This window comes from Phyllobacterium sp. CCNWLW109 (genome assembly GCF_037203905.1).
Classification (GTDB): Bacteria; Pseudomonadota; Alphaproteobacteria; order Rhizobiales; family Rhizobiaceae; genus Phyllobacterium; species Phyllobacterium ifriqiyense.
Genome location: NZ_JBBCBK010000005.1, coordinates 57672 through 288357, shown reverse-complemented (window position 1 = coordinate 288357; position 230686 = coordinate 57672). Strand labels below are relative to the sequence as shown.

At 53.7% G+C, this 230686-nt stretch carries 202 protein-coding genes and 1 pseudogene (1 of these 203 running past the window's edge); 109 read left to right on the top strand and 94 right to left on the bottom strand.

Translation table 11 applies throughout. The features are described 5' to 3' along the window. Together V9K92_RS21540 and V9K92_RS21535 are read right to left on the bottom strand one after the other, a co-directional pair. Window positions 1–198, bottom strand: the 5' end (the start) of a protein-coding gene (locus tag V9K92_RS21540) for a PfkB family carbohydrate kinase (protein WP_337354922.1). It extends 717 nt beyond the left edge of the window; only the first 198 of its 915 coding nucleotides appear in the window; the start codon lies at window positions 196–198; the stop codon falls past the left edge of the window. 480 nt (window positions 199–678) lie between these two features. Continuing rightward, complete coding sequence (locus V9K92_RS21535; protein WP_337354921.1) at window positions 679–2292, bottom strand: sulfatase; 1614 nt, start codon at window positions 2290–2292, stop codon at window positions 679–681. A 72-nt stretch (window positions 2293–2364) separates the two neighbouring features. Between V9K92_RS21535 and V9K92_RS21530 the strand changes: the two genes are divergently transcribed. Then, the gene (locus tag V9K92_RS21530) at window positions 2365–3291 is read left to right on the top strand and encodes a lysylphosphatidylglycerol synthase transmembrane domain-containing protein (RefSeq protein WP_337354920.1); all 927 of its coding nucleotides are present in this window, start codon (window positions 2365–2367) and stop codon (window positions 3289–3291) included. On the opposite strand, the gene V9K92_RS21525 is transcribed toward V9K92_RS21530, so the two are convergent. Then, window positions 3263–4108: a CDP-alcohol phosphatidyltransferase family protein gene (locus tag V9K92_RS21525; RefSeq protein ID WP_337354919.1), complete on the bottom strand. Its 846-nt coding sequence runs from the start codon at window positions 4106–4108 to the stop codon at window positions 3263–3265. The two genes, V9K92_RS21530 and V9K92_RS21525, sit on opposite strands and share 29 nt — an antisense overlap. Window positions 4109–4266: 158 nt before the next feature. Here V9K92_RS21525 and V9K92_RS21520 point away from each other — a divergent pair, with 158 nt between their 5' ends. The 4 genes from V9K92_RS21520 to V9K92_RS21505 are packed head-to-tail and all read left to right on the top strand — an operon-like array spanning window position 4267 to window position 7502. Further along, the gene (locus V9K92_RS21520; RefSeq protein WP_337354918.1) at window positions 4267–5250 is read left to right on the top strand and encodes a zinc-dependent alcohol dehydrogenase; all 984 of its coding nucleotides are present in this window, start codon (window positions 4267–4269) and stop codon (window positions 5248–5250) included. A 20-nt stretch (window positions 5251–5270) separates the two neighbouring features. Then, complete coding sequence (locus V9K92_RS21515) at window positions 5271–5669, top strand: 6-pyruvoyl trahydropterin synthase family protein (RefSeq protein ID WP_337354917.1); 399 nt, start codon at window positions 5271–5273, stop codon at window positions 5667–5669. Beyond that, a complete protein-coding gene (locus V9K92_RS21510; RefSeq protein WP_337354916.1) occupies window positions 5666–6721 on the top strand; it encodes a glycosyltransferase family 4 protein in 1056 nt (351 codons plus the stop codon). The genes V9K92_RS21515 and V9K92_RS21510 overlap by 4 nt, the downstream gene beginning before the upstream one ends. Beyond that, window positions 6708–7502 carry a class I SAM-dependent methyltransferase gene (locus V9K92_RS21505; protein WP_337354915.1) on the top strand — a complete coding sequence of 265 codons (795 nt, stop codon included), beginning with the start codon at window positions 6708–6710 and terminating at the stop codon, window positions 7500–7502. Before V9K92_RS21510 ends, V9K92_RS21505 begins: the two co-directional genes overlap by 14 nt. On the opposite strand, the gene V9K92_RS21500 is transcribed toward V9K92_RS21505, so the two are convergent. Together V9K92_RS21500 and V9K92_RS21495 are read right to left on the bottom strand one after the other, a co-directional pair. Continuing rightward, window positions 7487–7945 carry a cytochrome b gene (locus V9K92_RS21500; protein ID WP_337354914.1) on the bottom strand — a complete coding sequence of 153 codons (459 nt, stop codon included), beginning with the start codon at window positions 7943–7945 and terminating at the stop codon, window positions 7487–7489. The genes V9K92_RS21505 and V9K92_RS21500 overlap by 16 nt on opposite strands. Window positions 7946–8083: 138 nt before the next feature. Further along, complete coding sequence (locus V9K92_RS21495) at window positions 8084–8545, bottom strand: Lrp/AsnC family transcriptional regulator (RefSeq protein WP_115053403.1); 462 nt, start codon at window positions 8543–8545, stop codon at window positions 8084–8086. A gap of 120 nt (window positions 8546–8665) precedes the next feature. On the opposite strand from V9K92_RS21495, the gene hppD reads away from it, so the two are divergent. Then, window positions 8666–9778: a 4-hydroxyphenylpyruvate dioxygenase gene (gene hppD / locus V9K92_RS21490; protein WP_115053402.1), complete on the top strand. Its 1113-nt coding sequence runs from the start codon at window positions 8666–8668 to the stop codon at window positions 9776–9778. A 6-nt stretch (window positions 9779–9784) separates the two neighbouring features. Here hppD and maiA read toward each other — a convergent pair whose 3' ends face one another. From maiA to hmgA, 3 genes are read right to left on the bottom strand one after another with little or no spacing between them, the layout of a single operon-like run. Further along, the gene (gene maiA / locus V9K92_RS21485; RefSeq protein ID WP_337354913.1) at window positions 9785–10423 is read right to left on the bottom strand and encodes a maleylacetoacetate isomerase; all 639 of its coding nucleotides are present in this window, start codon (window positions 10421–10423) and stop codon (window positions 9785–9787) included. Beyond that, window positions 10413–11426: a fumarylacetoacetate hydrolase family protein gene (locus V9K92_RS21480; RefSeq protein WP_337354912.1), complete on the bottom strand. Its 1014-nt coding sequence runs from the start codon at window positions 11424–11426 to the stop codon at window positions 10413–10415. Before V9K92_RS21480 ends, maiA begins: the two co-directional genes overlap by 11 nt. Beyond that, entirely contained in the window at window positions 11423–12739 is a 1317-nt protein-coding gene (hmgA, locus tag V9K92_RS21475; RefSeq protein WP_337354911.1) for a homogentisate 1,2-dioxygenase, read from the bottom strand. The genes V9K92_RS21480 and hmgA overlap by 4 nt, the downstream gene beginning before the upstream one ends. Window positions 12740–12815: 76 nt before the next feature. On the opposite strand from hmgA, the gene V9K92_RS21470 reads away from it, so the two are divergent. Beyond that, window positions 12816–13301: a MarR family winged helix-turn-helix transcriptional regulator gene (locus V9K92_RS21470; RefSeq protein WP_115053398.1), complete on the top strand. Its 486-nt coding sequence runs from the start codon at window positions 12816–12818 to the stop codon at window positions 13299–13301. On the opposite strand, the gene V9K92_RS21465 is transcribed toward V9K92_RS21470, so the two are convergent. Both V9K92_RS21465 and V9K92_RS21460 read right to left on the bottom strand, forming a co-directional pair. Further along, entirely contained in the window at window positions 13298–14587 is a 1290-nt protein-coding gene (locus V9K92_RS21465) for an MFS transporter (protein WP_337354910.1), read from the bottom strand. The two genes, V9K92_RS21470 and V9K92_RS21465, sit on opposite strands and share 4 nt — an antisense overlap. An 83-nt stretch (window positions 14588–14670) precedes the next feature. Continuing rightward, window positions 14671–16659, bottom strand: a complete 1989-nt coding sequence (locus tag V9K92_RS21460) for a bifunctional 2',3'-cyclic-nucleotide 2'-phosphodiesterase/3'-nucleotidase (protein WP_337354909.1) — start codon at window positions 16657–16659, stop codon at window positions 14671–14673. Window positions 16660–16985: 326 nt separating this feature from the next. Between V9K92_RS21460 and ftsZ the strand changes: the two are divergent. Together ftsZ and V9K92_RS21450 are read left to right on the top strand one after the other, a co-directional pair. After that, window positions 16986–17996: pseudogene (ftsZ, locus tag V9K92_RS21455) on the top strand (cell division protein FtsZ); the annotation flags it as partial. Window positions 17997–18357: 361 nt separating this feature from the next. Next, window positions 18358–20670, top strand: a complete 2313-nt coding sequence (locus V9K92_RS21450; RefSeq protein ID WP_337354954.1) for a DNA translocase FtsK — start codon at window positions 18358–18360, stop codon at window positions 20668–20670. A gap of 63 nt (window positions 20671–20733) precedes the next feature. On the opposite strand, the gene V9K92_RS21445 is transcribed toward V9K92_RS21450, so the two are convergent. Further along, on the bottom strand, window positions 20734–21777 hold the full coding sequence (locus V9K92_RS21445; RefSeq protein WP_337354908.1) for a LacI family transcriptional regulator: 1044 nt from the start codon (window positions 21775–21777) through the stop codon (window positions 20734–20736). 293 nt (window positions 21778–22070) lie between these two features. Between V9K92_RS21445 and V9K92_RS21440 the strand changes: the two genes are divergently transcribed. From V9K92_RS21440 to V9K92_RS21410, 7 genes are all read left to right on the top strand, one after another. Further along, window positions 22071–23315, top strand: a complete 1245-nt coding sequence (locus tag V9K92_RS21440; protein ID WP_115053394.1) for an extracellular solute-binding protein — start codon at window positions 22071–22073, stop codon at window positions 23313–23315. A 70-nt stretch (window positions 23316–23385) separates the two neighbouring features. Beyond that, a complete protein-coding gene (locus tag V9K92_RS21435; RefSeq protein WP_115053393.1) occupies window positions 23386–24279 on the top strand; it encodes an ABC transporter permease subunit in 894 nt (297 codons plus the stop codon). Then, entirely contained in the window at window positions 24276–25178 is a 903-nt protein-coding gene (locus tag V9K92_RS21430) for a carbohydrate ABC transporter permease (protein ID WP_337354907.1), read from the top strand. The genes V9K92_RS21435 and V9K92_RS21430 overlap by 4 nt, the downstream gene beginning before the upstream one ends. Continuing rightward, the gene (locus V9K92_RS21425; protein WP_337354906.1) at window positions 25175–26272 is read left to right on the top strand and encodes an ABC transporter ATP-binding protein; all 1098 of its coding nucleotides are present in this window, start codon (window positions 25175–25177) and stop codon (window positions 26270–26272) included. The genes V9K92_RS21430 and V9K92_RS21425 overlap by 4 nt, the downstream gene beginning before the upstream one ends. A gap of 45 nt (window positions 26273–26317) precedes the next feature. Continuing rightward, the gene (locus tag V9K92_RS21420; RefSeq protein WP_115053390.1) at window positions 26318–27064 is read left to right on the top strand and encodes a TIM barrel protein; all 747 of its coding nucleotides are present in this window, start codon (window positions 26318–26320) and stop codon (window positions 27062–27064) included. 31 nt (window positions 27065–27095) lie between these two features. Continuing rightward, window positions 27096–28235 (top strand): Gfo/Idh/MocA family protein, encoded by a 1140-nt coding sequence (locus tag V9K92_RS21415; RefSeq protein ID WP_336442164.1) that lies wholly within the window; start codon window positions 27096–27098, stop codon window positions 28233–28235. 78 nt (window positions 28236–28313) lie between these two features. Continuing rightward, window positions 28314–30620: a Tex family protein gene (locus tag V9K92_RS21410; RefSeq protein WP_337354905.1), complete on the top strand. Its 2307-nt coding sequence runs from the start codon at window positions 28314–28316 to the stop codon at window positions 30618–30620. Here the strand turns inward: V9K92_RS21410 and V9K92_RS21405 are convergent, their stop codons facing one another. Then, window positions 30621–31526, bottom strand: coding sequence for a GntR family transcriptional regulator (locus V9K92_RS21405; RefSeq protein ID WP_336442162.1), 906 nt, complete (start codon window positions 31524–31526; stop codon window positions 30621–30623). It lies immediately after the preceding gene. Window positions 31527–31648: 122 nt separating this feature from the next. Between V9K92_RS21405 and V9K92_RS21400 the strand changes: the two genes are divergently transcribed. From V9K92_RS21400 to ggt, 6 genes are all read left to right on the top strand, one after another. Then, window positions 31649–32635 (top strand): aldo/keto reductase, encoded by a 987-nt coding sequence (locus V9K92_RS21400; protein WP_115053387.1) that lies wholly within the window; start codon window positions 31649–31651, stop codon window positions 32633–32635. A 142-nt stretch (window positions 32636–32777) separates the two neighbouring features. Beyond that, entirely contained in the window at window positions 32778–33707 is a 930-nt protein-coding gene (locus tag V9K92_RS21395) for an ABC transporter substrate-binding protein (RefSeq protein WP_307275967.1), read from the top strand. A 93-nt stretch (window positions 33708–33800) separates the two neighbouring features. Beyond that, complete coding sequence (locus V9K92_RS21390; protein WP_337354953.1) at window positions 33801–35321, top strand: sugar ABC transporter ATP-binding protein; 1521 nt, start codon at window positions 33801–33803, stop codon at window positions 35319–35321. Window positions 35322–35323: 2 nt separating this feature from the next. Then, window positions 35324–36292, top strand: a complete 969-nt coding sequence (locus V9K92_RS21385) for an ABC transporter permease (RefSeq protein WP_115053385.1) — start codon at window positions 35324–35326, stop codon at window positions 36290–36292. A gap of 59 nt (window positions 36293–36351) precedes the next feature. Then, the gene (locus V9K92_RS21380) at window positions 36352–37083 is read left to right on the top strand and encodes a glutathione S-transferase (RefSeq protein ID WP_307275520.1); all 732 of its coding nucleotides are present in this window, start codon (window positions 36352–36354) and stop codon (window positions 37081–37083) included. Window positions 37084–37190: 107 nt separating this feature from the next. After that, entirely contained in the window at window positions 37191–38921 is a 1731-nt protein-coding gene (gene ggt, locus V9K92_RS21375; protein WP_307275976.1) for a gamma-glutamyltransferase, read from the top strand. Here ggt and V9K92_RS21370 read toward each other — a convergent pair. After that, window positions 38918–40093, bottom strand: coding sequence for an aminotransferase (locus tag V9K92_RS21370; RefSeq protein WP_337354952.1), 1176 nt, complete (start codon window positions 40091–40093; stop codon window positions 38918–38920). The genes ggt and V9K92_RS21370 overlap by 4 nt on opposite strands. Before the next feature lie 175 nt (window positions 40094–40268). Between V9K92_RS21370 and speB the strand changes: the two genes are divergently transcribed. Then, window positions 40269–41333, top strand: coding sequence for an agmatinase (gene speB, locus V9K92_RS21365; RefSeq protein ID WP_307275523.1), 1065 nt, complete (start codon window positions 40269–40271; stop codon window positions 41331–41333). Window positions 41334–41342: 9 nt separating this feature from the next. Continuing rightward, a complete protein-coding gene (locus V9K92_RS21360) occupies window positions 41343–42464 on the top strand; it encodes an FAD-dependent oxidoreductase (protein ID WP_115053810.1) in 1122 nt (373 codons plus the stop codon). On the opposite strand, the gene V9K92_RS21355 is transcribed toward V9K92_RS21360, so the two are convergent. Then, on the bottom strand, window positions 42448–43365 hold the full coding sequence (locus tag V9K92_RS21355) for a LysR family transcriptional regulator (RefSeq protein WP_115053382.1): 918 nt from the start codon (window positions 43363–43365) through the stop codon (window positions 42448–42450). The two genes, V9K92_RS21360 and V9K92_RS21355, sit on opposite strands and share 17 nt — an antisense overlap. Before the next feature lie 298 nt (window positions 43366–43663). On the opposite strand from V9K92_RS21355, the gene V9K92_RS21350 reads away from it, so the two are divergent. Genes V9K92_RS21350 through V9K92_RS21325 form a run of 6 tightly spaced genes read left to right on the top strand, consistent with a single transcriptional unit; the run spans window position 43664 to window position 49862 of the window. Continuing rightward, window positions 43664–44869 (top strand): ABC transporter substrate-binding protein, encoded by a 1206-nt coding sequence (locus V9K92_RS21350; RefSeq protein WP_115053809.1) that lies wholly within the window; start codon window positions 43664–43666, stop codon window positions 44867–44869. Window positions 44870–44874: 5 nt separating this feature from the next. Continuing rightward, entirely contained in the window at window positions 44875–45693 is an 819-nt protein-coding gene (locus V9K92_RS21345; protein ID WP_307275531.1) for an ABC transporter ATP-binding protein, read from the top strand. After that, window positions 45686–46396, top strand: coding sequence for an ABC transporter ATP-binding protein (locus V9K92_RS21340; RefSeq protein ID WP_115053380.1), 711 nt, complete (start codon window positions 45686–45688; stop codon window positions 46394–46396). The genes V9K92_RS21345 and V9K92_RS21340 overlap by 8 nt, the downstream gene beginning before the upstream one ends. Window position 46397: 1 nt before the next feature. Then, window positions 46398–47285 (top strand): branched-chain amino acid ABC transporter permease, encoded by an 888-nt coding sequence (locus V9K92_RS21335; RefSeq protein ID WP_115053379.1) that lies wholly within the window; start codon window positions 46398–46400, stop codon window positions 47283–47285. Window position 47286: 1 nt separating this feature from the next. Further along, window positions 47287–48267, top strand: coding sequence for a branched-chain amino acid ABC transporter permease (locus V9K92_RS21330; protein WP_115053378.1), 981 nt, complete (start codon window positions 47287–47289; stop codon window positions 48265–48267). Window positions 48268–48269: 2 nt separating this feature from the next. Continuing rightward, on the top strand, window positions 48270–49862 hold the full coding sequence (locus V9K92_RS21325) for a GMC family oxidoreductase (RefSeq protein WP_337354904.1): 1593 nt from the start codon (window positions 48270–48272) through the stop codon (window positions 49860–49862). Here V9K92_RS21325 and fhuB read toward each other — a convergent pair whose 3' ends face one another. From fhuB to V9K92_RS21300, 5 genes are all read right to left on the bottom strand, one after another. After that, on the bottom strand, window positions 49863–51845 hold the full coding sequence (fhuB, locus tag V9K92_RS21320) for a Fe(3+)-hydroxamate ABC transporter permease FhuB (protein ID WP_337354903.1): 1983 nt from the start codon (window positions 51843–51845) through the stop codon (window positions 49863–49865). Continuing rightward, window positions 51838–52722, bottom strand: a complete 885-nt coding sequence (locus tag V9K92_RS21315; RefSeq protein ID WP_337354902.1) for an iron-siderophore ABC transporter substrate-binding protein — start codon at window positions 52720–52722, stop codon at window positions 51838–51840. The genes fhuB and V9K92_RS21315 overlap by 8 nt, the downstream gene beginning before the upstream one ends. A 67-nt stretch (window positions 52723–52789) precedes the next feature. After that, a complete protein-coding gene (locus tag V9K92_RS21310; RefSeq protein WP_337354901.1) occupies window positions 52790–54943 on the bottom strand; it encodes a TonB-dependent siderophore receptor in 2154 nt (717 codons plus the stop codon). A 162-nt stretch (window positions 54944–55105) separates the two neighbouring features. Next, the gene (locus V9K92_RS21305) at window positions 55106–55987 is read right to left on the bottom strand and encodes a helix-turn-helix domain-containing protein (protein WP_337354900.1); all 882 of its coding nucleotides are present in this window, start codon (window positions 55985–55987) and stop codon (window positions 55106–55108) included. A gap of 96 nt (window positions 55988–56083) precedes the next feature. Continuing rightward, window positions 56084–57151, bottom strand: a complete 1068-nt coding sequence (locus V9K92_RS21300; RefSeq protein ID WP_337354899.1) for a siderophore-interacting protein — start codon at window positions 57149–57151, stop codon at window positions 56084–56086. Window positions 57152–57439: 288 nt separating this feature from the next. Here V9K92_RS21300 and V9K92_RS21295 point away from each other — a divergent pair, with 288 nt between their 5' ends. The 14 genes from V9K92_RS21295 to V9K92_RS21230 all read left to right on the top strand — a co-directional run bounded on the left by V9K92_RS21295 (window position 57440) and on the right by V9K92_RS21230 (window position 73130). Beyond that, window positions 57440–57916, top strand: coding sequence for a MarR family winged helix-turn-helix transcriptional regulator (locus tag V9K92_RS21295; RefSeq protein WP_307275560.1), 477 nt, complete (start codon window positions 57440–57442; stop codon window positions 57914–57916). Window positions 57917–57981: 65 nt separating this feature from the next. Next, a complete protein-coding gene (locus V9K92_RS21290; RefSeq protein WP_337354898.1) occupies window positions 57982–59607 on the top strand; it encodes an AMP-binding protein in 1626 nt (541 codons plus the stop codon). A gap of 106 nt (window positions 59608–59713) precedes the next feature. Then, window positions 59714–60844 carry an ABC transporter substrate-binding protein gene (locus V9K92_RS21285; protein WP_115053369.1) on the top strand — a complete coding sequence of 377 codons (1131 nt, stop codon included), beginning with the start codon at window positions 59714–59716 and terminating at the stop codon, window positions 60842–60844. A gap of 78 nt (window positions 60845–60922) precedes the next feature. Beyond that, window positions 60923–61837, top strand: coding sequence for a branched-chain amino acid ABC transporter permease (locus tag V9K92_RS21280; protein WP_337354897.1), 915 nt, complete (start codon window positions 60923–60925; stop codon window positions 61835–61837). 13 nt (window positions 61838–61850) lie between these two features. Then, window positions 61851–62825 carry a branched-chain amino acid ABC transporter permease gene (locus V9K92_RS21275; RefSeq protein WP_337354896.1) on the top strand — a complete coding sequence of 325 codons (975 nt, stop codon included), beginning with the start codon at window positions 61851–61853 and terminating at the stop codon, window positions 62823–62825. After that, window positions 62818–63567 carry an ABC transporter ATP-binding protein gene (locus V9K92_RS21270; RefSeq protein ID WP_337354895.1) on the top strand — a complete coding sequence of 250 codons (750 nt, stop codon included), beginning with the start codon at window positions 62818–62820 and terminating at the stop codon, window positions 63565–63567. Before V9K92_RS21275 ends, V9K92_RS21270 begins: the two co-directional genes overlap by 8 nt. Beyond that, window positions 63564–64250 (top strand): ABC transporter ATP-binding protein, encoded by a 687-nt coding sequence (locus V9K92_RS21265; protein WP_337354894.1) that lies wholly within the window; start codon window positions 63564–63566, stop codon window positions 64248–64250. Before V9K92_RS21270 ends, V9K92_RS21265 begins: the two co-directional genes overlap by 4 nt. Window positions 64251–64405: 155 nt before the next feature. Further along, the gene (locus tag V9K92_RS21260) at window positions 64406–66715 is read left to right on the top strand and encodes a bifunctional salicylyl-CoA 5-hydroxylase/oxidoreductase (protein ID WP_337354893.1); all 2310 of its coding nucleotides are present in this window, start codon (window positions 64406–64408) and stop codon (window positions 66713–66715) included. Then, on the top strand, window positions 66712–67494 hold the full coding sequence (locus tag V9K92_RS21255) for an SDR family NAD(P)-dependent oxidoreductase (RefSeq protein ID WP_337354892.1): 783 nt from the start codon (window positions 66712–66714) through the stop codon (window positions 67492–67494). Before V9K92_RS21260 ends, V9K92_RS21255 begins: the two co-directional genes overlap by 4 nt. A 5-nt stretch (window positions 67495–67499) precedes the next feature. Beyond that, window positions 67500–68342, top strand: coding sequence for an enoyl-CoA hydratase family protein (locus V9K92_RS21250; protein WP_336442149.1), 843 nt, complete (start codon window positions 67500–67502; stop codon window positions 68340–68342). Between the two features lie 3 nt (window positions 68343–68345). Further along, a complete protein-coding gene (locus tag V9K92_RS21245; protein WP_337354891.1) occupies window positions 68346–69545 on the top strand; it encodes an acyl-CoA dehydrogenase family protein in 1200 nt (399 codons plus the stop codon). Window positions 69546–69550: 5 nt separating this feature from the next. Next, entirely contained in the window at window positions 69551–70738 is a 1188-nt protein-coding gene (locus V9K92_RS21240; RefSeq protein ID WP_337354890.1) for an acyl-CoA dehydrogenase, read from the top strand. 11 nt (window positions 70739–70749) lie between these two features. Continuing rightward, window positions 70750–71181 carry a RidA family protein gene (locus V9K92_RS21235; RefSeq protein WP_337354889.1) on the top strand — a complete coding sequence of 144 codons (432 nt, stop codon included), beginning with the start codon at window positions 70750–70752 and terminating at the stop codon, window positions 71179–71181. A 2-nt stretch (window positions 71182–71183) separates the two neighbouring features. Next, entirely contained in the window at window positions 71184–73130 is a 1947-nt protein-coding gene (locus V9K92_RS21230; RefSeq protein WP_337354888.1) for a 3-hydroxyacyl-CoA dehydrogenase NAD-binding domain-containing protein, read from the top strand. A gap of 2 nt (window positions 73131–73132) precedes the next feature. Here V9K92_RS21230 and V9K92_RS21225 read toward each other — a convergent pair whose 3' ends face one another. Genes V9K92_RS21225 through V9K92_RS21210 form a run of 4 tightly spaced genes read right to left on the bottom strand, consistent with a single transcriptional unit; the run spans window position 73133 to window position 78111 of the window. Next, a complete protein-coding gene (locus V9K92_RS21225) occupies window positions 73133–73474 on the bottom strand; it encodes a VanZ family protein (protein ID WP_337354887.1) in 342 nt (113 codons plus the stop codon). Then, on the bottom strand, window positions 73455–74375 hold the full coding sequence (locus tag V9K92_RS21220) for a glycosyltransferase family 2 protein (RefSeq protein WP_115053356.1): 921 nt from the start codon (window positions 74373–74375) through the stop codon (window positions 73455–73457). The genes V9K92_RS21225 and V9K92_RS21220 overlap by 20 nt, the downstream gene beginning before the upstream one ends. Continuing rightward, window positions 74372–76717 (bottom strand): GumC family protein, encoded by a 2346-nt coding sequence (locus tag V9K92_RS21215; protein ID WP_337354886.1) that lies wholly within the window; start codon window positions 76715–76717, stop codon window positions 74372–74374. The genes V9K92_RS21220 and V9K92_RS21215 overlap by 4 nt, the downstream gene beginning before the upstream one ends. Window positions 76718–76737: 20 nt before the next feature. Further along, the gene (locus V9K92_RS21210; RefSeq protein ID WP_337354885.1) at window positions 76738–78111 is read right to left on the bottom strand and encodes a polysaccharide biosynthesis/export family protein; all 1374 of its coding nucleotides are present in this window, start codon (window positions 78109–78111) and stop codon (window positions 76738–76740) included. A 346-nt stretch (window positions 78112–78457) separates the two neighbouring features. Here V9K92_RS21210 and asnB point away from each other — a divergent pair, with 346 nt between their 5' ends. Genes asnB through V9K92_RS21180 form a run of 6 tightly spaced genes read left to right on the top strand, consistent with a single transcriptional unit; the run spans window position 78458 to window position 85792 of the window. Further along, a complete protein-coding gene (gene asnB, locus V9K92_RS21205; protein ID WP_337354884.1) occupies window positions 78458–80407 on the top strand; it encodes an asparagine synthase (glutamine-hydrolyzing) in 1950 nt (649 codons plus the stop codon). A gap of 12 nt (window positions 80408–80419) precedes the next feature. Further along, window positions 80420–80689 (top strand): acyl carrier protein, encoded by a 270-nt coding sequence (locus V9K92_RS21200; protein WP_115053352.1) that lies wholly within the window; start codon window positions 80420–80422, stop codon window positions 80687–80689. Between the two features lie 21 nt (window positions 80690–80710). Next, window positions 80711–82246 (top strand): class I adenylate-forming enzyme family protein, encoded by a 1536-nt coding sequence (locus V9K92_RS21195; RefSeq protein WP_337354883.1) that lies wholly within the window; start codon window positions 80711–80713, stop codon window positions 82244–82246. 1 nt (window position 82247) lies between these two features. Next, the gene (gene nadE, locus V9K92_RS21190) at window positions 82248–83258 is read left to right on the top strand and encodes an NAD(+) synthase (RefSeq protein WP_337354882.1); all 1011 of its coding nucleotides are present in this window, start codon (window positions 82248–82250) and stop codon (window positions 83256–83258) included. A 16-nt stretch (window positions 83259–83274) separates the two neighbouring features. Further along, window positions 83275–84315, top strand: coding sequence for a glycosyl hydrolase (locus V9K92_RS21185; protein ID WP_337354881.1), 1041 nt, complete (start codon window positions 83275–83277; stop codon window positions 84313–84315). A gap of 22 nt (window positions 84316–84337) precedes the next feature. After that, window positions 84338–85792: a hypothetical protein gene (locus tag V9K92_RS21180; RefSeq protein ID WP_337354880.1), complete on the top strand. Its 1455-nt coding sequence runs from the start codon at window positions 84338–84340 to the stop codon at window positions 85790–85792. Here the strand turns inward: V9K92_RS21180 and V9K92_RS21175 are convergent, their stop codons facing one another. The 4 genes from V9K92_RS21175 to V9K92_RS21160 all read right to left on the bottom strand — a co-directional run bounded on the left by V9K92_RS21175 (window position 85793) and on the right by V9K92_RS21160 (window position 92321). Continuing rightward, window positions 85793–87130 (bottom strand): HlyD family type I secretion periplasmic adaptor subunit, encoded by a 1338-nt coding sequence (locus tag V9K92_RS21175; RefSeq protein WP_115053347.1) that lies wholly within the window; start codon window positions 87128–87130, stop codon window positions 85793–85795. Next, a complete protein-coding gene (locus V9K92_RS21170; RefSeq protein ID WP_337354879.1) occupies window positions 87127–89280 on the bottom strand; it encodes a type I secretion system permease/ATPase in 2154 nt (717 codons plus the stop codon). The genes V9K92_RS21175 and V9K92_RS21170 overlap by 4 nt, the downstream gene beginning before the upstream one ends. A gap of 33 nt (window positions 89281–89313) precedes the next feature. Then, a complete protein-coding gene (locus V9K92_RS21165) occupies window positions 89314–91305 on the bottom strand; it encodes a hypothetical protein (protein WP_337354878.1) in 1992 nt (663 codons plus the stop codon). A 107-nt stretch (window positions 91306–91412) separates the two neighbouring features. Then, entirely contained in the window at window positions 91413–92321 is a 909-nt protein-coding gene (locus V9K92_RS21160; protein ID WP_307275637.1) for a hypothetical protein, read from the bottom strand. A gap of 640 nt (window positions 92322–92961) precedes the next feature. Between V9K92_RS21160 and V9K92_RS21155 the strand changes: the two genes are divergently transcribed. Both V9K92_RS21155 and V9K92_RS21150 read left to right on the top strand, forming a co-directional pair. Continuing rightward, entirely contained in the window at window positions 92962–93777 is an 816-nt protein-coding gene (locus V9K92_RS21155; protein WP_115053342.1) for a response regulator transcription factor, read from the top strand. 5 nt (window positions 93778–93782) lie between these two features. Next, the gene (locus V9K92_RS21150) at window positions 93783–94265 is read left to right on the top strand and encodes a hypothetical protein (protein WP_115053341.1); all 483 of its coding nucleotides are present in this window, start codon (window positions 93783–93785) and stop codon (window positions 94263–94265) included. Window positions 94266–94299: 34 nt separating this feature from the next. Here V9K92_RS21150 and V9K92_RS21145 read toward each other — a convergent pair whose 3' ends face one another. Genes V9K92_RS21145 through V9K92_RS21135 form a run of 3 tightly spaced genes read right to left on the bottom strand, consistent with a single transcriptional unit; the run spans window position 94300 to window position 97575 of the window. Next, window positions 94300–95400, bottom strand: a complete 1101-nt coding sequence (locus V9K92_RS21145) for a hypothetical protein (RefSeq protein ID WP_337354877.1) — start codon at window positions 95398–95400, stop codon at window positions 94300–94302. A 19-nt stretch (window positions 95401–95419) separates the two neighbouring features. Then, the gene (locus tag V9K92_RS21140; RefSeq protein ID WP_337354876.1) at window positions 95420–96112 is read right to left on the bottom strand and encodes a N5-glutamine methyltransferase family protein; all 693 of its coding nucleotides are present in this window, start codon (window positions 96110–96112) and stop codon (window positions 95420–95422) included. Continuing rightward, the gene (locus tag V9K92_RS21135; protein ID WP_115053339.1) at window positions 96112–97575 is read right to left on the bottom strand and encodes an oligosaccharide flippase family protein; all 1464 of its coding nucleotides are present in this window, start codon (window positions 97573–97575) and stop codon (window positions 96112–96114) included. Before V9K92_RS21135 ends, V9K92_RS21140 begins: the two co-directional genes overlap by 1 nt. Before the next feature lie 291 nt (window positions 97576–97866). On the opposite strand from V9K92_RS21135, the gene V9K92_RS21130 reads away from it, so the two are divergent. From V9K92_RS21130 to V9K92_RS21120, 3 genes are all read left to right on the top strand, one after another. Further along, a complete protein-coding gene (locus V9K92_RS21130; RefSeq protein ID WP_337354875.1) occupies window positions 97867–99432 on the top strand; it encodes a glucosamine inositolphosphorylceramide transferase family protein in 1566 nt (521 codons plus the stop codon). 383 nt (window positions 99433–99815) lie between these two features. Continuing rightward, window positions 99816–100493, top strand: a complete 678-nt coding sequence (locus V9K92_RS21125; protein WP_307275650.1) for a sugar transferase — start codon at window positions 99816–99818, stop codon at window positions 100491–100493. A 242-nt stretch (window positions 100494–100735) separates the two neighbouring features. After that, window positions 100736–100873 carry a hypothetical protein gene (locus V9K92_RS21120; protein WP_337354874.1) on the top strand — a complete coding sequence of 46 codons (138 nt, stop codon included), beginning with the start codon at window positions 100736–100738 and terminating at the stop codon, window positions 100871–100873. A 334-nt stretch (window positions 100874–101207) separates the two neighbouring features. On the opposite strand, the gene V9K92_RS21115 is transcribed toward V9K92_RS21120, so the two are convergent. The 9 genes from V9K92_RS21115 to V9K92_RS21075 form a co-directional block, all read right to left on the bottom strand. After that, the gene (locus V9K92_RS21115) at window positions 101208–102497 is read right to left on the bottom strand and encodes a glycosyltransferase family 4 protein (protein WP_337354873.1); all 1290 of its coding nucleotides are present in this window, start codon (window positions 102495–102497) and stop codon (window positions 101208–101210) included. Between the two features lie 14 nt (window positions 102498–102511). Further along, a complete protein-coding gene (locus V9K92_RS21110) occupies window positions 102512–103732 on the bottom strand; it encodes a glycosyltransferase (protein ID WP_337354872.1) in 1221 nt (406 codons plus the stop codon). Window positions 103733–104102: 370 nt separating this feature from the next. After that, window positions 104103–104843, bottom strand: a complete 741-nt coding sequence (locus V9K92_RS21105; protein ID WP_336442127.1) for a TfuA-like protein — start codon at window positions 104841–104843, stop codon at window positions 104103–104105. Window positions 104844–104852: 9 nt separating this feature from the next. After that, window positions 104853–106109 (bottom strand): YcaO-like family protein, encoded by a 1257-nt coding sequence (locus V9K92_RS21100; RefSeq protein WP_115053333.1) that lies wholly within the window; start codon window positions 106107–106109, stop codon window positions 104853–104855. Continuing rightward, a complete protein-coding gene (locus V9K92_RS21095) occupies window positions 106106–106372 on the bottom strand; it encodes a hypothetical protein (RefSeq protein WP_336442125.1) in 267 nt (88 codons plus the stop codon). The genes V9K92_RS21100 and V9K92_RS21095 overlap by 4 nt, the downstream gene beginning before the upstream one ends. Before the next feature lie 277 nt (window positions 106373–106649). Further along, a complete protein-coding gene (locus V9K92_RS21090; protein ID WP_336442124.1) occupies window positions 106650–106913 on the bottom strand; it encodes a hypothetical protein in 264 nt (87 codons plus the stop codon). 32 nt (window positions 106914–106945) lie between these two features. Then, window positions 106946–108967: a BTAD domain-containing putative transcriptional regulator gene (locus V9K92_RS21085; RefSeq protein ID WP_337354871.1), complete on the bottom strand. Its 2022-nt coding sequence runs from the start codon at window positions 108965–108967 to the stop codon at window positions 106946–106948. Between the two features lie 373 nt (window positions 108968–109340). Further along, window positions 109341–109673, bottom strand: coding sequence for a hypothetical protein (locus V9K92_RS21080; RefSeq protein WP_337354870.1), 333 nt, complete (start codon window positions 109671–109673; stop codon window positions 109341–109343). Next, window positions 109660–110802, bottom strand: coding sequence for an acyltransferase family protein (locus V9K92_RS21075; RefSeq protein WP_337354869.1), 1143 nt, complete (start codon window positions 110800–110802; stop codon window positions 109660–109662). Before V9K92_RS21075 ends, V9K92_RS21080 begins: the two co-directional genes overlap by 14 nt. A gap of 314 nt (window positions 110803–111116) precedes the next feature. Here V9K92_RS21075 and V9K92_RS21070 point away from each other — a divergent pair, with 314 nt between their 5' ends. From V9K92_RS21070 to V9K92_RS21050, 5 genes are all read left to right on the top strand, one after another. Next, a complete protein-coding gene (locus V9K92_RS21070) occupies window positions 111117–112856 on the top strand; it encodes an ABC transporter ATP-binding protein (protein ID WP_337354868.1) in 1740 nt (579 codons plus the stop codon). 332 nt (window positions 112857–113188) lie between these two features. After that, window positions 113189–114829 carry a phosphoethanolamine transferase gene (locus V9K92_RS21065; RefSeq protein ID WP_337354867.1) on the top strand — a complete coding sequence of 547 codons (1641 nt, stop codon included), beginning with the start codon at window positions 113189–113191 and terminating at the stop codon, window positions 114827–114829. Continuing rightward, the gene (locus V9K92_RS21060; protein WP_307275688.1) at window positions 114826–115212 is read left to right on the top strand and encodes a diacylglycerol kinase; all 387 of its coding nucleotides are present in this window, start codon (window positions 114826–114828) and stop codon (window positions 115210–115212) included. Before V9K92_RS21065 ends, V9K92_RS21060 begins: the two co-directional genes overlap by 4 nt. 42 nt (window positions 115213–115254) lie before the next feature. After that, the gene (locus V9K92_RS21055) at window positions 115255–115917 is read left to right on the top strand and encodes a response regulator (protein ID WP_115053324.1); all 663 of its coding nucleotides are present in this window, start codon (window positions 115255–115257) and stop codon (window positions 115915–115917) included. Further along, window positions 115914–117245, top strand: coding sequence for a sensor histidine kinase (locus V9K92_RS21050; RefSeq protein WP_307275693.1), 1332 nt, complete (start codon window positions 115914–115916; stop codon window positions 117243–117245). Before V9K92_RS21055 ends, V9K92_RS21050 begins: the two co-directional genes overlap by 4 nt. Window positions 117246–117273: 28 nt before the next feature. Here the strand turns inward: V9K92_RS21050 and V9K92_RS21045 are convergent, their stop codons facing one another. Then, window positions 117274–117927 carry a glutathione S-transferase family protein gene (locus tag V9K92_RS21045; RefSeq protein WP_337354866.1) on the bottom strand — a complete coding sequence of 218 codons (654 nt, stop codon included), beginning with the start codon at window positions 117925–117927 and terminating at the stop codon, window positions 117274–117276. Between the two features lie 28 nt (window positions 117928–117955). Next, window positions 117956–118600, bottom strand: coding sequence for a dihydrofolate reductase family protein (locus tag V9K92_RS21040; protein ID WP_337354865.1), 645 nt, complete (start codon window positions 118598–118600; stop codon window positions 117956–117958). A 91-nt stretch (window positions 118601–118691) separates the two neighbouring features. Between V9K92_RS21040 and V9K92_RS21035 the strand changes: the two genes are divergently transcribed. Then, window positions 118692–119210 (top strand): winged helix-turn-helix transcriptional regulator, encoded by a 519-nt coding sequence (locus tag V9K92_RS21035; protein ID WP_115053320.1) that lies wholly within the window; start codon window positions 118692–118694, stop codon window positions 119208–119210. A gap of 28 nt (window positions 119211–119238) precedes the next feature. Here the strand turns inward: V9K92_RS21035 and V9K92_RS21030 are convergent, their stop codons facing one another. After that, entirely contained in the window at window positions 119239–120120 is an 882-nt protein-coding gene (locus V9K92_RS21030; RefSeq protein WP_337354951.1) for an MBL fold metallo-hydrolase, read from the bottom strand. A gap of 188 nt (window positions 120121–120308) precedes the next feature. Between V9K92_RS21030 and V9K92_RS21025 the strand changes: the two genes are divergently transcribed. Then, on the top strand, window positions 120309–120965 hold the full coding sequence (locus V9K92_RS21025; RefSeq protein WP_337345101.1) for a peroxiredoxin: 657 nt from the start codon (window positions 120309–120311) through the stop codon (window positions 120963–120965). 470 nt (window positions 120966–121435) lie between these two features. Here the strand turns inward: V9K92_RS21025 and V9K92_RS21020 are convergent, their stop codons facing one another. Continuing rightward, window positions 121436–121897, bottom strand: coding sequence for an Lrp/AsnC family transcriptional regulator (locus tag V9K92_RS21020; RefSeq protein ID WP_337354864.1), 462 nt, complete (start codon window positions 121895–121897; stop codon window positions 121436–121438). Between the two features lie 110 nt (window positions 121898–122007). On the opposite strand from V9K92_RS21020, the gene V9K92_RS21015 reads away from it, so the two are divergent. From V9K92_RS21015 to V9K92_RS21005, 3 genes are all read left to right on the top strand, one after another. Continuing rightward, window positions 122008–122619, top strand: coding sequence for a LysE family translocator (locus tag V9K92_RS21015; protein WP_337354863.1), 612 nt, complete (start codon window positions 122008–122010; stop codon window positions 122617–122619). Between the two features lie 115 nt (window positions 122620–122734). Continuing rightward, window positions 122735–123658 (top strand): hypothetical protein, encoded by a 924-nt coding sequence (locus V9K92_RS21010; protein WP_115053803.1) that lies wholly within the window; start codon window positions 122735–122737, stop codon window positions 123656–123658. Window positions 123659–124223: 565 nt separating this feature from the next. Then, the gene (locus V9K92_RS21005; protein ID WP_115053802.1) at window positions 124224–125324 is read left to right on the top strand and encodes a porin; all 1101 of its coding nucleotides are present in this window, start codon (window positions 124224–124226) and stop codon (window positions 125322–125324) included. 54 nt (window positions 125325–125378) lie between these two features. Here the strand turns inward: V9K92_RS21005 and V9K92_RS21000 are convergent, their stop codons facing one another. Further along, entirely contained in the window at window positions 125379–126422 is a 1044-nt protein-coding gene (locus V9K92_RS21000) for a LacI family DNA-binding transcriptional regulator (RefSeq protein ID WP_336442018.1), read from the bottom strand. Between the two features lie 141 nt (window positions 126423–126563). On the opposite strand from V9K92_RS21000, the gene bglB reads away from it, so the two are divergent. The 7 genes from bglB to V9K92_RS20965 all read left to right on the top strand — a co-directional run bounded on the left by bglB (window position 126564) and on the right by V9K92_RS20965 (window position 135553). Then, complete coding sequence (bglB, locus tag V9K92_RS20995; protein WP_337354950.1) at window positions 126564–127664, top strand: beta-galactosidase BglB; 1101 nt, start codon at window positions 126564–126566, stop codon at window positions 127662–127664. Beyond that, the gene (gene kduI, locus V9K92_RS20990; RefSeq protein WP_337354862.1) at window positions 127661–128497 is read left to right on the top strand and encodes a 5-dehydro-4-deoxy-D-glucuronate isomerase; all 837 of its coding nucleotides are present in this window, start codon (window positions 127661–127663) and stop codon (window positions 128495–128497) included. The genes bglB and kduI overlap by 4 nt, the downstream gene beginning before the upstream one ends. After that, window positions 128494–130977: a hypothetical protein gene (locus tag V9K92_RS20985; protein ID WP_337354861.1), complete on the top strand. Its 2484-nt coding sequence runs from the start codon at window positions 128494–128496 to the stop codon at window positions 130975–130977. The genes kduI and V9K92_RS20985 overlap by 4 nt, the downstream gene beginning before the upstream one ends. 52 nt (window positions 130978–131029) lie before the next feature. Further along, window positions 131030–132295 (top strand): ABC transporter substrate-binding protein, encoded by a 1266-nt coding sequence (locus tag V9K92_RS20980; RefSeq protein ID WP_337354860.1) that lies wholly within the window; start codon window positions 131030–131032, stop codon window positions 132293–132295. A gap of 84 nt (window positions 132296–132379) precedes the next feature. Next, complete coding sequence (locus tag V9K92_RS20975) at window positions 132380–133417, top strand: carbohydrate ABC transporter permease (protein ID WP_115053797.1); 1038 nt, start codon at window positions 132380–132382, stop codon at window positions 133415–133417. Then, window positions 133417–134469, top strand: a complete 1053-nt coding sequence (locus V9K92_RS20970; protein WP_115053796.1) for a carbohydrate ABC transporter permease — start codon at window positions 133417–133419, stop codon at window positions 134467–134469. The genes V9K92_RS20975 and V9K92_RS20970 overlap by 1 nt, the downstream gene beginning before the upstream one ends. Before the next feature lie 10 nt (window positions 134470–134479). Further along, window positions 134480–135553, top strand: coding sequence for a sn-glycerol-3-phosphate ABC transporter ATP-binding protein UgpC (locus V9K92_RS20965; protein WP_115053795.1), 1074 nt, complete (start codon window positions 134480–134482; stop codon window positions 135551–135553). Here V9K92_RS20965 and V9K92_RS20960 read toward each other — a convergent pair whose 3' ends face one another. Next, window positions 135554–136450 carry a LysR substrate-binding domain-containing protein gene (locus V9K92_RS20960; protein ID WP_337354859.1) on the bottom strand — a complete coding sequence of 299 codons (897 nt, stop codon included), beginning with the start codon at window positions 136448–136450 and terminating at the stop codon, window positions 135554–135556. It lies immediately after the preceding gene. A 202-nt stretch (window positions 136451–136652) separates the two neighbouring features. Between V9K92_RS20960 and V9K92_RS20955 the strand changes: the two genes are divergently transcribed. Genes V9K92_RS20955 through V9K92_RS20945 form a run of 3 tightly spaced genes read left to right on the top strand, consistent with a single transcriptional unit; the run spans window position 136653 to window position 138267 of the window. Beyond that, entirely contained in the window at window positions 136653–136940 is a 288-nt protein-coding gene (locus tag V9K92_RS20955) for an Atu4866 domain-containing protein (protein ID WP_337354949.1), read from the top strand. A gap of 34 nt (window positions 136941–136974) precedes the next feature. Next, window positions 136975–137709, top strand: a complete 735-nt coding sequence (locus V9K92_RS20950) for an SDR family oxidoreductase (protein WP_337354858.1) — start codon at window positions 136975–136977, stop codon at window positions 137707–137709. A gap of 42 nt (window positions 137710–137751) precedes the next feature. Next, window positions 137752–138267, top strand: coding sequence for a nuclear transport factor 2 family protein (locus tag V9K92_RS20945; protein WP_337354857.1), 516 nt, complete (start codon window positions 137752–137754; stop codon window positions 138265–138267). A 27-nt stretch (window positions 138268–138294) separates the two neighbouring features. Here V9K92_RS20945 and V9K92_RS20940 read toward each other — a convergent pair whose 3' ends face one another. Further along, window positions 138295–139212 (bottom strand): AraC family transcriptional regulator, encoded by a 918-nt coding sequence (locus V9K92_RS20940; protein ID WP_337354856.1) that lies wholly within the window; start codon window positions 139210–139212, stop codon window positions 138295–138297. Between the two features lie 176 nt (window positions 139213–139388). On the opposite strand from V9K92_RS20940, the gene V9K92_RS20935 reads away from it, so the two are divergent. Next, on the top strand, window positions 139389–140429 hold the full coding sequence (locus tag V9K92_RS20935) for an alcohol dehydrogenase catalytic domain-containing protein (protein ID WP_115053790.1): 1041 nt from the start codon (window positions 139389–139391) through the stop codon (window positions 140427–140429). Here the strand turns inward: V9K92_RS20935 and V9K92_RS20930 are convergent. The 11 genes from V9K92_RS20930 to V9K92_RS20880 form a co-directional block, all read right to left on the bottom strand. Then, complete coding sequence (locus tag V9K92_RS20930) at window positions 140426–140746, bottom strand: hypothetical protein (protein ID WP_337354855.1); 321 nt, start codon at window positions 140744–140746, stop codon at window positions 140426–140428. The two genes, V9K92_RS20935 and V9K92_RS20930, sit on opposite strands and share 4 nt — an antisense overlap. 2 nt (window positions 140747–140748) lie before the next feature. Then, a complete protein-coding gene (locus V9K92_RS20925; RefSeq protein ID WP_337354854.1) occupies window positions 140749–141852 on the bottom strand; it encodes an SAM-dependent methyltransferase in 1104 nt (367 codons plus the stop codon). 16 nt (window positions 141853–141868) lie between these two features. After that, window positions 141869–144529: a nitrate reductase gene (locus tag V9K92_RS20920; protein WP_337354853.1), complete on the bottom strand. Its 2661-nt coding sequence runs from the start codon at window positions 144527–144529 to the stop codon at window positions 141869–141871. Continuing rightward, entirely contained in the window at window positions 144529–144861 is a 333-nt protein-coding gene (gene nirD, locus V9K92_RS20915) for a nitrite reductase small subunit NirD (protein ID WP_115053787.1), read from the bottom strand. Before nirD ends, V9K92_RS20920 begins: the two co-directional genes overlap by 1 nt. A gap of 5 nt (window positions 144862–144866) precedes the next feature. Further along, entirely contained in the window at window positions 144867–147326 is a 2460-nt protein-coding gene (nirB, locus tag V9K92_RS20910; RefSeq protein WP_337354852.1) for a nitrite reductase large subunit NirB, read from the bottom strand. Continuing rightward, the gene (locus tag V9K92_RS20905; protein WP_115053785.1) at window positions 147326–148123 is read right to left on the bottom strand and encodes an ABC transporter ATP-binding protein; all 798 of its coding nucleotides are present in this window, start codon (window positions 148121–148123) and stop codon (window positions 147326–147328) included. The genes nirB and V9K92_RS20905 overlap by 1 nt, the downstream gene beginning before the upstream one ends. A gap of 11 nt (window positions 148124–148134) precedes the next feature. Next, complete coding sequence (gene ntrB / locus V9K92_RS20900; protein ID WP_442958600.1) at window positions 148135–148998, bottom strand: nitrate ABC transporter permease; 864 nt, start codon at window positions 148996–148998, stop codon at window positions 148135–148137. A 39-nt stretch (window positions 148999–149037) separates the two neighbouring features. Beyond that, the gene (locus V9K92_RS20895; RefSeq protein ID WP_115053860.1) at window positions 149038–150336 is read right to left on the bottom strand and encodes an ABC transporter substrate-binding protein; all 1299 of its coding nucleotides are present in this window, start codon (window positions 150334–150336) and stop codon (window positions 149038–149040) included. A gap of 345 nt (window positions 150337–150681) precedes the next feature. Continuing rightward, a complete protein-coding gene (locus V9K92_RS20890) occupies window positions 150682–151938 on the bottom strand; it encodes a CmpA/NrtA family ABC transporter substrate-binding protein (RefSeq protein ID WP_307275757.1) in 1257 nt (418 codons plus the stop codon). Window positions 151939–151949: 11 nt separating this feature from the next. Continuing rightward, the gene (locus V9K92_RS20885; RefSeq protein WP_115053782.1) at window positions 151950–152537 is read right to left on the bottom strand and encodes an ANTAR domain-containing response regulator; all 588 of its coding nucleotides are present in this window, start codon (window positions 152535–152537) and stop codon (window positions 151950–151952) included. A gap of 125 nt (window positions 152538–152662) precedes the next feature. After that, window positions 152663–153871: an MFS transporter gene (locus V9K92_RS20880; protein WP_337354851.1), complete on the bottom strand. Its 1209-nt coding sequence runs from the start codon at window positions 153869–153871 to the stop codon at window positions 152663–152665. Between the two features lie 71 nt (window positions 153872–153942). Between V9K92_RS20880 and V9K92_RS20875 the strand changes: the two genes are divergently transcribed. Next, entirely contained in the window at window positions 153943–154380 is a 438-nt protein-coding gene (locus V9K92_RS20875) for a helix-turn-helix domain-containing protein (protein WP_337354850.1), read from the top strand. 34 nt (window positions 154381–154414) lie between these two features. On the opposite strand, the gene V9K92_RS20870 is transcribed toward V9K92_RS20875, so the two are convergent. Further along, entirely contained in the window at window positions 154415–155446 is a 1032-nt protein-coding gene (locus V9K92_RS20870; protein WP_337354849.1) for a LacI family DNA-binding transcriptional regulator, read from the bottom strand. A 280-nt stretch (window positions 155447–155726) separates the two neighbouring features. Between V9K92_RS20870 and V9K92_RS20865 the strand changes: the two genes are divergently transcribed. From V9K92_RS20865 to V9K92_RS20840, 6 genes are all read left to right on the top strand, one after another. Further along, complete coding sequence (locus V9K92_RS20865; protein WP_336441999.1) at window positions 155727–156749, top strand: Gfo/Idh/MocA family protein; 1023 nt, start codon at window positions 155727–155729, stop codon at window positions 156747–156749. A 13-nt stretch (window positions 156750–156762) separates the two neighbouring features. Continuing rightward, window positions 156763–157659, top strand: a complete 897-nt coding sequence (locus tag V9K92_RS20860) for a sugar phosphate isomerase/epimerase family protein (RefSeq protein ID WP_307275771.1) — start codon at window positions 156763–156765, stop codon at window positions 157657–157659. A 65-nt stretch (window positions 157660–157724) separates the two neighbouring features. Further along, the gene (locus V9K92_RS20855) at window positions 157725–158930 is read left to right on the top strand and encodes an ABC transporter substrate-binding protein (protein ID WP_337354848.1); all 1206 of its coding nucleotides are present in this window, start codon (window positions 157725–157727) and stop codon (window positions 158928–158930) included. Window positions 158931–159002: 72 nt separating this feature from the next. Further along, window positions 159003–159905: an ABC transporter permease subunit gene (locus V9K92_RS20850; RefSeq protein WP_115053776.1), complete on the top strand. Its 903-nt coding sequence runs from the start codon at window positions 159003–159005 to the stop codon at window positions 159903–159905. 9 nt (window positions 159906–159914) lie between these two features. Beyond that, on the top strand, window positions 159915–160727 hold the full coding sequence (locus tag V9K92_RS20845; protein ID WP_337354847.1) for a carbohydrate ABC transporter permease: 813 nt from the start codon (window positions 159915–159917) through the stop codon (window positions 160725–160727). Window positions 160728–160738: 11 nt separating this feature from the next. Continuing rightward, window positions 160739–161824: a sn-glycerol-3-phosphate ABC transporter ATP-binding protein UgpC gene (locus V9K92_RS20840; protein WP_115053774.1), complete on the top strand. Its 1086-nt coding sequence runs from the start codon at window positions 160739–160741 to the stop codon at window positions 161822–161824. Here V9K92_RS20840 and V9K92_RS20835 read toward each other — a convergent pair. Continuing rightward, entirely contained in the window at window positions 161802–163052 is a 1251-nt protein-coding gene (locus tag V9K92_RS20835; RefSeq protein ID WP_337354846.1) for an MFS transporter, read from the bottom strand. The genes V9K92_RS20840 and V9K92_RS20835 overlap by 23 nt on opposite strands. Further along, window positions 163052–165190 carry a TonB-dependent siderophore receptor gene (locus V9K92_RS20830; protein ID WP_337354845.1) on the bottom strand — a complete coding sequence of 713 codons (2139 nt, stop codon included), beginning with the start codon at window positions 165188–165190 and terminating at the stop codon, window positions 163052–163054. The genes V9K92_RS20835 and V9K92_RS20830 overlap by 1 nt, the downstream gene beginning before the upstream one ends. Before the next feature lie 377 nt (window positions 165191–165567). Between V9K92_RS20830 and V9K92_RS20825 the strand changes: the two genes are divergently transcribed. After that, window positions 165568–165876 carry a hypothetical protein gene (locus V9K92_RS20825; RefSeq protein ID WP_337354844.1) on the top strand — a complete coding sequence of 103 codons (309 nt, stop codon included), beginning with the start codon at window positions 165568–165570 and terminating at the stop codon, window positions 165874–165876. Here the strand turns inward: V9K92_RS20825 and V9K92_RS20820 are convergent. From V9K92_RS20820 to V9K92_RS20810, 3 genes are all read right to left on the bottom strand, one after another. Next, window positions 165832–166419: a winged helix DNA-binding protein gene (locus V9K92_RS20820; RefSeq protein ID WP_336441995.1), complete on the bottom strand. Its 588-nt coding sequence runs from the start codon at window positions 166417–166419 to the stop codon at window positions 165832–165834. The two genes, V9K92_RS20825 and V9K92_RS20820, sit on opposite strands and share 45 nt — an antisense overlap. Window positions 166420–166492: 73 nt before the next feature. Further along, window positions 166493–167233, bottom strand: coding sequence for an aspartate/glutamate racemase family protein (locus V9K92_RS20815; RefSeq protein ID WP_337354843.1), 741 nt, complete (start codon window positions 167231–167233; stop codon window positions 166493–166495). Between the two features lie 19 nt (window positions 167234–167252). After that, window positions 167253–167882: a flavin reductase family protein gene (locus tag V9K92_RS20810; RefSeq protein ID WP_337354842.1), complete on the bottom strand. Its 630-nt coding sequence runs from the start codon at window positions 167880–167882 to the stop codon at window positions 167253–167255. 127 nt (window positions 167883–168009) lie between these two features. On the opposite strand from V9K92_RS20810, the gene V9K92_RS20805 reads away from it, so the two are divergent. Then, complete coding sequence (locus tag V9K92_RS20805) at window positions 168010–168687, top strand: GntR family transcriptional regulator (RefSeq protein WP_337354841.1); 678 nt, start codon at window positions 168010–168012, stop codon at window positions 168685–168687. 10 nt (window positions 168688–168697) lie between these two features. Here the strand turns inward: V9K92_RS20805 and V9K92_RS20800 are convergent, their stop codons facing one another. The 8 genes from V9K92_RS20800 to V9K92_RS20765 all read right to left on the bottom strand — a co-directional run bounded on the left by V9K92_RS20800 (window position 168698) and on the right by V9K92_RS20765 (window position 178570). After that, window positions 168698–169693 carry an ABC transporter ATP-binding protein gene (locus V9K92_RS20800; protein ID WP_337354840.1) on the bottom strand — a complete coding sequence of 332 codons (996 nt, stop codon included), beginning with the start codon at window positions 169691–169693 and terminating at the stop codon, window positions 168698–168700. Continuing rightward, on the bottom strand, window positions 169690–170676 hold the full coding sequence (locus V9K92_RS20795; RefSeq protein WP_337354839.1) for an ABC transporter ATP-binding protein: 987 nt from the start codon (window positions 170674–170676) through the stop codon (window positions 169690–169692). The genes V9K92_RS20800 and V9K92_RS20795 overlap by 4 nt, the downstream gene beginning before the upstream one ends. Then, entirely contained in the window at window positions 170669–172162 is a 1494-nt protein-coding gene (locus V9K92_RS20790) for an amidohydrolase family protein (RefSeq protein WP_337354838.1), read from the bottom strand. Before V9K92_RS20790 ends, V9K92_RS20795 begins: the two co-directional genes overlap by 8 nt. Continuing rightward, window positions 172159–173352, bottom strand: a complete 1194-nt coding sequence (locus V9K92_RS20785) for an amidohydrolase family protein (protein WP_337354837.1) — start codon at window positions 173350–173352, stop codon at window positions 172159–172161. Before V9K92_RS20785 ends, V9K92_RS20790 begins: the two co-directional genes overlap by 4 nt. A gap of 7 nt (window positions 173353–173359) precedes the next feature. Beyond that, complete coding sequence (locus V9K92_RS20780) at window positions 173360–174319, bottom strand: ABC transporter permease (protein ID WP_337354836.1); 960 nt, start codon at window positions 174317–174319, stop codon at window positions 173360–173362. Between the two features lie 16 nt (window positions 174320–174335). Next, the gene (locus V9K92_RS20775) at window positions 174336–175304 is read right to left on the bottom strand and encodes an ABC transporter permease (protein WP_115053763.1); all 969 of its coding nucleotides are present in this window, start codon (window positions 175302–175304) and stop codon (window positions 174336–174338) included. A 53-nt stretch (window positions 175305–175357) separates the two neighbouring features. After that, the gene (locus V9K92_RS20770; protein ID WP_337354835.1) at window positions 175358–176917 is read right to left on the bottom strand and encodes an ABC transporter substrate-binding protein; all 1560 of its coding nucleotides are present in this window, start codon (window positions 176915–176917) and stop codon (window positions 175358–175360) included. 87 nt (window positions 176918–177004) lie between these two features. Further along, complete coding sequence (locus V9K92_RS20765) at window positions 177005–178570, bottom strand: ABC transporter substrate-binding protein (RefSeq protein WP_442958599.1); 1566 nt, start codon at window positions 178568–178570, stop codon at window positions 177005–177007. Window positions 178571–179015: 445 nt separating this feature from the next. Between V9K92_RS20765 and V9K92_RS20760 the strand changes: the two genes are divergently transcribed. The 7 genes from V9K92_RS20760 (at window position 179016) to V9K92_RS20730 (ending at window position 187743) form a co-directional block, all read left to right on the top strand. Next, the gene (locus tag V9K92_RS20760) at window positions 179016–179795 is read left to right on the top strand and encodes a FadR/GntR family transcriptional regulator (RefSeq protein WP_115053760.1); all 780 of its coding nucleotides are present in this window, start codon (window positions 179016–179018) and stop codon (window positions 179793–179795) included. Beyond that, window positions 179792–181294 carry an ABC transporter substrate-binding protein gene (locus V9K92_RS20755; protein WP_336441987.1) on the top strand — a complete coding sequence of 501 codons (1503 nt, stop codon included), beginning with the start codon at window positions 179792–179794 and terminating at the stop codon, window positions 181292–181294. Before V9K92_RS20760 ends, V9K92_RS20755 begins: the two co-directional genes overlap by 4 nt. A gap of 73 nt (window positions 181295–181367) precedes the next feature. After that, window positions 181368–182315 carry an ABC transporter permease gene (locus V9K92_RS20750; protein ID WP_307275822.1) on the top strand — a complete coding sequence of 316 codons (948 nt, stop codon included), beginning with the start codon at window positions 181368–181370 and terminating at the stop codon, window positions 182313–182315. Then, window positions 182312–183172 (top strand): ABC transporter permease subunit, encoded by an 861-nt coding sequence (locus V9K92_RS20745; protein ID WP_115053757.1) that lies wholly within the window; start codon window positions 182312–182314, stop codon window positions 183170–183172. Before V9K92_RS20750 ends, V9K92_RS20745 begins: the two co-directional genes overlap by 4 nt. Window positions 183173–183200: 28 nt before the next feature. Then, a complete protein-coding gene (locus V9K92_RS20740; RefSeq protein ID WP_337354834.1) occupies window positions 183201–184997 on the top strand; it encodes a gamma-glutamyltransferase family protein in 1797 nt (598 codons plus the stop codon). Between the two features lie 52 nt (window positions 184998–185049). Further along, a complete protein-coding gene (locus V9K92_RS20735; protein WP_115053755.1) occupies window positions 185050–185901 on the top strand; it encodes a sulfite exporter TauE/SafE family protein in 852 nt (283 codons plus the stop codon). Between the two features lie 21 nt (window positions 185902–185922). Further along, on the top strand, window positions 185923–187743 hold the full coding sequence (locus V9K92_RS20730; protein ID WP_336441985.1) for an ABC transporter ATP-binding protein: 1821 nt from the start codon (window positions 185923–185925) through the stop codon (window positions 187741–187743). Window positions 187744–187760: 17 nt separating this feature from the next. Here the strand turns inward: V9K92_RS20730 and V9K92_RS20725 are convergent, their stop codons facing one another. Further along, window positions 187761–188771, bottom strand: a complete 1011-nt coding sequence (locus V9K92_RS20725) for a PAS domain S-box protein (RefSeq protein WP_307275835.1) — start codon at window positions 188769–188771, stop codon at window positions 187761–187763. Window positions 188772–188910: 139 nt separating this feature from the next. Next, window positions 188911–189525 carry a flavodoxin family protein gene (locus tag V9K92_RS20720; protein ID WP_307275838.1) on the bottom strand — a complete coding sequence of 205 codons (615 nt, stop codon included), beginning with the start codon at window positions 189523–189525 and terminating at the stop codon, window positions 188911–188913. Between the two features lie 155 nt (window positions 189526–189680). Between V9K92_RS20720 and V9K92_RS20715 the strand changes: the two genes are divergently transcribed. Then, window positions 189681–190802 carry an LCP family protein gene (locus V9K92_RS20715; protein ID WP_336441983.1) on the top strand — a complete coding sequence of 374 codons (1122 nt, stop codon included), beginning with the start codon at window positions 189681–189683 and terminating at the stop codon, window positions 190800–190802. A gap of 78 nt (window positions 190803–190880) precedes the next feature. Continuing rightward, a complete protein-coding gene (locus tag V9K92_RS20710; protein WP_307275842.1) occupies window positions 190881–191522 on the top strand; it encodes a LysE family translocator in 642 nt (213 codons plus the stop codon). A gap of 65 nt (window positions 191523–191587) precedes the next feature. Here V9K92_RS20710 and V9K92_RS20705 read toward each other — a convergent pair whose 3' ends face one another. From V9K92_RS20705 to exbB, 4 genes are all read right to left on the bottom strand, one after another. Beyond that, window positions 191588–192388 (bottom strand): ATP-binding cassette domain-containing protein, encoded by an 801-nt coding sequence (locus tag V9K92_RS20705; protein ID WP_435530203.1) that lies wholly within the window; start codon window positions 192386–192388, stop codon window positions 191588–191590. Between the two features lie 98 nt (window positions 192389–192486). After that, window positions 192487–193335, bottom strand: a complete 849-nt coding sequence (locus V9K92_RS20700; protein WP_337354833.1) for an energy transducer TonB family protein — start codon at window positions 193333–193335, stop codon at window positions 192487–192489. Beyond that, window positions 193335–193787, bottom strand: a complete 453-nt coding sequence (exbD, locus tag V9K92_RS20695) for a TonB system transport protein ExbD (RefSeq protein ID WP_115053748.1) — start codon at window positions 193785–193787, stop codon at window positions 193335–193337. Before exbD ends, V9K92_RS20700 begins: the two co-directional genes overlap by 1 nt. 10 nt (window positions 193788–193797) lie before the next feature. Beyond that, on the bottom strand, window positions 193798–194811 hold the full coding sequence (exbB, locus tag V9K92_RS20690) for a tonB-system energizer ExbB (protein WP_337354832.1): 1014 nt from the start codon (window positions 194809–194811) through the stop codon (window positions 193798–193800). A gap of 39 nt (window positions 194812–194850) precedes the next feature. On the opposite strand from exbB, the gene V9K92_RS20685 reads away from it, so the two are divergent. Next, on the top strand, window positions 194851–195072 hold the full coding sequence (locus V9K92_RS20685) for a hypothetical protein (protein WP_337354831.1): 222 nt from the start codon (window positions 194851–194853) through the stop codon (window positions 195070–195072). Window positions 195073–195088: 16 nt separating this feature from the next. Here the strand turns inward: V9K92_RS20685 and V9K92_RS20680 are convergent, their stop codons facing one another. After that, on the bottom strand, window positions 195089–196285 hold the full coding sequence (locus V9K92_RS20680) for an RHE_PE00001 family protein (RefSeq protein WP_337354830.1): 1197 nt from the start codon (window positions 196283–196285) through the stop codon (window positions 195089–195091). A gap of 77 nt (window positions 196286–196362) precedes the next feature. After that, the gene (locus V9K92_RS20675) at window positions 196363–197019 is read right to left on the bottom strand and encodes a L,D-transpeptidase (RefSeq protein WP_162802544.1); all 657 of its coding nucleotides are present in this window, start codon (window positions 197017–197019) and stop codon (window positions 196363–196365) included. A gap of 358 nt (window positions 197020–197377) precedes the next feature. Between V9K92_RS20675 and V9K92_RS20670 the strand changes: the two genes are divergently transcribed. Continuing rightward, the gene (locus tag V9K92_RS20670; protein ID WP_337354829.1) at window positions 197378–197791 is read left to right on the top strand and encodes a helix-turn-helix domain-containing protein; all 414 of its coding nucleotides are present in this window, start codon (window positions 197378–197380) and stop codon (window positions 197789–197791) included. Here V9K92_RS20670 and V9K92_RS20665 read toward each other — a convergent pair. The 12 genes from V9K92_RS20665 to hutI all read right to left on the bottom strand — a co-directional run bounded on the left by V9K92_RS20665 (window position 197785) and on the right by hutI (window position 210368). Continuing rightward, the gene (locus V9K92_RS20665; protein ID WP_337354828.1) at window positions 197785–198558 is read right to left on the bottom strand and encodes a phosphodiesterase; all 774 of its coding nucleotides are present in this window, start codon (window positions 198556–198558) and stop codon (window positions 197785–197787) included. The two genes, V9K92_RS20670 and V9K92_RS20665, sit on opposite strands and share 7 nt — an antisense overlap. A 20-nt stretch (window positions 198559–198578) precedes the next feature. Continuing rightward, entirely contained in the window at window positions 198579–199622 is a 1044-nt protein-coding gene (locus V9K92_RS20660; RefSeq protein WP_337354827.1) for a LacI family DNA-binding transcriptional regulator, read from the bottom strand. A 2-nt stretch (window positions 199623–199624) separates the two neighbouring features. Continuing rightward, complete coding sequence (locus V9K92_RS20655; protein WP_337354826.1) at window positions 199625–200437, bottom strand: ABC transporter permease; 813 nt, start codon at window positions 200435–200437, stop codon at window positions 199625–199627. Further along, on the bottom strand, window positions 200434–201255 hold the full coding sequence (locus tag V9K92_RS20650; protein ID WP_115053740.1) for an ABC transporter permease subunit: 822 nt from the start codon (window positions 201253–201255) through the stop codon (window positions 200434–200436). The genes V9K92_RS20655 and V9K92_RS20650 overlap by 4 nt, the downstream gene beginning before the upstream one ends. Before the next feature lie 61 nt (window positions 201256–201316). Then, window positions 201317–202453 (bottom strand): ABC transporter substrate-binding protein, encoded by a 1137-nt coding sequence (locus V9K92_RS20645; protein ID WP_115053739.1) that lies wholly within the window; start codon window positions 202451–202453, stop codon window positions 201317–201319. A 77-nt stretch (window positions 202454–202530) separates the two neighbouring features. Further along, entirely contained in the window at window positions 202531–203634 is a 1104-nt protein-coding gene (locus V9K92_RS20640; RefSeq protein WP_337354825.1) for an ABC transporter ATP-binding protein, read from the bottom strand. A 123-nt stretch (window positions 203635–203757) separates the two neighbouring features. Next, entirely contained in the window at window positions 203758–204510 is a 753-nt protein-coding gene (gene hutC / locus V9K92_RS20635; protein ID WP_115053738.1) for a histidine utilization repressor, read from the bottom strand. Beyond that, a complete protein-coding gene (locus V9K92_RS20630; protein ID WP_337354824.1) occupies window positions 204507–205094 on the bottom strand; it encodes a HutD/Ves family protein in 588 nt (195 codons plus the stop codon). The genes hutC and V9K92_RS20630 overlap by 4 nt, the downstream gene beginning before the upstream one ends. Next, on the bottom strand, window positions 205094–206764 hold the full coding sequence (gene hutU, locus V9K92_RS20625) for a urocanate hydratase (protein ID WP_337354823.1): 1671 nt from the start codon (window positions 206762–206764) through the stop codon (window positions 205094–205096). The genes V9K92_RS20630 and hutU overlap by 1 nt, the downstream gene beginning before the upstream one ends. After that, window positions 206745–207566 (bottom strand): N-formylglutamate deformylase, encoded by an 822-nt coding sequence (hutG, locus tag V9K92_RS20620; RefSeq protein WP_337354822.1) that lies wholly within the window; start codon window positions 207564–207566, stop codon window positions 206745–206747. The genes hutU and hutG overlap by 20 nt, the downstream gene beginning before the upstream one ends. A gap of 10 nt (window positions 207567–207576) precedes the next feature. After that, the gene (gene hutH / locus V9K92_RS20615; RefSeq protein ID WP_115053734.1) at window positions 207577–209118 is read right to left on the bottom strand and encodes a histidine ammonia-lyase; all 1542 of its coding nucleotides are present in this window, start codon (window positions 209116–209118) and stop codon (window positions 207577–207579) included. Further along, window positions 209115–210368, bottom strand: coding sequence for an imidazolonepropionase (hutI, locus tag V9K92_RS20610; protein WP_337354821.1), 1254 nt, complete (start codon window positions 210366–210368; stop codon window positions 209115–209117). The genes hutH and hutI overlap by 4 nt, the downstream gene beginning before the upstream one ends. Before the next feature lie 92 nt (window positions 210369–210460). Between hutI and V9K92_RS20605 the strand changes: the two genes are divergently transcribed. Further along, window positions 210461–211813, top strand: coding sequence for a formimidoylglutamate deiminase (locus V9K92_RS20605; protein WP_337354820.1), 1353 nt, complete (start codon window positions 210461–210463; stop codon window positions 211811–211813). Between the two features lie 216 nt (window positions 211814–212029). Here V9K92_RS20605 and V9K92_RS20600 read toward each other — a convergent pair whose 3' ends face one another. Then, complete coding sequence (locus V9K92_RS20600; protein ID WP_336441968.1) at window positions 212030–212881, bottom strand: IclR family transcriptional regulator; 852 nt, start codon at window positions 212879–212881, stop codon at window positions 212030–212032. A 127-nt stretch (window positions 212882–213008) separates the two neighbouring features. On the opposite strand from V9K92_RS20600, the gene V9K92_RS20595 reads away from it, so the two are divergent. The 8 genes from V9K92_RS20595 (at window position 213009) to V9K92_RS20560 (ending at window position 224434) form a co-directional block, all read left to right on the top strand. After that, a complete protein-coding gene (locus V9K92_RS20595; protein WP_337354819.1) occupies window positions 213009–214508 on the top strand; it encodes a M81 family metallopeptidase in 1500 nt (499 codons plus the stop codon). 34 nt (window positions 214509–214542) lie between these two features. Next, entirely contained in the window at window positions 214543–216150 is a 1608-nt protein-coding gene (locus tag V9K92_RS20590) for an ABC transporter substrate-binding protein (RefSeq protein ID WP_115053729.1), read from the top strand. 90 nt (window positions 216151–216240) lie between these two features. Continuing rightward, window positions 216241–217182, top strand: coding sequence for an ABC transporter permease (locus tag V9K92_RS20585; RefSeq protein WP_115053728.1), 942 nt, complete (start codon window positions 216241–216243; stop codon window positions 217180–217182). Window positions 217183–217268: 86 nt separating this feature from the next. Next, window positions 217269–218063, top strand: coding sequence for an ABC transporter permease (locus V9K92_RS20580; RefSeq protein ID WP_370878668.1), 795 nt, complete (start codon window positions 217269–217271; stop codon window positions 218061–218063). Window position 218064: 1 nt separating this feature from the next. Further along, entirely contained in the window at window positions 218065–219711 is a 1647-nt protein-coding gene (locus V9K92_RS20575) for an ABC transporter ATP-binding protein (RefSeq protein WP_337354818.1), read from the top strand. Between the two features lie 59 nt (window positions 219712–219770). After that, window positions 219771–220952, top strand: a complete 1182-nt coding sequence (locus tag V9K92_RS20570; RefSeq protein WP_115053725.1) for an amidohydrolase — start codon at window positions 219771–219773, stop codon at window positions 220950–220952. Continuing rightward, the gene (locus V9K92_RS20565; protein WP_336441964.1) at window positions 220949–222082 is read left to right on the top strand and encodes a M20/M25/M40 family metallo-hydrolase; all 1134 of its coding nucleotides are present in this window, start codon (window positions 220949–220951) and stop codon (window positions 222080–222082) included. Before V9K92_RS20570 ends, V9K92_RS20565 begins: the two co-directional genes overlap by 4 nt. Window positions 222083–222100: 18 nt before the next feature. Beyond that, the gene (locus tag V9K92_RS20560; RefSeq protein WP_337354817.1) at window positions 222101–224434 is read left to right on the top strand and encodes a penicillin acylase family protein; all 2334 of its coding nucleotides are present in this window, start codon (window positions 222101–222103) and stop codon (window positions 224432–224434) included. Window positions 224435–224712: 278 nt separating this feature from the next. On the opposite strand, the gene V9K92_RS20555 is transcribed toward V9K92_RS20560, so the two are convergent. After that, window positions 224713–225696 carry a TerC family protein gene (locus V9K92_RS20555; RefSeq protein ID WP_115053722.1) on the bottom strand — a complete coding sequence of 328 codons (984 nt, stop codon included), beginning with the start codon at window positions 225694–225696 and terminating at the stop codon, window positions 224713–224715. A 177-nt stretch (window positions 225697–225873) separates the two neighbouring features. After that, window positions 225874–226782: a LysR family transcriptional regulator gene (locus V9K92_RS20550; RefSeq protein ID WP_337354816.1), complete on the bottom strand. Its 909-nt coding sequence runs from the start codon at window positions 226780–226782 to the stop codon at window positions 225874–225876. A gap of 108 nt (window positions 226783–226890) precedes the next feature. On the opposite strand from V9K92_RS20550, the gene V9K92_RS20545 reads away from it, so the two are divergent. From V9K92_RS20545 to V9K92_RS20530, 4 genes are read left to right on the top strand one after another with little or no spacing between them, the layout of a single operon-like run. After that, entirely contained in the window at window positions 226891–227973 is a 1083-nt protein-coding gene (locus V9K92_RS20545; protein WP_115053720.1) for a 4-oxalomesaconate tautomerase, read from the top strand. A 55-nt stretch (window positions 227974–228028) separates the two neighbouring features. After that, window positions 228029–229030: an ABC transporter substrate-binding protein gene (locus V9K92_RS20540; RefSeq protein ID WP_307275914.1), complete on the top strand. Its 1002-nt coding sequence runs from the start codon at window positions 228029–228031 to the stop codon at window positions 229028–229030. Between the two features lie 15 nt (window positions 229031–229045). Continuing rightward, a complete protein-coding gene (locus V9K92_RS20535; protein WP_337354815.1) occupies window positions 229046–229876 on the top strand; it encodes an ABC transporter ATP-binding protein in 831 nt (276 codons plus the stop codon). Beyond that, on the top strand, window positions 229860–230636 hold the full coding sequence (locus V9K92_RS20530; protein ID WP_115053717.1) for an ABC transporter permease: 777 nt from the start codon (window positions 229860–229862) through the stop codon (window positions 230634–230636). The genes V9K92_RS20535 and V9K92_RS20530 overlap by 17 nt, the downstream gene beginning before the upstream one ends. The last annotated feature ends 50 nt before the right edge of the window (window positions 230637–230686 follow it).

Sequence of the window (230686 nt, the reverse complement as noted above, 5' to 3'; positions counted from 1 at the left end):
AACGGCGTCTTGCCCCGCCGATGCCCAGAGCGAGACGTTTCCGCCAAGCCGCGCGATGCTTGCAGCTGCGCTTGAGGCCATCCCGGCAGCAACTTCAACCGCTTGGACAGGAATGAATTTGCCCGGGCCCGGGGGCAGTTGCTTCAGCTGGAAAATCGTATCCAAAGTCAGAGCGCCGACGCAGAGTATTCGAGGCATTTCTTCATCACCACATTAATTGCTTACGCTGAGTGACGTGCAAAGGAAAAGACGCCTTCGTCAAGCCAGCAATGGGATTGTTTCGCGCTCAATGCTATTTTTGGATAAGAAAACCTGTCTAACCCAGCTTTGCAGCTGTTATTATTGATAAGTGGGCGATCAAGGCGGCTCCTTAGGCAGAATTGGTTCAACGTTGCTTTGCAGCAACGGATCAGAATCCAAATCTACTTCCCACAAAAAAATGAAACAACAGCTCTCGTCATAAACCTGTTGTGCAGCTAAGGTAGAGCCAAGCCAGAACTGCACGGGGAACGCAGAATGGAAAAAACGAGCAATATCTCGGAATATGAAGACCTGAACGAGGATGATGAATCCGCTTGGTCATGTAACTCATGTCCAATCAGATATCTGACAGTCTTGGGTGTGGGTGTCGCCCTTGCAGTATTGCTGGCTAATCTCTGCAGTACATTCTGATACACGTTAAGCTGGATTGCTGAATTCGCGGAGCAACTCCTGACGAAATCCATCCATAGGCTCCGCCTGCTGATTTCCCGGGGTCATGCCCGGATTCCATTTTTTCGGATCGAGCCTTTCCAGTAAAGCTGGATCATCGGAAACGATGTGAACAGGCACCGCGCGAGAAGCACCATTTCCCGTGATAATCGGCGCCGGTTGATGATCGCCAAGCAATATGAAAACTGTATTGCTTCCATACTTCGCCATGTAAGACCCCAATGTTTCGAGCGTATAGTCGATCGAACTCGCATATTGCGTCCGAACCCGCTCCTGATCCTGCCAGACAACTTCCGGCGCATCGCCCGCAACCGCCTGTTCATTGAAGATCAACCCATCGCCGATTGCAGACCAATCAATCAATTTTGGGATCGGGATCCAAGGTGCATGACTGGAAATAAGCGCGATCTCAGCCATGACAGGGCTGTGTGGACCGGCACGCTCAAATTTCTGAAAGGCTGAAAGTGTGTATTGATCCGGCATGGTCACCCAATTGAATGGCTTGCCATGATAGCCGAGATTATTTGCAGCATAGACCTTGTCATAGCGGAAATAATCGCTTTCCGGCCAATCCATCGTAATGGCTGGCATCACGGCGACACTGCGCCAACCTGCCTGCTTAAAGAGCAAATTCAAACTTGGCCGTTCACTGGCGATCAGTTGGTCATAACGTTGCTGGCTGTCGACCCAAACACCGGACAGCAACGTTCCGTGGGCGAGCCAGCTCAACCCACCCGATGTTGGTGACACCAGCCAACTGCTCCTCGACGTCAATCCCGCAGCCGAAATCTGCTGCTCAACCTGTGCCAATCGCTTTTCTGTCAGCTTCGAGTAATTCGGATCGCGTATTACGCTTTCACCATAGGACTCAATGAAGATTACAACTACGTCCTTGCCTTTCAATGCCTCAAAGCGCCCATTTTGCGGAATATCCGCTATGGGATCGCTGCCGAGCAAAGCTGCAAATTCGTGCCTGTCCCTCCAAGATTTTTCGACAAGCGCGACACGATCTACGATCAGCTTTATCGTTCGTGTTTCGATGAACTTATTGTTCGGATGATATGAGGCAATAGCGGGAATCACCAGCAGACATAGGCCTGATACGAGCGCCATCGGGCGGCGGCCACCTGCTGATTGGAACGCACCTAATGACCAATAAACAAGAGCGATGGTCAATATCAGGCAGAGCAAAGTTGCAGACACCAGGAAAAAAGCCTGAATCGCTCCCAATGTTGCGTTAAGCACAATCCAGCCGTCAAATAATAGTTTTGCATCAAACAACGGGTTAAATTGGCGTGAAAAAGCCGTATAAGTTGCCATGTCTGCGAGTTTAAGCACCAGCACCGATGCCAAAATCATTGTAACCGCCAACCGGGCAGACTGGAAATATTTGCCTCGCGTGGCGGTCAATAAAAGGACAACGCCCAACAATTCGATTGGCAGTTTGATGAAGTGCTCCACGCCCAAATCTGCGGGATTGTCGGGCAAGTTTAATATGAGCAGGAGGCCGGCAATTGCGAACACCATCCGGAGCCGTTCCGCAGCTTTGTACATGAACCCGATAATCGTGCGATACTTCATAAATTCAATACGAGCCTTCCTCTTATGCAGGTGTCCAGCCACGACCATCTTGATTGAGGGCGATACTGGCTCATGACGTCCGGCACATATAGAAATTTTTTCACACCGATATTTGGCATAATATTGTTGGTGACGGTGTTTTCCGTATCTAACACGGATGCAATCCTTGCCAGCCTGGGCAATGCAAGGCTGGAACTCGTTTTTCTCGGACTCTGCCTCATACAAATCCAGATAATATTGTCTGCGCTTCGTTGGTGCTATACGGCGGCTCAATTGGATCATCCGCTTCCACCAGCCAGCGCCATCGCTGACTATTACCTTGGATCATTCCTGAATATGGTGCTGCCTGGCGGCGTTGTGGGCGACATGATGCGCGCCGCACGCAGCCGTTCGGCAGACAGGAAATGGAGCATCCCGGTTCTGGCGGTTCTGCTGGAACGATTTGCGGGACAAATCGCGTTGTTTTTCGTAGGCGGATTAGGTTTCATCCTATGGCCTTTCCTTGATGCAGAGTTGAGACCGTCCGAGGCGTTGGCATTGGTGCTTGCGGCTATTGGCGCTTTGATTGTCATAGCCACCGTTTCGTTGCTGATATGGCTTTCCGGATCATTGTGGTGGCGTAATTTCATCCGCAAAATCGGCCGAAGTATCACCGTCTGCTATGGTCTTCCCTATGCGTGGCTGGTTCAGGGTGTTCTCAGCCTGACGATCGTCATCAGCTATATTGCAGTCTTTGCCATGGCATCTGTCGCTATCGGCGCTCCACTACCGCTTATCGGTTTGATTACAGCAATCCCGCTGTGCCTTTTAACCATGGTTTTTCCTATAACGGTCGGTGGCTGGGGAACACGGGAGGCAGCCGCAGCTGTCCTATGGCCTCTACTCGGATTGACTGGCGATCAAGGCATTGCTGCAAGTGTTTTATATGGTGCAATCGTAACATTGGGAACTTTGCCCGGTCTGGCATTGTTCATCTGGTCGACCTCTCGACGAAGGTAGAGTGCGCTTGCGCCTGCAGGAATAGATGCAAAACATCGCAACCGAAAGAGTAGCTCAACGCTGCAAGGCTAAGCGCTGCAATTGCCGTTGAAATGGGCGGTTGAATGGCCGGCAAAAGAATTATGCCAAGAGAAACTATCTGTAACACGCAAATTGCCTGCCTTCTCAGCGAAGGCATCAGCGCTCCCCGAAGCCGGCCATCCAAATACTGTGCCGCAACAAACACATAGCGCATGCCGCCAATTATCATGACCCACCAGCCTGCCTTGCCGAACAAGAATGCCAGGATTGACAGGCAAAGGATCAGCGCCGCATCGACTTCCATATCGTAGCGCGCGCCGAATTCGGAGTTCATGCGGGAGCGGCGAGCAATGTAGCCGTCAATTCCATCGAGACATAATGCGACAGCGGCAATGCCAAGCAATGCTAGGATCATCCTTGATTCCATCAGCCACTCCGCTTCAAACAAGGCCCCGCCTATCAAACAGCTTATCCCTGCTCTTATGGTGGTTATGGCATTGGCCGCACCAAAATGCGCGTAAGGGTGAGTTTTCAATTTGGTCAGTACAAGCGTGCCGGAAAAGACATAAGCAGCAATGGCAAACAGACAAAAAATCCAGTCGAGATCACTGTTGAACACTAACCAGATAGAGGTTCCAGCCACGAAGCTTCCAACGAGCAGCAGGGCGATAATCGCGCTTCTCAGAAGTTGCGGAAATTGCGCAGGGTTGACGCTGTGTGCCACGCCTAATGTCTTGGGAAGCTTGTCGTTTCCGTGATAGGTTTTCTGAAAACTGTCTTCCGATAAGATTGTCATTATACGCTCCGCACTCAGCATTAGCTGACTACGATTAATCTGCAACATCAGGGCAAATTTAAAACCTTCAATAAAAAGTGACGATCTGGCGGTTACAGCCTTTTATCCGGCACTGCGAATGACTAATTTGAGCGGACACAGAGGGATGGACAAGCACCATGAAGCAAGACTGCCCACACGGAACGTCCCGTGCTTTATGGATTGAACGACAGGGCATTTGCGCATTTCGAACCGAAATATTGCCACCGATGAAGAGCGACGAAGTGCTCGTACAAGCGCGTTTTGGCGCGATAAGCCGTGGTACGGAGTCGCTTGTGTTCAATGGTCGGGTGCCGACAAGTGAATATCAGAATATGACCTGCCCGCACCAGGAAGGGTCGTTCGCCTTTCCCATAAAATATGGATATTCCATCGTTGGCGATGTTCAAGATGGGCCAAAGGAATTGCTCGGTCGTACGGTGTTTTGTCTCCACCCGCACCAAACGCATTTTTTGGCAAAGTCAGCAGACATACATGTTATTCCGAACGCTGTACCTGCCGAACGGGCTGTGCTCGCAGCCAATATGGAAACTGCTCTCAACATAATCTGGGATGCCGGAATTTTGCCGGGAGATCGCGTCGCCATATTTGGCGGCGGTGTCGTTGGGATGCTTGCAGCTTATCTTGCCACTGGAATTATTGGAACTGAAACCACGCTCCTCGACATAAATCCCAAGCGAAAGACGGTCGCTACGAACCTTGGAATAACTTTCGCTTTCCCCGATGCCGCGCCCCGCGATTGCGATGTCGTGATCAACGCTTCTGCCTCTTCTGCCGCTCTTAACCAAGCACTTGAATGCGCTGGATATGAAGGGCGAATTGTGGAAGCCAGCTGGTATGGCGACAAAAAAGTCGAGATCAATCTCGGAAGGCAATTCCACTCCAAGCGTCTTTCCATTACCAGCTCGCAAGTTGGTGGCATCAGCAATGCACGGCGATCGCGCTGGACCTTTGCAAAGCGTCTCAATGCTGCAATGTCGCTGCTAACAGATCACAGATTCGACGCGTTGTTCTCAGGAGAAACTGCGTTCGATGCGCTTGATCGAAATTATGCCGAAATTATCGCCTCGCCTTCCACCCTTTGTCATCGCATCGTCTACTGAACTTTCCAGAAGGAATATCCATGTTTGCCATTGAAGTTCGCGATCACATTATGATTGCTCATAGTCTGCCGCGACCGGTTTTCGGCCCGGCTCAAGCAATGCATGGTGCAACATTCATTGTTGATGCTGCATTTTTTACCAAGGAACTGGATGAGGATGGTCTGGCAGTCGATATCGGATTGGCCACGTCGGTATTGTCAAAGATTTTGAAGCCTCTCAACTATCAGAACCTTGACGAAATGGAGGTCTTTTCCGGCAAGATTACAACGACCGAGGTTCTCGCAAAACATATATTCGACCAGCTTTCAGTGGCAGTTCAATCGGGAGAATTCGGCAAAGGAAGTGCGCGTATCTGCAAGATTCGAGTGCTTCTCAATGAGTCGCATGTTGCTCGCGGATGGTATGAGGCAGACCTTTGACCCGTTCGGTCCATTTTGCCTATCCAGGCGATCTTGAAGCAAAGACCGGCGGCTACGGCTATGATCGCCAGATAATTTCGCAATTGCAAAAGCTTGGATGGCAGGTCAACCCCGTTCCACTTGGGGACAGCTTTCCTTTTCCGAGTAATGAAACGCTTCGGCAGGCTGAAGAGACCCTCGGCGCATTGGCAAAAGACGCGCTCGTGATGATCGATGGTTTGGCCTATGGCACTTTCGACCGGATTGCCTCGCGACTGGCAACGAAACTCAATCTAGTGGCGCTCGTCCATCACCCGCTTGCGTCCGAAGGCAATATGCCGCCGCAAAAACAGATCTCACTCATGAAATCTGAGCGAGACGCTTTAGCTTATGCGAAAAGCGTAGTGGTAACGTCCTCGGCGACGCGACAGCAACTTGTCAGCGATTACGACGTTCCGCTCGATCGTATCGTGGTCGCTATTCCCGGCACAGAACGGGGCATTCGTGCGAAACGAAACTCCGAGGTTCCGCAAATTTTGAGTGTCGGTTCCCTGATACCGCGCAAAGGCCATGACGTGCTTATAGGCGCACTGGCGAAAATTGCGGACCTTGCTTGGGAATGCAAAATTATTGGCAGCCGGACCATGGATGTTGTCTATGACGCGGCGCTTCAACAGCAGATGATTGACAACCAGCTTACTGATCGAATTATCTTGGCCGGACAGGTCGATGACACGCGCAGCGAACTGGCACGTGCTGATATTTTCGCGCTGGCAAGCCGCTATGAAGGCTACGGCATGGTCTTTGCCGAGGCTTTGTCGCATGGCCTTCCCATCATTGCCTGCCATGCCGGTTCTGTACCGGACGTTGTGCCCAGCGATGCTGGTATACTCGTGCCTGCAGACGATCCTGACGCATTTGCTGATGCTTTGAGGCTGGTGCTCAAAGACAAGGAACTGTCAGATCAAATGGCAGAGGCTGCATACGGCCATGGCAAAATGCTGCCCGAATGGGCCGACACCGCAAAATTGATCTCGGCAGCACTGATAAAGGCGGCGGATGAGCGGATTTGATCTCAACTGGCTCGATCTGCGCGAACCTTTGGACCAACAGGCTCGTGATCAAACCTTGCTGGAAAAGGCCGCGAGATTTGTTCAAGGTGCACAGCGGCGAACAATACTGGACCTTGGCAGCGGGACAGGATCGACCTTTCGTGCCATGGCGCCATACGCACCTGACGCCCAATGGCGCTTGATCGATCTTGACGAAAAATTATTGCAGGAAGCCGCCCGGCGTCACGCACAAGACAACAACGTTGCGTATCAGCATAGCAACCTGAACGATCTGGCATCGCTGTCACTTGATAAAGCCGATCTTGTCAGTGCGTCAGCGCTCTTTGATCTATGTTCACAAGAATTCGTAGACGATCTGGCTGACCGCCTCGTCAAATTGAGAAGCGGACTATACGCTGCGTTGAATTACACGGGAGAGATTTCGTTCAGCATTTCTCATACCGATGACGAACTGATGGTCCGGTCATTCAATCATCACCAAAATTCAGACAAGGGATTTGGCCCTGCCCTCGGTCCTCGCTCGACACACGCTCTTGCAGCGGCGCTCAGCAGGTCGGGCTACAGGGTTGAAATTGCACAAAGCGATTGGCTTATCGACAAAACTGCCATCGAACTACACCGACTATTCGTCGATGGAATGGCCTCTGCAGTCGCCGAGACCGGCATGGTAGGCCTGACCAAAATCAACCAATGGCGTGAATTTCGTGTCGCACAAACGACGACGGCAAAATGTCGTGTCGGGCATTCCGATGTGCTTGCGCTGCCTCAAAGCATGCGCTGAAAAACATCGTCTTTGCGGATCATTCGATGGAAAAGCGCGCCCGCAATATGAAGGGCGACAAGTACGAGAATTAACCACGCGGTCGCCGCATGGATCACACTAAAAACAGGGGCGATCTGCGGCTCGCGGCCGATTGGACTCCACACCGGAAGAAACCCAAACCAACGGAGCGGAAAGCCGTGCGCATTGGTGGCAAGAAAACCACTGATGGGCATGAGGATCAGCGCAAAGTACAATAACCAATGAACAATTGCTGATACTGTGCCCGTCCAATCTGTCTCGTGCGCGGGTCGGCCCTGGATCAACCGTATTCCCAACCGCAGCAGCATGAGCCAAAGCACCAGAAACCCGAAGGATTCATGCAGAAGGTAGAAGTCGAGTTTTACATCATCCTTGAAATATTTGAGTAGCAGACCGAGAGGCCATACTGCGAAGACCAGCATCGCAATAAGCCAATGAAGAATACGAAATGATGCGCTAAAACCTTGCGATTCTGTCAGGTGATGTTCCCATCCTTAACGTTATGATCCGTCATAAGGATGATGCAGCAAACTGATGACGACTGCAATCAGCCGATAAGCCTATATGGGTAGACGCCCGTCTTCCTTAAGCGTTTCCAGAACGATCGCCGTCTTTACATTCTGCACCGATTCATGAGGCAGCAATACTTCATTGACGAATGCTGACAATGCCCGCAAATCCGGCGTGACGACCTTAATGAAATAATCCATCTCACCGGTCAGCGCGTGGGCTTCCATCACTTGCGGCAGCCTGGAAATAAGATCAGAGAAGCGCCGGGCATTGTCACGATTATGCGTGGCAAGCGTAACTGAAATTATGTTGACAATCCCAAGCCCAAGTTTTTCACGATCAATTTCAGCGCGATACCCACGAATAAATCCTTCCTCCTCCAGCCGCGTTCGTCGGCGTGAACATTGCGAGGGAGACAGATTAATTCTCTCCGACAATTCATTATTCGTGAGTCTCCCGTCCTCCTGAAGGCAGGAGAGTATTTTGCGGTCTGCAGTATCAATATGTTCCAATCATGCACCATTTTTAGTTAGTATGCACATATCTTGCATATCATAGCCTATTCAAGCGCAAAAATGCAAACACATTGCGGGTGATTTGCGCGATAATCCTCGCAACAAATGGAGGATAAAATGGGTCCGTTTCCGCACGATGCGCCAAAGGCAACAATCAGCAATGAAAACCCGGCAGGAACAGACGGGTTTGAGTTTGTGGAGTTTGCACATCCGGAACCTGAAAAGCTCGAAGAGCTGTTCACACGCATGGGCTATGTGCCTGTTGCCCGGCATAAAACCAAGAACATCACCGTCTGGCGTCAGGGCGATATCAACTATCTGCTGAATGCAGAGCCCGGATCACACGCCATGAAATTTGTCGAAGAACATGGCCCCTGCGCGCCCTCCATGGCTTGGCGCGTGGTCAATGCACAGCACGCCTTTGATCATGCGGTCGCGAAGGGCGCTACTCCTTATGAAGGAGACGACAAGACAATTGACGTGCCAGCCATTGTCGGCATTGGCGGTTCGATGCTCTATTTTGTCGATACTTATGGGGAAAGCGGCTCGGTCTATGATGCGGAGTTTAACTGGCTGGATGAGCGCGATCCAAAACCGGAAGGCGTTGGTTTTTATTATCTCGATCACCTGACCCATAATGTCTATCGCGGCAATATGGATAAATGGTGGGCGTTCTATCGCGAGCTTTTCGGCTTCAAACAAATTCATTTTTTCGACATAGCCGGTAAGTTTACCGGCCTTGTCTCGCGGGCGATCACGTCACCTTGCGGTAAAATCCGTATTCCATTGAATGAATCAACCGACGACAAAAGCCAGATTGAGGAATACTTACGCAAATATAAGGGCGAAGGCATCCAGCATATCGCTGTTGGCACGGAAGCAATTTATGACGCTACGGACCGGCTCGACCAGAATGGCTTGAAGTTCATGCCGGGCCCACCGGATACTTACTACGAAAAATCGCATGAACGCGTGAACGGCCATGATGAACCATTGGACCGGATGAGAAAGCACGGCATCCTCATCGACGGCGAAGGCGTTGTCGATGGCGGCATGACAAAGATATTGCTGCAAATATTCTCTAAAACAGTGATCGGTCCGATCTTCTTCGAGTTCATCCAGCGCAAGGGTGATGAAGGTTTTGGCGAAGGCAATTTCCGGGCGCTTTTCGAATCGATCGAGGAGGACCAGATCCGGCGCGGCGTCATCAAGATGGACGCCGCCGAATAGCCGCGCCTATTTCACCTGATCAGGATGCGCGCCAGCAAAAGCAGGTAATGCACCGCAGCGTCCGGCAATCTCGTTAATGCGTACGAGATTGCCTATATCTGCTCCCCAGCGTTTTGCATTATAAACCTGGGGCACAAGGCAGAAATCAGCCATTCCGGGTTTGTCACCATGGCAGAACATGCCAGTTTCCGAATGGTTCAGCATCCGTTCAAACGAGGTCAGCCCCTCGGAAATAAACTTTCGCATCCAGCTCGTACGCGCGTCATCGCCGCCGCCGGTTAAAGATACAATGTGCGCAGCGACGTTCATGTTACAAACCGGATGGATTTCCATGGCAATTGCGTAAGACAAGGCGCGAACGCGCTGCCGCCCCAACGCATTGGCAGGGAGAAACCCGGTTTCCGGGAAAATCTCGTTCAAATATTCGATGATTGCCAGTGATTGGGTAAATGTATGACCATCCAGAACCAATGTGGGCACTAGTCCTTGAGGGTTCCGGCTCAGGTTTTCAGGGCTCTTATGTTCAGCCTGAAGCAAATCAACCGAAATTCTTGTGTAAGGAATTCCGAGGCTGTTGAGGGCAATGCGAACACGGTAACTGGCCGATGAGCGCCAATAATCGTAAAGCGTTGCCTCAGCGCTCATACTTTTCGACCTTTTGCTCGATTGCCCCAAAAATGGAGTGCCCATGACTATCGCGCATTTCGATGCGGACAATATCGCCAAATCGCATGAACGGCGTTTGTGGCGTTCCGCTATTGATAGTTTCAATCATGCGGACCTCTGCGATGCATGAATATCCGGCACCACCTTCATCGACCGATTTCCCCGGACCGCCGTCGAGCTTGTTTGATACGGTACCCGAACCAATGATTGCGCCGGCAGATAATGGTCTCGTCTTTGCGGCATGAGCAATCAATTTTGGAAAATCGAATGTCATGTCGATCCCGGCATTTGCGCGGCCAAAGGGCTTGCCGTTCAGATCAACGCTCAGCGGCAGATGCACTTTGCCTCCATCCCAGGCATCGCCCAATTCATCCGGCGTCACCGCTACGGGAGAAAAGGCAGAAGAAGGCTTTGATTGAAAGAAGCCAAATCCTTTGCCCAGTTCAGCCGATATCAGCCCCCGCAAACTGACGTCATTGACCAGCATCAAAAGGCGAATTGCATCACGCGCTTCATCAATGGTTGCACCCATGGGCACGTCATCAACGATGACTGCAACCTCACCCTCCATGTCGATACCATAGGCCTCATCCGCCATGCGAATTGGATCCCGAGGGCTGAGAAAGCTGTCCGATCCGCCTTGATACATGAGCGGATCGGTCCAAAAACTTTCCGGCATTTCTGCAGAGCGAGCCTTCCGGACCAGTTCAACATGATTGACGTAGGCTGAGCCATCCGCCCATTGATAGGCACGAGGCAGCGGGGATAATGCCTCATGCTCATGGAATCTTATCGTTGGCACTGCGCCATGATCCAAACTTGTAGCGAGCGCTTGCAGATGCGGGGCAATTCGCGCCCAATCATCCAGTGCCGCTTGCAATGTCGGAGCGAGAAAGGAAGCGTCAGTATAATACGCCAAATCCTTTGACACGAGAACGAGTTTGCCATCCCGCGTGCCATTATTGATTGATGCCAATTTCATTCCGACCAATCCCCTTCAGGTGTCCCGTTGAAGCGCTTTTTAAGCCCCGACCAGCAATCGGCATAATTATCCTGCAGCGTTTCCAATTCTGCGGCAAAACGCGTGAGATGCTGCGGGAACCGGGTTTCGAACATGAACGCCATGGTGTTCTCCAACCGCTGCGGTTTCAACTCGACGGTGGATGCCTTGTTAAAGCCCATGGCGTCCGGCCCATGCGCCAACATCATATTATGCAAGCTCATGCCACCCGCTACAAACCCCTCTTCCTTCGCATCATATTGCCCATAAATAAGCCCCATGAATTCCGACATTATATTCCGATGATACCAAGGGGGACGGAAACTATGTTCCGCGACAAGCCAACGTGGAGGGAATATTACAAAATCAACATTCGCCGTTCCCTCTTCACCAGAAGGCGCTGTCAGCACAGTAAAGATGGATGGGTCCGGGTGATCAAATAGAATTGCACCAACGGGCGAAAAGGTGCGCAGATCATACTTATATGGCGCGTAGTTCCCGTGCCACGCTACGACATCCAGCGGAGAATGACCAAGCAATGTTTCGTAGAATTTACCGCACCATTTTACATGCAGGCGGCACGGTGTTTCTTTCTCTTCGAAAGCGGCAATCGGTGTTTTAAAATCTCGTGGATTGGCGAGACAATTGGCGCCGATAGGTCCGCGATCCGGCAGTGAAAACTTTGCGCCATAATTTTCGCAAATATAGCCGCGCGCTTCACCGTCGAGTGCGGCAACCTTGAACATCATACCGCGGGGAATGATGCAGATTTCGCTCGGTTCTATTTCTATAATACCCATTTCCGTAAAGATGCTCAGCATTCCCTGCTCGGGTACGAGCAATAATTCTCCATCGGCATTGAAAAAATAGTCATCCACCATGTCTTGATTGAAGGCGTAGACATGTGCGGCCATACCCGCCTGCCCATGAACATCGCCCGCCGTCGTCATGGTGCGAATGCTATCGATGAAGTTTACAGCGCTTCCCGGCATCGGTGTCGGGTTCCAACGCAACTGGCCGATCGGCAGTTCATGATCATCAAGGTTGGGAGCTGTCTTCCAATGCTCGCGCTTTACGGGTGTGAACCGACCACTATGCTTGACCGAGGGGCGAATGCGATAAAGCCAGGAGCGCTCATTGATGCCCCTCGGCGCAGTGAATGGAGAACCGGACAATTGCTCTGCATAAAGACCATAAGCGCAACGTTGCGGTGAGTTTTGTCCTTGAGGCAGTGCCCCGGCAAGCGATTCTGTTTCAAAATCATTTCCAAAGCCAGGCATGTAACTAAGGGTCATGTTGAACCTCCATCAATTTAGTTGCATTTGTGACGATATTTTTTGTAACTATCAATCACAAAGAGGCTTTTTGCTCATGACGAATAAAGTAGTGGACCGCATTCCCCTCATTCTGGAGGAGTTTACACCGTACAGGCTGAATAAGGCCGCAGAGACGATCAGCAGACGTTTCTCCAGCCAGTACCGTGAACAATATGGCCTAACGCGCCCTGAATGGCGCACATTGGCGACACTTGGCCAATTTGGGGCTCAAACTGCCACTGCTATCGGGCTGCATTCTTCAATGCATAAAACAAAAGTCAGTCGCGCGGTTTTCTCTCTTGAGCAACGCCGTTGGCTGAAGCGTCGCCGGGATGAGGCCGATCGGCGAACCGAACATCTGGAACTCACCGCTGCCGGCCTCAAAGCCTATGAGCATTTGGCCAAGCTCGCTTACGATTTTGAGGCCGACTTGTTTGCCAGACTGGGCGAGCACGGAACGCGCGACTTGAAAGCCGGGCTCACCGCGCTCGAAACATATTACGGGCAATATGCGGCAGTGACTTCGACCGATGATGACTAAAGCGTCGTCAGGTCCACCCCTCGCGTCTCACGTGACAAAAGCACGCAAATAATGCCGGGAATTACCATCACTGCTGCATAGATAATGACTGCATGCGGCGATCCTGTTGCGTTAAGCAAGAGGGTTGCAATCAAGGGCGCAACAGAGCCACCGACAACCGAGGCGACCTGATAACTGATCGACATGGCTGAGTAGCGAACATGCGTCGGAAACAACTCGGTAAAAAACGGAGCCATGCTTCCAACTATAATCCCGTGGAATGTGAGCGTTAGCAGCGTTGCCATCAATACTGTTTGCGGATCGACACCATGCGGCAGACTGAAAAGATAAGCGCCCGCAGCCAGGCCGCCCAGTAGGCCGATAAACATCAAGGGCTTGCGTCCAAACCAATCCGACGCATATGCCGCGACCATAATCACGATGACTTCAGCAACAGATCCCCAGAACAGGGCTCCAACGCCAACTGATCGCGCTAAACCAAGAAACTGAACCGTCAGCACCAGGAAGAATGTCGTGAACAGGTAAAACAATGTGTTCTCGGCCGTCTTGACCAGAAAGACCTGTCCCATTGGTTTGCTAAAGTGCTTGAATGCTTCGGAAAAAGGCGCAGCCGGTATCGTCTTTCGCTTTTCGACGAGTTCGATGAAAGCAGGAGATTCTTCGACCCGGCGGCGCATCCAGAAACCCAGAATGACCAGCACGATCGAGAAGAGGAAGGGCAGCCGCCAGGCCCAATCGATAAAAGCCTGTTCGCCAAAACGTATCGTGAGGAAGCTTATCGTAGCTGCCGCCAGCACATTGGCAGCAGGACCACCAACCATGGGAAAGCTTGTCCAGAACCCGCGCTGTTTGCCGGGCATCGATTCAGCAACGATCAACAAGGCACCCGTTGCCTCGCCACCCACTGCGACACCTTGCACGATACGCAGCGCAACCAGCAAGACCGGCGCCAGAACGCCAACTGACGCATAGGTCGGCAGAAGACCCATGGCGAAAGTTGCTCCGCCCATCATGGCAAGACTTACAACCAGCGCGTTTTTGCGTCCTATGCGATCCCCAAGAACTCCGAAGATTATGCCACCCAGCGGGCGGGCGATAAAACCTATGGCAAAAGTGCTGAGGCCGAGCAAAACCCCTATCATTGGGTCAGCTGTCGGAAAGAATGCCTTGTCAAAAACCAGCACCGCGCAGGTGGCAAAGATAAAGAAATCGTACCATTCAATAATGGTGCCTACAGAACTGGCAAACAGAAGCCGCGCCCGTTTTCCGAAATTATTTTGGTGCATTCTACCCTCCCGATAGCGTTAAAGCGGGAGGGTTCTAACGGCTCATTTTGTAACCATCAACGCAGCTGCATCTGTGAATACACTCACAAAACAAGCCGAAACTTGGCAAATCCCTCGGCACCATCTCCGGCATCCTCAATCTTGACGCTTTTTAGATCGCCAAGGAATTGTTTCGCCTTGGGGCCGCTTTCGAAGGTGACTGTGGTGCCGGGAAGCGCTTTGAATGTCCAATTGGCATCCGCTGACGGATTGATCGTCCCCTCTTCAACGATATAACGCACAATGACATCGCGGTTTGTATCCGGGGCTACAAAGATCACCTTATCTGCAGCAATCTCGGGGAACTTTCCGCCTCCGCCTGCGCGATAATTATTCGTGACAACAACAAATTTCTGCGCCGGATCAATTGGCTTGCCGTCAAATTGAAGGTTCTGGATACGGTTGGCTTGCGGATTGACCGGCAAGCCATCATTGTCAAACTTGCGTTCCTGCGACAAATCGATTTCATAAGTAACGCCATCGATAATATCGAAGTTGTAAGACGGAAAGTTCGCATTGAGCAGGGCCGCATCCTTCGATCCTGCCGGTATGTGATTGAACATGCCCGCCGACATTTCCAACCAGTTTTTGACTTGCTCGCCAGTGATTGCCACCGCCTGCACCGTGTTGGGATAAAGATAGAGATCAGCGACATTCTTGATCGCTATATCTCCGGCAGGAACATCGGTATAGTAGTCTGCACCACCACGCCCGCCTGCCTTGAATGGGGCGGCAGCGGATAAAACGGGCAGGTCCTTATACTCCGTTTCCTTGAGCATCTGCTTTATGTACCAGGTCTGAGCCTGAGATACGACTTGAACCGAAGGATCATCGGCAACCAAGGCAAAATAGGAATAGAGCGGAGCGGAGGTTTTACCCACCGGGGTGCGAACGTAATTCAGCGTTGCTTCATGTTCTGCTTTGGCTGCATCAATAACTTCGGCCTTATCGGCAACATCCGCCACAACCTTCTTCGCCTCATCGCGATGGTAAATTGGACGAGCCTCCGCAGTAAAATCAACAATCCGCCAGCGTTGGCCGTCCTTTTCAAGCAGCAGGTCGATCAGCCCAAGATGCGAACCCCAGAAACCCGCCATTACAGCCGGTTTTCCAGACAATGTTCCCTTGATTGGATCAACACCCGCAATACCGTCCCAGCTTTTCGGGCCCGGAAAAACCAGATGCTGGTGCCCGGTAAAAATTGCGTCGATGCCTTCCACGCCCGCGAGGTGGAGTGAGGCATTTTCCATGCGATCGGCGAGAGGTGCCCCATCGATGCCGGAGTGAGATAAAGCAACGATAATATCGGCACCCTCTTCCTTCATCGCGGGCACCCAAGCTTTTGCGGCTTCAACGATATCGCGCGTTTGAGCCTTTCCTTCGAGGTTTTTGACATCCCACAACATGATTTGAGGAGGCACAAAACCGATAAATCCGATCTTTATCGGAGTTTCTGCGCCAGAACCGTCCTTGATAATCTTTTCAATGATGGCATAGGGCTTGAAGAAGAGCTCATCCTGCTTGGGATCGCTGGCCAGGTTTCCTTTGGTCAGATTTGCACAGACATAAGGAAAATTCGACCCGCCGACCACATTGAACATATAGTCAAGACCGTAATTGAACTCGTGATTGCCGAGCGTCCCCACATCATAGCCCAAGACATTCATGGCTTTGATAACAGGGTGGACATCGCCTTCTTTCATTCCACGCTGATAAGCCATGTAATCTCCCATGGGATTGCCCTGGAGAAAGTCGCCATTGTCGATGAGGAGCGAGTTGGTGGCTTCAGCGCGAATTGTATCCATGATCGTCGCTGTGCGGGCCAGCCCCATCGTGTCGTTTGGCTTATCGGCGTAATAATCATAGGGAAAAACATTCACATGGATGTCGGTCGTTTCCATCAGCCGTAAATGAGCCTGGTTGGATGCTGCGCGCGCGGAAAAAGGATGTAGCAATAAGAGCGCCGATGTTGCGGCCATGCCACTCAAAAGAGAACGACGCGAAATCGGATGCATGGCAGAAATATCAGACATGGAAAAATTCCTTCATAAGCTCTATGTGGCCGAATCCAAAAAAGACTAGAATGGTTCAGTGAGAAATGCATCCGTAAAGGATCAACATGAACGTCTGTTGACTGCGCTTTTCGGACCCAATGCTAGGGAGCCGCACTCTGTTGGAATGCAAAGAAAAACGTAAGCGATACGATAAGTGACCATTTCAGGGCTTGCGCCGCAAACCTCCTTCTGATTCTTTGCCGCCGCTCCGGGATATTTTCAGTTTTGATTCTCACGGACGCGATATTTTGAGATTTAGACCTGTACGCCGATGATAGTGAGCGGCGCGGAACAAGGATTGCACCATGTCGATCAACCTTCAAAAACCGGAAATTTCCGAGATGAAGCCGAATATTACCGTGTTCGGTGTTGGAGGTGGCGGCGGTAATGCGGTCAACAATATGATCCGCGAAAACCTGCAAGGAACGCAATTCATCGTTGCAAACACAGATGCGCAGGCACTGTCGATGTCCAAGGCGACCAGGCTTATACAGCTGGGCGCGAATGTCACGCAGGGCCTGGGTGCCGGATCGCATCCGGAAATCGGCCGCGCTGCTGCTGAGGAAAGCATCGACGAAATCATGGACCATCTGACAGGAACACATATGTGTTTCGTTACAGCTGGCATGGGCGGCGGCACCGGAACAGGTGCAGCCCCGGTGATTGCACGCGCAGCGCGTTCCGCAGGCATCCTTACCGTTGGCGTCGTCACAAAACCGTTTTCCTTCGAGGGAACCCGCCGCATGCGGATGGCTGAAGAGGGCCTTGAAGCACTGCGCGAGAGCGCCGATACTTTGATCGTCATTCCCAACCAGAACCTTTTCCGCGTCGCCAGCGCCAACACAACATTCGCCGATGCCTTCGCCATCGCTGACCGGGTTCTTTATTCAGGCGTCGCATGCATCACCGATTTGATGGTGCGCGAAGGCCTCATCAATCTGGATTTTGCCGATGTGCGATCCGTGATGAGGGATATGGGCCGGGCCATGATGGGTACCGGCGAAGGCACGGGCCAAGGGCGCGCTCAGGCCGCCGCGGAAGCAGCAATCGCCAATCCGCTGCTTGATGTGGAATCGATGAAGGGTGCCAAAGGCGTTCTCGTTTCCATCTCCGGTGGCCGCGACATGACACTGTTTGAAGTTGACGAAGCCGCCACCCGCATTCGGGAGGAAGTTGACGATCAGGCGAATATCATTCTCGGCGCTACATTTGACGATGCTCTGGAAGGTGTTTTCCGCGTTTCCGTCGTTGCGACTGGTATTGATGGCGTCAACAACGCAGCCCAGGCATCTGGGGCATTGCTGCAACGCCAAGCCTGACAATCGGCCCATCGCCCGCAACATATATTTATAATTATTATCATCCCGGGACCAAATCCCGGGATATTTTTTTGCGTATGGAACGGTGAGAAAGTGGTGCTCGGTAGAGAGTTGTTAACCTTCATTTTCTATTCCTAGAGCGGCACAAATCCGGTCACCTCATCCCGTTTCGTTCGCAGGCATCATGCATATTTCCAGAACAAATTTCCCAATAAAATCAGATGACTACGAGACAACAGAGGCAAATCAGACACCTCCTGCAAGTGCCCCCGCCCCCAATCCAGCCCCGGCTCCGGCCTATGCACCTGTAAACGTTCGCCGTTCGGCGCCGCCTGTCGCGCAAGCCCCTGCGCATCCCATGGAGCGGCTGCAAAGCGCGGGCTATGTGTTGCCGGATGCTGCGACGGCACCAATTTCAAAGCGCATGTTCTCCTTGTCTGAGAATGTCCGTTTCACACGGACGCCAGACAGTGAATTGCAAAAGGGCAAAGAGCAGCCAGCTCCAACGCCTGTACAGGTTTCCACGGCGCAGAGAGCCGCCCCTGTCGGGTTCAAGGCACCTGTGGCTCCGCCGCGCCCGCCTGTCGTGCAGGCAGCCCCTGCGCAACCAGAACGTTCACCGGTTTTAGGGGGCAAGGTTCCGACCATCTCCATCGAAGAGAAACACGAGAATACAGTCGCGGCATCGTCCCCAGCCAAAGAGGCAACCAGCTCGGCTTATGCCTATGTGTCAGACTTCGCATTCTGGGACAGCATGGGCGTGATCGCTGATGTAGCTCCGGTCACCAGCGCTTATGTGCGCCCAAAAAAGATACAATATAGCCCTGATGAGATCACCGCCCGTTTTCGTATCGTGGAGTATAAAAAGGCTCTTGCTGCGGAAGCTATCGACCCGCAGCTTTTGGCTCCTTCTGCGCCCGAAAAGTCAGAAGATCAGCTAAACGCTGCATTCACCGGGAATGACACGATAGAGACGGTCGTCGAGGCCTCGGTGGAGGAGTCTCCGGCTCCTATCGTCCAACAGCAAGTTGTCGTGCAGCGGCGTGAGATTGCTCCACAGCCAGCACCTGCGCCTGCGCAAACGCTTGCACCGCAAAGACGGCTTGCCATTGTCGGTGGCATCGAGACGCGCATGGCGCCGCCAACCCACGTCGGATACGAGAAGCCGCCGGTCGACTTGTTACAGGAACATACTGCGCAGGATACGATCACCATTTCGCAGGAAACGCTGGAGCAGAATGCTGGTTTGCTTGAGAGTGTCCTGGAAGATTTCGGCATTCGCGGCGAGATCATTCATGTTCGTCCAGGACCGGTGGTCACATTATATGAGTTTGAACCTGCCCCGGGCGTAAAATCTTCGCGCGTCATTGGCCTTGCTGACGATATTGCGCGTTCCATGTCTGCATTGTCAGCACGCGTTGCAGTGGTTCCAGGGCGCAATGTTATTGGTATTGAACTGCCCAACACGACACGCGAGACGGTGTTCCTGCGGGAAATGATCGAATCTGACAGCTTCGACAAGACAAAGTTCAAACTGGCGCTCTGTCTTGGAAAGACCATCGGCGGCGAGCCGGTGATCGCTGAGCTCGCCAAGATGCCCCATCTTCTGGTGGCTGGTACCACGGGTTCTGGTAAATCCGTTGCGATAAATACGATGATCCTGTCTCTGCTCTACCGGCTCACCCCCGACGAGTGCCGCTTGATCATGGTCGATCCGAAGATGCTGGAACTGTCGATCTATGATGGCATTCCGCATCTGCTTACCCCTGTTGTTACCGATCCCAAGAAAGCCGTCATGGCATTGAAATGGGCGGTTCGCGAAATGGAAGATCGATATCGCAAAATGTCGAAACTCGGCGTCCGCAATATTGATGGTTTCAATGCTCGCGTTGCCAGCGCCCGTGAAAAAGGCGAAACCGTGATGTGCACGGTTCAAACGGGCTTCGATAAGGGCACGGGCACACCTGAATATGAACAGGAAGAAATGGATCTGACGGCAATGCCGTACATTGTCATCATCGTCGACGAGATGGCCGACCTGATGATGGTGGCCGGCAAGGATATCGAAGGCGCGATACAGCGTTTGGCGCAAATGGCACGTGCGGCTGGCATTCACCTGATCATGGCAACGCAGCGTCCTTCCGTCGACGTCATTACCGGCACCATCAAGGCCAACTTCCCGACGCGTATTTCGTTTCAAGTAACATCGAAAATCGACAGCCGCACCATTTTGGGCGAGCAGGGTGCCGAACAGCTCTTGGGCCAAGGCGACATGCTGCATATGATCGGCGGCGGCCGGATCGCCCGCGTTCACGGCCCCTTCGTCTCTGATGAAGAAGTGGAACAGATCGTTACCCACCTGAAGGCGCAAGGTCAGCCGGATTATCTCGATACGGTCACTGCCGACGAGACCGAGGAAGAAGAAGTCGAAAACGAGGACAGCGCAGTTTTCGACAAAGGCAGTATGGCTTCCGAAGACGGAAACGAGCTTTATGATCAAGCGGTAAAAATCATGTTGCGCGATAAAAAATGCTCAACATCCTATATCCAGCGCCGCCTTCAAATTGGCTATAACCGCGCCGCTTCCCTTGTGGAGCGCATGGAAAAAGAAGGACTGGTTGGGCCAGCAAATCATGTCGGCAAGCGTGAAATCCTGAACGAGAATAACTGATCAGGCATGAATGTGGTGCGTGCTTTGACACGCACCACCCATTTGCCGATGGGCACCCCACCACTATTCATCCGGATAACTCAGGCTCTGCAACTGCCGCGCATCCACTCCTTCGATGCGGCGTAACACGGCGCGTGCCAGTTCCCGCCCGGCGTGGCGAACATCTTCGTTAAACACGATTATTTCCGGTCGGAACCATTTCAGCACGTCGCTCGATTGTTTCGATACGAGATCAACATCCCTGCCAATTTTGAGGCCAGCCGCTTCAATTCCTGCAACCAAAGCAATGGCTGCGCTCCCGCTACAACAGACAATTCCATCCGGGCGATTTTGGCCGGACATTATTTCTTCCGTTCGATCACGAATGCGCCCAAGCGATGTGTCCACGTCAATATCAGGAACCAGAATAGCCTGCGCACCGCCCTCCTCGATTGCCCGGGAGAACCCCCGCTCCAGATGCCTATGGTAGGTTACCGCAGAGGTGGGGCCGGCCATCATCGCAATTTTCTTGCGTCCTTTGATCAGCAGGCTTCTCGCGGATTTATAGGCAAATGCTTCATTGTCGAAATCATGGAATGGATGCTCGATCCCCATTTCTGTCCGCCCATGGGTAGCAAATGGGATGCCGTGCTCGGTAAGATAACGGACGCGCGCATCGTCAGGCTCCGTACGTGACATGATAATGCCATCGGCAGAACCTGTTTCCACGATGTAGCGAATGGGCTGCATGGGATCATTTTCAGCCGAATAGGGCGTAACGGTCAGATGATACGGCGTCTGCGATAATATCTCGGAAATGCCATAGACCATGTTTGACGTCAGGCCCATAATTTCCGACTGCGCATTGAGCACAAGACTAATAACATTCGTCTTGCCGGTTCGCAGCCTTACGCCAGCACGGTTGGGCCGGTAGCCAATCTGTTTTGCGATGAGTTGCACGCGGTTTTTGGTTGCGCGGCCAATTTCTGGCGCGTCTTTCAATGCGCGCGAAACAGTTGTCACACCCAGCCCGGCCATGAAGGCTATCGTCTTTAAAGTTGGACGCTCTCCTTCGGGAAGCTCCACTGCTTCGCTGCTCGAACCACGTCTCAAATCTTTTGCGTTCATATCTTGCTGGCCCGTCAAGGCCATCCTTCACCATGCAGCGCTTCTGTATCGTTTCAGAAACATTACGTTTCCTTGTTGCTGCAGTATAGCTCCCTGACATTCTATTGCACAACTTAAACTGGTGTAAGCGTGCGTTGCAACGACAAAAACTTGCATGAAGTATGACAAAAGCCTCTAAAATTGCTTGGTTTTCAACACAGAGACCCCTGCACAAGAAAAATAAACGCGGGGAATTGCGCGCACGCAAAGTTTAGTCTAGCCTACCTGTAACGTTTCAGATTTGGGAGGAAAAGATGCGTTACAGTACAGCTCTTGCCGTATTAGCCACTTCAACATTCCTGCTTACGATCAATAATACCAAAGCCGCAGACCTTGAGGTCACCCATTGGTGGACCGCAGGCGGCGAAGCCGCTGCCGCAAAGGTGCTTGCGGAATCCTTCAATAAGCTGGGCGGTGATAAATGGGTCGATGGAGCCATTGCCGGAAGCGGCAGCACAGCCACCCCCATCATTGTCAGCCGCATTCTTGGCGGCAATCCAATGGGTGCGACGCAGCTCAATACGGGCCGGGACGCCGAAGACCTCGTAAAAGCCGGGCTTATGACCGACCTTACCGAGATTGCTACCAAGGAAGGTTGGGCAGATTTTATCCGGCCATCAAAACTCTTCGATGCCTGCAAATATGAGGGCAAGATTTACTGCGTCCCCGTCAATATTCATACGGAACAATGGATGTGGGTAAATCCGGCTGCGTTCAAAGCGGGCGGCGTATCCGTCCCGGCCAATTGGCAAGAGTTTGTTGCGGCTGGGCCAAAACTCAAAGAAAAAGACATCATTCCCTTGGCGACCGGCGATGCATGGCAGGTCAACCTCATTTTCAACGACATGGTTTCTTCCATCGGCGGCAAGGAGCTTTTCCTCAAAGTATATCGTGACAAGGATGCCGTGGCAGCGGCCAGCCCCGAGATGAAGGCGGTTTTTGAGGCCTATGCCCAAGCCCGTGAGTTAGCCGACCCCGGCTATGTCGGACGTTCCTGGAATGAGGCTACAAGTCTCGTCATAAGCGGGAAAGCAAGCGCTCAGATCATGGGCGATTGGGCGCAAGGCGAATTTGGCGTCGCTGGAAAGGTAGCCGGTACAGATTATGATTGCCTGCTTGGCCTCGGTAATAATCCTGTCCTCAATACTGGCGGTGACGCTTTCTACTTCCCGAAGAACGAAAACCCGGAAGTGACCAAAGCGCAGCTTAAGCTCGCCAGCATGATGGTTTCAAAGCAAACGCAGGTGGCATTCAATCTTGCCAAGGGATCGCTTCCGATCCGCGGCGATGTCGATCTGGCCGCAGCAAATGCCTGTATGAAGAAAGGCGTCGAGGTTCTCAACAAACTCGACAATGTAGTGCCATCTGTCAATCAACTGCTTTCGCCAGACACAAAGTTGGAAGTTGAAGACCTGTCCAAAGAGTTCTTTGCCGATGCCAGCATGACTGTCGAGGACGCGCAGGCTCGCTTCGTCAGCATCATCGAACAGGCCCAATAGTCATCCCCGCCCAAACTGCCATTTGCTCAAAACAAATGGCAGTGAGCGGCCCGGCCTGACGGAGAAAATAATGAGTCACGCAGCGCGCCCCAACACTCTTTTCAAGAACTTGAATGCCAAGGTCGCAGCCGTGCCAATGATTGCGACGGTTCTTATTGTCTTCATTGGTTGCACTTTGTGGACGGTCGTGCTGTCGTTCACGTCCTCGCGATCTCTTCCCGAGCTCACATTCGTTGGATTTGATCAGTATACGCGGCTCTTCAACACGCCTCGCTGGAATGTTTCGGCTATAAACCTCGGCATATTTGGCGTGTTTACCCTCGTGTTCTCGACTGTGATCGGCTTCATTCTTGCTGCCCTCATGGATCAGAAAATCCGCTTTGAGGGGGCCTTTCGAACTGTTTTCCTTTATCCCTACGCCCTGTCATTCATTGTCACGGGCCTTGTCTGGCAGTGGATTCTCACACCCACATTCGGCATACAGCGCGTGGTTCGCGATCTGGGATTTGAAACCTTCACTTTCTCAATTCTCAATGATCAGCGCTTTGCCATCTACGCCGTCGTTATTGCCGGTCTCTGGCATGGTACGGGCCTCGTTATGGCGCTTATGCTGGCGGGTCTGCGAGGGATTGACGAGGATATCTGGAAAGCCTCACGCGTGGACGGCATCCCCGTCTGGAAGACATATCTTTTCATTGTCATTCCCATGATGCGTCCTGTTTTCATCACCACCATAGTGCTGGTCTCAACCGGAATTGTACGCGTCTATGATCTCGTCGTCGCTCTGACAGGCGGGGGGCCCGGCAACGCCAGTGAGGTGCCGGCCAAATATGTCTACGAGTTCATGTTCCGGCGCGCCAATCTCGGACAGGGTCTGGCTGCCTCTACGATCATGCTGACCACCGTTCTCATCATCATCATTCCCTGGGCTCTGATGGAATATCGCGGAGGAAAACGCAAATGACCGCGATCGATACCATATCCACTGAACCGCACGGCAGGCGGCCGACACGAACATTCACTCCAGCGAAGATCATGATCTACGGAGTTCTGGTGGTCGCCGCGCTGTATTACGTGCTGCCGCTCTACGTAATGATCGTCACTTCGCTGAAAGGCATGCCCGAAATTCGGCTTGGCAATATTTTCTCGCCGCCCGTTGAAATCACGTTCCAGCCCTGGAGCACAGCATGGACGAGCGCCTGCACCGGCCTCTACTGCGAAGGTCTGAAAGTCGGGTTCTGGAATTCGGTCCAGATCCTTATCCCGAGCGTGATCATTTCAATTCTGATTGCGTCCGTAAACGGTTATGCGCTGGCCAATTGGCGTTTCAAGGGGTCTGAAATATTCTTCAGCGTCCTGCTCTTCGGGGCCTTCATACCCTATCAGGTAATGCTCTATCCGCTCGTTATTATTACGCGTGAGCTGCGAATCTTCGGGACACTGACCGGCATCATCGTGATCCACACCATTTTCGGCATGCCGATTCTAACGCTTCTATTCCGCAATTACTTTGCTTCTCTCCCCACCGAACTGTTCAAGGCCGCACGTGTCGACGGTGCCGGTTTCTGGCGTATTTTCTTCCAGATCATGGTGCCGCTCTCAGCTCCGATTTTCATTGTTGCGGTCATCATACAGGTCACCGGTATCTGGAATGACTTCCTCCTCGGAGTCATTTTTGCAGGCTCCAAGAACATTCCCATGACCGTGCAACTGAACAACATCGTCAACTCGACGCAGGGCGTGAAGGAATACAACGTCAACATGGCGGCCACCATTTTGACCGGCGCCGTTCCGCTCCTGGTCTACTTTTTCTCAGGCAAATACTTCGTCAGGGGCATAGCCGCTGGCGCTGTTAAAGGGTGATTACCGTGCACAGTGTTTCAATCAAGGATCTGTCTGTCAGCTTCGGCTCGGTCAATGTTCTGAAGGACCTCAATATTGAGGTGGCCGATGGCGAATTCCTCGTATTGCTCGGCCCGTCCGGATGCGGAAAATCAACCCTGCTCAATTGCATTGCGGGTTTGCTCGATATCTCGGAAGGGCAAATATTCATTAAAGGCAAGAACGTAACGTGGGAGGAGCCGAAGGACCGTGGCATCGGCATGGTGTTTCAGTCCTATGCGCTTTATCCCCAAATGACTGTCGAGAAAAATCTTTCCTTCGGTTTGCGTGTCGCCGGGCTGCCAAAGGCCCAAATCCAGCAGCGCATCGCCAATGCAGCCGATATTTTGCAATTGGAACCACTATTGCAACGAAAGCCTGCCGCCCTTTCTGGCGGGCAGCGCCAACGCGTAGCCATAGGACGTGCGCTTGTACGCGATGTCGATGTGTTCCTGTTCGATGAGCCGCTCTCCAATCTTGACGCCAAGCTGCGCTCCGAGCTGCGTGTGGAGATCAAACGCCTGCACCACAAGCTTGCCAATACGATGATCTATGTAACCCATGATCAGATCGAGGCATTGACCCTTGCCGATCGCATTGCGGTTATGAAAGGCGGATTGATCCAGCAGCTCGATGAACCGCTGACCATCTACAACAAGCCGCGCAATCTCTTTGTTGCAAGTTTCATCGGTTCGCCTGCGATGAACTTTCTAAGAGGTAAAATTACCGGGGCGAACCAAGATAAAGCCTTCACGGCAGCCGATCTCACAGTCTCGATGGCCACATACGACGCGCAGGAACCGCTGACAAATGAGCGGGACGTTATTTTTGGTTTCCGGCCAGAGCATATCACGATCAATGAAAAACCCGGCCCGGCAGGATTGTCCTATGAAGCGACGGTTGATCTCGACGAACCAATGGGGGCCGACAGCTTGGTCTGGCTGACAGTTGCCGGCAAGCCGATATCCGTGCGCGTTGATTCCAGCCGGCGCTATCTGCCGGGCGAAAAGGTCCACCTGAACTTCAATCCCGCCATGGCTTCGCTGTTCGATGCCACGACCGAAAACCGTGTCTAGGGCCCTGACCCTAATCCCAAGACGACATAAATTACGGAGAATATAATGACCGATTTTTCTTACCAGCTCTACAGTTCCCGCGAGTTTCCGCCACTTGAAAAGACGTTGGAAATGTTGAAACGCCTTGGGTATGCGCAGGTTGAAGGCTATGGTGGCGTCTATACCGACGTGGAGGCTACCAAGGCGGCGCTGGATGCAAATGGCCTCTCAATGCCAACCGGACATTTCAGCATTGATTTGCTTGAAAGCGATCCGCAACAGGTGATCGACATCGCTGAGACGCTTGGCATCAAAGCGATCTATTGTCCGTATCTGGCTGTAGAACAGCGACCTGTGGATGCTGCCGGCTGGTCGGCGTTCGGGCAGCGGCTTGAAGCCGCCCATAGTGTTTATAGCAAGGCTGGCTTTACCTTCGGTTGGCACAATCACGATTTCGAATTCGTTGCCCTTGCTGATGGCTCCATTCCCCAGAAGCTGATCTTTGATGCTGCGCCGAGCATAGGCTGGGAGGCAGATATCGCCTGGATCATACGTGGCGGCGGTGATCCCTTTGAATGGATCAAGAATTATGGCTCTCGCATCGGTGCCGTGCATGTCAAGGACATCGCACCAGCCGGAGAAAATACGAGCGAGGATGGCTGGTCCGATGTCGGGCACGGGACCGTTGACTGGAAAGCTTTGATAGCCGCGTTGAAGGCAACACCCGTCAAATATTTCGTGATGGAACACGACAAGCCGGCGGATGATGAGCGATTTGCCCGTCGGTCTATCGCCACTGTTAAAGCTTTTTAAAGTTTAGGCACCAGGAAGAAAGACCAAGAAAATGGCCAAAACACTAGGCGTCGGCATTATCGGTTCGGGGAATATTTCTGCGGCATATCTCAAATTGGCCCCCCTGTTCAAAGGTATCGAAATTCGCGCTGTTGCCGACATCAACGAAGCAGCAGCAACGGCCCGGGCTTCCGAATTTGGCGTCGAGGCACGGAGCATCGATGCATTGCTTGAAAGCGAAGATATTGATCTCGTCGTAAACCTGACCATTCCCGACGCGCATTTTGACGTATCCAAGCAAATATTGTCGGCAGGCAAGCATCTCTATTCAGAGAAACCTTTGACGCTTTCATTGAATGACGGATTGGAGCTTCAAAAACTTGCCGCCAGGAAAAACCTCAAAGCCGGGTGCGCTCCCGATACGTTTCTCGGCGGCGCGCATCAGCTTGCGCGTAAACTGGTGGATGACGGACAAGTGGGCACGATAACTTCCGGGACGGCCCATGTCATGAGTCATGGAATGGAGCATTGGCATCCAAACCCCGACTTTTTCTTCCGCCCGGGTGGCGGGCCGATTCTCGATCTGGGTCCATACTACATCGCCAACCTCATCAATCTTATAGGACCGGTACGTCGTGTTGCTGCACTCACGTCAATGGCCAGTCCGACGCGCACGATCTCAAGCGCACCGCGCGCTGGCGAAAAAATCGACGTAACAACACCGACGACAATTCAGGCATTGCTTGAATTCGAAAGCGGCGCATCCATTACCTTGTCGGCAAGCTGGGATGTTTGGGCGCATAACCACCCCAATATGGAACTTTACGGCACGGATGGGTCATTGTTCCTCCCAGATCCGAACTTCTTCGGCGGCGAGGTAAAACTTGCAAAGCCGGGCAAGAAAGCCAAGGCGGTCAAGGCTTGGGCTCATCCTCTGGGTACGCCCAATCAGAAACACTCCCAAGGAATGATGGCGAATTATCGCACCGCAGGTCTTGCCGATATGGCCGTGGCAATCCTCGAAGACCGGGACATCCGCTGTTCGCTGGAGCGCGCACTGCATGGTGTCGACGTCATGGTTTCGATTCTCAGATCGGGTGAGGAAAAGAAATTTATCGATATCAAAACTAGCTGTTCGCGTCCTGAAGCATTGGGCATCAAGGAAGCCAAATCGCTGTTGAAAAAGCAATAAACCATCGCTCCCAAGCGATTGCGGTCATGGTCGGGCGCCACTATGTTGGTCGCCCGATCATGATTTTATGGATACAACGTGACTGTTACCAATACTGCCAGCATCCCCCGTCTTATCGCGGCCGAAATCAATGCGCGTCCTGATCAGGTAAATGCCGCGATAGAGCTGCTGGACGGCGGAGCTACGGTTCCTTTCATTGCACGCTATCGTAAGGAAGTGACCGGCGGACTTGACGATACACAGTTGCGTACCCTCGACGAGCGGTTGATCTACCTGCGCGAACTGGAAGCGCGTCGTGACACGATCATCAACGAAATCCAAAGTCAGGGAAAGCTTACACCGGAGCTGGAAGGCAAGATCGCCGCAGCGATCACCAAAGCCGAACTGGAAGATATCTATCTGCCATATAAGCCCAAGCGGCGAACAAAGGCTGAGATTGCCCGCGAGAGAGGTCTTGGGCCTTTGGCGGAAGCCATCATATCTGATCGACGGACAATTCCGCTGGAAATCGCGAAGAACTTCGTCACTCCGGACGTTGCTGATGTTAAAGCCGCTCTTGATGGCGCACGCGATATTCTTGTCGAGAAATTTTCCGAAAATGCCGACCTTATCGGTCGCTTGCGCAATTACATGAAAGATAGAGCAGTACTGCGTGCGAAGGTTGTGGACGGCAAGCAAGAGGCTGGCGCAAAGTTTTCTGACTACTTCAATCATTTCGAACGTTGGGCAACCACGCCCAGCCATCGCGCACTTGCCATGTTGCGCGGTCGCAATGAAGAGGTGCTTTCTCTCGATATCGAGATTGATGCCGATGATACGTCGGCAATCAAGCCTGTGGAGCGGATGATTGCCGAAGCCTATTCGATTTCAGGAAATGGTGCAGCAGACACATGGCTGATGGATGTCGTGCGCTGGACATGGCGCATCAGGCTTTCTCTCAACCTCTCCGTCGATCTGATGACGGCCTTGCGTGAGCGTTCCGAAGAAGAAGCAATTCGCGTATTTGCCCGAAACCTCAAGGATCTGCTGCTGGCAGCGCCGGCAGGGTCGCGGGCAACAATGGGTCTCGACCCTGGCATTCGCACGGGCGTAAAGGTTGCAGTCATTGATGGCACGGGGAAGCTTCTCGATACGGCGACCGTCTATCCGTTTCCGCCGCGCAATGATGTAAGAGGCACGCAAACCGAACTGGCGAGACTGGTCACGAAGCACAAGGTCGAACTCATCGCCATTGGCAATGGAACAGGCAGTCGCGAAACCGAAAAACTCGTCGCCGATATGCTCGGTGACATGCCTGCACCAAAGCCGTTGAAGGTCATTGTCAGCGAGGCTGGCGCTTCCGTTTATTCAGCCTCCGCCACCGCCGCTGCCGAGTTTCCCACGCTGGACGTTTCGTTACGCGGCGCCGTATCCATCGCCCGGCGCCTGCAAGATCCACTTGCCGAACTGGTCAAGATCGAGCCGAAATCCATTGGTGTTGGACAGTATCAACACGATGTTGACCAATATCGCCTCGCGCGGTCGCTCGAAGGCGTCGTCGAAGATGCCGTCAATGCTGTCGGTGTCGATCTCAATACCGCATCAGCATCATTGCTGGCGCGTATTTCCGGTTTGGGCGCGTCGCTCGCGGAAGCTATTATCGCTCACCGCGATCAAACCGGTCCGTTTAAAACCCGCCGCGAACTTCTAAAAGTTGCGCGGCTCGGACCCCGGGCTTTTGAGCAATGCGCGGGATTTTTGCGTATCAGCGACGGCAGCGAGCCGCTTGATGCATCTGCCGTTCATCCGGAAGCTTATGGAGTTGCAAAGAAAATCGTCAGCGCCTGCGGGAGGGATGTGCGCTCATTGATGAATGACAGTACCGCTTTGAAAGCGCTTGATCCGCGGGTCTTCGTTGATGAGCGCTTTGGTCTGCCCACCATTCGCGATATTATTGCTGAGCTGGAAAAACCCGGTCGCGATCCCCGACCGGAGTTCAAGACGGCTGCTTTTGCTGATGGCATTGACAACATCAAAGACTTGAAGCCCGGCATGTTGCTCGAAGGGACAGTGACCAACGTCGCCGCATTCGGCGCTTTTGTCGATATTGGCGTCCATCAGGACGGCCTCGTGCACCTTTCCCAATTGGCCGACAGGTTTGTCAAGGATGCCCACGAGATCGTCAAAGCGGGGGATGTTGTCAAAGTCCGCGTTGTCGATGTCGATCCCAAACGCAATCGCATCAGCCTGACGATGCGCAAAGATGGCGGCGGCAATGAAGGTCCCAGAAAGCCACATTCATCGGACAATGCTTCTCAGCTCCGCAAACCATCGCCCAAGCCGCAAATCCCTGCATCGCAGGGCGCTTTCGGTGCGGCATTGGCAGATGCTATGCGCAAAAAATAATCATCCCGGCTCCTGCTCCCTTTCCTTCGGCATTATGGATTGAAGCAATGTGTCGCGCGCGGACTTCAAATGCGCGCGGCACGCTTTGTTGACCCTGGATTGGTCTCGGGAGCGAAGAGCATCAATATAATCTAAATGTTCTTCAAGAGCGCGGGTGTTGCGCTGCTGCGCGTGCAATTTGTTCCACTGATAATGGTAGTGGAAAACAATCGCGATAATATCGTAGAAATCATCCACAAAGCGGTTGTGAGAAGCCGAATGGATCAACCTGTGAAAACGCTCATCGAGTTCGGAAAATTCGGTATACCGGCTATCAATTTCGCTTAGAAGCGTTCGGTGCTCAAGTTCCAGATCATCAAGTTTTCCTCGCGCCGGGTGATCATCTGGCAGCTTGGTAAATGCAACTGCCGACCTGAGCTCGAACACTTCACGAACTTCAAACAGCTCCAGCGCAAAGGCCCGCGTAAAGCCTTTCAATATCCAATGGCTGTTCTTGCGTTTTTCGATCAGCCCAAATCGACTGAAGCGTATAAGAAACTCGCGAACGCTCGATGTGCCTACCCCGATGTCACGTGCAAGCTCGAGTTCATTAATTTGCATGCCCGGCTGCGCGCCACCGGCAAGAATCCTTTTCATGAAACTACGTTCGATAATTTCGGAAAGGGAATCCGTTTGATCCTCGGGAAAGTAATCTTTGGGCCTGGGTTTACGCAGCACGGCCTTGCCCGGCTTTTCCATTTCAACCAGGCCGGACTCCGCCAGCTTTTTAAGGATAGCCCGCACGGTTGTTCGACTTATGCCCAGTCTCGCGCCAAGCTCGGATTCGGATGGCACAGTTTCCACATCGCGCAACAGATGAAGACATCTATTGTAGCCTTCCTTGAAAACCGTATTCTGTTTTGACATCCCGCCCCTCCCCGCTTGCCAAAACAAGCGTTCCCTAAATTATTTAGGCACAAGAACGATTGACTGCAAAGGTTTTTTGTCGATAAAAGACAATATAGACTTTGCGTGTCTGGGAGGAACGCTTGGAAATTCGTACAATAGGTGCAACGCCGCTGGCCTTAACCCAATTTGGATTTGGGGGCGCGGCGATAGGTGGCTTGTATAGAGAATGCCCCCGCGACGATGCCATTGCAGCACTGCAAACGGCATGGGATGCGGGTATGCGCTACTTCGATACCGCACCATTTTACGGCTTTGGTCTTTCGGAGCGCCGCACGGGTGATTTCCTGCGCTCGAAACCACGCGACAGCTATGTGCTTTCAACGAAAGTTGGACGTTTGCTCAGGCCAGTGCCCGACAACCAAATCCCGGACCATTCCTACGTAAATCCCCTGCCCTTCGCCGTCGACTATGATTATAGCTATGACGGTATCATGCGGTCTTTCGAGTTCAGCTTTGCCCGTCTTGGGCTGAACCGCATAGATATTCTCTATGTGCATGACATCGGCGCATATACCCACGGTCCTGAAAAGAATGCGGTCTATCAGAAGCAACTTCTGGATGGCGGCATGAGGGCATTGCAAGAGCTGAAATCGTCAGGCGCAATTTCCGCTTACGGCCTTGGGGTAAATGAGGTTGAGGTGTGCATGGATGTGATCGCACAAAGCGATATAGACTGCATCCTTTTGGCCGGACGCTACTCGCTTCTGGATCGTTCGGCGGAACGTGGATTGCTGGAAGAATGCCGCAAGAAGAAGATTTCCCTGGTCATTGGGGGCGTGTTCAATTCCGGCATATTGGCAACAGGGCCGGTGCCGGGAGCCAATTTTGATTATGGGCCAGCGTCGGAAGATATTTTGAGTCGTGTCCGGTCCATGGAGGCCGTTGCCAAATCTCATTCCATCCCGCTCGCTGCTGCCGCGATGCAATTTCCTCTGCGTGAGACTGTCGTTGCGAATGTTCTTATCGGAACCGCCAAAGCTGCTAGTCTGACCAGAAACATGGATCTTTTGAATGTGACGATACCCGAAGCATTTTTTGCTGAAGTGGAACAATTCACAATCAAGTAGAATGGCTACAAAGCGGGGTTGAGTGCGCCACAGCCCTAACGACAATTAAACAAGAAAGGCGCTTGGAGAGGAACCTGAAATGATACTTTTTGGAAAAAGCATAAATCGTAGAACCGTGCTTGGCGTAACCAGCGTTGCGATCATGGCGGGCATGATGGGTGTAGCACCTGTGCGGGCGCAGGACGTCACCATTCCTATCATCGTTAAAGACACGACGTCCTTTTATTGGCAGATCGTTCTGGCCGGAGCACGCAAAGCTGGCAAAGATCTCGGCGTTAAAGTTCCAGAACTCGGAGCGCAGGCTGAGTCGGATATTAATGGCCAGATATCCATTTTGGAGAATGCAGTTTCCGGCTCACCGGCAGCAATTGTGATTTCGCCAACAGAGTTTAAAGCACTTGGCAAGCCGATTGACGAGGCAGCAAAATCGGTAAAGATCATCGGGATCGACTCTGCTGCGGACTCCAAGGCTTTCACATCGTTCCTGACGACTGACAATGTTGAAGGTGGCCGTGTCGCTGCAGATGGTCTGGCTGCTGCAATCACTGAAAAATACGGCAAGGCAGAAGGCGATGTTGCAATCATCACCGCGCTTCCCGGCGTTGGTTCGCTGGATCAACGGGCCAAGGGCTTTAAAGAGCAATTGGCGGCAAAATATCCAGGGCTCAAGCTGGTAGCAGATAAGGTTGCAGATGGTCAGGCAACAACAGGCCTGAATATCACAACCGACTTGATCACCGCCAATCCTGAACTACGTGGAATTTTTGCATCCAACCTGATCATGGGTCAGGGCGCAGGCCAGGCGATTGCCGAAAACAAGGCCCAGGACAAGATCAAGGTCATCGCCTTTGACAGTGACGAAAAGCTGGTGAAATTCCTCAGCGATGGCGTGCTTTACGCTCTGGTAGTCCAGGATCCATTTCGCATGGGTTATGACGGCGTAAAAACTGCGCTCGCTGCTTCAAAGGGCGAGAAAGTCGAAGCCAATGTCGACACGGGTGCCAATCTGATCACCAAGGCGAACATGAGCGAGCCACGCGCGCAGGAGCTGCTGAATCCGAAGCTTGATTAATCGGAATTCTGCTCTCCAATCGAAGAGGCTGCCATGGAAACTCAGAACTTTGCATCACAGTCCGGCAACGGAACACATGCAACCGCTGCGATCATGGCGGCCGATTCACCTATCCTTGAACTTAAAGGGCTGGAAAAGCAGTATTTTGGTACGCATGCCCTGAAACCGACCGACCTAGCTTTTAAGGCCGGTGAAATACATGCCATTGTTGGCGAAAATGGCGCAGGCAAATCAACCCTCATAAAGCTTTTAACCGGCGTCATTCCGCGCACGGGCGGCGATGTTTACTGGCGCGGCGAACCCGTGGCATTGGGCACCCCTATCGAAGCTATCAAGCATGGCATTAATGCCGTGCACCAGGAAGTTGTTCTTTGTCCGCATCTCAGCGTTGCCGCCAATATTTTTCTGGGTGAAGAACATCTACGTTTCGGGTTGCTTAGACATCGAAACATGGTGCGGGACGCACAGAAGATTCTTGACGATCTCGGCTTTGATCTTCCCGCCCATGCCACGCTCAGTGATTTGACAATCGGTCAGCAGCAATTGATTGCAACGGCACGTGCGGCGACAAGAGGCGCGCGTTTTCTCATATTTGATGAGCCTACTGCCTATCTGACACGAAAAGAGGGTATGCAGCTTTTTGCCCTCATCCGGCGCATGCAGGCAAATGGCGTAACCATTGTTTATATCAGCCACCGGATGGAAGAAGTCTTTGAACTTGCCGACCGGGTGTCGGTATTACGGGACGGAACCTTGGTAGGTACGCGAGACATCGCCGACACCAATGAAAACGAACTGATTGCCATGATGATCAATCGCTCCATCGAGCAGATTTATCACAAGGATAGTTTCGAGTTCGGCAAACCCATCCTGGAAACCCGAAATCTTTCCGGCAAAGGCTTCGAAAATATATCGCTGACTGTTCGGGAAGGCGAAATTGTCGGTCTCTATGGATTGATCGGCGCGGGGCGCAGCGAGTTTGTCACCACTGTCTTTGGTCGGCATCCAAAGTCCTCCGGCTCAATTTTGTGGAAAGGCGAGGAGGTCGATATTCGCCGCGAGAAGGATGCGATCAAGCTCGGCATCGCGCTCGCCCCGGAAAGCCGCAGGGATCAGGGACTTTGCCTGTCACTGCCTGTAAGCCTGAATCTCAACCTGCCGGTTTATCCGAAACTTAGCCGTGGCGGAATTATATCAAAGAGCAAGGAGTCAGCCCAGGCGGATCGCCAAATCGCCGACCTGCGCATCAAGACATCGACACGCAGTGCAAGCGCTGCCAGCCTTTCAGGCGGCAATCAGCAAAAGATCGTCATTGGCAAATGGCTTAATCACGGTGCAAAGCTCTTCATCTTTGACGAACCCACGGTCGGTGTCGATGTCGGCACCAAGGCTGAGATTTACCGCCTTTTCTCGGCGCTGCTATCGCAAGGAGCCGGGATCATCCTGATTTCTTCATATTTGCCGGAAGTCTTTGAACTGGCTGATACACTTCATGTTTTCCGGCGCGGCGAGATGGTTGCATCCCATCCATTCAAATCCGCCAGCCATGAAGATATTCTAACAAAAGCGCTTGGTTCGGCCCCGGCCAACCCAATTTTATCCGGAGAGTCCTGATCATGAGTGTTGATACCAAGGAACCAGTTATTTCACCCAAGAAGCGGTACAACATCCTCTTCGGGCTGACATTGCTCGCTCTCCTGCTTGTTCTATGGCTGATCCTCGGCCTGTCAACCACGACCTTCTGGACGACAAACAACATCGCCAATTTGCTGCGCCAAGGCGCCATGATTGCGATCCTCGCAGTGGGTCAGACCTTTGTCATAATCACCGGCGGGATAGATCTATCTGTTGGCGCAATCGCGGGCTTTGCCAGCACAATTGTTGCATTGCTTCTGGCCAATGGATTTCCAATCTGGGCAGCCGTGCTCATTACCCTTGGCATTGGTCTTGGCATCGGGCTCTTCCATGGTTTCGGTATTGTAAAGATGGGATTGCCACCCTTCATCATCACTCTGGCAACACTCACATCGCTTCGCGGAATCGGTCTTTTGATTACCAATGGTGCAACCATTTCCATCAATAATGACGAGTTCACAAACTTCTCGCGAAATGATTTTCTGGGAGTTCCAAACCTGTTTTGGATGGTTATCCTCGTGGGTATCCCTGCCTATATTCTGCTTCAGCACACGCGTTGGGGCAGATATCTCTTTTCAGTTGGGTCAAACGCCGAAGCTTCCCGTCTCTCCGGCGTAAACGTCAATCGCACCATCTACCTCGCTTATACTCTGTCAGCCGTTTGCGCTTCCTTCGTCGGCATTCTGCTTGCTACGCGCATCGGAGTTGGCAACCCTACGCAGGCGGAAGGCTGGGAGCTGCAAGCCATTGCCTCATCCGTCATCGGCGGCACGAGTCTTTTTGGAGCTGTAGGATCTGTTCAAGGTCCATTGCTTGGAGCCTTCATCCTTGCCACCATTAACAACGGCGCCAATCTCCTCAACGTCAATTCGTTCTGGCAACGGGTTATCACAGGCGTGCTGATCATAGTGATCGTCTATTTTGACCAGTTGCGCCGCCGGAGGAAATAAGTCGCTCTCTGCCACATTCCCATGCTCAAATGGAAAAACGGAAGCAGCAGGAGACGCTTATGCCCTACGAGCTATATTATTGGGACGGGTTACAAGGACGAGGTGAATTTATACGGCTCGCGCTGGAGGACGCGGGAGCCGATTATATCGACATCGCGCGCGAGGATGGTCCCGAGCGGGGCATTGACGCGATGATGAAGGTGCTCAAAAGCAAGAGTGAACGCCACCTGCCCTTTGCGCCACCTTTTCTGAAAGATGGCGACATGATTATATCGCATGTCGCGAATATCCTGTTTTATCTCGGTCCTAAACTCAACCTCGCCCCCAGCGATGAAAACCAGCGTATATTCGCAAATGGATTGCAGTTAACCATAACGGACTTTGTCGCGGAGGTGCATGATACGCACCATCCCATCGCCACAACGCAATATTATGAAGATCAGAAAGAGGCAGCCAAACTGCGCTCCAAAGACTTTATCGAACATCGCATGCCCAAATTCCTGGATTACTTCGAGCGGGTTCTGCACCGGAATCCTGATGGCAAGGCTCACACGATCGGCAAATCACTGAGCTATGTCGATATTTCCCTGTTCCAGATTTTCGAGGGACTTCGTTATGCTTTCCCCAGAGCCACGGCAAATCTGGCCAAAGATTATCCGGCTTTACAGGCTTTGCATGACACGGTCGGCAATCGGCCCAATATCAAGGCTTATCTCCGTTCGGAACGTCGCCTCGACTTCAATACATCCGGCATTTTCAGACATTACCCGGAGCTCGATCAGAGCGCATAAGGGCGCTATATTTATAATTGCCTTCCAATTTACGCTGGACTTGATCCGCTGAAGAGGCTCCACTGACTTCACTCAAATCATAGGAGGAAGTCATGGATACTCGTTTCATGAAGGCAGGAGTCTTTGTCACAGCGCTCGGGCTGGCTCTTGCACCTGTGACGCAGATTTATGCCGCATCGCCGGATCCTGTTGCAGCAGAACATGGAATGGTGGTCACAGCTCAGCACCTTGCATCCGAAGTCGGCGTCGAAGTCCTCAAGAGCGGCGGAAACGCTGTCGATGCCGCAGTCGCAGTCGGGTATGCTCTGGCTGTGGTTTATCCAACCGCCGGTAATATTGGCGGCGGTGGCTTTATGACGATCCGTCTGAAGGATGGGAAGACCACTTTCCTCGACTTCCGCGAACGGGCTCCGCTTGCAGCAACCAAGACCATGTATCTCGACGATCAGGGCAACATCGTCAAAGGTCGAAGCACAAATGGCTATCTGGCTGTGGGCGTGCCCGGATCTGTCGCCGGCTTTGAAATGGCCCGGGAGAAATATGGTACGAAATCGCGCGAGGAACTTATCGGGCCAGCTATACGCTTTGCTCGCGATGGCTTTGTGCTCGACCAAGGTGACATCGCATCGCTACAAAATGGCACCAAGAAACTATCCACCGACCCGGCCGCGGCTGCAATATTCCTGAAGGCGGATGCGAAGCCTTATGCGATCGGCGAAACATTGGTTCAAGCTGATTTAGCCGCAACGCTTGCAGCGATTTCCGATAAAGGCTCCGATGCATTCTACAAAGGTCCCATTGCAGATGCCATTGTCAAAGCGAGCGGGGCCGGTGGCGGCGTTTTGGCCAAGGCTGATTTTGAACAGTACAAGGTTCGCGAGCTTGAACCTGTGAAATGCAATTATCGCGGTTATGATATTGTCTCTTCGCCGCCGCCGAGTTCAGGTGGTGTCATCATCTGCGAGATACTGAATATCCTTGAAAACTACCCTCTTGGTTATCTGGGTTACGGTTCCGCCGAAACGGTTCATGCCATGATAGAAGCAATGCGCTACGCCTATGTGGATCGCAACGCATCGCTTGGTGACCCTGATTTTGTCGATAATCCCGTCTCCAAACTGTTGGATAAAAAATACGCCAAAGATATCCGTGACAAGATCAGCCCCTATAAAGCCGGCGTGTCGAAAGAGCTGACACCAAAGGGATTCGGCGAAAGCACAGAGACGACGCATTATTCGATTGTCGATGATGAGGGCAACGCCGTTGCCGTGACTTATACCCTGAACGGTTCATTCGGCGCAGGTGTTGTTGCTGCTGGCACTGGCATATTGCTTAACAATGAAATGGACGATTTCACCTCTAAGCCCGGCGTTCCAAATCTTTACGGGTTGGTGCAGGGCGAAGCCAATGCGATTCAACCGAAGAAGACGCCTCTTTCTTCAATGAGTCCGACAATCATCTCCAAGGATGGCAAGCCCTTTATGGTCATTGGCAGTCCCGGCGGCGCGCGCATTATCACTATTACGCTCGAAGCGATCATCAATGTGATTGATCACGGGATGGACATACAAGAGGCAATAGATGCGCCGCGCATTCATCACCAGTGGTTGCCTGACCGGGTCTATATGGAGCCTTACGCGCTTTCCGGCGATACGATGAAAATTCTGACGGAAATGGGTCATAATGTCGGAATCGATCAGGACTGGACCATTTGGGGCCAAGCCGCAGGCATTCTTGTCGGCGGCAAGAGCCTTGGTGAAATTACCAAGGGCGGTGGCGCCCGATATAATGGGGCCATGGACAGCCGTTCCGGTTCCGGTTCAGCGCGCGGCTACTAGAGCCCAAATCCAGCCAACCTTCCCCGCAGCTCGCGGATGGTTTGAGCATCGGCATTGGCGAAGGCAAACCGCAGAAATGGGGTTTGCCTTTCGCCGAAATATTCGCCGGGAATGGCGAGGATTCCAGCACGTTTTGCCAATTGCTCTGCCACTATCTCTGACGCCATGCCCTCGAATGGGTGCCTGACAAATGCGAAATAGGCGCCTATCGATTCCAGTGCCCATCCGTCCAGCTCGGCCATCACGTCGCGAAGAGCTTTTGCCCGCACTTCAATTTCCAGACGGTTTCCTGCGCGCCATTCCGTCAATGCAGGCAAGGCGCGAGCGAGAGCAGCTTGTGGGGCGCGGGGCGGACATATCTGTAAATTATCCATGATTTTGGCAATTTGCTCGACCACTGCCCCACCTGCCACTATTGCGCCCAGTCTATGTCCGGGGATGCAAAAGGATTTGGAAAAACTGTAGAGCTCGATCAGATTTTCCTGCCAATCTGCTGTAGCAAATAAGCCATGCGGAGCACCGGCGCCATCTGGCAAAAAATCCCGATAGGTCTCGTCAAGAATGAGCCAAATGCCAGCGTCCCTGCAAAAATCAAAGATCACCTGCAGCCTGTCGGCAGGATAAATCGCTCCCGTCGGATTGTTCGGCGTTACAAGAGCAAGTGCACGAACATCCGGCGTCATCGCCATCTTGATGTCGTCGATAGTGGGAACAAAACCCTCCGACGCAGTGCAATTCACTTTGCCTGTTTTGATGCCAAGCATCGCCAAAGTCGTCTCGTGATTGAAATAAAATGGATCGGTCACAAGAATGGTATGGCCTGCAGAAGCGGCAACCATGGAAGCACAGACAAAGGCCTGATTGCAGCCCGACGTGATATGAATATTGCCGGCACTGATTTTTGCGTCATAGATCTCGGATACATGAGCGGCATAGGCTTCGCGTAATATTGTTTCGCCCTCGATGGGACCGTAATTGGTGTAAGCCAATGAGGACGCGGCTTCGCCAAGCCATTGCAGCATCTTCTCATGCGCCGGATAGCCCGGGACAGCTTGCGATAAATCAATCAGCGAACCCTGGCTGCCATCATAGGACTTTCCCCAGGCTTGAACTGCCGGTATCGGCGGCGGCGATAGGCGGGTTACAAGGGTATTGAGCATTGCAGCAGTCATCATTCGTTCCTGTATCGCTTCTTCCACGTCCAGCAAGTTCTTAATAGCCAATCGGATTGAAGTCATCTGTGACTATTTCGCATGACCTGTTCACAGAATGATGATTGATTTCCCTGCCACTTTAGGGTGTGCTGACCATTCTGCAACGACATGAACATTTCGGGAAGCCAGCATTATGCCATCGTGGGATGAAAACAAACTGAGCGAGTTGCGCGCCAAATATGGCGAGAGCCATGGCGGTGAGTTGTTTGATGAACGATTCCGGAAAGTAGCTGACAAAATATTTTCCAAGAGCGGCACTCGCCTTGCACCCTATGCGGGTATACCGACATTTCTCACGGCACCTTATATGCCGGTTGACGCCGTTAATCCTGACTTTGGCAATCTCCAGGTAGCCATTGTCGGCGTGCCGATGGACCTTGGCGTAACCAATCGTCCTGGTTCGCGTTTCGGCCCGCGTGCTGTTCGCACGATCGAGCGTATTGGCCCATATAATCACGTTCTGGAATGCGCACCGGTGTTTGACCTTCGCGTCGCCGATATTGGCGATGTGCCATTTGCCAGCCGTTACAGGTTGGAGCAAAGCCATGATGATATTGAACGGCGCTTCAACCAGATTGTTGATGCCGGTGTCCTGCCGCTGGCTGTCGGCGGCGATCATTCGATCAGCCACCCTATCCTGAAAGCCGTCGGCAAGAATGGCCCTGTCGGGATGATCCATATCGATGCGCATTGTGATACGGGTGGCGCGTTCGACCAGACCAAATTCCATCATGGCGGTCCATTCCGCAATGCGGTTCTGGATGGAGTTCTTGACCCGACAAGAACGATCCAGATCGGCATTCGTGGCTCTGCCGAGTATTTGTGGGAGTTTTCCTATGAGTCCGGCATGACCGTTATTCATGCAGAAGAAGTCACCGGACTGGGCATCCCGGCAATCATCGAAAAAGCCAGGTCCATAATCGGCGATGGCCCGACCTATCTGTCATTCGATATTGATAGTCTTGATCCAAGTTTTGCGCCGGGCACCGGGACGCCGGAAGTTGGTGGTTTGACGACGCGGGAAGTGCTCGAACTCATTCGAGGGTTTAAAGGCATTAATCTCGTGGGAGGCGATGTGGTTGAGGTCGCTCCGCAATATGACGCTACCACCAACACTGCACATGCGGGCGCACAAGTGCTGTTCGAAATCCTAAGTCTGATGGTTTTCAGTCCATTTGTGCAAAAGCAAAACAAGTAAGAGACAATGATGAGTGAAACTATTGAAACCGACGTCCTTGTCATCGGCGCAGGCATTGCTGGCGCTGGTGTCGCGGCCGCCTTGGCTGACACGCACAGTGTTGTTGTCGTAGAGCGCGAAAGTCAGGCCGGATATCATTCTACCGGACGGTCGGCGGCAATCTTCATTCCAAATTATGGCAATGAAGTCATTCGTGGGCTAAACCGAGCCAGTGCACCGATGTTTCACCATCGAGACACGGGCCTTTTTCCCGAACCATTGCTGACAGCGCGGGGATCATTGACGGTCGCCGATGAAGATGGCGTTGCGACATGCGAAGAATTTGTCCGAGACGGCATTGGCGTAGAAGCTATTTCTGTCGACAAAGCGCTTTCTCTGGTACCCATCCTCAGTCGCGACTACGTCAAAGCCGCCGCTTATCAAGAGGATGCACAAGATATCGACGTCAACGCTCTTCATCAGGGCTGGTTGCGCAAGGCATCGGCGCTGGGCGTCCGACTTTTTACCAATACCGAAGTCACCAGCGCCAATCGCGTTGCCGGTGGCTGGATTGTCAATGCATCCGACAAGGTTTTCAGCGCCCGGATCATTATCAACGCCGCTGGTGCCTGGGCAGATCTGACAGCCGCAATATTTGGCGCCAAGCCTCTTGGGCTAACGCCGCTGCGCCGCTCGATTGCAGTTCTACCAGCGCCCGATGGTCACGACACCCGCAATTGGCCGCTTGTCGATGATGTCAACGAAGCCTGGTATCTGAAGCCCGATGGCGGACGCATGTTTGTCTCGCCCGCCGACGAAATTCCCGTCGAGCCGCATGATGCCTATGTTGACGATATGATCCTCGCCGAAGGTCTCTATCGCTTCGAGCAGGCTGTCACCGTTCCAGTCAATCGGGTCGAGCGTAGCTGGGCAGGCCTACGCACCTTTGCGCCGGACAGGACTCCTGTCGCGGGTTTTGATGATTCGGTGGATGACTTCTTTTGGCTTGCAGGACAAGGCGGTTACGGTATCCAGACTTCGCCAGCCTTGTCGGCGCTTGCAGCAGCTTTGATCCGGGGACGCGCTCCCGACGCCAATGTGGAACCCCTGCTTTCACGCCTGTCGCCGGCTCGTTTTACGAGCCATCCATAAGCGGCTGACCGGCAAAATCGGCGGCTTGGCTTTCGAGTTCAGATTTAATGAAATTGCTCAACACTCTGATGCGCGGCGTACCTACAATATCCTCATGACAAATGAGCCAATAGTCGCGATTGAGGTGCAATTCCTTGGGAAGGACCGGAACGAGTTCGGGATAGTTGCAAGCAATGTAATAAGGCAAAATACACAAGCCAAAACCGGTGCGCGCCGCGCTAAGCTGGGCGAAAATGCTGGAGCTTTGATAGGATGCACGCAAACCCGGAAGTATCTCGCGCATATAATCGAGACCGGGCGTAAATATCATGTCCTCAATATAACCGATAAATCGGTGCTCTGAGAGATCCGCCTGTCGTTTGATTGTTGCGTGCCGCGCCAGGTAGTCTGCCGAACCGTAAACGAACAACCGATATGGCATCAGCTTTTCTTGATGATAGCGTCCTGTCCGGCTGGCGTTGAGCGTTATTGATAGGTCCGCTTCACGCCGCGACAAGGATACGATCTGCTGAATTGTCACCATTTCCACGGATAGCCCCGGGTATGATTGTGTCATCAGCGGCAAACGGTCTGCCAGAAAGAAATTGGCGAACCCCTCAAGGATGCTCAGCCGGACCACACCGCTAAGTGATACAGTTCCTCCCGATGCTTCATTCTGAAAACGCTCTGCTTCGCGCTCCATGACCTCCGCAGATTCAATCAGTTTTTCCCCAAGCGCGGTAACAATATAGCCGCGCGGATTTCGCTCAAACAGGCGGGCCGACAGCGCCTCTTCCAATCGCTCGATCCGGCGCGAAACGGTCACGTGATTTGTCCGCAGACGCCGCGCTGCTGTGGTCAATTGGCCGGTGCGGGCGACAGCCAGAAAATACTGGAGATCATCCCATGTGAACTGTCGCATTTGTGTGCAAAGCCTTCATGTACATTTTTGTACGGAATATGTGCAAAATTAGATGTTTGTGTACTTATTTGTCAATGCTAGACTTTTTTCAACAACATGGTTGCCGGTCGGGAGAAACGGCGCAATCATGGGAAGAACAATGTTCAGCAAGAATGGGCTGGATCGAGGGAGGGAACTACCAAGCGAAGGCGAGCTAATCGCTGGTTCGCGATCAGCACATGACAATTATATCCAGTTCACCAATGGCGGTCATCATTTGATGCCCAGCTAGACAATTAATCTTTGGGAGGAGAGAAGAATGAAGCTTTTAACCGTCGTAACCGCTGCTTTGATGGCAGCTACAGTGATTCCGGCAGCCAGCGCCGAAATTTCCGATGGCAAGGTCAAGATCGGCATTCTGAATGATCAGTCTGGCGTCTATGCGGATTTCGGCGGCAAATGGTCGTTTGAAGCTGCGAAGATGGCGGCTGAAGATTTTGGTGGCAAGGTTCTTGATGCACCAATTGAGATCATTTCAGCGGATCACCAGAACAAAGCCGATATTGCTTCTAACATTGCCCGCCAGTGGTACGATACAGAGCAGGTCGATTCCATCATGGAACTGACAACCTCCTCGGTGGCTCTCGCCGTTCAGGGCATCTCCAAAGAGAAAAAGAAGATCGATCTGGTTACCGGTGCTGCAACTGCGGAACTGACAGGCAAGCAATGCTCACCTTACGGCTTCCATTGGGCTTATGATACGCACGCGCTGGCCGTTGGCACTGGCGGCGCACTCGTGGGCGCTGGCGGTGATAGCTGGTTCTTCCTGACAGCTGACTATGCATTCGGCTATTCGCTGGAAGAACAGACGAGCAAATATGTTACCTCCAAGGGCGGCAAGGTCGTGGGTTCGGTCCGCCATCCTTTGGCAACCAGTGATTATTCCTCATTCCTTCTCCAGGCGCAGTCCTCGGGCGCAAAAGTCATCGGCCTCGCGAATGCCGGTCTTGATACTGCCAATGCCATCAAGCAAGCTGCTGAATTCGGCATTGTTGCAGGCGGCCAGCGCCTCGCAGCCCTACTGTTTACACTGGCGGAAGTTCACGGTCTCGGCCTCGAAGCGGCGCAGGGCCTGACCCTGACCGAAAGCTTCTATTGGGATCGTGATGATGAATCGCGTGCTTTCGGCAAGAAGTTCTTCGACCGCACCGGCCGCATGCCCAATATGATTCACGCCGCCACCTATTCCGGCGTAACGCAATATCTCAAGGCCATCCAGAAGGCAGGGACGGACGATACGGAAAAAGTCGCTGCCGCGATGCATGAAATGCCGGTCGATGACGTATTCGGACGGGGCGCGAAGGTCGGCGCGAATGGCCGCCTGATCAGCGATGTGTATTTGATGGAAGTCAAGAAGCCGGACGAAAGCAAGGCACCTTGGGATTATTACAAGGTTCTGGCCACGGTACCAGGCGACGAAGCCTATATCAAACCAGCCGAAAGCGGCTGCAATCTGGTCAAGTAGCAAGCATGACCAGTTCTGCCGCAACTGCGTTCGGGGGAGGACAATCCTCTCCCGGCACACCCGATAATCAGACGTCACGGGTGGTTCTTTCCGCCCGTGGCCTGCGCCGTGATTTCGGTGGATTTATTGCTGTCAACAATGTTGACCTTGATGTCCATCATGCCAAAGTCCATGCCTTGATCGGACCAAACGGAGCTGGCAAAACCACGGTCTTCAATCTTTTGACAAAGTTTTTGCAGCCCTCGAGCGGCACCATCATGCTGCTTGATCATGATATAACGAAAACCGATCCGGCACGTGTGGCGCGCATGGGATTGGTGCGTTCTTTTCAGATATCGGCCGTCTTTCCGCATCTGACCGTATTGGATAATGTTCGTGTCGCATTGCAGAGGCCAGGACATCTATCGACGCAATTCTGGCTTCCGATGAGCGCCCTGAACAAATTGAACGAGCGCGCCAACGAACTTATCGATGCAGTTGGTTTGACAGATGCGCGCAACAGGCTTGCGGCAGATCTTTCCTATGGCCGTAAACGAGTTCTTGAAATCGCAACGACACTAGCGCTTGACCCGAAAGTGCTGCTGCTTGATGAGCCAATGGCGGGCATGGGCCATGAGGATGTGCACATCGTTTCCGATATTATTCGTGAGGTCGCCAAGGACCGCGCCATTCTTATGGTTGAGCATAATTTGAAAGTCGTCGCGGATCTTTGCGATCAGGTCACCGTGCTTCAGCGCGGCGAAATACTGACTTCAGGCGACTACAAGACAGTCAGCCAGGATGAACGCGTGCGCGTTGCCTATATGGGGACCGAGCATGACTGACAAAAAACCTCTTCTCACAGTCCGCAATCTTCATGCCTGGTACGGTGAAGGCCATGCGTTGCATGGCATTGATCTCGATATTCATCAGGGCGAGACCGTAACCCTGCTGGGACGCAACGGCGTTGGCAAAACGACGACCTTGCGTTCAATCATGGGCATCATACGCAAGCGCACGGGTACGATTACTTTCGACGGCAAGGACATGATGCGCGTGCCGCTTCATCGCGCAGCGCATGCCGGTATTGGTTTTGTGCCGGAAGAACGCGGCATCTTCGCAACGCTATCGGTTGACGAGAATTTGAGTCTTCCGCCCGTCGTTGCCAATGGCGGGATGTCGATCGAAGAGATTTACGATCTCTTTCCAAACCTTAAAGAGCGCCGCAACAGCCCCGGCACCAAGCTTTCCGGCGGCGAACAGCAGATGCTGGCAATAGCGCGCATTCTGCGCACCGGTGTAAAACTGATCTTGCTTGACGAACCAACCGAAGGCCTCGCGCCCGTCATCATTCAACGTATAGGCGAGGTGCTCGTTACCTTGAAGCAGAGGGGAATGACAGTTTTGCTCGTTGAGCAGAACTTCCGTTTTGCCAGCAAGGTAGCGGATCGTTTTTACGTTGTTGATCACGGAAAGATCATCGACAATTTTCCGGTTCAGGAATTGCCGGATCGCATGACCATGCTCAACGAAGCATTGGGAGTTTGAAATGACAATGATCTTTGGGGTACCCCTTCAGGCTTTTCTCGGGCAATTGTTGATCGGCCTCATCAACGGCTCCTTCTATGCAATGCTCAGCCTTGGACTAGCGATCATTTTCGGCCTCCTGCGCGTCATCAATTTTGCCCACGGCGCGCAGTATATGATCGGCGCATTCGTTGGTTACCTGCTTCTTGCAGAACTCGGCATTGGTTATTGGCCAGCTTTGATACTGGCTCCCATTATTGTCGGGTTCGCTGGTGCATTCATCGAGCGCGTCGCGCTCTCGCGTCTTTATAATCTTGATCACCTCTATGGCTTGCTGTTCACCTTCGGCCTCGCGCTCGTTCTGGAAGGCATGTTCCGTTATTATTATGGCGCAGCAGGTCAGCCCTATGCCGTTCCAAGCGCTCTGACAGGTGGTTATAATCTCGGCTTCATGTTCCTGCCGAAATATCGTGGCTTTGTGGTGCTGGCATCCTTGGTTGTTTGCCTTGGAACGTGGCTGCTCATTGAAAAGACCCGACTGGGCTCACAGCTGCGGGCGGCGACAGAAAATCCAACGCTGGTCCGCGCATTCGGTATCAACGTTCCTTTGTTGCTCACCTTTACCTATGGCCTCGGCGCTGGGCTTGCCGGTCTTGCCGGAATATTGGCGGCACCAATCTATCAGGTCAGTCCGCTCATGGGATCAAACCTGATCATCATCGTGTTCGCGGTTGTTGTCGTTGGCGGCATGGGCTCCATATTGGGCGCCATCATAACCGGCTATATGCTCGGCATATTGGAGGGGCTGACAAAGGTCTTCTACCCGGAAGCCTCCAACATCGTCATCTTCGTGATCATGGCAATCGTGCTGCTTGTGCGTCCCGCAGGTCTTTTCGGAAAGGATGCATGACATGACACAATCCGCCCTCACCGCACCAAGACAAAAAAATCTGTCGTTGGAAGTTACGCTGATCGTTGCAGGCATTGCGCTTCTCGTGCTTGCGCCCTTCTTTTTCTATCCAGTTTTCCTGATGAAGGTGCTGTGCTTTGCTCTGTTTGCATGCGCTTTTAATCTCCTTCTTGGCTATACCGGCATTCTTTCGTTCGGCCACGCCGCCTTCTTTGGCGGCGCTGCCTATTTCACTGCCCATTCGGTGAAGGAGTGGGGATTTTCGCCCGAACTGGGTATTCTCGTTGGCGTTGCAGGGGCTGCGTTTCTAGGTTTGATTATCGGCTTTTTCGCCATCAGGCGTCAGGGCATCTACTCCACGATGATCACCCTCGCCCTCTCGCAGATGTTCTTCTTCTTCTGTCTGCAGGCATCATTTACACACGGCGAAGACGGCATTCAGGGCGTGCCGCGCGGCCATCTGTTCGGCTTCATCGATTTGAACCAGTCGCTGAATATGTATTTCTTCGTGCTTGCCGTCTTTTTATTGGGCATGTTCATCATCTGGCGCATCATCAATTCACCATTCGGCATGATCCTCAAATCAGTCCGGGAGAATGAGCCTCGCGCCATCTCGCTTGGTTATTCTGTCGCTCGATATAAATTGGCAGCTTTTGTCATGTCAGCGGCGCTCACGGGGCTGGCAGGCGGCATCAAGGCGATTGTTTTTCAGTTCGCAACACTGACCGATGTCAGCTGGCAAATGTCGGGTGAAGTGGTGCTCATGACCCTGCTTGGTGGGATAGGTACTTTGGTCGGCCCGGTATTTGGTGCTGCCCTCATCTCGGCGCTTGAGAACTATCTGGCAACTTCCGAATTCCCAGTCACCGTAATCACCGGCATCATCTTCATGATATGTGTCCTCGTGTTCCGCCGCGGGATTATCGGTGAGCTGTATGCTTCGCGTTTCGGCAAAAGGCTGGAAGGCAAGTCGGAAAACTGATCATGAGCGACCTCTATGATTACGTCATTGTCGGTGCCGGCACGGCGGGGTGTACCCTTGCAAACCGTCTATCGGAAAACAAAGATGTCTCCGTATTGTTGCTGGAGGCAGGCGGCAGGGATAATTATCACTGGATCCATATTCCCGTGGGCTATCTCTATTGCATCTCAAATCCGCGCACCGACTGGTGCTTTTCAACCGAGGCTGAAGCGGGATTGAACGGGCGGTCCCTCGCTTATCCTCGCGGCAAAGTTCTTGGCGGATGTTCATCCATCAACGGCATGATCTATATGCGCGGTCAGGCCCGCGATTATGATCTTTGGCGGCAGGACGGGTGCACCGGATGGGGCTGGAATGATGTGCTTCCCTATTTTAAAAAATCGGAAGATTACTATCTCGGCGCAGATGAATTTCATGGTGCAGGCGGCGAATGGCGCGTGGAAGAAGCGCGGCTTCACTGGGATATTCTGGATGCTTTCAGGGACGCGGCGGAGGCGGCGGGAATACCGCGAACCGACGATTTCAACCGCGGCGACAATGAAGGGTCTTCTTACTTCAAGGTAAATCAGAAACGTGGCATTCGCTGGAATACCTCGAAAGCATTCCTGCGACCCGCTAAGAACCGCTCCAATCTCACGGTCCAGACCGGTGCGCATGTTCGCAAGCTCATTCTTGATGGTTTGAGCGTCAAAGGCATTGAGTTCGAACAGGCTGGCATGGTGCGCACGGTGCAGTGCCGGCGAGAAGTCATTCTTTCCGCAGGCTCGGTCGGATCGCCGCAAATCCTGGAACTATCCGGCATAGGCCGAGGCGACGTTTTGCAGGCAGCCGGTATTGAGACGGTGTTGGAGCGCCGCAACGTAGGGGAGAATTTGCAGGATCATCTGCAACTGCGCTGTGCTTACAAAGTAACGGGTATTCCGACGCTTAATGAGAAGGCCAATCGGCTAATGGGGAAGGCTTCAATTGCTTTGGAATATCTTGTGCGCCAATCAGGGCCCATGTCGATGGCACCCAGTCAGCTTGGCGTATTCACCCGTTCAGATCCGTCATTCGCCACTGCCAATCTGCAATATCACGTCCAGCCACTATCGCTCGAAAAATTTGGCGAAAATGTTCACGCTTTTCCGGCTTTTACCGCGAGTGTATGCAATTTGCGCCCGGATAGCCGCGGCACTGTCCACATTAAATCGCCGGATCACCGCGCCCACCCATCCATAAGGCCGAACTACCTGACCACCGAAAGCGACCGGCAGGTCGCCGCTGACTCTATTCGCATCACGCGCAACATAGTCGCGCAAAAACCGCTGCAAAAGTTCAAGCCGGAAGAATTCAAACCGGGACCACAATATCAGACCGATGCCGAACTGTTTGAAGCTGCCGGTGCAATCGGGACCACCATCTTTCATCCGGCAGGGACATGCCGGATGGGCGCTGATCCGGACTCTGTTGTGGATCCGCAATTGCAGGTCCGCGGCATTCAAGGTCTTCGCATTGCCGATGCTTCGATCATGCCATCGATAGTTTCCGGCAACACGAACTCGCCGACAATCATGATTGCCGAAAAAGCCGCCGACATGATTATGCGCGGCTGATCAGTTTCGACCGCCTTTGCTTAGCAACCATATCAAATACGGTCCCGAAATCAGCGATGCGAACAGCCCGAGCGGCAGCTGATAGGGGAATGCCACCATGCGGGCAAGCCAATCCGATAAGACCATGAGACAAGCTCCGATCAGCATGGCTCCGATGAGACCCGTCAATGGTCTATGCAGCCCGATCAGACGCGCAAAATGCGGTGCAATCAGACCGACAAAACTCAAAGGGCCAACGAAAAGCGATGCAACTGCGGTCAGGCATGCCGATAATATGATCAATATGCCGCGGCTCATCCGAATAGGCAGCCCCGTTTCCAAACCGACAGGCCGCCCCAATGGCAGCATATCAAGCCAGCGCGTGGTGAAAACAAGCGGCAACACCAGAAGGACAAGCGCAACCAACGCCACCCACATTTCTTCCGGCAGGCGCTCTGCGGATGAACCGCTAACCCATCCGAGCAGCATGAAAGCCTGCGGGCTTCCCGTGGCAATAATTGCAGTCAATATGGCGCTGCACAAAGCACCCATCGCTATGCCGGAAAGCAAGAGGCGCTCAGGCCCAAAGCCGCTGCGCGCTGACATTGCCAGCATGAAGGCTAAAACGATAATTGAACCCGCCATGGCGCCGGCCAATAGAACAATCTGACTTGGGGCCGAAAGCAACATAAGGGGCACGGCGATCCCGACGCCCGCGCCTGTACCAACGCCCAAAATTTCGGGGCTGGCGAGAGGATTGGCGGTAACACGCTGCATGACCTGCCCTGCGGCGGCAAGCATCGCACCCGATGCTGCAGCTATCACCGTCCGCGGCCAGCGCCACGGCAAAAGATCGGCAAGGAGTTCGCCGCGCGCGATTACCCAGCCTTCCGGGCCGCGCCCCAGCACGAGTGCGATCCCGGCAGCTAAACCCGTGAGGATGACAAGCACGGCAACCGTCCATGCTGGCCTGCGTGCGCGCGGGGATGGCGCAGGTTTGGCATTGAGCGAAGGCCATTCAAACATGCGCAATCGCGGCAGCAGCCAAAGAAGCAATGGGCCTCCAAGCAGTGCTGTCGCAGCACCTGTTGGAATACGCTCGCCGCCGGAGCCAGCAGCCAGTTGCACAAACCCATCCGCCAACCAAAGCAGGATCGCGCCAACCAGCGGGGCGGCCGCCAACATTTGCCGTGGTGAGCGCGCGCCTGTCAGTCGTGCCAGAGCTGGCGCGGCCAGTCCGACAAAGCCGATAATACCAACTTCGGCAGTAACGCTTGTTGCAAGCCAGACGGCAAGTCCAATAACGAGAAAACGCGTACCATGAAGAGCTACACCAAGGTTTTTGGCGCTGGCATCATCCAGACCGAGAATGGATAACGGGCGCAGCAGAACAATGGATGCTGCACACGCAAGCAGAATTTTCCAGATAATTCCCGATACGGGCACCCAACTTTGCTGAGCCAGCGATCCCCCGCCCCAAATGAATAGTGAAAACATGTATTCGCCATTGGCAAGGATAAGTGCCGCACTTGCCGCTGTCGCGGTCAGCGAAACCATCATCCCGGCCAGAACCACGGAAACGGGTTCGAGACCGCGCTGCCATGTCAGCGACAGAATGAGCGCAACGGCGATAAGTCCGCCTGCCAGGGCAACGGCTTCTCGTCCACCTTCCATAAGCGCCGGGAAGTAAAGCATGGCTATCGCCATCGCCAGTTGCGCGCCCGCCGAAATCCCGAGGGTCGAGGGTTCTGCCAAGGGATTGCGCAATACCCTCTGGAGCAAGGCTCCCGAAAAGCCGAGCGCCGCACCACAAAGAATTGCCATTGCGCTGCGAGGCAAAATGGAATCCATCAAAATGAGCTTTTGCAATCCTGCAAATTCCGGCGCGACACGTGTGGCGAGGCTAAACTGCGCGGCGATCTGCCCGGCAAAAAGCGATGCGGCCACGATCAACAAAGTACCCCAGAGCAGCAGCCCTCTGTTAAGCGCTTTAGGCTCAATCATTGCTGGCACTGCCTGAAAAAAGCGACGAGCCCGCAAACAGTCTCGCGAAACGCCGGGCAGCGGGCAAGCCGCCGAAATGGTTGATCGGGTCAAGCGTTGCCACTCTGCCCGCCTTCACAGCGGGAAGAGCATTCCATAAACCGCTTTGCGGCAGTAGGTTTTCTGCTTCCGGCGGGACAGGCCCCACAATAAGGATCGAAGCTTCCGGCACGCCAGCGAGTGCCTCCATTCCAACGGGTGCGGCGGCGGAATAGCTGCTTTCCTGTCCCCATGCATTGGTAAAACCCAGCCGCCCGGCGACGTCGCCGAACATGCTGTCAGCCCCAAACGCCCGAAAATGCCGGGCGTCGCCAATATTGATAATGAAAAGCGGGCGGGTAGCATGATACTTCAAGCGCATCCGCAGGTCCAAGATCAGCGCCGATGTCTCTGCAACATAAGCGGCAGCTTCTTCCCTGCGGCCAAGTTTGTCACCAAGCCCCAATGCAACTTTTTCGGCAAGCCCGTAGGGCGGCGTTCCCGGCTCATAAACTGTCATTGAAAATACAGGCGCAACCTTCTCCAGGCTGGCTCGCCGGTATTCATAAAAATTGGAACTGAGAATAATGTCCGGCGCAGCCATGCGCAGCATTTCGAAGTTAGGCGTGCCACGCAATCCAAGATCAGCGACGCTTTCGGGTACATGCGGCTCGACCGCAATGGATCGAAACTGGAGAAGCTCAGTGGCAGCAACAGGGACGATGCCGATGGCAAGAGCCGTCTCCAGCATCGCCCAATCGACGATGGCGATGCGCTTTTCCTGCCCCCACGCCGACCGGTCAGGCAAAATCGCTGCCATCGATAGAGCAAGTACGGCACGTCGGTTTATGACAATCATCAAAGTACTTTGTCTGAAATCGGATCACCAGGCCATCTGGTGATCCGCAAGCAATTATAAACGACGCTCACCAGGTCATGTGAGCTTTGAGAAGCGCTTTGCGTCCCTCACCATAGGCACAGACATTTACACCCTGACAGCCTGAAACAAACTCTTTATCGAAAACATTGGTGACATTCAGATCAACGCCCCAATTGTCTTTCTTGTAGCCGATCTTCAGGTCAAGCAGAGTTACGTCCGGAACTTTAAGCGTATTGGCTTTGTCTGCGTAGCTCGAGCCTACATAACGGACACCAGCGCCGAGCGCCAGCCCTGCAAGTTTCCCGGTTGGAACCGTATATTGAGCAAAAACAGAGGCTTGAGTCTCTGGCAGAAGATATGGACGCTTGCCGATAATGCTTTCATCGGCATCATCCTTCACTTCCAGATCATAAGCGGTGAAAGCTGCTGTTACTTTCCACGCATCATTGATATTTGCCTGGGCTTCGATCTCAAAGCCGCGAGAATTTACCTCGCCTATCTGCGTTTCCTGCCGGAAGCCGCCCGTTACAACATTCTTCTTCGTAAGATCGAATAGCGACGCGGTAATTAGCCCGTCAAACCACTCAGGACGATACTTCACGCCAACTTCATATTGCTGTCCCGTTTCCGGCTTGAAAAATTCGAGATTGCCGGTAACGCCAATCTCCGGACTGAAAAAAGTTGCAATACTGGCATAGGGCGTAATGCCATTGGCGAAATCATAGGCAATACCAGCCCGTCCACTCGCCCGACCTTCATTGCCCTTATAGGTTGGAAGCCCGGTAGCTTCTGTGTCTACATAATCATAACGCCCGTTCAACGTAACCAGCCAGCCGTCGCCGAACCGCAACTGATCCTGAGCATAAATCCCGACCTGATGCTGCTTTATCACCTGATCGATATAGGGCTCTCCAAGAGAAGCTTGTGGAGCACCGTGGACCGGATCGCCTGCGCTGATCGGCGTACCGCTACCGCTTATCTGCACCTGATCGATATTAAAGTATTTATACTCAGCGCCGAACAGCAGGGTGTGTTCAATCGCACCCGTATTAACAACCCCTTCCAGCTGATTGTCGATCAGAACATTGTTTACAGTCGTATCGTGTTCGAAATCTATCCGCGACAGATTATCGGTGAGGTCTGGTTGTTCTGCAAAACCAAATGGACCACTTGCATAGCCAAATGCGTAGAGCGAGTGTTCTTTGACACTGCTATGGCCGTAGCGGGCATTTTGACGAAACGTCCAGTCATTGTCGAATTCATGCTCAAACTCGTAGCCGATCGAGGCTTGTTCTCGATCGTATCGATCAATTGACGGTTCCGTGAAATTTGATTTCGGGTCGATCTTTCCAAATTTGGTGGGTACCACGGTGCCGTAATAGGGCAGGAAACCGCCACCATCATGGGTAGCATCAAGGTGGGTATAGTTGGCGCTCAGTGTCAGCTTGGTTGCATCATCCGGCTTCCAGGTAATGCTTGGATTGATGACGCCACGAAATTCTTCGGAAGAATCCGTGTAATTGTCGCCGCCGCCAATCTTACCGTTAATGCGGTAGTCAACCGCGTCTGAAGCTTTATCGCCAATGTCAAAGCCAATATATCCGTTTCCATAGCTATTAATGCCGGTTTCGACATAACGGATACGCTCACCATTCGGTCGCTTGCTGATATAATTGACGATACCACCGGGATTGCTCCCGCCATAAAGAACAGACGCAGGGCCCTTCAAAACCTCGATGCGCTCGATCCCGAAGGAGTCGATGAGGAAGCCTCCAAAGCCATAGCTGAAGTTCTGCAGACCATCGAGATAAGTGCCCTTCGCGGTCGCATCGAAACCGCGAATGTAAATCCAGTTCGTATCATTATCGACACCGAATGGTTGCGCAAATACACCTGCGCTGTAGCGCAATGCCTCATCGATTTTCTGGGCGCCCTGCGCGTCAATCTGGTCTCGTCCAACAATCGAAACTGACTGGGGTATATCTTCAATCGACGTGCTGGTTTTTGAGCCGGTAGCGGTACGCTTTGGCACGAACCCTGTTAGCGGGCCGGTAGCGGAGCCATCCCCACCGCTTTCGATAACGATCTCATTCAAACGGATAGTAGAGTCGGCTGTTTGAGCATTCGCCGCCGACAAGGATAACAAAGCAGCCGAACTGCCCAACAATAATATAAGTGATGATTTGTATGTACTGCGCATGATAAGCCCCTGCAAATGCCCGCCAACGCGACCTGCCGGTGGATGAACCAGTCATTTATCGCGTATAATATAAGTTGAGTTCATATATCAACTTATTGCCGCAGGATTGATGCTTTCTGCTGTAATTTGAATGTTTTTGGTCCGTTATTCAGCGTGGTGGTATCAGCTACGCTCTCGCTGCCACACGGCTGGTGTCACGCCGACCAAGCGCTTGAACACGCGCGTCAGATGCGCCTGATCAGAAAAACCGGTAGCTGAGGCAACATTCGTCAAAGAGGCATTTGATTTGCTCAACAGCAATTGTACTTTCCTGATGCGCGCACTCATTTGCCATTGATGCGGTGCAACGCCCGTGGACGCTTTGAACGCGTGGCTGAAATAGGATTGGGAAAGACCGGCCAGATCAGCAAGTTCCTGCAAGCGGATATTTCGCAGGCAATGTTCCTCGATATAAGTTGTGACGGCGCGCAGTTGCCGCGGCGATAATTGACTGCGTTGACGTTTCTTTATCTCGCCAATTTGAAAAAGTTCGACAAAAAGAGCCATCGTCAAACCATCGCCATAGAGAGCGTGGAGCGGTCGCTCGCTGACACATTCGTCAGCTATCAGCCGGGAAAGAGATGCTATTTTATCATTGGAGAACATGATGCGGGGGATGGAGAGCCTGTCGCCGATGAATTCATCGGCAAAACGCCGCCGCAAAGTACCTACGTCAAGATGCAGATCCAGGTGTCGCAAATATTGTACATTCTCAAGGTGCCCCCAAATGGGCAATCCTGCTGGAATGTAACTCATGGAATGCGGTGTACATGCTTGGCTGACCCACCGGATTGCCGGGTCAAGAGACAGGTTGAAATTGCCGGAACCGGACTTGTCGAGGATGACAAACAGGCGTGGGTCTTCGGAGACATATTCACCATTGGCGTCGGGATCACACCTGACAGACCAGACATCGGCGATCACGCCAGTCCAGGAACGCCACTTGAGTTCCTCAACCAGCGAAATACCTTCTACCCGGCTTGTCATGCGTGGATGGAATGTCATTTCGGCCCCTAGAGCAATTCCAGCAAAAGTGTGAAGCGGTTTTGCATCTGGAATTGCGTAGTTACAAAGATTTAGGTCGCTGTATCAAACAGCGAACTATTCGTCGGCAACGCCGCGTCGCCAGTAGGAAACAACCAAATGTTGTGTTCTTGCAAGCTTCAGATCTTTGCGCACATAATTGCGAATAGCTTTGAAGCCATTAAATTCACAACCTGACCATACAAATATCCGCTCGCCATTTGAAGGTAGCGCGACGGATTTTACGGCATCCTGAAGCAATGTCATCGTTCCGGCTGCAGCACCGTTGCGATGCAGCCATTGCAGATCAAGGCTGCATCGAGAATTGAAAATTTGCTCGTCCGCAGAACTATCCACCTCGATGCGCGCAACAACTTTCACGTTCCGGGGCAACCGCTCAATGATCCGGCCAATGGCAGGCAAAGCCGTTTCATCGCCTGCCAGCAAATACCAATCCGCGTCATCAGCATCGCCGCCACCTGGGCCCGTCATACCGACGACATCGCCTTCAGCCGCACCCAGCGCCCATTCGGACCCCGGCGTGCCGTCATGTATCACCACATCAATATCAACCTCACCGCTTTCGGGGTTGATATCGCGAATGGTATAAACGCGGGAAATCAACTTGTGATCGCCTTCCGGCCAGACCGGGCGGCCATCCTCACCGGTTACAGGCCATTGCGGAACCTCTATGTCCGCCGGTGGAATAAGAATGCGGACATGCATGCCGCCATAGGCAAACCTCTGCATATCCTTGCCGCACAAGCGCACCCGCCTCATATTCGGGGAAATGCTCTTTGCCGATAGAACACGCATCTCGCGAAAATATGGCAACTGACTCCCTGCTGCACCATGACCAGCCCATATGATTTTGGGGTCTTCCTTACGCGCAAATTCGATAACATGGTCGGCGATGGCATACTTCATATATGCAAGGCCGGTTTCATCGACGCTTTCCGCGCGAAGCAACAAGGATTCTTCGTCGGCTTCGATTGTTGCTGTGCCGTAGCTTAACTCTATCTGGCCCGTGCGTTCCGTCCGCACAACATCGCCATGCTCAGCAAAGTGATCTGCCAATTGATTGAGATAGTGTAGCGGCGTGGGGAGATTGACCCGCGCGGTTGCTGTCAAACGGGTATTCTGCATTATAAATCCTGCCCGACCTCAGAGGGAAACAATCGTTTATGAGCGGGTTGACTAGCGTATATAATATGAGCGTTCAAGTCATATTATATACGAATTGCTCCAAACGGGCTTGCTACATTCGTTATATTTTCCGTCTCAATCGGCTGAAATTATTTCAACCTTAAAACTTCATACTTGAAATAATTTTGAGCTGTGTCATGCTGCATAAAGTCAGCTTGGAGAAGTCACAGTGGTCAAAGCAAAGCATGGCACGTCTGGAATTAACTTCGCCTCCAACAGTGGTGACCGATGAACGATACTGGCGCTTCGAAAACCGCACAACATACGGGCCTCGGCAACAAGGATCGGCTCCGTTTGTGGATCCGCTTGCTGCGCGCATCGAGAACAATTGAAAACGAATTACGCCTGCGGCTGAAATCTGCATTTGACATGACGCTGCCCCGCTTTGACGTGATGGCCGCGCTTAATCGCGAGCCTGAAGGCCTGCTGATGAGCGACCTTTCGCGCTTTCTGCTGGTCTCGAACGGCAATGTCACGGTGATCGTCGACAGGCTGGTAACGGACGGACTTGTGGTTCGATCCAGCCGCGAGGGTGATCGCCGCACATCGATTGTCAGATTGACCGATTCAGGTTTGACCCTCTTTCGGCAGATCGCAACGGAACACGAAAAATGGGTGGGTGAACTGCTTGGCGGCATTGGCGATGAAGACGCGCGCCATCTTGCTGTCATGCTCAAATCATTTCGCAGCAATTGGGAAACATGAACCAGGCAACATGACCGGACATAGAAGCCGGGACATGACCGAAAGCAGGCAGGGGAAGCCGCAGAATGCTAGGACCGACAGCTCATACCGATACATTTACGCGAGATAATCTTCCGCCACCAGAACTGTGGCCGGAATTCTGTCTCGATGGATTTGACTATCCCGACTATCTCAATGCCGCGGTTGAGCTGACCGACCGCATGGTGGAAAAAGGCTTTGGTGACCGCACTGCCCTGATAGGCAATGGCCGCAGGCGTAGCTATCGGGAGCTTTCCGAGTGGACCAGCCAGTTGGCTCATGCGCTCGTTGCCAATTATGGTATAAAGCCGGGCAACCGGGTGTTGATCCGCTCTGCCAACAATCCTGCGATGGTGGCTTGCTGGCTTGCGGCCACCAAAGCCGGTGCCGTTGTCGTCAATACGATGCCCATGCTCCGTTCCGGAGAACTGACCAAAATCATCGACAAGGCAGAAATATCGCTGGCGCTTTGCGACACGCGCCTGATGGATGAGTTGATTGCCTGCGCCAAGGACAGCGCATTTCTCAAGCAAGTGATTGGCTTTGACGGCACCGCCAGCCATGACGCAGAGCTTGACCGCGCCGCCTTGGGCAAACCTCATGAATTTTCTGCCGTGCAGACCGGCCGGGACGACGTTGCATTGCTCGGGTTTACTTCGGGCACCACCGGTGTGCCCAAGGCCACCATGCATTTCCATCGCGATCTTCTTATCATCGCCGATGCCTATGCAAAGGAAGTGCTGGGTGTTACACCGGACGATGTATTCGTCGGTTCGCCACCTTTGGCCTTCACCTTCGGTCTCGGCGGTCTTGCAATCTTCCCGCTGCGGTTCGGAGCAGCTGCAACTTTGCTGGAGAATGCCACTCCACCCAATATGATCGAAATCATTGAAACTTATAAGGCAACAATAAGCTTCACTGCTCCAACGGCTTATCGAGCCATGCTGAAAGCTATGGATGAGGGAGCGGATCTTTCCTCCCTGCGAGTGGCTGTTTCGGCGGGCGAAACTCTTCCCGGCCCTGTCTTTGAAGAATGGACGAAAAAGACTGGCAGGCCGATTCTCGATGGCATTGGCGCTACGGAAATGTTGCACATTTTCATTTCCAATCGATTTGCCGACCTGATGCCCTCTTCCACCGGAAAGCCGGTGAGCGGCTATACCGCCCGGATCGTGGACAAGGACATGCGCGAGGTGCCTCGGGGCACAGTCGGCAAACTTGCAGTGCGCGGACCGACGGGATGCCGCTATATGGCCGACGACCGTCAGACCGAATATGTCCGCGACGGCTGGAACCTGACCGGCGACGCCTTTTATCAGGATGAGGACGGATTCTTCCACTTCGCGGCGCGCTCGGACGATATCATCCTGACAGCCGGCTATAATGTAGCCGGTCCCGAGGTGGAAGCGGCCCTGCTATCGCACCCTGAAGTTCTCGAATGCGCGGTCGTTGGCCAACCGGACAATGAGCGTGGGCAGATCGTCGAGGCATTCGTCGTTCTGATCGAGGGAACGACGCGGGATGATGCCACTATCAAGCGTTTGCAGGATTACGTGAAGACGCTGATTGCGCCCTATAAATATCCGCGTTCCGTGAAGTTTATTGACAGTCTACCAAAGACCCAGACCGGCAAAGTACAACGATTCAGGCTGCGAACAGGAGAGGCACCGTAAGGGCTCTTATCAGAGGTTGAACTCTGTCTGGAATTCTGGAAAGTTCGCTCACCGCTCCACGACCAAACAACAACAAATAATGGGAACACCTATAAAGGGGAATGATATGAAGAAAATTCTGGCAACCAGTATGTTAAGCCTTGCATTGGCCAGCGCTGCCTATGCGGAACCGGTAAAAATCGGCGTTATAACCACGCTCTCCGGTGGTGGAGCCGGTCTTGGTATCGACATGCGCGATGCCTTCACTCTGGCCATGAAGCAATCCGGAAACAAGGATATCGAACTTGTTATCGAGGACGATGCACAGAAGCCTGAAATTGCAGTGCAACTGGCAGAAAAAATGATCCAAAGCGACAAGGTTGACCTGCTGACAGGTATTATCTGGTCCAACCTTGCCATGGCCGTTGTGCCAAATACTGTTGCGCAGGATATTATCTATCTTTCGCCAAATGCCGGGCCCTCGGCACTGGCGGGCGCGAACTGCAACGCGAACTATTTCAACGTGGCCTATCAGAATGACAATTTTCATGAAGCCATGGGCCAGTACGCCAACAAGGACTACAAAAAGACCTTCATTCTTGCGCCCAACTATCCTGCAGGCAAGGATGCACTAACTGGTTTCAAACGCTTCTATAAGGGTGAACTTGCCGGCGAGGTTTATACCCAGGTTGGTCAGACTGATTATGCGGCTGAAATCGCACAGATCCGTGATTCAGGTGCCGACTCCGTATTCTTTTTCTTGCCCGGCGGCATGGGAATTTCCTTCATGAAGCAGTACGCGCAATCCGGCGTCAAGACGCCTGTTATGGGACCGGGCTTCTCGTTCGACCAGGATGTGCTGGGGGCTATTGGCGATGCGGCGCTAGGTGTGAAGAATTCGGCGACATGGTCGAAAGATCTCGACAATGACGCCAATAAGAAGTTCGTCGAAGCCTTCAAGACTGAATATAAGCGCTTGCCTTCGATCTATGCGGCACAAAGCTGGGATACGGCAAACCTCATTCTTGCAGCCCTGTCGAAAGCAAGCGTAAAGGATAAGGAAGCTTTCAAGGCGGCGCTCAAAGCGGCAGACTTCAAGTCGGTGCGTGGCAAGTTTGTGTTCAATAATAATAACCATCCGATCCAGAACGTCTATGTGCGCGAAGTGGTGAAGGAGGATGGCGTTTTGACCAATAAGATCGTGGCGACTGCCTTTGAAGACCACAAGGATGCTTACGCAGACAAGTGCAAGATGTAATCCGCATCTAGTACATTGAGCCCGCCGCGCTGCGGCGGGTGTCCTGTTTAACCCTGCGCTGAATCCGGGAACGCTGCCTTGTCCACTGCACTTCTCATCGAGCAACTTCTCAACGGGCTACAGCTCGGAGTGATGCTGTTCCTCATGGCGGCTGGCCTGACGCTGATTTTCGGCGTGATGGGGCTGATAAATCTCGCCCATGGCTCGCTTTATATGATCGGAGCTTTCGCTTGCGCGGTTGTAGCCTCGGCCACAGGTTCGTTTTGGCTGGGGCTCATTGCCAGTCTTACCGCGGCAGCAGCGGCGGGCGCTATTATGGAAGTGGTGGTCATCAGGCGACTATACGACCGTGACCATCTCGATCAGGTCCTGGCGACTTTTGCGCTGATCCTGATCTTCTCGGAAGGATCGCGTTGGATTTTTGGATCCTTTCCGCTTTATCTGGATATTCCGCCTCTTCTGCAGGGTGCCATTTCCTTGCCCGGTGGCGGGCAATATCAGCTTTACCGCCTTGCCATCATCGCGGTGGGCATTGCTGTCGCGCTGGGGCTTTATCTCCTCATTTCGCGCACCAGGCTTGGCATGCGCATCAGGGCGGGCGAGTCTGACCGCGAGATGATCGCAGCGCTCGGAATTGATATCCAGACGCTCTATACCATCGTCTTTGCGCTTGGAGCGGCATTGGCCGGACTGGCAGGCGCATTGGTCGGTGCTTTGCAGTCAGTTCAGGTCGGCATGGGGGAGCCCGTCCTCATCCTCGCTTTCGTGGTCATCGTCATCGGTGGTATCGGCTCCATCAAAGGCGCGCTGATCGGCGCTATTCTTGTCGGCCTCATTGATACAATGGGGCGCTTTCTCTTGCCCAAGACTCTCGCACTGATCCTTCCCGCCGCACAGGCCGGAATGGTCGGTGGCGCACTCGCTTCCATGCTGATCTATATTGTCATGGCCCTGATCCTCGCATTCCGGCCGCGCGGCCTGTTTGCCGCGTAAGGATCACAAGCTCATGATCGCACGCGAAACCATCATTAATTTAGTTCTGGCAGTGATATTGCTGGCTGTCCCGCTGATCGCCATGGCTGTCGGCGAACCATTCTACGTCACACTATCGACCCGTGTTGCCATTCTGGCCCTTGCCGCTGTCGGATTGAATATAGCGCTTGGACTTGGCGGACTGGTATCCTTCGGACATGCGGCCTTCTTTGGGATAGGCGGCTATGCGGCCGGTATTCTGGCCACCCACGCCTTCAACGCGGAACCCATGCTCTTTGGCTTTGAGGGCACCACTTCAATGCCGTGGATATGGCTCGTCGCGCTCACTGTCTGCGGACTGGTGGCACTGCCTATCGGCGCGATCAGTCTGCGCACCTCAGGCGTTTATTTCATCATGATCACTCTCGCCTTCGCGCAAATGATCTATTACTTCGCTATCTCATGGCCCGCCTATGGCGGCGAGGATGGCTTATCCCTATCCGTTCGCAACTCATTTCCGCTGATCAATACGGCAAAGCCCCTGCCCTTTTTTCTCATCTGTTACGCATTGCTGCTTCTGGCGATGGCCCTATTTGCGCTCATCCGTGGCTCGCGTTTCGGTGCAGCGCTGCAAACAGCAAGGCAGAATGATACGCGGCTTGCTGCGGTTGGCATTGCACCCTTCAATATCAGGCTCATAGCCTTTATCATCTCGGCCATGGTGACCGGTCTGGCAGGCGCACTATTTGCGGATCTGAACCGTTTTGCCAGCCCTTCAATGCTGTCATGGCACATGTCCGGCGAGTTGATCGTACTTATTATCTTGGGCGGCAAAGGCAGGCTCTTTGGCCCTCTTGCCGGTGCCATGCTTTATGTTCTGTTCGAATATACGCTCGGCGGCATTACAGAGAGATGGCAATTCTTTCTCGGGCTCATTCTTCTCGGCGTAGTGCTTTTCGCGCGCGGCGGATTGCTTGGGCTTCTTGCAGGAAAGGCGCGTCATGGTTGAGCCCATCCTCGAAATTAGAGAGCTGCGCAAGAGCTTCGGTGCCTTGAAAGCGACCGATGGCGTGAGCCTTGATCTGCGCCCCGGCGAAATCCATGCCCTGATCGGACCCAATGGCGCTGGCAAGAGCACACTCATCCACCAGATATCCGGCTCCATCCGGCAGGATAGCGGCACGATCCGCTTTCTCGGCGAGGATATGGCAGGGCTCGGCATGCCCGAGCGCGCCCGTCGCGGCCTTGGTCGCAGTTTCCAGATATCGTCGCTTGCTCCGGAATTTTCCGCTTTACGCAATGTTATGCTGGCCGTGCAGGCGCAGCAGGGCTCAAGCCTTCGTTTCTTCCGCCCCGTGATGACTGACAAGAGTTTGAAGGAGCCTGCTATGGCAATGCTGGAGCGCGTTGGCTTGGCCAAGCGTGCAAACCTGCCTGCGGCTGAACTATCCCACGGTGAACGCCGCCAGCTTGAAATTGCCATTGCGCTGGCACTTGGATCAAAAGCATTCCTTTTTGACGAGCCAATGGCGGGCATGGGTCCGGAAGGCTCCAAGGCCTTGACCGGATTTCTCGACGCCCTGCGTCACGAGGCCCCGATCCTGCTCGTCGAACATGATATGGACGCCGTATTTGCCCTTGCCGACCGCATATCTGTTCTGGTTTACGGGCGCATTATCGCGTCGGGAACAGTTGATGACATTCGCAATGATCCCGAAGTGCGCCGGGCCTATCTCGGAGAAGCCGCATGACACTTCTCAGCATCAAAAGCCTGGAGACGTTTTACGGTGCTTCGCAGGCATTGTTCGGCGTTGATCTGGACGTGAATGAAGGCGAAGTCGTCGCGCTGATGGGCCGCAACGGAATGGGTAAAACGACAACCATCAATTCGATCTTCGGTCTTGTCCGTGCGCGCTCCGGCGCTATCAGCTTTGCTGGCAAACAGGTAACCAGTCTGCGACCGCACAAGATAGCTCGGCTCGGGCTGGGACTGGTGCCGGAAGGCAGGCGCTGCTTTCCCAATCTGACAGTGCTTGAAAACCTTTTGGCTGCCGCAAGAGGCAATGAGTGGACTGTACAGAAAGTTGGCGAATTATTTCCGCGCCTGAATGAGCGCCGCGACCAGTTCGCCAATACATTGTCGGGCGGCGAGCAACAGATGCTCGCCATCGGCCGGGCGCTTATGACAAACCCTAGCCTGCTTGTGCTCGACGAGGCCACGGAGGGTCTGGCTCCGGTCATCCGGCAGGACATATGGGCAGCCATTAGAAAGCTGAAGGCTGCGGGACAGTCGATCCTTGTTGTCGATAAGACGCTGGCGGAGTTGCTGCCCGTGGCCGATCGTTGCTTTGTCTTGGAAAAAGGCACAACCGTCTTTGCCGGCACGCCCGAGCAACTCACTCCCGCGCTTCAAGATCGATATTTGGGCGTTTGACTGGCGCGCAAAATCGCGACCACAAACGTCATCTCATACAAATATATTTTAAGCTTGAAATTTATTTGTAACCGGTTCATTTTGGGTTTTAACGGCTGACGAGAAGCGCAAACGCATAAGCGGGAAAGCATCGCCAGTCTTTTGGAGGAACAAGCATGCGGATTGTCTGTATTGGTGGCGGCCCTGCCGGCCTCTATTTTGCTCTTCTCATGAAGCGCCAGCATCCCGAACACCACATCACTGTCGTGGAGCGTAACCGTGCGTTTGATACATTCGGCTGGGGGGTCGTTTTCTCCGATGCAACCATGCAGTCAATGCGCCAATGGGACCCGCAGACAGCCGAGACAATTGAAGTAGCATTCAACCACTGGGATGATATTGAACTGGTGTTCAAGGGCCGGAAGATTCGCACCAGCGGTCACGGTTTTGTCGGTATCGGCCGCAAGAAAATGCTGAACATCCTGCAGGATCGCTGCCTTGAACTTGGTGTGGAACTCCTCTTCGAAAAAGACGTAAATGGCGACGAAGAATTTCCTGACGCCGATCTGATCATCGCCTCTGATGGGGTGAATTCGCGCATTCGCACAAAATATACCGACATCTTCCGCCCCGATATGGTGGTTCGGCCCAATCGCTTTGTCTGGCTGGGAACGGATAAGCGTTTTGACGCCTTCACCTTCGATTTCCAGAAAACCGAACATGGGTGGTTTCAGGCGCATATCTATCGGTTCGACGAGAACACATCCACCTTCATCGTTGAAACGACAGATGAAGTATTCAAGGCCCATGGCCTCGACAAGATGGATCAGGACGCATCCATTGCCTTTTGCGAAAAGCTGTTTGCCGAGACGCTTGATGGTCACAAATTAATGACCAATGCGCGCCATCTGCGCGGTTCCGCCTGGCTTAATTTTGGCCGCCTGATCTGCGAGAAATGGAGCCATTTTAACGGCAAAAGCCATGTCGTTCTCATGGGCGACAGCGCCCATACGGCCCATTTCGCTATTGGCTCTGGCACTAAACTTGCCATTGATGATGCTATCGAGCTTACCCGGCAATTTGATATTGCTGGCCATGATAAAGCCAATATTCCTGCGGTTCTAGCCGCCTATGAGGATGTGCGCCGTGTTGATGTCGCGCGCATCCAGAATGCCGCGCGCAATGCGATGGAATGGTTCGAGGTGGTCGGCACACGCTATGCGGATACTCTTGAACCAGAACAATTCATGTATTCCATGCTGACCCGCTCGCAGCGCATCAGCCACGAAAACCTGCGGCTGCGGGACAAGGACTGGCTGGAAGGTTTCGAGCGCTGGTTTGCAGAACGCGCGGGGGTCAACCCCTCGTCGAACGGTTCAGTACCCCCGCCCATGTTCACGCCGTTCAAAATTCGCGGCCTGACCTTGCATAATCGCATCATGGTTTCGCCCATGGCAATGTACTCAGCCACTGATGGCCTGCCCAATGATTTCCATCTGGTGCATCTTGGCGCGCGCGCCATGGGCGGAGCAGCGCTGATTTTCCCGGAAATGACCTGCGTTTCCGCCGATGCGCGTATCACTCCCGGTTGTCTCGGCCTTTGGAACGACGAGCAGGAAACCGCCTGGAAGCGGGTTGTTGACTTCGTGCATCAGCAGACACCTGCAAAGATCGGCATTCAGCTTGGCCATGCGGGCCGCAAGGGTTCCACCAAAGTTGCATGGGAAGGCATTGACCAGCCTGTCGCCGAGGGCGGCTGGCCTCTTATCTCTGCGTCAGCCCTGCCCTATCTGCAAAATTCTGATACGCCTCGCGCCATGACAAGGGATGATATGGATCGCGTTAAGGCAGATTTTGTGCAAGCAACGCAACGAGCGTGCAATCTTGGTTTCGATATGCTCGAACTGCATGCAGCCCATGGCTATCTCCTGTCGAGCTTTCTTTCACCCCTCACCAATCATCGTGAAGATGAGTATGGCGGCGACCACGCAGGTCGCGCACGTTTCCCGTTAGAAATATTTCACGCCATCCGGCAGGTTTGGCCTGAAGACAAGCCAATATCAGTGCGTCTTTCGACCAATGACTGGTTCGAAGGCGGTAATACGCCTGAAGATGCCGCAATCTTTGCGCAGATGTTCAAGAAGGCCGGAGCAGATATGATTGACTGCTCATCCGGTCAGGTCGTTAAGGAAGAACAGCCGGTCTATGGTCGCCTGTTCCAGACACCGTTCTCAGACAAAATCCGCAATGAGATTCAAATTCCTACAATTGCGGTTGGCGCAATTTCCGAAGCCGATCACGCCAATTCGATTATCGCCGCAGGACGTGCGGACCTATGCGCCGTGGCTCGTCCGCATCTGGCTGATCCATCCTTCGTCATGCATGAGGCTGCAAAGATCGGCTATGCCGATCAGCCTTGGCCCAAGCAATATTATTCGGCCAAGGCGCAATATGTGAATAATCTGGCCCGGGCAGCCAAGCCATGAGCCAAGCAAAGAAGCACGCATTCATCACAGGCGCTGGCACTGGCATCGGCCGGTCCATAGCTCTGACCTTGGCTGCGGAAGGTATGCGTGTAACGCTTGCCGGGCGGCGGCATGCGCCGCTTGCAGAGGTCAAAAACCTGATCGTCGATAAGGGCGGTGAAGCCTTGGTTCTTGACGGTTTCGATGTGACGGACGCTGCCTCAGTCGAGCAGAATATCGCAAAATCCATTTCTTTTGCGGGTGAAATCGGCGTGCTTGTTAACTGCGCCGGTGAAGCGCCCTCAGCACCTTTTGACAAGACAGACCTTGATCTCTGGAACCGGGTTCTCGGCGTAAATCTGACAGGTACATTTATCGTAACACAGGCGGCACTTTCCTCACTGCGCCTTTCCGGCAATGGCCGGATCATCAATATTGCCAGCACGGCAGGGCTAACCGGCTATCCTTATGTTTCGGCCTATTGTGCAGCCAAACATGGCGTGATTGGCCTGACACGATCGCTTGCGCTGGAACTGGCGCGAACCGATATCACGGTCAATGCCGTCTGCCCCGGCTTTACCGATACGCCCCTGCTCGACAATGCGGTGGAAATGATCAGTGGCAAAACCGGTCGTTCAATTGATGATGCCCGCGCCAGCCTTGCCCGTTCCAACCCGCAAGGCAGGCTCGTCACACCGCAGGAAGTCGCCGATACGGTGCTTTGGCTGGCATCTGAAAAAGCAAGCGCAATAACTGGCCAGGCAATCCCTGTTGCCGGCGGCGAAGTGATGGGAGGCTAAACAGAATGAGCAATCCAATGCAGGATAAAAAGCGTCCCTTCAAGGATCACAAGGCCAAGCATTTTCTGTTTGAGACGGATGATGACGGCCGCGTTGCCACGATTACGCTCAATCGCCCGGAAAAGAAAAATCCTCTCACCTTTGAAAGCTACGAGGAATTGACCGAGCTGTTCCGCTCCCTTGCCCGCGCAAGCGATGTGCGCGCGGTGGTGCTAACTGGGGCAGACAATAACTTTTCTTCCGGCGGCGATGTCTTCGACATTATCGAACCGCTGACGCGCATGGCAATGCCTGACCTTCTGGATTTTACACGCATGACCGGGGATCTGGTGCGCCAGATCAGGGCCTGTCCGCAGCCAATCATCGCTGCGGTGGATGGAATTTGCGCTGGAGCGGGAGCCATTCTCGCCATGGCTGCTGACTTCCGGATTGCAACGCCTGAAACGCGAACCGCTTTCCTGTTTACCCGTGTTGGACTTGCTGGTGCCGATATGGGGGCTTGCGGCATTCTTCCGCGCATTATTGGACAGGGCCGAGCCAGCGAACTGCTCTTTACAGGCCGTGCGATGACGGCAAATGAAGGCCATGGCTGGGGCTTCTATAATGCCCTGCATGAGCGGCCCAACTTGCTTGGTGAAGCGCAGCGCTTTGCCCGCACAGTTGCGGATGGACCCTGGTTTGCCCATGCCATGACCAAAAAGATGCTGGATCAGGAATGGGCAATGGGCATTGATCAGCTCATTGAATCGGAGGCGCAAGCCCAAGCCATTTGCATGGCAACCGGTGATTTCCGCCGGGCTTTCGAAGCCTTTGCGGCCAAGACCAAACCTCAGTTCGAAGGGAACTAGCGGATGGTTGCCAAACCCGCAGGAATGCTGACCCGCGAACATTTGCAATGGCCGTTTTTCGGCGACGATGCACGCACACTGGCAGGCGAACTCGATAGCTTCATCTCCGGCGGCGGGTTGGGCGAAATCGATCATGCAGATGCCGACTCCGCATGCAAAAAACTGGTCGCTAAGCTAGGCGCAGCCGGAATATTGCGCCATTGCGTGCCAAAGGATTTTGGCGGCGTTTCGCAAGAGATCGATAGTCGCTCACTTTGCGTCATCAGGGAAACATTGGCCTATACGGATGGCCTAGCGGATTTCGCCTTTGCCATGCAAGGGCTTGGCACTGGCGCGATAAGCCTTGCCGGTTCTCAGGAGCTGAAGCAGCAGATTCTACCGAAAATTGCGCGAGGCGAGTTGATATCCGCCTTTGCATTATCAGAGCCGGATGCCGGTTCAGATGTTGCAGCGCTCAGTTGTTCCGCCCGCCGCGATGGCGAAGATTTCATTCTGGATGGCGAAAAAATCTGGATTTCCAATGGCGGGATTGCCGATATCTATACGGTTTTCGCCCGTACCGGCGAAGCTCCCGGCACGCGCGGAATTTCGGCGTTCGTGGTCTTAGCCGATACGCCAGGTTTTTCCATTGTCGAACGCATTGAAACCATTGCACCCCATCCGCTGGCCCGCATTCGCTTCGACAATTGCCGCATACCGGCTTCCCAGCTTTTAGGAATGGCAGGCGAAGGCTTCAAGATCGCAATGCGAACACTTGATATTTTCCGCCCATCGGTGGCTGCCGCCGCCATAGGCTTTGCCCGGCGGGCACTTGATGAGGCCGTAGCACATGCCAGAAGCCGCAAGATGTTTGGCGCAACCCTGTCTGATCTGCCTACAGCACAAAGCACACTGGGTGAAATGGCAACGGCGATCGACGCTGCCGCGCTACTGACATTCCGTACCGCATGGCGGCGGGACGTGCAGAAACTCCCAACAACAAGCGAAGCCGCAATGGCAAAGCTGACGGCCACTGAAAATGCCCAATGGGTCATCGATCAAGCGCTGCAACTCTTTGGCGGGCGCGGGGTAAGGGTTGGCGAAATTACCGAGCGTCTTTACCGCGAGATTCGTGCCCTACGTATCTATGAGGGCGCAACCGAAGTTCAAAAACTCATCATCGGCCGCGAGCTGATGAAGAGCGCTGGCAAAAAGGCAGGATAATTCCCATGCATGGATCAAAAGCATATTACGACTGGCAGGACCCGTTTAATCTCGACGCACAATTGAGCGAGGAAGAGCGGATGGTGCGTGATACCGCACGGGCCTACGGTGAAGACAAATTGCTGCCCCGCGTGCAGGAAGCCTTCCGCCATGAAAAGACTGATCCGTCCATATTCGCTGAAATGGGCGCGCTTGGACTGCTTGGACCGACAGTGCCGGAGGAGTATGGCGGGGCGGGGCTAAACTATGTTTCCTATGGCTTGATCGCACGGGAAATTGAACGGATCGATAGCGGCTATCGCTCCATGATGAGCGTGCAATCTTCACTGGTCATCGTTCCGATTCATACTTTCGGCAGCGAGGATCAGAAGCAGAAATATCTTCCGGGTCTGATTGCAGGCACAAAAATCGGCTGCTTCGGACTAACCGAACCGGACCACGGTTCTGATCCCGGCTCCATGGCAAGTCGTGCTCGTAAGGTGGATGGCGGCTATCTGTTGAATGGTTCCAAAACCTGGATTTCCAATTCACCGATTGCCGATGTGTTTGTGGTCTGGGCAAAAACGGAAGATGGGTTGATCCGCGGCTTCATTCTTGAAAAGGGTTGGAAAGGGCTTTCTGCGCCTGCCATTCACGGCAAGGTTGGCCTGCGCGCTTCCATCACCGGCCAGATCGTGATGGACGATGTGTTTGTGCCGGAGGAAAACATGCTCCCGCATGTGACAGGACTTAAAGGACCGTTCACCTGCCTGAACTCAGCGCGGTTTGGAATTGCATGGGGTGCACTGGGTGCTGCTGAATCATGTTTCGAAACAGCACGTGATTACGTGATGGATCGCAAACAGTTTGGTCGCCCACTTGCGGCAAATCAGTTGATCCAGAAGAAGCTCGCCGATATGGCAACCGAGATAGCTCTTGGACTGCAAGGCTGCCTGCGTCTTGGTCGCATGAAGGATGAGGGCTCGCCCCCTGTTGAGCTTACATCAATCCTGAAACGCAATTCCTGCGGGAAGGCCTTGGAAATTGCCCGCAATGCCCGCGATATGCTGGGAGGCAATGGCATTTCCGATGAGTTCCCGGTAGCGCGCCACCTCGTCAATCTTGAGGTCGTCAATACCTATGAAGGCACGCATGATATCCACGCCCTAATTTTAGGCCGCGCCATTACCGGCATTGCGGCATTCTCCAATTGACCGGAAGCAGCATGACCAAAACTGTTGAACAGATCAGCGTGAGCACCCTAAATCGTGTTTTGCAGCCAGAGGGTTGGGCGCGACCAATCGGCTATTCCAACGGAATGGAAGCCCGGGGGCGAACCATCTTCGTCGGGGGGCAGATCGGCTGGAACGCTCAATGCAAATTTGAAGCGAAAGACCTACCGGGTCAGGTGCGGCAGACTCTCGAGAATATCCTCGCCATATTGCGTGAGGGCGGCGCTGGCCCCGAGCATGTCACCACCATGACCTGGTATGTTTTGGACCGGAAGCAATATTCGGCAGCATTGAAGGAAATCGGCGCGGCCTACAAAGCCACCATGGGCCGGCACTTCCCGGCAATGGCGGTCGTTCAAGTGTCGGGCCTGATCGAAGATGAAGCGCTTGTCGAGATTCAGGCAACCGCTGTTGTGCCGGACTGAACATGGCTGTCAGCTGGAATTGCCAAGACAATATCGGCCTGGTCTGGATCGATAATCCGCCGGTGAATGCAACGTCCCATGCGGTGCGTGAGGGTTTGGCTATTGCTCTGGCCGAAGCAAATGCGGATGTGGCGATCCAAGCCATCATTATAGCATGCAAAGGCAAAACCTTTGTTGCGGGTGCAGACGTGAAAGAGTTCGGCACGCCTCCGCGCGCGCCCTTCCTCAATGATCTGGTGCAGTTGATAGAAGATTCCGCAAAGCCTGTTATTGCCGCGCTCCATGGAACAGTCTTGGGCGGTGGTTTGGAGATCGCGCTTGCAGCGCACGGCCGTATTGCGGCTCTACAGACCCAACTTGGTTTGCCGGAAGTAAAGCTCGGAATTATCCCGGGCGCCGGTGGAACGCAGAGGCTACCCCGGTTGATTGGCATGCCAGAGGCAATCAATATGGTTGCAAGCGGTAAGCGGGTTTCAGCAGCGCAGGCCCTTGATCTTGGAATGATTGACCGCATCTCCGATAATGATCTGATCCAGGATGCAATTGCATTTGCACAAATACTTGCTGGTCGTGAGCCACGTCGAACCGGGACATTATCTGTGCGAGAATTCGATGGACTGGCAGTAGACGCGCAGATCACCGCGATAGAACGCAAGGCACGCGGGCAAATATCGCCGGGCGCAGCTGCGCGGAGCGCATTTTCTGCGGCCAGTTTGCCAATCGAGCAAGGCTTGAAACGTGAGCGGGAAAAGTTCCTCGAACTGGTCGATTCCGAACAGGCAATTGCGCTTCGTTATGTTTTTGCTGCAGAACGTCTCGCCGCTAAAGTCGCTGATCTTGAGGGAATAAGTCCTCGCTTAGTACAGAATGTAGGCATTGCCGGTGCCGGACTCATGGGCGCTGGCATCGCCGTCGCCTTTGCTGATGCTGGGTATGATATCACAATCGTAGAACGTGATGAGCCGTCTATGGATTTGGGCCGCAAGCGGATCGAAGCCATTTACGATCGCATGGTGAAGTCCGGTCGGATTGATATTGCTCTCAAGGAACAACGGCTTTCCCGTATTGGCTTTCATATTGATCGCGCTGCTTTTTCCCAATGCGATCTTGTTCTTGAAGCAGTCTTTGATGATCTGGATGTGAAACAGGAACTCTTTGCATCGCTCTCTTCCATTGTGCGGGCAGATGCCATTCTGGCAACCAATACGAGCTATCTGAATCCGGATGCCATTGCTTCTGTGATCATAAACCCCAGCCGTTTCATTGGGCTGCATTTCTTCTCACCAGCGAACATCATGCGGCTTGTTGAGGTCGTACGAACAAAAGACATCGCGCCAGATGTTCTGGCTGCGGGATTGGCCGTCACAAAGCGTCTGGGCAAGCTTGGTATCGTCAGCGGTGTTTGCGAAGGCTTTATCGGCAATCGTTTGTTTACGGCCTATCGGCATCAATGCGACATCATGCTTGAAGATGGCGCATTGCCCCATGAAATTGATGCGGCCGTCGAGGCATATGGTTTTCCCATGGGCCCCTATGCTGTAACCGATCTGGCTGGGCTGGACATTTCCTGGGCTCGCCGCAAGCGTGATGCGGGCAAGCGCGACCCTGCAGCACGGTATGTCACCATTGCTGATCGTTTGTGTGAAGCAGGGCGCTTCGGCCAAAAGGCGGGCAAAGGCTACTATGCGTATGATGGCGGCAAAAAATCGGTGGACCCTGCCGTTGCAGACCTGATCGCAACCATCTCGGATGAAAAGGGAATTACCCGTCGCTCGTTCGGGCAGGATGAAATCATGACGAACATCATTGGCGGGCTTGTTGCCGAGGGTGACAAGCTGATGAATGAAGGCATAGCCATGCGCGCTTCCGACATCGATCTGGTGCTTATCAATGGTTATGGCTATCCCGCATGGCGCGGCGGGCCCATGTTTCAATCCGGCAGACACTGACTTTAACGAAGCAGTTTTACGCCAGCCATACCCATTGCGGCGCCCGCAATTTTTACCAAAAAATTCGCAATATCCGCATGTCTGTTCTGCATGAAATGCTGCGCATATTCAAAGAGTCCGCATGACACTATTATAATAATCGCCACAAAAATCAGCCGTTTCGGATAGGTCAGGCTGAATGTGATGCCAAGCAGCAGAAATGCCGAAAATCGCTCGACATTTGGCCCGATCCAGGTTGCCGGACGCAAGGTAATCGGCCCCACTGTCATCACCATGACTAATAGCAATAGCACCCAGGCAAGGGCATGATGCGACGCCGGGTAATCAATCAGCCTTTTCAACATCCAATACGCCCGACGGCGAAATCCTTCCGCGGAGAAGATCGAAGAGAGCCAATCCATTTCCCTTTAATCGTCCTTTCCGGTCTATCCACGCCTCCGGCGAAATGCTTCCAAAAATATTGGCAATCAAATTCTTGGATGCCATGGCGATAGCCTTGGAGAAAGCCATGGTGCCTTTCCTGGCCAGATAATATGGATTGGCGATCTGGGAATAGCCGAGCTTTATCCCGGAGGTCCTACCACTCTTCACGCCAAGATGAATACCGCGCTGCTTGTTTGATTTGACGATACGGCCATGTTTGGCAAGCGACCGGCTCAGATCAACATCCTCAAGCCAACAGTAAAGTGGAAGGTTTTCATCAAACCAGATATCGTTGCGTCTCATCACGTCAAGTCGCAAAGTCATATTGCAGCCATACCCGTTATAGACATCCTTCAACAGGTCGGGGCGCGAAGACGGATCATCCAGAAGGGCCTGCAACAGACTTGCACCTTCTTTCACCTGTATTCCGGCTGTTCCTATGCCATCTACAAGAACATTACCCGTTGATATGACGATATCATCATGTTCGAGGAACAGCTTTTCGACCTCGGCTATATAGTTCGGAGCCATCAGAAAATCGTCGTCGAGAAACAATAATATATCGAAATCCGGCAATGCTCGAATGATGTCGTTGCGTTGCTTGGCCAGCCCGGAAGTCGATTGCAGCGATAGCAGCGGAACGCTCATCCCTGCCTCCAGATTTTCCGGAGTATCGCTTGGCTTGAGTGTGCAGATAACAATCTGATCGGGTAGCCGGTTCTGTTGCTCAATCAAGGGAACCGTGGCGGCCAATATTCTCGGTCTGCCGGTTGACGGTATGCCGACTGCAATCTTGAGCCGCTGTTTTGGTTCGCGCGTCATAACCTGCTCCACCGGAAACTTGCCAATGAACCTGCAAATTTGGAGAAACGCCTTTGAAGTGAGCGGCCGTAACTTCCTGCCCGAAGGCTTGATGGCGGGAAAGCGAGCGGCGCGGCTGTGCGGGGATGTAGAGGTGTATTGAAAACAACGCCGACCGCATCCGAGTTGATGCCACTGCAATTTGCAATCGCCGCGCCAAGGACATCGAGCGTTACATTCTGCCGGTCACCCACGGTGAGAATAACGCAGTCGACAATCACACTGACTATTCGAGCATCTGCACTTGTCGTCAAATCCGGCAGATCGAGGATGATGATATCGTGCTGATCGCGCAATCTGTCGAGGTGGCTCTCCAGAGCCTGAAGATTGAGATAGCGATATGCCTGGCTCGAACTATGGGTTATCTCGTCTACGCTCATGAGAGCTGGCGGCGTTATTACGGATACGGAAGCATAGGGTTCCTCCGCCCGAATTTCATCGACCTTCCGAATAGTTCGTGCGTCGCGGCGGCTTGACCCTTCGGTTGCTTCAATTTTCCTGTGGTTTTCTACAACATCGGTTGAGATAGCCTGATGGGGCTTGGTCATTGTCGTGAACAGCCGGGTAAGCGTCGGGTTGGCGGCACAGGTATCGATCAGCATCGTTCTTGAACCCGTCGCTGCATAAAGCTGTGCCAAATTGCTTGCGACTGTTGTCTTGCCCTCGCCCGGCAGCGCCGATGTAATACCCACGACTTTTGCACCTTGCCGACGCATTATCAGATCCAGTGAGGCCTTGGTATTGCGAACAGCGTCTGAAAAGAGGTGATTGGGATGATCCAGTACGAAATTCAGCAATTGATACTGCTCTTGCGGATTGCCCTTTGAAATCGCTCTGGCCGAAACAAATGGCAATGTGCCAAGGCTGTTCAACCCAAGTTCGCGTCGCAAACGGCTCTCTGTTTTGATGCGACGATCACTAACTTCTCGAACGGCAGAATAGGCAAGCCCCGCCAGTCCGCCAAGCACGCTCGCAAGCGCGAGTACCAGCGACCCCTTGGGCCAGGTCTTGCCGAGCGGGATCGCAGCAGCGGAGACCAGACGGGAGTCTCCTACAGGGAAAGATTCCTGCTGCAAGGCACTGATTAATTGCTGCATCAAACTTTGATACATTTGCCGATAGGTATTTGCGCGGCTTTCAAGCTCGCCCAGCTGAACGCGGGCCATGCCCTTGCTGAGACCGGATTGAATCGTCGCTTGCAGCTGGTCATTGACATATTGCTCGCGACGCTCGGCCGCTTCGACATTCGATTTATAAACCTGCCCGATACGAACGATTTCCTGGCGTACCTCACCCTTCAGGCGTGCGATCTCCTGCTGGGCAGCTTGCACCGCCGCTCCATTTTCGCCATAGCGCCCCTTCAACTCATCAAGCTGGGTGGAAGCCGTATTCAGCCGTTCACGAAGCGCTGTTATCTGCGGATTGCGAAGTGCTTCGTCAACATATCCGTCGACATAAGTCTCCGATTGGAGAAATTTGTTGATCATCGCAAGCTTTGCCCTCTCCGCCGAAGTATCAGCTTTTGCTCTGGAGAGCTGGATATTCGCCTCCGTGAGTTGCTGTTCATCCAGCGAAGTTGCACCGGCTTGCGATATCTGGTTCTGGTTACGGAAATCCTCCACGGCACGAGCGGATGCATTCGCTTGCCCGCTAATCTCCGCAAGTCTGCTTTCCAGCCAACCGGCGCCGCTTTTTGCCGCCGATGATTTTGCATCAAGACCCGCTTTGATGTAGGCCAACGCCGTGGCATTTGCCACCGTTGCAGCCTTGGCCGGGTCCGTGGAATTATATGCAACGTCGAGCACATAGGATTGCCCGACACGCCAGACGCGCAATCGCTCCAGAAAGCCCGCAACTGTCTTGCGCATGATCAATTCAGGTTCAGCCACCTTGCCTTTGTCCGAACGCCAGAAAGCAAGGCTGGACAAGAGGCTATCGCCGCCTTGAAGCTCGGGATCCTCCGTGAGCGAAAGCTGCTCGATGACGCTTTTGGCGATGGCTTCAGAGCGGATGATTTCAACCTGGCTTTCAACCTCACCGGTTTCGATCACGATCGTCCCCGAAACCGCATCCTGCGAGGCAATTCTGGCCTGTTCGGGATCAATGACTATTCGGGCCGTGGCCGTGAAAATCGGCTCCGCGACCAGGAGATAGGCGACGGCAATTAGTACCGATCCAAGAATGGAAGCGCCAACAAAGCGCCAGTTGCGCCGCAAGAAACCGACAATATCGGCCATACCGATCAAATGGGCATCGGCATGAAGTTCATCAGTCCGTGTCGAGTGATGTTTATGTCTGACCATCTTTATTATCCACAATGTTCTTATTGGGTCGTTTTGACTTGCGCGGCAGCGGCGTTGAGCGGAACGGGTAGCGACGCAGGCGTGCCCGGTTCAGCAGGTATTTCTGTCGGGCTGTTACCGGCTGTCTTCTTGGAAAACCGCACGTTGAGTGCCGCCCGCACCACATCGCCAGGCACCAGGACGGTATCCTCGTTTGCTGCAATCTCGATTGGCTCGGCGGTCGTTGCCCTGGTGATAGTGAATACGAGATCAGGCTCCTGTTTTTCTCCGGGCTTTGCCTTGCCCGACAAAATTGATCCCGCAGCAACGAGCAGCCTTTCAGCTGTGTCCTGCCTTATCTTGAGCTGATCCAGCGCAGCCTGCGCTGTTTGAAGCTCTGTCGTAGCGGTGGTTTGACGGAGATTAACCAAATTTTGGGCATCGCGGCTCGCCTGGCTGATATTCTGCCGGGCACGCATGATGGCGGTAACCTGATCAAGCCGATCAGCCTGCAAGGTTGTGATAATCCGCTGTAAATCTGATTGGCGGGATGTTGTGGCGATGCCGCGCTCCACCAACGGCTTGACCGTCTCAAGCTCCGCATCCATCAGCTTGATCTGTTTTTCCTGGCCAGCTACTTTCTCCTGCAAAACCTCGATTTCGGAAGCGAAAAGCGCACGCAGTTCATCAAGGTTTGCAAGCTGGCGCTTTAAACCATTCGACTGCGTATCGAAGATTGCCCGCTCTTCAGCAGTGATGGATTGAATGCTCATGCCGTCGGCCAACTCAGAAAGATCGCTCGGAAATTGAATCTCCGTTGTCCCGGCAACCTCTGCCTTCAGGCGCGCCACACGAGCAAGCGTCCGCACCATTTCGCCGTGGACAGATTGCAGCTCTCCAAGATATTGAATCTGTTCAACTGTCCTTGCTTCTTCTCGCGGGCGATATCTGCCGCCAGCCAAGGCAACGGCCTGCAAGACTGTAAGGCCGGGTCTGAACCTGTATTCACCAGGCCGCTCAACATTTCCAACGAGGAAAATTGCAGGATACTCCACGACCTGCACGGCGACATTCGGCATGGTAACCAAGCCCGTCGCCTTCTGGATGCGCTTTGAAATTTCGGTCGCCGCCGATGAGGCATCAAGGGCTGCTATCTCCATTGTGCCAATAAGTGGAAGAAGCACAGTTCCACTATCTGACACAACATACTCGCCGTTCAGCGCGGTCCACTCTCTATATTCTCCGCGCGAGGCAATCCATTCAAGAACAGTCAATCTTAACCGGGTGTAGGGAGCGAGCTTGTAATCGCCATTGGCGTAAGCGGAAAAGGGCAAAGCGAGACATGAAAACGCCATGGCCGTTGCTGCTATTGTGCGCACAAACCTCTTGATTGCCCACGGAAATTTCACGCCCATTTGCTATCCCACAATTTATTATTTTGCACTATTATCGTGGAGCTGCGGGTAGGTGGCAATTAATCAATCATGGATTTATTGTAATAAATTCGGTGTATCCACGGTACTTTTCCACAATTTAAAGTCATGCTTGCGGGATAGATAAGCATATCTGTAAATTATACATGATTACCAATATTCCCGTCACAGGAAAACATAATATACCCTCCTAGATACACACGTAACTAGTATTGCCCTGCCCTTTAAATCCAATTATTTATTGACCCCTGAGGGCCATATTATAGGCTTCAATAGCTGTATCCAAGCGGGGAATATACTCCGCAGTTGCAGTGATTTGGGGGCAACTATGTGTGGAATTGCAGGCTACTTCGCCTCAAAAGGCTCACTTCAGGACGGTCAGTCTGTGTTGAGCTCGATGATTGGTGCAATTGCACATCGCGGACCTGACGAAAACGGCATCTACGTCGATCAGAAAGCTGGCTTGGGGCACATGAGGCTCTCCATCGTCGGGCTGGAAGACGGCCAGCAGCCTATGAAGAATGCCCGTGGTGATGTCGTCATCAGCTATAATGGCGAAGTGTTCAATTATGTTGAGTTGCGCGATGATTTGATTGCGCAGGGGCATGTTTTCCAGACATCAAGCGACACCGAAGTCATCCTGCATCTTTACGATGAGCTGGGCCCGGATTGCGTCAAGAAACTCAATGGTGATTTTGCCTTTGCGATATGGGACCAAAGGCGCCGCCGCATGATGCTTGCGCGGGATTGCATGGGTGTGCGGCCATTATTCTATACTTGGCACAAGGGCACTATGTTCTTTGCCTCGGAAGCCAAATCACTTTTAACCGTTCCCGGTATCGAAGCTGAAGTCGATATATATGCTTTGGACCAGATATTCACGCTGTGGGCACCCATTGCGCCTCGTACGATCTTCAGGAACATCTTTGAATTGCAGCCGGCGCATTTCCTGCTGCTTGAGGGTGAGACATTCAAGACAGCGCCATATTGGCAACTGCAATACCCCGATCGCAATGGTGCGGCCTCCCCACGGTCTGAAGATCACGTTGCCGAAGAATTACTGCATCTCCTGACCGATGCCACGCGCATTCGTCTAAGGGCTGATGTGCCTGTGGGATCCTATCTTTCAGGCGGATTGGATTCCTCCGCCGTGTCAGCAATTGCAGCCAAAATTGTGCCGGACCGCCTGCGAACATTTTCAATCGGTTTTGAATCTGCCGAACATGACGAGACGGCATTCCAGATGCAGATGGTCGAAGCACTTGGCACCGATCACTCCGCATTAACCTGTAGTACAAACGACATCGCAAACATCTTCCCCTCGGTGATTGCGCATACGGAGCGGCCTGTTCTTCGTACAGCTCCAGCGCCACTCTATCTTCTATCGCGTCTTGCCAGCAGTGAAGGGTACAAAGTCGTCTTGACTGGCGAAGGGGCTGATGAGGTCTTTGCTGGATATGATCTGTTTCGCGAAGCGAAAGTGCGCCGCTTCTGTGCCGCACAGCCGACGTCGCGGATCCGCCCACAACTGTTTCGAAAACTATACCCCTATCTCAGTGGACTGAAGCAGCAGTCTCCAGAATATCTGTCGGCATTTTTTGGCGCCGGTGCCGACGATATCCGTGATCCCTTATATTCGCATCGCCCACGTTTTAGGGGTACTGCGGCAACGAAGATGTTTTTCTCCCAGGACCTGCAAACCGCGCTGAACGGCTATGACGCAACCGCCGATCTCGTTTCCGGGCTTCCAAAAGATTTCACGCGCTGGCACCCCTTGCATCAAGCGCAGTATCTGGAAACATCATTGCTATTGCCTGGATATATTCTGAACTGTCAGAGTGATCGCATGGCCATGGCGCATGGCCTTGAGGGGCGCTTCCCATTTCTGGATCATCGCCTCGTCGAGTTTGCCTCACGCATCCCCGTTGGGATGAAGCTAAAGGGCCTTGCTGAAAAACACATTCTGAAACGAGCCGTTCGCGACCTCGTGCCGCAAACGATCACTGCAAGACTGAAACAGCCCTATCGCGCACCTGACAGCCGTTCGTTTACGGCGGGTGGAATGCCGGATTACGTTCGGGATTCCATGAATGCGGCAGCCATATCCGATACGGGCCTGTTTAACCCGGTAGCTGTCGAAAAACTGGTTGGGAAATGCGCGCGCGATAATCCCGTGGGATATCGCGACAACTCGGCCTTCGTTGGAATCCTTTCAACACAGCTATGGCACCAAATATTCACAACACACATACAGCGGCACGCTGTCGCCGCGGAATGAAAGGGAAGAAAAATGACATCGGGATTCGCAACACAGATCAGAGCCTTCATTGTCGAAAATTATCTCTTCGGCGACACAAGCCATCCACTTGATGACAGAACATCGCTCATTGAAACCGATATTATCGATTCAACCGGGGTCCTCGAACTGGTGACATATCTGGAAGACACGTTTCAGATCAGTGTGCATGACTCCGAAATTGTCCCGGCAAACCTCGATTCAATCGCCAGCATAGCCAGCTACGTAGCAAGCAAGACTATTCTTCAACGGTCGGTTGCTTAAGCAAACGAGGAGCAGCCAATCATGCGGATCGAGGACATTCTTCGTCAAACGGCGAAAAGATTGGACAACAAGACTGTTCTCATCGCAGGCGACAAGCGACTGAGTTATGCTGAACTTGACGACCTGTCGGATCGCCTGGCGGCTTCGCTCTGGTCGCAGGGCGTGATGCGTGGTGATCGTGTTCTGGTATTTATGAGCAATTGCTGGGAAGCAACGATTGCCATCTATGCGATCCTGAAGGCTGGCGCTGTTTTCAGTCCGATTAACGCCTCCACAAAAGCGGACAAGCTGGCTTACATTATCGAAAACTGTCGCGCCAGAATGGTCATTGCACAGGAAAAACTGGCACCCATTGCTGTTGAAGCGATCGGGTCAAATACGGGCTGCGAGCTGATCGTGGCCAGCCGCGGCGAAGAAGCTGCTCAACCGGGAAGACATTCCTTCACGCAGATGCTGCAGGTGGCCCGGCATCCGATTCTTCATGGCGGCATTGATATCGACCTGGCGATGCTGATCTATACGTCCGGATCGACGGGACGTCCCAAGGGCGTGATGATGAATCATCGCAATATCGAAGCGGCGGCCACCTCGATCACAACCTATGTGCAAAACAGCGAAGATGACATAATTCTCAATGTATTGCCCCTCGCTTTCGACTACGGGCTTTATCAGCTGTTCATGACAATACGCAGTGGAGCCACGCTCGTGCTGGAAGCGTCCTTTGGCTTTCCGCAGGCAATTTTTGATGTCATGCGGCGTGAACATGTAACTGGCTTTCCATTGGTGCCAACCATGGCAGCGCTGATCCTGCAGATGCGGGACATAGAGCCCGGATTTCTGCCGGATCTGCGCTATATCACCAACACCGCCGCTGCCCTGCCGCCCGCGCATATTGCGCGTTTGCGCGAACTCTTCCCGGACGTACGACTGTACTCCATGTATGGCCTCACGGAATGCAAGCGCTGTACCTATCTTCCGCCGGAACAGCTGGACCAACGACCCGGCTCCGTGGGTATTGCAATTCCTAACACTGAAGCATTTATCGTCGACGACAGCGGCACGATCGTTGAACCGGGCGTTGTGGGGGAGCTTGTCATTCGCGGTCCTCACGTCATGCAAGGCTACTGGGAAAATGCGGAAGCAACCGCCCGCATGCTGCGGCCCGGCCCCAATCCGTGGGAAAAAGTGCTTTATACTGGCGATCTCTTTTCGAAGGATCGCGACGGCTATCTCTACTTTGTCGGCCGTAAGGACGACATCATCAAGACGCGGGGCGAAAAAGTTGCTCCCAAAGAAGTCGAAGCCGTGCTGCACTCTTGCCCCGGCATTGCCGAGGCCGTTGTGATTGGCGTGGATGACCCTGTTTTGGGACAGGCCATACGGGCAATCGTCGTCCTGAGCGACCCGGCTCTGACCGATCGCGAAATCATCCGTTTTTGCGCAAAAAACCTCGAAGATTTCATGGTTCCGAAATCCGTTGAGTTTCGTCCGAGCCTTCCCAAAACGGACACTGGCAAGGTGAGCCGCAGATTGGCCGCCGAGCCTCAGGAGAGCTGACATGAACAATATAAACCCTGAAATCAGTGCTGTTTCACCCATATCGCTGACCATTGATCCTGCGGCTGAGACAGAGCGGATCGTTGCCGCCATGCGTGAGCAGCTCCGCCACACGTTGCGCCGCCGCGGATTTGTTCTAGGTCTGTCAGGAGGTGTGGATTCCAGTGTATGCGCTGCGCTTGCCGCAAGAGCTGTTGGCGCACAAAATGTCCTATGCATTTTCATGCCTGAAAATGACTCCGATCCTGAAAGTCTGACGCTGGGCCGATTGGTGGCGGAAACATATGGTCTGGCTAGCATCGTTGAGGATATCGGCCCATCGCTTGAAGCAATGGGTTGCTACGAACGGCGCGACGCTTTCATCAAGCAAATCGAGCCGGAATTTGGCCCCGGATGGGCGTCGAAGATCGTCATTGCCAATGCATTGGCGAATGAAGGCTATAATATTTCCTCACTTGTGTTGCAGCGCCCGGACGGCACAACCGAAAAGCTGCGCATGCCAAGCTCCGTCTATCTTGGGATTGTCGCGGCAACCAATATGAAACAGCGGACCCGCAAACAGATCGAATATTACCATGCGGATCGCATGAACTATGCCGTCATCGGCACGCCAAACCTGTTGGAATATGATCAAGGTTTCTTTGTTAAAAATGGCGATGGTGCGGCTGATCTAAAGCCGATCGCCCATCTCTACAAGTCACAGGTTTACCAGCTGGCAGCCTATCTCGGCGTTCCGGAGGAGATCACGTCGCGACCACCAACGACGGACACCTACCAATTGGCGCAGACCCAGGAAGAATTCTATTTTGCATTGCCTTATCACCAGATGGACCAGTGCCTTTACGGTTTGAATGAATCACTGCCCGCTGCTGTCATCGCCGCATCCGCCCATCTAAGCGAGGATCAAGTACTTCGCGTCTGGCGTGATATTCGCGCAAAACGCAAAGCGACACGCTATCTGCACCTCGGACCGCAACTCGTGATGCCCATAGCAGAACTCCAAGGCGGCTAGCCCGGAAAGGACCATCATGATGCAGAAAGTTTTTCTCGCAATGGTGGTTGTTGTGTCGGCATTTTTTGCCTGGACGGCACTGGTCACAAGAGCAGATGAGCAAGCCTTCATCTGGGGTGTGAACGGTCATCCGCTTGCGTCTTATCATGGCGTTACATTGGAGGAACAGGTGGCATCACTTGTGAACTTGGGCGCGCGCTCCTATCGCGTCGATGTCCAAAGCACCGAACAGCTTCCGAAGTTGAAAGCCTTGGTTGATCTCGCTGAAGCGAACAATGTGGAGATCCTTCCTGTATTCACCCCCAAGATAGATTTGAATGCTGCAACAATCGAAGAAATCCATTCAACCTCCAAAACACTTGCTTATGAAACGGCGACCATGCTGGGGGCAAAGATCAAAGTATGGGAACTGGGCAATGAACTTGAAAATTTCGCAATCATCCAGCCTTGCGAAATGCGAGATGACGGCACGCAATATCCTTGCAACTGGGGACCTGCGGGAGGACTCTACCCGCTCGATTATTACGGGCCACGCTGGGAAAAAGTCGCCGCCGTCATGCATGGCCTTGACGCTGGCATGAAGCAGGCTGGCGGAAAATATCGTACCGCCATGGGCACCGCCGGTTGGGGCCATATCGGCGCCTTTCAACGTATGAAGCAGAGCGGAATCAACTGGGATATCTCGGTCTGGCATCTTTATGGTCAAGATCCGGAATGGGCATTCAAGGCATTGGCCGAATATGGGAAGCCTATCTGGGTAACAGAGTTCAATCATCCCAAAGGCAGCATTGAAAGCGAGGCTGCCCAGGCCGCTGGTTTGAAGACGATGATGGAAATGCTCCAGCGCCTCCGCAAGCTCTACCCGATTGAAGCGGCTCATGTTTATGAATTGATGGACGAAACATACTGGGCGCCGGACTTTGAAGCCTATATGGGCCTTGTTCGTCTGGACGGCGACGAAAAGAATGGCTGGCGCGCCGGAGAGCCGAAAGCCGCCTTTAAAGTCGTTCAAGATATTATCGGGCAGGACCGACTAACAGGAACCCAGAGCCAGTGACCGTGGCGGGCGAAGGATAAGCATGGCAACCAATTTTTTCGGTGTTTGCGTCATTCTGTTTGGCGTTCTGGTACAGTTCATGCACCATCGCTATGCCTTGTACGGCATGGTTATTCTTACATTGTTTGGTGCGGCCGCTGCCGTGACGCTGCCTGCATTAGGCGGAGCTTCCATTCTAGTCGCCAATGCCTTCATGGTATTCTTCGCTTTGCGGATCACGCGCGTCACCGGGTTAAATCCGGCAATCAGCAGCTTGCTTTATCCCAGCACCGGCTTCTGGCTTCTACTGCTGATCATCTATGGTCTTATCGCCACGCTGTTCTTTCCAAGACTGATGGCGGGTATTACCGAAACGATGGTGGTGCAAAGATTGCCCGCTGGCCTTAGCCGGATTGCGCTCAACCCGCTCAGCTTTTCCAGTACCCACATCACGCAAACTGTCTATGCGCTGGGCGGCATTGCATGTTTTGCAGCTTCATTTGCCTATTTCCGTACGCGCGATGCTTACCAGCATTTTCTCACGGCATTCTTTATACTCTGCGGCTTGAATGTGTTGTTTGCCATGGCGGATCTCATCACATTTGCCACTGGACCAATCGATTTCCTCAATTTCATCCATACGGCCAATTACTCATTGATGACCAATGTCGAGATGGGTGGATTAAAGCGCATCTCGGCCAGCTTTCCGGAATCATCCAGCTTTGCTAGCTTCACGCTCATTCTGTTTGCCATATCTGCAAGTCTTTATCTCGATCATGTCCGGCCGTTTGCATCCGGCTTATATGCCGTGGCATTTCTGATTTTGCTCGCTCTTTCAACATCGGGCACTGCTTATGTCGGACTGATCTTTGTTCTTTTCATGCTCACGCTCCAATCGGTTCTCCCCACATTATGGGGCGGGAAGATGCGCAAGCCTCTGCTATTATATGCGGGCGGTTTGAGCGCCCTCGCCGTAATCCTGCTTGTGGCGGTATTGTCCCCCACCCTCGTCGAAGCCATAGGCTCATTTCTGGATGAGAGTCTTCTTGGCAAACTGGATAGCGCTTCAGGCAGAGAGCGTGGCCACTGGAATGAGGTGGCCTGGTCAAACTTCATTGACAGTTATGGTTTGGGCGTCGGGGTCGGTGGAGCGCGAGCTTCCAGCTATCTGTTTGTACTGCTTTCCAATGTCGGTTTGCCTGGGTTTTTGTGTTTCGCAGTGTTCACTCTTTCGACGTTATTTCGCCGGTCGGTCTTCCGCAATGGCACCGTCGAGCGCCACGTCGTGCGAGCCATACGCTCGGGTCTCGGGGCAAGCTTGATCGCCGCTTTTCTGGTAAGCACCGTCTATGATCTGGGAATGCTCTTTTATGTGCTTTCAGGCGCGGCAGCCGTTGCCGTCTTTCCAGTGGCAAAACGGCGGGTGAAAACAAATGTCGATAAGGAAGTCACGCGATCGGAGTCGCAACGTGCCAAGCAAATGATCCCCAGCTCCTGATCAGGATTCCCTGAAAGCCCGCGACATACTATCGATAACCGGCTTGGCCAGATATTCAAAGAATGTGCGCTCATGAGTTTGAATGAGAATATCTGCCGGCATGCCCGGCGTCGGGGTAAATCCATGGATACGCTTTAATTCATCAGCAGGTATGCTGACCCGGGCTATATAGATGTCCTGCTTCTGGCCGGGCGTGGTGTCGGCCATAGAATCCGCAGATACATAATCCACTCGCCCATTGATAATAGGTGTCGTGCGCTGATTGAGGCCACTGAGGCGAATATGAGCCTCCTGTCCCTCTTTCACTTCATCGATCTGCATGCGCGGTATCTGCGCCTCGATGATGAGCGGGACACCCGTTGGCAGTATTTCGACGATGGGCTTGCCGCTTTCAATAACGCCGCCGGCCGTATGATAATATAGCCGGATAATCGTTCCTGAAACGGGCGCCTTGATCAAGGTCCGGTTAAGAACGCTTTCGGCCTGGCGGGTCTGTTCGCGAACTGTGTCAAGCTCGGCCTCCGCGCTTTGAATTTCATCCAGAGCTGCCTGTTTCTCAGTGTCTTTGGTCTGGATGATTTCTTTCTGGAATTTCTCGATCTGGGCGTTCACTTCCATGATTTCCGCGTTCAGACGAGCAATATTGCCTTCGCCATCGGCAACAGCCCGCTCAAGCACACTGACCTCGGACCGCGCCATCAAACCTTTCTTGAAAAGGGAGTATTTTGATACATACTCGGTTTTCAGCAGGCTTACCTGAGTCTGTGTCGCCTCGATTTGAGCCGTCCGGCCGATACGCCTGAACTCAAGAGCGGAAATATTGCGCTCCATCATCTGTAATTCATTGGCATATTTGGCATGGGCCGCATCGAAATTATCGCTTTGGCTTTCGTTTACGGCCCGTATTTCCGGGTTGCCCATATTATCGAGAATGATCTTGGGCGGTTGATACCTTTCGGCGCCTTTGACGACGGCATGCAGCCGCGCCAGGATAGCTTCCAGGCGGGCCTGGCGTAAAAACAGCTGCTGGGAGTTGGTCTTGGCAGAGGTCTCGTCAAGGCGGACAAGGTCATCGTTTTCGTGGACGTGATCTCCTTCACGCACCAAAAGTTCCTTGATTATGCCGCCTTCCAAATGCTGTACGATCTTGTTTTTTCCCGTCGCAACGAAACTGCCGGGCGCGATGACGGCGGCGGCCAAGGGTGCTGTTGCAGCCCATGTTCCAAAGCCACCAAAGCAAACGAAAACCAGGGCAATTCCAAACTTGCTATATGGTTTGATCGATCGCGGAACACCGTCATACCATTCGAGACTGTTCATAATATTGGCGGTCGTCATGTCATTGCTCCCACTTTTATTTCCCCGGCCTGAATTGTCTGAACAGGTCCTTTGGGTTTGCTCTTTTTGGAGAGTGCTTCCATCACGGTTTCCCGCGTACCGAACATTGTAACAGTGCCATTATTCAGAACCATGATCTTATCGACACAGCTCAAGAGCGCGGGACGCTGCGTAATGGTGACCACGGTTATTTTATGTTTTTTTGCGTGAAACAAAGCCTTGGTCAGTGCGACGTCACCCTGCTGATCCAAATTGGAATTTGGTTCATCGAGTACCACAAGCTTGGGATTGCCGAAGAATGCGCGTGCCAGAGCAATGCGCTGTTTTTGGCCTCCCGAAAGAGGTGCGCCATCCGCCGCAACAACGGTTTCATAGCCTTGTGGAAAGGTCGCGATGAGTTCATGCACATCCGCCAGTACGGCCGCGTCGAAAATGGCCTGATCACTGACATCTTCGCGCATTCGAGCGATATTGGCCTTGATGGTGCCCGGGAAAAGCTGAACATCTTGCGGCAAATAACCGATATTCTCGCCGAACTGACGCTGATCCCAATTGCGCAGATCCATAAGGTCCAGACGAACGCTCCCCGAAGTCGGCAGGATCGACCCAACGAGCATCTTGCCGAGTGTTGTTTTTCCAGCGCCCGAATTGCCAATGACAGCCATGGATTCGCCGGGCAACAATGTGAAAGAAATCCCGTTCAGGATAACTTTCTTGTTGGGCGGCGGAACATAGAGAATTCGCTCCACATCAAGCCGGCCTTGCGGGTCCGGCAATCGCAAACGTTCCAGATTCAGCGGCGAGTTCTGGAGAAGGTTTCGGATGCGGCCAAAGGCCGAGCGGAATTGGATGAAACTGTTCCAGCCTTCGATCGCTCCTTCGATGGGTGCCAGAGCGCGTCCGGCAATGATCGAGGCGGCAATCGCCATGCCGCCAGTCAATTGTCCGTCAATGGCCAAATGCGCTCCCCATCCCAACATGGCGACCTGTGTCAGCAATCGGGAACATTTGGAAATCGTTGCGAAAATGATGTTCCGGTCCTGTGCGCGAACCTGCGATTTCAAGGAACCCGCCATATCGCGGCCCCATATGCGCACGGCCTCCGGGATCATTGCGAGGGCATTGATGATTTGCGAGTTGCGCGACATGGAGTCGAGATGAAGCATTGCCCGGCTTTGGAAGCTTGTCGCCTCAGCGAACGAGGCTGCAGTAGCGCGCTGATTGATGAAGGCAATGACGATCAGCAGCAATGAGGAGACAATAACGATATAGCCGAGATGCGGATGTATCAGGAATACTGCAAGCAGGAATATAGGGGAAATGGGCGCATCGAAGAATGACAGCAAAGTGCCAGACGTCAGAAATGACCGCAACTGTTGGAGATCACCAAGCACTTGATAATCCTTGCCGTTACCATGCAGGGATGCGCGCGCGGCGGCGCTCAAGATAGGCGCTCCAAGCTGCACGGCAACTTCGACCGCCGTGCGCATAAGAATGAACCGCCGGATAGCATCAAGAACGACCTGCACAAGCACGGCACCGATGATCACCACCGTAAGCATGACAAGCGTGTCGGTTGAGCGGCTGGTAAGAACCCGATCTGATATCTGGAACAGATAGATTGGAATAGCCAGGACAAGCACATTCAGGAAGACTGTGAATCCCATGGCGATGATCAGGTTTCGGCGAACGGCATTTACACCGTTCTTGAAACTATCGGCAAAACTCGCCGCCGCTACGCGCTTGTGAAAAGTTCCGCCATTGCCAGCTGCATTATTATTGCTGGGGGCATTACCGCCGGGGCCGACTTCTTTCCGCGCCGGAACGCCGCGATCCCCTTCTATGACCTTACCGAGGCCAGGATCGAGTATAACGGGCTTGGGGTTGGTGTCATTGCGGCTGGATGGTTCAGTTGGCTTTCCCAGATCAGGTTTAGGCGCCGTTTTTTCGCCAAGGCCGATACTTGCAGGCGGTTGGGTCTCCCGCACCCCCCTATCAGTAAAGATCCTCGCTACAGCAACTTGTGAAATGGACTTCTCCATTTCCGCAAGCAATGCATCAAACTCGATTCGATCCTGCTCGCGTGCAGTCATCGCTTGCCGTGACTGTTGCGAGATAACCCGCAAGTCAGTCTGTTCATCATATTTCATTATCCCGCGTCCCCCCACGCATTCTTTTTGTTTTTAGGCGAGAGCTGTTTGCATCACATCCACCGAATGAGTCGTATCCGGCAGATGAATTGGTGTATGATCGGCGTTCGGTGACGGCGATGCGTCGTCATCCAGAAAAGCGATAATTTCGTTGGCAAGTGGCTGGCCTTGACCGCTTCCATGCCCAGGTTGCTGGGCAATGATCTCTGCTTGAATCAGGATCGAGTCCGAGTACACGCCACCACCCGCATAAGAGGTTCCATTGCCATGTCCGCCATCGACAATCGTCGCGACATTGATCAATGCGTTTGAGCCTGTGCTTATGTCCCAAACCGTATCATGGGAAGTGGCGCGCAATGCGTCTTCGTAACGAGCCACAAAATCGGAATCGCCGAGAATATTGGTCTGGCTGATATAGTTAAGGTCGTAAACATTGCCTGAGATGTACAACATCTTGAGACCGGCCATGCCTTGGAGTGCAGCATCGGAACGAAACCCATCCGGCATTTTGTAGTTGCCGTCGGCCAGACCACTCATCGCTTCTTTGTAATGATCTGGAAGTCCAGTGGCCCAGTTCGTTGTACCTGCGCTTTGAATGCTTGCCGAGTTCCACAAAAGATTGTCACTGGTTGATAATGTTCCACTATAGGCACCGGTCCCGTTTCCGGTTGTCATTGTGTCATCGTCAAAAAGAACATTCGTCTGAAAGATCAGATTGCCGCTGTAAAGATGCCCGCCAATGATGACCAGATCATAGGAATTACACAGATTGGCGAACGATGCAGTGTTCAGCATCCCATTGGAGCCGGTCGTAATCGTCGTGTAAGAACCTGTCGACGAGAGTACATGCGCGTCATTGTCTGAGAGGAAGTTATATTGTGATATCCAGTTCATCTGCATAAGGTCGCCATTCATAACGGTGACCTGCCAGTTCTGCGGAAAAACAGGAGCCTCGCCTGTTGCGGCTGGAACCTGCACATGCCCAGTGGAAGAGATAAAATCTGCGATGTTCATCGCGTTGGTGGATGGCCCGCACGACTGCTGTTGGCCAACAAATCCATTGCTGAAGCTGTCTATGTCACTATAGGCATTTGTTTGAACGATGGCATTGATGTTGTAGTAATTGCCGGCAACGGCAAAATGAGCGCCCGATGTTCCGGTATTGGTGAGGACGATTTCGTTGACCAGAATGTTGGAGCCCGCCTCTAGTGAAACCGTGCCCTCTATGTCTTTCCCATTGATAATCAGTGCCTGATGGCCTGTGGCAGACTCTGGCGTATTGGGAGTAGCCAATTGCGCGGGCTTATAATCATCCAGAACCGGGGCCTCCGAGACCGTGGTCCCGTTGACGTAAATTCCAGCGGTTGGAGATGCGACCACAGTAATACCCGATATGCCGGTTAGCAGCCCTTCCGCAACATCCATGCTGTCGCTCTGGTCGCTGAAAAACTGCGCCATGCCCGACGCGGTATCCGGCAAATCGTGGGAGAATGCGTTTGAAACAAGTAAGGCGCTAACCGACAATGTTGCCAAATCGGCATTGTCGCCCCAGTGCAAGTTTGCTGGAGAGTGATTGCCCGTAATGACAATGTCATTGTCTTCCATGTGGCTGGTCTGCTGAAGCACCATTGATGTTTCAGGAACCTCTGGCCCGATGAATGGCCCTTGTTCGAGTGATTGACCATTGCCATTGCCGGAAGAATGTATTGGAACCGCCGTATGATAGAGATTGTGCCCATATAATTGCACATCAATCGGCTCGATATTCACCCCAGGCAAAACATCATTGCTGCTCGCTGTCCAAGGCATCGGTAGATAGTTTCCATCGGGAACAAATGTACCAGGTGCCAATTGCATCTGCGGATCTGTCTGTATCGCCAATATTTCACCGTGCGATTGCGGAACATCCGGCGCGTCTTTGAATTCACGATATTCGAGGCGCATTTTTACCGCTTCAACCGACGTGCTGAAGTATCCCATGAAGTGTGCAATGGATTCTGAAATATGATCGCCAAATCCGAGCATTTTTGATGGCTCCCGCCAATTATGCTGTCCGTATTTTCATCCGGTAATTGGCCTGCGCACATTGTGCGCAGACCATTTTCCGAGCGGCAAATTGCCAGCTAACTGAATCAAACCGCGTCGGTGTCGCCGTTCGATGTATGCGTGTACGAGCCGTTGATAACGGTCGCTTCGAAGGCATTCTGCTGCAGGTTTGCACCAAGTACAATTTCCTGGGTGAACGCCGTGGATGTAAGATTGGCTGCTGCGCTCGCCGCACTTGAACCCGATACGTCGTCGCTTGCACCAATATCGCCGGAACCACCCGAACCGCCATGGCCACCGCCGAAGAAGCTGTGGTCCATGCCGCCCCAGCCACCATCATCGGTACCAATGCCATCACCTGCGCTTGCAGTACCGCCGGTCGCGGTCAAGGTGACAATGCCACTGTTGGTCTGGGTTACACCGGAGAGGGTGTCATTATCGACAAGATCAACAACTTGACTGAGCGCAAATCCCGTATCGCTGCCGCCGCCGCTAAATGCGCCATTGAGAACGTTAGAGAAGTTCACATCGTTGCCGGGATCAAAGTTGATGTTGCCGGATTCGGTGAGGAAGATGTTGTCAAAACTATTGTGATGCAAATCGAGATCGGCAAAGTCGTCATCAGTCGGCAGATAGCCGTCTAAATCGACACCAACATTTACTTTTACATCCGTGTGCGACGAATTACTGTTGGAGTTGCTGTTGGCATTGGAATTATCGCTGGAGCTCTCGTTGAAATTGCCGTTCAGATTGAGATTTTCCGAAACAGATGACTGCTCCTGACCTTGTCCTTGATCCTGCCCCTGTCCCTGCCCTTGACCCTGGCCTTGTCCCTGATCCTGGCCTTGGCCCTGATCTTGCCCCTGGCCCTGACCTTGTCCCTGCCCTTGCATCTGAAGAGCCAAGGCAGCAGCGAATGCTGAAGCATCAGCACTTGCCGACGCTGACGGGTCTATACCGGGATTCTGGTGATGATTGTTGTTGCGATTATTCATATTATTTCCTCCGGAATATCTGCGGAGAAGACAAAACCTCTATGCTCTTTAACGAGGCTACGATGTCCACGCTGGCAGATGTTAAGTTGTTACAGCAAAAGTATCCCCAAGCTCGCGATAGAATATCGCATGCTATTCAACTCAGAATACTGGCACACTGGTTTTATTTTCTTGGTTTCACTTACGCTACGCTGGAAACTCAAGACCTCACAACCGTATGACGCAAACGGGCAGACCGGAAGATAGCACTTATATTTAGCTCATTGGTGAACCGCGAAACGGGCGGCGTAACCTTATGAATCCCGCCGTTTTAGGCCGTTGATGGATTTGCAGTACAATAGATCAGTTGAACCAGCAGATAAGTTCTAAACAATATTATCGAATTCATATGCCTCAAACGGGGCCCAGGTGCTGCTTTATACCTGCGCGAATCAAGTGACGTGCAGACGAAACACCTTTTCAATTCACGTCACGACCGCGTCACGCGACGTTTATTAATCCTTGGTTAATCAGAGCAAGTAGCGGGGGCTACAGGCATCCTGATTAACGATCTTAAACAAAACTATTCAGATAAAATCCAACAATCGAAAAGAAACCTCGGAAGAAATACTTTTCCGACTAAAGGGCGCAGGGGACTATCATGAGTGGAACAATACCACGCAAACTTTCGGATCACATCAAGACTGATCCAGGGAATGGGCGATTTAAAAGTTCGATATTTATCTATGCTGAAGCGGGCGTCGTCTTTCAGGGACTGGTGCAGTCGTTGGAACGCAATTTCACCGATATAGACATTCATCTGTGCAGCTCATTTACCGAGGCCGAAGCTTATGATGACGATATTCAGCTCGTCCTCATCCACGCCGGCTTTGTTTCCAGCTTCAGTGAATCGGCATTGCGGTGCAGGAAGCGCTTTCCCAACGCCTCCATTACCATGATGGTTGACGATAATGTATCGGGACTGGATGAACTCGACAGCCTGTTCGACGGCAAGGTTATCCAAGGCTTGTTACCTTTCAATTTAAAGCTGGATATATGGCTTGCGGTCATCTGGCTGCTGCTGAATGGTGGTGAATATTATCCGCCTCACATCAGTCGCTCTTCGGATAGAGCACGGGATGACAATAGCGGACGCTCAATGGGCACTTCTCATCAGCAATCCGACGGCGTAATCCGGCCGATCAAGACATTGACCATCCGTGAACAGCAAATTTTGGAGCTGTTGTCGGAAGGTCTGCAAAACAAGATCATTGCCGACCGCCTGACGCTGTCAGAACATACTGTTAAGGTCCATGTGCATAATCTCATCCGCAAATTGCGTGTGCATAACCGTACGCAGGCCGCTGCCGTATATCGCAATACGAGGGATCAAGAGGCCTTTCAGCCCCCTTTTAGGGGGTACAAGGCGCCGATGAGCCACTATGCAGCTTCGCCAGAAATGGCTCGGGTTATGTAGTATCAATGTCGCGGCTCGACGACATTCTCATGCTGGTGGGCAAATTGAACTATACTTGGACAAACACGGAGAGTTTGTTCATTTACCTGATTGCCCACCTGCTGGATACGAACAAGGAAGCGGCAACTGTCATTTTCTTGACGCTGAATACGACACGAGCGCGCATTGATCTCATCGAGCGCCTTGCAAAAATACATTCTACAACGCCGGAAACCAAGGCAGCAGTCCTTAAGATCACAGCCCGAATGACGCGTGAGCAACGCCTGCGCAACAAGTACAACCACTGCATATATTCGTTCGATGAATCAGGCCGAACCGCATCAACTCAGCTGATGCGGATTGTCGATATGGACGAGAACCTGAAATATGGAAAAGTTGAAGCACTCGATGACGAAGAGATGTTGCGAATACAGGCAACAATTGATTCAATAATCGACGTCAACAAATCCATATGGGGTTTCATGAAGGTCAATAATATAAATATTTGACATCACTTCGGTGGAAATTCTCTCCGCTCGATTCTCAAACAAACTCGTCGCCATTCAGGCGATTCCAGCCTTCGCCCGCAAGGCCGTTAAAAAATGCATTCCCCTTTGAAAAAGCTTCCAGGACGCGCGGGTCGCCAGTATGCACCACGGTGGATGAACGCTGAAAGAACAGGCCGCGGCGTATCATCATCGCTTCCAGCAATTGCGGTTGTGAACGAGCCCGTACAGCAACGGCACCTATGGAATTGGCATAGTAAAGGAGGCTATCCAATACGGTGCTTTCCTGCCCTTTCGCGGCAATGATTTGAAGGACACGGACAGTCTCCCCGCGACCGCCGTGAAACAGATAAGCACCCAAAGGCTTGCCTGTCCGGCTCTTCACCACTCTGCTGTGCATGGTGCCGTAGGTTGATTTCGTGCTGGCCGTCGCCAGAACATCGCTCAAGGTCGACAGATCCCAATCCGGGCGTAATTCGTAGTCTTTCAGCCAGGACGCAATGAGCGGGGGCAACATATCCAGCTCAATGCTGCAATCATTCACGCCTTGGGGTTTCTCCGGTATGGAGGTTTTCATAATTGCATGAGCGAAGAGATCGAATGGCCCCGATAGCAGCTTGCCGTGCCGCAAGAACTTGAAACGACGCGACGCCGCTTCAGCAGCAAAGGCAGTGGGACGAAGAATACGCAGCCATTCCAGGCTATATCCGGGCAAAACCCTGCCACGCAGCTTGCGCCACATAATTCGCGATGTTTCGTTGGCTGTTTCGCTTAATGAAAGGTCTTGGGGTCCGGTGAGAAAAGCGCGAAGCAACCGTGCTCCGGCAAGCGGATCCTCAATATGATCCTCGACCATCAAGGGGCCGCAAATTGCCGCCTGCAGGGGAGCGTTTCCAAAAGCCATTTTCAATGGAAGCGCGCCAATGAACCCCGTCAGCACGCCATCGCCCCGGATATGGACTTGTGAGATGATCCCCGTGCTGTTTCCGGGATCGAGATAAAGCTCCGATAGATAGTCCGCTAATGATGCTGGAATTTTTGTGTTGGCTGGCTTGAACATTCGCCAAAACATCGCCGCTACCGCAGGGATATCCTGGGGCGCCAAGTTCCGAACCTCGCTGAATGCTACGCCGTCCATAGAAGGCTCCTACCGACTGCTATTTTTTTCTGGCAATCGCCACCCGGGCGATCCCTAATTCATTGTCGACAAACGATATCTCTTCATAAGCGCCCGAGCGCGATAACAAATGAGCGACCTGATGATGTTGCCCTTCTCCAAACTCGAAAGCCAAAGAGCCCCCGGGTCTCAACATATCGGCAGAGTCGCGTACCAGCCTTTGAAGGATAGAGATGCCGAAAGGTCCACCGTCAAAGGCCTCGCGTGGCTCCTCCTCCAAGAGATGCGCAAGTGTTTCGTGTAGTCGCTTTGCAGAAATGTAGGGAGGATTACACACAACCAGATCCACTTTTCCGGCTGGAGATTTATCGCCAAATGCTGCAAACAAGTCGCCCTGATAGACTTCAACACGATCCGATAGGCCCAACCGTTGTGTATTGTGCCGGGCAGCATTGACGGTCTCGTCGGTTAGGTCCGCACTCATGACTTTTGCTGATGGAACTGCACTGGCGATAGCAAGCCCAAGATTGCCCGAGCCACAGCACATATCGATAACCAGCGGCGAGGTGCTGTTTGCCACAATGCCGATTGCCGTGCGGCCCAGGAGTTCGGTCTCTTCCCGGGGGATCAGAACGCCGCCAGCAATTTCGAGTTCTATGCCAAGAAAGCTATGACGGCTCATTTCCGTGCGAGTAGCCGGCATATTATCCGTGTCTTTCGTCATCGGCTGCATCAGTAACTCTCCTCGACTTCAGACGTTGGGTTTGGTGGCACTTTCACCTTCTTCCAGGTAAAAGTGTTGCTCACTTTGAAAAAGGAAATGTAGAGCACGACGAGTACGCAAACATAGACCAAAGCCCCCGTCAGAATTTTTAGTCCGAGGTCTAGTGCGGGCGATAGAGAGAGTTGCGATACCCAGATTATGCAGGCGACCATCGCGATCAGGCTCGGCACGATGATAATGCTGCTGGCCCCGACACGCTTCCAGCTAACGCCGCCGTAATGGCTTTGCAGCCATATCGTTACGCCTGCCGTGATCGCGGCTGCCATTACCTGGCCGATAGCGACACCCATTATACCGAAGGGCACGGCTCCAAGCAGGAAGATAACGGCGACGACCATGTTGCATAGCGAGACGAGCGGTAACCGTCGCACCTGCCCCGTTAGCGACAAAAGCGGCTCGGTTAATACGCCTGGACTATACAGCATATACATCAGGGCAAGGAGAGCCGTCAGTGGAGCCGCCGGATGCCACTGATCGCCAAGCAGAAGAACGACCAGCGTCTCCGACACAAGCGCAAGGCCAATGAAAATAGGGGCAGCCAGAGCCAGCAGGAAGGGCAAAAGCACGGTCGCTTCCCGCCCCACACCTCGCTTGAGTTCCTGAAGGGTCTGATTTTCCCGGATAGAACGCCTCAGGCTAACCCAGGCTATCAACCGGCTTGGTTCATCCATCATATCGGCGAACGACGATCCCAGACGATCTGCCACCCGGTAGTAACCCACGCTCGCCGTGCCAAAGAATATTCCGATTGCGAAAGTCACCGCATAAGTATGGAAATAGGCGACCATGCGGGTCGCCAATATATAGCGGGAGAATGCTGCGAGTTCTTTTACGATGGCCCAGTGAAGCCGCAGACGCGGAACCCACCGCGTTATGAGCATCGCGCTGCAAAGATAGGTGATTTGCATGAAGAGCTTGCCCACGGCCAAGGCAAATATTCCCCATCCTGCAAGCAATCCAGCCAAGGTGATCGCCAGGCCAACGCCTTCGCCGACCATGAGCAGAATCGAGTGCATTTCGGATCTGCTTTGACGAACCAATATGCCAGCATAAACTGCGCTAAAGGTTGCAAATACCACCCAGACTGAAAAAATGACGAGAATTTCAGCCGCCAGCCGCATTTCGAAAAAACGGTCCAGTACGCCGGAAACGGCAAGGCCGATAGCCATCGCCGCCGCACCGCTGGCGAGAGCCATTGTAGCAATCTGATTGAACAGCGAGATATCCTCGCGGCAGCTCATTATAAACTCCCGCGAGCCCGCTTCGGCGACACGGGTCAGCAGTATGGCTATGGCAAGGATCAGGGTATAAACACCAAATTCAGCTGCCGACAGCATTCGCGCTGCCAGAATGAATACCAGCACTTGCGCAAGTTGGGCGCAGATACGCGAAGCCATCGCCATAAACGCCATGACGGCAGCTTTCCTGGGCGTGAGCCTCTCGGCTATTATCTGAGAACCCTGTTTCAGCGTGATGCCTCCGGCACATGCTTTGAACACCAACCTGACTGCTCAAAACGATCGCTTCATCCATACCAGATGGCCCGTTTTGTTTCAGGAATTACCCCTCTAATCAATTGGATTAGGCATTCTGGACGGATGCTCATGAAAGTGGAACATTCAATGCTAAGCCGTGCTCATCCTGAGAAATTCGCGCATTTGAACGCAATCCGAGGATCGATGAGACCAGGTTTAGGGGGCAGAATGTCTACGAGACTTCGTATTGGAATCATCACTGATTCCATGGATCGATTACAGAATTGGGAGATCAAGTTTTTAAAGGGTGTTCTTGATTGTCCTGAGTTCAATCTGAAGGCTGTTATCGAAACTGGTCCAGTGCCGGCGCATGACACGTCGTTTGTTGGAAAATTGATTGATCGGGTAGAGAGGCAGGTGTTTGTTAAACAACGGCGCTATCCCGCTCAACCTTTCGGAAATCAGCAATACAAATTACCCGAATCCATACGTGTAGGCCGCGACGGTCTGCTGGGCGTAAATATTGATGTGGCAGTGCGATTGACGGCAAAACCGCTTCCGCAGCAATGTCTCGACCAGATCGAGTTTGGCGAATGGTCTCTCGATTTCGTCGATAAAGTGGCCAGCGGCCATGACTGGACCGGGTTTTGGGAAGTGAAAGATCGCAAGGCACTGACTGTGGTTCAATTGTCAGCTCGCCTTGGCTCGGAGCCTGAGCCGCTCGTCATTTCCAGTGCCGGCTACAACACCAAATATAGCGCGGCGCTCAATGGAGCCTTTATCAAGGAGAAGTCTGTCCTGCTGCTGCTGCGCGAGTTACGCAGATTGGCAGAGACGAGGAAGTTTTCCACAAGCCCCGCCACGCTCTCCGTAGATATGCGAGCCGCACCTCAACTTAGCGATTCTATCCTTTATCTGGGACAGCTTGGCCGTAACATCATTGGAAAACTTGCAGTGCGAGCAAGATCAATTCTTGGGCTCAACTCAAGGAGCTGGGGCGTTTATATGGGGGATGGGAGTATCGAAAACTTTACCCCCGATAAGGCTACCCCTCTAAAGCTCGCCGACAGAATGTGGGCCGCCGATCCCTTCCTGTTTCGATGGCAAAACCAGGACTATGTCTTTTTCGAATGTTTCCCGGATAACAGTATGAACGCCTGGATATCTGTCGCGCGGCTGTCCGGATCAGAAGTCGAATTTCTCGGAACTTGCCTGCGTACGAGTTACCATCTTTCCTATCCATTCGTCTTCAATGACGGCCCGGACATTTACATGATTCCGGAAACCCACCAGACAGACCGGGTGGAGATATGGCGCTGCACACAATTTCCCCTGAGATGGGAGCTTCATTCAACAGCGCTTGAAGGCAAAAGCCCTGCTGACACAACTATGTTCAAGGTCAAAGGGCAATGGTGGTTGCTGACCTCCCTTTCGGATCATCACACTTTCATGGATCACTCCAGCGAACTTTATGCATTCGCCGTTGATGGACCTGACCTGAAAAGAGTTGTCCCCCACAAACGCAACCCCGTGATTATTGGAAGTGATATCGCAAGGAATGGGGGCCGCGTCCATATCATAGGTGATCGGGTTTTACGCCCGTCGCAGTGTAACTCTCATGGGATTTACGGCTACGGTCTGAATATCCAGGAAATTACCAGACTCGATTCCGAAGACTATGTCGAAGAAACCATAAAATCCGTTAGACCCGATTTCATGACTGGTATTGTTGGCTGCCACCATCTGGATACGCTCGGAACCCGGTTTGTTATAGATCTGTGCAAAACAAAATAACCTTTGCTTCAAGGTCTGGTGCTACCATCCTCTTGACATTGCAACATATTTCTCGCTGCCCGGTTAGGCCATAACGGCATTTAGCTCTAATTTTAATGATTATTACTAAGGGCATAACATATTTCTTTAAGTACTATTAATTATTGACGCAAAACATTTATACTATAGTTTAATTGTATGCAGGGAATCATAAAACAAATAAAACCATGCAACCAGACATGCAATACTGTGCTCACAGCGTATAGAATACAAATTTCGTAACTAAAAATACTGCTTTGCTTGGGCGGTTTTTTAGGACGCAATGATTTTGCCGCGATTCAAGAGGATTTCCAGCGCTACGCGTCTGGGCAGCCGAAACTATGGGAATGGTTGGGGTCAGGATTATGTCCTACATAACAGAACCGCTGATAGAACAGCGGACCGAAAAAATGCCGGCAAAGAACCGGATGTCCTACATTGTAATCAAGAGAACTCTTGACGTTATACTGGCCACCGCCGCGCTAATATTTCTCTTTCCGGTCTTAGTCTGCATCATAGGTACTTTGGCAGCAACTGACGGCTTTCCTATCGTATATAGGCAACGCAGAATCGGCCTGAACGGCAAAGAGTTCACTTGTTTCAAGTTCCGCTCCATGGCGAAAGATGCCGATGCGCGTCTGGTTACGCTTCTGGCGCACTGTCCGGAATCCTTGCGTGAATGGACGGAAACACAAAAGCTCAAAACTGATCCGAGAATCCATCGGGTCGGTCGCATTTTGCGGATTTCAAGCCTGGACGAACTTCCCCAACTCATAAATGTACTGCGTGGGGAAATGAGTATTGTCGGGCCACGTCCCATCGTCATGGATGAGATCGGCCGCTACGGCGATTCCTATCGGTATTACATCGCGATGAAGCCGGGCATAACGGGTCTGTGGCAGGTCAGCGGCCGCAGTGATACCGGGTATGATACGCGGGTAAAGCTGGACACAGACTACTTCAAGTCGCGCTCTATCTGGGTAGACCTGAAAATCATGGTTCGCACGGCGTCGGTGGTGCTATTTGCGAAAGGCAGCTGCTGAATATTGAAACTTGCTCCAGGAAAAGCTGAAACGGGCTTTCCATCGGGAATTGCGTAGCAACAGAGAGTTAGGGCAATGCACTTCAAACGGCTCTGACGAACATAGTGATCGGTGTGATACGGATGCAACTCTTATCTGGGTTACTCATGCCCCATCTTCTTCAAACGTTTTGTCCTTCCAAAACGGTCCATACGCGGATCGCTAACGCATTGTGGGTCGAGTATGGCGGAGCACCATGGGACATGCCTCCTGATTGGGAGCCGGACAGACAATGGGCATCCACGCTGGAATTGAATCTCATTCCCAATCTCGGACCAATGTCTGTAGCTATTTTGCGGGAGTGGCTTGCGGCAGGTGATGATGAGTTAAACGAGCGATAAATCGCTTTAAGTCATCCGCCAAATGACGAGCCAGAAAACCACGCAAAGAAAGAATGCAGCCCAACGAATAAGATACTTCTCCTCAACGAGGTCAAAGAATGACTTCGAGGGTCGTTGGGTTGTGGTCTCAAGATTTTCAGAAGTATTTTTCATCTATCTCTTAACGATGCATTTTTACACTGAGGTCAATTCTAACCTTGAATTTGGACCAAAGATAGCCCGGCAGATTTAGACCTCTCCTAAATCAATTACAACTTTAACCAAAAAGTATGAATAAATGGATAGCGCGCCTAACCCCGAACAATCGAAGTAGACGTCCTTAAAGGCTTGATGGTCAGATCGCTTGGTAAGAAGGGTGCATTCCGGCGGAGGAATCAAGCGCCGGTGCAGTGTCCGGCAATTTTTCACCGGCCAGACATTCGCCATAAAGGGCGATCAGTTCATTACACCAACTTTGCGGCGTATTGGCCAAGCCTGGAGAAAGAGCAAATGCGGTCTTGCTCATGTGCTGAACCCGGTCATCGCTGTCGAGTTCTGCAAAGGCTGCTGCCAGGCTTTCAGCGTCAGACGCTTCGGCAACTATGCCGCATCCGAGCTCCTGCGCTTCATTGGCGATGAATGCAGACTTGAAGGCTACGATTGGAATTCCGCTTTGGAGGCTTTCATGAGCAACCAGGCCAAAGGGTTCGGGAAGTCTGCTCGGCATAACCACAAACCGCGCTTCCTGTAAAAGGGCACTGATCTCGTCATGAGTTTTCCAGCCCTCGCAAATAACCTCCGGATAGCGCTGGAGCAACTCCTCGCGAAATGCTCCATCTCCAATAACGCGCAGCCGCCGTCCCACCGTTCGCGCGGCTTCAGCAGCAATATCGACGCCCTTTTCAAACTCGAGCCGCCCTATAAAGAATATGTCACTATTCTCTTCGGCAGGGATGCGCCTTTTCGCAAATGGCTTGACCGGATTAAGCACCGTTCTGATGCGCGATGAGGGAATTCCCCCTCTTTCGAGCCATGGATTCATCATTGGATGAATGGACGCAATCGTGCAGTTGGATTTGGACATGTCCAGAAGCCGTGTGCGCAACCACGACCGCGCAAAACGCCACAGCTTGTCGGCATAGCGTCGCTTGTCGCAGTTTGAAGCCAGACATTGTCCGCTTAGCGGTGTTAGGGAACACACGCTATTTGTCTTGAAATTGGCATAGCTCCCGTTGGGACACACCAAAGTAAAATCGTGCGCCGATATTATCAGGCGGCTATAGACCGGCTTAAGCGCTGAAAATATCGAGGGTGAGAGTATCTGGGCCCATGCATGGACATGATAGACCGTGCCAGGCGTGTCATTTTGCGCAATGTAACGCGTGATCGCCTCATAAGCGGCCTTGTTATAGGCGCCATCCATGATCCGCCTGTGAACCGGCAATTTCAGCAGCGGCTGGCTTCCCAACCCGTCAATTTCCACATTATGATTGCCCTGCAATGGAAAGCCGGTGCCAGTATCGCCTGTCAGAAAAGTAACGGGTATTCCGGCCTCATGCAGCAGGCGTGCTGACAGCAGAGCCAAAGCCGCCGCGCCGCCGCTGGCCACAGCTTCATCATTGATGATCACGACGCGTTCCAACATAGCTGCGATATCCTTCAGCTTGGCCGCAGCGAATTTGTGCTGGTCTGTGCCGGAGCCTTCAGGGCAAGGACAAGAGCGCCCGAGCGCCCTCTCGCGTCGGATGTTCCTTGTGTCTGCGAAATCATGTCCATGGTTTGTTGCGCATTCCGGTGCTCAAATTCCTTGCGAATGAGCTGGCTCATTTTATCCTTGAATGTTTCCTTGCTGAAACGCAGCGAATGCGCGCGAATTCGGGCAGGCACGAAGCTCTTTTCCACCAGCTCGAACTGCTCGACACAATCAATCAATGCTTCCACGGATTGTTCTGAAAACAGCATGCCTGACAGGCCATTGACCACGGTGTCAACCGCCCCGCCTTTGCCATAGGCGAGAACCGGGCGGCCGCTTGCCATTACTTCAACCGGCACGATACCAAAATCTTCTTCGCCAGGAAAAATCAGAGCCTTGCACCGTGCCATATGGCTCTTCAATGATGCGAATGGCTGGTGATTCAGGAATGTCACCGTTGGCCCCGCCTTGCTCTTTAGGCTGGCCATCTCTTCGCCTGTCCCAATCACGACAAGCTTCTTGTTCATTCTGGTGAATGCTTCAACCGCAAGATCAACGCGCTTGTAGCCTACCAATTGCCCGGCACAAAGGTAGAAGTCATCCACCGTTTCGGATATTGCAAATTCACTCACTGAGACGGGCGGATGTATAACAACCGCGTCCCGCCGGTAATATCTCTGCACGCGATTGGCTATGTGGCGTGAATTTGCGACAAAGCAATCAACGCGTGCGCTGGTCGAAACATCCCACTGCCGCAACCAGGATGCTATTACCGGCATGAACAATCGTTTCACGAAGCCCGCGCTGGCATGATAGAAAAAATAATGATCCCAGATGTAGCGCATCGGCGAGTGGCAATAGCAAATATGCAGCGCATCGGGCTTGGGGATAATCCCCTTTGCCGGCCCGGATTCGCTTGAGATGATCAAATCATAGCTGGTCAGATCCATGCTTTCCAATGCCAGCGGCATTAGAGGCAGCAACATCTGATAATGTTTCTTTGAACCCGGTATTTTTTGCAGGAAGGACGTTGTGATTTTGTGGTTTTTCAACCGGCCCTTGATCGCGTCGGGATCATAGACCAGCGTGAAAATATCTGCCTCGGGGTAAAGCTCACTCAGTGCTTCGAGGACTTTTTCGCCACCGCGCATCGATAAAAGCCAATAATGAACGATAGCTACTTTCACAATACTGCCCCTCGTCCATGACATGGCGTACGCGCACGAGAGCGCGCGCGTCATGCCCGGATCTTGATTATTGGGTTGGATTCTTCAGGACGGATAAGAACAGTGCTACGCCGAAATTCTACATTCAATTCACTTTAGAATTCCGGCGTAGGTCCCCCACTGACTGCCCGCTTGCTCCCACACACGCTTGATTTTTTTGATCTTGTTTTTCATGCGTTTAAAACTTGCGACCACACATATGAAGCTAAATCTCTGCCCGTTACGCAAGCGTGACTCAAAGGGCTTTTTCCGGAAATTTTTACAAAATCTGCGCTAACCAATAAGATTGTACTGAATTCGGTTAGGCCCGAAACTTAAGGAGTAGAGAAAACTAGACCTTCAGTTTGAGCCACTGGCTGGTTTCATTGAAGGTCCAATCTTGAAAATGATCGTCAGGCGCGCCCATTTCCTTCGGCTGGCGTTGCTCCAGCATGGTTTCCAGCAACAATGTGGCGTCAAGTCGCTTGATGTTGCAGATATGCGGTCTTATGCGGGCTTCACCATCGGCAATTTCGGTTGAAATCTTGTCAAAAACCCGTCGCCAGCTGCGCTCCTTGAAGAATATCGCATTCGCTGCTGAGCGAATATAATACATTTCATCCGGATTGATGGCTCCGGCGGCTTTGGCCCTTTCCAAAGTGGCATCAATAGTGACCATTGCCTCGCTGAATGCGATATAGCCAAACTCGGCTGGCGCATGAACCTGCGCAACAGCCGCATCGTCTTCCAGCCCGCCAAAAGCATAACGCTCGAACACTTCCCCAATGCCGATCATGCCGAATGGATAGCATTCGGCGGCACGCAAAGCGCCCATGCTGGCAGCGCCGTAAATCACTGCGCCTTTTGACAAGGCATAGAGAATTTCCTTGTGCCAGACGGCTGCAACGTCCTCAAAGCGTCCATCGACAAGCCCGATCGTGCGAAATCCCTGATCCACGGCATGGGTAATGTCACCGCATTTGGCCGGCCCACGGCAAGTCAATTCATGATCCGGCAGCAGCACATCCTCTCCGCTGCGCAACGGCACGAACTTGGTTCCCGAAAGACTCGGGCCTGCAAAAAGAATCTTCATGGCGTTGCTTTACTGGCGGAGCATTGCATTGAGAGCCCTCCCGCCGAAGCGATGTTTGCGAATACCTGCCGGGCTTTCCAACTCATTGACCAGCACCCGGCAGACGGAAAATCCATATTCTTCTCCGCCAAGCGGAACAGCAACCACGCTTCTAATGCCGCGCTGGCGAAGTGGGTTGAGATAGGTTTCCAGACTTGCCCGCGCGACCGGCGATGGGTCTTCGAAATGGAAATCACTTCCAGGTTGCGCGTGGATATAGACGGCAAGGTCCGGCGCAAGCCGCTGCGCATATTCCGATGGATCGAAATCGTCCCGGGCACCCGAAATATTGGTGATACGGGTCTGCGCCGCCTCGGTGATCGCGCGCATGGCGGCTACGCGCGGAGAAAGATGGCAGCCATATCCCGCTGCGAGATCGAAATGCAGATAGCTGCCGTGCTGTGTTGCCGGACTGATGGTCGCCATGAAAACCGGCAGCGCGATATCCGAGCTCGTATCGAAGAGCCTCAGCACAAAACCTGCACTGGCAATGCGTTCGGCTAGCCAATCAATATTGCTGTCGGAGAACACGCGCGGATCGACGCATCGCGCCTGGACACCAGCGTCACGCTGAAACCGCCATAGCTCCGTTGCATCACGCTCCACCCGTTCGCAAAGTCCATGGATAACCGCTTCCAGCAGGCAGTTTCCGGACGCCAGCCCATCGGTGGATTGGCTATAGTGCCAGTTCTGCCGCTGCGACGTGAAGTCAAGCGAGACGACCTCGCGCGGCACGTAGACCGGGAGTTGCTTGAGGAGATCAAAGCCTTCCAACCATTCGATCGGCTCGTCATTTCCGGGCTCATCAGCACCGCGCATGAGAAGCATGCGCCCGTCAAAAACAATGTGTCCGCTGTCTTGCAGGGCAGCTTTCGTTGCTGTGATTGACGTGGCGGGAATGTCTTCGGCAATAGCGATTTCTGCGGCTTCCATAACAGCGGAAGCACGCGCATGTGGTGCCGTGATACCTTTGCCTTGGCTGACCGCCAATGTACGGCTATTTGGGCGTACCGCCATCCACACCGGAATACCGATGCGGTCGAGGCCGGTCACTTCCGCCATTCGAACAATGCCCAGCTGCGAGAAATGTGGACGCAGCCGGCTCACGGTCACATCCGCATCATGCAATCTGGTGGAAGACGGATCATTATTGCTTGCGGCGGAGCGAAGCTTGGCTTCATCCGCCGCAAGCCTTTCATAAACCGAAATCCCGGCCCGTGACTTCATAAGAAACTCCTTCTGATAGTCACGGGCAGATCGGCGACTATTTTATCAGACTGGTACGGCCGTGCTTTTCTCTGGACCAAAAGAAAATGCTCGATCTGACAAATCGCTTCTACTATCAAACGAGAAAGCACGATCAGACGGATCGCTTCTCCCATCAAACGAGAAGGCACGATCCGATGGATCACCTCTCCCGTCAAACGAGAATGCTCGATCAGATGGATTACTTCTCCCGTCGAACGAAAAAGCTCTGTCTGACGGATCACTTCGAGTTTCGAGAGACACATTCTCATTGCCCGCCATGTCGCTGATACTCGAAAGAAATTCATGCCCAGCGGATCCGAGTGATCGAAGAATATCCCGATCAAGACATTCAACGCTGTGTGTGTCAGCGTTTACAAGCCATAATTTATCAACTTCCGGTTGATCTACAATGTAAAACCTTGCCATGCGATTAGCCTTTCTAAGAAGGAGAGCCCACATGGCAAGCGTATGACGATTCTTTAATAGATCAAGAAGAAGATTTGCTTAATACCCGTCTACTTACTTTTCATGAGACGTCGGATCAACAATGAATGATTGAGAAATAGCTTCAGATCGACTGTTCGTCGCGATCGCGATACTTATCCCTTTTAAAGTAGTAATGCCGCTCGCCCTTGCCTTATCAAGGATTTCAACAAAACCCGCATCAGCCGCTTGTGACTTGGCAAGAGTGATATCTGTCAGTGGCTCCACCGAACGGTTGTCCAAATCAACCAACCAAAGCTCCTTGGCATCCGTTTCCCCAATAATGAAGTATTTCGCCATCAACATTTACCCCGTTTGCATTGTTTGTCTAACTATTGAAAACCCGCCTCGCGCAGCGCATTTTCATATCTTTGACGCTGTTCCGGCAAGCGCACTCCAAGGCCTTTAATCCAATCATCTATCCGAAATGTTGGATTATCTTCCATCGCTTGCTTTTTATATTCGCCGGCTTTTTCTTTTTCGCCCTGCATTGCATAGCAAGCTGCCAGCAATCTGGCCGCAGCTCGCGGGTTCTGCATCTGCTCGAGAGTATCTACAGCCTCCGAATGGCGCCCCATATTGTGGAGTGCCCCACCCCCTACCCAATAATAATAATCAGGCGCGAGGGGATTATGGGCGATTGCCTGCTGGATTTTCTCCAATGCCTGATCGAGCCAACCATAATGCGTTAAAGCATCCGCATAATCGGCCAGCAAATCCGCATGCTGCGGGTTGATCGCCTCGCCTTGGTCGAAATATTCGAGACTGTCGTCGAATTTGCCCAGATACATACTGATTGTGCCAAGTTCCCGCAGAGGCCGCTCATCGTCTGGGTCATTGGGGGTAGCGCGCTTGGCGATTTTTTCCCCTTCAAGCAAAATATCTTTTTCACTGCGCGCCAGCATCAGCCATTCCTTTTGCATGGTTCTTGCTATCCCGCTAAGCGCAGGAACAAAGTCAGGCGACGCTATCAGGGCATTCTTGAAAGATTGCCGAGCATGGCGCAGCGTGGACAGGTCGAATTTATCGATGTCGCGCTTGGCCATGAGGTACCAATAATAGGCATTTGGATCCTGATCGAGCTTGTTGTAGCGGTCAAGTTCCGACTTCTCGATTGTCGATACAACAGAAAGAATGATGCGGATGGAAAGCTGCCGGTATTGCTGTTCCGGCAGGACATAATCAAACTTTGTTTTCTCCGCCCAGACGATCTCCTGCGTTTCGGTGTCAATGAGTTTCACTGAAAGGAAGCAAAACCCGTCGCGGCGCACAATCTTGCTGTCAACTGCGTAACTGACTCCGAATTGCGTCTTGAGACCGTCAAAACTGTCAATCGGGGATTCTGTTACCACGCGCTTGGACGTATAGGGCGCGACAACTGAAAGCGTGCGCAAACGGCATAGGCCGATCGTGATATCATCTACCAGCGATGCGGCAAGCTGCTCCATCGGGTCGGATGCATTATGCGGCAAATAGAGAACCATAACCCGCGGCAGGCCCGCTTGTTTGGCCTGTTGCAGCTGAGATACGGCGCGGATCGCGTGCGGTGTCTGTATTTCGGTCCGGATTGCAACAGGTTGTGCTGACTGCGTGATAATGAGCCCTCTTGTCGTTGCCGGGGAAAGTTTCGGCAGCAATTGCTGATAGAGCTCAATCGTTTGCTCTTCCGGCTCGACATCAAGATCATCGCGGAGCTTTTTCGTGCATTCCCGGAATGTCCGCTCCACCTTGGCAATCAGCCCAAGCTGCGATGCTGTTTGCATCAATGCGCGATAACCAACCTCCTGATAGGGGTCAATTTCGATCAGCTTACGGGCGCATTGCCGCTTTTCATCGATACTTACGCCTATGGGCTGATCAATCATCAAAAGCAGCATCGCGGTCAGATCATCGCGAATCTTTACCCGCTTGACGTCCAGCCATTCATCAAAATCAGAAGCTTGCGGCTCGTTCTGCGCCAGAAGATCGCCGGCATAAAGCTCGATCATCGGCAGCAAGGACTCAATATCGCCCTTCTGCATTAGCTCCATATACTCAAGAAGATCGATCCGCAGAAGATCGGCCCGCACCTGCGACAGGTTCAGGTAAACATAAGTAGCATCGCCCTGTATAAGACTTAAGCCATATTGCTCTTGAAATTTGCGGATACGCGCCAGACTTTGCCGCAGATTCATGGAAGCGTGGGATTGGTCCGTCTCGGACCAAAGAACTTGTGACAGCTTGCCACGAGAAACGGAATGGTTGGGGTTTTCCAGCAGAAGGTAAACAATAATGCGAAGAAAATTGGCAGGGACACGGGGAACAAGTTGTCCGCCCAGACTTACAGTTGCCTCTCCAAAAACTGCAATCTTCATTCCGAATAAGCCCCGGATTTATCTAACTGTTTTCTTCCCGATATACGATCTGCATAGGCTATCAGTCACAATTTTAACCAAGTCCACCCCATATCTATAGATAGATATAAAGGTAAAACTATAATAAATTTGTATTAATACTGCCTCTGAAATACTTGCAAAGAGACCGACAGTACGGAATGTCCGTTCCGGGTTCGTTTTTCATAAGATAAATTCGTTTTAAGTCTCGACTATCCGCAAAATAATGACATTGTGCAAGAGGGTTGATGGATTTTTGAAAGAAAAGTCAAAGAATCTGCCAAACTATTGCTACATAGACACAAGTGCCTAAAAGTTAGTGTCTTCTCTGCCAAGCAGATAGTTATTTGCGTTACTATAATTCGTCGTGAAAAGATGAGGTTTTTCCCAAAATGCCTTCAACAAAAGTCAACTGGCTTTCAAGAAACGCAACCCGCTTTTCATAGGCTTTCATAACGCTCGTCAGATTTTCCAGGCGACCCTCATAGGATTCCGGTTCGGCAATATCTGTCATTGCTTCAAGCGTCAGTGCCGCATCCGCAGATGCTTCGGCAAAACGCTTGTTGAGGCCGAGCTTCTCCAGTTCCAATTCATTTCGGACAGCCGTCAGCGTCGTAATAATGCGTTTGAATCGGGCTGTATCACTCTCGCGATCCCGCTCCGGATCTCTGACGTTAAAGCCGAACATCGATCTGCCCTCCGTCTGGTTGAGTTGCTCCGCTTACAGGTTCCGGTGTCGGGAAGGGTTTGTAGAATTTGCCATCGCCCTTGCGCGTCAAAGATGTGAGCATTCTTCGCATGGGTTCATCATAAAGACGCAAGGCCATCCAGGAAAAAGCCAGGATCATGACGAAGCTCATGCTGGCGATAATGTGCGTATTCCAGCCTGAAAGCAATGATTGGCTAAGACCTGACATCATCAAGACAATAGGAAAATGCAAAACATAAATTGGATAGGACAAACTGCCGAGCAGGGAGCCGAAACGCATGGTGTTTGTTTGCCCGGTGCCTCCAATGACGATGGCAGGCAGACACAGGCTGATAAAAACCAAGTCCAGCCAAGGGAAATTTCGCTCTGATACGGCAACTGGAATTGCAAGCACAAAAACCAGTGCTGCCGAAAGGGTAAACATGCTCCAATGCCGCGCATTTGCACTCAGGCGGTGCTGCTCACGATATATGACCACACCCAAGGGAAAGCCGAAACATACCCGGGCCAGACCGCCCCAGAAGGTTGCGGTGTCATATCCAATATTGAGCGTGTGATATCGGTTCACAAAAACCGCAAGAAAAACCAGACTGACCACGATGATCAGGATCAGGGTGCTGGTGCGGAGCCAAATGCCACAGACCGCCCATAATAGATTGATAAGCAACTCGAAAAAAAGCGACCAGAGCGGACCATTTCCGGGGAAAAGATCGTGAGATGTTGCTGTTGCACTGAGGAAAGACGGAACCATTGCAAGATTGAGCATTCCGGACGCCAGCAGGACCTCCAGAGATTCAACTTTTCCGGGAAAAAACAGCCATTTCAGCAAAAGGACCACCAGGCCCATGCCAGCACCAAGCAGCGCCAGCGGATAGAGTCTGATCATGCGTTTTATGATGAATGACCTAAGTGACAAATGAGTCCGGAGGTCTCTTTCATAGGCGTGGGCAACAACAAACCCGCTGAGCACAAAAAAGAAATCCACGGCAAGATAGCCTCTCGGTACGATAGCCGGAATCATGCCGAATTGCGACAGATGGAAGCCAACGACAAGGAGGGCAGCAACGCCTCTCAGTCCATCAAGCATGTCGTATCGTTGGACGTTCATCGGTTTCCCCAAGCCCCCTCCGTCCGGCCTTTTGGTGGCACTGGGAAGGCCGGGCGGTGCTGCACTTAAATTATAGGCCTGACGGCATATCGCTGTCGTGTCAGCAATTTGAACTAGTGGTCTAAGCAAAGCTTTCCGACCTATCCGCACCATTTCCGTTCAAGTCGCGGCAGTTCTGTTCAAGCGCTTGTAAAAGCCGACCATTATTATCGCTGTATTCGTCGATTCTATTGGGCAAAAGGCAAACATGTGCTAACTCCTGCCCGTGCCTTTCCAGGCACAATCGCTTCTCCCACAGTGCTCGCGCGTATAAAATGATCAAACGTTTCTTTGCCTATTATGCCCCTTACAAGGGACTGTTTGCGCTGGATTTTTCCTGCGCAATCATATCGGGTTTGCTGGAACTCGGCTTTCCCATGGCCGTGCGCAGCTTCATTGATGTTTTGCTGCCCAGCCAGAACTGGACACTTATCCTTCTGGCGTCTTTCGGTCTGCTGGCGGTCTATCTGTTTAACACGGGCCTGAACGCGGTCGTCGTTTATTGGGGGCACAAGCTCGGCATCAATATTGAAACCGAAATGCGCCGCAAAAGCTTTGACCATCTGCAAAAACTGTCCTTCCGCTTTTACGACAATCACAAGACTGGTCATCTCGTCGGGCGCGTAACCAAGGATCTAGAGGAAATCGGCGAAGTCGCCCATCATGGTCCTGAGGACCTCTTCATTGCGATCATGACCTTCATCGGTGCTTTCTGGCTGATGGTCTATGTCAATCCTATATTGGCAGTTCTGACACTGATCGTGGTGCCCATCGTTGTTTGGGGCGCTGGTCAATATGGTGGCCGCATGACCAGGAACTGGCAAAATCTCTATAGCCGCGTCGGTGATTTCAACGTGCGTATCGAAGAGAATGTCGGTGGTATGCGCGTCGTTCAGGCATTCGCCAATGAAGAGCATGAACGCTCTCTTTTCGCCCGCGACAATGCACGCTATCGCGAGACCAAGCTTGCCGCTTATTGGATTATGGCTGCAAGCACGTCACTGAACTATATGAGCATGCGGCTGATACAGGTCATTGTCATGATCGCCGGAAGCTACCTTGTCATCACCGGGCAGATGACAAATGGTGGTTTTGTCAGCTTTCTCCTGCTGGTTGCTGTTTTTGTGCGCCCGATCGAAAAGATAAACTCGGTCATTGAGTCCTATCCCAAGGGTATTGCAGGGTTCCGCCGCTACACGGAGCTTCTCGATACGGAGCCGGACATAGCCGACCGCGTCAATGCCCTGACCGTTTCCAATCTGAAGGGCAATATCGCTTATAAAAACGTAACGTTCCGATATTCACCGGAGCGCGATGCGCTGCATGAGATTGACCTGACTATCAAGGCCGGTGAAACGGTCGCGTTTGTTGGCTCATCAGGTGCCGGAAAAACCACGCTTTGCTCGCTGCTGCCGCGCTTTTATGAAGTAAACTCCGGTAGCATAACGATTGACGGCATCGATATTCGCGACATGACATTGGCCTCGCTGCGTAGCCAGATCGGCGTCGTTCAGCAGGATGTGTTTCTGTTCGGCGGGACCATACGGGAGAACATTGCCTATGGCCGTCTCAACGCAACAGACGAACAAATTGCTGAAGCTGCCCGGCGTGCCCGGCTTGATGAGATGATTGCATTGCTTCCAGCGGGCTATGAAACGATTGTCGGCGAACGCGGAGTCAAGCTTTCCGGCGGGCAAAAACAGAGGCTTGCCATTGCGCGAATGTTCCTGAAAAACCCGCCAATTCTGATTTTGGACGAAGCGACATCGGCTCTGGACACCAAGACCGAGCGGGAAATCCAGCTATCTCTAGCCGAGCTTGCGCAGGGACGCACCACGCTGGTTATCGCCCACCGACTTGCCACGATCCGCAATGCCGATCGTATCGTTGTGGTAGAAAATGCTCGTATCCTTGAACAGGGAACACACACGCAACTGCTCAAGTCAGACCGGTTTTACCGGCGGCTTCATGATGCCCAGTTTGGCGAGAATAATTTATCTACCGCGGCAAGCTGAATTGCCGATCACTGCTGATATGAAATTGGTGCTATTCTGGTGCGGTGCTTTGAATCGTATTTTGCAGCTAACGGAACCAGTGAGAGCGCTGCAATAAGCCCGATAATCAAGCAGATTCCATAATTCATTCTAAACTTCATATCTCAGTCCACGTTGAAACAGTGCGGACATTTTCCTTCTAAAAGCTGACACGGACCTGAACCCTCATATTCCCGTCCTTAGCCGGGGAATGTTCCATTCAGCTTCCTGTCAGGAAAAAGGGCGATTGCAGCTCCAATCAGTGCCGCCCAATGGCGGCATCCCTGACTTTGAGTCCTGCAAGGAAGTCGCACGTGTCAATCGTATTAAACTATTCCGAAGGTCGCTCGCTTCGCCCGCAAATTGGAAGTGTGACGCTGAGCGTTCTGGTTGCAATCTTTTTGATGGCCACCGCCAATAATACTTTCTGGGGGAAAGCCACCCTGCTGCTGCAAGGGCAGACCGTCGCGCTGATCTATCTGGCCTTCGGGCTGACATGCGCTTTCATCGCCCTGTGTGTGTCTTTTTCCCTGAAATTTCTCATCAAACCATTCTTGATTGTTCTTATTCTTTTCAGCGCCTCGACATCCTGGTTCATGGATAGCTACGGCACGATCATTGATGTGAACATGCTTCAAAGCGCCGTCGATACGACAGATGCGGAAGCCGGTCATCTCGTGACCTCTGCCTATATGTGGCACATGTTTATCTTTGGGATTCTACCAGCCCTGCTCGTTGGCTGGGTGCGGATCAGGCACCGGACCTATCTGCAAAAAGTCAAATGGAACATGATTGTCATTATACCTGCGCTGGTGTTTTTCTTCGTCGCTGCTCTTTCTCATGCGAGCACCTATCTGTCGCTCGGGCGTGAACATCGTGACTGGTTCGCCACTTTAAATCCCATCGCGCCTATCGTGAATGTGGTTAAACTCGTGATACGTACGACCAGCAACCAACATATTGTTGTGCAGCCGCTTGGCACAGATGCACGCGTCTACTCTGCCGCTCCATCAGGCAAACCCCGTGTCACTATTATCGTTGCCGGAGAAACCGGGCGCGCCGAGAGCTTTTCGCTGGGAGGTTATGGCCAGCTTACCAATCCCGAATTGTCCAAGCAGGATATTACCTATTTCCCCCAGACGAGCAGTTGCGGCACCATCACCGAGGTTTCATTGCCGTGCATGTTCTCCGTCTACACGCGCAAGCAATATACGCATCGCAAGGGCCTCGAAACCGAGAACCTTCTGGATGTACTCGGCCATGCCGGGATCAAGACGGAGTGGTGGGACAACAATACGGGCGATAAGAAGATTGCCGATCGCACCGCCTACCAGCCGCTCTACAAGTCTGGAAATCCTGCCTATTGCAAGGATGGCGAGTGTCTGGACAGCATTTTGCTCGACCAGATCGACAATTGGCTCGACAATGTGAAATCCGATTCAGTGCTTGTCATTCACCAGCTCGGCAGTCACGGCCCGGCCTATTATCTGCGCTATCCGGAAGAGTACCGTCGCTTCACACCGGATTGCCGCACATCCGAATTCGCAAAATGCAGCCGCCAGGAAATAATAAACGCCTACGACAACACCATTCTTTATACCGACCACATTATTTCGACAGTGATCGACAAGCTGAAAGCGCGCGAGGCGCGGATATCACCATCCATGATCTATATGTCGGATCATGGCGAGTCGACGGGTGAATACGGGCTTTACCTTCACGGCGCACCCTACTTCATGGCCCCGACACAACAGACCCATGTACCTTTTGTCCTGTGGCTCGGTCAGGAGGCAAAAACGGAAGTGGACGCCAAATGTCTTGCTGCCGAGGCCGTAAAACCCCACTCGCATGATAATCTGTTTCATACGGTTTTAGGCATGATGCATGTCGAGACAACAGTGCACGACAAGGCGCTTGATGCGCTTGCGCCATGCAGGCAGGGGCAGTCATCGTGAGCGAAAGCCCCTACTTTAAAAAGACAACCGGGTTTCGTCACCTTTTTGCCGCTGCAAGCTACTCTGTGAAAGGAGCGGAACGGCTACTGCGCGAGTCAGCGGCGCGGCACGAGATCATTGCTTATCTTGGCGGAGTTGCATTGTTTTCGGTTCTGGGGGCAGCGCTTCTGGACTATCTGGTGCTGACAGCTTTGTTTCTGCTGCTGCTTGCTGTCGAGGCTTTGAACACAGCGATTGAAGAGATCATTGATCATCTTTCGCGTGATTACTCGGTTTTTGCACGAAATGCCAAGGATCTTGGTTCCTTTGCAGTGTCCTGTATTCTTGCTATCAACGCCCTCTTTATCGCTTACGTTGCAATCGATTTGCTGACCTCAACTTAATTAGGTATTGAGTGTTAACATTACACAAGACCGGGGTCAGGTTTGCGGGTTCTCCTTGTTGAAGACGATCAAACCCTTGGCGAGGCTGTGCGTGATCACGTCGCCAGCACTTACCATGCGGTCGACTGGATGCAGACGATCGACGATGCCACGGCATCGGTCCGTGTGGTTGAGTATGGGTTGATACTGCTCGACCTCAGATTGCCGGACGGAAGCGGCATAAATTTCCTGCGAACACTCCGGTCAAGGGGCAACGCAACTCCCGTCATTATTCTTACCGCACACGACCAGATTTCCGATCGTATTGAGGGGTTGAATGCTGGTGCAGATGATTATCTGGTCAAGCCGTTCAATCTGGACGAATTAACCGCACGCATATTGGCGGTCACACGGCGCCATTCGGGCAATTCAAGCTCAGAAATTATAGTTGGGACGCTTCGTATCAATATTGCCAGCAGAAGCATCTTTTCGGGAAAGCATGAGATCATATTATCCGGACGGGAATGGGCCGTGCTCGATAAACTCCTGGCCCGCGCGGGCGCCGTCGTGTCCAAGTCTCAGATAGAAGAGGCGCTTTATGCTTTCGGCTGGGAAGTCGAGAGCAATACGGTTGAGGTCTATATCAGCCGTCTGCGTAAAAAACTCGGGCGCGAACATGTCGCGACGATACGCGGCGTCGGATACAAGATTGAAGGCCGCTCATGAAAAACCGCAGCATGACCCGCCGGCTGATTTTTTCCTTGACGGCGACACTGATCGTTTTTTGGCTGCTGGCTACAATAGCCGGCATGTTTGTCATGCAGGACGAGTTCGGGGAAATCTTTGATGGCTCACTGCAGGCAACAACCGAGCGTTTGACACCCCTCGTTGTCGACGATGTGCTGCAAAGCGCAGAAGTATCGGACGCACGCCGTCAGCAAAGTTTGAACGAATCCACCCATAAGGGTTATCTGACCTATCAAGTCAGGGATGCGACGGGCAAAGTCATCCTTCACTCGCACGATGTTTCGGCAACACCCTTCGTTGCTCCTTTAAAGCGCGGCTTCTTCCAGGATGATGTCTCACGATTTTATACGGTTCCCGCCGTCAACAACACTATCTTCGTGCAGGTCGCGGACTCCCTTGCACATCGCACCGAAGCCGCAGTTGAAGGAGGTCTGGCCCTGCTTCTGCCGGTTCTGGTACTGATTCCGGTTAGCATTATCGGCATATGGCTCATTGTCCGACGCTCGATTGAACCAGTCAACGATTTACGCGAGGCGATTGCAGGCAAGGATAGCGGCAATCTTGCTCCAATTGAGCTGTCAACCTTGCCGCGCGAGCTTCAACCGATCGTAACGTCGGTCAATCGCCTGCTTGAGCGGCTAAGGTCGACACTAAAAGCTGAAAGAGAATTCACCGCCAACAGCGCGCATGAACTGCGCACTCCCCTCGCCGGAGCACTCGCGCAGACGCAGATGCTTAAATCTGAGCTGCGCAGTGAGGGTTCAAAGTCGCGCTTGGCGCTTATCGAGGCGTCGTTGCAAAAGCTCATCAGGCTTGTCGAAAAGCTTATGCAACTGGCGCGTGCCGAGGCAAAGATAGGCACTTCAAATGAAGCCGCCGATCTGGGGAAAGTCCTGGAACTCGTGATTGAAGATTTCAATCGGGCGTCCGAGACAGATGGCAGAATTCGATATAGCCGGGCCAAAGCTGCCACGCTTGTTCGCCCGGTAAGCGAGGATGCTTTTGCAATTGTGCTTCGTAATCTTATAGAAAACGCCCTGATCCATGGCGATCAACAAGCTCCGGTCAAAATCAGCCTCGAGCCTGGCGGTACAGTTCGCATTGCAAATGATGGACCTGTGCTGGGTGCCGACGAGCTCGTATCAATCCGCCAACGCTTCAGCCGTGGCAAAACAACATCTCCAGGTTCAGGCCTTGGCTTATCAATTGCCACTGAGCTGGCCTCTCAAATGGGGGCGACACTGGAACTGAAATCTCCGGCAACCAACGCCAGCACAGGCTTTGAGTCCATCCTGCATTTCAGTTGAAGCCTTTTCACCAAGTTGAGGGCGCTTTTCAGTCACGACCCTCCGGGGCTCCCAAAGGAAACATGTGACGGTATGGCCGGGCTTCATCAAGGGCCCGGGCATAGCTGGCGCGCGCAAGAAGGCGATCGCGATAAGCCCAGAGGTTTTGGTAATTCCTCGGTATTGGATAGGTCCAATCCGCATAAAGCAAGGACGGCGCAGCGGCGCAATCGGCCAGACTGAATTCATCAGCCACCCATTCACGCTCTGCCATGCGCCTATCGAGAAGCGCGTAGGCTTCGTCGAACGCCGCTTTCCATTTCGCGCCATCTTCACCATCATCCGGTTCGCGGCCGATTGACAGATAGACCAGTCTCTGCTGCGGATAATTGACATAATTATCGAAAAACCGGTCCCACATCCGAACTTGCACGGCTTTCATCGGATCGGCAGGTATCAGTCTTGGCGTGTCTGGATAGCGGGCCTCAAGATATTCAATAATAGCCGTGGCCTCGAAGATCAGTTCCTCACCGTCCTTTACGACAGGAAATCTCTTGATTGGCCATAATGCGGCGAACTCGCTTGCAACCGGCTCGGTACCGTCAAGCATTTGCGTCTCGAAGGCCACGCCTTTCTCGTAAAAGCCGGTCTTGGCTTTTTGTACATATGACGAGAGAGGATGAAGGTACATAATAAGCGCCATTGCTCATTTCCTGTGCAGGAGGACTTTGTTACTTCGCAAGCACGATATGAATCGCATGTTCCGTCAGGGTGCGTTCGGTGACGCTGAACCCAAGTTCCGGCAGATTTATTCCACTGAAAATTGCTTCACCCTTACCCAAAATTACCGGCGAGACGGCAAAGTGCAGCTCATCAATTAACCCCGCCTTCAAATATTGGCGCACGGTGCTTACACCCCCGCCAATCTTCACGTCAGCGTTTCCAGCTGCAGCTTTTGCCTGATCAAGTGCAGCTTCAATTCCCTCCGTTACAAAGTAAAAGGTAGTGCCACCCTCCATGACGATCGGGTCGCGCGGGTAATGCGTGAGAATATAGGTCGGAGCGTGGTAAGGCGGATTGTTACCCCACCAGCCTTTCCATGTGTCGTCTTCCGGCCATTCGCCCCGGATTGGACCAAACATATTGCGGCCCAGAATGAATGCACCAAAACCAGCCATGCTGCGGGCGGCATAGTCATTGTCAGAGCCTGTTTCGCCGGTCTGTTTTCCGAGCATTGCGTGGAAAGTCTTTGTTCCGAATATCCATTGATGCAGGTCTTCTCCCCCCTTGCCCAACGGATCAGCCAGAGTTTGCTCCGGCCCTGCCCCGAACCCGTCAATCGAAACGGAGAACCCGCCTACTTTCACTTTTGTCATCGCACCCTCCAACCAATTGCGATTTGCAACTGGTTGTTTTATGCCACAACTGATCCTATAATGCAACTGGTTGCTGTGGAGATAAACCTATTTGAACATTGAAAAACGATCTGGATGCCCGATAAATCTGTCGCTGGAGATCATGGGCGATAAATGGAGCCTCATCATCATACGCGATATGATGTTTGGAAATCGGCGGCATTTCCGCGACCTGCTGACCCATTCGCAAGAGAAAATTGCCTCCAATATCCTGGCTGCGCGGCTTAAGCACCTGTTGTCAGTTGGCTTGATCAGCAAACAGGATGACCCCAGCCACAGCCAAAAAGCCATCTATAGCCTGACGGAGCCAGCCATACAGCTCGTGCCATTGCTTGCCATGATGGGCGGTTGGGGACGCAAACACCTCCCGGTTACTCCGGAATTAAGCATCCGTGCCGAGCTTTTGGAAAATGGCGGCCCGGTCATGTGGGAAAAGTTCATGAGTGAACTGCGCGATATTCACATCAAGGATCCGATTGGTGGCGCGAGTGGCAAGGTCGTTTCGCCAGTTCTCATCGATCTGACAGCGGCCTACAGACAGATATGTGCAACAATGGCGGAAACCGATTAGGCCGCTGGAACATTCCGGGCGGGTTTGATCATTCCCAAATAGCATTGCCTAGGGCGTTTAACGGTATTTTGAGATAGCGCGCGCCATTTGATTCCGGTTCAGGAAGACGTCCGGCGTTGAGATTGATTTGGAGAGAAGGCAGCATCAGCTTTGGCATAGGCAAGGTTTTGTCCCGCGCCTGCCTGAAAGCGATAAACTCATCTTTGGAGTGACAGCGGCTTAAATGTGAATTGCTGGCTTTTTGTTCGCTCACCGTGCTTGCCCACATTGGAGCACGACCATTGGGCTGGTAATCATGCCCAACGAAAAGCCGGGTTTCGCCGGGCAAAGCCAATATATCCTGGATGGAATGCCAGAGCTGGTCCGCGCTTCCACCCGGAAAGTCTGTTCTGGCCGTACCGCTGTCAGGCATGAATAATGTGTCGTGAATGAATGCGGCGTCACCAACCACATATGTGACCGATGCGAGTGTATGTCCTGGAGAAAACATCACGAATGCATTGAGATTGCCGATCCTGAACGTTTCTCCGGTTTGAAAAAGCTTGTGCCACTGCGATCCGTCAGGGACGAATCCTTGCCAATTATACAGATCCTTCCACAAGGATTGCACCTCAACGACGTGACTGCCAATCGCGCAAGGCGCGCCGGTCTGCGAATGCAAATAGTCTGCGGCTGAAAAATGGTCCGCATGAGGATGAGTATCGAGAATCCATTCAACTTTCAGGTTCTCTGCTGTCACATATTGAAGAATACGGTCGGCATTGAATGTGCCGGTTGCGCCGGATTTTTCCTCAAAATCGAGCACAGGATCAATGATGGCACATGCCCCCGTGGCCGGGTCTGACACGACGTATTGTATGGAGAACGTCCTCTTATCGAAAAAAGCTTCGACATGGGGCCGGGCAGACATGTTCATGGCGTTCTCCAAAGATCAGGCCTCGAAAATTCGTAATTGCTTGGCATTTCGCTGTAATATTATGTGCGTAGTAGACTCCGATAACCTCACACGGTTAGGATATTGGTCAAATCAGCCGCCAAGGGCAAGCTACCCTTTGCGACTATTGTGGAACCGACATCCATCGAAGAGAGAACCGCAAAATGGGCTTACGAATAAACGATGTTGCGCCGGATTTTACCGCCGAAACCACGCAAGGCGAGATCAAATTCCATGATTGGATAAGGGATAGCTACGCCGTTCTGTTCAGTCATCCGAAGAATTTCACACCCGTCTGCACCACAGAACTTGGCTACATGGCCGGGCTTGCGCCTGAATTCGAAAAACGCAATGCCAAGATCATTGGCATTTCTGTTGATCCCGTCGAAAGCCATGCAAAATGGAAAGCAGATATCAAGACGGCAACGGGTCATGAGGTCGATTATCCTCTGATCGGTGATCACGACCTTAAAGTGGCCAAGCTTTATGACATGCTGCCAGCAGAGGCTGGAGATTCGTCTGATGGCCGTACGCCTGCAGACAATGCCACTGTTCGTTCAGTCTTCGTTGTTGGCCCTGACAAGAAGATAAAGCTGGTTCTTACCTATCCGATGACGACCGGGCGCAATTTTGATGAGATACTGCGCGCCATAGACAGTATCCAATTGACGGCCAAGCATCAGGTGGCAACACCTGCTCAGTGGAAACAGGGCGAGGACGTCATCATCACCGCCGGTGTTTCCGATGAGGATGCAAATGCCCGCTTTGGCGGATTTGAACGCATCTTGCCTTATCTGCGCAAAACCAAACAGCCGACATAGCAACCGCTACAATTGCACACCGTCAAGATGGTCTCCGCACAGCCCGCGGAGACCGCAATCTTTTCAACTCATCGGATCGATTTCGTTTGATGCCGACGGGAAAATCGATCTTTCTGCCGATTGAACATTTGCGCCATAAAACAACAATTGACTCATTTCTAATTTTATTAAAATGTGATGCAATTCATCTTTAGTTGAATCGAGCGTGAATGCTCCGAGATTGGAGCGGGATCATTGTCGCGTTATTTGTCGGATTTCTTTAAGCTCAAGCAGCCACTTACCTGTGTGGAATGCAAAACCATATTCCTGCAAATTCCGGAGGAATCGTTTGACGAAGCCCCCGTGCATTGCCGGGAATGTGGTGCCTATATCTGCAACTGGTCATCGGTGAAAGAAGTGTGTTCGCCAGACAATTCGGAATATGGCACCTCCAATTCCTCCGACCTGCGAAAACTCGCCAGAACACGGCTCTAATCAATTGGCAAGGCATAGGTCTGTTTAACGATCTGGCTGGGCACATCGGTTTTAACGTTCTGTATGCCATTGATCTTCGTCAGGTGCGTTGACTGAAAACGCCGGTACTCATCGAGATTGGCAACGACTACCCTCAACAGAGCGTCGCTTTCACCCAGCATGATATAACACTCGACCACTTGGGGAAGCTTCTTCATGGCATGCATGAAATGCTCGATAGTTTCCGCGTCCTGCGCCGTCAGCCACACGCGAGCAAACATGGAAAGTGCCAGATTGAGCTTGGCTGGATTAAGAACGGCAACATAACGATCAATTATACCCGCCTCCTCCAATAAGCGGACACGGCGCAGGCATGGTGAGGGCGACAGACCGACCTGCTGCGCTAGTTCTACATTCTGCATGCGCGCATCCCGCTGCAGCGCCTTCAAAATTCGCTTGTCGATCTCATCGAGTACCATTGGAGTTCCATGCCATATAAGTGCTTACAATCATTATTTGATGCTAAGTTTTTCCAATTTCCAGCAATCTTTGCAAGCAAATTGCGGCAGCACTATCTTAATATTTCAATATGGAATTTCAAACGATAGCCCTTTTCACTGCAACCGTGCTGCCGCTGATCTGCACTCCGGGGCCGGACATGCTTTTCGTGGCATCGCAGGCTCTGTCCGCAGGCACCATTGCTGGCCTGCGAGCCACTGCTGGCGTTTGCCTCGGCTACTTGATCCATTCCGCACTTGTTGCATGCGGTGTTGCCGCCATCATTGCTGCTTCACCTCTTTTGTTCGAAGGCCTGCGCTGGCTGGGCATTGCATATTTGATCTACCTTGCGTGCCGGCTGATACGCTCCTCTCTTACGCCCGGTATTTTAAGCATCGCGGCAAAATCCTCTTCGGGGCAACTCAAGCGCGGATTTCTGACGGCACTTTTCAACCCGAAGGGCATGATGATCTACATAGCTATTCTGCCGCAATTCATGCGTGAGGGAAGCAATGGCGCCTTACAAGCTGGCATCCTTTCTGCCGTTTTTGTGTGCTGGTGCGCGGTGGTCTACACGCTTTTGAGCATCGCCATCGGCAAAGCCGGGCACCGTAGCGGTTTCAATGACAGGCGCCGACGGACCATTGAAGCCAGCGCGGGAGGGCTTCTGATTATTGCTGCCACCTTCATGGCAGGACATTAGGCTTTCGACCCTAAAACCGCCGCAAAAAATAATTCTATTGAAATCGAACCGACCGGTTTAAATTGAGTCAGCCCATGCCCATATAAAAGCGGGGCAATCAGTCAGGATAAATCGCATGGACGGCAGCGCAGTTCAGATCTCATCGTGTGGACGCAATGAGGCCCGTTCTCTTTGGCTGCGACAGCGTGTTGCAATCCTTCGCAATAATCCGAATTTCTGCCAGGCCTCGTTTGAATATGCCCATGGCATTGTCGGGGTTTTCGAAGGCCAGTACATGGCCAATAAAGTCATGGCCAATGCTGCACGGCAAGTTATCTGCATGGCAATTGCCGCCATGCATTACGGACGCGATGAGGTGCATCACGGTGCGTCCATTTCAAATCTTCAGCACGTCACCACGGAACTTGGTCTTTGCAGCAAGAGCACCACAGCGGCTACTGTTAATCTGCTTGAGAATATCGGTCATGTAACACGGGTCAAAGACGAGGCGGACCACCGCAGCCACCTTATCGAGCCCACAGGGCAACTGGTTTCAGTTCTGCACGATATTATTGCGGTTTGCCTTTCTGCTGCAGACCGGCTTTTCCCCTTGCGGCGCTATCGCGCTCTGCTCGACAGTTCGTCCGGTTTTCTTGAGCGCTATTTCGCCACCAGCCTGCATTCGCTGTTTGATATAGAACCCTTGATCATTGAGGATCGCCGTTCACGCCTGTTCGCCACGAGCGACAGCGGGGAAATGCTGCTTTGTAAGCTGATGGCAGGACGGACCGAACGCGACCAGAATGTCGTTAGCCTGCCCTTTGATGAGATCGGCCATCTTTATGGTGTGTCGCGCACCCATATCCGGCGTTTGATGAAGAAGGCCGAGACCGAAGGCATGGTCCGGCTTATTGATGCTGGTGGACGACACATCGAATTGCTGCCGCCCTTGAAAGAGGTGTTCAACAATATTGTCGCCTCCCATATCGCCAAGGTGCAATTCGATATTCACCTTGCAAATGAAGACTACGATCTTCTTCCTGCTGAGCTTTGTGCTTGATTTTATATCGTCATTTATATTTCAAATTTTGAATTATTTGGGAACTCCAATCAACAAATACATAAAAAGACTTGACCCCACCGGTTAGGGCGGGGTCTTTGAGCATTGACTGGAGATCAAGTAAACTCAATCGTCCTGATTTCTTATGAAACATCAAAAGGTTCGAGGACGCGCAGACAATCTGCAATGAAATGCCCCGAGCGTCAAAGGACATAATCAGTTGCTTCCATGCGGTATTTTTTTCTAATTTTATCGATGTATGTAGTAGTTAATACTATTTCAACGGCTTTTAGACACTGTAACTCCGACTTATGATTTCAAGACCGCTCACGCAATCGTGAATAAATATGTGCGCTTGACGCCCGTAATCCATGTTTTCAAGCAGATTTATCCACAGAATGGCCTCACTCAAATATTCATTCGTGCCAATTAAGCAACACTATGGCGCTTGTAAGAAGCAACCGGTTTTGTCCTTTGACCTGAACGGCCCGAAAGTAAGACATAGTGGAGGCATTCACTCTCTTGAATGTGATCCCTCACTCATGATCTTTACTGGAGATTCCAGATGAATTTTAGAAGCATTCTTATTGGTTCCGCCGCTGCACTGACAGCGGTATCAGGAGCCCGCGCCGCCGACGCTGTCGTCGTCGCTGAACCTGAACCGGTTGAATATGTTCGCGTCTGCGATACATATGGCGCCGGTTTCTTTTATTTGCCAGGCACAGAAACCTGCCTCAAGGTAGGTGGATATTTGCGTTTCGACCTGCAGGGGGGCGATGATCCCTATGATGGTTCGAATTCGGGCCGCAGAAACGAGTCAGGCCGGAATGATGAAAGCTATCATATCCGTACCCGTGCGCAGGTTACCTTCGATGCCCGTTCCGAGACAGAACTCGGAACCTTGCGCTCCTACATCGCAACCCGCTTCCAGTATGATGACGGCGATAATTCCGACGCCACCATTCCTGAAGCCTATATCGAACTTGGCGGTTTCCGCGTTGGTGTCGCCGACGAAATCTTCGGCGCCTGGGTCGGTTATGCCGGCGATATCATTCAGGACGATGTGATCAACTATCAGTCGGGCAAGTCCAACCAGATCAGCTATACATTCGCAGCGGGCAATGGCTTCTCTGCAATTATCGCAGCTGAACAGGGCTCGGATGAATTCGGCGACAATGTGATCGATGATTACATGCCTCACGTTCTTGCCGGTGCGAAGTTTGAGCAGGCATGGGGTAAGATCGCCGGTACTGTCGGCTACGACTCCAAAGTCGAAGATGTTGCAGTCAATCTTCGCCTTGACGTGAACATCACTGACCGCATCTCCGCATGGGTCATGGGCGCATACCAGTCAGATTTCAGACGCGAAAGCTTCTACGATCATGACACCAACTGGTTTGCCCAGTTCCAGGGTGATTATGCTGTCTGGGGTGGCGTTGCCGCCAAGCTCTCCGAAAAGGCAGTCCTGAATGCACAGGCAGCCTATGAAGAAGAAGGCACCTACGCTTTCGCAGTTAACGTGGCTTATGAATTGGTTCCAGGCCTGAAGATCACGCCGGAAATCAACTACACCAAGTTTGACGGCGCACGTAAGGACGACTCGATTGCCAATGGCGGCAGCGATGACGCGTTTGGCGGCATCATCCGCTTCCAGCGCAATTTCTAATCCTTGCCCTAACAAGATTGCAAGGCGGCGGGTGAAAACTCGCCGCCTTCGCTTTTATCTGCTGGCAGTGGAAGCCCGCAACACAAGATGACAAGCGAGCTCGACACGGCGGGGTGGCATCGGAACACTTGTCAGACTGTCCCGCAACAGATCCAGCGCCACATAACCCAATTCACGCATGGGAATATGCATGGTGGTCAATGGCGGATTGAGGAAGGCTGCTTGTGGCAGGTCATCCATTCCCATGACCGAGACGTTACCCGGCACCGAATAGCCCGCTTGCTGAACGCCCATCATCGCACCAACTGCCAGACTGTCTCCGGCAGCAAGCACTGCTGTAAAATCCAGTCCTTTTTCACTCAGCCGCTTGGTGATTGCCTGAGCTGCAAGCTCCGGCAACCAGTCCTCAACCGGGACGACCAGATCATCCGTATAGGGAAGATTGTGGTGCACCAGCGCATCCCGCCATCCTTCCCGCCGCCTCTCAATTGTGTGACGGCCCGGGCGCATAAGGAAGAGAATACGTTCATGGCCAAGCTTGATCAGATGTTCCGCCGCCACACGCGCAGCGGATCGGTTGCAGGGCGTTACGCTTGAAAGCCGCATAAGCGGATCGTCGCCATTGATCATCACAACCGGTTTGCCGAAATCCCGCATCGCCGCAAGGATCGATTCGTCGTCGACAGTAAGAAACAGGAGACCTGCCACATCCGGATCGGCCAGCGCCTCCTCCAGCATGGCGTTTTCTTCCGCTTGCCCGGCCACGGCGCGCGTGATGATCTCCAGTCCAAGCACCTGTGCCCGGTCCCGCAATCCTTCGAGCACGTAAAGAGTGAACTGGTTGCGCACATAATCAATCATCGCAGCGCTCGAGGCGGCAACAATAACTTTCTTGCCTGCAACCGGCGTCGGCACGGTGTAATTGGCGGCCTTGGCGGCCTCCACCACCCTTTCGCGTATATCAGCACGCACGCCTTTTTCACCGGAAAGCGCCCGCGACACAGTGCTCAACGAAACACCGACTTTCTCGGCAATATCCTCAAGTCTGACACGCCTGCTCTGTTTTCCCCGTTTCCCGGGTTCGGGTTTTACGATCATGAAACTTTTCTCCGCTCAACCCACACTGCAAAAAATTTTCATATTGCGCAAATTATTTTCTGGTGCTTCCATAGTCTTATCGCTCGGGAGAAGCGTAGATTGCAGTCATGCATCTGCATGGCGGGACTTGGAGGAAAGCAGATGGGCCTTACCGGCCAGAATATCCGCAACCAGCTGGATCTGATCGTGGCCGGCATGACCGGACTCCACAATGATGGCCGCTTCGATGAACCTAATCTCGACGGCACTGCGGGCGACTACATCTCATTCGAAAGTTGGGAATGGCCGCAAGGGGTCGGGCTTTATGGGCTTGTCCGTCTATGGCTTTTCACTGGCCGTGATGACCTCAAGACCTTGATTGAAGATTGGTACACCGCTCGCATTGCGGCTGGCCTTCCTGCGCTCAACGTCAATACCACTGCTCCCATGCTGGCTCTGTCTGTTCTCTGGAAGGAAACGCGCGATCCGCGCTGGAAAAAGCCGCTGGATGATTGGGCCGATCAGATCATGTCGCAAATGTCCCGCACCGAAGAAGGTGCCTTCGAACACCATGTCTCAGACAAGGTGAACGATCATGAACTCTGGGACGATACACTTTATATGGTTGCCCTGTTCCTTGCGTCTTACGGGCAGGCAAGCGGCCGCCGAGAGCTGGTCGATGAAGCTGCACGCCAGTTCCTTGTTCACTCCCGTTATCTTGCCGACACAAAATCCGGCCTTTGGTTCCATGGCTGGACTTTCAGAGGACGTCATAATTTCGCGCAGGCTCGTTGGGCGCGAGGCAATGCCTGGATAACTGCCGGAATGCTTGATCTTTTTGATCTCGCAGATATGCCCAAACCCGTGAAGGACTTTCTCATGGGCGTGCTGGTTGCGCAGGTCAACGCACTGCTCCCCTTACAAACCGCATCGGGCGCATGGCGCACTTTGCTCGACGATCCGTCTTCCTACGAAGAAATCTCCGCTACCGCCGGTATTGGCTATGGCCTTTTGAAGGGATATCGCATCGGGCTTGGCACACCGGAATGGCGAAAGGCTGGGCTGAAAGCCGTAAAGGCAGTTCTGAATAATATCGACGAAACCGGTACCGTGCTCAACGTCTCATATGGCACACGCATGGGCCACGATCTGCAATTTTATAAAGACATTCCCATTCAGCCGACAGGCTACGGACAGGCACTTTCCATTCTCTGCCTTTCCGAAGCGTTGCAGCATGTGGAAGCAGGAGAACAGGCAGCATGACAATGAAAGTTCTTTACGGGGCAGGCCCCGAGGATACGAAGACTTTCGATACGGGGCGGTTGCGCGCTGAGTTCCTTCTTGAGGATCTGTTTCAGCCGGACGCAGTCAGCTTTACCTACACCCATGTGGATCGCCTGATCTTGGGTGGTGCAGTGCCGGTAACAAAACAACTCGTATTTGGGACTGGCGATGATATCGGCACGCCCTATCTGCTTTCCGCTCGCGAAATGGGCGTCGCCAATTTGGGTGGCAGCGGCACGATCACTGTTGATGGCCAAAGCTTCACCCTGGAAAACCGCGACGTGCTTTATATTGGGCGTGGCGCAAAAGAAATTTCGCTATCAAGCGTGTCCGGCGATGCACCTGCCCGATTCTACATGAATTCTGTTCCCGCAGGCAGCGATATCCCGCATCGTCTGATCCGCAAATCAGAATCCAAATTGCTCGAACTTGGTGCCGAACAACGATCCAACAAGCGCAAGCTGCGTATGTATATTCACCCGGAAGTCGCCCCGTCCTGCCTGCTTTTGATGGGTATTACCGATCTTGCCGATGGCAGTGTCTGGAATACCATGCCACCCCACCTGCATGAACGGCGCATGGAAGCCTATTGCTATTTCGACCTTGCTCCTGAAGATCGCGTTATCCACCTCATGGGCCGTCCCGATGAAACGCGCCATCTCGTGGTTGCCGATCTGGAAGCGCTCGTCTCTCCAGCCTGGTCCATCCATATGGGCGCTGGCACAGGTCCCTATGCCTTTGTCTGGGGGATGACGGGAGAAAATCAGGAATATAATGATGTGGCACCGGTTGCCGTAGCGGATTTGAAATGAACGCGGAAACTCATTGGATGCGCAAGCCCCTCAAGCCGGGAGAACCCTTGCGCTACTGGCAGGTCAGCGCTCTTTCCGAAGAACGCTTCGATGTGGCTGATGCCCCTATGCAGGGTGAGATGGACCCGTTCTTCTTCCTGACCAAGGTCAAGAATTTCATTCCGCATGAATATCCATGCCGCACGATTTTTGCCGATACCTATCGTGGCAAACGCCCGGATGTCCGCGGCACATTTGACGCTGCAAAATGGTGGCTGCCTTTCGGTTCGCCCCGGCTGGATTTATCCGGCTTCTGGTTCCGGCCAACGCGTCTTGCCACCTGGACCCGGACCTATATCGACGCTGAAACCGCCGGAACCGCGACAATTCAATTGGGAACCTGTGGCGGCGCAGTTCTTTGGCTTAACGGGGCTGAGATTGGCTGGATGGCGCCCTATAGCCGAAATCTCGAAGCAAAACAGGAATTCGAACTCCCCCTCATCGAAGGCATAAATGAAATTACGCTTTTCTTCGATGATCTGGCCGAGCGTGACGCCCGCTATTTCTTCCAGTTCGATTATCTCTCTGGTCCGGCGGCGAAGATAGCACTGCCCGTGCCGGTTGCCGGATCGATTGCCGATAGCCTCGAAGCGGCGCTTGACGGAATGTCTCTTGATCGTCCGCATTATTTTGGCGGCGATATTACTCTCCTGCTCGCACAGCCGCTACCGGTTGACGTCAAGGTTAATGTTGCCGTCGAAGGTGACTTCATGTCACGCGAACGGTTTGATTTCGATTTCGAGCTTGCGGCTGGCGCAACCAGCTTGCTGATCGGACCGTCTGAAGAAGCTCCTGCCGATTTCCGCCATTTCCGTATCACCTTGAACGCTGGCGGTTTTGTCGCCTCACGTTCCTTGGGTGTCGAGATTTGTCATGCCGAACGGCAAGGTAAAGCCGGGGCAACGCTTGAAAGCCGCATTGCCGAAACGCTTGATGAAATTTCGGAACATTCGGAACGGGACACTGTTCGGGCCTTTGCCCGTCTTGCCAGCGGCCGCGCCGGTGCGCAAACCGATGCGATGATTGAGGAGATTCTCCCCTCCATCGAAGATTGCCATGATTGCGCAGACTTCTCGCTCGTTCCGCTCATTTGGTCGCGCACAGTCTGGGGCAAGGACATCAACAGCAAAACGCGCGATCGGATTGATGCCGCCATTCTCAATTACCGCTATTGGATGGATGAGCCGGGCAATGATGTTCAGTGGTATTTCTCGGAAAACCACGCGCTGCTTTTTCATACATCAGCCTATCTTGCTGGCCATCTTCTCTCGAACAGCACCTTTGTCCGCTCGGGCCGTACGGGGTCCGAGCAAAGCAGGATCGGTGCGGAGCGGGTACGCGCATGGCTTGATCATTTCGAAAATTGGGAAATGGCGGAATTCAACTCCGCGCCCTATTTCCCGATTGACCTGAAAGGTCTGACGGCGCTTGCCGCTCTGGCTCCCGATGATGATATTGCCACACGCGCCAAGGCAGGCATTGTCCGGCTTTGTGAAATCATTGCCCGCTCTGCCCATCATGGCATGGTGACGGCAGCGCAGGGCCGTTCTTACGAACACACGCTTTGTGCAGGGCGTTCGCTCGAATTGTCGGGTGTGGCTCGCCTTCTCTGGGGCAAGGGCTGGTATGGCCGCCGCGTTCATGCCTTGCCGCAACTCGCCGTCTGCCTGCGTGACCACGGCCTTGCAATTCCCGCAGCTCTTTCCACGATCGCCGATTACCGGGAAGACCAGCATCAGGAATGGCGCTTTGCGCAAGGTGAGAACGCCTTTGCCGCGCTCTACCATTATAAGAGTGCTGATTTCGCCATAGGATCAGCCGCTCATTATCGCTGGGGTGAATGGGGTTATCAGGAAACCATTCTACATTTGCGCCTGGGAGAAAAGCCCGAGGCGGCGATCTGGATCAATCATCCGGGCGAAACGATCCAGTTCGGTTATGGACGGCCATCTTACTGGGGCGGATGCGGTACTATTCCTCGCGCCCAGCAATATCGCGGTCTGGCTGTTCTCGACTTTTCGATCCACGAAGAACAACCAGACTTCACCCATGCCTGGTTTCCAATTGCCGAGTTTGATGAAAGCCATGTCTCGGGCAATCGCGCTGTAGCCCGCTCGGGAACGGGAGCCGTTTTGCTGCATGCCAGCCAACCACTGTTGCAGGTTACGGAAGGCCCGTCTGCGAATGTGGAATTGCGCCAATATGGCATGAAAACACGCTGGATTGTGCGCGTCTGCACCTCGAATGATTTGGCATCTGTCGAAGAACGCTTTGGTCGCCTTGATGCCCGTGAGGAAAGTGACGGGACCATTATCATTGACGATCCCGAATATGGGACTGTCCGTTTCCGTGCCGATGGCAGCATTGAGGCTGAAGGCCGCGTTCTTACAAGAGCCGATTATAGCGTAAAGGGCGAAGCGAAAATGCTGGACCAATCATAAGAATAAACCCGGCGGGTGGAGGCTCGCCTTGTCCTTGGAGGAGGAAACAGGCATGAAATTGAGATCGCTTCTGGCGGGCGCTACGCTCGCGCTTCTGACATCGACGGCCTATGCTGGCGATGTACGTATCATGTGGTATTCCGATGGTGTTGAAGGTGAGGTCTTGGCTGACCTCATGAAGCGCTTCATGGACCAAAACCCGGATATCAAAGTGACGATCGACAATGTTGCTTTTGGTGTCATCAAGGAACAATTGCCGGTTCAACTCGAAGCAGGTCATGGTCCGGATATTGCGCGTGTAACGGCGCTGAAAGACCTCAGCCGGTATTGGCTGGATCTGCGCCCCCTTATATCGGACGCAGCCTATTGGGACGCCAATTTCGGCGCTCAGGCCGACTGGATGCGGCCTGATGGCTCCAACCAGATTTCGGGTTTCATGACGCAGGTCACTTTGACCGGTGGCTTTGCCAACAAGACCCTGTTCGAACAGGCAGGCGTTCCCCTGCCCGGCCCTGATGCAACATGGGACGACTGGGCAACTGCTTCAAAGAAGGTCGCCGACAGTCAGCAAATTCCTTTTGCCATGGCATTGGACCGTTCCGGCCATCGCATCACGGCGCCCAATATTGCTTTCGGTGCAAATTACATCGGAGCTGATGGCAAACCCGCGCCGCTGGATAAAGGCGCAAAGGACTTCATCACCAAATTTGTCGGATGGACGAATGACGGGGTGATGAGCAAGGATGTGTGGGTTTCCGCTGCTGGCCAGACCTACCGCGCTGCCGCCGACGACTTTATCAACGCGCAGCTTGCCTATTACTATTCCGGTTCATGGCAGATCCCTAATTTCGCGACCAAAATCGGCAATGGCTTTGATTGGGTTGCCACCGGCAGCCCTTGTGGCCCGGCTGCTTGCACCGGCATGCCAGGAGGGGCAGGCCTGGTTGCGGTAAAATATACAAAGAACCCGAAAGACGTTGCCAAGGTCATGGACTATCTGGCAAGCGAAGCAGTCGTCAAAGAATTTTCAGAGCGAACGCTTTTCATCCCGGCCCATAAGGGAATTCTCGACAAGGGCGATCTCAACTTCAAGACCGAAGACCCACAGGTCAAAGCAGCGCTTGATGTATTTGTCAAAGCCAGCAAGACGACTGCGCCCGCCGCTCAGAAAATGCCCGGCTGGCGTTGGGCTGACACGGTTTATGGTGCCTTGGTGACCCGCGTGGCTCAGGTGATTGCCGGCGAGCTGCCGCTCGACGACGCCTTCACCCGTATCGATTCTGACGTTGCGACCAAGGTCAAGGACTCCGGCCTTTGACAGAACTGGCAATGCGGCTTGTTCTCCCCTTCATAATGGAAGACAAGCCGCATAATCCTGACACCTCGGCACGGGAGATGCGCAATGACGGCGCCGCTTGAAACTGCATCAAAACCATCGGCAGTCCAGCACTTGGGCGCTATTGCGCTTGCCCCGGTCCGGCTTGTCATGGGCTTGATCGACCGCCCTTTGCGTGCATTGCAGAGAATGACCGGTCTTAGCGGCATGGCAATCTTTTTCCTTGCGCCGAATATGCTGATTTTCGGCATTTTCGTGCTGTTGCCGCTTTTCATCAACTTCGTCTATTCAACGACCGGCGGCTCCGCGCTGTTTCTGCCGGAGCGCTCATATGTCGGCGCAGATCAATATCAGCGTCTTTTCGACTGCAGCAATTATCTTGACCCTCTCACCTGTCAGGAAGATGCATTCTGGACCGCCGTCAGCAATACATTCTGGTTTGTGGTTTTGCAGGTAACCCTGATGATCGGCGCAGCATTGGTGACTGCGCTGATCTTGAACCGCAACCTTGCGGCCCGTTCTTTCTGGCGCGCGGTATTCTTCTTTCCGGTTTTGCTCTCGCCTGTGGTTGTCGGGCTCATCTGGCGATGGATTCTTCAGCGGCAAGGTCTTTTGAATTTCATTCTCTATCCGTTTGGCGTTGATCCCTATACCTGGCTGACAGACCGCACCTGGTCCTTCGCCGCCGCGGTTGGGGTTTCGCTTTGGGCGCATATGGGCTTTTACGCCTTGATCCTGTTGGCTGGCCTGCAGGCAATCCCGAAAGATCTTTATGAAGCCGCAGATATGGACGGCACTAAACCGGCGAGAGTCTTCTGGCGTATCACCCTGCCGCTTCTTATGCCCAATCTCGTCGTCGTTATTGTGCTCGCGCTGATCCGCTCCGTGCAGGTCTTTGACGAGGTGTACATACTCACCGGCGGTGGCCCGGGAACGAGCACCTTGTTCATCACCCAGTATATTTATGAAACGGGCTTTGTATCGCAGCCACGCAATCCCGGGCTTGCAGCCGCAGCATCCATACTCATGGGCCTCGTCCTTGTCGTGCTCACATTGGTGCAGCTTGGCCTTGGCCGTCGCGGCGAAAAGAAGGGGAAACGCTGATGGGAAGAGCCGCAGCTTTCATTCTGCGCCGCAGGGGCGGCAAGGGTTGGCATTGGACCGATATCGTCACTTGGGTTTGGCTCATAGGCGGATTGTTCATCATGTTCGGCCCCGCCTTGTGGCTGATGTTCTCTTCTTTCAAGACACCGGCGGCACTGGCGGAATTCCCTCCATCAATCCTGCCCTATACCAGCCAGCAGGTCAGTGTTGAGGGGCATGACAAGCCTTTGACTCTCTATGATGTGACGCTGCCAGATGGCACGACGAAGAAGCTTGCCGAAGTGCGCCGCATTGGGCTTTTCAGCCAGATGGTTGATCCCGCCAAGCCTGACGAAACCATTCGGGTCAATATCAATAGCCGCAAACCTGTACAGGAATTGTCCTTCGCCACGGAGAATTACACCGGACCATTCGTGCATTTCGACTTCTTCCGCTATCTGTGGAATTCGGTGTTCGTCACAGTCATGGCAACGCTGATTACGCTCATCGTCAATTCAATGGCGGCCTTCGCCCTGTCGAAATACGAGTTTCGAGGCCGCTCGGTGGCGATGCTGATCATTCTTGCCACGCTCATGGTCCCGCTTTCGGTCATCATGGTGCCGCTCTATTCAATTATCTCGGCGCTCGGTCTGTTCAACAATCTCTGGGGCGTGATTTTACCGACAGTCGCAACGCCCACCGGCGTTTTCATACTGCGCCAGTACATGTTGACCATTCCCGATGAGCTTATCGATGCGGCGCGGATGGACAAGGCGTCCGAGTGGCAGATCTACTGGCGCATCGTGCTGCCGCTGACTGCGCCTGCGCTTGCAGTGCTTGCAATCTTCTCGGTCGTCTGGCGGTGGAATGACTTCCTCTGGCCACTGATCGTTCTATCGCGCAAAGAGCTTTACACACTGCAAGTTGGCCTGAGCATCTATTCCGGCGAACTTAATGTGCAATGGCACTTCATCCTGGCGATGACCGTCGTCACCATGATCCCGGTGGTGCTTGTGTTCATCTTCCTGCAGCGTTTCATCACCACTGGCATCGCCGGCACGGGCCTAAAATAAGGAAACTCATATGGGCCAGATCACACTCTCCAATGTCAAAAAATCCTTCGGAAATATCGATGTCCTGCATGGCATCAACCTCGACATAAACGATGGTGAACTTGTTGTTTTCGTCGGCCCGTCGGGTTGTGGAAAATCTACCTTGCTGCGCGCCATTGCCGGGCTGGAGAAAATCACCAGCGGCGAGATTGCCATTGACGGGAAACCGGTCAACGATGTGACAGCTGCTGATCGCGGCCTCGCCATGGTATTCCAGTCCTACGCACTCTACCCGCATATGAGTGTGCGCCAAAATCTTGCCTTTGGCCTTGAGAACTCCAAGATGCCCAAAGCCGAGATCGACGAGCGGATAACGGAAGCCGCCCGCATGCTTGAGATCGAGCCCTATTTGGCCCGGCGGCCTGGTCAGCTTTCCGGCGGCCAGCGACAGAGAGTTGCAATCGGCCGGGCTATCGTGCGCCGCCCCGTCGCCTTTCTGCTGGATGAACCTTTGTCAAATCTGGATGCTGAGCTGCGGGTTTCCACCCGCGCCGAGCTGGCCGCACTTCATGCCCGCCTTTCATCCACCATGATTTACGTAACCCACGATCAGGTGGAGGCGATGACCCTCGCTGACCGGATCGTCGTACTACGCGCCGGAAAAATCGAACAGGTTGGCACACCGCTTGAACTCTACAATACGCCGGCAAACCGGTTTGTCGCGGGCTTCATCGGCGCTCCCCATATGAACTTTCTGGAAGGAACTGTCAGTTCCGTCCAATCGGGAAATCTGGTGGTCGCGCTGGCCGATGGCTATCAGCTTGCGATTCCTGCTCGCGAGACAAGTCTCGAGCAGGGCGCACGGATCACCCTGGGCATTCGCCCGCAGCATGTCACTTTCGGTTCAGGTGACAAGAGTATTAAAGCCAAAATCAAGCTCGTTGAAGCGCTTGGCTCCGAAACGGTGCTTCACACGGAAGTCGCGGGGCAAAAATTCCTGGTCGTTATCCCCGGACAGCATGACCTTGCCTCAGGCATGGATATTGACCTCTCGTTGTCCAGCGCTCCGATCCATCTTTTTGACAAGGATGGGCATCGCATCTGATCAGCCATGACGTGCGGCACGTATATGATCCACCAGCGCCCTTAACTTGATGGGCTGCCTGTGGCGTCTTGGATAATAGAGATAAAAGCCGTTGAACGGTGGTCCGAAAGCTCCCAAAAGCGGCACAAGTTCGCCGCGTGAAACCCATGGTTGAAATGTATCGACCATGCCAAACGTAATCCCGGCACCGGCGCAGGCCATGCGTATCATAAACTGCATGTCGTTGGTGGTCACTTCGGGATTGACGGCGACATCAAAGTCGCGGCCATTTTCTGTAAACTCCCAGCGATAGGGCGCACTGTCCGGGCGGGGTCGCCAGCCGATACAAATATGGTCCGGCAATTCGCTTGGATGCGAGGGACTGCCGTTTTTTTCCAGATATTCCGGCGAGGCGAAAGCACATTGCCTTTGCTGCGATGATACAGGAACAGCGATCATATCCTGTTCGATGACTTCACCAAGCCGCACTGCTGCATCAAATCCGGTGCTGACAATATCAAACTCTTCATCGGTAACAGTGATGTCGAGCGTCACGTCAGGATAGCGCTCTATGAATCCCGCAAGCAGCGGGCCAGACAGGAAGCTCTCTGCGATTGACGAAACAGCAATCCTCAGCAGCCCGCTGGGCTTGCCCTGAATCTCGCGCGCGGCCTCAACGGCCTGTCGGACTTGCGAAACAGAAGGCTGCACTGCGTCATAGAATAATTCGCCGGCTTCCGTCAGCCTTACGCTCCGGGTCGTTCGTTGTACCAGCGCCACGCCGACACGATCCTCGAGACGTTGAAGCGCCTGACTGACCGCAGAGCGCGTAACGCCGAGACGCTCGCTTGCGATGCGAAAATTCTTCGCTTCAGCAACCGCCAGAAATACCGGGATACCTTCAAGATCATCCATCATTAGTAAGCATTACTAACCAGCTCATCCGCTATTGGCAACTTTATAATCCTAATACGACCACGTATTTTCGTCCTGTAGATAGAATTCACACCGGCTCGAAAGGAAATAACTCATGCCAATGCACAGCTCCAAAATAGCAGCAGGCGTCATGACTGCTCTTCTTGCATCGATGTCTGGTTCTTTCAGCGGGGCATCGGAAAAGATGCAAAAGCCCCTCGACACAGAGAATAGCAAAACAAAAGAGGTTCAAATGTTGCAACACGCATATGTTGGCATGTGGGTCACCGATGATGGCCGGGTCCGCCATGAACTGCTTCCCAATAACCGCTATGACGAGGCACGCGGCAATCGCGAAAGTGCCTATCAGGGCCGTTACGAAGTGACCGGCAATCATATCGAATATTGGGACGACACAGGCTTTACCGCCGATGGCGATTTCGTGGACGAAAACACGCTTCACCACGGCGGGATGATCCTGCGCCGCAAATAATATCCAATAATCTCAAGAAACCATGGAGTTTGAAATGCTTGATGTTCAAGGAAAAGTCATTGCCATTACCGGTGCGAGTAGCGGTATTGGCGAAGCAACGGCCCGGGTTCTTGCCAAGGCTGGCGCGCATATTGTCATCGGTGCGCGGCGTGCCGACCGGCTCGACAGATTGGCTGAAGAGATCGCGCTTGATGGCGGTTCGGTTCTGACCAAAAAACTGGATGTCACCGACAGGAAGGACGTCAGCAGTTTTGTAAATTTTGCCGTCTCGGAATTCGGTCGTCTCGACGTGATGATCAATAATGCCGGTGTCATGCCCTTATCACCAATGGATGCTCTCTTGGTCGACGAATGGGACCGGATGGTTGACGTCAATATTAAAGGCGTACTTTACGGCATTGCGGCAGCGCTTCCTATCATGAAGCAGCAGGAAAGCGGCCAGATCATCAATCTCTCTTCGATTGGCGGCCACACCGTGTCGCCGACGGCCGCCGTTTACTGCGCTACAAAATTCGCTGTGCGCGCCATTTCCGATGGCTTGCGGCAAGAGAACGATAAAATTCGGGTTACCGTCATTTCACCGGGCACAACAACATCGGAACTTGCGGACACAATCAGTGACCCTATTGCCCGTGACGCGATGAAAGGCTTTCGCGCCGTCACGATCAGTCCGGAAGCCATCGCGAACTCCATTCTCTATGCCATCAGCCAGCCAGCAGAGGTGGATGTGAGCGAAATCATTATCCGCCCGACAGCCAGCCCCCACTGATCGTCTTTGAAATCCGCTTAATCACAGATCTGAAGGAGTAAAATGATGCAATCAATATTATCCCTGATCCGCAGCGCTGCATTGACAGTGGCTTTGCTGACGCTCCCCCTTCTGCCCACCACGCAGGCGCAAGCGTCTCAGGATGTCACCTCGCGCAACAAGCAGATCGTAACCGAGGCATTCGATGCCTGGGCCGCCGGTGGACAAAGCTTCTTTACCGATGTGCTGTCACCGGAAGTCAATTGGAGGATCGAAGGGTCCGGGCCAAGCGCTGGCCTGTTTCGGGGGCGCGAAACATTCCTTGAGCAGGCAGTTCGCCCATTCGTATCCCGCCTGTCCAAACCGGTCACACCGGTCAGCAAAAAGATATGGGCCGATGGAGACCACGTGATAATCAATTGGGAAGGTGTTGCCGTGGCGGCAGATGGCGTTCCTTACAGCAATAGCTATGCCTGGATATTCCATATGCGGGATGGAAAGGCCGTCGAAGTAACCGCCTTTCTCGACCTTGCACCTTATGACGACGTGCTCCGCAGAGTTCCCGCCAAATCCAACTAAAAGAATGAGGGGCGCTTCCGTCAGCGATCAAGGCAATGATTTGCTGTCGCCGGTAGCGCCCCTTATCCGCTCGGCATCGCGCAATGGAGGCGAGCCATAGAGACGGCTATATTCGCGGCTGAATTGAGACGGGCTGTCATAGCCGACCTTGTGTCCAGCCATGCCGACATCCAGCCGATCCACCAAAATAAGCCGACGCGCCTCATGCAAACGAAGCTGCTTTTGATACTGCAAAGGCGTCATTGCAGTGACAGCCTTGAAATTGTGATGCAGCGAAGAAACGCTCATATTGACACGTCCCGCCAGATCCTCAATCCGTAATGTTTCGGCAAAATTGTCCCTTATCCATGAAATAGCGCGGACAACCTTATTGCTTTGACTTTCGGACATTGCAATCTGGAGCAGACGCGGCCCGTCAGGGCCAGAGAGAAGGCGGTAGAGAATTTCCTGTTCTATCAACGGGGCGACGGCTTCAATATCGTCGGGCCTGTCGAGAAGCCGCAGCAGCCGCACTGACGCATCAAGGATTTCCGGTGATGCAATATTCACGGCCCAGCCCCTTATGCCCTCTGCTGTCGCCTGACGCGGAATACTGACACGAGCAATCATGTCGCTCAAACGGGCGCTGTCAATCGTGTAGGTGAGGCACAGATAAGGCGCTTCCGGGGTGGCCTCTGTCACATGTGATTCAACCGGCAGGTCTAGCGAGGTCAAAAGATATTGACCCGCGCCATAGCGATAAATCTCCTGCCCTACGGTCAAGCTTTTTGCGCCCTGCACGACAATGGCGAAGCCGGGTCGATAAGCACTATGGTGGGGCATCGTCGGGGCACTGTGTCGATAAAAACTGAGATTGCTGATCGCTGTCGAAAAATTACCGTCCGCGCCGGTAAAACGATCAATGATCGCAGCAATTTCCTGATAGGGAGAGAATGGTAGTGTCATATAGTGTTGGGTTCCGGATTGCCAAGAGACAGAACTTATACCACGCTTGAGCGGCTCCGCATCATGCCGCCCCATCACTTTTGCAGGATTGTGCAATAAGCTTGCAGGATTGCTCTACCGCTCCAATTCCGATGGGCTGCATAGTAGCGCTCTACATCCCCAAAAAGGAAATACCCATGGCTATTGCAAAAGGCTACGCTGCGACGGATGCGTCACAACCTCTTACACCCTTCACCTTTGAACGCCGTGAGCCAAACGAAGACGATGTTGTCATATCGGTAAAATATTGTGGCGTTTGCCATTCCGATATCCATCAGGCTCGCAGCGAATGGGGTAATGGCATATTCCCCATGGTTCCCGGCCACGAGGTGGCAGGTATTGTAACTTCGGTCGGCTCCAAAGTGACAAAATTCAAGACTGGTGATCGCGTCGGTGTTGGTTGTTTTGTCAATTCCTGCACGAAATGCGCCGAACGGAACGTCGATCTCGAGCAGTATATGCCCGGTCTCGTCCAGACCTATAATGATTACGAAGCAGACGGTACCACCCCGACTTATGGCGGCTATTCGGACTCGATCGTCGTAAAAGAAGGCTATGTTCTTTCCTTCCCCGAGAACCTGCCATTGGATGCAGCTGCGCCCTTGCTCTGCGCGGGTATCACCCTTTACTCGCCGCTTCATCATTGGAAAGCTGGCCCCGGCAAAAAAGTCGCGATTGTCGGCATGGGCGGGCTTGGCCATATGGGCGTCAAGATCGCACACGCCATGGGTGCCGAGGTCACAGTCCTCAGCCAAACCCTGTCGAAAAAAGAAGACGGGTTGAAGCTTGGCGCCAGCCACTATTATGCAACCAGCGATGCTGAGACGTTTACAAGTCTGGCAGGCACGTTCGATTTGATCATTTGCACTGTCGGCACCACGATTGACTGGAATGCTTATCTCACGCTGCTGAAGCTTGATGGCACAATGGTGCTGGTGGGCGTTCCGGAACATGCGGTTCCCGTGCATGCCTTCTCCCTGATTGGCGGGCGCAAAACCCTTGCCGGCTCCATGATTGGCTCGATCAAGGAAACCCAGGAAATGTTGGATTTCTGCGGCAAGCACAATATTGTTGCCGAGATCGAAACCATCGACATCAAGGACATCAACGAAGCCTATGAGCGCGTTCTGAAAAGCGACGTGCGCTACCGTTTCGTCATCGATATGGCCACGCTCTAAAATCCTGCCTGCGGAAGTCCCAGGCGCAGATATAAAAGAAACATGAAACAAGATGCCATAAGCCTGAATAAAGGCTTATGCGCATACTGACTTGCGACCGGCGCTGACAAAATGCCAAGCAATATGACAATGCTTGCATGCGCCGGAGCGAGGCTGCTCAAAGCCAGGCCAATGCTTGATATGGCCAGAGCGGTTGCCACTGTCGTTTGAACAGTGGTGAGCAATGCCGCATTCGTTCCAGTGTTAAAGATGCCCTGAACACCCGGTAAGGTAAGGCATATGATCATGCTTAGCAGGAACGGAGCAAACTGATCCATACTTATCTTGCGCTCCCAAACTGTTCGCCATGCCCTGCATTGGCGTATCCCCCAAAGGGAACAGCGGTAAGCGCATAGTGCAGCACTTCGGCACTTTCCGTTACGCCAGGAACCGTGCTTACGCGCGCGCCGCTTGCTTTGAGCCGGGTAATTTCCTCGCGAAACCGGCGGCCTTCCAGAGGGCCGCTCAAATCAACGCGGACAATATTTTTTCCCTCATCCAGAAACGCTGCAATACTATCGACCGTTTGGTCTGCAAACCGGTCAACTTGTATCCGGCGCGCCTCCCGTCTTGAGAATTCGAGGATTTCGTTTGATACCTGCGATCCGAAAAGAACGATATCGGCTGCCTGCAATGCACGAATTGCTTTCAGCGTCAGCAGTTCGGGGTCTCCAGGCCCAGCAGCAACAAATGTAATCTTGCCGACGCGGGCGACGCGGCTGTCACCCTTTGCTGCATCAGCAAGCAGCTCCGCCAGCGCGGTGCTATTCGGCATTCCCTCGGTGAAAACACGGTCGACGAAAACCTCCCAGAAACGTCGCCTCGCTTGCCCCGATTCCAGCCGGGCATTTACTTTGCTGCGAAGACCTTGCGCCATTTGTCCCCAAAGCTGCAACGAAGCGGGTAATATCGCCTCGATCCTGCGCCGTATTGCCTGAGCCAGAACGGGTGCAGCGCCGTCGGTGGATATAGACACGATCACGGGTGAGCGATTGACGATCGAACCGAATTGAAACTGGCAGAAAGCCGGCTTATCGATCACGTTGACAGGGGTGCCCACAGCAACACCCGCGTTAAAGAAAATATCCGCATCGGCCTCGCTTTCAAAATCGCCAATTGCGAGCGAGGCACCTTTCATATCGGCGGCTGTATAAGGCCTTGCATGGTGGATATAACGGCGCCGCTGCGAAGCCTGGGATACATCAACCAAATTAGCGAAGATGCCTGATAGCTCTTCCGCATAAATATGCACAATTGCGCCACATGCCGCCAGAAGCTCGGCCTTCCATGCCGCTGCGTCCGACCCACCGGCAATAACGACACGCTTTCCTTTCAAATCCCAGAAAACAGGCAGTTTCGCCAAATCGGCAACCCGCGCATTCATTTGTTTTCCCTGCCGCTTATTCAGCGGCGACAACGTTGCATCCATCGATGATCCCTCTGATTTCAGCGCGGCAGGAACCGCAATTTGTTCCCGCATTCGTGGTCGCTCCCACAGCTTCGACACTGCCGCAGCCGCTGCGAACAGCTGCAACAATCTGGTTCAGGCCAACGCTGAAGCAGGAGCAGACAATAGCGCCCCGATCCGCGCTTCTGTCCCCAGGACGGCCTGCTATGATGGAAAAACGCTTTGATAGATCAGCATGATCGCAGGAGAGCTGCTCAATCATCCAACTGCGCGCAACTGCTACGGGTTTACGGGCGATGAACAAGGCCGCCAACAATTTGCCCTCGTCGAAAAATGCCAGCCGATAATCGCCCGATTGCCCGTCATGATAGCCCAATGGTTCTATTCCTGCCGGAATGCCGAACTTTGCCCGCGCCCACTCGGTCCAGTCAGCAACATCGTTTCCGGCAAACTCAACGCGCCAGCCACCTTGCGCTTTTGCCATTGCCCAATAAGGCAGATCGATACCATCCGGCTTGGCGATGGAGACGGCGAAACCATAATTTGAAGTGGCAAATTTTTTCGCGGCAATTGCTGCGCTTTTCAAGGCGGGTTGCCCCGAAACCGGGTCCACGAGAGGAGCGACCAGGCTATCAATACGGGCTCTGGCGGCAAAATTATCATTCCAGTGCATGGGAACAAAGACATTGCCCCTCGCCTGCCGATCCGTCACCGATGCTCTGACGATAACCTTGCCATAGGGGCTTTCCAGCTCCACCAGATCGGCGCTTTCAATTCCGATCGCCTTTGCATCAAAGGGATGAATTTCCGCAAAGGGCTCGGCAATATGCGCTGCAAGGCGAGCGCTTTTGCCGGTTCTTGTCATTGTATGCCATTGATCGCGGATACGGCCCGTATTGAGGACCAGCGGAAAGGCGCTAGCTGGCCGTTCCACATTTCCAGCCTCTACTGCGATGAACCGCGCCTTCCGGTCGGCATGGTAGAAACCGCCATTGCTAAAAAACCTCTCTGCCCCACCTGACCCTGATTGTGGCTGTGGCCACTGCACGGGAGAAAGCGCGTCGTAGGCTTGCCCGTCAATTTGCGCAAAGGCGCCAATGTCAAAATCGCGGGTGCCGTCATTCTCAAAAGCAGAAAGAGCGGCGTGTTCTGCAAATATCTGATCGGGCGAATTATATGGGAAAGCGGCCTCGAAACCCATTCTCCGGCCCACTTCGGTCAATTGCCACCAATCCGCCCTCGCTTGGCCGGGAATGGGCAGGAATGACCTTTGCCGTGAAATTCTGCGTTCGGAATTGGTGACAGTTCCGTTTTTCTCGCCCCACCCGAGCGAGGGCAGGAACACATGCGCATGGCGGCTTGTATCGGTTTGGGTCACATCAGACACGACCACAAATGGACAGGCCTTGATCGCGGCTTTGACTGAATCCGCATCGGGCATGGAGACAACGGGATTGGTCGCCATGATCCAGATGGCTTTGATCCGGCCATCGGCAACGGCCTGAAACAGGTCAACCGCCTTCAAGCCGGGTTTGGAAGCGATGCGTGGCGCGCCCCAGAACCGCGCCACCCTGTCTTTGTCTTCATCGCTGGCGATGGACATATGGGCAGCGAGCATATTGGCAAGTCCGCCGACTTCCCGCCCGCCCATGGCATTTGGCTGGCCTGTCAGCGAAAACGGCCCCATGCCCGGCTTGCCGATACGGCCCGTTGCCAGATGGCAGTTGATAATGGCGTTTACCTTGTCTGTCCCCGAGGAAGACTGGTTTACACCCTGACTATAGCAAGTGACTGTTTTTTGCGTGGCAATGAAGAGTGTATAGAAAGCCTCCAATTGCTGCGCATCCAGACCCGTTCTTCGGGTCAGCTCATCAATGCTTAATTGACGCGCGGCAGCGACAGCCATCGCAAAGCCGGATGTGTGCCTTTCAATATAATCATGATCCAGATTTGCCGAATCCGCCAGAAAACCGAGCAGACCGAGGAACAGGGCAACATCGCCATCGGGCCTGATGGCAAGGTGCATATCAGCAATATCGGCGGTCATTGTCCGGCGCGGATCAATAACGACGATCTTCATTTCCGGTCGTTCTGTTTTGGCTGCTATCAACCGCTGATAGAGAACGGGATGGCACCATGCGAGGTTTGAGCCGGTGAGGATGACCAGATCGGCCAGCTCCAAATCCTCATAGGTCCCGGGAACTGTGTCTGAACCGAAAGCGCGCACATGACCTGCAACTGAAGAAGACATGCACAGGCGCGAATTCGTATCAATATTGGCCGAGCCGATGAAGCCTTTCATCAGCTTGTTGGCAACGTAGTAATCCTCTGTCAGGAACTGGCCCGAAACATAAAAGGCAACACTGTCCGGCCCATGCTGGCGAACCGCATCGGAAAAGCGGCTCGCCACCAGCCCCAATGCTTCATCCCAGCCCGCTTCTTCGCCAAACATTTTGGGCTGGAGCAACCGCCCTTCCAAATCAACGGTCTCGCCAAGAGCGGAACCTTTCGAGCAAAGACGCCCGAAATTGGCAGGGTGCAAGGGGTCACCCTTGATGCCGATGGCTCCGCTCTCCTCCCTGGTGGCGAGAACGCCGCACCCTACCCCGCAATAGGGGCATGTGGTGCGAGTTGTTGCTATCGCTGTCTGCATTATTCCGCCGCAACAGCCGTGATTTGCAGATGCGCGAGGATGCTGTCCCCATCCAGCTTGAGCGGAATGGTTCTGACGCTGCCCTCATCGGCGCCAAGCGCCTTTCCTGTTTCCAGCGAAATGACCCAATTGTGCAAAGGGCATGTAACCGATGCGCCATGAACAATGCCTTGGCTCAAAGGGCCGCCCTTGTGCGGGCAGTGATCATCAATGGCAAAGACCTGATCTTCCATCGTGCGGAACACTGCGATCTTTCCCTGCGGAGTCATGACGCAGCGGGCGCCGCGACGTGGAATATCGTGTATCGAACCTATCGCAATCCAATCACTCATCGCCTTTACTCCGCTGCCTGCGCGTAGCCGATCGTCGCCATCGGCCGGAACTCGTGCTTGTCCACGCCCGATACACGTTCCGACCACGGATCGACCTGTGCGAATTTCTGACTGAAAACGAACCTCTCGAAAAACGTTTTGCGCTTGTCCGTGTCATTCATGATCTGCTGGCGTATTTCATCGAGGCCGACGCGTTTGGCCCATTTGTATATACGTTCCAGATAGCGCGCCTGCTCGCGGTACATTTGCGTCAGAGCAACAACGTGCTCCAGCGCTTCGTCTTCTGTCCTGACGAGACCAAGCACTTCCGTTCCCTTGATATCCAGACCCGCTGCACCGGCGAAGTGAATTTCATAGCCGGAATCCACGCAGATGATTCCTATGTCCTTGCAGGTGGCCTCCGCACAATTGCGCGGACAGCCGGATACGCCCATTTTCAGCTTTGCCGGAGTCCAGGATCCCCACATGAACTTTTCAATGCGGATGCCGAGGCCCGTTGAATCCTGCGTACCGAAGCGGCACCAATCGGACCCGACGCAGGTTTTGACCGTGCGCAGGCCCTTTGCGTAGGCCTGGCCCGATACAAAACCGGCCTTGCCGAGATCGGCCCAAACGGCGGGCAGGTCTTCCTTCTTGACCCCCAGCATGTCGATGCGCTGGCCGCCTGTGACCTTGACCGCAGGGATTTCGAACTTGTCGACAACATCGGCAATTGCGCGCAATTCCGATGAGTTGGTCATGCCGCCCCACATGCGGGGAACGACCGAATAAGTGCCGTCCTTCTGGATATTGGCGTGCACGCGCTCATTGATGAAACGCGACTGATAGTCGTCGGCATATTCATCCGGCCAATCGGAAACGAGATAATAGTTCAATGCCGGGCGGCATTTGGCGCAGCCGCAGGATGTCTTCCATTGAAGCTCCTGCATGACCGCGGGGATCGACTTCAACCCCTTTGCCTTGATCAGGCGGCGCACATCATCATGGCCTAGATCAGTACAACCGCACATGGGTGTCACGGCTGAGGGATTGTATTTATCGCCGAGCGTCAACGTCAGCAGCTGCTCGACAAGACCCGTGCAACTGCCGCATGAGGCCGATGCCTTGGTGTGGGCACGAACATCATCAAGAGAGCTCAAACCCTTGGATGTAATCGCGCCGGTGATTTTTCCCTTGCATATGCCGTTGCAACCGCAGATTTCCGCATCATCCGGTAATGCTGCAACGGCCGCCATAGGGTCCAACGGGGACCCTCCCTGATAGGATTGGCCAAAAATCAGGGTCTCTCGCATCTCCGAAATGTCGGTGCGTTTCTTGGTGAGGTCATGGAACCATGCGCCATCGGAGGTTTCACCGTAAAGCACGGTTCCGATGATCCGGTCATCTTTCAGAACAAGGCGCTTGTAAACACCGGCGGCAGCGTCGCGCAGCACGATCTCCTGCCGGTCGTCACCCTCTGCAAGATCACCCACCGAGAACAGATTGATCCCTGTCACCTTCAATTTTGTCGGCGTTTCGCTGTGAACAAAGGCTGCGCTTGTATCGCCTGCAAGTTGCGCGGCAACCACGCGTGCCATTTCATATAATGGCGCGACAAGCCCGTAACATTGACCGCCCACTTCCGCGCATTCGCCTATGGAATAAATGTCAGGATCCGAAGTCCGCATGCCGGCATTTGTGACGATGCCGCGATTGATTTCCAATCCTGCATCCTTCGCCAAAGTTCCGTTCGGCCTGATGCCGACTGCCATGACAACGAGATCGGCTGGCAATGTGGTGCCATCGGCCAATAAAACGCCTTCAACCTTGCCGTCGCCGATAATTTCCTTGGTATTGGCCTTGGTGATGACTTTAATGCCGCGTGCCTCTACAGCCTTTTCAAGCAGGTAGCCTGCCGCCGGATCAAGCTGCCGCTCCATCAGTGTCGGCATGACGTGCAGCACGGTCACTTCCATGCCGCGTGAAGCAAGACCCGCCGCCGCTTCCAGCCCAAGCAGACCACCGCCAATAACGATTGCCTTTGCCCGTGACTGCGCGGCTAACAGCATGGCGTTGACATCATCAAGATCACGATAGGTCAAAACGCCCGGAAGGTCTTTGCCCGGAAGTGGCAGAATGAAAGGCACCGAGCCGGTGGCGATGAGAAGCTTGTCATAGCTTTCCGTCGTGCCAGCATCGGAGGTAACCGTCTTCGCCTCGCGGTCAATATTGATAACCTTGTGGCCTTTATAGAGGGTAATGCCGTGCTTGATGTACCAGCCATCGCCATGGATGATGATTTCTTCAAAATCCTTTTCACCCGAAAGGACTGGAGAAAGCATGATGCGGTCGTAATTTACCCGTGGCTCGGCGTTGAAGATAACAATTTCATAGGCATCCGGCGCCAGTTCCAGCAAATGCTCCAGCGCGCGGCCCGGAGCCATGCCATTGCCGATGACGACCAGTTTTTGTTTTACCGCTGCCATTATGCCGCCTCCACAAGACGATGACGTTCATAAAGAAATTTCATCACTGCCGAGCGGCAGCGGATATAGGTTGCATCCGAGGCCAGCTCGATGCGGCGACGCGGCCTCTCCAGCGGCACGTCGAGAATTTCGCCGATCCTGGCCGAGGGTCCGTTGGTCATCATCACGATACGGTCTGAAAGGAGAACTGCCTCATCGACATCATGGGTGATCATCAAAACTGTATTGGCGAGTTCCGCATGAATCTGCATCACCTGATCCTGAAGATGCGCACGCGTCAGCGCATCAAGCGCCCCGAACGGCTCATCAAGCAAAAGCACCTTCGGCTCCATGGCCAATGCACGAGCAATGCCCACTCTTTGCTTCATGCCGCCCGATATTTCCGAAGGGCGCTTGTCCTTGGCGTGGACCATCTGCACAAGTTCAAGATTGCGCATAGTCCATTCATGCCGCTCCGCGCGGCTCTTGGTTGACGAGAATACTTTGTCGACCGCCAGCTTCACATTCTCATAGGTTGTCAGCCATGGCAGAAGCGAATGGTTTTGAAAGACCACGGCCCTGTCCGGTCCGGGCTTGTCGACCACATTGCCTTCAAGAAAAACAACGCCGCGCGTTGCCTGCGTCAGCCCCGCAACAATATTGAGCAGTGTCGACTTTCCGCAGCCGGAATGACCGATGATCGATATGAACTCGTTTTTCTCGACGGTCAGCGATACTTGATTGAGAACCTGCGTGGTGGCACCGCCACGGCTGAACACCATGTCGATCTGTTCCAGCGAAAGATAAGGTTTTGCCATGATGAAGCTCCTCAGGCACTTGCCGTGTTGCGGGTGACAGCCTTGGCGATGAAGGCAATGAGGCGATCAAGGAGATATCCGACGATGCCGACATAGATGAGCGCGAGAATGATGTCGCTGATGCGCGATGAGTTCCATGCATCCCAGATGAAGAACCCGATACCGACCCCGCCGATCAGCATTTCAGCGGCAACAATAGCGAGCCAGGAAAGCCCGATACCAATGCGAAGGCCCGTGAATATATAGGGTGCTGCAGCGGGGATCATGATCTTTCCAAAATACTCCAGCTGATTAAGCCGCAGCACCTTCGCCACATTCTGGTAATCCTGCGGAATATTGCGGATACCCACCGCAGTATTGATGATGATCGGCCAGATCGCGGTGATGAAAATCACAAAGATTGCAGATGGATTGCCATCCTTGAAAGCGGCCAGAGACAGAGGCAGCCAGGCAAGTGGCGGGACCGTTCGCAAAATCTGAAAGATCGGGTCGAGACCGCGCATGGCCCATTCACTTTGGCCGACCAGTGCTCCAAGCGCGATGCCCGCAAATGCGGCCAGGCAATAGCCAAGTGCAACGCGCTTGAGACTTGCAAAGATGTGCCAGAACAATCCCTGATCGACGCCCTGCCCCACATAAAACGGGTGAACAATAAGCTCCCAGGTTTCTGAAACGACACGCGAGGGTGGCGGTACGCTTGCAGTGGGGGAAGAACAGACGATCTCCCAGAAGATCAGCAGAAACAGAAGCGTCACGAGCGGCGGTAGGACGTGCGACATCGCCGATGCAAACCATTTACGCAGTGCCCTGCCCGCAGGATTTCGCCTGGCAACCGCAAGGGGAACTATATCGGCCTGTGGTTTAACAGGCTCCATGGATTTCAGGCGGACAGGATTGGCGGTCATTCGTTTTCCTCACGCAGAATGTTTGATGTTGAGGCTGGCGAGATAGGTCTGCGGATTGTCTGGATCGAAAACCTTGCCATCGAAGAATGTTTCGATACCGCGCGATTTGGAGGCGGGAATATCCGCCGCCGCGACACCAAGTTCGCTGGCAGCCGCCCGCCACAAATCTTCGCGATTCACCTGTCCGACCAGCGCTGAAATATCCGTATCCGGGGCAAATTTCCCCCACCGGATATTTTCTGTAAGGAACCATTTTTCATGGCTCTGGAACGGGTAGGAAGCATTGTCCTTCCAGAACTTCATGAGGTGCGGGCTAGCTGTTTCCTGCCGTCCGGAGCCATAGTCGTAATCGCCCTTCAAGCGTCCCACTATGTCTTTCGAAGGAACGTTGAACCATGCCCGTTTGCCCACCATTTCGGCCAACTCTTCCTTATTGGCCATCTCGTCGGCCCATTGCTGGGCTTCCATGATCGCCATGAGAAGGGCTTTGGTGGCGATCGGGTTCTTTTCGACCCAATCTGCGCGCATGGCGAAAGATTTTTCCGGATGTTTCGCCCAGATTTCAGCCGTGTTGACGGCAGTATAACCGATGCCCTGATTGACAAGCTGGGCGTTCCACGGTTCGCCCACGCAGAAGCAGTCCATCGTTCCAACTTTCATGTTTGCAACCATCTGGGGAGGTGGCACGACGATTGTTTCAACGTCCTTGTCGGGATCGATACCGCCCGCAGCGAGCCAATAGCGCAACCAGAGATCGTGCGTTCCACCGGGGAATGTCATTGCGGCTTTGGCCGCATTTCCCTCAGCCTTCTTTTTGGCGAATGCTTCCTTCAACACTCCGGAATCGACACCCGCCTTGTTCTGCGCATAAGCCGAACCGACAGAAATGCCCTGAGCATCGAGATTCAGGCGCGCCAATATAACCATCGGCAAAGGCAGATTGTTTTGGGTAACTTTGCCCGTGCTTATCAGATAGGGCATAGGCGTCAGAATATGCGCGCCATCTATGCCGTTTCCTTGAGAACCCAAGACGAGATTGTCACGCGTTGTTCCCCATGACGCCTGTTTTACGACCTCGACATCCGGCATCCCATGTTTGGCAAAGAAACCTTTTTCCTTCGCAACGATGAGCGGCGCCGAATCTGTGAGGGCGATAAAGCCAAGGACGGCTTTGGTCGTTTCGGGACCTGCAGCGGCAGCAAAAGCCCCGCCGGGAAACGCCGCTTTTGCAGCGGCAAGCAGGGTCAGCGCACCGCCCGCCTTCAGGAATTTGCGTCTCGCTATGCCATTCGAACGTTTCTGATCCATAAGCTTCCCTGCAATATTGGCCATAAAGGCTGATCGAAAAAAAAACGCCGCCGGATCACATTCACTCCCGGTAGAACCGTTGGAATGAATTGAGCCAAGCGACGTCTGTGTCTTTTGAAAGCACCCGATGCGGTGCTCGCGGTTCCTGTCTTCATTGACGGAACATATTTATCAAAGCAATAAGCGTGCCAATTAGAGAGGTATTTTATTATCTTATTGAATTTAAATGTATTTTTTAATTTCTGTTATTCTTCTGAATGCATGCGCATACAAGAACATTGTCGTTGTCAGTGCAGTTTCTGCGGATATTTTGTGCGATGCACAAGAAATAAGCAGCTACCCGATCTATTCATCTCCCTTGGTTGAGCCTAAACTTTGCAGATAGCGCGTGATATTTGCAGGGTCGAAAACTGCCCCGTCAAGGAATGCATCCGCGGTGCCCGCTCCTTCCACGCGCGTATCATTAACGGGCGTATCAGGGCGGACCCCAATGGCATTGCGATAAAGGTCGGGGCGAAAGGCTGCGCCCGCCAGACCGGCAAGCGATGGGCTATAGTCCACCTGGGACCAACGAACCATTTGACTGTAAATCCATTGCGCCTGGCTAACCCATGGGAAGTTCGCTGCATCCCGATGGAAATTGAAATAGTCAGGAACCGTACGTTCGGCGCCATCCGGATCAATTGTGAATTGCCCAAGCAGCACGCGATGCAAAAGATCAAACGGCACATCAAGATAATTGGGGCCCGACAAGAGCTGCGCCAGTTCCCGCCGGTTTTCCCCGTCATCGCACCAGCGGGCGGCACGGTCCAGCGCAACGATCAGGCGCGAACCCGTCTCAGAATTTTGTTCAAACCAGTCCGGGCGCATGCCGATAACTTTTTCCGGGCTGGGTGCCCAAATGTCTTCTTTGACTGCAACAATACACCCAACGCCGCGCGAGACCGCCACCATGTTCCAGGGCGCACCGACACAGAACCCGTCAATAACGCCCGCCGACAATGCGTCCGAAGTCATGGGCGGCGGCACCACAACAAGCTTCACGTCAAGGTCAGGATCAATGCCACCGGCCGCCAGCCAATATCGCAGCTCGTAATTATGCGATGAGAAGGGATATGTTATGCCCAGCGTAATCGGGTCGAGCCCCTCATTCCTGCGAACCTCGATCACGCGCTTTAACGCCCTTGCATTGACCAGAGCGTCCTGCTTGCCGGACAGGTCCGCCATAGTCTGCATGCGCCTGTACAAGCCAAGCGAAAGCGTGATGGCGTTTCCTCCGCGCCCAAGAATAAAGGGCGCTATGACAGGAGATGGATTGGAACCGAGGCCCAGACTGGCCGCCACCGGCATCGGTGCCAGCATATGGGCAACATCGAACTGCCGGAAGGCCAGACGGTCGCGGATGTTGGCCCATGACACATCCTTGATCAGGCTGAGTTGAATGCCTTCGCGCGCAGCAAAACCAAATTCGGCTGCCGCGATCAGGATCGCAGCGTCAACCAAAGGGATGAACCCCGCGCGAACCAGCCTCGAACCCGGACTGGCGATAGCAGCCGGCGCTGCCAGGCCGCCATTATCGATACCGGTGCGGATGAAACTCATTGTAACCCTTCCTAAGATCCTAACAGCGCGGCCGCTGTGACAACGCTCTGCGCGATATCAGCAATCTTCCGCTTTTCGTTCATCGCGGTTTGCCGCAACAATGAATAGGCTTCATCCTCCGACATTGAGCGGGATTTCATCAAAATGCCCTTGGCGCGATCAATGATTTTTCGCTCCTCAAGGGCGCTCCTGGCCTCAGCCAATTCCTGCTGCAATCGACTGAATGCCTTGAACCTGCTGACTGCCATATCAAGAATGGGCTTTACCCGCTCTTTCTTCAGCCCATCGACAATATAGGCGGAAACACCCGCCTCTACCGCTGCTTCAATGGAGGAGCTATCGGACCGGTCCACAAACATGGCAATAGGTTTGCGAACGGATCGGGTCAGCTGGAAAAGATGTTCCAGCATGTCACGGTTCGGCGTCTCGATATCGATAACAATAACATCGGGCCCGATAATCTCGATCTGCCGGGCAAGACCGACAATATCATGCAAAACAACAACCTTATCATGCCCGGCTTCGCGCAATCCTTCCTCAATAATTGAGGCGCGGATGCGATTCTCGTCGAAGATCATTATGGACAAAGCGGCAATCATGCCTGAATTTTGCGCATGCTTGAAAATTGTGCAAGTCTGACATTAGGACGCAGCACTAAAGTTTAAGGGCAGTCGCGCTCGAAGGTGCGTGATGCCATTAAGTTGCGAAATCCCAAGCGGTTTCCTCAATTTTTCCTTAGCGCAACGAGCCGCGACCGCTGGAATGCCAGCCCTGAAATCAGCGCCAGAGCACCCAATATTACGGCAAGTCCGATGCCACTGGCGCGCCAGCCCCATGCCGATATTGCCGGGGTGCTGATCAGAGGCGACAGGAATTGGCCAAGGAAGACCGATCCCGTCAGCAGCGCACCGGTTTTTCCCCGTTTATTGGAAGAGGTTGCGCTTAAGGAAATCGCCACGAATCCTGGAATGGCCAGGGCGTAGCCCGCGCCAATGGCTGCACAGCCGAAAAAGACTGCCACTCCAGCTTTAACTGTCACAAGGGTCGCAAAACCCATAGTCATCAGACCAAAGCCGCAGGCCCAATTGCCAGCATAACCAATCGCCTCGCGAAGACGCGGATAATAGAGAGCCGCCGCCCCGCCCGCCAGCATGAGCGTTCCCAGCGCAGCGCCGGTCATGGCGGGCGATGAATAACCTTGCCCTGATAAAAAGAAGGGCAATTGCGTGGGCATGACGAAGAACAGCATGGTCACGACCATTTGGCCAAGAGCAAGCAGATATATAAGCGGCTGGGTCTTGCCTGCGTTGATCGAAGAAAGGCTTTGTTCAGCCGGCATGCTGGACGGTGGATCGACAATGACCCGCCAGAAGAATGGCATGACCAATACGGGCAGCGCATAGACCGCAAAGGGAAACCTTGGTCCCATTGTGGCAAGCAGGCCAGCGATCATGATGAAGACAAAACCACCAAGATTGCGGGCAGAAACCTGGGCGCTCGTAACAATATGCAACGTTTTGCCGGAGAAATAATCGCCCAGCAATGCCGATTGCGCAGTCATGATCATGGCAAGTGCAATACCAAGGCACAATCTGCTGGCCATGATCAATGGCAGTGTCGGAAGGAACAGCCCGGCGCTTCCCGAAATGATAAACAGGATCAACCCCGCCAGAAGCATTGATCGCCGGCTCGCTCTATCGGCAATTACACCGCACCACGGCGCGAAGAGCACGACCGCCAGGGATGGGGCGGGAACCAGCAGGCGGATCAAAAAGCTGTAGGTTTCATCCCCCGCAAACTGCGTTTCAAGACCGGGCAAAGCGGGGCTGATCGTGGCGGCGGTCATCACTGTAAGCGATGCAACCAACATCAAGGCCACAGCGCGCGGATCGCGGCGGATCGGCCGTTCTTCAAGTTCATTTGTCAGCTGCATTTTTATCGTCTCCATTGTCATTTTTATCAGGAACGCGCATCATACGAATTCAAGTCAACTTGAGGTCAAGCATGAAATTTCTCGACATTGGCGAGGTTGCCAGCGCAAGCGGATTGCCCGCCTCGACGCTACGATATTATGAGGAACAGGGCCTTATCGCTTCCGTAGCCAGACACGGATTGCGACGCCAATATGAGCCGGACGTGCTCAAGCGGCTTGCTCTGATCAATATGGCCCGCACAGCGGGATTTCTGCTTAGCGATGTGGCAGATATTCTGGGCCGCGACAGCGAACTTGCGATCCCGCGTGACGAATTGCGAACGCGCGCCGATGCTCTGGATAAAAAGGCGCAGGAGATAAAGGCTTTGGCGGGGATCATGCGCCACGTGGCAGAATGCTCCGCCCCGTCACATTTGCAATGCCCCACATTTCAAAAGCTGCTGCGCGTGGGAACCAAATATCAGTCCCGCATACGCAAGCAGAAGCGCAAGGAACCTAGAGCTGCCTGACAAAATGGTTGGCTCTCAGATCGCGCGACGAACCTTACGGCGCTGGGCGGTCGCTTTCTCCAACCACCAGTTCCATTGGCCATATGATGCCGGATTTGACCGCGGGATAATTGTTTTCAAAAGCAGGCATTGTCGAGAGCAATGTTTCGGCCAGCTTGATGCCAAGATCGCGGAGCGACAGGCGGAAACAGGTCAGCGTTGGCGATAGAAAGCGGCTTTGCGTACTTTCGCGAAATCCTATGACAGCAATATCCCGCCCCGGATGAATACCCATCTCGTAAAAGCGCCGGTAGAGCCCTATCGCCATGTTTTCATTGACCAGAACGACGGCTGTCGGCATGGGTTTTTGCTCAAGCATAGCGCAGGCGACCTGATAGCCGCCTTCCTCATTGCTGGGCGCGGCCAGAACCAGATCCGGATTGAACTCGATGCCGCCCTTTGCCAGCCCTTGCCTGTAGCCGCTCAGAAATACATGGCCAAGATTGACATCGCTATTGGGAACGCCAACGGCGATGCGCTTGTGTCCAAAGCCCACCAAACGCGTAACTGCGGTGATGGCCGTGCCCTCAAAATCAAGATCGATCCACGGAAATGAGCCATCAGCAGCGCTGCGCCCCAGCGCCACAAATGGAATCTTCCGCTCCAGCAGAAATGGGATGCGCGGGTCCTCCCGCATCGTTGCCGATATGATCAAGCCATCGACGAAGCGCCGTCCGACCACCCGGTTGAGATAAACGCCCGGATCCTCATCTGTCCCGCATAACAGCGCGACAAGATCGAGCTGATGCCGCCGGAACACCGATTGCACGCCTCCAAATACCGGCATGAAAAAGAAGCTATCGCCGATTTCCGCTGTTTCAACCGTCGATTCGATCATGAATCCGATTGTGTTCGTCGTGCCCTGCCGCAGGCTGCGTCCGGATTGGTTCGGCACATAGCCAAGCGTCTTGGCAGCTTGAAGCACGCGCTGACGGGTTTCCGGATTGACATCGCTCTTGCCGTTCAGCGCGCGCGAGACCGTCCCGATGGAAATATTCAGATGGCGGGCAAGGTCCCGAATGCTCACGCTTTTCTCCCGGATAAAGAAATTAACAAGACCCCTGGCAGGCATATATTTTTCGGTGAAGTTTGCGAGCCTGACATTGGCGCAAGTGCCTGCAGACGCACCGGATGCAAATGTCAAATTTACTCCACCAACGATTCGATGTGAGGTTCCTTCCCACATAAAACACCGAAATAAGGGATTGACAAAAATAATTCGCCATTCTTAGATCGTAAACGTTTACGGAAGCGTTTTACAACCGATTTTCTCGGTTTATGGCGAGTTTCTGTAGGGAGGAGCAGGAATGCAAAGTGCCGTTTTAGTCGGTTGCGGAGCCATGAGCAAAGCGTGGTTCGAGGCGGTTCGCACCATCGGCGACATTGAGATCGTCGGCGTGGTCGATCTTGCTGCAGAGCGTGCGCAAGCACGTATCGCAGAATTTGACCTGACCTCGGCAAATGCATCCAGCGATCTGGCAGCCACGCTTGCGCGCACCAAACCTGATTTGCTTTTCGACATTGTTGTTCCGGCCGCCCGTCATGCCACCGTAGCAGCGGGACTTGCAGCCGGTTGCCACGTGCTTTCCGAAAAACCCATGGCGGAAACAATGAACGAGGCACGCGATCTCGTTCATCGTGCCGAGGCCGCCGGACGCATCCATGCCATCGTGCAGAACAGGCGATATCTCGCGCAAATTCGCCGCATCCGCCGGTTGATCCAATCCGGCGCTATTGGCGAAGTGACAAGCCTTCATTGCGACTTCTTTCTTGCTCCCCATTTTGGCGGCTTCCGCGAGGAAATGCGCCATGTCCTGTTTCTTGACATGGCAATCCATACTTTCGACGCAGCACGCTTTCTTGCCGATGACGCCGCCGATGCGGTCTATGCGCGCGAATGGGAGCCCAGCAATTCCTGGTACGCTCAGGGATCATCCGCTGCCGCAATCTTTGAATTCTCCAATGGAGCCATTTTCACCTATCGCGGCAGTTGGTGCGCCGATGGCATGCGCACAAGCTGGGAAAGTGGCTGGCGCATCATTGGCAGCAAAGGATCAATTGTCTGGGATGGACATGATGACATACGGGCCGAAGCCGTCACCTCCGGCAAAGACGGCCTGTTTTCCGGGGTGACCGCAGTCGAGATACCTCCCCTCGATACGTCTGATCGCGTCGGCGGTCACCTCGGAGTGATGCAGGATTTCATCGCAGCGACCCGAGGTGGCCCGCGACCGGAAACCGCCGGAAAAGAGAATATCAAAAGCCTTGCCATGGTCTTCGGCGCTATCGATAGCGCCGAGTCCGGGCGGCGCGTCGAAATTACGTTCTGAAGGAATATGAGAATTGAGTAATCCAGCAACAGCCATTCGCATCGGTACAATGATCAAGGGCAATGCGCCCGACCCTGCTGCCTATGTGAAAAATATCTTGCCGCATGGTTTTGAGAGTATCGAACCGTTTTTCTGGCAAGTGATGAACAAGGACCTGCCAACGCTGGCGGCGCAATTGAAAGACGCAATCGGGGATGCCGATGTTACCATTTCAACGCTGGGCATGTTTGGCAATCCGCTGGAAGATACGGAAATAGACCGGGAAACGCTCAAGGGCTGGGAGGCATTGATCGATAATGCCCATCATTTCGGCGCAACGACCATTGCCGGATTTACGGGTCGTATTCGTGGAAAGCCGATTGAGGAAAGCCTGCCGCAATATAAGCGGGTCTGGTCTGAGCTTGCCAGGCGAGCAGCCGATAAAGGCGTTAGGATCGCCTTTGAAAACTGCGCCATGGATGGCAATTGGGCAAGTGGTGACTGGAATATCGCCCATAATCCTGATGCGTGGGAAATGATTTTCAATGAAGTGCCCGCGGAAAATATCGGACTTGAATGGGAGCCCTGCCACCAGATGGTCTATCTGATCGACCCATTGCCGCAAATCCGCAAATGGGCATCGAAGATATTTCACGTGCACGGCAAGGATGCGACGATCCGCTGGGAAGTCATTCGCGAGCACGGGATTTTCGGCAAGGAAAAATTCGTCTTCATGCGCTCGCCGGGTTTCGGCGACACAAATTGGGTGGATGTCATTTCCGAATTGCGCCTGGCCGGCTGGTCGGGTTCCATCGACATCGAAGGCTGGCACGATCCCGTATATCGCGATGCGCTGGAAATGACCGGCCAGGTCCATTCGCTCAATTATCTGAAACAGAGCCGTGGCGGTTCATATATCGCCAATCCCTGAATTCGATTGGCCAACCCTGCCATTGAGAAGCAGGGAAGCCGGACCAACCCCAAGAGGAGGAAGCAATGAAGCCTATTCTAAAATGGATAACAGCCGCATCCCTGCTTATGACCGGCGCGGCCGGAGCCGAGCCGGTAACGCTGGATGTATGGACCATCGACCGCCCGGACCAGTATATGTATCTGGTGAAGGATGAGTTTGAAAAATCCCATCCCGATATCAAGCTGAACGTCAAGACAGTCCAGTTCCGCGACATGGTCAATGATCTGGCGCGTGCAACGGCGACGGGCGAGTCTCCGGACGTGACCTATATCGACAATCCCGAGGTTGCTCTCTTTGCTTCTCGCGGTCTGCTACTGGATCTCACGCCGATGCTTGATGAATCGAAAGTCATCAAGAAGGAGGATATTTTCCCCGGGCCGCTTTCCTCGGTCAGCTGGGACGGGAAAATCTATGGTGTGCCGCGCGGCGCAAATACAATCGCGCTCTATTACAATGCCGACATGTTCAAGGCCAAGGGGCTTGATCCCGATAATCCGCCGAAAACGTGGGATGAGCTTTACGATGCAGCCAAGAAGCTGAGCGACCCGGCCAAGAACGTCTACGGTCTGGCATTTTCGGCCGTGGCCACCGAGGAAGGCACGTTCCAGTTTCTGCCTTGGTTGCAAATGGCGGGCGGCCACTACAACAAGGTGAATACTGAAGGCGGCGTCAAGGTTCTCGACTTTTGGGGCAAGCTGCTTGATGAAAAACTTGCCTCGCCGGATACGCTGATCCGCAGCCAATATGACTCAACCGGTACGTTCAATTCCGGCAACGCGGCCATGGCGATCTCTGGTCCATGGGAATTGCCGCGCATGAGCCGCGACGCCAAGTTTGACTATCGGGCGGCATTGCTCCCGGTCCCGCAGGAAGGCGCCACACGCGCATCTGCATTGGGTGAAGGCGACAATGTCATCCTTGCCAATAGCGATCATCCGAAAGAAGCATTCATTCTCCTCGAATTCCTCTATGGCAAAATGCCCGATGTCTGGAACCGTTTCGGCTTTCTGCCGGCAGCAAATATCAAGTCCAACAATCCCAATACGCCTGCGATTTACGGGGTCTTCGAAGAGAGCATGAAATATGCTCGCAATCGCGGACCGCACCCTGAATGGCCAAAGATTTCCAAGGCCATCTACACTGCAATCCAGTCATCGCTGACCAAGAAAAGCGATGCAAAGACGGCGCTCGATACTGCGCAAACCCAGATCGACAGTATTTTGAACTGATAAATTGCGCTTCGCTTTTTCCTTCATGCGAAAGAGCGAAGCCTATTTGTTCGGCGGCGAGCGGAGGACGCTATGCAAGGCATTATGAGAACCATCCGGGACGGCAGCGGTTTTGATATCCTGCTGCTCGGGCTAGCCCTCATTTATCTGATCACCTTCTCGGCTTTTCCGATCATCTACAATATTATCATGTCGCTGCAGACCGTAGATATGTTCACGATCACTTCGTTCAACCGGCCTTTTGTCGGCCTGCAAAATTATTACGATATTTTCTCGCAGCCCATCGCCGGTTCTGTCTTCTGGAACACTCTGAAATTTGTGGTACTGTCGATTGTTTTCCAATTATCCATCGGGTTCGGTCTCGCCCTCTTCTTCCAGCAGGATTTTCCCGGCGCCACCTATCTGCGCGGCTTGTTTCTTGCCGGATGGATCATGCCGGCTCTTGTCGTTGGTGCCATCTGGAAATGGCTTTTCGCCGGTGACTTCGGCGTCATCAACTATGCGTTGACCGCGCTGGGGCTTGCGGACGAGCGCATCTTCTGGCTTTCCGACCCGGATGTCACTCTCTATGCCGTTATTATTGCCAATGTCTGGCTCGGTATCCCATTCAACATGCTGCTGCTTTCCGTGGGACTGGCAAGCATACCGCGCGATGTCTACGAGGCCGCCGAACTTGATGGCGCAGGCCCTTTCGAGCGGTTCCGATCCATCACATTGCCGCTGATGCGTGCCCAGCTCGGCGCAGTCATTTCTCTCGGCGTCATTTTCACATTGCAACAATTTGACCTGATCGCGGCACTAACGCAGGGCGGCCCCGCAGACAGTTCCAATGTCGCGCAATATTGGTCTTGGCAGCTTTCCTTCCAGACCTATGAAATCTCGCTCGGCAGCGCCGTCTCCGTCCTCATGATCATTTTCGTCATCATCGTAGCGGCAGTCTATGTCCGCTCCACCCGTCACGAACACAGCTATTAGGACGGAAAGATGAAACGCACGATTCTCCTACTCATTGGCCTGTTTATAACGGCGATCTATCTCTTCCCGCTCTACTGGATGTATCTGACAGCGCTGAAAGGCGGTACGGAAATCTTCCGCTATCCGCCAACCTTCTGGCCGAGCGATCCGCAATGGAACTTCCTGAATGTCTGGAAGAGCCGTGATATGGGCCGTTATATCTGGAATTCCCTTTTGATCGCCATTGGCGTGACGTTTCTCGTTACAATGCTTGGAACGGGCTGTGCGTATGTGCTGTCCCGGGTGCGCAATATCTGGATGGATCTGGCCCTGTTTGCGATCCTGATGATGCAGGTCCTGCCCTCATCCTTGATGGTGACGCCCATATTCGTGATGTTCAATCAGATCGGGCTTCTCGCCAGTCCAAGATTTGCAGTCATTCTTGCGCAGACCGCCAAGATGCTGCCTCTTTATATCGTGCTGTGCCGCGCAACCTTCGTGCAGGTACCACGAGAACTGGAAGAAGCCGCGCTCGTCGACGGGTCATCGCGCATCGGTGCCTTCTTCCGCATCATGCTGCCATTGGCCCGCAACGGCATCCTGATCACCTCCGTGCTGATCTTCCTGCAATCCTTTGGTGAATATGTCTATGCGCGCTCGCTGATCGCCAAGAATGAGCTACAGACTGCGACCGTGGGTTTGCAGACCTTCATGGGTCCGGAGGCCAATGACTGGAACGGCATCATGACATATGCGGCCATCTATGTGACGCCGATCCTTATCGCATTCATGCTGTTGCAACGACGTATCGTCAGCGGTCTCACCGCCGGCGCGCTCAAGTGAGGTCAACCACCATGCTCCAGATCGAGATCGACCACCTGAACAAGCATTATGTCGGGTTTCATGCACTCAAGGACATCAATATTGCCATAAAGCAGGGTTCGTTCGTCGCCTTGGTGGGGCCATCCGGCTGCGGCAAGTCGACATTGCTGCGCACCCTGGCGGGGCTCGAAAAGATCAGCTCCGGCGATGTGCGCATTGCTGGAACCAGCGTTGTCGGCAAACCGCCGCGCGAGCGCGATGTCGCCATGGTGTTCCAGTCATACGCGCTCTATCCGCATATGGATGTCGAGCGCAACATGAACTATTCGATGCGCCTGAAACGCCGCCCGAAGGATGAAATTTCGGAGCGGACACGCGCTGCCGCCGATACTTTGGGGCTTGGCGGTCTTCTGGACCGTTTGCCCAAGGCGCTGTCGGGAGGACAACGGCAACGCGTAGCCATGGGCCGCGCCATCGTCCGCAATCCGAAGGTCTTTCTGTTCGACGAACCGCTTTCCAATCTTGATGCCGCATTGCGGGTCCATATGCGCGGGGAAATCCGCAAGCTCCATGAGCGGCTGCAGGCGACATCTGTCTACGTCACCCATGATCAGGTCGAGGCAATGACAATGGCCGATCATGTTGTGGTGATGCGCTCCGGCGTGGTCGAACAGCAAGGCAGCCCTCTGGATCTTTACGATCACCCTGGCAATAAATTTGTTGCCGGGTTCATCGGTTCGCCCGCCATGAATTTCTTGCCGGCGACGGCAGAGGCTGATGGCAAGATCGTCTTCAACAAGGATAGCACGCAGTCTATCCAGTCAAACTTCCATATCGAGGCGGGCCGGAAATTATGGGTCGGTATGCGACCCGAACATCTCTCGCTTCACGCGAGTTCGAACGATGTGGCAATTGATGCCGTTGTAACCGGCATCGAATCCACCGGCAGCATGACTTTCGTCGTCCTCGATGTTGCTGACCAGCCGGTAATCATGGCCCATAGCGGCAGACCCGGAAACGGCAAAGGTGAGAAAGTCCGCCTGCATATTTCTGCGGACAATCTCCACCTCTTTGACTACGAGACAGAATTGGCCATCACGTCGACTCGGACGACTTGAAGGCGAGCCTTGGAATAGCCACGTCGCTTTTGCTCATCAGCCAGAATATGGCCGGAGCAGAAGCGACGGCAATCCCCGCTGCGATCGAAAAGAAGACCGTATAGCCCAGATGCTCGGCGATCCAACCGGCACCGAGGCCTCCTACCATGCTGACCATCCCGTCCATGCACTGGAAAAGCGTAAAGTCGACGCCAGCCTGTTTCGGATCAGACCAGCCCATGAACTGCGAATAGAGAGCAACAAAACCGATCGACATCACGCCGGAGGAACTGGCAATGGCAACCGCGATGATAACGGGCTTTGATGCAGTGCCACCGAAATTGAAGAAAGCGAAGGCGAAAAGCAGAGCGGCCTGCACGAGGATCGTCAGGATCAGCACAAAGCTTGCTCCCCATAGTCGAACGAGCGCGCCGCCAAGAAGAGCCCCGCCGAAACCAACCAGCATGCTCCCAAGGCCATTCAAAACCCCTATCGTCGCAAGATCGAAACCATAATCGATGAGGAAGGGACCAAGCATGGATAGTCCCCATTTCTGTGCGGCAACGTAAATCGCCGCGATCAGAAGGCCCTTTCTGATCTGCGGGCGTCGCAGCGCCACCATCAATGACGGCGCATGATCGCGAATCTCGACGACCGAACGCGCGGGTGGCCCGAAAATGAAAGGCAGGCCGAGAACAAGCACCCCAAGCGCCATAAGATATACCGCTGGGCTCCAGCCCATCCTGTCAACGAGAACGAGAAACAGCCCTGCTCCGATTGCGGAACCGAGATAGGCGCCGCCAACCTGGGCGGCGTTTCCCCAGCCATGATGTTCCTTTGCCAGCGATTCCACCGCATAGCCATCGCAGGCTATGTCCACGGTTGAGGTTATGAAGGCAATGAATGTCAGGCAGAACAATACCGGCATCAGCGGTGAAGGTCCGATCAGCCCCATGGCGGCAAGACCGGCCGCACAGAGAAGTCCTCCGACGAGCACGATCAATTGCGATCGATTGCGCCCGACCGGCGGCAGTCTGTATCGCTCTACATAGGGGGACCAGAGGAATTTTAACGCCCATGGCAGGACCGTCAGATATAGAAGTCCGATCTGGTCAAGCGGCAGACCTTGGTCCCGCAACACCGCCGGGAGTCCCAGCATCGTCAACCCGCCAATAACGCTCTGCGCCACATAAAGGCCGCCAACTGCAACAAAGACCAGTACCGGAGAAGGATTGGATAATTTCGCCATCAGAAGCGATACCGCATGCTGGCAACGACCTTCCTGCCTTCATCGAAATAGCAGAAACCGGTGGTGCAGATTTGCTTGACCTCATTGAGGAGATTGGTCGCATTGACCTGCAGGCGAACATTTTCGAGGGCTGAATCCAGCTTGCCGAAATCATAGCGGATTGAAGCATCGACAAAGGTTCGGTCCTTGTTGTCGAGCACCGGCGTATGGACATTATCGCCGAAACTCGAACCGACATAGCGCACGCCTGCCCCGACTCCGAGCCCGTCCAGCGGCCCATCCTGGAAGTCGTAATTCACCCAAAGCGAGGCTGTGTGATAGGGGGAGGAATTAAGCGTCTTGCCCTCCGTCTCCGGCGTCAGCCGGGTTATCTCGACATCATTATAGGAATAGGCGGCGATGAAGCTCAGCCCATTATCCATTGACGCTGTTGCCTCAAGCTCGAAGCCGCGGGATTTGAGATCAAGCTGCCTGAGGAGATTGGTGCCCGACGAGGTTTCGTAAACCGTGGCATTCTTCTGGTCGATGTTGAACACCGCAGCGGTCAGCAGGATATTGGTGTCGGGCACCGCATATTTTACGCCGACTTCCACCTGCTCGCCCAATGTCGGGCGCGCCTGCTGTGCAACGCTTCCGACGGTTTGGATCACGCCGGGATTGGCCACGAATGATGTGCCATAGCTGACATAGGGCGTCAGCCCGAATGGTGTGACATAGGCAAGCGCGACACGTGCGGTTGTTTCACTGTCGTCGCGTGCATAGCTGTCGCCGCCGGGTGTATATTCGCTGTCCACCCAGTCATGGCGCACTCCGGCAGTCAGCCGCCAGGCATCATAAGCGATCCGGTCCTGGGCATAAATGCCGACGGACCGCTGCCGCTGCATCTCCTCATAGGTGATTTCCGGAACATAGGTATGATCGTCGGTGAAGTTATCCGGCCCGCTGCCCTGCCGGGCGGTATATTTCATATAGCTGTAGTCAATACCGGTAACCAGTTGATGCTCGAGCGCTCCGGTGTCGAAATCGCTCTTCAGATAAGTGTCGGTCGCGAGGCCACTATTGTCCTCATAGCCAAGACCGGGAAAATTCTCGAAGACCCATTCCTGACGCATGGAAAGGTCCGAGTAGCGTAGCTTGTGGTAAAGCGTTACCGAATCGCTGAGTGCCTGTTCCAGCTCGTAGCCTATGCGCCATTGCTTCTGGCTGAAATCATTGAACCGGGCATCGCCGCCATATTCAGGCGTCGCGCCTATGGAAGTGCCGCCCGGACCATATTTATTGATGTAGCCCCACGTTCCACCGGTCGTGCTATCCATATATTCGCCCAGAACGGTCAGTTTCGTGCCGTCATCCGGTTGCCATGTCAAAGCAGGCGCTATGAACAGCCGGTCGTCCTTGACCGCATCGATCTCATTTCGCGCGTCACGGGCAACGCCAGTCAGGCGGTAGAGAAGCGTATTGTCCGCATTGACCGGCCCTGAAAAATCAAAGGCACCCTGCACCCGGCCATAGGAACCATATTGGATCTCGACCTCGCGGAGTCTTTCTTCTGTCGGTCGTTTCGAAACAACATCCACGATCCCGCCCGAACTGCTCGCTCCATAGATTGAAGCTGCCGGCCCCTTCAAGGTCGTGATCGCCTCCAAACCATAGGGTTCGAGCCGGAACAGCCCATTGGGACTGCTGATCTGGCGCAAACCATCGCGAAATACACCCGTATAGGTCAGATCCATGCCGCGAATCTTGAAAGCATCGAATCTCGGTTCAGCGCCGAAAAGGCCGCCGCGTACACCGGGCGTATAATTCAGCGCTTCGACGAGATTTTGCGGCTTGATGTCCTGCAACTGCTTCTGGGTGACTGTGGAAAGTGAAACCGGTGCCTGCGCCACGGGCGTATCGGTTTTTGTCGCGGTTCGGCCAGACTTAGCCACATAACCATCGGATTCGATAATGCCGTTGACGCCTTCGGCGCTGCCATCAATGACGATCGTATCCAGCGTGATGGAGCCATTGGCCGCCGGTTGCGTTCCGGCTGCCGCATTCGTCGTTTGTGCCTGCACCATACCACCGGATGCCAGCAGCAGCACGCTGCCAAGGGCGGTTGATGCGAGCCAGCCGCATCCCGTCTTATCGTTCATATCAGTCATCTGGGACCCTTTATCATTCACGTCTTGCGGGGCACTGCCTCGCTTTTTCCACGTCCACTGGAAGCGCAATGTAATCTTGACTCTTCCACTCATCTTTTCGTTAGGACAAGCCGGTTGAGTTTGCAACTATAAGTAGACAGTAATGGTATACTTTTTGGGGGTTGGCACAGGTTCCGCTTTTTTAAAGGTCCGGCAGGGTGTTTTGCGCGTCTGAAGCGCCGCGAATTTGGCGGCCTGTCACATGGACTTCACAGACAAGCGTTTAACTTGTCCGAACGATGCCTGACCCGAAAGCGGGAACGCGTTGTAAGGCACTGATGCCTCCTCTCCGCCCTTCCCTGTGATTCATCAATGTAACGAGAAGACTATTGAGAGTAGCAAATACCCTGCATCATGGCCGGTTTCTGGAATGCTTGAAGGCTCTGGAAAGCAGCGATGGCCTTACCCGCCAACAACTGGCCGACCGATTGTCATTGCATCCCGTATCGATTGGGTTGCTTCTTCGCAGATTGATTGATGAGGAGTTGGTCGTGGGCCGGTTCATCCATTCGGGCAAAACACGCGGGCGACCGGTTACGACCTTCTTCATCAACCCGGCCGGATCAGATTCGCCCGCCGCAAAACAGGAAGCCTTACAGCGTGGTGGCAGCGCGCGATGCCTGATCATAGGCGCCTGAAAGGAAACGCAGAACTGCGGCTATCTCCGAAAGGGTTTCTTCTGCAGGGCGCGCATTGATCGTTGACGCTACAAATAAGCGTTCCCGTATCTGGGCATAACGCGCGCAGGCGTCGGAACCTTTTTCCGTAATCCTGATAGTTTTTTCTTTGGCAATTTTACCGGTGCTGACCAAGCCGGCCGCTTCCAGTTTGCGAATGGCGTATGTGGCGACATGGGTGTCTTCAATATCGAGCACCAGGCAAATGTCCGCCAACTTCTTTTCCCGGTCTCGATGGCGTACCGAATGGAGTATGAGAATTTCTGTTGCTGAAAGCCCCGGCAGTCCGGCAGCGGCCATGCATCGAACCATCCAGCGCGAAAAGGCATGGGAAGCGAGGATCAAACCATATTCTACTTCGGAAAGACCAGGAGAACCGCCATCGGCAAGATGTGCCGAAGACACGATGGGGCCGATTGACGTTACAGGCTTGAGATGCTTTGGCAGTGCTGTCGCAAATTGCTCTTTCTCTGCGTCATCATTATCCTGCGGCCCGGCCATCATATCTGCCCTCTTTTAATGACTTTATATCATCATTTTATCGATATATTGTCAATAATAATGGGCAGCATGCCTGTTACCTGATCAAGGCTTGCTCGACAATCTTGGCTGGAGATGGTGTTTTGATCCGGGGAAAGTCATAGGCGTTTACTTTCGAGGTCGCATATCCCGCCCCCACCAGCGCCTCGGCGAGTTTGACTGCGGCGGTAACGCCATCAATGACGGTAAGACCGGTCGCAGCACTGAGCCGCTCGCAAAGGGCCGACATGCCGGCACAGCCAAGAACAATCGCCTCGGCATGATCTTCCAGCTTCGCCTTTTCAATCTGTATTATCAAAAGCCGCTCTGCTTCACCCGGATCACTATCCACCGCAAGCACCGGAAGATCGATAGCGCGGACATTTTTGCAATGACGATCCGCGCCATAAGCAGATACAAGATCTTCAATGATGGGAATGGAGCGCGGCAAAGTCGTGATGACCGTAAACCTGCGGCTGATGGTCATTGCGACCTGCACGGCGGCCTGACAAATGCCGATGACGGGACCGCGCGCGATTTCCCGTGCCGCATGGAGGCCCGGATCGTCAAAACAGGCGATAACATAGGCGTCGACGCCCTGCGCTTCGCCTTTGACAATCTCCGCCAACATGCCGGGAACCGCCATAGCCTCATCCGCGCCGCCCTCAATGCTGACAGGCGTATCCAGCGGATTAAGCGCGGTGATGCGCGTCGTCGGATTGGCAACCCGCATGGCGCTTTCAAGCACCTGAGCGGTCATTGAGGCGGTGGAATTTGGATTAATAAGACAAATATGCATGGGAAATTCCTTCACCGCGTCAGTCACGCCGGGATTTAATGAAATCAGAAATTGACGGGGGTTCGAGAACGAACTGTCGGTCAGATGTGATGTAATTGTCAGCGTGAAGGCGGGCGATGGGCTGATAGACTTCAGGATTGACATAGCGCCCTTCGGCGTCGAGACAATCGCGGCGAACATGCATGTGAACCACCTCGCCCAGAATGAGCACGCGGCGCGGATATTCGATCAGGCGTTCCACACGGCATTCTAGTGAGCATGGGGCGGTGGCCACATAATTGGCATCGAGCTTGGCGCATTTTTCTGCCTGAAGGCCCGCCATTTCCAATTCATCGATCTCGCTGTCAAAGCCCAGTCCGCAAATAAGCATTTGCTGGGCTATGGTCATATCAACCATATTGACGACGAACTCGCCGGTGCGGCGAATATTGATCATGGTGTCTTTTTCTTCACCCGATTGCCGGGGTTGCACACCAAGAACCACGATCGCCGGATCATGGGAGAAAACATTGAAGAAGCTCATGGGCGCCGCATTGCTGTGTCCAGCCTGCGAGCGGGTGGTCACAAGCGCAATGGGTCGCGGGCCGATAAAGTTGGTCAGCAGACGATACCGGCTGTCCGGTTCCAATGTTGTAAAGTCAAACTGCATTGCAACCTCCCCTCTCTATAATTATCGTGTACAATTTCTAGTAGTAATTGTCTACAATTATGCAGACAAAATAAGTTGACATTTTTCGTTTGATCGCGATTGTCTGTGTCTATCAGGAGACGCGCAAATGACTGAACAAACAGGGGTTTCTGCACAATATATCGTTGAACGTGTTTGGCTTTCCATCGCCGAACGGCGGCTGCGACCGGGCGTGCAGCTCAAGGAAGGGCAACTTGCAGCCATTTTTGATGTCAGCCGCGCGCGCGTTCGCCAGGCACTTTCTGCGCTGGAGCGCGACGGTCTTGTCACGATCATCCCCAATCGCGGTGCCTTCGTATGCCAGCCCTCGGTGGAAGAAGCGCGCGATGTCTTCTTTGTGCGAAGAGCCGTCGAGCGCTGTATCGTAGACAGGCTTTGCAAATCCATCTCCAAGGCGAATGTGACGAGGCTACGCACGCATGTTTCCAAGGAAAGAACTGCCAATGCGCAGAATGTTACCACCGATATTATCAAGCTGTCCGGCGGCTTCCATCTGCTGCTTGCCGAGGTTGCAGGCTCGGACTTCCTCTTTGCAACCATGCGCGATCTGATTTCCCGAAGCTCGCTGATCACTGCGGTCTACCGCAACACCAATCGCTTCAATTGCGGCCCGGACGAGCACGCGGAAATCGTCGAAGCGATTGCCCGTGGCGATCCAGAGACTGCGACAAAGCTTATGGAGCATCATCTGGAACATGTTGAAACCGAGCTTGACCTGAGCGAAATCCGCGACCAGCCTCATGATCTGAAGTCCGCTCTAGCATAAATACCCTGTCTCATAGCGCCACGGCGGCTTCGCGTTCATCGACCAGATGACAGGCAATGCGGGTGCCATTGCTCAACATGCGCACTTCGGGAATTTCCACTGAGCATCGCTTTGTTGCAATCGGGCAGCGCGGATGAAATGTGCAGCCTGAAGGCGGCTTGAGCGGGCTTGGCACTTCACCGCTGGCGGGTGCGCGATTTCTGTTCGGGTTCTGCACATTCGGGATCGTTTGCAGCAGAAGCTGCGTATAGGGATGGCGGGGGTCGGCGAAAAGCTTTTCCGTATCGCCCTCTTCCACGATCCGGCCAAGATACATAACGGCAATGCGATCCGACATGTGCCGGACGACACTCATATCGTGGCTGATGAAAAGATAGGTCAGGCCAAGTTCGTCCTGCAATTTGCGCATGAGGTTAAGAACTTGCGCCTGAACAGACACATCGAGTGCAGAAGTCGGTTCATCGCATACGAGAAATTCCGGTTCGCTGGCGAGCGCGCGCGCAATCGATATGCGCTGTCGCTGTCCGCCCGAAAACTCATGCGGGAATTTTTCGCCATCGGAGATCGACAGGCCGACAATCTGAAGCAATTCCTCAACGCGGTCCGCAATCTCTGCCCGTGTCTTCAGCAGCTTCAATTCACGCAGAGGCTCGGCGACAATGTTCTTGACGCGCCAACGCGGATTGAGCGATGCAAACGGGTCTTGGAAAATCATCTGCACGGAAAGAGGCGCGCCCTGCGCGCCGGGTGCAAAGCGAAGCGCGCCGCTGGTTGGCCGGTGCAGTCCCGTCACAAGGCGCGCAACGGTGGATTTGCCGCAACCACTTTCGCCGACAATGCTCAGGCATCCACCGGCAGGCACGGTAAAACTGATATCGTTGACTGCGTGGAGATATTGGCGCGGCTTGCGCTCCAGCACGCGGCTGAGCCAAGGCGCGGAAACATCGAATGTCTTGACAAGGCGCTCTGCCGTAAAAGCCGGCATCCTGTGTTGAGTATCTGTCATGCTACTCCTCCCGCATTAAGCCAACAGGCGCTTGCGCCTGCGCCGACCGGTATCAGTTCCGGCTGCTCGCGGACGCAACGTGGGCCAGCGGATTTGCAGCGTGTGTTAAAGGCGCAGCCATCAGGAATGGCATCAAGCCGTGGCATGGAGCCATCGATCTGGTTGAGCCGTTCGACCCGGGCAGCAAGCGCCGGAATGGAGGCCATAAGGCCGCGCGTATAGGGATGTTTTGACGCGTGCAGCACCTGTTCCACCGGCCCGACCTCGATCAGCCGCCCCGCATACATGACAGCAACCCGGTCCGCCGCTTCAGCAATGACGCCCATATCGTGGGTGACAAGCATGATCGCGGTTTGCTTTTCCTTGCACAGTCGGCGCAACAGGGAAATGATCTGCGCCTGAATGGAAACATCAAGCGCCGTTGTCGGTTCGTCGGCAATAATCAAGCGCGGTGATGCGGCGATTGCCAAGGCAATAACCACTCTTTGGCGCATGCCGCCGGAAAACTGATGCGGATAATGATCGACACGCTCGGAAGGTGAAGGAATGCCCACCTCGCCCAACAGTTCAATCGCCCGTGCTTTCGCCTGCGCCTTGTTCATATCCAGATGTTGACGGATTGTTTCGGTCAACTGCGCGCCGACTGTGAATAGAGGATTGAGTGAGGTCAGCGGGTCCTGAAAGATCGCGCCAATCTTGCGCCCACGAATCTTTTCCATCTCATAGTCGTCAAGCGTGTCGATGCGGCGCTGTTCAAGCCAGATTTCACCGCCGCTAATATGGCCGGGACGCTCCAGCAATCCCTGAATTGCCAGACCGGCCATCGACTTGCCTGCACCGGACTCGCCAACCACGCCGAGGATTTCGCCAGCGCGGATATCCAGACTGATATCGGAAAGCGCAGTGACCGTGCCATGGCGACCGGGAAATTCCACCTTGAGGTTGCGTACCTCAAGAATGAGTTGATCGGCAGATTCACCCATTTGCGTTGCTCTCCATTGGATAGCTGGAAGGAAAGATTTCGGAGAGTTTCGGGTGCGCCCAGCTTCGTTCAGGATATTTCTCAACGAGGCGGTCAAACTGCTCCTGCGCCTGCATTTGTGCAGACTTCATATCGATGGCTGCAACCTTGCCGCCAAGCATTGACAGGCGCCCATCGACAAACGTCGCGCGCGTCACCTTGCCCGACCCGCCTGTGACAAGCGTTGTGATCGGATCAATTGCCGGTGTCATGATCACATCATCAAGGCCAAACACCGCAATATCCGCCCGCGACCCCGGCGATAATTGGCCAATATCCGTTCTGCCCAATGCCTTTGCCCCGCCAAGGGTTGCCGCATCAAAAAGATCAGCAGAACGCACACGGTCCGGCACGCCATCATTGATGCGGGAGGTTATCAAACCGACCAGCAGGTTCATCAACATATCGGCAGGCGCCGTATCGGTGCCCATTGCAATATTAATACCCCGGCTGCGACAGGCCGAGAACGAGTTGAGCGTGTTTCCGCCACGCGCTGAAACCAGCGGGCAATGAACGATGGAAACATTGTTTTCCGCATAGAGGCGCAAGTCTTCTTCAGTTGCGTTGGTCGCATGCGGCGCAATCAGCCGCTCACTCAGCAGTCCATGCTTGGCAAGCCAGGCGGGCGCAGTCATACCGTGCAGCGCTCGTACCGTTTCAACTTCCATTATGCCCTGCGCCATATGCAGGCGTATCTTGCAGCCAAGTTCCTGCGCAGCAGCGTCCGTGCGCTTGAGCAATTCTATTGTACAGGTTTCCACCCGATCCGGCGCAAGCATGCCGCGCACAAGATCGCCGCCCCGTCCCGAATGCTCTGCGATAAATCGCACTGCATCGTCCAAACCGCGTAGCCCGCGTTCTTCATCAAAGACGGGCATGATCTGGCCCGGGCTTTCAAGCACCATGCCGCCAGCACGATAGGCAGGGCTGAGATAGACCCGCAGACCCATTTCCTCCGCTGCATCCGCTGCCGCTTCAAATTCGGCAACTGTCTCGCCCCATTCACGATAAAAAAGCGAAGCGATGGGAGCCGCCGTCGTTATGCCGTTCAAAAGCAATTGTCCAAAGGCAAACCGCTTTTGAAAAGCCAGTTCCTCCGGCATGTACATTTCATAGGGACCGGCTTCAACATAGGATCGCGGCCAGACACGGCCCTTCGCCCAACCGGGATGGTTGTCGATACCCAGAATAGTCGTATCCAAATCGGACAAGGCGTCCAGATCGATCAGTCCCGGGCTGATCAAAGCCTTTCCAAAATCGACGCGGCGTGCCACCTCGCCAGAGAAATTGTGCCCGACGAAAAGCACTTGGCCGTCCTCGAAGACAACTTCTCCCTTGCGCAGGAGGCGATGTGATCCGTCACGATTTCCCAGCACCCAATCGGCGGTCAGCAATGTCCTGCCTGCCGACCTGACGCCGAGTTGCAAACTATCCAGATTGCCGGTCATGGCATATCCACAATGGCTTGACCGGCGCGGGCTGTCACGCGCCCGCGCTTGATAACCAATGGGCGCGGCGCCACGTCAACAACAGCATGGGCAAGCGTCTCGCCCGTCAGCAATGTCATGTCCGCATTGCATCCAATGTTCAGGCCATATCCTTCGATCCGCATGACATCGGCACCACCCTGCGAGACAATGTGCAGGACATGCTCCAACTCGTGATCTTTCCGCATTCCGTTTTTCATGCCGATGATCTTGGCACGGTCGAGCATATCAGGCTGGCCCCAAGGCCCCCATGTATCACGAATTCCATCGCATCCGCCGCCGACGCGAATGCCTGCCTCTTTCAGTCTCATGACTGAGGGCACGGCAACAGAGGGCGCACCGGTTGTCAGGATTGCCACATCCAGCGCGGCTAGTTCATCGATCAATTTGCCGACGCGCAGATAATCATTCATGCCAAGCGCGAAAGCATGGCTTATTGCCACCTTTCCCTGCATGCCATTTGCGCGAATACGCTCGAAAATCAGCTCCATCGTGAAGGCGCCAAGATCGCCTGTCTCATGGAGGTGGATGTCGATTGGCCGCTGATGCTTGACGGCCAGAGCAAATATTGTGTCCAGCTGCCCCTTGGGATCGCGGTCAATGCCGCATGGGTCGATGCCGCCCAGAACTTCACAGCCCTGCGCAAGCGCTTCGTCAAGCAGTTCCTTGGTGCCCGGCATGACCATGAGGCCGGATTGCGGAAATGCGACAATCTCGATATCGATAATATCGCGCAGTTTTTCGCGGGTTTCCCAAACGCCTTCGACAATTGAAAGCCCATGAGTAAGGTCGATATCCACATGGCTGCGAATATGGGTGGCGCCATGGGCCGCCAGTCCGATCGCGTGGCGCATGGATTGGCGATGCGGGTCAATCCCGATCTCGCTGCGGTTTTCCCGCTCAAAGTCGATACGCTCGCGCAGGATCGCCGCGCGATTGTTCACATGCCAGGGCATGCCCCATGTGGTCTTGTCGAGATGGGTGTGCGCATCGATAAGTCCGGGGATAACGATAGAGTTGCCCCCATCTTCCACCGCCATGCCAGGCTTGGGCTCGAAACGACCGAAACCGGAAATTTCACCGTTCTCGATAAGGATATCGCAGGTCTCGCCAGCCATGGGTCGCACATTGCGAAGCAGCAAATCGGTCATAAATCACCTATCTCAATTTTGGATTCAGGGCATCGCGCAGCCAATCGCCGAGCAGATTAACTGCAACGACAAGCAGGCATAGCTGAAGCACCGGAAAGAGCACGATCCACCAGGAACCGGAAAACAGGAACTGATTGCCGATACGGATCAAAGTTCCGAGTGACGGCTGGCTTGGCGGCATGCCGATACCCAGAAAGGACAGCGTGGCTTCCGTCAAAATGGCCATGCCGAAATTCAAGGTGGCGGCGACGAGCACGGGCGTGAGCGTATTTGGGAGAATATGTTTGCCCATGATCCTGCGCGCAGGAACCTTGATCAGCCGTGCCGCATGCACATAATCCTTGCCGCATTCCACAATCGTCTGGGCGCGTACGGTTCTTGCATATTGAACCCATGCGGACAGGGCGATCGCAAAGACCAGAACAGCGGAGGCACCCAGTTCCCGAAGATCGGCCGGCAACATCTGCCTCACCACTGTCGAAACCAGTATGGCAACTAGAATAGTAGGAATGGACAGCGTTATGTCGCCTATGCGCATCAGAAGATTGTCTATGAAACCCTCGAAATAACCGGCTACCAGACCCGCACTCATGCCGATCAGCAAGGAGAGCGCCACGGATGCTATGCCGATGAAAATGGAAATGCGCGTCCCGTACAAAATTGCCGAAAGCATGTCGCGGCCCTGCGTATCGGTTCCGAGCAGATAGGGCCACTCGCCACCTTCCTGCCAATAGGGTGGAAGCTCTGCTTTCCACATGTCGAGCTGCGCACCATCATAGGGATTTTGCATGGCGATCAGCGGCGCGAAAACCGCCGTCAGAATGAGCACCGCCAATATGACCGCGCCCGCAATTGCAACCTTGCTATGCTTGAACGACCACCACAGGTCACTGTTGCGAATGCGCTTGTGCAAAGGCGGTCGCGCCGGTCTTGGCAATTTGGGTGGCTTGGTTGCATCAATGGTCATTGATCCGGTCTCTGCTCTAGCGTGTGCTGCGCAAGCGGGGATCGATCACTGCATAAGCAATATCCACCAGCATGTTCAGAACAACGAAAATGAAAGAAATGATGCACAGATATGCGGCCATGACCGGTATATCGATGAATGTCACCGCCTGAATAAACAGCATACCCATTCCCGGCCACTGGAACACGGTCTCGGTGATCAGGGCAAAAGCAATCAATGAACCAATATTCATAGCGGTCATGGTGACGACGGGCATCAGGCAGTTTCTCAGGGCGTGCCGGAAATAGATCCGCCAACGGGGGATACCCCTCGCCCGCGCAAACTTTACAAAGTCAGAACGCAGCACTTCCAGCATTTCGGCGCGCACCAGCCGCATGATGAGCGTGATCTGGTAAAGCGACAGCGCGATTGATGGCAGGATAAGCGCCAGACGCCCCGATGGAGTAAGAAGCCCCGTCGACCACCAGCCAAGCTTGACCACGTCGCCGCGCCCGAAAGCGGGCAGCCAGCCCAGACTGACCGAGAAGACCAGAATAAGCAGGATACCGACAACAAAGCTCGGTAACGACACGCCTACAATGGAAATGAACTGCAATCCTTCAGTGTACCACTTGCCGCGCTTGATTGCGGTGAGCACGCCAAGTGGTATTCCAAGAACAAGCGATATCAATGTTGCCACCAGCACAAGCTCAAGCGTTGCTGGAAAACGGTCGGCAATCAACGTCAGAACATCCTGTCCGTTGCGGTAGGAAATTCCGAAATTGCCCTGCGCTGCATTGACGACGAAGCGAACATATTGCGTTGGCAAACCATCATTAAGACCAAGCCGCTCGCGCAGCTCGTTCCTGTCTGCCTGCGTCATCTGTTCGTTCGCCATCAACTCAACCGGATCACCTGCGAGCCGGAAAATCAGGAAGGCGAGCATGGCTACTGCGAGCATAACCAGAATTGCGTTTCCTAAACGCCTCACAATAAAAACCAGCATATAGTGCGCTCCCTATCCGTCCGCCTCGCAACTAACGAAGCCGACCGCCAGACTTATTTGGCAATATGTGTCAGCCAATGGCGAGGTTTATTGTCCGCCAGCTGAACGATGCTATCGACCTTGCCCGTCATTACCCAGGCCATGGGCTGCTGATGGAGAGGAAGCATGATGATCTCATCCTTGACCATTTGCAGGGCCTTGGTCTGAAGTTCCAACCGCTTGGGCCTGTCCATTTCGGTCGACGCCTGGACGATCAGCTTGTCGATTTCAGGATAAGACCATCCACCCCAATTGAAGACCCCGGCATTATCCGTCTTTGTCTGGATCATCTGAAGCAGGATGGAGTAGCTGTCGAGCATTGGCTCATTTGCCCAGCCGATCAGGTAAACATCCGCCTTGCCATTTGCGCGTTTTGGCGTTTGTGCGGCGGCTGGCGCAATATCAAGCTGAGGCTTGAAACCACCGCGACTGAGCATATTGATCATGCCCTGGCACAGTTCTTCCTCATTGACATAGGCGTCGGTGGTGCAGACGAAGGTAAAGGGTAAATCGGTCGCGCCAGCTTCTGCCAGTAGCTTCTTGGACAGTTCCGGATCAAATGCCACCGGCTTGTCGAGCGCTTCCGTATAACCTGGAATTTCCGGTGCAATGATTGCTCCGGCTGTTCTGGACTTGCCGCGCATGATACGCTTCTGGATCAGTTGCGGATCGAGCGCATGAGCAAATGCCTGACGCACGCGCAGATCGTTGAACTTGTTCTCCGTGCCATTGTCGAGCTTGGCTTTGCGGTTGAAACCGATCATCACGGTCCGAAGATCGGTACGCTCCATGACTTTAAGGTTTGGCTGAGCAGCAAGGCGCGGAATATCCTGCGATGGAGCATTGTCCGTGAAATTGATCTCTTCTGAAAGCAGCGCCGCAACGCGGGTTGCTGCTGAAACGATGGGTGTAAACTCGATGCGGTCGACATTGCTGTCGGACTTGTCCCACCATTGCGCATTCTTCACCAGAATGGTCTTGCTGTCGGGCACCCGGCTTTCAACGACGAAGGGTCCGGTTCCATTCGCATGATAGGTCGCATAGCCTTCCAGCTTCGCACCCACATCGGTTGGCTTCAGCGAATTGTTGTCGGTCAGCCAAGTCTCATCGAAAATGTGAATATTGGTAAGATCGTTAAGGAGCAGCGGGTAAGGCCCCGTCAATTCAATATCGATCGTATAGTTATCAACTACCTTGGCTGATTTATAGGCCGGCAGATTACCGCGAAGCGGCGATGTCTTGTCGCTCACGCGTGTCAACGAGGCCAGCACATCCGCAGATGTAAACGTTGCGCCATTGTGGAACTTGACGCCCTGACGCAGGTGGAAGCGCCAGACATTATCCGAGACAACTTCCCATGAGGTCGCAAGAGCAGGCTCAATCTGCAATTTCGCGTCATATCTGACGAGGCCTTCATATACATGGTTCAGGAAGGCAATCGTATAGCTATCCCCGTAGGAATAGGGATCGAGCGAGTAAATATCACGGGGCGCGCCCCATTTGAGAGTTTCGGCATGACTGGGTAAAATGAGGGTCAATGCCACCGTGGCCGCTAGGCCTAGTTGCTTAAACATTCTGGTTGTGCTCCGCTTCTGGATGTTGGTCGCCCCCTTGAACGGAGGTCTTCCCTTGCTTATCGGATAGCGCCGAAGCGCTACCAATTACTCGCTCATGCGCGTCAGCCAGTGCCGTGGCTTGTTATCAGCCCGGATTACGACACTCTCAATCTTGCTGCTTGTGGCCCATGCCATTGGCTGCTGATGCAAAGGGATCATGATTGCCTGATCCTTGGCGAATTTCAGTGCCGCAGTTTCAATTGCCAGCCGCTTTTCCCGGTCCTGCTCCAAGGCGGCGTCTTTCACCATTTTGTCGAGTTCGGGATAGGACCAGCCACCGTAATTCGCCACGCCATCGGCACCGCGGCGGGTGGAAAGCACCTGAACCAATATTGAATAGGCATCAAGCGTAGGCTCATTTGCCCAGCCGACCATATAAACATCGGACTTGCCGCTCGAACGCTTGGGCGTCTGCACAGCACGCGGTCCTATATCGAGCGTTGGCTTGAATCCCGCCCGGCTCAACATGTTGACGACACCTGAGCAAACGTCCTCCTCGTTCACGCTTTCGTCGTTCATGCAAAGATAGGTAAAGGCCAGATCAGTCTGCCCCGCTTCGGCAAGGAGCTTGCGGGACAATTCCGGATCATAGGTTGCAGGCACGTCAAGCGTGGCATCATAACCGGGGATCTCGGGTGCAACCAAAACGCCTGCCGGATGCGCCAGTCCGCGCATGACCTTCTTGTTGATCAGGTTCCGGTCAATGGCGTGATCAAATGCCTGCCGGACCCGCAAATCATTGAATGGATTGTCGCGGCCATCGGTCAATTTTTCGCGGCGGTTAAAGGCAATCGAAATCGTGCGCAAATCGGAGCGCTTGTCGACCTTTATGCCCTGCGTTGCTTCAAGGCGGCTGATATCCTGAATGGGAGCCGCATCCACCAGATCGACCTCGCCGGATAATAGCGCTGCGACACGCGTTGCCGCTGAAGTGATCGGGGTGAATTCAATGCGATCGAGATTGTGCTTCTTCTCGTCCCACCAGCCTTCATTCACGACGAGCGTCGTCTTGCTGTCCGGCACGCGGCTTTCCAGCTTGAAAGGCCCGGTGCCATTGGCGTGGTAGGTTGTATAACCTTCAACCTTAGCGCCGACATCGGTGGGCTGCTCGCTCTTATTATCCGCAAGCCACTTCGCGTCGAACATGAAGATGTTTGTCATATCATTGAGAAACAACTGCGATGGCGCTGAAACCTCGATATCGACCGTGTACTGGTCGACCTTCTTCGAGCCGGCATAGAGCGGAATATTTCCTCTCAAGGGCGATGATGGCGCGCTGACCCGCTTGAGCGAGGCAATGACATCATCAGCGTCAAAATCCGAACCATCATGAAACTTTACGCCTTGGCGCAGCTTGAAACGCCAATATTTATTGTCGATCAGCTGCCACTCTGTGGCCAATGCCGGAACGACTTCAAATTCCGGCGTGTAACGCACCAGACCTTCGTAAATATGGTTCAGAAAGGCGAGATTTGAGGTCGAGCCATAGGAATAGGGATCCAGGGAGAATATGTCCCGCTGCCCTGCCCATTTAAGCGTCGCCGCCTCTGCGGCTGTTCCCAATAACAGGATTGATGTCACCGCCATCAGAATGGATTTTCGCATTCGCATCATCAATGTTTCCCTCTTCCGCGAGTGCCTTTTGCAAGCTTGACCGCGATTTATTGAAAGCATAGGGCCATAAGGATTTCTCTTTGTCAACGATATTGTCGACAATTTTACGAGGGATTGGCACCAATATGATTGACAAGCCAGAGCATCGCTTTGAGCGGGCGCGTTTTGGTTGGGAGCAAAGCCGCTGCTCGAATCTATACCATTCCGGCAGTTCTTTCGCGGCGAACAAATCTTGGTTTGACCTACCTTAACCCTATTGCCGCAAATAAAGTGAACCATAAAAGAAATTGGTTGCGTCGTTGTTTATTGTTAAATAGGCTAAATTTTAGTGGAAAGTGCGACAAGCCTTAGAGACGCGCTTTATACTCTCATTTATACACCAAGGCATGCGTCTCACATTTGTGAACCATTCTTCATATTGATCCGCTTCTGAAGGTTTCCCATGCCCGTTCGTGCCAAACCTGCTGCAAATTCCGGGCACGCCCTTGAGCGCCTGCGCATATTGCTGAGTTCTGTTCCGCTGGGTGGCGAATTGCGCCTTCCACCGGAGCGTGAATTGGCCGAGGAAATCGGTGTGGGACGGCGCGCTCTTCGCCGAGCGCTTGAGGTTCTGGAAGATGAAGGCCTTATCTGGCGTCAGCAGGGCAAAGGAACTTTTGCCGGTTCCCAACAGGTCTCAAGCACGCTGCGGGTCAGCAATCTGGCAGAATTTACCAATCCGCTTGAGGTGATGGAGGTGCGCATTGAAATCGAGCCGGTTCTCGCACGCATCGCTGCCACGAAAGCCACACCCGTTCTTATACAGCAGCTGGAAAGGCTCGCATCCAAGGCAAAAGATGCCACCGACATTGATTCCTGGGAGCTTTGGGACGGCGCGTTCCATCGCAAGATCGCGGAATCTGCGGGCAATCAACTTTTCATTCTCTTCATGGGAATGATCGACCAGATTCGCCAGAACGATGCCTGGCGTCACTTTCGTGAACGGACCCGGTCCTCGGGTCGCACAACCCTTTCAGTAGAGCAGCACGACGCGGTGATTGAGGCTATTCGCCGGTTCGATCCTGCCGAGGCAGAGGCTGCCATGCGCAAGCATCTGCTCTCCATTCGCAGCGCAGTCATTGAAGCCATGCAGCTTACAGACAGCGTGGCGCCAGTTTGGGACGTAGCGCCCAATGATAAAATCAGCAGTAAAAAAAGTTCAACTACAGAGGGAATCCAATGAACTGCATCAAGAAACTCCTTTTAACCGCCGCCATTGTTGGTTCGGCCTCCGCAGCCTTTGCTGCCGACCTGCGCATAGGTCTGCAGGATGATGCGGATATTCTGGATCCGCACCGCGCCCGCACTTTCGTCGGGCGCATCGTCTTCACCTCGATGTGCGACAAGCTTTTCGACATTAACGAAAAGCTGGAGATCCAGCCTCAACTCGCCAAGGAATGGTCCTGGTCGGAAGACGGCAAGGTGCTTACCGTCAAGCTGCGCGACAATGGCAAATTTCATGATGGCACAACAATTGACGCCGCCGCTGTAAAAGCCAATCTCGAACGGGCGAAGACGCTGCCGGAATCACTGCGCAAGAGTGAAGTCGCCTCCATCGCTTCGGTTGATGCGGTCGATGCGACAACGCTCGTGATCCACCTGGTCAAGCCGGACGCATCGCTGCTGTCGCAGCTCTCGGATCGTGCGGGCATGATCCTGTCACCCAAAGCTTTCGAGGGTGGCGATTTTGGCGAAAACCCTGTTTGCTCGGGTCCTTACAAGTTCGTCGAGCGCATTCAGAATGACCGCATCGTTCTTCAGAAATTCCCGGATTATTGGGACGCGGCAAATTACAAATATGACAAGCTGACCTTCATTCCGATCTCGGACTCGACAGTGCGTCTGGCAAATCTGCGCTCGGGCGATCTTGATCTTATCGAGCGTATTGCCCCTTCTGATATCGAAGCCGTAAAGGGCGATTCCAATCTGGCATTTTATCCAGTCACCGGAACCGGCTATCAGGCTTTGACCTTCAACATGAAGAAGGGTGACAAGGATACGTTTCCGATCGGTCATGACAAACGCATTCGTCAGGCTTTTGAACTGTCTATCGATCGCAACGTCATCAACGAGGTCGTCGGTCAGGGCATCTTCCAGCCTGCCTATCAGCCATTTCCACCAACCAGCTTTGCCTATGACAAGAAGTTCGAAAGCCGCCAGCGCGATGTGGCCAAGGCCAAGGCTTTGCTCGCCGAAGCTGGTCATGAGCGCGTCAAGCTGGAAATTGCTTTCGGCAATAACACCGCCTCGCAGCAAATCTATGAGCTGATTCAGGCAATGTCGGCCGAGGTCGGTTTTGACATCTCGCTGCGTCCCACAGAATTTGCCGCGCTGCAATCGGCGCTGAAGGACGGCTCCTTTGAAGCCGGTCAGAGCGGCTGGTCAGGTCGCGCCGATCCGGATGGTAATATCCACGCATTTGTAAGCTGCAAGGGCAATCTCAATGACGCTCATTTTTGCAGTGAGAAAGTGGATGCGCTGCTTGAAGAAGCCCGCAGCCTGACCGACCCGGTCAAGCGCAAGGCGCTTTATGATCAGGTCCAGGAGATTACCCAGGACGAACTGCCCATCGTCTACCTTTATTACCAGCCATGGCCATTTGCGGCACGTGCCAATGTAAAGGGTTTCACGGCCTATCCTGATGGCATGATCCGCCTGAAGGGCGTTTCAACCGAAGGTTGATCTTCATGGGCTGGGGCGGCCCATCCGCGGCCGCTCCCTTGCCTTCCCGTTTCCAGTTTTAAAGTGTTGCCCCATGATCGAGATTGTTTTCAGACGATGCATCGTCGTCCTGCCCACGCTGCTTCTCGTGTCCATTATAGTATTCGGTATGCAGAAGCTTCTTCCCGGCGATCCAATCCTCACTATGGCAGGCGAGGACCGGGATCCGCAAACGATTGCCTATCTGCAGGAGAAATATCGTCTCAATGATCCGATCCCCGTCCAATATGTCGCCTGGCTCGGACAGATCTTGCGGGGCGATCTTGGAATTTCTTTGCGCACCGAGCAGCCCGTCCTTAGTCTGATTGCGCAGAAACTTCCTGTCACTATCCAGCTGGCCGCATTTGCCATGGTCATAGCCTTTATAATCGGCGTGCCCGCAGGCATTATTTCTGCGATACGCAAGGGCACGGCCACTGATTATGCAATCAATGTCGTGGCATTGTCCGGCCTTTCAATTCCCAATTTCTGGCTTGGCCTCATGCTCATTTTGCTGGTATCGGTGCAATGGCAATTGCTTCCGGCTTCCGGCTACACCTCGCCGCTGGAAGATCTCGGCCAGAACCTGCGCACGATGATAATGCCGGCCTTTGTTCTGGGAACCGGACTTGCCGGTGTTCTCATGCGCCACACCAGATCCGCCATGCTCGGTGTATTGCGCTCCGACTATGTGCGGACGGCGCGAGCCAAGGGGCTCAATGAAAAGACAGTGATCCTGCGCCATGCGCTGAAAAACGCGCTGGTTCCGATCATCACCCTATCTACGCTGCTGTTTGGTGAATTGCTCGCGGGCGCTGTTTTGACCGAACAGATATTCACCATTCCCGGCTTTGGAAAATTGATCGTCGATGCCGTTTTCACCCGTGATTATGCCGTGGTGCAAGGCGTGGTGCTTTGCACGGCCGTCGGCTTCATCCTGATGAACCTTCTCGCGGATATTCTCTATATCGTTGTCAATCCACGCCTGAGAGATGCATCATGAGTGCCATCACTTCCCATCGCAGCAGCTCTTTCAGCCGCCAATTGTCCAAATTCACGCGCAACAAGGCAGCCGTTGCCGGGGCCATTATTGTCGGCATCTTCGTGGTCCTCGCGATCTTTGCGCCCCTGATTGCTCCCTATGATCCTTTTCAGACGAGCTTCACCACGATACGCAAGCCGCCTTCCGCGCAATTCTGGCTTGGGACGGATGAGCTTGGACGCGATATTTTCTCGCGCATGATCTATGGCGCACGCGCATCCTTGATGGCGGGCGGTGTATCGGTCGTGATTGCGGTCATTGTCGGCGTGCCCTTTGGCCTGCTTGCCGGATATTTCGGCGGCTGGATCGATGGCGTTATTTCGCGTCTGGTCGATGCAATGCTGGCCATCCCCTTCCTCATTTTTGCGATTTCACTCGCGGCATTCCTCGGTGCCAGCCTGACCAACGCCATGATCGCCATTGGCCTGTCAGCCGCGCCGATCTTTGCCCGCCTCACTAGAGGACAGGTTCTATCGGTCAAGGCGGAGGAATATGTGGAGGCAGCACAGGTTATCGGCCTGCGGCACCCGCGCATCATCCTGCGTTATATCCTGCCGAACTCAATTCCTCCCGTCATTGTACAGGCTACGCTGACGATCGCGGCGGCTATTATCGCAGAAGCCAGCCTGTCTTTTCTCGGCCTTGGCCAGCAGCCACCCAATCCTTCCTGGGGTTCAATGCTGAATACCGCCAAGAACTTCATCTCGCAGGCACCCTGGATGTCGCTATGGCCGGGGGCTGCAATCTTCCTCGCCGTTTTGGGCTTCAACCTTCTTGGTGATGGCCTGCGCGACGCAATCGACCCGCGCGAATACTGAATATCTATACAGAGCAGGAACGACACATATGTTTACGACGAGACCGGAAATTTTGGGCACCTTTGGTGTTGTGACCTCGACGCATTGGCTCGCCTCGGCAGCGGGAATGGCCATGCTGGAACGCGGCGGCAATGCCTTCGATGCTGCGGTAGCCGCTGGCTTTGTGTTGCAGATTGTGGAGCCCCATCTTGTCGGGCCTTCCGGTGAAGTGCCTATCATTCTTTACTCTGCGCAGACACAAAAGACGGAAGTCCTTTGCGGGCAAGGCGTGACGCCGCAAGCGGCAACCATCGAAGCTTACAAGGCGCTGGATCTTGATCTCGTCCCTGGTTCCGGACTTCTGGCCGCCGTTGTGCCCGGCGCGTTTGACGCATGGATGGTTCTTCTGCGTGATCACGGCTCCATGAAGCTGCGGGATGTGATGGAACCTGCGATCCATTATGCCCGGCACGGGCATCCGCTGCTTCCGCGCGTTGCCAACACCATCAAGGACAATGCCGATTTCTTCGCCAAGGAATGGCCGACTTCAGCGGCAACCTGGCTGCCCGGCGGCATAGCTCCTGAAGCCAAGAAACTGTTTTGCAATCCTGTCCTTGCCGATAGCTATCAACGCATTGTCGATGAGGCGGAAGCAGCAGGCGGCAATCGTGAGGCGATGATAGAAAAAGCGCGCGATGCGTTTTATCGCGGTTTTGTGGCAGAGGCGATTGATCGTTTTTGCCGCCAGACCGAGGCAATGGACACCAGCGGGCGTCGCCATAAGGGGCTTTTGACCGGCGATGACATGGCCGGCTGGAGCGCTACCTATGAAACTCCGCTGACCTATGATTACCACGGCTGGACTGTTGCAAAGACAGGCCCTTGGGGGCAAGGGCCTGTGTTCCTGCAAACCTTGGCGCTGCTCAAAAAGCTTGATATCGCCGCCATGAAGCCGGACAGCCCCGAATTCATCCACACTGTAACGGAGGCGATGAAACTCGCCTTCGCTGACCGCGAGGTCTATTACGGCGATCCGGATTTCGTGGATGTTCCAATGGAAGCGCTTCTGTCTGATGCATATAGTGATCAGCGGCGTGCGCTCATCACCAATGAAGCATCGATGGAATTGCGGCCAGGCACGATTCCGGGTTTTGAGGCTCAGCTCAAGACGGCAATGTCACAAGTTCGCTATGCCGGTGCCAGCGGTGATATTGCACCGGGCGCGGGCGAGCCGACAATGGCGCATTTGCGCACTGAAAAGCGCGGCGACACTGTTCATATCGATGTCATCGATAAATGGGGCAATATGGTTTCCGCCACGCCGTCGGGTGGTTGGCTGCAATCATCACCAGTTATTCCCGAGCTTGGCTTTGCGCTCAACACGCGGGCGCAAATGTTTTGGCTGGAACCCGGCTTGCCAGCCAGCATGGCCCCGCTTAAACGTCCCCGCACCACATTGACGCCATCGCTGGCGCTTTATGAAGGAAAGTCGCGTCTGGTTTTCGGAACGCCGGGCGGCGATCAGCAGGACCAGTGGCAATTGGCAATGTTCCTGCGCCGGGTCCATCACGGCCTCAATTTGCAGGAAAGTATTGACCTGCCCTTGTTCCATACCATGCATTTCCCCTCCTCCTTCTATCCGCGCGAGGCAATCCCGGGCCGCCTTGTCGTTGAGGAGAGCTTTGGCCGGGAAACAATCGATGCGCTCAAAGCACGTGGCCACGATGTCGAGATTGTTCCCCAATGGTCGGTCGGGCGGTTGACCGCCGCCGAGCGGGACCCGGATGGCATTTTGCGGGCAGCCGCAACGCCGCGCCTCATGCAGGCTTATGCAATCGGGCGCTGAAACATCGGCGTTCCGGCGTCGAAACTTGGCGGTCTCCAGTTAAGGAAACAATATGTTCGGTATTCCTGTTTTTGAGTTGTCTTTGCTGGTGGTCGGGCTGCTGGTTGCCGGCGCAGTGACCGGCCTGCTTGCCGGTCTGTTCGGTGTCGGTGGCGGCGCGGTTGCCGTTCCGGTTCTCTATGAATTGTTCCGTTTCATGGAAGTACCGGAAGAAGTCCGCATGCCGCTATGCATCGGCACGTCTCTGGCCATCATCATCCCGACCTCGCTGCGCTCCTTTTATGCCCATAAGGCCAAGGGCGCCGTGGATATGACAATCCTTGGTAAATGGGCTGTGCCTGTCGTGCTCGGCGTGGTTCTTGGCAGTTTTATCGCGCGCTATGCTCCCGCCGATCTTTTCAAGATCGTCTTTGTGGTGGTTGCAGGCGCTTCGGCGATCCGCCTGCTGTTCGGCAATGATAAATGGCGTCTTGCCGATGACCTTCCGGCTGGCTGGCTCATGCGCTTTTACGGGCTTTTGATTGGCGTTCTCTCATCACTCATGGGTATTGGCGGCGGACAATTGTCAAATTTGTTCATGACGTTCTATGGCCGCCCTATTCATCAGGCGGTGGCGACATCATCAGGCCTTGGCATATTGATCTCAATTCCCGGAACGCTTGGCTATATGTATGCAGGCTGGCCGCGCGCGTCGGAGTTTCCCGATGTCGTTGCCCTGCAATTCCCCATTGCCATCGGCTATGTTTCGCTGCTGGGGCTTGCCCTTTTCATCCCGACCACGGTTCTGACTGCCCCGATCGGAGTGAGGCTTGCGCATTCCTGGTCCAAGTCAAAGCTGGAAATGGCCTTTGGCATTTTCCTTCTGCTGATCTGCCTTCGCTTCCTTGCCAGTGTTCTTTTCTAAGCTTCAGACGAGAGATACAAAATGACCCCTCCCATTCTTTCCGTCACCAAGCTGCGTACCTCCTTTTACAATGATGGGGCGTGGACGCCGGTCATTCGCGACATCTCATTTGACATCGCGCCGAGGACGACGGTGGCTATCGTCGGCGAATCCGGTTCGGGCAAAAGCATGACCGCACTGTCGATCATGCGGCTGCTGCCGGGTGGCAACAGCAAGGTCGAGGGCAATATTGCACTGGCAGGGCGATCGCTTCTGGATCTGCCGGAGCGGGAGATGCGCAATGTGCGCGGCAATGAAATTGCCATGATCTTTCAGGAGCCGATGACCAGTCTCAATCCAAGCCTGACCATTGGATTTCAGATCGCCGAAGCCTTGATGCGCCACCGCAATATGAGCCTGACCCAAGCCGAGGCTGAAGTCATCCGGCTTTTGGATCGTGTGCGCATCCCTTCTGCAAAATCGCGCGCTAATGATTATCCGCACCGGCTGTCCGGCGGGATGCGTCAGCGGGTCATGATCGCCATGGCTCTTGCCTGCAAACCGAAGCTCCTGATTGCGGATGAGCCTACCACCGCGCTGGATGTTACCATTCAGGCTCAAATTCTCGAACTCATCCGGGATTTGCAGGACGAGGATGGAATGGCCGTCCTCTTCATCACGCATGATATGGGCGTGGTTGCCGAAATTGCCGACCGCACGATTGTGATGTTACGCGGCGATGTTGTCGAAAGCGGCGATACCGCCGATATTTTCGCCAATCCGCAGCATGCCTATACGCGCTCGCTTTTGTCTGCCGTGCCGAAGCTCGGCTCCATGATCGGCAAGACACGGCCGCTTCGCTTTCCTCTGGTCGATCAGCAAACCGGCATAGCCGCTGAGCCGCCAGAGGGCATTGATACGGTTGAGGCTACAAAGCCAATCCTAGAAGTAAAAAACCTGACCAAATATTTCGACATCCGCAAAGGCGTCTTGCGTGGGCTGGCTGGCCGCGTGCATGCGGTCGAGAATGTCTCGTTCAATATATATCCCGGCGAAACCCTTGCTCTGGTTGGCGAGTCCGGCTGCGGCAAGTCAACAACGGGCCGCTCGATTGTACGGCTGACCGCGCCGACAAGCGGCTCGATCCGGCTTGCCGGGGATGACATTCTGAATATCGAAAAATCCTCGTTCCGCGACATGCGCAAGCGCATGCAGATGATCTTTCAGGACCCCTATGCCAGCCTTAATCCGCGTATGCGCATCGGCGAGAGTATAGCCGAACCAATGATTGCCCATGGCACCGAAACACCGAAACGTGCGCGCGAACGCGTGAGCGAGCTTTTGAAGAGCGTCGGCATGAGCGGCGATGTCTATGACCGCTACCCGCATGAATTCTCCGGCGGCCAGCGCCAGCGCATATGCATCGCCCGCGCCCTGTCTTTGGGACCGCAGCTCATCATTGCCGATGAGGCGGTTTCCGCGCTCGATGTTTCCATCAAGGCACAGGTGATCAATCTGATGCTGGACCTGCAGGAAAGGTTGAAACTGGCCTTCCTGTTCATTTCACATGATATGGCCGTGGTTGAACGCATAAGTCACCGCGTGGCAGTGATGTATCTTGGCGAGATTGTGGAGATCGGAACGCGTGCAAGCGTGTTCGGCAATCCGCAGCATCCCTATACACGCAGGTTGCTCTCTGCGGTGCCCATGGCTGATCCAAGCCGGCGCGCCGGCAAAAAGCGGTTGGTCAATGATGAATTGAAGAGCCCGATCCGCGCTGTCGATTATCAGGTTCCGATCCGCCAATTCAAGCAAGTGGGGCCTGACCATATGGTTCAGGAGTGGGGAGCCGAGTGGAGTTGATCGCCGCCCCGTAGGGTCTAAAGTTCGTTGTCTACCATATCCGAAACGCATTCCTTCAGCGGGGCGACCAGCTCCCACATGCGGCGTTCGTCATTCACCGTAATTTGAGCAGTGCCACGCAGCGCCAGCGGCGTGGCACGCTGCAATACAACATATCCAAAGCCGGATTTCTGTTCGACTTTAACAGTAGGCGCATTGTTGGTTTCGTCCCAACGGAGTTTTAAAAGCTCTTCGTCGACGCTGCCCTCAATCGCCCAGGAAATAGTGATCATGCCCTGCGAGGATGCGAGGACGCCGTATTTTGCTGAGTTCGTCGCCAGCTCGTGCATGGCCATTCCTATATGCAAGACTGCGGGCGCTGCGAGGATCAATTGAGGCCCGTCAACGGTTATGAGCCCATCATGTTTAAACGGTTTCAGCTGATCATTGATCAGCGTTCTCAGATCGCCGCCTTTCCAATCTGTTGAAACCAGAACGTCATGCGAGCTGGCGAGCGATGCTATGCGTTCATTTATCTGACGTTGAAACTCCTCAACGCTCTGCGTTCGCTTTGCGGTTTCACGAATGATGGACATCATGACCGCATACTGGTTCTTCACGCGATGATTGACTTCGCGAAGCAAAAGCCGAATGCGCCGCTCATTGTCACGCGAAACAGTGATGTCACGCGCGATTTTTGAAGCGCCGACAATCCTGCCATTCTCGTCCTTGATGGGTGAAACAGTGAGCGAGACGGGAATGAACGAGCCGTCTTTTCTGACACGAAGAGTTTCGAAGCTTTCAACCACCTCACCAGCCCGGACACGGGAGATTATCTCGTCTTCTTCGCTCTGATGACTCTCGGGGATGAGAATGCGAATGCTCTTGCCGATGACCTCTTCCGCCTTGTAGCCGAAAAAGTGCTCGGCCGCCGGGTTCCAGCTCGTAATGATACTGTTTAGATCCTTGCTGATGATTGCATCAAATGAACTATCAACGATGGCAGCTAATCTGGCGGCTACCAGATGGTGTTCTTCGTCCGCATTCACTTATCCATTCTCCACAAGATCAGCCAGAACATGCAATGGTCAGCTTCGGTACAGTATCAACTGGCTTCGCATTAGCAAGACAAGGTTTCTGGTAAGCCACACGAAACCCTATCTGCCGATGCGAAAAGCAACAAGCCGGTTATGCCTCGGTTTTTTCACCTGGATATGCATTGGTTTTGAGAACTTTGGCAAGATGTGCGGTGTTTCGTGCCAGCATCGCCAATGTATTGGTGACGACATCAGGTACCTTTGTCAAATCCACAAAATTGACGCTGCCCATGGCCTCCCCTACCCAGTAACTCACGGCATTTGGTGCAAGCGAAAAACCCACATCGTTCAAGGCCTGATAAAGTTCGGCAGAGACATGATGCGCCCCGTCTTCATTGCCAACAACAGCCACGGCTGCAACCTTGCCATAGGTGAGCATGCGGCCTTGATCATCCGTTTCTTCCAGAAAGGCATCCATGCGTTCGAGCGCGCGCTTGCAAACACTTGAAGGCTGGCCCATCCAGATCGGCGTGCCAAGAATGAGTATGTCGGATTCAAGCAGTCTCTTTCTTATGGAGGGCCAGTCGTCCCCCTCACCCTCATCGGATTTCACGCCGGGTTTGACGTTGAATTCGGCAAGACGAAGCGATGAGGTTTCAACGTCAAAGGGCTCAAGAGATTCGGCAATCAGATCAATCATTCTTTGTGTTGACGACTGTCCATCGACCTTCAGCGTGCAATTAATGGCAAGTGCTTTAAGCGTCATGATTTCAGAATCTTTTGGTGGTTGTCCGAAAGGAAACCGTCCATACAGTCCAAGGTTCCGAATTAGCTCAATTTATCACGGTCGTGAGGGCCGGATGGGGATTGCAACTGCAACGCCCCGATGTATCTTAACACCATCTAATATGGGCAATAAATTTGACCGATGAATCACTTTCTGAAAAGAATCCGCCCAAGCGGATGCCCCGTTGGATCCTTTGGTCGATCCTGACTGCTGCTGCCTTTATAATATTGTTGGTTCTTGGCATTGGCATCACCTATCTCACGATGATCTCCAATGTCAGGCACATCAAGGTCACGTCCGATGAACTGGGCGAAAACCGTCCTGCCAAAGCGTCGCCATCGGCGATAAATATCCTTCTTGTAGGGTCGGATCGCCGGGAAGGAAATGATGCGGCTCGTTTTGGCGAGCGCACGGATACAATCATGCTGGTGCACCTGCCTGCCGACCGCAGTGAACTGACCATCATCAGCTTTCCGCGGGATTTGCGGGTTCGGCTGCCCGGATGCGTCGCGCGCAATGGCCTGCCGGGACAAAGGGCGCAGCGCGGCATCATCAATTCATCATTCAGTACCGGGGGCATCGGGTGCATCTGGAAGACCATTGAAACGCTCACCGGCATCCATATTGATCATTTCGTCATTGTCGATTTCACGGGGTTCAAAACGCTGGTGGATGCGGCCGGCGGCGTCGAGGTCTGTCTGCCCGAACCGATCCACGATACCTATGTTCCCCTCGACCTGCCATCCGGTTTGCAACTTCTGCGCGGGGAACAGGCTCTCGGCTATGTCCGGGTGCGCCATGGCCTGAGCAATGGAACCGATATTGGGCGCATCCAGCGGCAGCAACGCTTCCTGTCTGCCTTGGGGCAAAAGATCATGGGTGGCGGCATGTTGCTCAATCCTGTCAAGCTGCTCCATTTCGTGGGCGTGGCCAGTGGATCCGTCACGACCGATCCGGAGTTTACGCCCGGCCTGATGATAAAACTTGCCCTCGCCGTGCGCGTGATATCGTCTGATAATATCCGGTTTCTAACGGCACCGTGGCATGATTCCGCCAATTATCCCGGCCGCGTCGAATTGCTGGAAGGTCCGGCAAAGAGGCTGTTCCGCGCAATTGCGCAGGAGGAACCGTTCAACCGGAACGACCTTCGAAAATCCGAACCGGCAATAACACCGCCCGCAGAACAGATGCCGGAACAGAAGAACGCTGCTCCCGCTCCATCTCCAGCCGCCATACCGCCCGAGCCCTGCTCCTAACTTGCTTGCAATTCTGAATTGACAAGCCACCGCTTCACAACGCTATGATGGTTTGCGCCAACAAGCTTGGAGGAAATTATGGACGCACTTGCAATTCTCGTCAGTATCATCGCGGCAATGGCGATCGGTGCCATGAGCCCCGGTCCGAGCTTTGTGCTCGTGTCGCGCATTGCCCTTTCCAGCTCTCGCGCCCATGGTCTGGCTTCGGCGCTGGGCATGGGTGTTGGCGGATTTATTTTCGCTTCCTTGGCCGTATTGGGACTGACAGCGCTGCTGATGCAGTTCGAATGGCTCTACCTTGCCTTCAAGATAATCGGCGGCGGCTATCTGATTTATATGGCCTACCGTATTTGCCGGGGCGCCTCAGCGCCGCTAGACACGGGTAAATCGGTGCGTGGTTCCAAGGAAATGACCGTGTATCGGGCATTTTTCACCGGCTTGATTACCCAGCTCAGCAATCCGAAAACATCGATCTTTTACGCCAGTATCTTTGCTGCCGTACTGCCCGCTGATCCTGCCAAATGGTTGCTTTTTGCAATCCCGGTTTCGTTGTTTCTGGTGGAAGCGGGGTGGTATACAATCGTCGCCCTGGCATTTTCCGGTTTCCGCATGCGCGCCCTCTACAGCCGCCTGAAAAAATGGTTGGATTACTCCGCGGGCACTGTCATGGGCTTCCTGGGCATCAAGCTGATTGTCGAGGCCTTCAATCGCAAGATCTGATTGGCATCGCAATCAGTATCATTGCAATTTCATTTGCAGAACGAAAGGGCCGTCTTGACGGCCCTTTATCTTACAAAGCTGACTGGCAGACCTGACGATGGATGGCGGATGACATCCATCTCAATGCCATAAATTGCACCAAGGCTTTCCGATGTCATGATTTCATCAGGCGTACCGCGAGCGATCAGCTTGCCGGAGTGCAGCGCAATGATTTCATCGCAATAGCGGGCGGCCATGTTCACATCATGCAGGACGACCACGACGCCAAGCCCTTTCTGGCGCGACAGGCGATGCACCAGCGACAGGATTTCAACCTGATGTGCCACGTCCAATGCGGAGATCGGCTCGTCGAGCAGCAGCCATTCTGCATCCTGTGCCACCAGCATAGCCAACCAGACGCGCTGGCGTTCGCCGCCCGAAAGCGTATCGACCAGACGATCAGCAAAGCCGCCAATATCGGTCAGTTCAATCGCTTCTTCGACCTTTTCACGATCCTGCTTGCTAAAGCGGCCAAGTGCGCCATGCCAGGGATATCGACCCAGCGCCACCAGTTCCTTAACCAGCATGCCATCGGCTTGCGGCGTATATTGCGGAAGATAGGCGACCTTGCGGGCAAAGGGACGAGCGCCCCATTCTTCAATAGCCTTGCCTTCAAACAATACGGTGCCCGAACTTGGCGGCTGCTGCCGGGCGAGGATCTTTACCAGTGTGGATTTTCCAGATCCATTATGACCGATAAGACCGGTCACGCGGCGCGACTGCAATTTCAGCGAAAGCGGCTGCAGCAATGTTCGCGATTCGATGGCAAAGCTCACATCGCCAAGTTCCAGCAAAGCCTCATCCACGGCCTGCGAGGCTGAGTGCATCTGGTTCTGTCCGGCGATTTCGGTCATTGACCACTTCCTTGAATATTTCTTGCAATATGAGGTACTGGCGAATGTGCACATCAGCCAGTTGAGAAGCGTCATTCCATTCGAATGGGAACTACCTGCGTAAAGCCACTACCAGTATAGTCATCTGGTGCAGAGGGAACAGGTGATGCACGACGTATCATCTGGAGAGCGTACTGATCAACTTCTGCTGACCCCGAACTTGCAACTATGGTGGACGATGTAATATCGCCACCGACGCTGATGGAAACCCGGATACCCACAACACCTTTTCCTGGACTGCCCCGTCTTGCTCCTCGTGCAAACCTTGCAAGATAGCTGTTAATTCGCTTTCCCCATGTTTGCGCTAAGCGAGCCGACGACGCACTTGACGACGCTACCTGGCGTTTTTCTTCAACCGGCTTATCATTTATCACCTTGGCGGTGACAGGCTTTTCAACCTTGCGGACAATCTTCTTTTCAACAGGCTTTTTTGGCTTTTCCTGCGCGGGACGTACAACCGGCAGTGGCACTTCAACCTCTGGCAGTTCAACCAGTTCTTCGGTCTGCTCTTCGAGTGGCTCGACCTCTTCGGGTACCGATTCCGCCTCAGCCACTTCTTCGACAGGTTCTACCTGCGGCTCCGGCTCAACTTCCGGCGTTGCCGCTTCCTGTTCGGCGACCTCCGGCTCTACCGGTTCCGGTTCGATTGCGGGCTCTTCCCTTACCGGCTGAGCAACAACCGGTGCCGGCATCGGCTCCATGTCGATCATGATCGGCGCGGCGATATCACCGTCTTCCTCTTCCGGCTGATAGGTGTGAACCGCCAAGGCGGCACCAGCATGGACGGCAACCACAACAATACCGGCTATCGTCCAGCGTCCCACTTCAGACCAGTTGGGGTGCAACAATCCGCCCATGAGGGTGCTCGGCCTGCTTGTCATTACTGCGCGTTTCCGCCTGGTGCAGCGAGCGGTGCGCTTTCGAGACCGACCAGCGCGATCTTGAGGTAGCCGTTGGAACGCAGATTGTTCATCAGGTCCATGAGCGAACCATAGTCAACCGACTTGTCTGCTCGCAGAAAAACGCGGGTTTCCTTGTCGCCCTCGGTTTGTTGATCAACGAAGCTGCCAAGCGTGTCAGCTGTCACCGAATTATTGCCGATTGAGATTGTCTTGTCTTCTTTGAGCGTAAGATAAAGCGGCTGATCCGGGCGCGGTACGGGTGTTGCCGTCGAGGCGGGAAGATCGACATTGATATCGACCGTTGCCAATGGTGCGGCAACCATGAAGATGATGAGCAGGACCAGCATGACATCGATAAAGGGTGTCACGTTGATTTCGTGGTTTTCCTGCAATTCGTCGTCGGAAACATTGTGCCTGATACCGCCAGCCATTTTTGTGCTCCTACTCGGCAGCTGCGTGACGAAGCTGCCTTGCCGCTGTGGCAGCGGAAGGCACGCAGGCATAGTCAACGTCGCGGCTGACCAGACGCTCGACCCCTGCCGAAGCATCCGCAAGGAGCTGGCGGTAGCCGGTGATTGAGCGGGCGAAGACATTATAGATGACAACAGCGGGAATAGCCGCAACCAGCCCAATGGCCGTTGCCAGCAGCGCCTCGGCGATGCCCGGTGCAACGATGGCAAGGTTGGTCGTCTGGGATTGCGAAATACCGATGAAGGAATTCATGATACCCCAGACCGTACCGAACAGGCCGACAAAGGGTGCGGTGGAACCGATGGTCGCGAGCACGCCGGTGCCGCGGCTCATGCGGCGGCCGGCCTGGGCTTCGATGCGCGAAAGACGCGATGCAACGCGTTCCTTCAAACCATCCGCACTTGTGTGCGCCTGTGCTTCTTGAGAAAGACGCACTTCCTCGCGTGCGGCATTGACCAGCAGAGCACCCGGCCCTCCCCTCCCCTCAAGCGCCCGCTCGGCATCTTGAAGTGTGCGCGCACTGCCAATGGCATTGAGGGCGCGATAGGCACGCATTCTGGCACCGGCCAGTTCAAGCGTTTTGGCCAGCCACACTGTCCATGTCACCAGCGAGGCGAAAGCCAGACCGATCATGACGCCCTTGACCACCCAGTCAGCAGCCATGAACATGCCCCATGGCGAAAGATTATGCGGCAAAGTTGCCTTGGCATCGGCTGCCGGAGCGGTTGGCTCTACGGCTGGTGCGGCAGTGCTAGCCGGTGGAGTTACCTGCATTGAGGGCGCTGGCTCGGCAGCTGGCGTGGAGGGCTGAGGTGCAACAGGTTGCACCTGCTGTGCAGTCTGCGCTGCCGGTGCCGGATTTTCCTGCGCTGTCGAAATGGACGGAACGAGACCACCAAAGACGATTGCCAGACCAAGAGCACTTGTTCTCAGACCATACAATATTGAACCTGATGATAGAGGCATTGTGGCCATTGCTCGCATCTTCTCGATATCCTTATTTTGTCCTGCGGCTCGTCCGGATTGCCGGACGTATCTCATGCGCAGAGCGCAGTCGCATGGCGGCTTAATATTTATGACTTTAATAATCAAGTATTATTTGGCGAAAATCAATCCTCTCGACAAAGGATTGCCTTCTCATTTGAAAAAACAGCCAAGCCTGCACAAATGTGGGAAAATTCGGGAGAAATTGCCGAAGAATCATCAAATTTTGCTGAAAATTTGCAAACTCAGCGTGTAATTTAGTTGTACTGAGTAGTATTCAGATAATACCCCAGGCCCGGTAGCGTCCCCGGCCCGTCATTTCCCGCAGGCCGAGTTCCCCGATTAGATTGAGGGCGCCGCGCTGCGAAACCTTCAATTCCTTGGCCACCAGACCTGCGGAAATCATGGGGCGGGATAGCGCGAGATCGATCATTCCGGGCAGGCTGGATGTTGACCGCCGGTCCTTTAATTTGCGTTCCATCTGTATTCTGGCGAGCCCCAATCGCTCTATTTCCTTGAGGTTTGCGATGCTGGCCGCCTCAACCGCTCCGAGAAATGCTGCGAGGCGGGTTGCCCGGTCTCGTGCCCGGCGGCGGTCGCGCGGCACGTTGCGGAGGCCTGAATTAAACGCGGCCAAATGCGATCGTGTTTTCCCCCGTTCCCGCAACATCGCAGAAACCAGCATAGGCCCAAGCCAGTGCTGATGCTGAAGTGGTTCAATATCTTCCCATGCATCCCATAACAGCGCCGCTGCCAAAAGCGGCGGCAAATCGCGGGTCATGTCGTGCACAACCAACCATCGACCAATACGTTCATCTTCGTCCCAATCGGGATCGTAGACCAAAGGATCACCATCCGAACTTACCTCTGACGAAACAGATTTCCTCTCCAGCCTCCCCTCACCTCTCACAGGCGCGGGGGCATTGGCTGGCGTCAGCAATCTATGGCTCGTCCGGTCCAGCAACGCATCGAAACGTGCAAGTTCGTCCTCAAATGCGCTCTCGGCATCTGTCTTGCTTTCGTTCAGGAATTCCGGATTGCTGCCCGGCTCAGAAATTACCTCCGGCGTTACGGGATCGGTGAACCAACGTCCTCTCAGGCTTGCAAGACCCTTGGCGCTCAAAGCCCATGCCGGTGGGTTTGAAGCAATCTGCCGCCGCACGCGCAAGATATTATGTGCCCGCGTCAGTTCGTGAGTCGGCGCCCGTATATCCATTCGGGCATCATGGAGAACAAGATCCTCCACATGCACAAGTTCACCAGCGAGCCACAATGCATTGCAGGCTTCCATGAAATGCGAGCGCGCGATCCAGCCTTCGTTCTCGCGCGTCAATCCATCTCCGTAACGACGAGAAGACTCATTCAGGTCGCTCTTGCGCGCAATCCGCTCGTCAAGACGCGCCAGAGCGTCCTCGGCGGCGACAACCGGGCGAAACAGGTCATTGATGGATAAATCGGCAGAATCATAAACCATTGTATTTATGGTAAATGATTGGACAAACAGAAGATAGTAGGGTTTTAACTTCTCTTCGCTCCGAGCCCTTTAATGCTTCAAACGACGACGACGGTCGCCTTGCCAGGTACGCGGTTATACAAATCTATTATATCCTGATTGATAAGGCGGACGCAACCCGACGACATGGATTGCCCAATCGACCACCATTCCGGTGAGCCGTGAATACGGTAGCCAGTATCCACCCCATCTTTGAAAATATATAGAGCGCGTGCTCCCAGAGGATTGTCTGGTCCCGGCTCTTGTCCGTTCTGGTATTTCACCAGCTCCGGCTTGCGCTGGATCATCTCGCGAGGCGGCGTCCAGCGCGGCCATTCTTTCTTATACTGGATATTGGCGCGGCCATTCCAAAGGAAACCGGCCTTGCCAATGCCCACGCCATAACGGATTGCATCACCGCCGGGCTGGACGAGATAGAGAAAACGCTGCTGCAGATGCACGACAATAGTACCCGGCTGCTCGCCGGTTGGGTCGAGAACAACTTGCCTGCGAAATTGCGCCGGCACTTTTTGATAGGGCACGGCAGGAAGGTGATAAGGCCCCTCCTGCACCGCGGCATACATGACGTCGGGAACGGTAACTGATTTATCGATGCTGATCTGCGGGCGCACTCCACTGGTGGAGATAGGGTCGACATCCAGCTCCGGCAGACCAAACGATGTTTGGGTGCAACCCGAAGCACTGAGCGCCGCCATTGAACCAACTCCAAGCAGCAGGTGCCGCCGTGAAATGGCTGGAGTAGACAAGTGGGAAGAAACTGCCTTGGGACGCTGGGACAATATCGTACTCGCTTACAAAAAGTGCAATTTCTTAAATAGTAAGGAAATGTGGTTTATAAAAAGTGAATGGATGACAGGTGCTATCGGTTGACAGCTGTCAACTCTGTTTGCAGTTTAACCTCGTAGTCAGCTGTCAACACGCGCAAGGTTTTCCTTAGCCAAAGGTTTAATTTCAATCCTACGGCAGTTGCGATAATTACGTAATGCTATTCTCGATTTCAATTTTTTCGCACCACAACCCATAATTGTTTTTATCAGTATATGAGTTTCATTCATGGCTTTAAAAGAACCCTCACACGCCGAAAGCTTCGACACTGACCAGCAAGTGGCTCTCGCAGATCCCCTCACCCTCGCTGAATCCTTCATGCAGGCAAATATTTCCAACCCAGTCGCAGCATCAAACATAGCAGAAGCAGCCGGGATTAATGTGCGGGCATTGCAGCGGCTTTTTCGAAAAACCTATGCCGCGACCCCAACGCAGGTCTTATTACAAAAGCGCATCGCCCTCGCCCGCGAAATGATCCTGAATGGTGAAGCTCTGTCCGTTAGACAGGTTGCGGCTCAGCTGCAGTTTTCCAACCCCACGCGCTTTTCGAAATTGTACAGCAGGTTTCACGCGCAAACGCCTTCGCACGAGATACGGCAAGGTAAAGCACAGCCGAACGGCCCTGCGGAAACAAATCAATAATAGGCCGCTGACGTATCGAGAAAATCGTGTGAGTGGACGATAACCGTCTCGCGATCAATAAAGATCACGCCATACACCGGTGGCTCATGCGTCACGGCAAGCTTGTCAGGCGCGAAGCCAAGCGCCGATTGATGGTTGGTGCCACGCAATACGCTCACTGGTATGCCGCGCCAGCTTCCGGCAACAGGTCGATGCGCGTGTCCGGCGAAAACATGCCGAACATTCCCGTGCTCTTTCAAAAGCTCAAAAAGTTCGCCAGCTTCAATAAGGCCTATCGGGTCCAGATGAGGCATATGAATGGGGAAAGGCGGATGATGGGTGAACACATAGACCGACATGCCCCTCGCATCCTGCAACTGTTGTTTCAACCAAGCAAGGCGTGTGCCATCCAGCCGGCCTTCCACCCTTCCCGTCTCCAGAGTATCAAGCAGAATAAACCGGCCCTCATCAGTATCGACCACCCTATGAACAAAGCCATCTTCCGGAACGATAGACGGGAAAACTCTCAAGAATACGTCGCGATTATCGTGATTGCCCAACATCAGGTGATAAGGAATGACGAGTTTGTTCAACTCTGTTGCAAGCAGCTGATAGGTTTCTTCATCGCCCGTATCGCTTAGGTCTCCGGTGAAAATTACCATATCTGCATCGGCGTGATGTTCGTTGATATTTTCAATACATCTTTGAAGCCGATCAAGCGGGTCCAACCCGCAAAGGAGTTCACCCGGCTGGACGAGGTGCAGGTCGGTCACTTGAATGATCTTCATCGCTGTTGCTGTCCCGGGTTTTAGGAGCGGTTGACGGGCAGGCGCGTGCTGCCCCGCAGGATAAGACTTGTGGCCAGCCGCTCATGCGCAGGCGGGCGAGCAGGGTCTGCTTCACGTTTCTCCAGCAGTGAAACAGCGTGCTGCGCCATGATGGCGGCATCCTGCCGGAATGTCGTAAGGTTATATGCATCCCAGGAGGCTTCAGGAATGTCGTCAAAGCCGATAACCGAGACGTCTTCCGGAATGGAAAGCGTCGTGTTGTGGCGGATGTAATCAATCAATCCGAATGCCACGAGGTCATTCACGCAGAACACGGCGTCAGGCCGCGTACTTCCACCAAAAAGCTTTCGTGCTGCGGCCTGCCCGCCTTGATAGTCTGAATTGGTGCCTTCTCCGGACAAAACAGTAGCGCCGTTTTTTTCCGCCTCGTCCCGAAACCCGAACTCTCTTTCGATTGTCGTGGGCGTACGCACCACCGTGGCCGCGAAAGCCAAGTTCTTAAGGCCGTTATCCAGAAAGAAACGAGCCGCTGCGCGTCCGGCACCTTCATTATCGATATTAACATCGTCGGCACCCGTTTCCGATCGCCCGAGTACGATAAGCGGCTGGCCATTGCGGCTGGCCAGTTCAACGAAAGAAGAGGGCGGGGATCCTGATAGTATGATGGTCGCCTCGGCGCGATACCCGAACAGGGTCTTTTGCGCCGCCGTCAGTTCTTCCTCCGTGCGGCCGGTATTGATGACGATGGGAACGCTGCCGCGATGGATCAAGGCCTTGGTCAGTGCAGCAACGAGATGGGAACGGTAACCCAATTCAGGATTGGTTACGACAAGGCCCACGAGCCGGCTTTTACGGGCCAAAAGGCCGCGCGCCAAATCATTGACCTGATAGCCAAGAGCTTCCGCAGCTTCCAGAATCTTTTCGCGCTTCTTGGCAGAAACACTGGCTCCCGGTGTGAACGCGCGCGATACGGCAGAACGTGAAACACCAGCACGCTTGGCCACTTGCAAGGCACTTACATATTGGTTGCTTTCCTTGTCGAAGGTTTTCTTCTTGGATGTCATTTTCAATGTCCAACTTTCGAAAGCACGTCGGCGCGCAAGAATCGCTCTACCACCAGCATGAAACCTATCGATGGTATGAGCAACAGCAAGGCTGTTATGGAGGCAATCTGATAATTTCCACCCGAGCTCGCAGTATAAAGCAAAAGCGGGAGGGTATTAACATCAGGCGCGCCAACAAAATAGCTGCCGGTAAACTCATCCAGGGATTCAAGAAATACAAAGATTGCGCTTGCTAAAAGCCCCGGCGCGGCGAGGGGGAGGGTGATGTCGCGAAAGGCCCGGAATGGTCCAGCGCCGATGGATCGTGCCGCTTCTTCAAGGTCAATCTGAACCGCTGAGAATGCAGCCGTCGCAATCCAGACCGCATAGACGAGCCCATGGGTTACATGGACCATCACCACACCGGAAATAGTGCCGTTCAGCCCGATCTGATAGAAAAACCGCGCAATATTTACATAGACCGGAAGGTTGGGGAATGCCTGAGGAATAAGAAAAGCAAGCAGGATGAGCCCGCGGAAGGGCAGTTTCAGGCGCGACAGGGCATAGCCAGCCGGAATGGCCAAGGCCAGCGACGCGACGACTGTAAGGGAAGCCACGACTATGCTTGTCGCCAGAGAACCCATAGCATTGCCGCGCGGCGAGAATACGCGCTCCCAAAAGCTGAAACCGTATTCCAGCGGCAGCATGTGAGGGAAGTACCATTTCTCGGCAACGGTCCAAAGCAGTAGATTGGTCAGAGGGCCAAAAATGATGAAGGCCAGAAGGCCCAAAATAACAGCACGCGGCAGCCACCAGAAATCAAAGCGCATCATCATGAACGCTCCTTCATCGTCTGCCTCAGATATATCAGAGCGACGCCAGTGGTCAGGATCAGCGATATCATGCCCAGCGCGTTAGCCACGCCATAGTCACCATGGGCATTGATCCGGAAAGCAATATCGGCGGTTAGCATGGTTGGTGATTGCGCATTGATCATCAAGGGCACCGACAGGACCGACATCATGGTGACGAAGGAAAGGATCAGACCCACCAGAAGCGTTCCGGCAATCTGGGGAAGAACGATTTCAATCAATATGCGAAGGCGCGACGCACCAAGATTGCGCGCTGCCTCGATGGTGCTTCGATCCAATGAAGCCATGGCGCCAGCCACAAGTAACGTAACGAAAGGAGTCTGTTTCCAAACGAAGGCAATGACAATCCCGCGCCAATCGAGGAAACCAACCGTTTGTAACGGGGTCAGGATGCCGAGGCTGACTAGGATATTGTTCATCAGGCCGTTCTTGGCGAGAAAGGTCCGCAATATTTGCCCAACCACGATGAATGGAATGAACATGGGCCAGCGATAAAGCCAGCGCAAAATCGCGACAGCGCGAGGGTTTTCCCCAAGCGTCAGATATCCGCCGATTGCTATTGAAAACAGGCCGATTAAAGCCGTTGAAACGGTGACGATGACCACCGTGAAAATCATATCGCTGGAGTAAAGCTCGAAAGATTTGCGGAAATTACCCAGTCCCCAGGCATCGCCCACTTCGAATGCACCCAGAATGGATGCAATCAGCGGCACGATGAAGAACAGCACTATCATCACCAGCGCTGGCAGGACGAGAAGTATGGCGAGGAGGTTTTTCCGCATGGATATTACCTGCACAGGAAAGGGGAGGGGCCTTCGCAAGCGAAAGCCCCTGCTTCAAAAATTAGTTTGCTACGTTCTTCTCATAGGCTTCCAAAATCGCCGAATTATAGGGAGCGATCGGGAAAGGCTTGGCTTTGGTTGCAAGATCCTCCGGTGAGATATCGACAAAGAGCTTGTCCCAGCTGGCCTTGTCCAGCTCCGGCTGTACAAACTTGGCATCAATGCCCGGATACCAGTTGAAGCGCTTGACAATGCCTTCAGCCTGAACTTTCGGGCTGGTTGCCAGCGCAACGAACTTTTCGGCCAGTTCAGTGTTCGGGCTTTTTGCCGGAATGACATAATGCATTGGCTGGCCCGGCATGCCGGGTGCAGGCAGGAAGAGCTTCATTTCCGGCGGCAGTTTGCCATCAGCCTGCCAGGAATAGAACATATCCACCCATACCGGGCCCATGGCTATTTCACCCCGGCTCAGCATGTCCAAAGTGCCGGCATTGCCCGGCGTAAGGGTCGCGTTCGTCGTGAAATCCTTCAGGCCGGCAAATGCCTTGTCCCATTTCTTGGTTTCGGCTTCATCGAACGGACCATTCATCAATTTCGCCGCATCGCCATCGCCAAACGCATAGATCCAGCCCATGACAAAGCTGACGCCGGAAGCGCCACCCTTGATTCCGTTATAGCCGAACTGTTTGGGATTTTCCTTTGCCCAGCTCACCAGCTCTTCATAGCTCTTTGGCGGTGTCGGTATGAGCGCAGGATTATAGGCGATTGCCGTCTGGCTGGAGAACATGGGCATGACATAGCCATCGACGTTCGAGCCCAGCGCCATCTTGGCTTTTTCACTTGTCACCATCTCGCCCGATGCGATCTTCGAGCGATAGGATTCCAGATAGCCGTTCTTTACCATTGGACCAGCGAATTTTTCGTGGACAACTGCAACATCTGCGTCCCACTTTTCGACGTTGGCTTTTGATTGCGCGTCGAAACGTTCCACGATTTTCTGCGACCCGGCATCGCCCGGACCCGTGCCCACGACCCTGACTGTCGTTCCAGGGTTTTCCTTTTCAAAGAGGGGGCCAAGATAGTCATTTATATAGTCGACCATGTTCTGATCGCCTGCGGTCAAAACAGTCAGATCAGCAGCGGCAGCTGGGCCTGTGACAAGTCCCAGAATGAGAGAAGCCTGTAGAAGCGTTTTCATATGTAACTCCCTGAGCAAGATTGTTAATTTTAGTAGTATAAGGCACAGCAGAAGCTAAGCGCAGTTTCGCTTCGCTTTTATGTTATTTTCGCCGTATTTGTTGAGGTATTGAAGATAAAGAGCGAGTCCGCCGGTATTTGCACTTTCACCGTTTCACCCTGATTGTACGGCGCGTCGGCATCGACGAGTATTTCGCGGTCTCCAAGGCGCACAGCATGACGCCAATGGCCACCGGGATAACTTACACTTGCAATTTGCCCCCGCAATTCGAGATGACCGGTGCCCTGCATCGCAACGTCTTGAACACGCGCAAGTCGCGCAGCTTCCGCGCGAAAACGCAATTCCACAGGACCGGTGGTCAATGAGCGGCCGGAGCGTGATGTAACCGAGGTCTGGTTATACTCGCCTTCCGCTAGTTCAATCAGATCGCCCTGCACGCGCACCTGCATCGGCAGAAGATTCTCGGCACCCATGAAAGCGGCAACGAAAGGCGAGGCCGGTTTGTTATAAACTTCCTCTGGTGGTCCCTGTTGTTCGATCCGCCCCGCATTCATGATGACGATGCGGTCGGCCATGACCATCGCTTCTTCCCGGTCATGGGTGACATGAACAGCCGTGATGCCAAGGCGCTTTTGCAAGACGCGAATTTCATGGCGAACAGTCAGGCGAATGCGCGCATCGAGATTGGAGAGAGGCTCGTCAAGCAGGAGAATTTCCGGGTCAATTGCCAAAGCTCTGCCAAGGGCGACGCGCTGACGCTGTCCACCCGAAAGCTGGCCGGGCTTGCGGTTACCGAGGCCAGAGAGCCCGAGCAGTTCCTGCATCTCGGCAACGCGGCTATTGATGGTTTCGCGCGAATGCTTTTGGAGCTTCAGGCCGTAGCCAATATTCTGCGCAACAGTCATGTGAGGCCACAGCGCATAGGACTGGAACACGAGTGCCATGCCGCGCTTGTCGGGCGGCAGTTCCGTTACATTGCGACCGGCAACTTCGATCCGCCCGGAAAACGGCTTTGCGAAACCGGCAATCGTGCGCAGCAAAGTTGTTTTGCCACAGCCCGAAGAGCCAAGGAGAGCAACAAACTCCCCCTTGGCAATGTCCAGATCAAGATTGTCCAGAACAGTCGTCGGCCCATAGCCAACACTCATTCCAGCCACTTTAAGGAAAGCCTGCCCGTTCATTTTCATCCCCTATTGCACAGCTGCGCAATTTTTTCTTTGTACTGTCTGTTTATAACAGCGGGATGACAAGCGAAATTTTTTGTCCCGCTAAAAAGGTGCGAGAACCGGCACGCTCAAGACTGATTAATTACCCTTCGGGCTGAAATGCGCGACGAGGCGATAGCTGTCGCCGGGATAATACATGCGCACGGCAGTGATCGGCTGCGTCCCGCGCCAGGTCGAACGTTCGACCTGCAAGCAGGCAGCGCCTTCCTTGATTCCCAAATGGGCGGACAAAACCGCATCGGCATTCAATGCATTTATGCGGTTCTCCGCTTCAGACCACGGCACATGCTCGCGCAGCCAGGTCCCAGGCGGGACATTTTCAAAAGCAATGTCGCTGGCATTGGGTACGCTTACCAGATCAATAAGACGATCTTCAAAGGCATGCACGCGGCGGCCCGCCAAATGCCGGCACAGCACTGCCAGAACCGGGCGAGGGGTCTGCACGTCAAGACGCTTCATATCTGCTGCCGTGCTGGTCCTTTGACGACGCGAGACAACCTCCAGCCGATAGACTTGACCGATAGCCTCAACCTCAGCCTTCACATCTGAAATCTCGATGACGGCAGATTGGACAAGTGGCTGTGAAACAAAACTGCCCGCACGACGACGGCGCTCGATCAGTCCTGAAGCGGCAAGCGCCACAAGCGCCTTGTTTACAGTCATGCGTGCGCAACCGTAAGTATCCATCAGTTCACGCTCTATCGGAATGCGATATCCCGGCGCCCATTCCCCTGAAAGTATGCGCCGCTCAATATCGCTGCGGATACGTGCAGACAGCTGGCCTTTGGATTGGTCAGGGTCAACAGGTGAGGGGAGGGTGGCTTTGTTCAAATTGGCCTCGTCAACGAACTGGGCGCAAGGCGAATAATCAAGATAACCGCAGAGCCCCCAACAGCAATCGTGGCCATACCATCTGCTTCGCCGACAAACAACGCATCATGTTTCGTGAGGACCGATCGATCCGCCAGTTCGAGCGTTCCCTCGACGCAAAAAATGATGCTGCTGCCGGAACCAGTTCTTACAATGCAGGGTTCTTTGACTGTCAGTCGCTCCACCGTCGCATGCCATTGACCTCGGCGGGTCATGACATTGAGATCAGTGATGGTGCCGGAGACCAGTGTTGCAGATGTTTCAGCATCGCCGGGAAAGGCAAAGGGCTCGGAGGCAGTTGTCAGGCGCATGGGCTCCATTCCCGCCACATCGAGATTCATACCTTCTCCGTCCAGAACCGTAAGGATGCGATCAATATTCTCGAAGGAGGAGAATGGTCCATCGGAGGCAACTGTCGCCATGCTGACGCGCCAATGAAACTCGCCAACACCTGCCCCGGCGGGGGCTACGGCAATCTCCGTCGTGACACCGCCGCCGTTTTTCCAGGGCATCTGTTTGTGATCACTGGCGCGCAATATATGCATCAGCCCAATATGCCCGGCAGGTTGAGTCCTTTTTCTTTGGCGCAATCCAGCGCTATCTCATAGCCCGCATCCGCGTGACGCATAACACCGGTCGCCGGATCATTCCACAGAACCCGCTTGATGCGCTCCGCAGCGTCGTCCGTGCCATCACAGCAGATCACCATGCCGGAATGTTGTGAGAAGCCCATGCCCACACCGCCGCCATGATGCAGCGACACCCATGTTGCACCCGACGCAGTGTTCAGAAGCGCGTTCAACAGAGGCCAGTCCGATACGGCATCCGAGCCATCTTTCATCGCTTCCGTTTCCCGATTGGGAGAAGCAACGGAACCGGAATCAAGATGATCACGACCGATAACAATTGGCGCTTTCAATTCACCGGTGCGAACCATTTCGTTGAACGCGAGACCCAACCGGTCGCGATCACCCAAACCCACCCAGCAGATGCGTGCTGGCAGACCTTGGAATGCAATCCGGTCACGCGCCATGTCGAGCCAATTGTGCAGATGCGTATTGCCGGGCGTCAGCTCCTTAACCTTGGCATCGGTCTTGTAAATGTCTTCCGGATCACCGGAAAGTGCAGCCCAACGGAACGGGCCGACACCACGGCAGAACAAGGGGCGAATATAGGCAGGCACGAAGCCGGGGAATGCGAAAGCATTTTCCAAACCTTCATCCTTGGCCACCTGACGAATATTATTGCCATAGTCGAGCGTCGGAATGCCCTGATTCCAAAAAGCAATCATCGCTTCGACATGCTCACGCATTGAGGCGCGTGCGGCTTTCTCGACAGCTTTCGGATCGCTCTCGCGCTTGGCCCGCCATTCGGCCATGGTCCAGCCCTTGGGAAGATAGCCATTGATCGGATCATGCGCCGAGGTCTGGTCGGTCACAATGTCCGGGCGGACGCCACGACGAACCAGCTCCGGCAATATTTCCGCGGCATTGCCAAGAAGGCCAACCGATTTTGCTTCACCCGCCTTGGTCCAGCGGTCAATCATTTCGAGCGCTTCATCCAGCGTTTCAGCTTTCGCATCGACATAGCGGGTGCGTAGACGGAAATCGATTGAGTCCGGATTGCACTCGACAGCGAGACAGCACGCACCTGCCATCACAGCAGCCAGTGGCTGCGCGCCGCCCATGCCGCCAAGGCCGCCGGTCAATATCCATTTGCCCTTGAGGCTACCGCCATAATGCTGACGACCGGCTTCGACGAAGGTTTCATAGGTGCCCTGAACGATACCTTGTGTACCGATATAAATCCATGAACCGGCAGTCATCTGGCCATACATGGCCAAACCCTTCTTATCCAGTTCGTTGAAATGATCCCAGGTCGCCCAATGCGGCACGAGATTGGAGTTTGCAATCAGAACGCGCGGTGCATTTGAATGGGTCTTGAACACGCCGACAGGCTTGCCGGATTGCACCAGCAATGTCTCATCTTCGTTCAGCGTTTTCAGCGTGGCGACAATCTTGTCAAAATCATCCCATGTGCGGGCGGCGCGGCCTATGCCGCCATAGACAACCAGCTCATTCGGGTTCTCTGCAACATCGGGATCGAGATTGTTCATCAACATGCGCAAGGGCGCTTCGGTCATCCACGATTTTGCATTGAGTTCATTGCCGCGAGGGCTGCGGATTTCGCGGATATTATGCCTTGGATTGTTCATATCTGCTTCCCAGTTTGATTGCAGTCTGTTCAAGAATTTCGAGAATATCTTTGAGGTGCTTGCGCAGTTTTTCCGCCTTGGCCTCATCATAGTCGAAAGGAGGGGCCTCGGTCGTCAGATGGGAAGATTGCGTCAGCTCCATCTGTATGGCGTGGATGTTTTTCTCCGGCTGGCCATAGTGCCGGGTTGTCCAGCCGCCCTTGAAACGTCCATTGATGACCGCGTCATATCCGGAAGCGGCAAAGGCAATACGCCCCACTGCCGAAGCAATTTCCGGTGAACAGCTTTTGCCCTCATTTGTACCAATGTTGAAATCCGGCAATTTGCCCTGAAACAGAAAGGGGATGTGCGAGCGTATGGAATGGCAATCGTAGAGGATGCACAGTCCATGCATCTCATGAACCCGCTTGATCTGCGCGGCCAGCGCTTCGTGATAAGGGCGATGAAAAGCCTCCAGCCTCAGCTTGATATCGGCGGGCGTGGGTTGCTGTTTGTCGCGCCAGATCGGCTTGCCGTCAAAGTCTGTTTCCGGAACCAGTGTCGTTGTATTCTGGCCGGGATAAAGACTGTTTCCATCGGGGTCGCGATTAGCATCGATGACATATCGATGGAATGTTGCACGCACCGTAGTTACGTTTGGCAGCAGGCCATCATAGAGTTGATCAATGTGCCAATCCGTATCCGCCAGCATCTGGCCATTCTCGTTGAGACGCGCATGGATATCGACCGGAACTTCCGTACCCGTATGCGGAAAACCGAGAATAATTGGAGATGTACCTTGTTTTACTTCAACAGCGCTCATTGACCGATCCTCACAAGCTTGTATCGAGCAGCGGCAGGATGTCGGGTGAGATGGCAGCGTTCAGCTTGCCGGAAGCAACCACCTCTGAAACAGCCTTCAGATCAGGAGCCATATAGCGATCCTCCTCCAATGTAGGCACCGCTGCTCGAATAACGCCATGAGCGCGCGTGAGTTCCGGGCTGGTCTGCAGCGGTGCACGCAGGTCAATTCCCTGTGCCGCAGTCAGAGCCTCAATGCCAATGATCGAGAAAAGATTATCCGTCATCTGCAAGAGACGGCGCGCACCATGACAGGCCATCGAAACATGGTCTTCCTGATTGGCCGATGTGGGTGTCGAGTCGACAGAGGCCGGATGCGACATCTGCTTGTTCTCAGACATCAAGGCGGCTGACGTTACTTCAGCAATCATGAGTCCTGAATTTAGTCCCGGCTTGCGAGCCAGGAATGCCGGCAAGCCATAGCTCAAGGTCGGATCGACCAGCAAGGCGATGCGGCGCTGGGCTATCGATCCAATTTCGCAGATGGCGAGCGCGATCTGATCGGCAGCAAAAGCCACGGGTTCGGCATGAAAATTACCGCCCGAAACCACCGAGCCATCGCTCAAGACCAGCGGATTGTCTGTCACCGCATTGGCTTCGATTTCCAGGGTGCGCGCCGCCATTCGGAGCAGATCAAGACATGCCCCGTCAACCTGTGGTTGACAGCGGATGCAATAAGGATCCTGTACCCGCTCGTCGCCCTCAATGTGGCTCTCGCGAATAGGAGAGTTTTCAAGCAGGCGCCGCAATGCAGCACCTGTATCGATCTGGCCGCGATGGCCCCGAAGCGAATGTATGTCCGCATGGAAAGGAGCCGATGAGCCCATCGCCGCATCTGTCGACAATGCACCTGTGACCAATGCCGACTGGCCAGCGCGATGGGCGCGAAACAGCCCAGCCAATGCCAGTGCAGTGGAAACTTGTGTGCCGTTGATAAGCGCAAGCCCTTCCTTGGCCGCAAGCACGACGGGCCTCAGACCCGCCTTGGCAAGACCATCTCCGGCAGGCATTTGCGCGCCATCGAAAACGACATCGCCTTCGCCGATCATCGCCGCAGCCATATGTGCCAAAGGAGCAAGGTCACCGGAAGCGCCAACTGAACCCTTTTCCGGAATGACCGGAATAACGCCCTTTTCCAGCATTGCCTCAATGAGCGTGATCAGCTCGAAACGCACCCCGGAAGCGCCACGGCCCAACGATATCAGCTTCAGAGCCATGATCAGGCGGACGATATTTTCCGGCAAAGCATTGCCGACACCGCAGCAGTGCGAAAGAATGAGATTGCGTTGCAGCGTTCCAACATCGGCAGCATCGATCTTGATCGAAGCCAGCTTTCCGAAGCCCGTATTGATCCCATAAACAGGAGCATTGCCAGCGGCAATTTCGGCAATACGCCGTGCGGCGGCTTCAATCCCCGCATGGTATGACGGGTCCAGCCTGACGGGCGCTCCTTGCCAGTAAATCGTCTCAAGCGTGCTGAGCGAAACACTGCCCGGATGAAGTATAATGGTCATCGAGTAATCCTTTGTCCGCGGAAAATGCGCATGTGGAGAGGGTTGAACCCTATACGGTAGACAAGCTCAGCCGGGCTCGTCGCATTCCAGACCGCGAAGTCGGCTGATTTGCCCGCTTCGATCGTGCCTGTGTCATTCAGTATGCCAAGCGCACGCGCCGCCTCGCGCGTTGCCCCCGAAAGCGCCTCGTCAACTGTCAGACGGAAAAGTGTGCAAGCCATGTTCATCGTCAAAAGCAGCGAAGTGAGCGGTGAGGTACCGGGATTGCAATCGGTTGCCACGGCAATGTGAACGCCTGCCTCTCGGAGCAACTGGACGGGCGGAGCCTGTTCTTCGCGTAGAGTATAAAATGCGCCCGGCAGCAAAACAGCAACTGTTCCAGCCGCTGCCATGGCTTTCGCGCCCTCTTCATCAAGATATTCGAGATGGTCGGCGGAAAGCGCGCCGTAAGATGCCGCAAGCTTGGCACCGCCGAGATTGGAGAGTTGTTCTGCATGAAGCTTGACGGGAAGGCCGAGAGATTTTGCCTTGTCAAACACACGGGCGATCTGCGCTGGAGAAAAAGCAATGCCCTCGCAAAATCCGTCGACCGCATCGACCAGCTTTTCCGCATGAGCAGCTTCCAACCCGGGTAGCACGACCTCAGAAATATAATCATCGGCACGGCCACGATATTCAAGCGGCACCGCATGGGCAGCAAGATAACTGCTATAAATCCGCACCGGCCGCATGGTCGCCAATCGCCGCGCAACGCGCAGCATTTTCAGCTCGGCTTCAATATTCAGCCCATAGCCCGATTTGATTTCGATGGTTGAAATGCCCTCTGCCAGCAGCGTATCCAGGCGCGGCAGGCTTTGCGCGATCAGTTCATCTTCGCTCAACGCATTGGTGGCCTTGACGGATGAAACAATTCCACCGCCTGCGCGCGCAACGTCTTCGTAGCTTGCCCCTTCAAGCCGCATTTCGAATTCCCGCGCGCGGTTGCCGCCATAGACAAGATGCGTGTGACAATCGATCAGAGATGGCGTCACCAATCTGCCTTCAAGGTCATGGGATGTGGCCGCTTGCGCTTCCACCGGAAGGTCTTTTTCCGCGCCCGCAAAAACAACACGCCCATTCTTTACGAGGATCGCCGCTTGATCAATGATAGCGGTTGCATCGCGCTGGCAGGTAAGCAGGCGCATATTGCGCCACACTTCCACATCTGCATGCCGAGCTTCACTTTCGTCTGAAATTATATTTCCGCCCATGAGCTTTACGCCTTTTCATCTCCTGCTAATATGTATAGACATAATTGAGATCAACGCAAACGTTTTTTCTGTCGCTTCGGGAGGATTCACCATTGACGCATATATTTGCACAGGCAGCATTGACGACTTCCGGCTGGCAACAGAACGTCCGCATAAGTTTTGCCAGCACTGGCATTACCGCTATGCAGCCGGACAGCGCTCCGCTTCCCGACGATGAGCGCCATTCGATCATTCTCCCCGGCATGCCAAATCTTCACAGCCACGCATTTCAACGCGGCATGGCAGGACTTGCAGAAAGCCGCGGTCCTGGTGCCGATAGTTTTTGGAGCTGGCGCAATGTCATGTATCGCTTTGCTCTGACAATGACGCCCGAGCAGATGGAAGCAGTCGCAGCGCAGCTATATATGGAAATGCTGGAGGCGGGTTTTACACGTGTCGGCGAGTTCCATTACCTCCACCACGATATTGACGGGCGGCAATATGCAAATATTGCCGAGATGGGTGAGCGGATTGCAGCAGCTGCAAACGTGACGGGGATAGGACTTACCCTACTGCCTGTTTTCTATGCGCATTCCACGTTCGGCGGCGCTGCCCCCTCAGAGGGACAGCGCCGGTTCATCAACACGCTGGACGCTTATGAAAAGCTTCATGCCGGATGCCAGCAGGCAGTCAAGGACTTGCCCGATGCGAAAGTCGGCGTAGCGCCCCATAGTCTGCGAGCAGTGACGCCGGATGAACTGGAAGCCGTGACGGCCATCGCCGGAAAAAATCCGAAACATATCCATGTCGCCGAGCAGATAAAGGAAGTTGACGATTGCATCGCTTGGTCGGGTGCGCGTCCCGTCGAATGGCTGCTCCAAAATGCTGATCTGGACAAAAGCTGGTGTCTTATACACGCGACACATATGACAGATGACGAGACGCAGTCCATGGCTCGCAGCGGTGCGATTGCCGGTCTCTGCCCGATCACGGAAGCCAATCTGGGTGACGGAACATTTTCAGCACAATTATTCACGCAAGCGGGCGGTGGCTTCGGCATCGGTTCGGACTCAAATGTTCTGATAGGAATTGGCGACGAGCTGCGTCAGCTAGAATATTCGCAGCGTCTGGCGCATCGCTCGCGCAACGTGCTCGCACCAGCGGGCGGATCGACAGGCAGGGCGCTGTTCGACCACGCTGTCAGCGGCGGCGGCACTGCCCTCGGCGTCGAGACAGGCCTTGCCATTGGCAAACCCGCGGATTTCATCAGCATCCAGCTCCAGACGCCGGATCTGTTTTCCGGTGACGTTGCGTTGGACTCATGGATTTTTGCCAATGGTGCCAAAGTAGATTCGACTTGGGTAACGGGCATCAAGCAGGTTGATCACGGCCGCCACCGGCTTCGCGATCAGATCGAACACAAGTTCGGCAAAGTCATGAAAGAACTCATTTCGGCAAATCCGTAAAAGATATGCCTGCGGCCACTCCGTTTAGAACTTATGCCCTTCGCTCATCGCTCCGGGCAAACGTGGTCAGGCCCCGACTATTGCGTTTGCTGAGGAACCCGTCGAAAAGTACCAACCCGGCTGTTTTCCTCATGATGATCCTGTTTGATGGACGGTTTTGGAAGTGGTTGCTTTAGCCAGCAGACGCAGCAGAGCCGCCGACTATTGGGCATTGACCTATTCTTGAATCCCTTTTCGGATCCCGATGGGAGCTTTTTCCGAAACTGTTTGCGCCGCGTTTTGCACCAGCGGACCGAAGCTGTCACTGAAGCTTTCGGCCGTCCACTCTTGCAGACTTCCCGCGACGTGGATTGCGCCAATAGGAGCACCGCTCGAATCTCGTATCGGAGCGCCGATTGCCACTTCATGATTTAACAACTGCCTGCATAATACGGAATGCCCCCGCTCACGCGTGGCGTGGACATGCACCATAACTTCATCAAGAGTGCGGATGGTGTGACTGGTAAAAGGTGTCAAATCCGAGCGTTTCACAATGTCGGCGACCTTCTCGTCAGGGAGGAGCGATAGGATGGCAATGCCGCCCGCCGTGCAGTAAGTCGGAACCGCATGTCCAACAATGGTCGCGCTGAAGATTTCATGCTTTGAGGGCATGCGCAAAGCATAGACGACGCGCACATCGTCAAAGAGCGAAAGATCGACACGCTCACGGACACGGCGGCGTAGCTCCAACATGACGGGATTTGCGCGCTGGAGCATTGGGTTAAGTCGCAACAAATCGTGCGTCATGTCGAGCACACGCAGACCGGGCAGGTAGCCGCGATCCTCAGGGTCGCGGGTGAGCATACCCAGCTTCAAGAGTGAGTGAACGATCCGTTGCGCAGCGCTGCGATCCACACCAGCAGCTGTCGCAACCTGACTGAGCGATAACGGATGACGCGCGCTCTGAAATGCTGACATGACAGCGACCGTTCTTGCGACCGAACGCATAAACAACGGATCGTCCTTGTAAGCTTCTCCTTCATCAGGGTCGAAACTGGATATGCCGCGAAGATCTCGAAATGTGGTCATGAAAAATCTCTAATCGACATTGGAGGATTGACAAGCATCAAAATTGGTTCCTATCATAAAAAACAATATAGATGTATCGCTGAGAGATACACATATCAGCCCGAGGGGGCAAATCAAAAATGGGAGTATGCTCGTGTCAAAACGCGTGGCTGTCGCTGGCTTTTTGCATGAAACAAATACGTTTGCTGCGGCGCCGGCAACCATGGCAGCATTTGTTCAGGGTGGCGGATACATCCCCATCTCCCGTGGAAACGCGATTTTCGAGAATGCGCAGAATGTTAACCTCGGTATTGTCGGGGCATTGAACTTTGCGCAACAGGCCGGCTGGGAAATCGTGCCCATCCTGTGGGCAGGGGCAATCCCCTCCGCGCCGGTGACCAAAGACGCCTATGAAACAATCGTTTCCGAGATTGTCGAAGGGCTGCGCAATTGCGGGCCTCTGGATGGCATTTTTATCGATCTGCATGGCGCAATGGTTGCTGAGCACGTGGATGACGGCGAAGGCGAGCTTCTTGAACGGGTTCGTTCCATCCGCCCATCGGAACCGATTGCCGTCGCATTAGACCTGCATGGAAATATTACGCGGCGTATGTTCGACCTTTCGGATGTCATGGTCGGTTTTCGTACTTACCCGCACGTCGATATGGCCGAAACCGGTTATCGGTCGGCACAGGCTTTGCAGGCATTGATGGACAGGCCTGATGGCTGGCAGAAGGCGATGCGACAGGGCGATTATCTGATCCCGATTGCATGGCAGTGCACGCAGGAAGAGCCCGCAAAAGGCCTATATGGCATGACGGTCGATCTGCCTGAGAATGTGCTGACGGCCTCGCTCTTCATGGGCTTCCCCGCTGCTGATTTTGCCGAATGCGGGCCTTCGGTCTTCGCCTATGGTTGGGATAAGCAGGCGGTAGATGCGTGCGCCGATAATATCATGACGGCTCTTTCGGCGGCTGAATCCTCTTTTGTCGGCACAGCCTATCAGCCAAAGGAGGGGATTGAAAAGGCGATTGAGCTGGCTCGGAGCGCCGTTCGCCCGGTCGTCATTGCGGATACTCAAGACAATCCCGGAGCGGGTGGCAGTTCGGATACGACCGGGATGCTTCGTGCACTTGTTGCCAGTGGCGCCGAACGTGCAGCCATTGGATGTATCCACGATCCGGAAGCCGCAAGGCTTGCGCATCAAGCAGGCGAGGAGGCTGAGATCGAGATTTCGCTTGGCGGCAAATCGGGGATCGATAACGACGAGCCATTCAAAGCCCGGTTCACCGTCGAGAAACTCTCTGACGGCAAGGTCCATGCAACAGGTCCCTATTATGGTGGCACATGGTTGGATATGGGTCCATCTGCCTGCCTTCGACTCGGCGGGACGCGTATCGTTGTTACGACCAATCTTGCCCAAATGGCAGATCGTGAACTTTATCGCATGGTTGGGATTCAACCAGAACAGGAAGCCATCCTCGTTAATAAAAGCTCCGTCCATTTTCGAGCCGACTTCGCACCAATCGCGGAAAAGCTTCTTGTCTGCATTGCCCCCGGTGCGATGCCGCTCAGCCCGGCGCAATTGCCGTGGAAGCGCTTGCGGGCGGGCATAAGGCTTGAGCCGCTCGGACAGGAATTCAACTAGAACAATAAGAACAACCTCCAGAGGAACTAAGTAGATGAAGTTTATCAGTTTTCACCAACCTAGCCCGACCCTTCGTAAACTAAAATATGGAATTGCAGCCTCACTGATCGCGCTTGGTACAAGCGCTGCATGGGCGGAAACAACGCTTACCGCAGTCATGCATTCAGACCTGCGCATCCTTGATCCGATCATCACCACAGCACATATCACCCGCGATCATGCTTACATGATTTACGACGTGCTGATCGCGGTCGATGAAAACTTCAAGCCACAGCCTCAGATGGCAGAATGGACCGTTTCGGACGATCGTAAGATCTATACATTCACACTGCGCGATGGTCTTAAATTCCACGATGGTGCGCCGGTAACAGCCGCTGACGCAGTGGCCTCGCTCGAGCGTTGGGCCAAGCGCGATGCTGGCGGTCAGCTTATCATGGATATTACGGAATCCCTGAAGGCGACCGATGATAAAACGCTGGTCTGGACACTCAAGGAGCCATTTGCCCCCTTCCTTGACACGCTTTCCAAGCAGGCCGCCCTGCCTCCATTCATCATGCCCGCGCGCATCGCCGCAACGCCTGCCGATACCGCCATTACAGAGCATATTGGTTCCGGCCCATTCAAGTTTGTGCCGGCAGAGTTCCAGCCCGGCGTTGGTGTAAGCTATGTTAAAAACGAAGAGTATATACCGCGCAAGGAACCAGCCAATTGGATGGCAGGCGGTAAAGTCGTAAATGTAGACAAGGTTCGCTGGGTCACGATGACCGATGCGCAGACGGCGGTTAACGCTCTTGCAAGCGGTGAAGTCGACTACATGGAGCAGGTGCCCGTCGACCTGGTGTCGCTGTTTGAAGGCGATGACACGGTGGTTCTCGAACAGCGCGACCCGCTCGGCTATCAGACCATGGGGCGCCTCAACTTCAAGCATCCACCTTTTGACAATCCGGATATTCGCCGTGCAGCTTTTCTTGCCATGTCGCAGGAACCAGTGCTTGCCGCGCTTATGGCCGATCCCAAATATTACAGGGTTTGCGGTGCTATTTTCGGCTGCGGCACGCCTAACGCCACGAATGTCGGCGCTGACAGCATTGTCGGGAAAGGCAATATTGAAGAAGCAAAAGCACTGCTCAAAAAAGCCGGTTATGATGGAAAGCCGGTTGTACTGATGCAGCCAACAGACGTTTCCAGTCTCTCTCCTCAACCGGTTGTGGCAGCACAGCAGTTGCGTGCAGCTGGATTTACTGTGGACATGCAGCCAATGGACTGGCAGACGCTTGTCGGTCGTCGGGCCTCAAAGGATGAGCCGTCAAAGGGTGGCTGGAATATCTTCTTCACAAACTGGCAGATTCCGGAAATTGCCACACCGCTAAACTCCGTCATGCTCAATGGTCGCGGCGATCAGGGCTGGTTCGGTTGGCCGAAGGATGACAAGATCGAAGCGCTTAAGAAGGAATATATTGCCGGGAAAACACCGGAAGAGCAGAAAGCCGTTATTGAGAAAATCCAGGCCCATACGCTTGAGAACGTCCTCTATATTCCGCTTGGCGAATATAATCCGCCACAGGGCCGCCGTTCCAACGTCGTCGATATGCTCGGCTCTCCCGTCCCGGTGTTCTGGAACGTAAAAAAGACCGAAGAATAATCTGCCCGCCGCTATCGCGTTTGACGTGATGGCTCCCAATTCAATACGGAACCGGTTCGGTATCGGTTCCGTCTCTCGCGGGACGCGCATATGGCTATCTACCTTTTAAAACGTATTTTTGCTCTTGTACCGGTGTTGCTGCTGGTATCGATTTTTGTCTTCCTCCTCCTGCGACTTACGCCGGGTGATCCGGCGGCAATTCTGGCAGGCGATGCCGCCACAAGCGAACAACTCGAACGCATTCGGGAGGCCATGGGGCTCAACAAACCCATTTTGACGCAATATTTCGTCTGGATGGGCAATATAATGCAGGGAGATCTTGGCGTTTCGCTGATATCAGGCGTTCCGGTGCTCGATCTGGTTTCGCAACGTATCGGCCCGACGATTTCCATAGCGGTTCTCACCATTATTATTGCTGTTCTCGCGGCAATTCCGATGGGTGTGATCGCAGCCTGGCGGCATCGTTCGTGGATTGATTATCTCGTCATGAGTTTTTCTGTTTTGGGCTTTTCCGTTCCAGTTTTTCTGGTTGGTTATGTGTTGCTGCTCATTTTTTCGGTCAATCTGGGTTGGCTTCCGGTTCAGGGTTTCAAACCAATTTCGTCGGGCTTTGGCAGCTTCATGGAGCGAGCCATATTGCCCGCACTGACACTGGCTTCGATCTATATCGCGCTCATCGCCCGCATGACCCGCGCAGCCATGTTGGATGTTTTGGGTGAGGATTACATTCGCACTGCACGGGCAAAAGGCGTCAGTGATCGTCGTCTCCTGTTCGTACATGCTTTGAAGAATGCAGCTGTGCCGGTCGTCACCATTATTGGCACCGGGTTCGCGCTACTCATTTCGGGCGTCGTGGTCACGGAAAGCATTTTCAATATACCCGGTATCGGACGTCTGACGGTTGATGCGGTTCTGGCGCGCGATTATCCGGTCATTCAGGCCATGATCCTTTTGACGAGCGCGCTCTACGTCTTCGTCAATCTGTTGATCGATCTTTCCTACACATTGTTTGATCCAAGGATACGCTATTGATGGCCTCTGAACCGACATCGACTGGCATGCATTGGTTGCTGCGCCTGTTCTCGCTGCCGCGCGTTACACGCGTTGGTATCGGACCGATGATTGCGGGCGTTCTCCTTGCCGCAATTCTCATTCTCACCCTTGCCTCACCGTGGATCGCTCCGCATGATCCGCTGGCCATGAACCCGTTGATGCGGCTCAAGCCGCCTTCGGATGACTACCTGCTTGGCACTGATAATTACGGTCGTGATCTCTTCTCACGCATGATTCTCGGTGGGCGTATTTCCCTGTTGATAGGCCTTCTCGCTGCCGGAGCTTCAATTGGCGTGGGCATTCTCATCGGCTTGGTCGCTGGTTTTTTCCGCACTGCCGATGCGATCATCATGCGCATGATGGATGCGCTGATGGCAATGCCTTCCATTTTGATCGCCATCGCATTGGTCGCACTGAACGGGCCATCCATTGGCTCGGTGATCGTAGCAATTACCATTCCGGAAATTCCTCGCGTCGTGCGTCTGGTGCGGTCGGTAATCCTGAGTGCTCGCGAAGAGTCCTACGTCGAAGCCGCGCTGGCCCTTGGTTCGAGCACGCCAAAAATTCTTTTCCAGCATCTTCTGCCCAATACAATGGCTCCGCTTATCGTGCAGGGCACCTACATCGTCGCATCGGCAATTCTGACCGAAGCAATCCTATCGTTTCTCGGGGCAGGCATCAGCACCGAGATCCCGACATGGGGGAACATCATGGCCGAAGGCCGCCAGTTTTTCCGCATCAAACCGTCTATTGTGCTCTGGCCAGGGCTTCTGCTGACCCTCTGCGTCCTTTCAATCAATCTTCTGGGCGATGCGGCGCGCGATACGCTTGATCCGCGCCTGAAAAAGCGGGAGGGCTGAAATGGAATTGCGCAATCGTGATTTCACAACAGAACCGGTCGTGCTCGAAATTGACAATCTCGTCGTGGCGCTACCCAGCGGCACACAGGTTCTTCGCAGCGTCAGCCTTGATATCCGTAAAGGCGAAACAGTTTGTCTCGTTGGCGAATCGGGCTCAGGCAAATCGGTGACCTCACTGACAGCCATGGGCCTTCTTCCCAAGAATGCTTTGTTGGTAAAAACGGGAGCAATTCGACTTGACGGCATTGACCTGCTGAAATTGTCTCCCGCCGATATGAAGAAGATGCGCGCCACACGCATTTCGATGATTTTTCAAGAGCCAATGACGGCGCTCAATCCGGTTATGCGGGTTGGTGAGCAGATCATGGAAGTTCTGGATATTCACACCAATTTGTCGGCCGACGCGAAACGCGTCAAAGTCATCAATATTATGGAGCAGGTGCACCTGCCTGACGTTGAGCGCATCTATCAAAGCTTTCCGCACCAACTCTCGGGTGGTCAGCGTCAGCGCATCATGATTGCTATGGCGCTCATACTTGAGCCCGTGGTTTTGATCGCAGATGAGCCGACCACTGCGCTCGACGTGACAACGCAAAAGCAAATTCTGTCATTGATTGCCGAAATGCAGGCAAAACATGGCACGGCGGTTCTGTTCATCACGCATGACATGGGAGTGGTTGCCGAAATTGCCGACCGTGTCTGCGTTATGCACAATGGCGAAATCGTAGAACACGGCACGATTCGGCAAGTTCTGGCTTCACCGCAAAAGCAATATACAAAAGATCTGCTTGGTTCGGTACCAAGTCTCATTCCCCGACTGGCGCGCGCATCGCAAGGCGGCGAAGCTGTGATCCAGGTGCGCGATCTCGGCATGACTTATCGAAGCCGCGGTATTTTCATCACCAAGCCGGGTGTTCAAGCGTCACGCAACGTAACTTTCGAGCTTCCACGCGGACGCACGCTCGGGATTGTCGGCGAGTCCGGCTCCGGCAAAACCACTGTCGCTCGTTCGATCATGCGGTTGATTGAGCCGACAGAAGGCGAGATATTTGTCGGTGGACGCGACATTGCACATCTTGGCAAACGCGAAATGAAGCCGTTTCGCAAAAAACTGCAGGTTGTATTTCAGGATCCGTTCCGGTCGCTCAATCCGCGCTGGACTATTGAGCAAAGTCTGACGGAAGGGCCGCTCAACTACGATGTGCCTTACGAAGAAGCCGTGGCCGAGGCGAAACGTCTGTTGAAGATTGTCTCGCTGCCACTGGATGCTTTAAAGCGATATCCGCATCAATTTTCGGGCGGGCAGCGCCAGCGTATTGCCATTGCCAGGGCTGTTGCCCTCAGGCCCGACATTCTCGTGGCGGACGAAGCGGTCTCCGCGCTGGATGTTTCGATACAGGCACAGGTTCTTGATCTTCTCGCACAGCTTCAGAAGGATACCGGCATCGCCATTATTTTCATAACTCACGATCTGCGCGTCGCAGCACAGATATGTGATGACGTGCTGGTGATGAAACGCGGAGAGGTTGTCGAACATGGCAATGCTGCCGACGTGCTTGGCAATCCGTCGCATGAATATACGCGCTCATTGATTGAGGCGGCTCCCGGCCGCTTCTGGGATTTCGCGGCTGGACGTCCCACCGCCTGATCGAAGGGCCGCTGCTTGCGGCCCCGATTATCTTCAATGCTTCAAACAGGAACGAAATTATGCCCATCATACCGTTTATTGAGGAGAAGGCCGGCGAGATGCGCGCGGTTTTCGAAGACCTTCATCGTCATCCCGAAATTGGCTTTGAGGAGAACCACGCCTCCAGCGTTGTCGCTGGTCTTCTAAAGAAGTGGGGTTTCGATGAAGTTCACACCGATATTGCCAAGACTGGCGTCGTCGGCATTCTGAAAGGTCATAATCCTGGCAATCGCCGGATCGGCCTTCGAGCGGATATGGATGCACTGCCGATCGACGAGATTTCGGGCGTTGCCTATACATCGCAAAACCCAGGCCGTATGCATGCCTGCGGCCATGATGGTCACACGACGATGTTGCTGAGCGCAGCCCAATATCTGGCGGCTACGCGCAATTTCGAAGGCACGGCGGTTTTTGTATTTCAACCCGCTGAGGAAGGTCTTGGTGGTGCGCGTACCATGATCGCCGAAGGTCTGTTCGAGCGCTTTCCCTGCGACGAAATCTACGGAATGCACAATCAGCCATTAGGTACGCTCGGCAAAGCGCAGATACGCAAGGGTCCCGCCATGGCCGGGGCCAGCTTTTTCGACATCAAACTAACGGGGAAAGGCAGTCATGCGGCCCAGCCGCATAACTCACGTGACGTGCTGGTAATCGGCGCCGATCTTGTTGGTCAGATTCAGACCATCGTTTCGCGCAATATCCCCGCGACTGAAGCCTGCGTTGTTTCGTGCACCCAATTTCACACCGGCAGCGCCTATAATATCGTGCCGGAAGTCGCCACGATCACCGGTACGATCCGCTATTTCGAGCGTCACGTCTACGATGTGGCGGAAAGCCGCCTGAGAGAAATTTGCGCAGGCGTGGCAGCTGGTTACGGCGTGACCGTTGATGTCGATATTCGCAACGTCTTCGATGTTTTGCGTAATGATAACGAGCTTTCCGACGCCTATATCGCCGCTGCACGCGATGTGCTCGGCGAGGAAAATGTCAGCGATGACTGCCCAGCCTTTATGGGCAGCGAGGACTTCGCCGATATGCTCGCCCGGGTGCCAGGTGCTTACATTAACGTGCAGCACGCCGGCAAGGCCGCCTTGCACAATCCGGCATTTACACTCGAACCGGAAGTGCTTCCGATTGGCGCGTCTATCTATGCTCGGATCGTGGAAACCCGCTTGTCTGTTAACAAGGAATTGGCTGCATGAGCGCGTTTGAACTTCCATTTGACCTTGATGACATGATTGCGCGTCTGCGCCCCTGGATCGAAACCGAAAGCCCGACTTTCGATGCAGCGGCGGTCAATCGAATGGTGGACATTGCCGCCTATGACTTTGCCGCTGCAGGTGCCAGCGTTGAATTCATTCCGGGGCGAATGGGATTTGGCGGGTCTTTGCGCGCAAGGTTTCCGCACGAACATCATGGCAAGCCCGGCATTCTGGTGTCAGGGCATCTCGATACCGTCCATCCGCTTGGCGTCATTGATGTAAATCCGTTTCGCCGGGATGATGGCAAGATTTACGGCCCTGGCATCCAGGATATGAAGGGTGGCAATTTCGTTGCGCTTGAGGCCATGCGTCAGATTGCAAAAAACGGGCTCGCAACCAAGCTTCCTGTCACCTTTCTGTTGACGCCCGACGAAGAGGTGGGAACGCCTTCCACGCGTGATCTGATTGAGCAGGAAGCGCTCAAGAACAAATATGTTCTGGTACCGGAACCCGCACGGCGTGATGGTGGCGCCGTCGTGGGGCGCTATGCCATTGCGCGCTACAATCTCGAAACTATTGGCAGGCCAAGTCATGCTGGCTGGCTGCTCAAGGAAGGACGCTCAGCCATCCGCCGCATGGCCGAAAAGATCATCGAGATCGAAGCACTCACGACGGAAGATTGTACATTCTCTGTCGGTGTTATTCAGGCCGGGCAATGGGTCAATTGCGTTTCATCAAGCTGCAAAGCCGAGGCGCTCAGCATGGCGAAAACCCAAAAGGATCTCGAAGAGGGTGTTTCACGTATCATGGCTCTTGCGGGCGCGAAAGATGATGTGGAACTGATCGTCACGCGCGGGGTGACGCGGCCAGTTTGGGAGCCCGGGCAGCCGCAAGATATGCAGCTTTTCAACTTCGCTAATGATATTGCGAAAGAGGTCGGATTTACCATGACGGCCCAAAGCTCGGGTGGCGGTTCCGATGGAAACTTTACCGGCGCGCTCGGTGTGCCGACACTTGATTCCATCGGCGTACGTGGTGATGGTCTGCACACCTTGGGCGAGCATATCTTCGAAGACAGTCTGATCGAGCGCGCGCGTCTTCACGCAGGCTTGTTCCTGCGGCTGGAATAAGGCGCAACGGGTCCTACCATGTCTGATGCAAGCCGACTGACCAAAGCCCAGATTCCGGGCCTGAAGGATGACGCTACGATTAATGTGGATCAGTGGGGGGTGGCTCATATCAGAGCCAGCAACCTTCACGATCTCTTTGTTGCGCAAGGCTGGAATGCTGCGCGAGATCGTCTCTGGCAGATCGACACAGCCCGCAAACGCGGGCTGGGTCTGCTGGCGCGTGATTTTGGCCCAGGCTATCTGGAGCAGGACAGGGCAGCTCGGTTGTTACTTTACCGCGGCGACATGGCGGCCGAATGGCGAGCTTACGGGCAGGATTCTGAAGAAATCTGCACTGCATTTGCGAGCGGTATCAATGCTTATGTCGATGCCTGCAATGCAGGCTCGATAGCGCTTCCGCCAGAGTTCCTATTGCTTGGTCATCGGCCAGAACACTGGAAGGCGGAAGATGTTGTGCGGGTGCGCACCCATTCGCTGACGCGCAATGCATCCTCCGAACTTTTACGCTCCAAAGTCATGGCTGCTGCGGGCATTGAGCTTGGCGCAAAGCTCGACATGCTTCGCAAGGATTTGTCCCACGGCATTGTGCCCAAGCCGGTCGAAGGCTTTGACCCGGCAATTATGACGGACAGGGTGCTACGTGATTTCAACCTTGCCATCAGCCCCGCGACATTTTCAAAAGAGCGGCTGGCTGCCACATTGGATGAGGCAGCCCTTTGGACGACAGTGGCTCCGACTGGCGATATTGTTCGCGCTTCTTTTGAAGAGGGCTCCAACAACTGGGCCATATCGGCGGAGAAAACCACAACCGGTCGCCCTATACTCGCTCTCGATCCGCATCGCACGCATAGTTTGCCATCCATACGATATGTCGTTCACCTGACCATGCCGGGTCTAGACGTGATCGGTGCAGGTGAGCCGATGGTTCCTGGAATATCGATGGGGCATAATGGCAAGATCGCCTTCGGTCTTACCATTTTCGGTGCAGACCAAGAGGATATCTATGTCTATCAGACGAAGAAAGATGATCCTGATCAATATGCCTACGCAGACGATTGGGAACAGGTCGAAACCATCACCGAGACAATTCCCGTCAAAGGATACCCCGATCAAAAAGTCGAATTAAAGTTCACCCGCCATGGTCCGATCATCTACCAGGATGAAAAAAACCATCGCGCTTTCGGCTTGCGAACTGTTTGGATGGACGCGGGTATGGCGCCCTATATGGCTAGCCTCTCCGTGATGAAAGCGACGAACTACACTGAATATTCCAGCGCGCTGGAAGGCTGGGGCTGCCCTTCCGTCAATCATATTTATGCTGATACGGCCAACACAATTGCATGGAAGCCGTCTGGTGCCACGCCAGTTCGCAACAATTGGGATGGCTTGCTTCCGGTTCCTGGCGATGGGCGATTTGAATGGAATGGCTATCTGTCACCGCAATCGGGGCCCTTGGAGATTAACCCTTCACGCGGTTTTATAGCGACCGCCAACGCTATGAATGTACCGGTCGATTGGACCGCATCCAATCCAGCTATCGGCTATGAGTGGCTCGACAGCAGCAGGCACGACACGCTCCACAATGAGCTTTCCCGCAGCGAGCCGATTTCCCTCGAAGATTGCGTAGCGCTTCAGAGTTCAACGCGGTCACCGATTGCCGTCCGCGTGTTGAAGCGAGTCCAACGAGTATTTGGCAATGACAATAATGAACAGGCGTGGCGGCTTCTGCAGAATTGGGATGGCGATCTGGCTGCACATTCCGCGCCCGCAGCAATTTTTGAGATATGGTTCAGCAAGCATCTCGGTCCTCTTGTCGCTCGACTAGAAGGGGCCGCACCGGAAATTATTCCGTTGTTAATGCCATTTGATGCACCAAGCATTGCTTCGTGGCTGGAAAAAGCGCCGGATAGTCCCGAGATTGCTAAAGCCCTTCGCCAAAGCCTTGGAGATGCTTGGACGGAATATACTGCCTTGGGGGAAGCGGGCGCCGCGAACCCTCCGTGGGGTTCCATCCATAGGCTTCACTTGCGCCATCCTCTACAGGCGCTCACGGACAAAGAGTGGTCAACTGGGCCAATCGCCTTGGGCGGAAGCAGTTCTACCCTCAACTATGCCACTTATCGATTGAACGACTTCTCAGTCATCTCAGGGCCGTCGGTTCGAATGGTCATCGATGTTGGGGCGTGGAACAACAGTTTTTTCGTCAATAATCCGGGACAATCAGGATTGCCAGATTCTCCGCATTATATCGATCTCTTGAAGCCATGGCATGCCGGGCACCCTGTTCCATTATTGTACTCGGCAGAACAAATAGACAGAGTGACTACAGTTACAATATTGTTGAGTGCTTGAGGCGGATGTGGACATAGCCGGCTGCCAATGCACCAACAGCCGGCTCCATGCGACTTGCTCCTGCTATAGCGAAAATATAATTCCCAGGGCGAAGTTTATGAGCTTCCCCTTAATAGCAGCCAGATCATGTAACAGCCGCCAAGGCTGACGGTGATGATGCCCACGGGAAGGCTGAAGGGGCTGAACAGGTGCTGGACGAGATCAGGCAAGAGGTGGGGGCATAACGCCCCCTCCCGCAATTTGCATCGCTCAAAGCCTGCTTGAGGCTTGGTCGCTCGTCATACTTCAACCTCATCCTTGCGGGTCTTGACCAGGCTCCAGACCACCCCGCCGGCTATGATCGCGAAGGTGACACCCAGCGACAGCGCGGCAGGAAACTTTTCAAGGCCCAGCATATCAGCGACGAAAACCTTCGAACCGATGAAAATCAGAACCAGAGCAAGGGCTGGTTTGAGATAGCGGAAGCGGTGAATCATTGCCGCAAGAGCGAAATAAAGCGCGCGCAACCCCAGGATGGCGAAGATATTGGACGTATAGACTAGGAACGGGTCAGTGGTGATGGCGAAGATGGCTGGTACCGAGTCAACGGCAAAGATCACATCGGCGACCTCGACCAGAACAAGCGCCATGAAAAGCGGCGTAATGAACCAGATCAGCTTGCCCGTCTTGGGGTCCGCCTGCCGCACGAAGAAATGTTCGCCATGATGGGTTTCGGTCACGTTGAACCGGCGGCGCATGAAGCGGACCAGCGCATTATTGGCAATGTCAGGCTCGGATTCTTCCATAACCAGCATTTTCAGGCCGGTGAAGATCAGGAAAGCTGCAAAGATATAAAGCAACCACGCAAATTCAGCGACGAGCGTTGCTCCAACGCCGATCATGATGGCACGCAGCACGATGACGCCGAGAATACCCCAGAACAAGACCCGGTGCTGATAGAGACGGGGGACGGCAAAGAAGGAGAAAATCAGGGCGATAACAAAGACATTGTCCAGCGCGAGCGTCTTTTCGACGACGAAGCCCGTTATATAGGCCATACCCGCATCAGCACCGATATACCACCAGACCCACCCGCCGAAAGCGAGGCCGAGGGAAATATAAAGAACAGAGAGCTTCAAGCTCTCAACCACATTGATCTCCTTGTTTTCCTTGTGAAGAACGCCGAGATCGAATGCCAGTATAGCGAGAACGAGGCCAAAAAAGCTTAGCCACATCCAGACCGGCTTACCCAGCCAGTCGATGAACAAAAAATCGAATTCCATTGAGGATTTCTCCACCGGCGTGCGTTGTCGGGAAACGGTCCGACATCACAAGTTCGCCGGGGCACTTGCCAGAGGGGCCCGGACCAGCGGGTTGGGGGAGAGTTAGGCGGCCGCAGTTCCCGATTCAAGGGCAGGAGGCAGAGAAATTTTCTATTGCGTGCAACTGCTCGCAACGGGCTATGGGGTGTTAGGGTCAGCCCAAGTACCGATAAGGAGCGTCATAAACCTCTCAGCAGCGGGTGACAGCGTTCCGCCTCGTCGACGTACAATGCCTATTGTTCGGGATATCTCTGGATTGCGGATTGGTCTTGTAACCAAAAAGGGATGTTCTTCCTGAGGTGTCGCCAATTTTGGCAAGACGGAAATTCCAAGCCCGGCTTCAACCAGCCCGAGCGATGTCGACAAATGCGTCACCTCATAGGACCAGCGAAGCTTGAGATTGGATTTGGCAAGGGCTGCATCAAGCAAGGTTCGATTGCCGCTGGACCTGTGAACCGTGATCAACTGGTACGGCGTCAGGTCACCCCACTCCAATTCGGTTTTTGCCGCCAGCGGATGATCGTTGCGCGCAGCAAGCACGAATGGGTCTTCAATCAGGCGCTCAAAGATGAGATCGGGATCGGATAACCCCATAATATTTATACCAAACTCAACTTCTCCCCGCGCAACCGCCTGCAATCCATCGGTGGCGGTCAGGTCGAGGATTCGAAAACGAATATGCGGATATTCCGAGTTGAACTGCTTGATTACCGTGGGAAGAAAGTAAAACGCGGCTGTCGGAAGACATGCAATGGTCACCAATCCACTACGCTGCGATCCCGTATCCCGAACTGCGAAAAGCGAGGTGTCGAACTCCTCCAGCATTCTGCGCACAAGCGGGATGAGTTCAGCGCCAAGTGCAGTTGTTGAAACGTGCCGCGTCGTACGTTCCAGCAGTGGCCCCCCAATCGCCTGCTCGAGTTTTTGAATGCGCCGGCTCAATGCAGGTTGAGACAGATTGAGCGCCTCAGCCGAGCGATGGAAGTTCGCCAGTTCGACAACAGCCAGGAAAGCACGCAAGTCCAGAATTTCGCAATTAATGCTCATAACGCATCATTCCCTCGGATTTTCGCATTTCACATATCAATCATAATACCGTTTACTGGAACAAATAAGGCCATTGATACCTAAATCACATCGGTAGGTGAAGCAATAATGAACGACCTGATGTCCATTCCCTGTGTTCTCATGCGGGGCGGCACCTCAAAAGGACCCTTCTTCCTTTCGTCAGACCTGCCTTCCAATAGCGCAGAGCGTGATGTGATTCTTCTGTCTTTAATGGGCTCCGGACATCCTCTTCAAATCGACGGGATAGGGGGCGGCAATCCGGTCACGAGCAAGGTGGCCATTGTCGGACCCTCCAGCATTGCTGGCGCGGATGTTGATTATCTGTTTGCGCAAATTCGGATTGATCAGCAATTGGTCGATACCTCGCCAAATTGCGGGAATATGTTGGCAGCCGTTGGACCCTTTGCGATTGAGGCGGGGCTCGTAGCGGCGACAGGGCCTTTGACTCGCGTCAGAATTCACAATGTTAATACGGGCAAGTTGATCGAAGCGGAGGTTCCAACCCCCGGTGGAAAGGTTGCTTATCTCGGAGATGCGGCAATCGACGGCGTTCCCGGACTGGCGGCGCCGATCGCGTTGACTTTTATGGATGCAGCCGGTGCTCGAACGGGAAAACTCTTCCCCACGGGAAACGCACGTGATCGCATCGATGGTGTCGACGTTACCTGTATTGATTGCGCCATGCCTATGGTGCTGGTTGAGGCTGAAGCAGTCGGAGTAAGCGGATATGAAACGGCGGCCGATCTCAACAGCAATGACGCCTTGCTGAAACGGCTGAAGCATTTGCGGCTCGAAGCTGGCCGGCTCATGGGAATGGGAGATGTTAGCAATCAGGTCACGCCAAAACCGGTATTGATTTCCAAACCGAGAAATGGCGGAGATCTCAATGTCCGTTATTTCATGCCGGACGAATGTCATCCATCCCTGGCGACGACGGGTGCCGTTGGCATTGCAACCGCATGCATTAGTGAAGGTACGATCGCATCATCGCTGATCGGCAAACACACCCCGCCAGTGATCCTCAGCCTGGAACATCCAAGTGGTCACCTGGACGTAAAACTGGATTCCCGCGAAGGAAAGGTCGTGGCAGGAATACTTAGAACAGCGCGGAGACTATTCGAAGGACATGTCTTTGCAAAGCCGCTCGGCAGCATCGTTCGCGCGGCATAATTTGAAATGGCTACCGGGAGGGTAGCCAAACAACATTACAATCGGAGGAAACATCATGCGTAAACTCGTGCTCGCGCTTGCGGCAACCGTGGCTTTTGCTGGAACGGCTCTCGCCGAACCCGTTCGCATCAGCGTCGGATCCTATAATCTCAACAATCTGCCTTTTCCGGTAGCGGCGGGGTTGGGTCTCTATGAAAAAGAGGGCCTTGAGGTAACTGTTGAGAATTTCGCCTCCGGTGGATCGAAGACGCTCCAGGCGCTTGTCGCGGGCTCAACCGATATCGCCGTTGGCTTTTACGACCATACGATCCAGATGCAGTCGCAGAACAAGGCAGTCGTCGGTTTCGTGCTTCTGGCACGCAATTCGGGCCTCGTTCTTGCCGGAGGAAAAAACGCCACTTTCGATCCGGCCAAGCCCGAAACGATCAAAGGAGCCAAAATCGGCATCACCGCCCCGGGCTCATCATCAGACTTTTTCGTTCGTTACTATTTACAGCGTCACAAACTGTCGGCGGATGATGTTTCGCTGATCGGCGTCGGTTCCGGTTCGGCTGCTGTTGCGGCGCTGGAACAGGGCAAGGTCGACCTGCTGGTCAATTACGATCCGGCGGCGACATTCATCGAAGCCAAGGGTGTCGGCAAGATTCTGATCGATGCCCGTAGCGATGAAGGTGCCAAGGAAATCTACGGCGGAATTTATCCCACATCGGTACTCTATGCCACGCAGTCTTACATCGACGAAAACCCTGAAACGATCCAGAAGGTCACGAATGCGACCGTTGCAGCGCTGGAATGGATGAACAACCACAGCGCTGAGGAAATCGTTGAGAAGCTTCCCAAAGAGTTCATTTCCGGAGATCGGGAAACCTATGTGAAGGCAGTCCAGAATGCCAAGCCCATCTTCTCGGTTGGTGGCAAATTCAACGATACAGACGTTCAAACGCCGTTGGCTGTTCTCAAAAGCTTCAATGAGAAAGTAGCCAATACAACCATCGATCTTTCTAAAACCTACACGAATGATTTCGTGAACAAGGTGACTGGCAAGACCACTAACTGATCCGAGGAGGAAGCCATGTCATTGGCTATGTTAAAACCCGTGCCCGTCCAACCGGGCGAGCAAGATACGAGGCCGATGGTATCGATTGACTCGGTTGAAATGTCATTTGGCACCTATGTAGCTGTACAGGATGTCAACTTGACTGTTGCCGATGGCGAGTTTCTCGCCATCGTTGGGCCCACGGGCTGCGGCAAGAGCACCATTTTGAATGCTATTGCCGGTCTGCTGAAGCCAACGAAGGGAACGGTGAGTATTGATGGCACGCTCATCAATAACATCCAGAATGATATTGGCTATCTCTTCCAGCAAGATGCGTTGCTGCCGTGGAAGACCTCCATCGAAAATGTCGAACTCAGTCTGATGTTTAAAGGTATTGCAGTCAAAGAGCGCCGCGAACGCTCGATGAACTGGCTTGCAAAGGTTGGCCTTAAAGGGTTCGAGCATCGGTATCCGCACCAGTTGTCGGGCGGCCAGCGCAAGCGCGTACAGATGGCGCAGGCGCTGATCGCAGCGCCAAAGGTCATCTTGATGGACGAGCCATTTTCCGCGCTCGACATCCACACCCGACATTTGATGCAGAACGAACTTCTACGGCTCTGGCAGGAAGAGCGTCGGGCCGTCGTGATGATCACGCATGATTTGGAGGAAGCCATTGCTCTTGGCGACCGCGTCGCCATCCTTGCGGCCGGGCCGCGTTCACGGGTCATAGAAAGCTTCCCCGTTGAGCTGGAACGGCCTCGCGATGTCGCGGAAATCAAACTCGATCCACGCTTTATGGATCTGTACCGAAATATCTGGGCAAGCCTGCGCGGCGAAGTGGAGAAAAGCTATGAACGTCGTGACTGAACGCATCATCCAGCTGGGTATTCTGGTTTTTATTCTCGGTGGCTGGCAACTGGGCGTAACCGCCGGTGTCATCGACGTATTCTTCTTTCCAGCTCCTCTGGATATCTTCAACCAGATTGTTACCTGGATTATCCAACCAAGCTTCTACAAGCATGTCTCCATTACGTTGACAGAAACCGTTCTCGGCTATGTCATAGGCACGGCGCTCGGCGTCGCCGCCGGTGTTTGGCTTGGTCTCAGCCGCAGTGCAGCCCGCATCCTTGATCCCTTTATCAAGGGCCTCAATGCAATTCCCCGTGTCGTTCTCGCGCCGATCTTTGTTCTTTGGCTTGGCTTGGGCCTTTGGTCGAAAGTAGCGTTGGCTGTCACGCTGGTGTTCTTCATTACGTTTTTCAATGCCATGCAGGGCGTACGCGAAGTCAATCCTGTTGTGCTTGCCAACGCGAAAATCCTCGGTGCCAAACGGTCGGATTTGTTGAGGCATGTCTATTTTCCTGCTGCGGCAAGCTGGATTTTATCATCGCTGCGCACGTCAGTAGGCTTTGCAGTGGTCGGCGCCATTATCGGGGAATATCTCGGTGCTTCCGCTGGATTGGGCTACCTTATCGCCCAGGCAGAAGGCAATTTCGACGCGGTTGGCGTATTTGCCGGCATCATTATTCTGGCAGTATTCGTCCTGATTATCGACAGAATTCTCGATGTCGCTGAAGGCAAGCTCATCAAGTGGCGGCCCAATGCTGCCGAAGAAAGACCCGCATAAAATCTTGTGGCCGGCAATGCCGGCCACATTCAACTGGACGACCAGCTCGC

What these genes read in the sequence shown, in the direction of transcription:
- V9K92_RS20775 (WP_115053763.1), bottom strand. Translation starts at nt 175,304, where the DNA reads ATGCTGGTTTTTATTGTGAGGCGTTTAGGAAACGCAATTCTGGTTATG.
- V9K92_RS20820 (WP_336441995.1), bottom strand. Translation starts at nt 166,419, where the DNA reads ATGATGGCCGGGCCGCAGGATAATGATGACGCAGAGAAAGAGCAATTT.
- V9K92_RS20770 (WP_337354835.1), bottom strand. Translation starts at nt 176,917, where the DNA reads ATGTTTAAGCAACTAGGCCTAGCGGCCACGGTGGCATTGACCCTCATT.
- V9K92_RS21305 (WP_337354900.1), bottom strand. Translation starts at nt 55,987, where the DNA reads ATGACATTCCATCCACGCATGACAAGCCGGGTAGAAGGTATTTCGCTG.
- V9K92_RS20760 (WP_115053760.1), top strand. Translation starts at nt 179,016, where the DNA reads ATGCCCGTTCGTGCCAAACCTGCTGCAAATTCCGGGCACGCCCTTGAG.
- V9K92_RS20585 (WP_115053728.1), top strand. Translation starts at nt 216,241, where the DNA reads ATGGCTATCTACCTTTTAAAACGTATTTTTGCTCTTGTACCGGTGTTG.
- V9K92_RS21535 (WP_337354921.1), bottom strand. Translation starts at nt 2,292, where the DNA reads ATGAAGTATCGCACGATTATCGGGTTCATGTACAAAGCTGCGGAACGG.
- hutH (WP_115053734.1), bottom strand. Translation starts at nt 209,118, where the DNA reads ATGACCATTATACTTCATCCGGGCAGTGTTTCGCTCAGCACGCTTGAG.
- V9K92_RS20935 (WP_115053790.1), top strand. Translation starts at nt 139,389, where the DNA reads ATGGCTATTGCAAAAGGCTACGCTGCGACGGATGCGTCACAACCTCTT.
- V9K92_RS21155 (WP_115053342.1), top strand. Translation starts at nt 92,962, where the DNA reads ATGAGTGGAACAATACCACGCAAACTTTCGGATCACATCAAGACTGAT.
- V9K92_RS20750 (WP_307275822.1), top strand. Translation starts at nt 181,368, where the DNA reads ATGATCGAGATTGTTTTCAGACGATGCATCGTCGTCCTGCCCACGCTG.
- V9K92_RS21265 (WP_337354894.1), top strand. Translation starts at nt 63,564, where the DNA reads ATGACACTTCTCAGCATCAAAAGCCTGGAGACGTTTTACGGTGCTTCG.
- V9K92_RS20955 (WP_337354949.1), top strand. Translation starts at nt 136,653, where the DNA reads ATGCAAAAGCCCCTCGACACAGAGAATAGCAAAACAAAAGAGGTTCAA.
- V9K92_RS21250 (WP_336442149.1), top strand. Translation starts at nt 67,500, where the DNA reads ATGAGCAATCCAATGCAGGATAAAAAGCGTCCCTTCAAGGATCACAAG.
- V9K92_RS20835 (WP_337354846.1), bottom strand. Translation starts at nt 163,052, where the DNA reads ATGGCGAAATTATCCAATCCTTCTCCGGTACTGGTCTTTGTTGCAGTT.
- V9K92_RS20580 (WP_370878668.1), top strand. Translation starts at nt 217,269, where the DNA reads ATGATTGCGGGCGTTCTCCTTGCCGCAATTCTCATTCTCACCCTTGCC.
- exbD (WP_115053748.1), bottom strand. Translation starts at nt 193,787, where the DNA reads ATGGCTGGCGGTATCAGGCACAATGTTTCCGACGACGAATTGCAGGAA.
- V9K92_RS21515 (WP_337354917.1), top strand. Translation starts at nt 5,271, where the DNA reads ATGTTTGCCATTGAAGTTCGCGATCACATTATGATTGCTCATAGTCTG.
- V9K92_RS20800 (WP_337354840.1), bottom strand. Translation starts at nt 169,693, where the DNA reads ATGACAGATACTCAACACAGGATGCCGGCTTTTACGGCAGAGCGCCTT.
- V9K92_RS20920 (WP_337354853.1), bottom strand. Translation starts at nt 144,529, where the DNA reads ATGCAGACAGCGATAGCAACAACTCGCACCACATGCCCCTATTGCGGG.
- V9K92_RS20710 (WP_307275842.1), top strand. Translation starts at nt 190,881, where the DNA reads ATGGACGCACTTGCAATTCTCGTCAGTATCATCGCGGCAATGGCGATC.
- V9K92_RS20600 (WP_336441968.1), bottom strand. Translation starts at nt 212,881, where the DNA reads ATGACCACATTTCGAGATCTTCGCGGCATATCCAGTTTCGACCCTGAT.
- V9K92_RS21360 (WP_115053810.1), top strand. Translation starts at nt 41,343, where the DNA reads ATGAGTGAAACTATTGAAACCGACGTCCTTGTCATCGGCGCAGGCATT.
- V9K92_RS21160 (WP_307275637.1), bottom strand. Translation starts at nt 92,321, where the DNA reads ATGAATAATCGCAACAACAATCATCACCAGAATCCCGGTATAGACCCG.
- V9K92_RS21225 (WP_337354887.1), bottom strand. Translation starts at nt 73,474, where the DNA reads ATGTTGAAAAGGCTGATTGATTACCCGGCGTCGCATCATGCCCTTGCC.
- V9K92_RS21180 (WP_337354880.1), top strand. Translation starts at nt 84,338, where the DNA reads ATGGCAACCAATTTTTTCGGTGTTTGCGTCATTCTGTTTGGCGTTCTG.
- bglB (WP_337354950.1), top strand. Translation starts at nt 126,564, where the DNA reads ATGGGCCTTACCGGCCAGAATATCCGCAACCAGCTGGATCTGATCGTG.
- V9K92_RS21185 (WP_337354881.1), top strand. Translation starts at nt 83,275, where the DNA reads ATGATGCAGAAAGTTTTTCTCGCAATGGTGGTTGTTGTGTCGGCATTT.
- hutG (WP_337354822.1), bottom strand. Translation starts at nt 207,566, where the DNA reads ATGAGCGCTGTTGAAGTAAAACAAGGTACATCTCCAATTATTCTCGGT.
- V9K92_RS21220 (WP_115053356.1), bottom strand. Translation starts at nt 74,375, where the DNA reads ATGACGCGCGAACCAAAACAGCGGCTCAAGATTGCAGTCGGCATACCG.
- V9K92_RS21100 (WP_115053333.1), bottom strand. Translation starts at nt 106,109, where the DNA reads ATGAAGTCACGGGCCGGGATTTCGGTTTATGAAAGGCTTGCGGCGGAT.
- V9K92_RS20890 (WP_307275757.1), bottom strand. Translation starts at nt 151,938, where the DNA reads ATGAGTTTCATCCGCACCGGTATCGATAATGGCGGCCTGGCAGCGCCG.
- V9K92_RS21300 (WP_337354899.1), bottom strand. Translation starts at nt 57,151, where the DNA reads ATGCAGAATACCCGTTTGACAGCAACCGCGCGGGTCAATCTCCCCACG.
- V9K92_RS20840 (WP_115053774.1), top strand. Translation starts at nt 160,739, where the DNA reads ATGCTCCAGATCGAGATCGACCACCTGAACAAGCATTATGTCGGGTTT.
- V9K92_RS20845 (WP_337354847.1), top strand. Translation starts at nt 159,915, where the DNA reads ATGAAACGCACGATTCTCCTACTCATTGGCCTGTTTATAACGGCGATC.
- V9K92_RS21015 (WP_337354863.1), top strand. Translation starts at nt 122,008, where the DNA reads ATGGAATTTCAAACGATAGCCCTTTTCACTGCAACCGTGCTGCCGCTG.
- V9K92_RS21050 (WP_307275693.1), top strand. Translation starts at nt 115,914, where the DNA reads ATGAAAAACCGCAGCATGACCCGCCGGCTGATTTTTTCCTTGACGGCG.
- V9K92_RS20740 (WP_337354834.1), top strand. Translation starts at nt 183,201, where the DNA reads ATGTTTACGACGAGACCGGAAATTTTGGGCACCTTTGGTGTTGTGACC.
- V9K92_RS21200 (WP_115053352.1), top strand. Translation starts at nt 80,420, where the DNA reads ATGACATCGGGATTCGCAACACAGATCAGAGCCTTCATTGTCGAAAAT.
- V9K92_RS21000 (WP_336442018.1), bottom strand. Translation starts at nt 126,422, where the DNA reads ATGATCGTAAAACCCGAACCCGGGAAACGGGGAAAACAGAGCAGGCGT.
- V9K92_RS20535 (WP_337354815.1), top strand. Translation starts at nt 229,046, where the DNA reads ATGTCATTGGCTATGTTAAAACCCGTGCCCGTCCAACCGGGCGAGCAA.
- V9K92_RS21390 (WP_337354953.1), top strand. Translation starts at nt 33,801, where the DNA reads ATGGCGGCCGATTCACCTATCCTTGAACTTAAAGGGCTGGAAAAGCAG.
- V9K92_RS20875 (WP_337354850.1), top strand. Translation starts at nt 153,943, where the DNA reads ATGAAATTTCTCGACATTGGCGAGGTTGCCAGCGCAAGCGGATTGCCC.
- V9K92_RS20530 (WP_115053717.1), top strand. Translation starts at nt 229,860, where the DNA reads ATGAACGTCGTGACTGAACGCATCATCCAGCTGGGTATTCTGGTTTTT.
- V9K92_RS20810 (WP_337354842.1), bottom strand. Translation starts at nt 167,882, where the DNA reads ATGCAGTTTGACTTTACAACATTGGAACCGGACAGCCGGTATCGTCTG.
- V9K92_RS20885 (WP_115053782.1), bottom strand. Translation starts at nt 152,537, where the DNA reads ATGATTGCCGCTTTGTCCATAATGATCTTCGACGAGAATCGCATCCGC.
- V9K92_RS21020 (WP_337354864.1), bottom strand. Translation starts at nt 121,897, where the DNA reads ATGGTACTCGATGAGATCGACAAGCGAATTTTGAAGGCGCTGCAGCGG.
- V9K92_RS21070 (WP_337354868.1), top strand. Translation starts at nt 111,117, where the DNA reads ATGATCAAACGTTTCTTTGCCTATTATGCCCCTTACAAGGGACTGTTT.
- V9K92_RS21350 (WP_115053809.1), top strand. Translation starts at nt 43,664, where the DNA reads ATGAAGCTTTTAACCGTCGTAACCGCTGCTTTGATGGCAGCTACAGTG.
- V9K92_RS21040 (WP_337354865.1), bottom strand. Translation starts at nt 118,600, where the DNA reads ATGACAAAAGTGAAAGTAGGCGGGTTCTCCGTTTCGATTGACGGGTTC.
- V9K92_RS21075 (WP_337354869.1), bottom strand. Translation starts at nt 110,802, where the DNA reads ATGAACGTCCAACGATACGACATGCTTGATGGACTGAGAGGCGTTGCT.
- V9K92_RS21135 (WP_115053339.1), bottom strand. Translation starts at nt 97,575, where the DNA reads ATGGCGTTTATGGCGATGGCTTCGCGTATCTGCGCCCAACTTGCGCAA.
- V9K92_RS21240 (WP_337354890.1), top strand. Translation starts at nt 69,551, where the DNA reads ATGCATGGATCAAAAGCATATTACGACTGGCAGGACCCGTTTAATCTC.
- V9K92_RS20880 (WP_337354851.1), bottom strand. Translation starts at nt 153,871, where the DNA reads ATGCAGCTGACAAATGAACTTGAAGAACGGCCGATCCGCCGCGATCCG.
- hmgA (WP_337354911.1), bottom strand. Translation starts at nt 12,739, where the DNA reads ATGACCCTTAGTTACATGCCTGGCTTTGGAAATGATTTTGAAACAGAA.
- asnB (WP_337354884.1), top strand. Translation starts at nt 78,458, where the DNA reads ATGTGTGGAATTGCAGGCTACTTCGCCTCAAAAGGCTCACTTCAGGAC.
- hppD (WP_115053402.1), top strand. Translation starts at nt 8,666, where the DNA reads ATGGGTCCGTTTCCGCACGATGCGCCAAAGGCAACAATCAGCAATGAA.
- V9K92_RS20895 (WP_115053860.1), bottom strand. Translation starts at nt 150,336, where the DNA reads ATGGATCAGAAACGTTCGAATGGCATAGCGAGACGCAAATTCCTGAAG.
- V9K92_RS20720 (WP_307275838.1), bottom strand. Translation starts at nt 189,525, where the DNA reads ATGACGCTTAAAGCACTTGCCATTAATTGCACGCTGAAGGTCGATGGA.
- V9K92_RS21335 (WP_115053379.1), top strand. Translation starts at nt 46,398, where the DNA reads ATGACAATGATCTTTGGGGTACCCCTTCAGGCTTTTCTCGGGCAATTG.
- V9K92_RS20590 (WP_115053729.1), top strand. Translation starts at nt 214,543, where the DNA reads ATGAAGTTTATCAGTTTTCACCAACCTAGCCCGACCCTTCGTAAACTA.
- V9K92_RS21230 (WP_337354888.1), top strand. Translation starts at nt 71,184, where the DNA reads ATGGCTGTCAGCTGGAATTGCCAAGACAATATCGGCCTGGTCTGGATC.
- V9K92_RS21285 (WP_115053369.1), top strand. Translation starts at nt 59,714, where the DNA reads ATGAAGAAAATTCTGGCAACCAGTATGTTAAGCCTTGCATTGGCCAGC.
- V9K92_RS21310 (WP_337354901.1), bottom strand. Translation starts at nt 54,943, where the DNA reads ATGCGCAGTACATACAAATCATCACTTATATTATTGTTGGGCAGTTCG.
- V9K92_RS20780 (WP_337354836.1), bottom strand. Translation starts at nt 174,319, where the DNA reads ATGACCATTGATGCAACCAAGCCACCCAAATTGCCAAGACCGGCGCGA.
- V9K92_RS20855 (WP_337354848.1), top strand. Translation starts at nt 157,725, where the DNA reads ATGAAGCCTATTCTAAAATGGATAACAGCCGCATCCCTGCTTATGACC.
- V9K92_RS21505 (WP_337354915.1), top strand. Translation starts at nt 6,708, where the DNA reads ATGAGCGGATTTGATCTCAACTGGCTCGATCTGCGCGAACCTTTGGAC.
- V9K92_RS20705 (WP_435530203.1), bottom strand. Translation starts at nt 192,388, where the DNA reads ATGCACTCAGCCTCGCAGGCCGTGGATGAGGCTTTGCTGGAACTTGGC.
- V9K92_RS20975 (WP_115053797.1), top strand. Translation starts at nt 132,380, where the DNA reads ATGACGGCGCCGCTTGAAACTGCATCAAAACCATCGGCAGTCCAGCAC.
- V9K92_RS20655 (WP_337354826.1), bottom strand. Translation starts at nt 200,437, where the DNA reads ATGATGATGCGCTTTGATTTCTGGTGGCTGCCGCGTGCTGTTATTTTG.
- V9K92_RS20965 (WP_115053795.1), top strand. Translation starts at nt 134,480, where the DNA reads ATGGGCCAGATCACACTCTCCAATGTCAAAAAATCCTTCGGAAATATC.
- V9K92_RS21210 (WP_337354885.1), bottom strand. Translation starts at nt 78,111, where the DNA reads ATGGGCGTGAAATTTCCGTGGGCAATCAAGAGGTTTGTGCGCACAATA.
- ntrB (WP_442958600.1), bottom strand. Translation starts at nt 148,998, where the DNA reads ATGGAGCCTGTTAAACCACAGGCCGATATAGTTCCCCTTGCGGTTGCC.
- V9K92_RS20595 (WP_337354819.1), top strand. Translation starts at nt 213,009, where the DNA reads ATGCTCGTGTCAAAACGCGTGGCTGTCGCTGGCTTTTTGCATGAAACA.
- V9K92_RS21025 (WP_337345101.1), top strand. Translation starts at nt 120,309, where the DNA reads ATGGGCTTACGAATAAACGATGTTGCGCCGGATTTTACCGCCGAAACC.
- V9K92_RS21370 (WP_337354952.1), bottom strand. Translation starts at nt 40,093, where the DNA reads ATGACTGCTGCAATGCTCAATACCCTTGTAACCCGCCTATCGCCGCCG.
- V9K92_RS20830 (WP_337354845.1), bottom strand. Translation starts at nt 165,190, where the DNA reads ATGAACGATAAGACGGGATGCGGCTGGCTCGCATCAACCGCCCTTGGC.
- V9K92_RS20555 (WP_115053722.1), bottom strand. Translation starts at nt 225,696, where the DNA reads ATGGAATTCGATTTTTTGTTCATCGACTGGCTGGGTAAGCCGGTCTGG.
- V9K92_RS21500 (WP_337354914.1), bottom strand. Translation starts at nt 7,945, where the DNA reads ATGCTGGTCTTCGCAGTATGGCCTCTCGGTCTGCTACTCAAATATTTC.
- V9K92_RS20550 (WP_337354816.1), bottom strand. Translation starts at nt 226,782, where the DNA reads ATGAGCATTAATTGCGAAATTCTGGACTTGCGTGCTTTCCTGGCTGTT.
- V9K92_RS20540 (WP_307275914.1), top strand. Translation starts at nt 228,029, where the DNA reads ATGCGTAAACTCGTGCTCGCGCTTGCGGCAACCGTGGCTTTTGCTGGA.
- V9K92_RS20785 (WP_337354837.1), bottom strand. Translation starts at nt 173,352, where the DNA reads ATGACCGATTTGCTGCTTCGCAATGTGCGACCCATGGCTGGCGAGACC.
- V9K92_RS20735 (WP_115053755.1), top strand. Translation starts at nt 185,050, where the DNA reads ATGTTCGGTATTCCTGTTTTTGAGTTGTCTTTGCTGGTGGTCGGGCTG.
- V9K92_RS20660 (WP_337354827.1), bottom strand. Translation starts at nt 199,622, where the DNA reads ATGACATCCAAGAAGAAAACCTTCGACAAGGAAAGCAACCAATATGTA.
- V9K92_RS20865 (WP_336441999.1), top strand. Translation starts at nt 155,727, where the DNA reads ATGCAAAGTGCCGTTTTAGTCGGTTGCGGAGCCATGAGCAAAGCGTGG.
- V9K92_RS20970 (WP_115053796.1), top strand. Translation starts at nt 133,417, where the DNA reads ATGGGAAGAGCCGCAGCTTTCATTCTGCGCCGCAGGGGCGGCAAGGGT.
- V9K92_RS20565 (WP_336441964.1), top strand. Translation starts at nt 220,949, where the DNA reads ATGAGCGCGTTTGAACTTCCATTTGACCTTGATGACATGATTGCGCGT.
- V9K92_RS21430 (WP_337354907.1), top strand. Translation starts at nt 24,276, where the DNA reads ATGACCGCGATCGATACCATATCCACTGAACCGCACGGCAGGCGGCCG.
- V9K92_RS21380 (WP_307275520.1), top strand. Translation starts at nt 36,352, where the DNA reads ATGCCCTACGAGCTATATTATTGGGACGGGTTACAAGGACGAGGTGAA.
- V9K92_RS21245 (WP_337354891.1), top strand. Translation starts at nt 68,346, where the DNA reads ATGGTTGCCAAACCCGCAGGAATGCTGACCCGCGAACATTTGCAATGG.
- V9K92_RS21435 (WP_115053393.1), top strand. Translation starts at nt 23,386, where the DNA reads ATGAGTCACGCAGCGCGCCCCAACACTCTTTTCAAGAACTTGAATGCC.
- exbB (WP_337354832.1), bottom strand. Translation starts at nt 194,811, where the DNA reads ATGCGAGCAATGGCCACAATGCCTCTATCATCAGGTTCAATATTGTAT.
- V9K92_RS20630 (WP_337354824.1), bottom strand. Translation starts at nt 205,094, where the DNA reads ATGCATATATTGCGCGCCAGTGATCACAAACAGATGCCCTGGAAAAAC.
- V9K92_RS21150 (WP_115053341.1), top strand. Translation starts at nt 93,783, where the DNA reads ATGTCGCGGCTCGACGACATTCTCATGCTGGTGGGCAAATTGAACTAT.
- ggt (WP_307275976.1), top strand. Translation starts at nt 37,191, where the DNA reads ATGAAGGCAGGAGTCTTTGTCACAGCGCTCGGGCTGGCTCTTGCACCT.
- V9K92_RS20805 (WP_337354841.1), top strand. Translation starts at nt 168,010, where the DNA reads ATGACTGAACAAACAGGGGTTTCTGCACAATATATCGTTGAACGTGTT.
- V9K92_RS21010 (WP_115053803.1), top strand. Translation starts at nt 122,735, where the DNA reads ATGGACGGCAGCGCAGTTCAGATCTCATCGTGTGGACGCAATGAGGCC.
- V9K92_RS20925 (WP_337354854.1), bottom strand. Translation starts at nt 141,852, where the DNA reads ATGAATGCGCGGGTTGCCGATTTGGCGAAACTGCCTGTTTTCTGGGAT.
- V9K92_RS20850 (WP_115053776.1), top strand. Translation starts at nt 159,003, where the DNA reads ATGCAAGGCATTATGAGAACCATCCGGGACGGCAGCGGTTTTGATATC.
- V9K92_RS21125 (WP_307275650.1), top strand. Translation starts at nt 99,816, where the DNA reads ATGTCCTACATAACAGAACCGCTGATAGAACAGCGGACCGAAAAAATG.
- V9K92_RS20665 (WP_337354828.1), bottom strand. Translation starts at nt 198,558, where the DNA reads ATGAAGATCATTCAAGTGACCGACCTGCACCTCGTCCAGCCGGGTGAA.
- V9K92_RS21530 (WP_337354920.1), top strand. Translation starts at nt 2,365, where the DNA reads ATGACGTCCGGCACATATAGAAATTTTTTCACACCGATATTTGGCATA.
- V9K92_RS21175 (WP_115053347.1), bottom strand. Translation starts at nt 87,130, where the DNA reads ATGACGACCGCCAATATTATGAACAGTCTCGAATGGTATGACGGTGTT.
- hutU (WP_337354823.1), bottom strand. Translation starts at nt 206,764, where the DNA reads ATGAACAATCCAAGGCATAATATCCGCGAAATCCGCAGCCCTCGCGGC.
- V9K92_RS20650 (WP_115053740.1), bottom strand. Translation starts at nt 201,255, where the DNA reads ATGCGGAAAAACCTCCTCGCCATACTTCTCGTCCTGCCAGCGCTGGTG.
- V9K92_RS21415 (WP_336442164.1), top strand. Translation starts at nt 27,096, where the DNA reads ATGGCCAAAACACTAGGCGTCGGCATTATCGGTTCGGGGAATATTTCT.
- V9K92_RS20930 (WP_337354855.1), bottom strand. Translation starts at nt 140,746, where the DNA reads ATGGATCAGTTTGCTCCGTTCCTGCTAAGCATGATCATATGCCTTACC.
- V9K92_RS21255 (WP_337354892.1), top strand. Translation starts at nt 66,712, where the DNA reads ATGAGCCAAGCAAAGAAGCACGCATTCATCACAGGCGCTGGCACTGGC.
- V9K92_RS21525 (WP_337354919.1), bottom strand. Translation starts at nt 4,108, where the DNA reads ATGACAATCTTATCGGAAGACAGTTTTCAGAAAACCTATCACGGAAAC.
- nirD (WP_115053787.1), bottom strand. Translation starts at nt 144,861, where the DNA reads ATGAGTGATTGGATTGCGATAGGTTCGATACACGATATTCCACGTCGC.
- V9K92_RS21145 (WP_337354877.1), bottom strand. Translation starts at nt 95,400, where the DNA reads ATGGACGGCGTAGCATTCAGCGAGGTTCGGAACTTGGCGCCCCAGGAT.
- V9K92_RS21385 (WP_115053385.1), top strand. Translation starts at nt 35,324, where the DNA reads ATGAGTGTTGATACCAAGGAACCAGTTATTTCACCCAAGAAGCGGTAC.
- V9K92_RS21315 (WP_337354902.1), bottom strand. Translation starts at nt 52,722, where the DNA reads ATGATTGTCATAAACCGACGTGCCGTACTTGCTCTATCGATGGCAGCG.
- V9K92_RS21030 (WP_337354951.1), bottom strand. Translation starts at nt 120,120, where the DNA reads ATGTCTGCCCGGCCCCATGTCGAAGCTTTTTTCGATAAGAGGACGTTC.
- maiA (WP_337354913.1), bottom strand. Translation starts at nt 10,423, where the DNA reads ATGAGCGCTGAGGCAACGCTTTACGATTATTGGCGCTCATCGGCCAGT.
- V9K92_RS21165 (WP_337354878.1), bottom strand. Translation starts at nt 91,305, where the DNA reads ATGCTCGGATTTGGCGATCATATTTCAGAATCCATTGCACACTTCATG.
- V9K92_RS20960 (WP_337354859.1), bottom strand. Translation starts at nt 136,450, where the DNA reads ATGATGGATGATCTTGAAGGTATCCCGGTATTTCTGGCGGTTGCTGAA.
- V9K92_RS21290 (WP_337354898.1), top strand. Translation starts at nt 57,982, where the DNA reads ATGCTAGGACCGACAGCTCATACCGATACATTTACGCGAGATAATCTT.
- V9K92_RS21090 (WP_336442124.1), bottom strand. Translation starts at nt 106,913, where the DNA reads ATGGCGAAATACTTCATTATTGGGGAAACGGATGCCAAGGAGCTTTGG.
- V9K92_RS21330 (WP_115053378.1), top strand. Translation starts at nt 47,287, where the DNA reads ATGACACAATCCGCCCTCACCGCACCAAGACAAAAAAATCTGTCGTTG.
- V9K92_RS20755 (WP_336441987.1), top strand. Translation starts at nt 179,792, where the DNA reads ATGAACTGCATCAAGAAACTCCTTTTAACCGCCGCCATTGTTGGTTCG.
- V9K92_RS20765 (WP_442958599.1), bottom strand. Translation starts at nt 178,570, where the DNA reads ATGCGAATGCGAAAATCCATTCTGATGGCGGTGACATCAATCCTGTTA.
- V9K92_RS21235 (WP_337354889.1), top strand. Translation starts at nt 70,750, where the DNA reads ATGACCAAAACTGTTGAACAGATCAGCGTGAGCACCCTAAATCGTGTT.
- V9K92_RS21005 (WP_115053802.1), top strand. Translation starts at nt 124,224, where the DNA reads ATGAATTTTAGAAGCATTCTTATTGGTTCCGCCGCTGCACTGACAGCG.
- V9K92_RS21170 (WP_337354879.1), bottom strand. Translation starts at nt 89,280, where the DNA reads ATGAAATATGATGAACAGACTGACTTGCGGGTTATCTCGCAACAGTCA.
- V9K92_RS21450 (WP_337354954.1), top strand. Translation starts at nt 18,358, where the DNA reads ATGGAGCGGCTGCAAAGCGCGGGCTATGTGTTGCCGGATGCTGCGACG.
- V9K92_RS21460 (WP_337354909.1), bottom strand. Translation starts at nt 16,659, where the DNA reads ATGTCTGATATTTCTGCCATGCATCCGATTTCGCGTCGTTCTCTTTTG.
- V9K92_RS21045 (WP_337354866.1), bottom strand. Translation starts at nt 117,927, where the DNA reads ATGGCGCTTATTATGTACCTTCATCCTCTCTCGTCATATGTACAAAAA.
- V9K92_RS21120 (WP_337354874.1), top strand. Translation starts at nt 100,736, where the DNA reads ATGCCTCCTGATTGGGAGCCGGACAGACAATGGGCATCCACGCTGGAA.
- V9K92_RS21080 (WP_337354870.1), bottom strand. Translation starts at nt 109,673, where the DNA reads ATGTTCGGCTTTAACGTCAGAGATCCGGAGCGGGATCGCGAGAGTGAT.
- V9K92_RS21405 (WP_336442162.1), bottom strand. Translation starts at nt 31,526, where the DNA reads ATGTCAAAACAGAATACGGTTTTCAAGGAAGGCTACAATAGATGTCTT.
- V9K92_RS20680 (WP_337354830.1), bottom strand. Translation starts at nt 196,285, where the DNA reads ATGGTTTATGATTCTGCCGATTTATCCATCAATGACCTGTTTCGCCCG.
- hutI (WP_337354821.1), bottom strand. Translation starts at nt 210,368, where the DNA reads ATGGGCGGAAATATAATTTCAGACGAAAGTGAAGCTCGGCATGCAGAT.
- V9K92_RS21395 (WP_307275967.1), top strand. Translation starts at nt 32,778, where the DNA reads ATGGCGGGCATGATGGGTGTAGCACCTGTGCGGGCGCAGGACGTCACC.
- V9K92_RS21295 (WP_307275560.1), top strand. Translation starts at nt 57,440, where the DNA reads ATGAACGATACTGGCGCTTCGAAAACCGCACAACATACGGGCCTCGGC.
- nirB (WP_337354852.1), bottom strand. Translation starts at nt 147,326, where the DNA reads ATGGCAGCGGTAAAACAAAAACTGGTCGTCATCGGCAATGGCATGGCT.
- V9K92_RS20675 (WP_162802544.1), bottom strand. Translation starts at nt 197,019, where the DNA reads ATGGCGGCGCTCAGTGCTTCGGGTTGCACCCAAACATCGTTTGGTCTG.
- V9K92_RS20905 (WP_115053785.1), bottom strand. Translation starts at nt 148,123, where the DNA reads ATGGCAAAACCTTATCTTTCGCTGGAACAGATCGACATGGTGTTCAGC.
- V9K92_RS20795 (WP_337354839.1), bottom strand. Translation starts at nt 170,676, where the DNA reads ATGGGTGAATCTGCCGATCAACTCATTCTTGAGGTACGCAACCTCAAG.
- V9K92_RS20980 (WP_337354860.1), top strand. Translation starts at nt 131,030, where the DNA reads ATGAAATTGAGATCGCTTCTGGCGGGCGCTACGCTCGCGCTTCTGACA.
- V9K92_RS21355 (WP_115053382.1), bottom strand. Translation starts at nt 43,365, where the DNA reads ATGCGACAGTTCACATGGGATGATCTCCAGTATTTTCTGGCTGTCGCC.
- V9K92_RS21115 (WP_337354873.1), bottom strand. Translation starts at nt 102,497, where the DNA reads ATGTTGGAACGCGTCGTGATCATCAATGATGAAGCTGTGGCCAGCGGC.
- V9K92_RS21480 (WP_337354912.1), bottom strand. Translation starts at nt 11,426, where the DNA reads ATGAAATTGGCATCAATCAATAATGGCACGCGGGATGGCAAACTCGTT.
- kduI (WP_337354862.1), top strand. Translation starts at nt 127,661, where the DNA reads ATGACAATGAAAGTTCTTTACGGGGCAGGCCCCGAGGATACGAAGACT.
- V9K92_RS20575 (WP_337354818.1), top strand. Translation starts at nt 218,065, where the DNA reads ATGGAATTGCGCAATCGTGATTTCACAACAGAACCGGTCGTGCTCGAA.
- V9K92_RS21260 (WP_337354893.1), top strand. Translation starts at nt 64,406, where the DNA reads ATGCGGATTGTCTGTATTGGTGGCGGCCCTGCCGGCCTCTATTTTGCT.
- V9K92_RS20985 (WP_337354861.1), top strand. Translation starts at nt 128,494, where the DNA reads ATGAACGCGGAAACTCATTGGATGCGCAAGCCCCTCAAGCCGGGAGAA.
- V9K92_RS20670 (WP_337354829.1), top strand. Translation starts at nt 197,378, where the DNA reads ATGGCTTTAAAAGAACCCTCACACGCCGAAAGCTTCGACACTGACCAG.
- V9K92_RS21130 (WP_337354875.1), top strand. Translation starts at nt 97,867, where the DNA reads ATGTCTACGAGACTTCGTATTGGAATCATCACTGATTCCATGGATCGA.
- V9K92_RS21275 (WP_337354896.1), top strand. Translation starts at nt 61,851, where the DNA reads ATGATCGCACGCGAAACCATCATTAATTTAGTTCTGGCAGTGATATTG.
- V9K92_RS20815 (WP_337354843.1), bottom strand. Translation starts at nt 167,233, where the DNA reads ATGCATATTTGTCTTATTAATCCAAATTCCACCGCCTCAATGACCGCT.
- V9K92_RS21325 (WP_337354904.1), top strand. Translation starts at nt 48,270, where the DNA reads ATGAGCGACCTCTATGATTACGTCATTGTCGGTGCCGGCACGGCGGGG.
- V9K92_RS21105 (WP_336442127.1), bottom strand. Translation starts at nt 104,843, where the DNA reads ATGAAGATTCTTTTTGCAGGCCCGAGTCTTTCGGGAACCAAGTTCGTG.
- V9K92_RS21340 (WP_115053380.1), top strand. Translation starts at nt 45,686, where the DNA reads ATGACTGACAAAAAACCTCTTCTCACAGTCCGCAATCTTCATGCCTGG.
- V9K92_RS20570 (WP_115053725.1), top strand. Translation starts at nt 219,771, where the DNA reads ATGCCCATCATACCGTTTATTGAGGAGAAGGCCGGCGAGATGCGCGCG.
- V9K92_RS20745 (WP_115053757.1), top strand. Translation starts at nt 182,312, where the DNA reads ATGAGTGCCATCACTTCCCATCGCAGCAGCTCTTTCAGCCGCCAATTG.
- nadE (WP_337354882.1), top strand. Translation starts at nt 82,248, where the DNA reads ATGAACAATATAAACCCTGAAATCAGTGCTGTTTCACCCATATCGCTG.
- V9K92_RS21520 (WP_337354918.1), top strand. Translation starts at nt 4,267, where the DNA reads ATGAAGCAAGACTGCCCACACGGAACGTCCCGTGCTTTATGGATTGAA.
- V9K92_RS21085 (WP_337354871.1), bottom strand. Translation starts at nt 108,967, where the DNA reads ATGAAGATTGCAGTTTTTGGAGAGGCAACTGTAAGTCTGGGCGGACAA.
- speB (WP_307275523.1), top strand. Translation starts at nt 40,269, where the DNA reads ATGCCATCGTGGGATGAAAACAAACTGAGCGAGTTGCGCGCCAAATAT.
- V9K92_RS21440 (WP_115053394.1), top strand. Translation starts at nt 22,071, where the DNA reads ATGCGTTACAGTACAGCTCTTGCCGTATTAGCCACTTCAACATTCCTG.
- V9K92_RS20940 (WP_337354856.1), bottom strand. Translation starts at nt 139,212, where the DNA reads ATGACACTACCATTCTCTCCCTATCAGGAAATTGCTGCGATCATTGAT.
- V9K92_RS20950 (WP_337354858.1), top strand. Translation starts at nt 136,975, where the DNA reads ATGCTTGATGTTCAAGGAAAAGTCATTGCCATTACCGGTGCGAGTAGC.
- V9K92_RS21140 (WP_337354876.1), bottom strand. Translation starts at nt 96,112, where the DNA reads ATGCAGCCGATGACGAAAGACACGGATAATATGCCGGCTACTCGCACG.
- V9K92_RS21215 (WP_337354886.1), bottom strand. Translation starts at nt 76,717, where the DNA reads ATGGTCAGACATAAACATCACTCGACACGGACTGATGAACTTCATGCC.
- V9K92_RS20945 (WP_337354857.1), top strand. Translation starts at nt 137,752, where the DNA reads ATGATGCAATCAATATTATCCCTGATCCGCAGCGCTGCATTGACAGTG.
- V9K92_RS21465 (WP_337354910.1), bottom strand. Translation starts at nt 14,587, where the DNA reads ATGCACCAAAATAATTTCGGAAAACGGGCGCGGCTTCTGTTTGCCAGT.
- V9K92_RS20730 (WP_336441985.1), top strand. Translation starts at nt 185,923, where the DNA reads ATGACCCCTCCCATTCTTTCCGTCACCAAGCTGCGTACCTCCTTTTAC.
- V9K92_RS21345 (WP_307275531.1), top strand. Translation starts at nt 44,875, where the DNA reads ATGACCAGTTCTGCCGCAACTGCGTTCGGGGGAGGACAATCCTCTCCC.
- V9K92_RS20545 (WP_115053720.1), top strand. Translation starts at nt 226,891, where the DNA reads ATGAACGACCTGATGTCCATTCCCTGTGTTCTCATGCGGGGCGGCACC.
- V9K92_RS21470 (WP_115053398.1), top strand. Translation starts at nt 12,816, where the DNA reads ATGACGAATAAAGTAGTGGACCGCATTCCCCTCATTCTGGAGGAGTTT.
- V9K92_RS20790 (WP_337354838.1), bottom strand. Translation starts at nt 172,162, where the DNA reads ATGACCGGCAATCTGGATAGTTTGCAACTCGGCGTCAGGTCGGCAGGC.
- V9K92_RS21445 (WP_337354908.1), bottom strand. Translation starts at nt 21,777, where the DNA reads ATGAACGCAAAAGATTTGAGACGTGGTTCGAGCAGCGAAGCAGTGGAG.
- V9K92_RS21270 (WP_337354895.1), top strand. Translation starts at nt 62,818, where the DNA reads ATGGTTGAGCCCATCCTCGAAATTAGAGAGCTGCGCAAGAGCTTCGGT.
- V9K92_RS20640 (WP_337354825.1), bottom strand. Translation starts at nt 203,634, where the DNA reads ATGAACGGGCAGGCTTTCCTTAAAGTGGCTGGAATGAGTGTTGGCTAT.
- V9K92_RS21420 (WP_115053390.1), top strand. Translation starts at nt 26,318, where the DNA reads ATGACCGATTTTTCTTACCAGCTCTACAGTTCCCGCGAGTTTCCGCCA.
- V9K92_RS20700 (WP_337354833.1), bottom strand. Translation starts at nt 193,335, where the DNA reads ATGACAAGCAGGCCGAGCACCCTCATGGGCGGATTGTTGCACCCCAAC.
- V9K92_RS20645 (WP_115053739.1), bottom strand. Translation starts at nt 202,453, where the DNA reads ATGAAAACGCTTCTACAGGCTTCTCTCATTCTGGGACTTGTCACAGGC.
- V9K92_RS20560 (WP_337354817.1), top strand. Translation starts at nt 222,101, where the DNA reads ATGTCTGATGCAAGCCGACTGACCAAAGCCCAGATTCCGGGCCTGAAG.
- fhuB (WP_337354903.1), bottom strand. Translation starts at nt 51,845, where the DNA reads ATGATTGAGCCTAAAGCGCTTAACAGAGGGCTGCTGCTCTGGGGTACT.
- V9K92_RS21195 (WP_337354883.1), top strand. Translation starts at nt 80,711, where the DNA reads ATGCGGATCGAGGACATTCTTCGTCAAACGGCGAAAAGATTGGACAAC.